This window comes from Arthrobacter sp. SLBN-53, from assembly GCF_006715585.1.
GTDB classification, from domain to species: domain Bacteria; phylum Actinomycetota; class Actinomycetes; order Mycobacteriales; family Mycobacteriaceae; genus Mycobacterium; species Mycobacterium neoaurum_A.
Window position 1 is genome coordinate 970,793 of sequence record NZ_VFNN01000001.1, and the last position, 230,686, is coordinate 1,201,478.

Here is a 230,686-nt window from a genome sequence, read left to right on the forward strand (position 1 = left end):
TCATCTACTTCGCCCTCCCCCAAGCGGGCGTCAACCTCGACCCGGTCGCGGCCGGAGTCTTGGCGCTCTCCCTGAACAATGCCGCCTACATGGCCGAGATATACCGGGCGGGATTCGAATCCGTACCCGCGGGGCTTGCCGAGGCCGGCGCCGCGCTGGGACTGAGCCGACGGGACATCTTCTGGAGGGTGCAACTGGCTCCGGCCATGCGAAACGTGTTGCCCGCCATCACCAACCAGACGATCCTGCTGTTCCTCGCCTCGTCGATCACCTCAGTGGTGGCTCTTCCCGACCTCATGCACACCATGCTGGGCATCACCTCGACGACGTTCCGCACCATCGAGACATTCACCGTCGGTGGGTTGATGTACTTCGCCGTCGCGCTGCTGATCGCGAGTTCCTCTCGGCTCATCGAGACCCGATTCATCAAGTGGAAGGTGGCGTGATGTTCGAAGGACTCGGCCTGCAACATCTGTCGTTGATCCTCAACGGCGCTGTCGTCACCATCCAGATCTGCGTACTGTCACTGCTTTTCGGATCGATTCTGGGCTTGCTCCTTGGCCTGATGGCGACCGGCAGCATCAAGGCCTTGCGCATTGCCAGCACCGTGTACGTAGCGCTGATCCGGGGCATTCCCGTGCTGCTGATCATCTTCTTCGTCTACTTCGGCGTGCCCCTGCTTGTTCCTGGCACCAGCCTGCCCGACTACTGGGCGGGCGTCATCGCCCTGTCGGTATTTGCCTCGGCCTACATCGCCGAACTGGTCCGCGGCAGCATCCAGGCGATCCCGCGCGGCCAGTTCGAGGCCGCGCATGCGCTCGGACTGTCCTACCCGGCCCGGATGCGGTGGGTCATCCTTCCCCAGGCGGCCCGCATCATGGTGCCACCGGGTGTCGGATTCCTGGTCATCCTGGTCAAGGACAGCTCCCTTGTCGCGGTGATCGGTCTGGTGGAGCTGACTCGCGCCGGCAACATCGTGAGCTCACTGACAGCAGAACCCATCGCGACCTACCTCATCGTCGGCGCCTGCTATTTCGTCATCTGCTACGCCCTCTCGGCCGCCGGCCGCCGCTACGAACGACGCCTCGGCGTACGGGTGCAACCGCCCGGAGTCACCGACGCCCTCACCCCGACAGGAGCACACTCATGACCGCCGACATGATCGAGATCAGCGACCTACGACTGAGTTTCGGCGATCACGAGGTACTGCACGGAGTGTCCTGCCGCGTCGCGCCTCGTGAGGTGGTCTGCATCATCGGCGCCTCCGGTTCCGGCAAGAGCACCCTGCTGCGCTGCATGAACGGGCTGGAACGCCCGACTCACGGCAGTGTGGTCGTCAACGGACACGCGCTGGGTCCGCGGGACAAACGGACCGACCTCGCGATCGTCCGCCGCGATGTCGGGATGGTGTTCCAGCATTTCAACCTCTTTCCGCACATGACCGCCGCGCAGAACATCTCGTTGGCGCCCCAACGAGTCCTGGGCTGTGACCGCAAAGAGGCAACCCAACGCGCACACACTCTGCTGGAGCGCGTCGGATTGGCGGGCAAGGCCGACTCATATCCCGACTCGCTGTCCGGCGGGCAGGCGCAGCGGGTTGCCATCGCGCGGGCCCTGGCGATGCAACCGAAGGTGATGCTGTTCGACGAGCCCACCTCGGCGCTCGACCCGGAGATCGTGGGCGAGGTACTCGCGGTCATGAAGGGCCTCGCCCAAGACGGCATGACCATGGTCGTCGTGACCCACGAGATGGGGTTCGCCCGCGAGGTGGCCGATCGCGTGATCTACATGGACGACGGCAGGGTCGTTGAAACCGGTTCTCCCAAAGATCTTTTCGGAATGCCACAAATGACACGCACCCGCGAGTTCCTGAGCAAGGTGCTCTGATACCGATGCTCGACACCCTCATCACGGGAGCGCGGGTCATCGACGGCACCGGAGCACCCGGCCGGCCTTGCGACGTCGGCATTCTCGACGACCGTATCGTCCATGTCGGAACGTCCCCGCACCACGAGGCCGTCGTCACCGTCGATGCCGGTGGCATGCTCCTGACACCGGGCTTCATCGACCCGCACAGCCACACCGACTGGTCGGTTCTCGGTAACCCGGAGGCGCACAGCACCATCCGGCAGGGCGTCACCACCGAGGTGGTCGGCAACTGTGGCGTCACCTATGCGCCATTGCATGATGCCGACGTGCCCGCGGCACAGAGCGCACTTGCCGCCCTCGGGTACACCGAACAGATCACCTGGCGGAGCTTCGGCGAACTGCTCGACACCGTGCACGGCGGGGGCACCACCCAGAACCTCATGTGGTTCGTCGGCCACACCGCATTACGCACCGCGGCGGCATCCCGTGCCGCCCACGACGGTGTCGACCGCCGCGCCGAACTGATCCGCCTGCTGGAAGAGGCCCTGGAAGCCGGCGCCATCGGCTTCTCCAGTGGTTTGGAGTACGGATCCGGGCGCTTCGCCGACACCGACGAGCTGGCCGAGCTGGCATCGGTCTGCGGAAGACGGGACGGCATGTACAGCAGCCACATTCGCAACCGCGATACTGGGCTGGCTGCGGCGGTGGACGAGTTCTTCGACATCGTCCACCGCGGCGGAGTGCGAGCGCAGATCTCACATCTGAACGTGCGGCACGGTACCGGTGCCTCCGAGGGAGCCTGGCACGACGCCGTACAGCGCGTGGTCACCGAGCGTGCACGCGGATGCGCGGTGCTTGCGGACATGACGCCCTACCCAGACGGTATCGGTATGGCGACAGGCCTGTTGCCACCGTGGCTGGCGGATCGACCGTCCACCGATATCGCCGAGTTGCTGCGCGATTCCGACATCCGCCGACGGGTGCGCGAGGATTCCGATCGCTACTGGCGTTTCATCCACCGCGGCCAGTGGGATCGGGTCCGGTTGGGGGTCAGTGCGACACACCCCCAATGGGAGGGCCTGAGCTTCCCACGCATCGCCGAACTGCACGGAAAGGATGAATGGGATTGCCTTTTCGACATCCTGTCGGCAGCCGGACCGGATATCGGATCAGTCCAGCTCCTCGGTGAGCTCTTCACCGAGGATCACCTTGCCCAGGCGATCGGGCATGACCACTTCCTCCTGGGCGTCGACGCGTTCAGCGCCCGATCCACCGGACCGCTGGGCGCCCGCACCCGGCATCCACTGTTCTACTACGGCCACACCCACTATCTGGCCCACCATGTCCCGGCCGGAACGCTGACGTTGGAGGATGCCGTTCACCGGATGACCGGCAAGGTCGCCGACCACTTCGGCATCACCGGACGCGGTCACATCATCGAAGGGCACTACGCCGACCTGGTGCTCATCGATCCCGACATTCTCGGCCGCACCGACACCTGGTCACTGCCCGACGGCTACGCCGACGCGGCCCGCCACGTCTGGGTCAACGGAGTCCCTGTGGTCAGCGACGCCATCCACACCGGCCGTCGGCCCGGACAACTGTTGCCACGCAGCTGATCCCCCGCACCATCACACGACGTCCGCCGAAACGGACGACAAAGAGGAGCACGTTCACCATGAAAATCACCCGAATCGACACCTGCGGCCTACGTGGCGCCACCCCGGAGGGCGGATGGTCCAACGAATTGCGGCCCGATGACGTGGTCCACACCCTGGTCGCTGTTCACACCGACACCGGACACGTCGGGATCGGCAGCGCATTCACCTCGGAGGGGTTGATCCGGGCCGCGTTGGACCTGCTGGCCCCACAGATCGTCGGACAGAGTGCGCTGGAGGTCGAACGGCTGACTGAAACGCTGCACCAGAGCGCATTCTGGATGGGCCGCGGCGGCACCCTGACCCACGCCACGAGCGCCATCGACATCGCGCTGTGGGATCTCGCCGGCCAGGCACTCGGCCAACCTGTCGGCCGCCTGCTCGGCGGGCGTTACCGTGAACGAGTACGCCCCTACGCATCGGTGTTGATGGACGAGGCACCGGTGATGTCGGAGAACCTCACCGACCTTGTGGAACAGGGCTTCTCGGCCTTCAAGATCGGCTGGTGGAAGTTCGGCCGGGTGGACTTCTCCACAGACGAACGCACGGTCGCCGCCGCCAGGGCCGCAGTGGGCGATCGCCTACTGGCAGTGGACGCCGGTGGTTCCGAGGCGTTCTTCCCCGGGACGCTGTCCTGGGCGAAACGCACCGCCGATATGCTCGCCGACTACGAGGTCGCCTGGTTCGAGGAGGCTCTCGATCCTGACGACATCGACGGATTCGTGGCGCTACGTGCACACTCCCGCGTACCCATCAGCGGCGGCGAGGTACTCACCCGTCGACAATCCTTCGCGCCCTATCTCGCCGCCGGCGCCTTCGATATCGTCCAACCCGATACGACCAAGGGCGGCGGGCTCAGCGAATCGCGCCGAATCGGCTGGGCGGCACAGGATCGCGGGATCCGCCTGGTGCCGCACGGCTGGAACACCGCCGTGGGACTGGCCGCCGACCTGCACCTGGCATCGGCGCTGTCGGGCACCGATCTGGTGGAGTACAAGACCGGAGCGGCCTATATCGACGAACTCGTCGTCGGTGGCTGGGAACTGGACACCGACGGCCTGCTCGCGGTGCCGGACCGACCGGGACTCGGTATCGCACTGTGCCCCGAAGCACTGAACCGCTACGGGACCAACCCGACATTCGCGGCGGCCGCGTGATGTCAGCGCTGGCCGGGCATCCACTGCTCGATCATCCCGTCATCCCCCTGGCCACGGTGCGCGCCGAGGAACATATCGACGCCATCGGTGACGGTCTCGTCGCCGCGGGCCTGCCGGTGGTCGAGGTGGCGTTGCGCGGACCGCATGGCCTCCTGGCGATTCGGCGCCTCGCGGCGCGCGGTGATCTGCTGGTCGGGGCCGGAACCGTGCTGACCACCCGGCAGGCGGCCGAGGCGGTGGACGCGGGCGCCGGGTTCATCGTCGCGCCGGGTCTGGATGCCGAGGTCGTCGAGCGCGTCATCGCCGCGGGCCACCCGGTGATACCCGGTGTGCTCACCCCCACCGAAGTGGTGGCCGCCGCGCGGCTCGGACTCACGCACCTCAAACTGTTTCCCGCATCGGCCGTGGACGCCCGCCCGATGCTCGGCGCCTATGCCGACGTCTTCCCGGACACCCGATTCATGCCGTCATCGGGCGTGAACCAACACAATGTCGGCGAGTTCTCCTGCTTGCCATCGGTATTCGCGGTAAGCGGCAGCTGGATCACGGCCTCGGCCCCCGCGGGTGCGGCGGCCGTGGCCGAGGCCGCCCGCGCAGCCGTCGCCGCGTGCCGGACCGTGGGCCTGCCGCGGTGACCGAGCCCCGCACACTCGACGTCGTCACCGTGGGCGAGAGTCTCGGACTGCTCAGCAGCGAGGACCCGGGCGCACTGCGGCACGGAAGCCGGATGCGACTGACGTTCGGGGGTGCAGAGAGCAACGTCGCCATCGGTGTCGCCAGACTCGGTGGCGCGGCGGGCTGGATCGGCCGCCTCGGTGCCGATGCCGTCGGCACGTTGATCCTGCGGGAGCTTCGCGCCGAATCCGTACAGACACACGCCACGATCGACCCGGTGGCCGCGACGGCGATCATGCTCAAGGAGCTGCCGGTGCCCGGGTCCAGTCGTGTGCGCTACTACCGGCAAGCCCAGGCCGGTAGTCGGCTGACGACGGATGACGTGCCCCAGGGTGCGGTCGCGTCGGCGAAGATCCTTCATGTCACCGGCATCTCGGCGGCGCTCGGCGCCGGCCCCCTGGCAGCGGTGCACCGCGCGATCGACGACGCCAAGGAATCGGGCACGCTCGTGTCCTTCGACGTCAACCATCGTGGGTCTCTCTGGGCGGAGGTGGAACTCGCGACGAAGGCATACCGGGCCCTTGCCCGCCGCGCCGATATCGTGTTCGCCGGCGACGATGAGGCGGCATTGGTCACCGAAAGCCGCGATCTGCGAGCGCAACTGGACACCCTGCTGGAGTGGGGCGCCCACCAGGCCGTCGTCAAACGCGGTCAGCGGGGCGCAGTCGCGGCAACCCGTGATGGTGGCTACGACTCGATGCCGGCCATCGAGGTACCGGTGGTCGACACCGTCGGTGCCGGTGACGCATTCGTCGCCGGGTGGTTGACCGAACAGGCCCGCGGCGCCGGTCTGCGCGTGCGACTGGCGACCGCGGTCGCCTGCGGCGCACTGGCGTGTACCGCCCGCGGTGACTGGGAGGCCAACCCCACCCGTGCGGATCTGGCGCAGCGGCAACGCAATGCCGTCGATCCGGTCAGTCGATGACGTCTCACGAGCTGAACACCGGGATCCCGTCATCGCCCAGCCGGTAGACCGCGGTTCCCTCGGCCACTCGCGTCCGCCCATCACGGCGGCGCGACCCGCGATCAACCGATCTGGCCTAGCCCGAGCGTGCGCAGACTTAGCCCACATGACGGTGTGTCGGGCCGCAAACACGCACGCTCGCCGGGAAGGTGGGCCAGCAACCTATTGCGCCTGACTGACCGAGGACATGTGGAAATCGGGGATCCGCAGCGACGGCATGGTCGCCCGGGTGGCCCAATCACCCCATTCCCTGGGCAGCGTCTGTTCGCTGACACCGGCCTCGGTGGCCCGGCGCAACAGATCCAGCGGGCTCTCGTTGAACCGGAAGTTGTTCACCGCGGCGGTCACTTCGCCGTCTTCGATCAGGTAGACCCCGTCGCGGGTCAGCCCCGTCAACAACAGCACCGTCGGATCGACGGTGCGGATGTACCACAGCGTGGTCAGCAGCAGCCCGCGCTCGGTCGAGGCGATCATATCGGCCAGCTCCGCGCTGCCACCGGTGACCAACAGGTTGTCGGCCGGAACCGCCACCGGCGCAGAGAATTCCGCGGCGGCCGCGCGCGGGTAGGCCAGCGCGTTGATGACACCGTCGCGTATCCAGTCCACCCGGCCGATGTCCATCCCGTTGTCGAACACCGAGGCCTGGTCCGAGGACGTCGGCACCGCGACGAATGGCCGGCATTCCTGCCCCGGCGCAGCCGGATCGGAGTACATGGTCAACCCGAGGTCGGTGAGCTTCTCCCCCACCCTGGTCCCACCCGGCGCCGACAATGCCGACCGGCCCTCCTGCGCACCGCGCCCGTCCATGCTCCAGGCCAGGTAGATCAGCATGTCGGCGACCGTCGAGGGTGGCATCAGGGTCTCGTAGCGGCCGGCGGGCAGCTCGACGGTGCGCTCGGCCCAACCCAGTCGCAATGACAGGTCGGCCAACAGCGCATCGGTGGACACATCGGCGAAATCGGGTGTGCCGACACCCGCCCACGCGCTGGCGCCGCCGCGTTTGGCATTGATCTCCACCGAACCGGTCGGCTGCGTGTAACGCCGCCGCAAGCCGGTCGAGGTGGCCACGAACGTGGTCTCCAGCACGTGGCGGGCATACCCGTAGAGCTGGTCGCCGGCGCCCCGGGCCGCACGGAAGCCGTGCACCAAACCCGTTGCCACATCGGTGAACACATCGGCATCGGTACTGGGCACCGCGACATCCCAGTCGGCGGGACCGGCGTCGGCGGGCAGGGCCGGGGCGGCATCACCGGCGGCGGGGGCCGCGGCGGCCGCCGCCTGGGAGGCCGCGACCAGCGCGGTGATCGCAGCGGGATCGACCTCGGTGCTGCTCACCGATCCGACATGGGCCTGCTCGCCGCGCCGGATCACCGAGATGACCGTGGTGCTGCGCCCGACGGTCTCGCCGTTGGTGGTCATCGAGTTACCGGCCCAGCGCAGCGACGCGTCCGCGCGGTCGGTCACGATGACGATGGTCTCCTCGGCACGGCCGAGCCGGGCGGCTTCGGCGAGGGCCTGGTCGACGACCTGCTGTGGCGCGATCATGAGCGACCCGATTCTGCTTGGGTGTTCAGGACGTTGATGCCGCGGAACAGCGCCGACGGGCAGCCGTGGCTGACCGGGGCGACCTGACCGGGCTGGGCCTTGCCGCAATTGAACGCGCCACCGAGGCGCCATGTCGACGGTCCGCCGACGGCCTCCATCGAACCCCAGAAGTCGGTGGTGGTGGCCTGGTAGGCGACATCACGCAGCTGACCGTCCAGCCGGCCGTCGCGGATCCGGAAGAACCGCTGCCCGGTGAACTGAAAGTTGTAGCGCTGCATGTCGATCGACCACGATTTGTCGCCGACGATGTAGATGCCGTCGGTCACCCGGGAGATCAGGTCGGCGGTGGTGAGGTCCTCGGTTCCGGGCTGCAGCGACACATTGGCCATCCGCTGGATCGGCACGTGCTGCGCCGAATCGGCGTAGGAGCATCCGTTGGACCGGCTCACCCCGAGCCGCGGGGCGAACACCCGGTCCAGCTGATAACCGACGAAAAGGCCGTCGCGCACCAGGTCCCAGCTCTGGGCGCGCACCCCTTCGTCGTCGAAACCGACAGTGGCCAGGCCGTGTTCGACGGTACGGTCGGCGGTGACGTTCATCACCGGCGATCCGTACCGCATGGTGTTCAGCTTGTCCGGTGTCGCGAAGGACGTGCCGGCATAGGCCGCCTCATAACCGATCGCCCGGTCGTATTCGGTGGCGTGGCCGATGGATTCGTGGATGGTCAGCCACAGATTGGTCGGGTCGATCACCAGGTCGCATGCCCCGGCGGTGACGCTGGGCGCCTTGACCTTCTCGGCGAGCAGCGCCGGCAACTCGGCCAGTTCGGCGCTCCAGTTCCACACGTCGTCGGAGACGACGGCTTCCCAGCCACGCCCCATCGGGGGTGCCAGCGTCCGCATGGTCTCGAATGAACCCGCCGACGCGTCGACGCTCACGGCGTCCAGCAGCGGTTGCACCCGCACCCGCTGCTGGGTGGTGGAGGTGCCGAAACTGTCGGCGTAATAGGTCTGTTCCTTGACCGCCTGCAGGCTGGCCGACACGTGATCCACACCGTCGGCGGCGAGCAGCCGCTCCGAATAATCGCCGAGCACCGCGATCTTGTCGGCCGTCGGGATCGTGAACGGGTCGATCCGGTAACTCGACACCCAGCGAAGGTCGTCATAGACCGGTTCCTCGGCCAATTCGATGCGCTCGGCGTTCAGCGGTGCCAGCGTGGTGGCCACCCGGACGGCGCGGCGGGCGGTCTCGGCGGCCACCTCGGGGGCCAACTCGGCATGCGCGGCGAAACCCCAGGTGCCGTCGACGATGACGCGCACCGCCAACCCGACCTCGTGGTTGATATCGGCGGTTTCCAGGCTGCCGTCACGCAGCGCGACGATCTCGGTGGTCAGTCGGTGGATCCGCAGGTCGGCATAGCTGGCGCCGGCCGCCAACGCCGCCGAGAGGGCGGCGTCGGCCAGTGCCCGGCGAGGTAACGCGAGAAAATCGGCATCGACCGAGTGGGCAGTCACGGCCCCCACCGTAGCGGGCCGTCGGTCAGCGTGTGTGCATCCCGTAGGGCACGGCCGAGACGAGCGTCACCGCCTGGAGCTGCCCGGTCGGCAGTCGATACTCCCGCCTCTCACCGGAGCGTGCACCGCAGATCGCCTCGCCCAGAGGAGAATTCACCGAGTAGACCTCGATATCACCGTAATCCGCGCCACGCACCCCGAGCAGGAACGTCTCGGTTTCCGGGTTGGCCGACCCGTCCTCGAAGCGCACGGTCAGCACCATGCCGAGTTCGGCGACACCGTCGTTGGGCGGGTCCTCGCCGACGATCGCGGCGGCCAGCATGTCGTGGATCTGCTGAATGCGGCCCTGCTGCGCCCGCCGCACCGCCACGGCGTTGCTGTCGGCCGCGTCGCTGTCGTCACCGTCGACGCCGGTGATCGACCAGGTACGCAGCACCTCCAGCTCCTCGAGCAATCGGGCATGGGCTTCCGGGGTGAGCCAGACAGGCGTCGCGGTGGTCATGGAAACTCCTCGTATCGATGGGTGGTCGTCAGGGGCGGGGGTATCCCTCCGCCCCTGACGACAGGGTGAAACTCGGGTCAGCGCAGCGGGTCGAACGCACGCAACGCCTCGGGTTGCTTGCCGGTGGTGATCTGCTCGGTCAGCAACCGGCCGGTCACCGGGCCGTGGGCCAGTCCCCACATTCCGTGCCCGCCCGCCACATAGACGCTGGGACTGACCTGACCGATGACCGGCAGCCCGTCGGCGCTGACGGGCCGCGGACCGACCCACACATCGCTCGCCTCGTCCCATCGCACCCCGTCGAGCAGACGTGCGGCCGACCTGACGATCGAGCGGACCCGGGCGGGCGCGATGGGTGCTTCTGGTTCCCGGAACTCCATGGTGCCCGCCACGCGCATCGCACCCTGGTAGGGCGTGCAGGCCACCCGTTCGGTGGGCAGGTAGATCGGCCCCGGCATCGCCCGGTCGATGGGCACCGTGAACGAGTACCCGCGCCCGGCCCGGACCGGGACCCGCACCCATGGCCGGGTCAGTTCGTTCAGCCATGCCCCGGTGGCGACGACGACGGCGTCGGCGGTGTAGTCGGTGCCCCCGGCACCGCGCACGATGACGCGACTGCCCTGCGGGCTCACCCCGATGACCTGGTCGACCGGCATTGCCGCGCCGCGTTCGGCCACCGCCTGACCGAGGGCGGTCACGAACCGTCCCGGGTCGATATAGCGCTGCCGATCGACGGCGACGGCCACGGTGGCCACGCCCGAGGTCAGCGGCACGGCCTCGCGCAGACCGGCACCGCGAAGCTCGTTCACCTCGACGGCCAGGCCAGCCCGCTCCAGCATCGCTATCTCGTGCCGTAGTTCGCGGGCGTGGGCGTCGGTCTCGAACAACGCGGTGATCGCCGATTCGGTGACCGGTACGTCCACCCCGTTGCCCGAAAGTACGTCGAAGGCCTCCAGACATTCGGCGTTGAAGGGCTGGTTGGCGCGCACCGCGCGTTCGGCCGAGGCCGTGGTGCAGTGCCGGGCGAAGGTGGCGAGGAAACGCGCGAGGCCGAGATCGGCGCGCAGCGGAATATGCAGTGGCGCAGACGGATTGAACAGCGATTTCAGCCCGTATCGCAGCACAGCGGGCTGGTTGAGCGGAATGGTCAGCGCGGGCGAGAGCCAGCCGGCGTTACCCCACGACGCGCCGGCCGCCACCCCGGTCCGGTCGATGACGGTGACCTGCACACCACGTTCCTGCAGGAACCATGCGGTGGACAGCCCGACGATGCCGGCACCCACCACCACGACCTGCCGCGGTCCGCCATCGATGCGATCGACCCCGGCCTTCCCCTCGCCCATGGCACGTCCTCCTGACTCCGATGCTTCGGAACGGCGTCGTCGTCCGACGCCGTACAGGGCCATCATGCGGCCGACCGGAGGGCGTGGTGTTGCGGTATCCGACAGTTGAGCACCAGCCGATTGTGGCGATCCGACAATCAGCCGCGGTCGAGGGTTGCCAGTTCGATCATCATGGCCAGCCGCTTGCGCGGATCGTCGACCTGCACCGCGGCCACCTCGGCCATCTTGCGCAACCGGTAGCGCACGGTGTTCTCATGCACGCCGAGAACCGCGCCGGTGCGCACCGGATCACCCTGGCATTCCAGCCACACCCGCAGGGTCCGCACATAGGGAGTGCCGTGTTCGCGGTCGTGCCGGTGCAGATCGATGACCGGTCCCCGACTCGGGCCGCGGCCGTTGTCCACCGCGGTGCGCAGCCGCTGCAGCACCAGGTCGTCCCAGGATTCGTCATAGGCCGGCGGGGGCAGATCCGGCGCCCCGGCCTCGTGCAGGGCCAGACATTCGTCGGCCTCCCAGCGGGCGGCGGCCAGCTCGCCCGCCTCGGCGGCGCCGCTGATACCGGCCATCAGCGTCGCCTGCCCCGGCAGTACCGCGCGCAGTTCGTCCAGCCACGACCGGGCGGTGTCGGCGCTCTCCCCCGGCAGCACCGTGTACACGGTGTTCTCCGCCAGCGCGCTGCGCCCGGGACGCGACCACCCGAAGCCGGCCGTGGCCTTCTCGAAGGTCACCAGCAACGCGGTGTGCCGGTCGGGTTCAAGCCGGGCGCGCAGCGCGATGACCCGCAGCGGTCCCAACGGCAGCCCCACCCGGCTGGCCACCGCGACCGCATCGGCGACACCCTCGAGCAGACGCTGCACCGACTCCGACTCCACCTGGCGCTCAAGGTCGGCACTGGCGCGCGAGCGCAGCAGATGCAACGCGACGGTGCGCACCCCGGTGCGCAGGGCGGTCAGCCCCGCCCCCTGCAACGGCTCGGAACAGGCCACCCACACCGAGCCCAACAGCTCGCGGCCGACCCGGGCGGCGACCACCATCCGGCCGGTCAGCCCGAGCTGCGGGTCCGGATCGACAAAGATCGGCTCGTCGGAGGAGCCCAGATGCGCGAAGACACCGCGGCGGGCCAGCACATCACGAACCTGGGCGGGTTGTTCGCGCCGCAGGATGGTCTCCACGCGTGCCGCATCTGCCGTCTGCTGCAATCGCGAATAGGCCAGCATCTGCGCGTGCCGATCCTCGATGATGACCGCGCCGCCGATGGCCGCCGCCAGGCTGTCCGCCAGCGCGAACAGATCGGTGGGACCGCGGCCCGATTCGGTCTCCCGGCCCTCCAGCACCAGCCCGTAGGCCACGGCCGCCAGCTCGCTCCACGGCAGCGCGGCGTCCACCAACAGCACCGCGACACCGTCGGGAAGCTGCGCGGGAACCTCGTCATCGGCGCCGCGGACAAGGACCACCGCCGCATGCGCCGAGATCGCCCAGGCCAACGCCTGATGCACCGAGTCGGCACCGATGGCCAGCAGCACGTCACCGAGCACCGGCTCACCGCCTGCGGTCTCGGGCAGCACCACGCTGCGCAGTTCGGTGCTGCGCGGCACCGCGCACAGCCGCGTCACCACGCCATACCCGCCCAGCACATTGACCAGGCGATCCAAGGTGATCACGATTCGCAGCCTAGGTGGTGGCCAGGAAGGTGAACCCCTCGATATAACCCGCGACCCCGCACACCAGCGCCAACACGATCAGGGCGACCACATCGGCGGTGTGCAGCCGCGACGGGTGCGCCGAGAGCTGACCGGCGCCCCCACGCGCGGTGATCGCGTCACCCATCTCATCGGCACGCCGCAGTGACACCGTCACCGTGGCGGCCAGCAGGTCGATCAGATCGGACACCTGCGCCTTCATGCGTTCGCGGCGGCCTTCGGGCAGTTCGCGCGGACGCAGCCGCCGCGCCGCGTACAGGATGCGGAATTCGTCGATGAGCATCGGGAAGGCACGCAGCGACAGCGCCACGGTGGCCGCCCAGTCGTCGACCGGTAGCCGCAGCCAGCGCAACGGTCGGCCGAGCGTCGACACCGCCGGGGCGATCTCGGCGACGTTGGTGGTCCACGAGACCAGCAGACCCATGCCCAGCAGGACGATCGACACCGCCGTCACGCGCAGGAACTTCAGCAGCCCGCCCAGCTCGAGCTCCAACCCGCCCAGCGTGACGATCGGGGTGCCGCCGGCGAACGCGGCGGTCACCCCACCGAGCAGGATGAGCAGCCAGATCCAGCCGGGAATGCTCGGCAGCGCACCGCGCGGCACCCGCGCCAGCCCGATCGCGACGGCCAGCAGGGCCGTGATCATCGCGATGGGAATCCAGCCCGGGTACAGCACCATCAACACGGCCAGCGCGACGACACCGATGAGTTTCGTCCCGGCCCACAGCCGGTGGATGACGGTGTCGCCGGGCACCGGGCGCAGCAGGACCAGCGGCCGTTTCTGTTCGCTCATGCGGTTCCCTCGCAGGCTCGGGTCCCGCATCCGGTACCGATGATTCGCTCGCAAGCTTCGCTCATGACGGCGCCCCCGATGTGCTCGCCGGCACCGGAACCAACACCCCGTCGCGCAGGTGCAGGGTGCGCGGGCACAGCTCTTCCAGACCCGCGAAATCGTGGGAGATCACGATGATCGTCAGCCCGCCCCGGCGCAGTTCCTCCAGCAGCCGCAACAATCCGCGGGCACTGGTGGCGTCCAGTCCGGCCAACGGTTCGTCGAGCACGATTGCCCGCGGCGCCCGGGCCAGCAGACCGGCCAGCACCACCCGGCGCATCTGCCCGCCAGAGAGTTGATCGATGCGCCGGTCGGCCAGTTCGGGTTCCAGGCCGACGGTGGCCAGCGCGGCATTGACCTTGGCCCGGTCGCGCGCGGAGAACCCCGCGGCCGAGGCGATCTCGCGGAACACGTGGCTGCGCATCAGCTGCAGCCGGGCGGCCTGGAACGACAGCGCCACCGCGCCCACCTGGTCGGCCACCGGCCGTCCATCGAGCAGGCAGGTGCCGGTGGTGGGTTCGGTCAGCCCGGCCAGGATCCAGGCCAGCGTCGACTTGCCCGAGCCGTTGAGCCCGTGGATCAGCACGCCGTCGCCCTCGTAGACGGTCAGGTCGATATCGTGCAGCGCCGTGGTGGCCCACGGGGTTCCGTCGCCGTAGCTGTGCCCCACCCCGGACAGTTCGAGGACCGGGACATCGCTGCGCCGCTCACCGGTCGGCTCCGGTGGTTCGGCGGACTCCACCATGGCCGACCCGCCGGTGAGGTTGACCACCCGTTCGGCGGCTTCGGCCTCGCCGTTGTAGTGGGTGATGTGCACCAGGGCCATGTTCCGGCGCCGGGTCAGCTCGGCCAGCATCGACATCAACCCGTCGCGGCCTTGCTGGTCGACCATGCTGGTCACCTCGTCGGCGATCAACAGCGCCGGTTTGCGCGCCAGCGCGGCGGCGATGGCCAGGCGCTGCAACTCACCGCCGGACAGACTGCCGGTATCGCGCTCGTCGAGCCCGTCGAGGCCGACCTCGGCCAGCAGGGCGGGCACGTCGACGGTCGTCCCGGCAGGCAGGCCCCAGACGACATCGTCGGCCACCCGGGTGCCCAGGATCTGGCTCTCCGGATGCTGCATGATCACCGCGGTCCCGCCGGGTGCCCCGAGGCCGACCGCGCCGGGGCGTTCCACGACCCCCTCGGTCGGCGGACGGCCGCAGAGCACCAGCATCAGGGTGGTCTTCCCGGATCCGTTGGCACCGGTGACGGCGATGTGTTCGCCGGACTGCACACTCATCGAGACCGGGCCCAGCGCATCGCGGTCGGTGCCCGGGTAACGGAAGACGACATCGCGCAGCTGCAGCGGTGTCGGGGCGACCGGATCGGACTCGTCGAGGGATTCCAGCTTGTGCACATCGGGGACGCCTGCCAGCCGGCTGAGCACCCGCGACAACGCCCACCAGCCGACCAGCCCGACGAAGACGATGGCGATCAGACCGTAGGAGAAGATGAGGATGGGCCAGTGATCGAGCAGGAAGCCGAAGATCTCGCGCACCTTTTCGGCAAGCGGTTGCAGGTCGGGGACATAACTCAGGATCGCGACGGTGCCGTCCACATTGGCGGTCATGGCCGAGAACACCAATTCGCGCATGCGGGTGGCCACCAACAGCACCAGCACGACGGCCGCGCCGAACACCGCGCCGGCGGCCGCGGACACCACGACCACGGTGGGCAGACCGCGACCGCGACGTTTGACGAAGCCGACAAGTCCGCCGACATACGCGCAGTTGAGCACCGTCATCAGGCCGCCGATGCCGGCGATGATGAAGGCGACCAGCGCCCCGGCGACGGTCGCGGCCAGCAGTACCCGCAGCCGGTAGCGGTAGGCGAGCAGCCCCATGGGCACGGTGGCCAGCAGGGACAACCCCGCGGCGAACGGGACGACGACGGCGATGATCGCGATGGCCGCGGACAGCGCGGCCATGACGGAGGCTTGGGCCAACTCCCCCGGAAGCAACGAACCGGCCCGGCGAGGGTGCGGCGGACCTGATGGCATCACCCGATTCTGCCAGGTGGCGACGGCACTCCGGATTCGCGGACTGTGACGATGACCATGCCCGCAGATTTGCAGATGCATAGTAAATCTATGTAACCTCGGTCGAGTGGATCGCCAAGACCCCGCCGCACTCGGCGCCGACCTGTTGGCCGTCGTCGCGCGGATCAACCGACTGGCAAACCAACGGATCGAGTTGCCGTTGCCGTTCGCTCAGGCGAGGTTGCTCGCCACGATCGAGGACCAGGGCCGAGCCAGGATCTCCGATCTGGCTGCCATCGATCACTGCTCGCAACCGACCATGACCACCCAGGTGCGCAGGCTCGAAGACGCCGGGTTGGTCTCGCGCACCGAGGACGCCGCCGACGCACGGGTCGTGCTGATCGAGATCACCGACGCGGGCCGGGCCATGTTGAACCGGGTACGCGCCGATCGCAGTGCCGCGATCAATCCCTATCTGGACCACCTCGACGACGCGCAGCGCGGCGCGCTCGTCGACGCGATACAGGTGCTGCGGGGGCTGCTCGACGACGCCCAGCAGGACCGCCGATCGAAGTAAGGAGTTTCACGCCATGTGGCGTCAACCGAAAGCCGTCTGGGCCGTTGCCTTCGCCTCCGTCGTCGCCTTCATGGGCATCGGCCTCGTCGATCCCATCCTCAAGCCCATCGCCGACAATCTGAATGCCACCCCCTCGCAGGTCTCCCTGCTGTTCACCAGCTACATGGCGGTGATGGGTGTCGCCATGCTGATCACCGGCGTGGTGTCCAGCCGGATCGGCCCCAAGAACACCCTGCTGATCGGCCTGGTGATCATCATCGCCGGCGCGGGGCTGGCGGGGATGAGCGAAACGGTGATGGAGATCGTCGGCTGGCGGGCGCTGTGGGGGCTGGGCAACGCGCTGTTCATCGCGACCGCACTGGCCACCATCGTCAACGCTGCCCGCGGATCGGTGGCGCAGGCGATCATCCTCTACGAGGCCGCCCTCGGCCTCGGCATCGCGATCGGACCGCTGGTCGGCGGCGTGCTCGGCTCCATCTCCTGGCGCGGACCGTTCTTCGGGGTGTCGGCGCTGATGGCCGTGGCACTGGTGGTGACGGTGTTCCTGCTGCCGTCCACCCCGCGCCCGGCGCGCGCCACCAGCATCGTCGACCCGTTCCGGGCGTTGCGGCACCGCGGCCTGCTGGCCGTCTCGGTGACCGCCCTGTTCTACAACTTCGGCTTCTTCACGCTGCTGGCGTTCACCCCGTTCCCGCTGGACATGAACGCCCAGCAGATCGGGCTGATCTTCTTCGGCTGGGGGGTGGCACTGGCCTTCACCTCGGTGGTGGTGGCACCGCGGCTGCAGCATCGGTTCGGCACCATCCCGACGCTGGTGGTCAATCTGCTGGCGTTGACCGTCACGCTGGCCGTGATGGCCATCGGGACCGCCGACAAGGCGGTGTTGGCAACATGTGTGGTGGTGGCCGGCTTGTTCATCGGTGTCAACAACACGCTGATCACTGAGACCGTGATGAAGGCCGCACCGGCGGGCAGGAGCGCAGCGACCCGGGGAGTTGAACCCGTCGAGCGCGGCGTCGCATCGGCGGCCTACAGCTTCCTGCGTTTCGGTGGCGCGGCGGTGGCCCCGTGGCTGGCCGGCACGCTCGGCGAGCACGTCAGCATCCACCTGCCCTACTGGGTGGGTGCGGGTGCGGTGGCCGTCGGTGCCGCGCTGCTGTTCGCCGCGCGCGGACACCTCAGCGGGGTCGACGCGCCAGAGGATGAGATCGACGAACTGACCGACGAGGCCACCGCCGTCACCGTCGGCAACTGAGCCGGCCGTTCTAACTGACGGTGCTCTAACCGACAGCGACCCCCACCACGGAACCCACCAGATAGGTGGCCGCGATCGCGGCGCCGCCCAACAGCAGCAGGCGCAGCGACGAGAACAGCGGCGGGGTGCGGGTGAACTTCGACGCCAGCGCGCCGGTGATGGCCAAACCCAATCCGCCGCAAGCCAACCCGGCCCACAGCGAGGCAAGTCCGAGCAGGTATGGGATCAGCGGCACGATGGCGCCGATGGTGAACATCACGAACGACGAGATCGCCGCCACCCACGGGGAGGGCTTCTCGCGCGGGTCCACGCCCAGCTCCTGGACGAGGTGGAAGTTCAGCGCGCGGTTCTCGTCCCGGTGGATCTCCTCGGTGGCGGTGGCCGCGGTCTGCGGCGTCATGCCCATCTCGACGAGCATCGCGGCGAGCTCATCGCGCTCGGCATCGGGCTGGTTGCGGAACGAGCGACGTTCCACCTTCACCTCGGAGTCGATCTGCTCGTTGGCCGTCGTCACCGAGGTGAACTCCCCCAGTGCCATGGAGAACGCGCCGGCCAGCAGGCCGGCGATACCCGCGAGCACCACGGTCTGCGGGCTGGCGCTGGCCGCCACACCGGCTATCAAGGCGGTGTTGCTGACCAGACCGTCCATCGCTCCGAAGGTGGCGGCGCGCAACCATCCACCCGTGACGTCGGCATGCTTGTGGTCGGGCACATGAGGCAGACCCGTTGGCGACTGAGGATCGGACATGACGCCATTGAACGCTTGGCATTTCCTGAGGTCTTACTCAGGTTTGCCTTGCCGGCAGAACGGGCACGTTACCGTCTGCTATGACCACTACCGCTGATCACCTCCGCAACGCCCTCGACGGCCGCTGGCGAGACGTGAAGAACCAGGTCCGCACGGAGCTTTCGGGCGAAGTGTTCCGTCCGCACTACACCCCGAACACCGTGATCGCCCGGACCAAGGTCGCCGAGCAGCTGAAGATCATGGCCGCGCGCGGTGCCGCCGAGGACGGTTTCAAGAAGGAACACGGTGGCAACGGTGACGTCGGCGCCGCCGTCACCCAGATCGAGATGCTCGCGATGAGCGATCTGTCGCTGATGGTGAAAGCCGGTGTCCAGTGGGGCCTGTTCGGCGGGGCCATCGAGAATCTCGGCACCGAACGCCACCACAACGCCTACGTGCGAAAGCTCATCGATCTCGAGCTGCTCGGCTGCTTCGCGATGACCGAGACCGGCCACGGCAGCGATGTGCAGTCGCTGGAGACGACGGCCACCTACGACCCGCAGACCCGGGAATTCGTCATCGACTCCCCCACCCCGTCCTCGCGCAAGGACTACATCGGTGGTGCGGCGGAGACGGCGCGGGTGGCAGCGGTATTCGCGCAACTGATCACCAAGGGCGAGGGCCACGGTGTGCACTGTTTCGTGGTGCCCATCCGCGATGACGCCGGCAACGACCTGCCGGGTGTGACCACCTCGGACTGCCACTACAAGGGCGGTCTGCCCGGCGTCGACAACGGGCGCATCCAATTCGACCAGGTGCGCATTCCGCGGGAGAACCTGCTCAACAAATACGCCGACGTCGCCGAGGACGGCACCTACACCTCGCCCATCGAGAACAAGGGCCGCCGCTTCTTCACCATGCTGGGCACCCTGATCCGCGGCCGAGTGACCGTCGGCGGCAGCGCCGGTGCCGCGGCGCGGGTGGCCCTGGACATCGCCACCCGATATGCGCTGGAGCGCAGGCAGTTCGAGGCACCTGGCTCGGAGAACGAGGTGCTGATCATGGACTACCTGGTCCACCAGCGCCGGTTGTTCCCGCTGATCGCGAAGTCCTATGCGCTGCAGTTCGCGCAGAACGAGTTGGTCGCCAAATGCCACGAGTTGCAGACCGCGGAGAATCCCGACGCCGAGGAGCAGCGCGAGCTGGAGTCCCGCGCGGCCGGGCTGAAGGCGGCCAACACCTGGCATGCCACCCGGGCCATCCAGGAGGCGCGTGAAGCATGCGGTGGCGCAGGCTATCTCGCCGAGAACCGGTTGATCGCCCTGAAGGCCGACACCGATGTGTTCACCACCTTCGAGGGTGACAACCATGTGCTGACCCAGCTGGTGGCCAAGGAACTGTTGACCTCCTACGCCGACGACATCAAGGGTATGAGCCCGGTGGAGTGGGTGCGGTTCGCCGCCAACTTCGCCGGTGAGCGGGTGCTGAAACGCACCGCGGCCCAGACCATCATGCAGACCATCATCGACACCCGCGAGGACAACGAGGAAGAGGGCTCGCTGTTCAACCGCGGCACGCAGGTCAAGATGTTCGAGGACCGCGAGGAGTACATGCTCGCCTCGGTGGCCCGCCGGCTGCAGAGCAAGGCCAAGGAGATGTCACCCTTCGAGGCGTTCAACTCGGTGCAGGATCACGTGCTGCACACCGCGCAGGCGCATATCGACCGCATCATCCTGGAGGCCTTCGTCGCCGGTATCGACGCCTGCGAGGACGAGAAGGCCCGCGAGATCCTCGGCCTGGTCTGTGACCTGTACGCGCTGTCGGTGATCGAAGAGGACAAGGCGTGGTTCGTCGAACACCGTTTCCTGTCCACCGAGCGGGCCAAGGCCGTCACCCGCGGTATCAACGACCGGTGCCGCCGGTTGCGCCCGCACGCGGAGCTCCTGGTGGACGGGTTCGGCATCCCCGAGCAGTTGCGCTACGCCGAAATGCTGCATCCCGAGCACATCCCGGACGCCGACGAGCACCAGGAGAAAGACGCCGTCAGCTCCGGCACGATCGAACCCAAATAGCGCAGGTATCCGATCCCCGGCACGGCGAGCGTCTCACGGGCCGGGGATCGGATCCAGCGCCTGCAGCGAGCCGTCGTCGCCGATCTGGAAACGCACCTGACCGATTCCGGTCGGACAACAGGGCTTGTCCTCGCCCTGTAGCCACTGATACTGCACCGCGGCCGTACTGTCGCCCATCGCCACCACCGTGGTGTACGGCCGGGGCCGCGGCGTCGGCGGGCCCAGTGGCGTGTCGCGGTCGAAGAAGAGCACCTGCACGGCCGCATCGGGGGCCTTGTCGCCCGTGCCGATGACGACCCAGTGCAGTCGGCAATCGCCGGTGTGGCCGCGTGCGGTTTCGGTCCAGCGCTGCCCAACGCCCTCGATCGCCGTGCGCACGGTCGCGGCGGTCGGGGTGTCCTGCGCCGAGCACTCCGCGGTTGCCTGCGGCGCGGAGTTCTTCGGGCTCCAGCCGCACGAGGCCAACGATGGCACGGCCAGCACGGCCAACGATGCCGCCGCGAAAGCGACGCTACGGCGGTGGATTCGGCGCGATCGCGACCATTGCGTCGATGTCGGCGGATGCGTGCTCGTCAGTGACATGAGACGAGCTTACGACCGAGATGAAAAGCTCCCCCGATTGGACTCGAACCAATAACCGCCCGATTAACAGTCGGGAGCTCTGCCAATTGAGCTACAGGGGAATGAACCGAGGACAGACTTTAGCGCATGTACCCCGCGGGCGAAGAATCGACTGGTCAGAAGCCCCGTCGCCACCTTCTACGGCGCGTGAGGCAGGATGGTGAGAGTCCTGCTGTCACCGTGGAGGGAGCCTCGTGTTCCGGATCGTCTTCGTACTGGGTGTCGGCTACGTGCTCGGCGCGAAAGCCGGCCGCCGCCGCTACGAACAGATCACCGCGACGTACAAGGCGGTCACCGAGAACCCGGCCACCAAGGCCGTCCTGGACGCCGGGCGTCGCAAGGTCGCCGATCGGGTGTCCCCGGATCCCCAGTTGGTCCGGCTGACCGCCATCGACGCCGAGACCTCGGTGCTGGCGCCCGAGGAGAGCGGCTTCCGGCCGCGCAACGGCGCCAAGGACTGATTCCGGCTAGGGAGTGCCGCCCTCGGATCGCAGGGCGGCGATATCGGCCGGTGCCCCGTACACAGGGGCCGCCGGGCCACCGATCGGTGTCTGGCTGGGTGTGAGCTCCAGCGCCGCCCGCGGCGCCCGCCACTCGTCGTTTTCCAGGGTGCCGCCATAGAGCGCGATGCCGAGCGTGGTGACCACCGCGGTTGCCAGGACGCCGACCCCCTTGGTCGCCGGGATTGCACGGTAGCCGTCCTCAGCGCTCACATCGACGCCTTCCTGTCGCGCACCCTGGTGCAGATCGAGTCTTGAGTCTCGCGTTGCCAGATAACGAAAGGGACGCGACACGATGACCATTCGCATACGGTGCGCGGGCGCCGAGAAATAGCCTGGCCGGGTTCCGGAAGTGACTTCCGAAACCCGGCCAGGCGAAGAGCAGGGGCTGATTCAGCCGATCGGGATGCTGGTGTTCCAGCTGGTACCCGGCAGCATCGGACCGGAGTAGAAGCCGCCGGGGCCGATCCCGATGCCGGGCGTGCCGACTCCGACGCCGTTACCGTTCGAGTACGACAGGCAGTTGCCGTCGTCCTTGTTGCCGAACCAGGCCAGGCAGGCCGGCGCCGCCTCGGCCGTCGGGGCGGGCGCCGTCGAGAAAGCCACCACGGGCGCTGCGGCGACGGCGGCCGCGAAGGCGCCGGCGACGAGGATCGTGCGTGTCCGATTGCTCAGGAATGACACGGTGGGACCTTTCTGGACAGTTAGCTGCGCTCCCACCATAACGGTTGGATCGCGATCATGCAGTCAAGTCGTCGCCACTGGCCTGTTCGAGCAGGCTGCGCCGGTAGGTCTCCATGGCAACCAGATCGCCGAACAGGGCGTGGTACTCATCGCTGTTGTCCACCGGCGACATGCGCTGCAACTTGGACTTGACCTCGGCGATCTGCCGCCCGATCGACACCTCCTGCAGCCTGGCCAGCACACCACCGATGTAGCGGGCGAGCCGTTCGTCATCATCGATCTTGATGGCGTCCACGCTGAGCTCGTTGACCAGCGGCGCGGCCTCGCCCGCCAGATCGCGCACCGTCTCGATCCACTGCGCACCGGAGAGCCCGGCCGAAACACCGCCGGCCGCCGCGATCGCCGTCCGCACCGTCACATAGGCCGGGTGGGTGAAGCTCTCCGCGCCCAGGCTGTCGAACACCGGTCCTGCCAGACCCGGGTACTGCAGCGCCGACTTCAACGCCTCGCGCTGCGGACGCAGCGTCGGGTCCATCGGGTTGGGCCGGGCGATCGACGCCTGGCCGCTGTCCCCCGGCGGGTTGGCGGCGCGCCGGTTGGCCTGCTGACCCGCACGGCCCGTCCGGGGGCCCTTGCGGCCCGCCTCCTCACGGACCCGGCTCAGCACCTGCCCGACGTCCTCCCAACCGACCCAGCCGGCCAACTGTCGGGCGTACTCGTCGCGCAGCGTCGGGTCCTTGATCCGCGACACCATCGGCACGCACCGACGCAGCGCGGCGACCCTGCCCTCGGCGCTGTCGAGGTTGTGATCGGTCAGCGCGGTGCGGATGGCGAACTCGAACAGCGGAGCGCGGCGGGCCACCAGGTCGCGCAGCGCACCGTCGCCGGAGCGCAGCCGCAGATCGCAGGGGTCCATACCGTCGGCCGCCACTGCCACGAAGGACTGTCCGGCCAGGTTCTGTTCGCCCTCGAAGGCCTTCACCGCGGCGGCGCGGCCCGCAGCATCACCGTCGAAGACGTAGATCAGCTCACCGCGAAAGAAGTTGTCGTCCATCATGAGTCGACGCAGCATCGAAAGATGCTCGTCACCGAAGGCGGTGCCGCAGGCGGCCACCGCGGTGGTCACGCCGGCCAGATGCATCGCCATCACGTCGGTGTACCCCTCGACGACGACGGCCTGGTGGCCCTTGGCGATATCACGCTTGGCCAGGTCCAGCCCGAAAAGCACGTGAGACTTCTTGTACAGCACGGTTTCCGGGGTGTTGACGTACTTGGCTTCCATATGGTCGTCGTCGAAGAGCCGACGCGCACCGAACCCGATGGTCTCACCGGAGGACACCCGGATGGGCCACAGCAGGCGCCGATGGAAGCGGTCCATCGGCCCACGCTTGCCCTCCTTGCTGAGCCCGGCCGCTTCGAGCTCCTTGAACTCGAACCCCTTGCGCAACAAGTGCTTTGTCAGCTTGTCCCAACCCGACGGGGCGAATCCGCACCCGAACCGGGCGGCGGCGTCGGCGTCGAAGTTCCGGTCGATCAGATACTGCCGGGCCGGTGCGGCCTCCTCGGAGCGCAACTGTTCGGCATAGAACTCACCCGCGGCGGCATTCGCCGCGATCAGCCTGCTGCGACTACCGCGGTCGCGCTGCACATTGGTCGCCGCGCCGCCGGTGTAGGTGACGGTGTAGCCGACCTTGTCGGCGAGCAACTCGACGGCCTCGACGAAGCTGACATGCTCGATCTTCTGCAGGAACGCGTAGACGTCACCGCCCTCACCGCAACCGAAGCAGTGGAAGTGCCCATGGTTGGGCCGGACGTGGAAGGACGGGGACTTCTCGTCGTGGAAGGGACACAGCCCCTTGAGCGAGTCGACCCCGGCGCGCCGCAACTGCACGTAGTCACCGACGATGTCCTCGATGCGGACCCGTTCCCGGATGGCCGCGATGTCACGATCGGGGATGCGGCCCCGGCCGCCCCGCATCGCATCATTGGCCATCGGCGCAGTCTATCGGCCCGTCACAGGGGCCGGGGCGAGCGCACCTCGTGCACTCTTTCCAGCCGCGACTCGGTGTAGGAGGCGATCTGGTCGACGACGACCCGCAGCCGGGCGCCGTCGTCGACGGCGAGGGTGAACTCCGCGGCGAACTGGGGGTCCAGGCTGCTGGGGGCCTGCGCCCACAGCGCCAGTGCCACCTCCTGGATGAGGGTCCGCTGATCGGTCTGGATCTGGAGGTGCTGGTGGTCGGACATGATGAACTGCAGCGCCAGCATCTTGAGCACCGCGACCTCGGCACGCACCTCGGCGGGCACGTGCAGCTCGGTGTCGAAGCGCTTGAGCACCGGTGCGCCGCCCACCACCGCGCGGGTCTGGGATATCGCGGCGTTGGCGAACCGGCCGACGAGCTCGCTGGTCAGGTTTTTCAGCGCTACCGAGGCCGCCAGGGTGCCGTCGTACTTGCCGACGGCGGCGACCACCGGCATCTGCGACAGACGCTGTGCCGCGGCGAGCAGATCGTCATGTGAGACGGCCGGATACGCCCCGGCGCCGAGGCGGGCAAGCGCATCGGCGGCGTCGCGGTCGGCCAGCACCCGCAGGTCGATGCGCCCGGAGATGACGCCGTCCTCGACATCGTGCACCGAGTAGGCGACATCGTCGGCCCAGTCCATCACCTGTGCCTCCAGGCACGGGCGGTTGGCCGGTGCGCCGTCGCGCAACCAGTTCGCGGCGGCCATGTCGTCGTCGTAGAAGCCGAACTTCTTCGGGTTCTGCGAGCGCGCCCACGGATACTTGGTGACGGCATCCAGGGCCGCACGGGTGAGGTTGAGTCCGGCCGAACTACCGTCTTCGGCAAGGACTTTGGGTTCCAACCGGGTCAGGATTCGCAGGTTCTGCGCGTTGCCCTCGAAACCGCCGAACGGGGCCGCGATCTCGTTGAGCGCGCGCTCACCGTTGTGCCCGTACGGCGGGTGACCGATATCGTGGGCCAGGCCGGCCAGATCGACCAGATCAGGATCACAGCCGAGGCCGACGGCCATCCCCCGGCCGATCTGCGCGACCTCCAGCGAGTGGGTGAGCCGGGTGCGCGGGGTGTCACCATGGCGGGGGCCGACCACCTGGGTCTTGTCGGCCAGCCTGCGCAGCGCCGCCGAGTGCAGCACCCTGGCCCGGTCGCGTGCGAAGTCGGTGCGGTGCTCGGTGGCCCCGATGGAACTGTCGGCGAACTTCGCCGATCCCAGGCCGACACCCTTCGGCGACTCCGGTACCAGCCGCTGCCGGTCGAAGTCGTCGTAATCGGATGTATTGCGTTGCGTGGCCACCGCCTGACAGTCTGCCAGCACCACAACCGGGGTTCGGACATGACTGCCGCCACTTCGGCCGGCGAGTCACTAGATTGACGGGCATGCGCCTAGCCCGATTGCTCAGCATGCTGCTCGTGGCCCTCACCGCGGCCCTGTCGATCGCACCCGCGGCGCTACTCACGGCGCCCGAGGCGGCGGCGCGACCGCCACTGCGGCTGCCCAGCCAGATCGTCGACGAGTCCAAGGTTCTCGGCGCTGCCGGTGAGGAGCAGGTCGGTCAGGCCATCGATCGGCTCTACCAGAATCGCCAGGTGCGGCTGTGGGTCGTTTACGTGGACAGCTTCTCCGGGCAGAACGCCGAGCCGTGGGCGCAGGCCACCCTGCGGGCCAGCGATCTCGGCGAGTACGACGCGCTGCTCGCCGTCGCGACCGCCGACCGCGCCTATGCATTCCTCACCGGTTCCGCGGCGGCCAGCAACGCCGAGGCCAATACGCTGCGGCGCACCGAGATCGAGCCCGCGCTGGGCGACGGGAACTGGGCCGCCGCGGCCGTCGCCGCCGCCGACGGACTCGATGCCAAGACCACCGGCTCGTCGCCGGGCCTCAACTGGTTCGGCGTACTGGTCGTGCTGGCCATCCTCGGGCTCGGCGTGCTCGGCTTGCTGCTGTGGTCGCGGCGGCGCGCACGCAAACGCCGCGAGGCCGATCTGGCCGCCGCGCAGCGCGTCGATCCGACCGATCCGAGTGCGCTGGCCGCGGTGCCGCTGGAAACACTCGATGAGTTGTCCCGGTCGATCGTCGTCGAGGTCGACAACGCGGTGCGCACCAGCGACAACGAATTGACACTGGCCGTCGAGGAATTCGGCGAACAGCGCACCGCGCCGTTCAGTGCCGCCGTCAGCGCGGCCCGGACCGCGCTGACGCAGGCGTTCAACGCGCGGCAGATCCTCGACGACACGGTGCCCGAGACCCCGGCCCAGCGTCGCGACCTGCTCACCCGGGTGATCGTCGCGGCGGCCAGGGCCGATCGTGAACTCGATACCCAGCGCGAGGCATTCGGCCAACTGCGCGATCTGGTGATCAACGCGCCGGCCCGCCTCGATGTGCTCACCCAGCAGATGGTCGACCTGACCACCCGCATCGCACCGGCCGAGCAGGCGCTGGCCGAGTTGAGCCGGCAGTTCGCCCCGACCGCGTTGCATTCGGTGGCCGATAACGTCGACACCGCCAAACAGCGGCTGGCCTTCGCCGACCAGAACATCACCAACGCCCGGGCGCTGGTGGCCAAGCCGGCCGGGCAGCAGGCCGGGCTGGTGGATTCCGTGCGGGCCGCCGAATCCGCACTGGGGCAGGCCCGCACGATGCTCGACGCCATCGACAGCGCGGCCGGTGACATCAGTCGGGCGATCGCGACGCTGCCCGAGGAGATCGCCGATGTGCAGGCCGGTATCGCGGCCGCCGACGGGCAGCTGAGCCGCGGCGGTGTCGACGAGGCCGCCGAGCTGAAGGCGGCCCGCGATGCCGCCGCGCAGGCGGTCGCGACGGCGCAGGAGTCCGGAAACACCGACCCGCTGGGCGCCTTCAGCGCGCTGACGCAGGCCGACGCCGATCTGGACCGGCTGCTGGCGCTCATCGCCGAGGAACGGCAGGCCCAGGAGCGGCTGCGCCGGTCCTACGAGCAGGCCCTGGCCGCGGCGCAGTCCCGGGTGCGCGGGGTCAGCGATTTCATCGACACCCGGCGTGGCAGCGTCGGTCCCGAGGCGCGTACCAGGCTGGCCGAGGCGGTGCGGCAGCTGCAGGCCGCGCAGGACAAGGCCGCCGACAACTCGACCGAGAGCCTTCCGACGGCCATCGCGCACGCCAACAGTGCGACCTCGCTGGCCATGCAGGCCCAGCAGCTGGCCAACACCGATGTCAGCTACGCCAATCAGTCCTACAACTCCCAGCACTACGGTGGCGGGTCGAATTCCGGTGCGGTGCTTGGCGGCATCATCATCGGCAACATCCTGTCCGGGGCGCTGCGCGGCGGTATCGGTGGCAGCGTCGGCGGCGGTAGCTGGCGGTCGACGTCCTTCGGTGGATCCGGCGGCGGCGGCTTCGGCGGCGGCGGGGGCGGCTTCGGCGGGGGTGGTGGCCGCTTCTAGGCTCTAGGTCACCCGCTTTCCCGGCGAGCGTGCGTGTCTGCAGCCCGACACGCCGTCCCGCCGCGAAGTTCACGCACGCTCAGGCCGCGCGAACGGGTTAGTCGCGCAGCGCCGGGAGCTGCTCGGCGAGCTTGTCCAGCTGGGCCTTGTAACCCATCTTCATGCCGAAGGCCGCCATCCGGGCCTTATCGCCGATCCTGGTAATGGTGACATCGAGGGTGAGCGTGGTCTGCTCGTCGCGTTCGGTCAGCGTGATGTCGTTGGTGTGCTCGATGGTCGAGGTTGCCTCCTGCCCCTCGGTCCAGGATCTTGCGTCATAGGTCATCCTGGTGACGGGGTCGACGCGGGTGAACGTGCCCGCCATCGGCCAACGGGTACCCGCATACTTGCCCATGCCCTCGCCGGCTTCCATCACGACGTACACATCACCGCCGACTCGGGCGTCGATGCGACATTCGGGCACAAACGTGCCCTTCGGCCCCCACCACTGTTGCAGCATCTCGGCTTTGGTCCAGGCGTCCCACACCGTCGCGATCGGCGCCGGATAGGTGCGTTCCAGGGAGAACTCTTTCTTCTTCTTGAAGAGTTGCAGGATCATCATTTCTCCTCATGTGCAATTGATGTCAAAAACTCGCCGAGAGAGTCCAGTCGCTCGTCCCACAACCGCTCAAAGGACGCGACCCACTGGCCGATACTCTCGAACGGCGCAGCTTCCAGCTGGTAGATGCGCCGCCGCGCCACCGCCTGGCTGCTCACAATTCCCGAATCACCAAGCACCCGAAGGTGTTTGGACACCTGCGGCTGACGAATGCCGAGCGCCTCGGCGATATCACCGACCGAAAGCGGTCCGGCCCTGAGCAAATCGACGATACGCAGGCGGCTCGGCTCCCCCAGCGCCACGAACACTGCCGCCTGCATGTCAGCCACCATAGGGCGTTCGACATATTCCCGTCAAGGAATATGTTCAGCTGTGCTCCCCCGCGAGCGTGCGTGTCTACACCCCGACACACCGCCCTAGCTGCAAAGTTTGCGCACGCTCAGGCCGCCCGGGACCGCGCCAGACTGCGCTCGATCCGTCGCACAAGGTCATCCGGCGTGCGGCGCACATCATCGGCCACGATCGTCATGACGGTCCAGCCCATCTCCTGCAACGCGGCGCGCTTTTGGCGATCCTTGGCGAAGCTGACCGGATCGCTGTGCCAGTCGAATCCGTCGTACTCGACCGCCAGTCCGCTCGCCGGCCAGGCGAAATCCAGGCGCCACAGCCTGCCGTTGAAGTCGACCACCTCATACTGCAGAGCCGGCATCGGCAGCCCCGCGTCGATCATGACCAGGCGGGCCTCGCTTTCCATCGGCGATTCCGCCTGCGGTGCCGCGTGCGGAACCAGCTCCCGGACGTTCACGATCCCCCGCCGCCCGTACTGTTGCACGACCGCGTCGACAAGCTGATCGCGAAGGCACGTGTCGCTGCGCAACGCGGCATCCAGCGTGGCGAGAGCCCTCGGACGACGCAGCGACCGCGCGACTTCCACCGCCGTCCATGCCGCGCTCGTCGCGAGCCTGCCACCGACAGCCGACAACGGTGCGCCCTCCCGCCGGTGAATGATCAGGCCGTCGGACGCCCGGAGTTGATGGCCCATCGGGTTGAGCACGTGCAGCTCACGGGTGTCCTCGGTATCGAAACCGTATGCCGCGGCCGCGGTGCCGAGGCAGACGGCCACCGGTTCCCCTGCCCGCAGGTCGAGCCCGCTGAGCCGGATGCGATCATCGGGCTCCTCGAGCGAGTACACCCCGGGCCAGGCCTTGATGAGCGCACCCGTGCGGATCATCGTGTCGAGACGGCTGCGGCTGACCTCGGCAAGCAGCTGCGCAGTGCTCAGAACTCCGCCTTGACGCTCGGCCAGCACGGCCAGTGCGGCCATTTGATCGGACATGTTGCCGATCGTCGATCAGCGGCACAGGGCACGACAATGCCGCGCGGTCGATCTGTGGACGAATCGCAGAATGTGGACCAACACCCCGCGGCGAACGTGCGGAAACTTCCATACGGTGCGGCGTGTCGGCCCGCAGACACGCACGCTCGCCGGGAAGGAAACCCGAAAGGCTCAGCAGCCCTTGAGGCGCACCGCGAGGTAGTTCGACACCTCGGAGATCGCCACCCGCTCCTGGGTCATGGCGTCGCGCTCGCGCACGGTCACCGCGTGGTCCTCCAGCGAGTCGAAGTCCAGCGTGACGCAGAACGGGGTGCCGATCTCGTCCTGCCTGCGGTACCGGCGGCCGATGGCGCCGGCATCGTCGAACTCGACATTCCAGCTCTGGCGCAGCTCGGCGGCGAGATCCTTTGCCTTGGGCGACAAGTCGGCATGCCGCGACAACGGCAACACCGCCGCCTTGACCGGGGCCAGTCGCGGGTCGAGCTTGAGCACGGTGCGCTTGTCCACCCCACCCTTGGCGTTGGGGGCCTCGTCCTCGCGGTAGGAGTCCACCAGGAACGCCATCAACGACCTGGTTAGGCCGGCCGCCGGCTCGATCACATACGGCGTGTAGCGGGTATCCGAGGCCTGGTCGTAGTAGGTCAGGTCCACCCCGGATGACTTTGCGTGACTGGACAAGTCGTGATCGGTCCGGTTGGCGATACCTTCCAGCTCACCCCACGGGTTGCCGGTGAAACCGAACTTGTACTCGATATCGGTGGTGCCCGCGCTGTAGTGCGACAGCTTCTCCAGCGGGTGCTCGTAGAGCCGCAGGTTCTCCGGCCGGATCCCGAGATCGATGTACCACTGCAGGCGCGTCTCGATCCAGTACTTGTGCCACTCCGGCGCGGTCGACGGCTCGACGAAGAACTCCATCTCCATCTGCTCGAACTCGCGGGTGCGGAAGATGAAGTTGCCCGGGGTGATCTCGTTGCGGAAGCTCTTGCCGATCTGGCCGATGCCGAACGGCGGCTTCTTGCGCGAGGTGGTGACCACGTTGGCGAAGTTGACGAAGATGCCCTGCGCGGTCTCCGGGCGCAGATAGTGCAGGCCCTCCTCGGACTCGATAGGCCCGAGATAGGTCTTGAGCATCATGTTGAAGTCGCGCGGCTCGGTCCACTGCCCCTTGGTCCCGCAGTCCGGGCAGACGATATCGGCCATCGGCACGGCGTCCGGGTCGGCCAGACCGTCCTTGGCGCCCCGCTTCTCGAAGTAGGCCTCCTGCAGGTGATCCTGTCGGTGCCGCTTGTGGCAGTTGAGGCACTCCACCAGCGGGTCGTTGAACACCGCGACGTGACCGGAGGCCACCCACACCTGCCGCGGCAGGATGATCGCCGAGTCCAGGCCCACGACATCATCGCGACCGGTGACCACCGAGCGCCACCACTGCTTCTTGATGTTCTCCTTGAGTTCCACGCCGAGTGGCCCATAGTCCCAGGCGGACTTGGTACCGCCGTAGATCTCGCCCGATTGATAGACGAGGCCCCGGCGTTTCGCCAGGTTTGCAACGGTGTCGATGATCGAAGGAGACGAAGCCACGGGTCAACAGCGTAGCGAGGACCTGCCGCGCGTTGCGCCGGGGCCGGTGACTGGCGAGCGTTGACATGCATGGATCTGCATGTATTCTGACTCGTAATGAAAATCATTTCCAATTCTGCCACGGCCGAGGACCATTCCGCGCACTCCCATGAGAGCGCCCCGTTCCCCGAGTTGCCCCCGCGCGCGGTCCTGGACAACGCAGGCGACCTGCTGCGCGCGCTCGCCGCACCGCTTCGCATCGCGATCGTGCTGCAGTTGCGCGAGTCGATGCGCTGCGTGCACGAGCTGGTGGACGCGCTCGACGTGCCCCAACCGCTGGTCAGCCAGCACCTGCGGATCCTGAAATCCGCCGGCGTGGTGGCCGGGGAGCGCAGCGGCCGTGAGGTGATGTACCGCCTGGTCGACCATCACCTGGCCGAGATCGTCATCGCCGCCGTCACACACGCCTCGGAGGACGACCGATGAGCACACCGGTGCGATCGACCAAACAACGCGCGGCCATCTCCACCCTGCTGGAGAACATCGACGACTTCCGGTCCGCGCAGGAGTTACACGACGAGCTGCGCAAGCAGGGTGAGGGCATCGGGCTGACGACCGTGTATCGCACCCTGCAGTCGATGGCCGCCGCAGGCCAGGTCGACACCCTGCGCACCGACACCGGCGAGTCGGTCTACCGCCGCTGCTCGGCCCATCACCACCATCACCTGGTGTGCCGGGTCTGCGGCAGCACCGTGGAGGTCGACGGCGGTGCCGCCGAGGTGTGGGCCGACGAGGTGGCCGCCGAACACGGATTCACGGAAGTGAGCCACACCATCGAGATCTTCGGACTGTGCGGACCCTGCGCGGTCAGCTGACCCGCACGAACTCCAGCACCGTGTCCCTGGTCAGCGGGGCGAGTTCGATATCGCCGGGCGCGTGCGGATCGATCCACGCCATCTCGGCGATCTCGGCTGCCGCGCTCGGCGGACCGTCGAGTTCGACGAGGAAGAGGTCGGCGGCGACCCGGTGACCCGGTTCGTTGGCCGCGGCCGCGTCGTGGTGGCCCAGGTCGCGCACCGAGTCGGCGACGATACCCGCCCCGAGCTCCTCGGCGATCTCCCGATGCAGGGCCTGCAGTGGCGTCTCCCCCGGTTCGATCTTGCCGCCGGGCTGCATGAACGCCGTCGTCCCACGCTTGCGCACCACCAGCACGTGCGCACGCGCGTCGAGCACGACGGCGGCGACCACCCGGATGACGGCGCTCACGCCACCAACGTGCGACGCACATCCGCGCCGGTCGCCAGCACCATCATGATCAACGTGCTGAGCGCCTCATCGGTCAGCCCCGACGCGGGAAAGTTGTAGCGCAGCAACACATCTGCCGAACCATCCTTCTCGACCAGCGAGACGGTGCCCAACAGGGTGTTCCGGGTGTGCCCGGCGACGGTCCCGCGCAGCGCGTCGTCGAGCGGCTGGTCCCAGGCCAGGATCTGGTTCAACGACACCATGTCCAGCCCCTCGCCCACACTGACCACCCGCAGCGAGGCGAACGTGCCGTCATGGTGCACCGTCAGCGCGCCGTCCTCCTCGCGGGTGGCAGGCAGCAAGGCCTCGACGACGGCCGCCAGCCGCTCCTGCAGATTCATCAGGCCCTTCCGAAGCGACGATTACGGTGCACGTACTCCTCGCACGCCGCCCACAGATCCCGGCGGTCATAGTCCGGCCAGAGCTTGTCCTGGAAGACGTACTCGGCATACGCGGCCTGCCAGAGCAGGAAGTTGCTGGCACGTTGCTCACCGGAGGTCCGGATGAACAGGTCGACATCGGGGATGTCGGGCCGGTGCAGATGCCTGGCGAACGACGCCTCGCTGATCCGGCCGGGGTTGATCTTGCCTGCCGCCGCCTCCTCCGCGAGTTGCCGTGCGGCCTCGACGATCTCGGTACGCCCGCCATAGTTGACGCAGTAGTTGACGGTGATGACGTCGTTGCCGACCGTCATCTGCTCGGCGATGTCGAACTCTTTGATGACGCTGCTCCACATCCGCGGGCGCGATCCGACCCAGCGCATGTTGACGCCCATCGCGTCCAGGTTCTCCCGGCGCCGGCGCACCACCTCGCGGTTGAAGCCCATCAGGAAGCGCACCTCCTCGGTACTGCGCTTCCAGTTCTCGGTGGAGAACGCGTACACCGACAGGTGCTTGATACCCAGTTCGATGGCTCCGCAGGTGATGTCGATCAGCACCGCCTCACCCATCTTGTGCCCCTCGGTGCGGCCCAGCCCGCGCTGGGTGGCCCAGCGCCCGTTACCGTCCATCACCACAGCTACGTGGTTGGGGACCTGGTCGGCGGGGATCTGCGGAGGAACGGCCTTGGAAGGGTGCTGCGGCGGCCGGGAGAACCGGCCGTTGGTCTTGGGCGGCAGGTCGGGGAACACCACCGGCCACGTCGAGGTGTCCGGGAATTCCGGATAGTCCTCAGGCGCCGGGGGCAGCTGCGGGTAGGTGACCTTGCCCCGTTTGATTGCCATGCGCCATATCCTGCCCGAACACCGCCGTCCGGCGTTCAACGGCCGCACTATCGACCCGGTAGACCCGCTCCACCAGCGGCAATGTCCGCAGCTGACGTTCCAGGTGCCATTGCAGGTGCGCGGCCACCAGACCGCTGGCCTGGCTGCGGTGCGAGGTGGTGGAGGCTTGCGCAAACTCCCAATCCCCGTCGTGCAGCGCGGACATGAGCTCCAGCACAGCCTGGGCGGGGGTTGCCGATCCGGACGGTCGGCAGTGCACGCACACGCTGCCGCCTGCGGCCACGTTGAAGGCCCGGTGCGGGCCCGGCGCGGCACAGCGGGCACATTCGGTCAGCGCAGGCGCCCAGCCGGCGATCCCCATCGCCCGCAGCAGATACGCGTCGAGCACCAGCTCACGGGGACGGCGTCCCTCGGCGACCGCTCGCAGCGCCGCCACGGTGAGACCGTGCAGCTGCGGGACGGGGGCGCGTTCCTCGCCTGCGAGCCGCTCGGCGGTCTCCAGCACCGCGCAGGCGCAGGTGTAGCGGCCGTAATCACTGACGATGTCGACGGCGAAGGCGTCGATGGACTGCACCTGGGTGACGATGTCGAGGTTGCGGCCGGGATGCAGCTGAACGTCGATGTGCGCAAACGGCTCCAGCCGCGCCCCGAACTTGCTGCGGGTGCGGCGCACCCCCTTGGCCACCGCGCGCACCACACCGTGCTCACGAGTGAGCAGCGTCACGATACGGTCGGCCTCGCCGAGCTTGTGCTGGCGCAGCACGACCGCTCGATCCCGGTACAACCGCATCTGCCCAGTGTCCCACCGCAGTGTGACATCGGCGCCATCGCAACGCCGGATATCCTCGGACGTCGTATGTCAGTCACCCAGAAGAATCCCGTTCGTATGCGCGTCTTTCCCACCCTCACCCAACAGCTGTACCGGCTCGCCAGCGGCGCCACGACCTCGGAGGAACTGGTACGCCAGTCCCTGAACGCCATCGAGGCCAGCCAGCCCCGCCTCAACGCGTTCCGCGTCGTGCTCACCGAGCAGGCCCTCGCCGACGCCGCCGAAGCCGACCGCAAACGCGCTGCCGGACAACACCTTCCGCTACTCGGCATCCCCATTGCGGTCAAGGATGACGTGGACGTCGCCGGTGTGCCCACCCGCTTCGGGACCGTCGGCAACCCGCCGCCCGCCACCGCCGACGCCGAGGTGGTGCGCCGGCTGCGTGCGGCCGGGGCGGTCATCGTCGGCAAGACCAACACCTGTGAGCTGGGCCAGTGGCCGTTCACCAGCGGACCCGGCTTCGGACACACCCACAACCCGTGGTCACCGCGGCACAGCCCGGGCGGGTCCTCCGGCGGCAGCGCCGCCGCCGTGGCCGCGGGACTGGTCACCGCGGCCATCGGTTCCGACGGGGCGGGCAGTGTGCGTATCCCGGCGGCCTGGACCCATCTGGTGGGCATCAAACCCCAGCGTGGCCGGATATCCACCTGGCCGCTGCCCGAGGCGTTCAACGGGATCACCGTCAACGGCGTGCTGGCCCGCACCGTCACCGATGCCGCCATCGTGCTGGACGCCGCGTCCGGCAACGCCGACGGCGATCTGCACAAGCCGGCTCCGGTGCGGGTGTCCGACCATGTCGGCCGGGCGCCGGGGGCGCTGCGGGTGGCGGTGTCCACCGCCCTGCCGTTCACCTTCTTCCGGTCCACATTGCATCCGGAGATCACCGCGGCCCTGCAGCGCGTCGCAGGCCAACTCGAACAGCTCGGCCACCACACGGTCCGGGCGGACCCGGACTACCACCTCAAGATGTCGTGGAACTTCCTGTCCCGCTCCACTGCAGGCTTGATGGAGTGGTCGCAGCGGTTGGGCTCCGGTGTCGACCTGGACAAGCGCACCGTCGGCAACATCCGCACCGGCTGGGCGCTCTCCCAGAACACCCTGCGCAAGGCGCGCGCGGCCGAGGCCGACGCCCAGCGCCGGATCGGCTGGATCTTCAACATCGCCGATGTCGTGCTCGCCCCGACCACCGCCCAGCCCCCGCCACTGGTCGACGAGTATGACGATCGCGGCCCGCTGGCCACCGATCGGGCGATGATCCGCGCCTGCCCGGTGACCTGGCCGTGGAATCTGCTCGGCTGGCCCTCGATCAACATCCCCGCCGGATTCACCGCCGATGGCCTGCCCATCGGGGTCCAGCTGATGGGGCCCGCCGAGAGCGAACCGTTGCTGATCTCGCTGGCCGGTCAGCTGGAGGCGGTCAACGGGTGGATGGCCCAGCAGCCCGAACCCTGGTGGCAGGAGCCGGCGCTCACGTAATGTGCTCGTTCATGTCGTCGTTGCTGCCGTCACCCTTGATGTCGTCCCGCCGCTGGGTGACCGCCCTGCCGGTGGTGGCGCTGGCCGCCGGGACGGTGCTGACCGCACCGGCCGCCCATGCCGACAACCGTCGCCTCAACGACGGCGTGGTCGCCAACGTCTACACCGTCCAGCACCAGGCCGGTTGCGATAACGATGTGAAGATCAACCCGAAGCTACGGCTGGCCGCCCAGTGGCACACCAACGACGTGCTGAACAACCGGGCGCTGAACGCCGATATCGGTTCCGACGGCACGACGGTCGCCGACCGCGCCCGCAATGCCGGATACGCCGGTGCGGTGGCCGAGACGGTGGCGATCAACCCGGCGCTGGCGATCAGCGGTATCGAGCTGATCAACCAGTGGTATCACCGGCCCGACTACTACGCGATCATGGCCGATTGCACCAACGTCGACATCGGCGTGTGGTCGGAGAGCGTGCTGGACCGCACCGTGGTGGTCGCGGTGTACGGCAAGGGTGACGGCGCACCGCCGGTGCCCTCGAACATCCGTGACTTCGGGCAGGTTCCCGGCTGGACGCCGTAGGGCTCAGAACCCGAGGCGGCCGAGCTGTTTGGGATCACGCTGCCAGTTCTTGGCGACCTTGACCCGAAGCTCCAGGAACACCTTGGTGCCCAACAGCTTCTCGATCTGGTGACGGGCCGCGGTACCGACCTCGCGCAAGCGCGCCCCGCCCTTGCCGATCACGATGCCCTTCTGGCTGTCCCGTTCGACGTAGAGAATGGCACGCACGTCCAACAGCGGGTCGTCCTCGGGTCGTCCCTCGCGTTCTTCGACCTCGTCGATGACAACGGCCAGTGAGTGCGGTAGCTCGTCGCGCACGCCCTCGAGTGCGGCCTCGCGGATCAGCTCGGCCATCAGGACTTCCTCGGGCTCGTCGGTCAGTTCGCCGTCGGGGTAGAACGCGGGCCCCGGTTCGAGGTGGGAGACCAGCACATCGGTGAGGACGTCGATCTGCTGCCCGGCGGTCGCCGAGACCGGGACGATATCGGCGGCCTTGGCGCCGAACTCCTCCTGGACGGCGACCAGTTGCTCGGCCACCTTCTCCCGGGACACCTTGTCGGTCTTGGTGACCACGACGATCAACGTGGTGCGCGGTGCGACGGCGCAGATCTGTTCGAAGATCCAGCGGTCGCCGGGACCGATGCCCTCGTCGGCGGGGATGCAGAAGCCGATCACGTCGACCTCCGAGTAGGTGTCCTTCACCAGCTCGTTGAGCCGCTTCCCGAGCAGCGTGCGCGGCCGGTGCAGCCCGGGGGTGTCGACGAGGACGATCTGGAAGTTCTCCCGGTGCACGATGCCGCGGATGGTGTGCCGGGTGGTCTGCGGCCGGTTCGAGGTGATGGCTACCTTCTGCCCCACCAGCGCATTGGTCAGGGTGGACTTGCCGGTGTTGGGGCGGCCGACGAAACAGACGAAACCGGACCGGAACTCGATACTCACCGGGACTCCAGCGGGGTTCCCGCGCGGTCGGTGACGATGACCGCGGCACCCGGCGACAGCTCGGTCACCGCGGCGATCCCGGCATCGTCTGCCGATCCGCCGACCAGCACCGCGGCCTCGAGGCCGACGGCACCGCTGGACACCGCGGCCGCCACCGCGGCCTGCAGTGCGGTCAGCCGCAGCGCCGCCAACCGGACCGGCGCACCGGCGTAGGTGCGGCCGTCGAGATCGCGCACCGCCGCGCCCTCGGGCGCCTCGGCGCGGCCCATCGCCCCGCGCGCCAGCGTCACCAGCTTGGCGTCCTCGTCCTGCACAGTCATGTACCGCTCTCCTCGCTGGGGCTGGGTTCTTCGGGGCTGATCAACACGGTGCCGACGCGCACCCGGCCACGATGGTCGGGTCCGCCCTCGGCACGCAGCCGCAGCCCGTTCCAGCTGACCTGCGCGCCGGGCAACGGAACCCGGCCCAACTCGTGGGCCAGCAGTCCGCCGACGGTGTCGACCTCCAGGTCCTCGTCGATCCGCAGATCGTCGTAGAGCTCGGTGAGGTCCTCGATGGGCACCCGCGCCGACACCCGGAAGGTGCTGTCCCCCAGCTCCTCCCACGGCGCCACCTCACCGGCATCATATTCGTCGTTGATCTCCCCGACGATCTCCTCCAGCACGTCCTCGATGGTGACCAGCCCGGCGATGGCGCCGTACTCGTCGACCAGCAGGGCCATGTGGTTGCGATCGCGCTGCATTTCCCGCAGCAGGGTGTCCAACGGTTTGGAGTCGGGCACGAACACCGCGGGGCGCATCAGGTCGCCGACCCGGATGTCCATCCTGGCGCGTTCCAGCCGGGTCTGTTGCACCAGGTCCTTGAGGTAGATGACGCCGACGACGTCGTCGACGTTCTCCCCGATGACCGGAAGACGGGAATGCCCGCTGCGCACCGCCAGCGACGTCGCCTGGGCAACGGTCTTGTCGCTCTCGATCCACACCATCTCGGTGCGTGGCACCATCACCTCGCGTGCCGGGGTGTCACCGAGTTCGAACACCGACTGGATCATCCGGCGCTCGTCATCGGCCACCACGCCGCGCTGCTGGGCCAGATCGACCACCTCACGCAGCTCGATCTCGGAGGCGAACGGGCCGTTGCGGAATCCGCGCCCCGGGGTGAGTGCGTTACCGATCAGCACCAGGAGCCGGCTGACCGGGGTGAGCAGCACCGAGATCGCGTGCAACGGCAACGCCGAGGCGAGCGAGATGGTGTAGGCATTCTGTCTGCCGACGGTGCGCGGGCCGACACCGATGACCACGAAGCTGACCACCACCATGGTGGCCGCGGCGGTGAACAGGCCCCATTCGACACCGAGCGGGCCGTCCAGATAGGACACCAACAGCACGGTGGCGCTCACCTCGCAGGTGATACGCAGCAGCACAACGAGATTGATGTAGCGGGGCCGGTCGGCCAACACCCGGGCCAGCCGCATCGCACCGGGGCGCTCATCGCGCACCATCTCCTCGACCCTGGCCAGCGAGGCGGTGCTGATCGCCGCATCGACGGCGGCGAAGAGTCCGCCGAGCCCGATCAGCAGCACGGCACCGATCAACGGTGCTATTCCGGTCACGGCTGATCGAAGTATCGCGACCCGTCCAGCAGCCGGCGATCCTTCGCGTTCTGCAGATCCTGGCGATATGCCTCTACCTGGGCGGCCACCCATTCCTCGAGGAGGCGACGTTGCAAGGCGAACATCTCCTTCTCCTCGTCGGGTTCGGCATGGTCGTAACCGAGCAGGTGCAGCACGCCGTGCACGGTCAGCAGCGCCAGCTCCTGACCCAGTGAGTGTCCGGCCTTCTCGGCCTGCTTGGCGGCGAACTCCGGGCACAGCACGATATCGCCGAGCATCGACGGCCCCGGCTCGGCCGCGTCGGGACGACCGCCGGGTTCCAGCTCGTCCATCGGGAAACTCATCACATCGGTGGGCCCGGGCAGGTCCATCCAACGCATGTGCAGGTCGGCCATAGCGGTCTCGTCGAGCAGCACCATGGACAACTCGGCGGCCGGATTGACATCCATTTGGGCGATCACGAATTTCGCGACGCTGATGAGTTCCTGTTCGGAGACGTCGATGCCCGACTCGTTGGAGACTTCGATGCTCATGTCAGTAGTTTTCCGTCATTCATCGTCGCGGCCGACCGGCCGAGGAGCGCCGCTGCGCACGGTTGACCAGATCGGGTTGCCCCTCGTGGCGCGAGTAGGCGTCCACGATCTCCGACACCAGCCGGTGTCGCACCACATCGGCGCTGGTGAGGCGAGAGAAGTAGATATCGTCGATACCGGCGAGGATGTCCGAGGCGGCCCGCAATCCGGACTGCGCGCCACCGGGCAGGTCGACCTGGGTGACGTCACCGGTGACCACCATCTTGGAGCCGAACCCCAGCCTGGTCAGGAACATCTTCATCTGCTCGGGCGTGGTGTTCTGCGCCTCGTCGAGGATGATGAACGCATCGTTGAGGCTGCGGCCACGCATGAAGGCCAGCGGCGCGACCTCGATGACCCCGGCCGCCAACAGGTTCGGGATCGCCGCCGGATCCATCATGTCGTGCAGCGCGTCATACAGCGGACGCAGGTACGGGTCGATCTTCTCGGTCAACGTGCCGGGCAGGAAGCCCAGCCGTTCGCCGGCCTCGACCGCGGGCCGGGTGAGGATGATCCGGTTGACATCCTTGGCCTGCAGCGCAGCGACCGCCTTGGCCATCGCCAGGTAGGTCTTGCCGGTGCCGGCGGGCCCGATGCCGAACACGATGGTGTGCGAATCGATCGCATCGACATAGTGCTTCTGGTTGAGCGTCTTGGGCCGGATCGTCTTACCGCGCCGGGACAGGATGTCCAGCGTCAACACCTCGGCCGGGGAGGCATCGGATCCGCCGGTGAGCATCGACACGCTCTGTCTGATCGCATCCGGGGTCAGCGGCTGGCCGCGCGTCACCACCGCGACCAACTCGCCGACGACCCGCTCGGCCAACGCCACGTCGGCGGGCTCACCGCTGAAGGTGATGGCATTACCGCGGACATGGATATCGGCGGTGAGCAGTTCTTCCAGGGCACGCAGATTCTCATCGGCCGAGCCGAGCAGGCCCACGACGGTGTCGGGCGGAACTGTGATGCTGCTTCGTACCGGTCCGGTGATCGGGCCAGCGGTCGTCTCGCGGGGCGTCACGTGGAGTTTCGTGCCTGCTTTCTGGTTTCTCGAATGGTGTTCACTGAGTTTACCGCCGGGCACCGACGTGACCCAATGGTCAGTTCTGCAGGTCCCAGCGGCCGCTGAGCACACCGATCGCACCGAGCGCGACGGCCGCGGCCGTGGAGGTGCGCAGCACCGACGGCCCCAGTCGTACCGGCTGCGCACCTGCCTCGCCCAACGCGGCCAACTCTTCCGGGGCTATCCCACCCTCTGGCCCGATCACCAGCATCAACTCCTCGACACCGGCCGACAGTGCCTCGGCGATGCCCATGGTCGCCGACTCGTGCAGGACCAGGGTCGGGGTGCCGGCGACCCTGGCGAGCAGGTCCTTGGTGGACACTATCGCCTCGACGGCCGGGATGTGTGGGCGCCGGGACTGCCGGGCGGCCGCGCGGGCGACCGCCGCCCAGCGGGCCAGCCCCTTGTCGATCTTGGCCGGTGATTCCCAGCGGGCCACGCAGCGGCCCGCCTGCCAGGCCAGGAAGGCGTCCGCGCCGGCCTCGGTGGCGAGTTCGACGGCCAGCTCGGAACGCTCGGACTTGGGCAGCGCCTGCACGACGGTCACCGCCGGCCGTGCGGGTGCGACCTCGGTGACGGCCAGCACCCGAGCCGCGAGCCGGCCCTTGGCCGCCTCTTCCACGACGACGTGCGCGACGGTGCCGGCGCCGTCGCTCAGATCGAGTTCCTCGCCGACACGGGTGCGGCGCACGGTGGCGGCGTGATGACCCTCGTCACCGTCGACCACCACGACGGTCCCGACTTCGGGCAGCGCGTCGACGTAGAACAGGCTCCGCATCGCAGCTCAGGCCGCCGGATTCGGTTCGGTCACCGACCGGAGAAGGTCTCGCGCAGCCGATTGAACAGCCCGCCGGCCGCTCCGGCCGCCGAACCGTTGGCCGACTTCACCTCCGCCACATCACGCGAGCGGTGTTCCTTGAGCTTGGTCAGCAGTTCGGTATCGGTGTGGTCGAGCCTGGTCGGGATCAGCACCTCGACATGGGCGTGCAGGTTGCCGCGCACCCCGGAGCGCAGATGCGGCATCCCGTGCCCGCGCAGGGTCGTCACCGCGCCGGGCTGGGTGCCCGCCGGGATCTCCAGTTCGATCGGGCCGTCGAGGATGGCGTCCACCGTGACAGTGGTGCCCAGTGCCGCGTCGAACATCGGCACCGTGACGGTGCAGTGCAGATCGTCGCCGTCACGGACGAACACCTCGTGCTGCTGTTCGTGCACCTCGACATAGAGGTCGCCGGCGGGGCCACCGCCGGGGCCGACCTCGCCCTGGGCGGCCAGCCGCACCCGCATCCCGTCACCGACGCCCGCCGGGATCTTCACGCTGATCTCGCGGCGGGCCTGCACGCGGCCGTCACCACCGCAGCGATGGCACGGGTCCGGGATGGTCTCGCCGACGCCGCCGCAGACCGGGCAGGGACGCGAGGTCATGACCTGACCCAGAAGTGAGCGCTGCACGGTCTGCACCTCGCCCTGACCATGGCAGGTGCCACAGGTCTGGGGCTTGGAGTTGCCGTGGGTGCCCTTGCCCTGGCACAGATCGCACAACACCGCGGTGTCGACGGTGACCTGCTTGGTCACCCCGGTCGCGCATTCGGCCAGCGTCAGGCGCATCCGCAGCAACGAGTCCGAGCCGGGGCGGACCCGGCCGATCGGGCCGCGTGAGCCGGCGCCGCCGCCGAAGAAGGCCTCGAAGACATCGCCCAGGCCGCCGAATCCACCGGCGAATCCGCCACCGCCGGCGGCCGCGTTCTCCATCGGATCGCCGCCGAGGTCGACGATGCGCCGCTTCTCCGGATCGGAGAGCACCTCGTAGGCGACCTGGATCTCGGTGAACCGCGCCTGTGCCGCCTCATCGGGATTGACATCGGGATGCAGTTCACGGGCCAGCTTGCGGTAGGCGCGCTTGAGCTCCGAATCACTGGCGCCCTTGCTCACACCGAGCAGGCCGTAATAATCGCGTGCCACGCTTGAAACCTCTCTCGTACCGCCATCGGCGGCATGCCACTGCTGTTGACGCCCCGACTATCGGGTGCCCAGAACTTCACCTATGTAGAGAGCAACTGCGGCGACGTTGGCGATCGTTCCCGGATAGTCCATCCGTGTGGGACCGACCACACCCATGCCGCCGAACACCTTGCCCGAGCTGCCGTAGGTGGTGCTGACCACCGACGTCCCCAGCATCTGCTCGGCCTCGGTCTCGTGCCCGATACGCACGGTGACCTTACCGGCCTCCTGCTGTGCCGCGAGCAGCCGCAGCACCACCACCTGCTCTTCCAATGCCTCGAGAACCGACCGCAGGGAGCCACCGAAGTCCGCGGTGTTGCGGGTGAGGTTGGCGGTGCCGCCCAGCACCAGGCGCTCCTCGGTGTGTTCGACGAGGGTTTCCACCAGCACGGTCGCGGCTCGGCCCACCGCATCACCCAGACCACCGTGACCGTCGAGGGTGCTCGCCAGATCGGCGACCGCCACCGAGGCCGCCGACAGCGGCTTGCCCTCCAGTGCCGCGCCGAGGCGCTCACGCAACTGGGACAGTTGATGATCGTCGATGGCATCGCCCAGTTCCACCACCCGCTGGTCGACGCGGCCGCTGTCGGTGATGACCACCAGCAGCAGCTTGGCCGGTGTCAGCGCCACGACCTCGAGGTGGCGGACGGTCGACGCCGACAGCGTCGGGTACTGGATGATGGCGACCTGCCGGGTCAGCTGGGCCAGCAGGCGCACGGCGCGGCGCAGCACATCGTCGAGGTCCACCCCGGATTCCAGGAAACCCAGGATCGCCCGGCGCTCGGCGGACGACATGGGTTTCACATTGTCGAGACGGTCGACGAACTCGCGGTAACCCTTCTCGGTGGGCACCCGGCCCGAACTGGTGTGCGGCTGGGCGATGTACCCCTCGGCTTCCAGTACGGCCATGTCGTTGCGCACCGTGGCGCTCGATACGCCGAGGTTGTGCCGTTCCACGAGCGTCTTGGATCCGATCGGTTCCTTGGTGGCGACGAAGTCGGCGACGATGGCTCGCAACACCTCGAAGCGACGGTCATCGGCACTACCCATGCATTCACCTCCGGAAGTTCACCTGTACGTACCCTCGATGTGGGCAGGTTATGCCGTTATTTTACGGGCATCAGCAGCGCGGATTCGCAGCGACGGCGCGTAACGCCGGATCGAGTCGCCGGTGCGTGGTTGACAAGGCAAAGACATTGCCGACATCGCCGGTCGTTTGCGATTAACCTCACCTTCATGGGAGACGGCCGGTGATCTTCAAAGGTGTCCGCGACGGGAAGCCGTATCCCGAACACGGCCTGTCCTACCGGCAGTGGGCGCAGATCCCGCCCCGCCAGATCCGGCTCGACGAGTTGGTGACCACGACCACCGTGCTGGCCCTGGATCGGTTGCTGTCGGAGGACTCCACGTTCTACGGCGACCTGTTCCCGCACGCCGTGCGCTGGCACGGGATCATCTATCTGGAGGACGGACTGCACCGTGCCGTGCGCGCCGCCCTGCGCAACCGGACCGTGTTGCACGCACGCGTCTACGACATGGACGATCCGCTGCCGGCCTGATTCCGCCCGCTCAGCAGGTGGCCGGCGGTCATCAGCTGCCAGGCGAAGATCGGATACACCGCGGCGCGTTCCCACGCCCCGATCGCAGCCGGTCCGACGACGGTGACCGCCAGGCATGCCAGCCCGGTGAGGCCGAGCAGCGCCGAGGCGCCGCGGTACCACCGCGGGGCGGGCCACCCGGCGGCGGTGAGGGCCGCGGCATTACCGCCGATGATCGCCAAACCCGCCCCGATGACATGCCAGCCGTTGCCCTGCCCGCTGTGCACCACCGCGATCAGGATGTTGCCGAGACCGTTGGCCACCGCGAACGCCGAGAACCAGCGGCGTCGCCGCGATCCGCGGGTGGCCAGCAGGGCGGCCGCGGCGAAACAGAGACCCTGCAGGGCGAACGCCACGTTCATCCACGTTGCGTGTGGCGAGACGGCCGGGTTTCCGAGGGCGCTGATGTAGTCGTCGCCGTAGCGGTATGCCGGCAGCGCCGCGGCGGCCAGCGCCTCGGCGGCGAAGTATCCGACGGCCCCGAGGATCCACAGTGCCGCGGCCATGTGGGTCCTGCGCATTCCCCCATCCTCGCAGCCCCAACCTTTCCGGCCCCGTCCTTCCGGCGAGCAGACGCAAAACTGCCGAAAACCGGTCGTTTTGCGCAGTTTTGCGTCTGCTCGCGGGAGAAAGGCGACCGTCAGGACATGGCGTCGCGCAGGCTCTTGGGCCGCAGGTCGTTCCAGTTCTCCTCGACATAGGCCAGGCAGTCGGCGCGGGTGCTCTCCCCGAACACCACGCGCCAGCCGGCAGGCACATCGGCGAACGTCGGCCAGAGGCTGTACTGCTCCTCGTCATTGATCAGCACGAAGAAGACGCCGTCCTCATCATCGAATGGATTGTTGCTCATGAGCTTTCCTCCTGTTGTCGGTCCGCACTGCGGGGTTGGCGAAAAGGTCGGATCCCAGCACCCGGTCGGACAACCGGCCCAGGCAGCTGAGGTTGGGGAAACCGGGTCCCTGGGTCAACCCGGCGAGTCCGGGCAGGAACAACTTCGGGTCGACATCGTCGACCGACAGGTCATAGCCGATGGATTCGGTGATGTTGTCGGCGGTCAGCGGTCCACCCAGTCCGAGCTCCAGCACATCGAGCGCCTCCTGCCGCAGCAACGGGACGAACCACATGGCGTTGGCGCCGGACCCGTCGATCACCAGGTCGAAACCGTGCACCGTCTCCAGCCGTTCGCCGCCACGCTCGGTCTGCAAGGTGAGGCGGATCCGCTCGTCGCGGGCGACCGCGTGCGCCACCCGGCCGCGCAGGTGCCGGATCCGGTCATCGGCAAGCAGCGCGTCCTGCACCCGCACCGAGAACACGCCGCGGTCGGTGCGGTTCATCGCGTCGCGTTTCTCCGCGGGTGTCAGCCCTGCCCAGTGGATGGGATCGGAGTACAGCGAGTTCTCGAAGAATCCCTCGCCGCGGGTGAACAGCGTGACCTGCGGTGAGATCACCGTGATGGTCGAAACCCGGTGGCGGAAAAGCTCGTCGAGCATGGTGCCGGCCGTCTCACCCCCACCGATGACGGCGACGCGGTCCGCCGAGATCAGCTCGTTCTGGGCGGCCCGATGCCAGAATTGCGCGATCGAGAGCACCCGCGGGTTGCCGGGCAGCAGGGACCGCTCGGCCTGTCCCGGCCCGGTGATCATCAACGCGTCGGCATGCACGACGCCCTCACGGGTGGCCAGCTCCCAACGGGTCGCATCGTCGGTGTCCTGCAGCCCTATCTCGGTGACATCACCGGTGCGCACCCGCATTCCGATATTGCTCGCCACCCAGTTCAGGTACTGGCTCCACCGTTTGTGCGTCGGCGCGGGCCTGCCGCGGTCGATCCACTCCGCGAACTGCCCGGACGCGACGAGATAGGACTGCCAGCTGTGCCGCATCATCCGCTCGTCGAGCTCGGCGTTACGCCGCGCGACGAGTGCGGACTGGTACGGGAAACCGATGTCCTTCTCCGGTCCGGTACCCAGGCGGTGTTGGCCGTCGGTCCAGCCGCCGACGGCCTGCCAGTTGGCCGCCACCGCGGTGCGCTCGATCGCCACCACCTCGGGGGCGGGAACCCCCATCGCCCGCAGCTCGGCTGCCTTGGCAGCCACCGCGATGGCCTTCACCCCGGCACCGATGACGGCAAGGGTCTTGGTCATGAGATCACCTCGTTCAGCGCTTCCTGCCACAGCGTCTGCCAGGTCGCGACATCCTCGGCGGTGAAGATGTCGGGCAGTGTGCGCCACTGGGTTCCGAGCACGGGCGCTCCGTCCTTCTCGACGATCAGCACGTTGAGTGTGATCTCGTGGCGAATGGCCAGATTCGGCTCGGGGATCCGCGACACATCGTTGAGCAGCGCCCGGTCGACCGTGAGTGCCGACCGCCCGGGGACCTGGCGGAGCCGGCCGAGATAGTTCAGCAGCACCTGCGGGTCGCGATGGCCGCCGAGGCGTTCGGCGGTGTCACCACGCAGGTATCGCAGCAGGGCGTAGTCGATGCCGTCACCGGGTATGGCGGCCAGCTCGGCGGCCACCCCGATGGCATCCTCGGAGGCCAACCGCACCGGGTAGATGGCACTGAGCAGTCCGACGGTATCGCCGGTGTCGATCTGCCGGTTGTCGCCGGCCAGCCCGTCCGAGACCGCGATATCGGCCCGGCCGTGGGTCTCGATGGCCAACAGCGGTGTGCCCCCGGCATGTCCGTGCCGGCGTCGCCACGCGGTGATCGTGCGCGCGGTCGCCGCCGCAAGCACCTCGGTCACCCCGACCGGAGCCGCCAGCACCCGGGCGGTGAGTGCTCTGCCGACGAACGCCATGCTGATCTCGGCGTCGGCGGCCCGGTCGGCGTCCGGGCGGACCCGCCGGGCACCCAGATCGGGATCGGGGCCCTCGAGTTGACGTTCCCAGAAATCGCAGGTGTCCAGTTTCAACGCGCGCTCGGCCAACAGCCTCGACCAACGCCGCAGCGAGGTGTGCTCGCGGACCGGCATCGGATTGTGATCGGCAGCCAGTGCGTGCCAGCCGGTTTCGAGTTCACCGAGCACGATCTGCCAGGACGCGGGATCCATCGCCAACACATGCGCGGTCAACACCAGGACCTCGGCACCGCTGTCATGGTGCAGCCAGACCGCGTCGAGCAACACACCGCGGTCGGGATCGAGCCGCTGGATCGAGGAGTCGGTGTGCTCGGCGACGGCCGCCGCCAGATCACCGGTCGCCCGTGTCTCAGTGAGCAGATCCCTCGCGCGCGGCTCCTCGAGCAGGCTCATCGTGGCCCGGTCGAGTCGGCATCGGAGCACCTCGTGACCGTCGATCACATTGCCCAGCAACAGCTCCAGGCGCTCCCGGGTGACATCGGCGGGCAGTCGGATCGCCTCGGTCTGGGCCAGTCGGCGGGCGTCTCCGTGGGCCAGTAGCCAGTGTGCCGCGGGCAGCAGCGGGATCACTCCGGTGTCATCGGTGTCCACCGGATCGCCGACGATATCGCCGTCGATGGCGCTCGCCAGCTCGCGCACGGTCGCACATTCCAGCATCAGCCTGGCCCGCAGTGGAATTCCGCGCCGGCGCACCGCCTGCACCACCGACAACGCCACGATGCTGTCCAGTCCCAGATCCAGGAAATCGGCGTTGACGTCGACCACTCGGGCATCGAGCAGATCCCCGAGCACCTCGGCGATCGCGATCTCGGTCTCGGTGCTCGGCGCGGCGATCTCCGCGGCCACCCCGACACCGCGATCGGCGTCCAGTGCGGCCAGTGCCCGGTCGTCGACCTTACCGTGGGCGGTCAGCGGGATCTCATTCACATCGATGATGTGGTGCGGGACAAGGTACTTGGGCAGCGTCGCGGTGAGCATCCTGCGAAGTTCCGAGGTGGCCACCTCGGACACCACATACGCCGTCAGCCGCGGACCGCTGCGGTGCCTGCGCACCGCGACATGGGCGTGTCGCACCTCGGGGTGACGGTACAGCGCCGCGGTCACCTCACCGGGCTCCACCCGGAAGCCCCGGATCTTGACCTGGTCATCGCTGCGCCCGAGGTAGTGCAGCGCACCCGACCCCGGTAGCCGCCGCACGATGTCTCCGGTGCGGTACATCCGGCGGCCCGGATGGGTCGGGTCGGCGACGAACCGGGCCGCGGTCTCCCCCGGCCTGCCGAGATAGCCGCGAGTGAGCTGCCCACCGCTGAGGTACAACTCGCCGGCCACCCCGTCGGGAACCGGACGCAACCACGAATCCAGCACATGGGCGACGCTCGTGGCCGTCGGGTCGCCGATGCACGGTTGCGGGTGGTCGGCGATCGCGGCGACCACCGCCTCGACGGTGGTCTCGGTGGGCCCGTAGCAGTTGTACGCGCGCATCCCGCTGCGTTCGCATTCGGTGCGGATGCCCTGCCACGCCGCGGTGTCGATGTTCTCCCCGCCGAGGGCCAGCACGGCCAACGGCACGGTCGACAGCAGGCCGGCGGCGCGCAACTGGCTGAACATCGACGGGGTGGTGTCGATCATGTCGATGCCGAACCGGCCGATCTCGGCGACCAGCGCCTCGGCGTCCCGTTGCACGGCATCGCTGACGATGTGGACACAGTGGCCCTCGAAAAGGGCCACCAATGGCTGCCACGCCGCGTCGAAGGTGAACGACCACGCGTGCGCGATCCGCAGGTCGCGACCGAGCCGGTCCCGCGCCGGTCGCAACATCCGGGCCGCGTGGTCGGCGCCGTAGGCGAGCACGGCCTGGTGGGTTCCGATGACACCCTTGGGTTTTCCGGTGGTGCCCGAGGTGAAGACGATGTAGGCACCCTGGCCGGGGCGGACCGGCGCGGCGGTGGAGTCGGCGGTGTCGGCGGCGGTATTGCCGACGCCGGCCAGCAGCGCATCGTCGACGACGAGTTCGGCACCGGCCTGGGAGATGATCTCCTGCACCCGCTGCGAGGGCATCGCCGGGTCCAGTGGCACGATCAACCCGCCGGCCTTGAGCACGGCGAGCATCGCCACCACGTAATCGGGTCCGCGGGCCAACAGGATCGGTACGGGCGTCTCGGTACCCACTCCCCTGCGCTGCAGTTCCTCGGCCAATCTGTCTGCGGCGGCGTCGAGTTCCCGGTAGGTCAGGCCGCCGGAATCCCAGCTGAGGGCGGGCGCATCGGGACGCGCCAGGGCGACCGCGGTGACTGCGGCGTGGATACCGCCGTCGGCGGGCACGCATCGGGATTGGGATTCGGTCACGTCGAGCTCACCGTCGAGGGTGACGGCGATATCGCGCAGCGGGCGGTCCCAGCCGGTGAGCAACCGCTGCACCACCGCCAGTACCCGCTCGGCGAGCGTGGCCGGGTCGAGCAGACCGAGTGCACCTTGGAGGGTTTCGACAAGCACGGTGAGCCGGCCATCGGTGGGGTGTGCGGCGATCGTCACCGGGAAATGCGACAGGCTCTCCAACGCCGCGGGCCGGATCACCGCATCGCCCATCGCGAAATCACCGCCACCGACCAGGCCGCCGGGCGGGAAATTCTCGTAGACCAGCAGGGTGTCGTACAGCTCACCGACGCCGCCCGCGGCGCGTAGCTCGGCGTGGCTGAGGAAGCTGTGCTCGCGCAGTTCGGCGGCTTCACGCTGCACCACAAGGCACTGCCGGCCTACTCGCTCACCCGGTTTCAACCGGATCCGCAGCGGGACGGTGTTGATGAACAGCCCCACCATCGACTCGACACCGGAGAGTTCGTCGGGTCGCCCCGACACCGTCACCCCGAACACCACATCGTCGCGGTCGGTGAACGCGGAAAGGATCGTGGCCCAGGCCATCTGGAACAACGTGCTGACGGTGACACCACGGGCCCGGGCAGCCTCGACCAGGCGCTCGGTGGTCTGCTCGTCGAGATCGGCCTCGGTGCGCGCGGGCAACCCGCCCGAGGTGTCCCCGGACAGCGCCGGTGTCAGCATCGTCGGCGCGTCCAGGCCGTTCAGGTGGGTGTGCCAGCGTTGCCTGCTGACCCCCGGATCCCTGGCGGCCAGCCAGCCGATGTAGTCGCGGTAGGGCCGGGCCGGCGGCAGCACGCCGGTGTCGCCGCCGCCGCCGTAGAGCGCCATGAGCTCGCTGACGAACACCGGCAGCGACCAGCCGTCGATCACGATGTGATGGGCGACGACCACGAATCGCCACTGCGCGTCCGGCAGTTCGGCCAGCACGAATCGGATCGCCGGTTCGTGCGCCAGATCGAAAGGCCGCGCGCGGGCCTGCACTTCCACCGCGGCGGCCTCGTCGGCATCGGCGACCACCACGTGCTGCCAGGGCAGGTCGAAGGTAGCGGGGACCACCGCGACCGGTCTGCTGAGGTTGCCCTGGAAGAAGCTGACCCGGATGTTGGGATGGCGCTCCAACATCGCTTCGGCACACGACCGCAGCAGATCGGCGTCCAGGGCACCGGACACGTCGGCGGCCATCGCGATGATGTACGGGTCGGCTCCGGCCTCGCTGTCGGTCAGTCCGGCAAGCGAGTACAACCCCTGTTGCAGCGGGCTCAGTGCCATCACGTCGATGATGGCCGATGCATCACTCATGTCTTGTCACTCATGGCTTTTCGCTTCCCCACCCTGCGGTCAGGGCGGCCAGCTCCTCGGGAGAAAGCCCGGAGGCGGCCATCGGCGCGTGGTGGGTGTCGTTGTTCATCCCGGGGGCGGTGGCCTCCCGTGACTTCTCGTCGACGGCGGCGGCCAGCTCGGCAAGGACCGGATGCTCGAACACCATCCGGGCGGTCAACGGCACGCCGGCGTCGCGGGCCCGCGCGGCCAGTTGCACGGCCAGGATGCTGTCGCCACCGAGCGTGAAGAAGTCATCGTGTCGGCCGACCTCGGCCGCCGCCAGCAGGTCGGTCAGCATGCCCGCCAGCATGCGCTCGGTGTCGGTGCGGGCAGGCTCGCTCGGTGCGGCGATGGTGACGACGGGGCGCGGCAACGGGTCGGTCAGCGCCGCCAGCACGGTGACCGGCAGCGAGGCAAGGTGTTCGGGCAGTGCGCTGCGGTCGAACTCGGCGGCGGGATCCGACAACACCACGTACCCGCCGAGCACCGCGCCACTGCGGGTCTCCCAGGTCCTGGTCAGCGCGGCGGCGACCCCCGGCACCGCCTCCAGGGCGGCCTGCACCTCGGGATCGCCGCTCTCCAGGTACTGCAGCTCGCCGTCGGCGGTCCAGCGTGCCCGATCGCCGGTGCGATAGAGGAACCCGCTGCCGAACGGGTTTGCCGGGTAGCGGGATGCCGCGGCGGGCGACGCGGCCGCGGCCGCGGTGTCGATGGCTCCACCGGCGTAGTACAGATCACCGGTGACACCGACCACCACCGGGCTCAGCCATTCGTCGAGCACGAAAACCCGGTCGGCACCTGAGGTCTGGGGCAGCCCGGTCCGCGGCGCGGTCATGCCGGCGAACCGTGTCACCACCTGATCTCCACCGGCGATGGTGATATCGCGCAGGGTGGCATCGGGGTTGTCGGCGATCGCCTCGATGACCCGCCCCAGCCAACTGATAAGGCGTGCCGCGGTATCCGGCCGGTAGAGCTCGGTGCGGTAGATGACGGTGCCCTGGTATCCGGCGGGGCCGCCGTCTGCGGCGGTCTCGGCGAAGAAGTTGAGCGACAGGTCCGCGTGCGCGACATCGAAGGTCGGTTCCAATGCGGTGAAACGGGTTTCACCGGCACCATCGGATCCGGTGGCGATGACCCGATCGGCGGGCAGCTCCTCGCGGACGTGCACGACGACACCGAACAGTGGGTTGCGCGACAGCGAGCGCACCGGCGCCACCGCCTCCACCACCCGGTCGAATGGCAGGTCCTGATGTGCGTAGGCGCCGAGGGCCATCTCCCTGGTCCGGCGCAGCACCTCCCGCACGGTCGGGTTGCCGTCCAGGTTGTTGCGCAACACCAGGATGTTGATGAAAAAGCCGATCAGGCCATCGAGCTCGGGTTCGGTCCGGCCGGCCACCGGGGTGCCCAGCGCGATGTCCGTGCCCTCACCGGCCTTGTGCAACGCGACCGCGACGGCGGCCTGTAACAGCATGAACTCGGTGATTCCCAGTTCCCTGGCGAGTTCGGTGAGCTTGGCACGGGTGTCGGTGTCGATGGTGAACGGCAGCGCAGCGCCCTCACCATCGGGTACCGGTGGCCGTGGGAAGTCCGGGCGCAGCCCGTTCTCCTCGGGCAGCCCGGCAAGCTGCTCCACCCAGTAGTCGCGCTGCGCCTCGATGCTGGGGGTCTGACCACCCAGCAGCTGCGCCTGCCAGGCCGCGTAGTCGGCGTACTGGATCGGTAGCGGCGCGAAATCCGGTGCCTGTCCGGCGCTGCGAGCCCGGTAGGCGGTCAACACGTCGGTGAACAACACGCCCGCCGACCAGTGGTCGGCGGCGATGTGATGTACCACCAGCGACAGCACATGAGCATCGCCGGTGCTGAGCACGGCGGCGCGCAGGGGCCGGTCGTTCTCCAGGTCGAAGCAGTACCGGCGCTCGGCGGTCAGCTCGGCCTGCAGCCACGCCTCACCGTCACCACGCGCCCGGCGTACCGGCACGTCAGCGACCGGGTTCACGATCTGGTAGGGGGCACCGTCGATCTCGCGATAGGTGGTGCGCAGGATTTCGTGCCTGGCGACCACATCGTTGATGGCCGCGACGAAAGCGGCCGGGTCGGCGGGGCCGGTGAGCCTGGCGGCGAACGGGATGTTGTTGACCGGGTTGGGTCCATCGATACGGAACTGGAACCATTGGCGCAGCTGGGCGGCCGACATCTGCAGCGGTCCACCGCGCGGCACCGCCACCATCGGTGGGCGGTCCGAGCCGCCGCCCGCGGCGATCACGGAGTCGATGTGGCCGGCGATGGCGCCGACGGTGGCCAGCTCGAAGATCTCCTGCACACCGATGTCGACCCGGCAGCGGGACCGCACGGCGGCGACCAACTTGGTGGCCAACAGCGAATGCCCGCCCAATTCGAAGAACGAGTCGTCGGCGCCGACCTGCTCGCGGCCGAGCAGCTCACCGAACAGGCCGGCGACCTGCCGCTCGGTATCGGTCGCGGGCTCGCGGAAGGCGGTGGCCACCGCGATCTCCGGCGCGGGAAGGGCTCTGCGGTCGATCTTGCCGTGCGCGGTGATCGGGATCTCGGCGATCTCGACATAGGCGGCCGGGATCATGTACTCCGGCAGGGCCGCCGCGACGCGGCTGCGGATACGGTCGATCTCGACGGTGGCGCCGTCGGCTGCCGGGGTGACATAGGCGACCAGACTCTTGCCGAGGCCGGGAACGTCGGTGGCGATGACGACGGCCTGCCCGACCGACGGGTCGACCGAGATCGCCGCGGACACCTCACCGAGCTCGATGCGGAATCCGCGAATCTTGACCTGCTCATCGGCGCGACCGACGAACTCGATGTCCCCGTCGGCGTTTCGGCGGGCCAGGTCACCCGAGCGGTACATCCGTCGGCCGGGACTGAACGGGTCGGCCACGAACCGTTCCGCCGTCAGGCCGAAGCGCTGATGGTATCCGTGCGCGACATGCGTTCCACCGATGTAGATCTCACCGATCACCCCGACCGGAACCGGTTGCAGGTAATCGTCGAGCAGGTGGATGGTGGTGTTGATCTTCGGGGTGCCGATCGGCACGATCCGTGATCCCTGTTTGCCGTCGACCTTGTACCGGGAGCAGTTGATCACGGTCTCGGTGGGACCGTAGAAGTTGTGCAGCAGTGCGTCGAACATGGCGTGGAACTTGTCGGCGACCTCACCGGGCAACGCCTCGCCGCCGATCGGGACCCGTTGCAGGGTGCGCCATTCGTTCACGCCGGGCAAGGACAGGAACAGTCCCAGCAGCGAGGGTACGAAGTGCATGGAGGTGACGCCCTCATCGCGCAGCAGGTCGGTCAGGTAACCGATATCGGTGAGGCCGTCCGGTTTCGGGATGACCAGTCGGGCGCCGCCGGCGAGCATGCCGAAGATCTCTCCGATGGACACGTCGAAACCCTGTGAGGCCACCTGCAGCAGCCGGTCGGCCTCGGTCACCTGGTATTCCGCACCGAACCAGGCGAAGTATTCGGCGACGGGGCGGTGTGGCACGGGTACGCCCTTGGGCAGGCCGGTCGACCCCGAGGTGTAGATCAGGTAGGCGGTGTTCGCCGGGCGCAGCGGGCGCACCCGGTCGGTGTCGGTGGGGTTGTCGTCGCGGCAACCGGTCAGCTCCGCGGGGAGTTCGCGCAGGACGACCTTGGGATCGGAGTCGGCAAGGATGTAGGTCAGCCGATCCTCGGGATAGCCGGGGTCGACGGGCAGATAGACCGCACCCGATTTGATGATGCCGAGCGCGCTGATGACCAGTTCCGGGGACTTGTCCATGAGCACCGCCACCCGGTCCTCGGCGCCGATACCCTGGGCGATCAGCCAGTGCGCCAACCGGTTCGAGGTCTCGTTGATCTCCCGGTAGGTGTAGTGCCGTCCCTCGTAGACGACGGCGATGTTGTCCGGGGTCGCGGCCGCCTGGTTCTCCACCGCTTGGGTGAGGGTCAGCGGCGGCGTGCGGAAGTCCTCGCCGGTCGACACCGCGCGCAACCATTCGGCGTCGGCGGGTGAGAGCAGCTCGAGTCGTGCCAGCGCACGGTCGGGATCGGTCAGCGCGTCGTCGAGCAGCACGGCGAAGGAATCGAGCATCCTCGCGGCGAGGTCGGCGCCGATGACCTCGGTGAGGTGCTCGGCTTCGACGGTGGCGGTGCCGTTTTCACGACCGTCCCATTCGACCATGAAGCCCAGCGGCAGCTGGGTCACGTGGCCGCGCAGTTCACCGCGTACGCAGTGCACACCGTGGGGGCGGAAGCCGCCGCCGTCGGGTTCGCGGAACCCGAAGCTGATCCTGGTCATCCGCTCGGCGCCGTGACGCCGGTCGGGATTGATCTCGGCGACGACGCGATCGAGGTTGATGCGCTGGTGGGCGAAGGCGCCGAGGGCGGTGTCCCGGGTTGCCGCCAGTAACTCCCGGAACCCGATGCGGCCCTGCGGCCGCAGGCGCATGACGACGGTATTGCCGTAGTAGCCGAGCACATCCTGGGAGCCGCGATTGAGCACCGGCGTGGCGACCAGGAAGTCGTCGGTATGGGTATAGCGATGGATCAGCGCACCGAACGCTGCCAGCAGCACCATGTACGGGGTCGACCCGGTTTCGCGGGCCAGCTCGGCGACCTTCGCGACGGTCGCCGGGGCGAGGGTGATGGTGGCGCGCTGGGACCGGAACGCCGTCGGCACCGCGGAGCCCGTCGGTCCCGGAAGCTCCAGTGGCTCGGGCGGTTCCGCCATCAGCTGACGCCAGTAGTCCAGGTCCTCGGCATCGCTGCCTGCGGGGACCGCCGCCACCGCCGGCGCGGGGTCGAGCGCGGCGCCTTCGTAGGCGCGGGTGAGGTCGGCGAAGAAGATCCGCCAGCAGCCGTCGTCCCAGGCGATGTGGTGGGCGACCAGCAGCATCACGTGCTCGTCGGCGCGCAAGCGCACCAGCGTGATGCGCAGCGGTGAGTCCGTGGACAGGTCGAAGGCGGTGCCGAACTCGCGCTGGGCCAACACCTCCAGCCGCAGGCCGCGGGCACGCTCGGACATCTCGGACAGGTCGTGGAATGCCCACCCCGGCCGCAGATCCTGGTGCAGGGTCTCCTGCGGTTCACCGTTGGCATCGGCACTGTAGGTGGTGCGCAGCAGCGGATGCCGCCGCGCGACGGCCTGCAGGGCGGTGTGCAACCGGTCGGCGTCCAGGGCGCCGGTCAGCCGATAGGACAGGCTGATGTTGAGCAGGACTCCGGTCGGGTCGAAAGCCTGCACGAACCACATGCGACGCTGCCCGTCGGACAGTCCGGTCTGCACCGGTTGGTCCGGCGCGCTGGTAAGTCCGCGCTCGGCGAGCCTGCGCCGCATGAGTTCCAGGCGTGCATCGGTGATTTCCCGGGGCGAGCGCAGCGATGTGGTCGTCGCCGGTGTGGTCGTCGCCGGTGTGGTCGTGGTGTCAGTCACTGAGGCGTGCCTTCTGTCGTTCGTTGCATGTGCTCGATGACCTCGGCGACGGTTGCGCCGCCGAGGATCGCGGCCAGCGGAACGTTCGCGCCGGCGGCGTTCTTGAGCTTCTTCCGTAGGTCGAGCGCCAACAGGGAGTCGACGCCCAGGTCGAGCAGGGAGGCCGCGGGGTCCGGGGTGATCTCGTCGGGCAGTTTGAGCACCGCGGTGAGTGCCACCCGCAGCACACCGGCCGCATCCAGGCCGGCCACCGACGGCTCGACGTCGACATCGACATCGACATCGACATAGTCCACCGCGCTCGCCGTCGCCGGTGCCTGGTCAGGGGCACCGAGGAACCGGTGCAGTCGCTCGGTGTCTGCGGTGAACACCATTGGGTCGTCGGCGATATCGCGCAACACCGTTTCGATGGCCCGGTCGGCGTCCATCGGAAGCAGGCCGGATCGCTGTACGCGGGCGATCTCCGATGTGCCGATGATCCCGCGGCCCGGCCACAGGCCCCATCGCACCGCGGTGGCCTGCCTGCCCTCGGCCCGCAGCTGCGCGGTCAGCACATCGGCGAGCCGGTTGGCGGCCGCGTAGGCGGCGTGTCCGGCGCCGCCCCACAGCCCCGATACCGACGAGCACACGATGATGCGGGCGTCGGTGCGCAGCGGCCAGATCCTGGCGATGTTGGCCAGTCCGGTGACCTTCGCCGCCATCGTCGCCTCGATATCGGCGCCGGTGAGGTCGCGGTGGTCGGCGATGCGGGCCGCTCCTGCGGCATGGATCAGCAACGTGGCTCCGCCGCCGCCGTACTCGGCCGCGACCGAGGTGAGCGCGGCGGGATCGGTGATATCGCAGCGTGGGGTCAGCACCTCGACGCCGTCGATGCGCGGCACGTCGATCGGGGTGCGACCGAGCAGCACGATGCGACGTGCCCCGCGGGCAGCGACGTGACGCAGGAACTGCGTGCCGACCGAGCCGGAGCCCCCGGTGATGACGACCTCATCGAGCCCGGTGGAACCGCTCGGTGCCGAGCGGGTATATCGGCGGGAGGTCGGCCGGTCGGCCGTTGCGGGCGCGATCATGCTGCGCCGCAGCAGTATCGGCCCGTCGGCCGTGTCACGTACCGCGAGTTCGGCCGGGGCACCCGACAACGCGTCGACGGCAAGTGCGGCGGTCGCCGCATCGGGTTGCCAGGATGGCAGGTCCAGATGCCCGAACTCGTGATCGGGATGTTCCCATCCGATGCTGCGGTGCATGGCGGCCAGCGCGGCCTGGGCGGGCAGCGGGCCCGGTTCGCCGTCACGCACCTGCTCACCGCCGACGGTGACGAGCCAGATATCGCGTATCCGCGGCCCGGCCTCGTCGGCATAGCGCAGCAGCCCGCCGTCGACGCGGTCGGCCAGTTCGTTTCCGGCGGCGGCGGCGTCGAGCTGATCGCTGGACGGGGCCAGCACGATCAGCAGATCGGCGTCCTCGGCGTCGGCCGGCGGCAAACGCCTTCGCAGCGCGGCCGCGAGTTCGGAGGCATCCCCGAGGTCGAGCACCGTCGCGGACCGGACCTCCCCCGACCGGGCCGGCTGCTGTTCCCAGGTCTCGGAGAGCACCTTGAGCCCGGGTATCGGTGGCAGCGGATCCGGGGTGGCCCAGTGATGTCGGGCCTGCATGGGCGCGAACGGGAAATCCGGCAGCAGGGCGGGGTTTCCGGGGAGCAGATCCGGCCAGCGATATTCGGGATCGGCAATCGCCACCGCACCGAGGTTGGCGGCCAGCCGGTCGACGAGCGGTTCGTCGCGGCGTCCGGTACCCAATACCAGCGCATCCCCGGCCCCGAGTCCGTCCAGCGTGTCGCCGATGGCGAAGAGCAGCGCCGGATGGGCCGACATCTCGATGAACGTTCCGACGCCGGCCTGCGCGGCGGACCGGATCGCCTCGTCGAACCGGACCGTGCTGCGCAGGTTGGTGTACCAGTACTCGGCGAAGTCGGTGCCGGCCTCGACGCTGCGTGCCGTGGCCGATCCGATGAAGGGAATTACCCCTTCATCGAATCTTCCTGTCGGGAGCAGGCTTTCGAGATCGCTGCGCAGCGGGTCGAGCTTGGTGGTGTGAGCGGGGAACCACATCTCGATCTCGCGGGCGAACACACCGTCGGCGGTGAGGCGACCGACCACCGCGGCCACCGCGTCGGTGTCGCCGGACACGGCGACCGAGGAGGCCGAGTTGACGACCGACAGTTCCAGCCATCCCGGTGTCACGTCGATCTCGGCCTGCGCCCGGTCCGGGCCGACCCCGAGCACCGCCACCCGATAGGGGCCGGTCAACCGGTCCAGCAGGGTCGCACGGGCATGCACGATGGCCACCGCGTCGGCGAGCGTGACGGTTCCGGAGATATAGGCGGCGCCGATCTCACCGAGGCTGTGGCCGACGGTGAGATCGGGGTTGACACCCACCGATTGCCACACCCTCGCCAACGCGACACCGTGTACGAACTGGGCGCCCTGGATCTGCACCTGGCTGAAATCGTTGGTGCAGGCTCCGGCGTCGGCCATCAGGTAGTCCAGCGGCGAGGCGTGGCCGGCGGCAGCGAACGCGGCCGCGCAGCGGTCGACTTCGGCGGCGTAGCAAGGTAGTTCGGCGTAGGCCTGCACACCCATCGACGGCCACTGGCTGCCCTGGCCGGGGAACACGAAGGCTACGCGGCCGGTGTCATTGCGGTCGGCGTGGGTCGCGAGCGGATGCTCGCACCCTGCCGCGACGGCCTGCAGCGCATCGGTGAGTTCGTCGATATCGGCGGCGCGGATCAGCGTGCGGTGCCTGCGGACCCGGCGGGTGCGCAGCAGCGTCGCGGCCACCCGGGAGACATCGGTCATCGCCGTGCGGCGGCGCAGGTAACCGGCGATGGCGGCCGCGTCGGCGCCGATCAGGTCCTCGGCATGGGCACTCAGCAGGACCGGGACCCGACCGTCGGGCAATGCGGTCCCGGCAGGAGTGGGTGGCATGGCCATCAGGCGGCCTCGCCATCATCGGGCACGGCCACGATGGTGTGGGTATTGGTGCCACTCATGCCGAACGCCGACACCGCGGCGACCCGCCGCCCTTGGCGTGCAGGCCATTCGGTGAGCCCGGTGGCCAGTCGCAGGCCCTGGACATCCCAGTCGATCTCGCGGCTGGCCTGCTCGGTGTGCAGGCTGGGCGGAACCGCACCGCGCTGGGCGGCGATGATCACCTTGGCCAGCCCGAGCGCGCCCGCCGCGGCCTGGGTGTGCCCGATATTGGATTTCACCGAACCGAGCAGGGCTCCGGCACCGGGGCCGGCGGTGTCGCCGTAGGTGTCGGCAAGCGCACGCAACTCAGTGCGGTCACCGAGCCGGGTAGCGGTGCCGTGCCCTTCGACCATACCGACCTCGTCGGGGCGCACACCGGCGCGTTGCAGCGTGCGAACGAACAACCGCTGCTGCGCGATACCGCTCGGTGCGGTCAGCCCGACGGTACGGCCATCGGAGTTGACACCGGTGGCGAGCACTTCGGCCAGTATGCGGCGGCCGTCGCGCAGTGCGGCGGACCTGCGCGTCAGCACGAAGATTCCCGCCCCCTCTGCCCACACCGTTCCGCTGGCCGCACTGCTGTATGGCCGGCAGTGCCCGTCATCGGACAGCGCATGTTGTTTGGAGAATTCGACGAAGTATCCCGGGCTCCCCATCACGCAGACCCCGCCGGTGAGCGCCATCTCGCAATCGCCGTTGCGGATGGCTGCCGCGGCGGTGTGCAGGGCCGCCAAGGCCGACGAGCAGGAGGTGTCCACGGTCAACGCGGGTCCGGCCAGATCCAAGGTGTAGGCGATCCGACCGGAGATGACACCGAGTGACGTGCCGGTGATGAGATGTCCACTGTGCTGGGAGTACTCGCCCAAGTGGGGTCCGTATTCCAGTGCGGAGGCGCCGATGTAGCAGCCCACCTCCCGACCGGAAAGATCGTCGGGGTTGATCCCACTGTGTTCGAGCGCACGCCAGGCCAGTCGCAATGCCACCCGCTGCTGCGGATCCATGGCGGTGGCCTCGCGCGGCGAGATACCGAAGAAGCCGGGATCGAAATCTGCCGCGCTGGTGAGGAATCCACCCAGGTCGTGGATCTTCTTGAAACCGTCGCGGCGCGATCCGTCCAACACTTCGGCGATGGACCAGCCCCGGTCGTCGGGGAACGGCGTCAGGGCCTCCCGGCCTTCGGCCAGCAGATCCCAGTAGCTGTCACACGAGTCGACCCCACCGGGGGCCTCCACGGCCATGCCGATGATCACCACCGGATCGAGGTCCTCAGCGCTCATCGCATCGACCCATCTCACAGCGCATTCACGAGCTCGGCCACCTCGCCGGTGTGCTCGTCGAGATAGAAATGGCCGCCGTCGAACATCGAGACCGTGAACGCCCCGCCGGTGTGGGCCTGCCAACGCCGCAACATGCCTTCGTCGATGCGGTGGTCACGCGCACCGCCGAGGGTGTGGATATCGGCGGCGATGCGGATATCGCCTGCGCACTCATACCGGTTGAACGCGGCATAGTCGGCGCGCACCGCCATCAACAACAGTTCGACGAAATCGTCGTCGGCGAGCAGTTGCGGGTCGGTGCCGCCGAGATCGACCATCTCGGCCAGGATCTCGCTCTGGGCCATCGGCAGGTCGGGTGCGCCTGCCACCGTCGAGGGCGCCTCACTGGCCGACGCCCACAGCGCATCGACGGTGAGGCCGCGCTGTTCGGCCACCCGGGCGAACTCGAAGGCCACCACCGCGCCCATGCAGTGCCCGAACAACCGCAGCGGACCGATGCCCGCCCAGTCGCCCGCACCGAAGAGGTCTGCGGCCAACTCCCCCACCGTCGCGTGCGCGGGGTGGGTCAGCCGGTCACCGCGTTGGGGGTACTGCAGCACATAGGCATCCGATCCGGCCGCAGCCAGCGCGGTACCGAAGGAGCGGTAGGCCAGTGCGGCACCGCCGGCATGCGGGAACACCAGCGTGGCACCAACACCGGGCGCGGCCGCCGGATACCGCTTGATCCAGGGCGCGAACGTCAGGTCGGGGGTGGTCACGAGATTCCCGCGGTGTGCAACTCGGACTGCACGGCGGCGTCGTCCATTTCGGCGACCTCCAGGTACAGCTGGGCCACCTGTTCGAGGCGGTCACCGTCGGGCTCGCGTTCGGTCAGCCGGCGCGCCAGCGCGGCGACGGTCCGGGTGGCGAAGATGTCCGGCACCATGATCGTGGGCGTGTCCAGCCAGTCGCGCACCTGCCCCACCACCTGGGTCGCCATCACCGAATCTCCACCGAGACCGAAGAAGTCGTCGTCGACGCCGATGGTGTCGCGGCCCAGCAGCTCGCCCATGATCCGGGCCACCGCGGTCTCCAACGCACCGGTGGGTGCCCGGTATCCGCGCTCGGCAGGTAATTCGGCCTCGGCCAGCCGCAGCGCGACGGCCTTGCGGTCGATCTTGCCCCCGACCGTGTACGGGATCCGGTCGCAGGTGACGATCAACTGCGGAATCATATGCGCGGGAACCAGATCGGCCAGCGCCGAGGCGATGGCCTCGGGATCGAGCGCCGGATCGTCAAGGCGCACCAGAGCGCCGAGCACATCGCCTGCGCGTCGGTCTGTGCCGCCCGGTGGAGCAACCACCGCAGCGACCGCCGCGGCGACACCGGGAACGCGGGTCAGGGCGGCCTCGACCTCACCGAGTTCGATGCGGTAGCCGCTGAGCTTGACCCGGTGATCGGTGCGGCCGATGAACTCCAGCGTGCCGTCGGGCCGGTAGCGGGCCAGATCACCGGTGCGATACCAGGTCCGGCCGTCGTGTTCGACGAACTTCTCGGCGGTCAGGTCGGGTCGGCCGCGGTAGCCTCGCGCGATGCCGCGACCGGTGAACCACAGTTCGCCGGGTACCCAGTCGGGGCAGTCGGCACCGGACGGGCTGACCACCCGGCATGCGTTGTTGTCGAACGGCACACCGTAGGGCACCGCGGCAGCGTTCGCCGGAATCCCGAGGTCGTCTCCCGCATCGGGCCCGATCTCGAAGATGGTGCCGTGCACGGCGGTCTCGGTGGCACCGCCCAGGCCCGCGAAGCGCATCCGCGGTGCCCGCGCGCGCAGTGCGCGCACCATGTCCGGGCGCACCCAGTCACCGCCTGCCAGTACCACCCGCAGGGAGGACAGGTCACCGGGAACCTCGGTGAGCATCTGCAGCCACCCGGGCAAGAAGTTCACCACCGACACCTTGTGTTCGGCGATCAACCGTGCCCAGGTGTCCGGATCGCGGCGGTGCTCCTCGTCGACCATCACGATGGCGCCGCCGACGCGCAGGGTGCCGAAGACATCGGGGACCGACATGTCCGATTCCAGGTGTGACAGCGCGAGCGCGCGGGCATCGGCACCGATGTCGAAGTGCCGGTACAGAAACTCCAGCGTGTTCATCACCGCATCGTGGGTCAGCTCGACACCCTTGGGTTCGCCGGTCGACCCGGACGTGAACAACACGTAGGCCAGATCATCGAGCGAGCCCTCGACGGTCTCGTATGTCGCCGTGGCGGTGCAGGCCTGCGCGACCGAAAGATGCGGCAGACCGGTCTTCGCCAGCACCGTGGGCACGTCGGTGCCGCAGACCAGCGCGCAGGCGACTCCGGCGGTATCCAGGATGCGGGTGGCGCGGTCGGCCGGCTGGTCGACCCCGATCGGCAGGTAGGCCGCACCGGCGGCCAGGATGCCCAGCAGGGCCGGGATCTGTTCGGCCCCCTTGGGTCCCAGCACCGCGACGATATCGCCACGACCGACACCGCGGCCCTGCAGCGATCCGGCCACCGCAACAACCTGATCCCGGAGTTGGCCGTAGGTCAGCGTTGCGCCCGAGGCGATCAGCGCCGTGGCCTCCGGTGTCGCCGCGGCGTTGCGGAAGAATCCGTCGACCAGGTTGTCGCCGCCGGGGGCCGCGGTGCGGGAGTTGACCGCCGCGCGCACCGCCCGCGACCGTTCGCTCAGCGCGGGTGGGTCGGGCTCGTCCCAGGCCGCGTCAGCGGCGGCCAGTCGCGCCAACTCGGCCACCTCGTAGGCGAACATCGCCTCCGGCACACCGGGCGGGAATGCCTCGACGCGGACATCCCAGTTGATCATCAGTCCATCGGCCAGCGGGGTGGCCTGCGCGTCGATGAGCACCTGCGGACCCTGCGAGATGGTCCAGACGGGCTCGCCGAACTGCTCGGTGACGTCACCGGCGAACAGGTCGCCGAGTCCGAGCGCGCTGGTGTAGACGATGGTCGCCAGTGTCTGGGTGCCGCGATGGCGGCTCATATCGCGCAGTACGTCGAGCCCCGACACCGACGAGTGCGCGGCGGTGGTGTGCAGCACCTCCTGCACGGCGCGGGCGCGGGCCGCCGGGGTCGACGCCGCCCCGAGGTCGATGTCGAGCATCAGCGACGAGGTGAAACAGCCGACCAGCTTGTCGACATCCGGGTGGTAGGGCTCACGGCCGAACATCGGCAGGTTCAGCAGGAAGCGTGAGTCCGTGGACCAGCGGGCCAGGGCGTTCGAATAGGCCGCGGCGACGGCCATCGCCGGGGTGATGCCGCGTTTGTGTGCGTTGGCGTACAGCGCGTCCCTGGTCGGCACGTCGAAGATGTGCCACAACCTGATGCTGCGCAACGGGTTTTCCTGCTGATCGCGCGGAACCAACGGCAGCGCAGGCGGTTCCGGAAGATCCGGGATACGTTCTGCCCACCACTGCCGGTCGGCCTCCGAGGGCCGCGGGGTGGATGCCACCAACCGGTTGCGGTACTCGCGGTAGGTGTACCCGAGTTCGGGCAGGTCGGCACCGCGGTAGAACGCGGCCAGGTCGGCCATGAAGTTGCGGTAGCTCACCGCATCGGCGGCCTGCATGTCCATGTCCACGTGCAGCCGGGTCTTTCCCCCGGGCAGTAGCGACAACGCGATCTGCAGCACCTCGTCGTCGAGCAGCTGATGGGACTTGTCGTCGCGGATGCGCTCCAGGCGTTCGTCCGCATCGGCCACCTCACGCAGGTCGTAGACGGTGACCGGAAGACCACGATCACCGATCCGCTGGGTGCCGTCGGGCAGGATTTCTTGACGCAACATGGGATGGCGGGCAACGAGTTTCGTCGCCGCGCGCTGCAGCCGCTCGGGGTCCACACCGGTACCGTCGAATTCGACGTACAGGTGTGCTGCCACCCCGCCGAGTTCCTGTTCACCGTGGCGACCCACCCACATCGCGTGGGCGATCGGTGCCAGCGAAAAGGGCGCGTCGGGTTCGTCGCCACCATCTCCCTCGGCGGGCAGGGCCACAGGTGCCGCAGGCGCATGCTCGGCGACCAGGTCCTGCCAGGCGGCCACCGTGGGATTGGCCGCCAGCGCGGCGAACCCCACATCGATACCCTGTTTACGCCAGCGCCCGGAGAGCGACATCATCCGGATGGAGTCGAGCCCGGCGGCGATGAGATCGGCGTCCGGGTCCAGCGATTCGGCAGCGAGTCCGAGCAGTTCGGCGACCTCGACCCGAACCGTTTCTGCTGTGGTCCCAGCGACCGCCACGCCGTGCCTCCGAAGATTTAGTACAGGCTTCCCTAACTGCAGTGAGGCTACCCTATATTCGTATCGGCATCGCACCTACCCAGAGGCAGGGTTTATCCAGCATGAGCACGGTTTTTCCCCAGGAACGCGACGATCTGACCGATGGTTTCGTGGCGTTTCCGGCCGATCGCGCCGCCGTTTATCGGGACGCCGGCTACTGGACCGGGTCGCGCCTGGATTCCATCCTGGCCAACGCCGCCACCCGATGGCCGGCCGCCCGAGCGGTCGTCGATGCGCAGCGCAGTCACACCTTCGCCGAGCTGGACACCCTCGCCGATGTGGTGGCCGCCCGGCTGCTCGAGCTGGGACTGCAACCCGGGGACCGGGTGCTGCTGCAGCTGCTCAACACCACCCGGTTCGCGGTCGCGCTGTTCGGCCTGCTGCGCGCCGGTGTCGTACCCGTGATGTGCCTGTCCGGCCACCGCGCCGCCGAACTGGGGCATTTCGCCGAGGTCAGCGGTGCGGTCGGACTGATAATCCCCGATACCGCAGGCGGTTTCGACTTCCGCGAGATGGCCGCTGCACTACAGGCCGACCATCCCGCGCTCGCGCACGTGATCGTCGACGGGGACCCCGGCCCGTACCTGGCCTTCGACACCCTGACCGAACCCCGCCCGGCGCCGGCCACCGCGCCCCGGGTGGAGGTCGACCCGGCCGGGCCCGCCCTGCTGCTGGTCTCCGGCGGCACCACCGGGCTACCGAAGCTCATCGCGCGGACCCACGACGATTACGTCTACACCGCCATCGCCTCGGCGCAGGCCTACGGCATGACCAGCGCGGACACCTATCTGGTCGCGCTGCCCGCCGGGCACAACTTCCCGCTGGCCTGCCCCGGCCTTCTCGGCGCGATGACGGTGGGCGCGCCCACCGTCTTCACCACCGATCCCAGCCCGGAGAACGCCTTCGCCCTGATCGACGAGCACCGGGTCACCGTCACCGGTCTGGTCAACGCGCTGGCAAAGGTGTGGGCGCAGGCCTGCGACTGGGAACCGGTGCTGCCCACATCGCTACGGGTCGTCCAGGTCGGGGGTTCGCGGATGACGGCCGAGGAGGCGAAGTTCATCCTGGACAACCTGACACCCGGACTGAGCCAGATCTTCGGTATGGCCGAGGGCATGCTGAACTTCACCCGGCCCGGTGATCCGGTCGAGGTGCTGCTGCACACCCAGGGCCGGCCCATGTCACCGCATGACGAGATGCGCGTCGTGGACGAGTTCGGTGTCGATGTCGCGCCCGGTGCGGAGGGTGAGTTGCTGGTGCGCGGTCCGTACACCATCAATGGCTACTACCGTGCCGAGGAGGCCAACGCCCGCTCGTTCAGCCCCGACGGGTTCTACCGCTCCGGGGACAGGGTCCGCATCTTCACCGATGGACCGAAGGCCGGTTACGTCGAGGTGACCGGCCGCATCAAGGATGTCATCCACCGTGGCGGTGAGACGGTCTCCGCATCCGATCTGGAGGAGCATCTGTTCGCCCATCCCGGGATTTACGCCGCGGCCGCGGTGGCGATGCCCGACGAGTACCTCGGTGAAAAGATCTGCGCCGCTGTGGTTTTCTCCGGCGCGCCCATCACTCTGGCCGAACTGAACAGCTTTCTGGATTCCCGCGGGGTGTCTGCCCACACCAAACCGGACATGCTTGCCGCGTTGCCGACGCTGCCCAAGACTGCGGTCGGCAAGGTCGACAAGAAGCAGATCATCGCGCAATTGAGCGCTTCGTGACCGGCAATATGCTGGCGCACTTGGGGTTCCGAAGGGTGATGTGCCGAGCGGCACACGGGGTAGCCCGCCGCGGGGCCGCGATGCGTGCCACGATCGGTCCAAACGCACACCAGGTGAAGGATCTACAGCCGTGACGCTTGACCAGCAACCCGCACCGGAGCCGGTCGCCATCATCGGGATCGGGTGCCGACTGGCCGGGGATGTCAACACACCGGGCCAGTTCTGGCGGTTCCTGCTCGACGGGGCCGGCGCGGTCGGCGAGGTCCCGGCCGAACGCTGGGAACCGTACCTGCGCCGCGATCCGCGTAATGCCGCCATCCTGAAGTCCACCACGCACAAGGGCAGCTTCCTGTCCGACCTCGCCGGTTTCGACGCCGAGTTCTTCGGTGTGTCGCCGCGCGAGGCCGAGTTGATGGACCCGCAGCAGCGGTTGGCCCTCGAGGTCAGCTGGGAGGCCCTGGAGGATGCCGGTGTCCCGCCGCGTGCGCTCGCCGGAAGCGATACCGCGGTGCTGATGGGCGTCAACTCCGATGACTACGGCAAGCTCGTCATGGAGGATCTGCCGGGCATCGAGGCCTGGACCGGCATCGGCACCGCCCTGTGCGGGATCGCCAACCGGGTGTCGCATCTGCTCGATCTGCGGGGCCCCAGCGTCGCGCTCGACGCGGCCTGCGCGGCGTCCCTGGTGGCGGTGCACCAGGGCTGTCAGCTCCTGCGTACGGGTGAGACCTCGTTGGCGCTCGCGGGCGGTGTCAGCGCACTTATCGGCCCCGGCCTGACCAGGGTGCTCGACGTGGCCGGGGCGACCGCCCCCGACGGCCGGTGCAAATCGTTCGACGACTCCGCCGACGGGTACGGCCGCGGTGAGGGCGCTGCGGTCGTGGTGCTCAAGCGGCTCGCCGACGCGCGCCGGGACAACGACCGCGTCATCGCGGTGATACGCGGCGGCGCCGTCGCCCAGGACGGCAAGACCGTCGGCATCATGTCTCCCAATGGCGTTGCCCAGGAGGACATGTTCCGCCGCACCTGCCGCACCGCGGGCATCGACCCGGCAACCATCGACTATGTGGAGGCCCACGGCACCGGCACGCCGACCGGCGACCCGGTGGAGCTGACCGCGTTATCGCGGGTGTACGGCCACGGCCGCCCCGCCGACGCACCGTGTCTGGTGGGATCGGTCAAACCCAACACCGGACACCTCGAGGGTGGCGCGGGTGTGGTGGGTCTGGTCAAGGCGGCACTGGCATTGCAGCACAGGGTGATTCCCCCTACCGCCGGTGTGCGCACCCCGACCACCGCGGTCGACTGGAACACCAACGGCCTGCGGGTCAACACCGACACCGAGCCGTGGCCACACACCGAGACCCCGCGCCGGGCCGCGGTCTGCAGTTACGGCTACGGCGGCACCATCGCCCACGTACTCCTGGAGGAGGCACCGCCGAGCGACCCTGGACCGGAATGGGAAGCTCCTGCACTGCACGTCATCCCGGTCTCGGGGCGGTCGGCGAAACGCCTGTCGGTCAATGCCGGAGCACTGGCCGACCATCTGCGTTCCGGTCACGACGCGGTGACCGATATCGCGGGCACGCTGTGGAATCGCCGCTCCCCCGAGCCGGTGCGCGCGGCGATCATCGCCGAGGACCACAGGGAGGCGGTGCTGGGACTGGACGCCTTGGCCGCCGGCGGCAGGCACAGCTCGGTGGCAACGGGATCGGTGGTACCGGGTGCCGAGCGCGGAGCGGTGTGGGTGTGCTCCGGCCACGGCTCGCACTGGGCCGGCATGGGTGCTGAGTTGCTGCGCGAGGAGCCGGCTTTCGCCGCGATCATCGATCAGATCGAACCGGTGTTCGCCGCCGAACTCGGATTCTCCGCGCGCGAGGCCCTGGCCTCCGGCGAGCACGGCGGCACCGACCAGGTCCAGGCGCTGACCTTCGCCATGCAGGTCGGTCTTGCCGCGGTGCTGCGGTCACGCGGCGCGGCGCCGGCCGCCGTCATCGGGCATTCCGTCGGCGAGGTGGCGGCCTGCGTCATCTCCGGGGTGTTCGATCTGGTCAGCGGCGCCAAGGTCGCCTGCTACCGGGCCCGCGGGTTCCGCACCGTGCAGGGTCACGGTGCGATGGCATTGGCCGCGGTGTCCTTCGCCGACGCCGAGTTCCGGTTGCACGACCATCCCGGCGTGGTCGCCGCCATCAGTGCGGCCCCCGAATCCACCGTCATCTCCGGCACCGCCGATGCGGTGCACAGGGTGGTCGAACAGTGGTCCGCGCTGGGCATCGTGATGCGGACGGTGAACACCGATGTGGCGTTCCACAGCCCGGCCATGGACGGGCTCACCACCGAATTGGGCAGGCTCACAGCACAGTTGGATCCGCGGGACCCGGTGGTGCCGTTGTACACGACGGCGTTGGCCGACCCCAGGTCGACGGCCCGGCGCGGATCGGACTACTGGGTGGCCAATCTGCGCGGACGGGTCCGCTTCGCCGAGGCCGTCACCGCCGCCGCCGAGGACGGGCACCGACTGTTCCTGGAGGTCGCCGCGCATCCGGTGGTCTCGCACTCGATCGTGGACACGCTGACCCACAACGGCATCGACGAGTACGGGGTTCTTCCGCTGCACCGGCGCAACATGCCCGAGGTGCGGTCGGTGACCACGGCGATCGCCGCACTGCACTGTCATGGCGCACCCGTGGCGCTGGCGCCCGGCCATTCGCGCTGGGCACCCGGCCTACCCGGAAACCAATGGCAGCACCGGCGTTTCTGGCGCACCCCGGCGAACCCGCCCAATGGCGGCGGGGTGCACGATCGTGACACCAACACCCTGCTGGGCGGACGCCTCGAGGTGTCCGCGGGTGTGCCCGCCACCGTGTGGCAGACCCAGCTGGACATGTCCACCCGGCCCTACCCCGGTGATCATCCCGTGCGGGGCACCGAGATCGTCCCGGCCGCGGTGCTGCTGAACACGCTGCTGGCCACCGCCGCGAGCGGCGAATCAGGCACCGCCGCGAGCGGCGAATCAGGCACCGCCGCGAGCGGCGATATCGTCGACGTCCGGTTACGCACACCGGTGGCGCCCGGGCGGGCCCGAAACATCCAGGTGGTCCGCCAGGACGGGACGCTGACGCTGGCATCGAGCATCCGGACCGACGGTGAGGAGACCGCCGAGGGATGGTTGACCCACTGCACCGCGGGCATCGCCGATGCGGCACCGCTACCCGGTGATCTCGATCTGGCCGCGGTGCGCGCCCGGTGTACCGAGCCGCTGCCCGCCGGTCATGTGGTGGACACGCTTGCCGGTCTCGGTGTCGCCGCGATGGGTTTCGGTTGGGAGGTCACCGAATTGCGCCGCGGCGGTGACGAACGGAACGGCGAGTTCCTGGCCGTCGTGCGCGCCGAGCCCGATGGCCGCACGCCGGCCACCTGGGCCGGCATCCTGGATGCCGCCACCTCGGCGGCCTCGGTCATCTTCGACGCCCCACTGCGCCTGCGGATGCCCGCCCGTATCGATCGGGTTGCGTTGCGCGCCGGCCCCATCGGTACCGCCGTGCTGCACATCCGGCGTGTCGGCGGCACCACGGCCGATGTCAGCATCGCCGATGAGACCGGCACGGTGCTCGGCGCCATCACCGGCATGTACTTCGACGAACTGGAGAACCCGGGCGGCAACGATGTCACCCGGATGATGCAGCAGCTGGCCTGGCATCCCACGCCATGGCAGACCGGCGACCGCCCGCCGCAGGTGATCCTGGTCGGCGGCGATGCGCCGACGCTGGCCTGGTGTATGCGCGATCTGGCAGCCGCCGACGTGGTGCACCGGCTCTGCGCGACACCCGAGGAGATTCCGGCGACGCTGACCCCCGGTGCGGTGGTGCTGGTGTTGCCACGGGCCGGCGACGCACCCCTGGACGCCGTCACCGCCGTACACCGCACGCTGACCACGCTGTTGGAGCGCGGCGCCGCGGCGCGGCTGTGGGCACTGACCCGAGGCGTATACGAGGGCAGCGATATCGGCGGTGCGCCGCTGTGGGGGTTCTCCCGGATCGCCGCGGCCGAACACCCCGGCCTGTGGGGTGGGGTCATCGACGTGGCCGACGACAGCCTGCCGCTCGGTGCCCTGGCCGAACTGGCAGGCAATGGCGTGGTGGTCGTCCGCGACGATATCGCGCTGACGGCGCGGCTGACCCGCGCCGAGCCCAATCGTGGCCTGCCGCTGAGCTGTTCACCGGCGGGCAGCTATCTGGTGACCGGTGGTACCGGCGCGCTGGGCGCCCGGGTGGCGACCCGGTTGGCCGACCTGGGCGCCCGGCGCATCGTGCTGCTGTCGCGGCGCGGGATCGCCGATCGCGCGGCATGGGATACCGACACCGAACCGGCCCGCACCATCGTGGCGTTGGAGGAGCGCGGGGTGTCGGTGCGGGTGGCCGCGGTCGACATCGCCGCGCCCGGCGCCGCCGACGAGTTACGCGCTGTGCTGCGTGATCTGCCACCGGTGCGCGGGGTCGTCCATGCTGCCGGTGTCGAGGCCGGTGCCCTGCTGGCAACCACCACGACCGAGGATTTCGCCGCCGCCATGCGGCCCAAGGTCGACGGCACGTTGACCCTGCACGAGGTGTTCGCACCGGGTGAGCTGGATTGGTTGGTGCTGTTCTCGTCCTGCGGGTACCTGGCCGGTTTCCCTGGCCAAGGGGCGTACGCCTGCGCCAACGCCTTTCTGGATGCCTTCGCCCAGCACCGTCGCAGCCTGGGTGACCGCACCACCGCGGTGGCCTGGACCGCGTGGCGTGGACTGGGCATGGGCTCGGCGTCGGACTTCGTTTCCGCGCAACTGCGGGCGCTCGGCATGGGTGTCGTCGGCCCTGACGATGCCATGCGCGCACTGGATCTCGCGATGCGCGCCGACCAGCCGCATGTGGTGGTCCTCCCGGTCGACGCCGATGCCGCCTCGGTGCCGATGCTGGCCGATATCGCCCCGGTCGACGCCGAGGACACCGGTGCGGTGGCGGTCCGGCCCGGCCGTGACGGTGTCCCCACCCCGGTGTGGGTTGCCGAACTGGTCACCGCCACAGTGGCCGCCGAACTCGGCCTCTCCGACGATGCCGTGGATCCACGCTTGCCGCTGGCCGAGATCGGGGTCGACTCGATCATGACCGTGGCGTTGCGCAAACAGTTGGAGCGTGCGACCGGCCTCACGCTGCCGCCCACCCTGTTGTGGGAGCATCCCACCGCCGCGGCCGTCACCGCACGGATCGTGGAACTGCTTTCCGGGCAGGAGGATTCGACCGATCAGGAGATCCGCGACGAAATCGACGAACAGATCGGCGCCTGCCCCTGATCAGTCGGCGAGCACATCGCGGATCACCGCGTCGGCCAGCAATCTGCCGCGGTCGGTGAGGACCAACCGGTCACCGGTGTCCTCCAGCAGCCCGTCGGCCACGGCGACCCCGGCCCGCAGCGATTCCGCCTCGGCGAGCACCGATCGCGGCACCCCGCTGCGCAAGCGCAGCCTCAGCATCACGTCCTCGATGTGTCGTGCGGTGTCATCGAGTTCCTCGGAATCGGCGACCGGCAACCGGCCGTCGGCCAGCGCCTGCGCATATGTCTTGGGGTGCTTGACGTTCCACCATCGGGTTGATCCGAGGAATCCGTGCGCGCCGGGGCCTGCCCCCCACCAGTGCCCGCCGTCCCAATAGCCGAGATTGTGTCGGCACTCCCCGCCGGGGGTGCTCCAGTTGGACACCTCGTACCAGTGCAGCCCCGCCGCCGACAACGCGGCGTCGAGCAGTTCGTAGCGGTCGGCCAGCACATCGTCGTCCGGGGCGGGCAACTCGCCGCGGCGCACCCGCCGCGCCAGCGCGGTGCCGTCCTCGACGATCAGCGCGTACGCCGACAGGTGGTCGATCCCGGCGTCCAACGCCGTCTCCACCGACAGCTTCAGATCATCGTCGCTCTCCCCCGGCGTGCCGTAGATCAGGTCGAGGTTGACGTGCTCGAAACCCTCGGCGCGCGCCTCGCGGGCGGCCGCCGGCGCACGCCCGGCCGAGTGCACCCGGTCGAGCACCTTGAGCACGTGCGTCGCCGCGGATTGCATGCCCAGCGACACCCTGGTGTAACCGGCCTCGCGCAGTCTGGCGAACAGCGCCGGTGAGCTGGACTCCGGATTCGCCTCGGTGGTCACCTCGGCCCCCGGCGCGAGGGTGAAGTTCGTCATGACGGCGGCAAGCACGGCCGCGAGCCCGTCCCCGCCGAGCAGCGTCGGCGTGCCCCCACCGACGAAGACGGTGTCGACCGGCCGCGTTCCGACGTGTCTGGCGGCGAGTTCCAGTTCGACCTGCACGGCGGCCAGCCAGCCGTCCGGCGTGGCATCCCCGAGTTCGGCCGGGGTGTAGGTGTTGAAATCGCAGTACCCGCAGCGCGTGGCGCAGAACGGCACGTGGACATAGATGCCGAAGGGTCCGGCGGTGTCCGGCTCGGGGCTGCTCATACCAGGAATTGTCCCAGAACCCGTTTTGCTCACCCCGAGTCCAAATCTGGCCCGGTTAGGGCGTCTGCGGCCGTCGTGGCACAATGTCGCACGTGACCGCCGCCGTTGACAGCACCACCCGCATTGCGCTGGTGGTCCGGCGGCATGTCGACCTGAAGCGCATCTGTAGCTGTTGTTGTCTGCCCTGACCCGCGTCGATATCGGAATCAGCCTGCCCCACCCATGAGCCGGCCGCCGGATCTGCGCCGCCGGCCAGCCCCCGGCGATTTCGCGCGATCGGTGAGCCGCTCCCCGACAAGGAGCCTCGACAACATGACCGAAACGGTCTCCAACACACCCAAGCCCGTGAAGCGGCCCCGCGGCGAGGGCCAGTGGGCGCTCGGCTACCGCGAGCCGCTGAACGCCAACGAGCAGGCAAAGAAGGACGACAACCCGCTCAACGTGCGTCAGCGCATCGAGAGCATCTATGCCCCGAACGGGTTCGAGTCGATCGACAAGGGCGACCTGCGCGGTCGTTTCCGCTGGTGGGGCCTCTACACCCAGCGCAAGCCCGGTTTCGACGGCACCTGGACCGGCGACGAGAACACCGACATGCTCGAAGACGAGTACTTCATGTTGCGCGTCCGCAGCGATGCCGGTGACCTGAGCCTGGCCGCGCTGCGCACCCTCGGCGGCATCAGCACCGAGTTCGCGCGCGACACCGCCGACCTCTCCGACCGGCAGAACGTCCAGTACCACTGGATCGACGTGCGCGATATGCCCGAGATCTGGCGCCGCCTCGACGAGGTGGGGCTGCAGACCACCGAGGCGTGCGGTGACTGCCCGCGCGTCGTGCTGGGTTCGCCGCTGGCCGGCCAGCACCCCGACGAGGTCATCGACGGCACGCCCGCGGTCAACGAGATCGTCAAGCGCTATATCGGCAAGCCCGAGTACTCCAACCTCCCGCGCAAGTTCAAGACCGCGATCTCGGGTCTGCAGGATGTCGTGCACGAGATCAACGACGTCGCGTTCATCGGGGTCGTGCATCCCGAGCACGGTCCCGGCTTCGACCTGTGGGTCGGCGGCGGCCTGTCCACCAACCCGATGCTCGCCAAGCGTGTCGGTGTGTGGGTCCCCCTGGACGAGGTGCCCGATGTCTGGGAAGCCGTCGTCTCGACCTTCCGGGATTACGGATACCGCAGGCTGCGCGCCAAGGCCCGGCTGAAGTTCCTGATCAAGGACTGGGGCGTCGAAAGATTCAGGGAAGTGCTGGAGACCGAGTACCTCAAGCGCCCGCTGATCGACGGACCGGCGCCAACGCCGGTGACCCGGCCCATCGACCATGTCGGTGTGACCAAGCTCAAGAACGGCCTGAACGCCGTCGGGGTGTCGCCCATCGCCGGGCGCGTCACCGGCACCATCCTGACCAAGGTCGCCGACCTGGCCGAGGCCGCGGGTTCGGACCGGGTCCGCTTCACGCCGTATCAGAAGCTGATCATCCTCAACGTCGCCGACAAGAAGCTGGCCGCGCTCAGGGATGGCCTGGACGCCCTGGGCCTGCCGTCGAGCCCGTCGCATTGGCGACGCAACCTGATGGCCTGCACCGGCATCGAATTCTGCAAGCTCAGCTTCGCCGAGACCCGCAGCCGGTCCCAGACCCTGGTGCCCGAGCTGGAGAAGCGTCTTGAAGACCTCAATGCCCAGCTCGACGTGCCGGTGACCATCAACATCAACGGGTGCCCGAACTCGTGCGCCCGCATCCAGATCGCCGATATCGGCTTCAAGGGCCAGATGATCGACGAGGGCAACGGCCCCGAGGAGGGATTCCAGGTGCACCTGGGCGGCAGCCTGGGCCTGGACAGCACTTTCGGCCGCAAGCTGCGCCAGCACAAGGTGCTGGCCACCGAGCTCGGGGACTACATCGAGCGGGTCGTTCGCAACTTCGTGAAACAACGCGAGCCCGATGAGCGTTTCGCTCAGTGGGCGGTGCGCGCCGACGAAGCAGACTTGAGGTGATGTGACATGACAGCGGTGACACGTTCGGAAACCGAACTGAAGGAGCTGGCGGAGCGCGGCGCGGCCGAGCTGGCCGGCGCCGGTGCCGAGGAGTTGCTGCGCTGGACCGATGAGAACTTCGGCAACGGTTACATCGTCGCGTCGAACATGCAGGACGCGGTGCTGGTGGAGATGGCCGCGAAGGTCAGGCCCGGCGTGGACGTGCTGTTCCTGGACACCGGCTATCACTTCGTGGAGACCATCGGCACCCGCGATGCCGTGGAGGCAGTGTACGACGTGCGCGTGGTGAATGTGGCTCCGGAGAACTCGGTGGCCCGTCAGGACGAGTTGTTCGGCAAGGATCTTTTCGCCCGTGACGCGGGTGCGTGCTGCCGGATGCGCAAGGTCGAACCGCTGGGCAAGGCGTTGAGCAATTACTCGGCATGGGTGACCGGAATCCGGCGGGTCGAGGCGCCCACCCGGGCCAATGCCCCGCTGATCAGCTGGGATGCCGCGTTCGGGCTGGTGAAGATCAATCCCATCGCCGCCTGGACCGACGAGGACATGCAGTCCCATATCGACGCCAACGGCATCCTGGTCAATCCCCTGGTGTACGAGGGCTACCCCTCGATCGGCTGCGCGCCGTGCACGAGCAAGCCCGTTGAGGGTGCCGATCCACGCAGCGGACGGTGGGCGGGCCAGTCCAAGACCGAGTGCGGTCTGCACGCGTCATGACCGCGTCGGTGCCCGCACCGGTTCTCGTGCTGACCGCGCACGGCAGCGCCGATCCACGCTCGGCGACCAACACCCGCGCCGTGGCCGAGACGATCCGCCTGCTTCGGCCCGGGCTGGAGGTCGTGCCCGCCTTCTGCGAGCAGAATGCCCCAGGCTTGGCCGATGTGCTGCGCGAGGTCGGCGATCGGGCCGTGGTGACTCCCCTGCTGTTGGCCAGCGCCTATCACGCTCGGGTGGACATCCCCGCCATGATCGCCGAGAGCGGTGCCGCAGCGCGGCAGGCCGACACCCTCGGTGAGGACGACCAGCTGTTGGCCGTGTTGGGCAGGCGGATCGCCGAGGCCGGCGTGTCCGTGCACGACAGCGATGTCGGCGTGATCGTGACCGCGGTCGGATCATCGCGACAGGATGCGAACGCGCGCACCGCCACCGTGGCCGCCTCGGTCGCACTCAATAGCCAGTGGGCCGGGGTGACCACCGCCTTCGCCACCGGATCGCAGCGTTCGCTACCCGATGCCGTGCGCGTGTTGCGCCTGCGCGGCGCCCGGCGCATCCTCATCGCCCCGTGGTTCCTGGCGCCCGGGAAGATCACCGATCGGGTGGCGGAATTCGCTGCTTCACAGGGTATTTCGATGTCCGCTCCGCTGGGTGCGCATCGCCTGGTCGCCGAGACCGTGCTGGACCGGTTCGACGCGGCCATCGCACTGCCCGTCGCCGCCTAGCTGTACCGAGACAGGACGTTGGTAGCGGGCGTGTTGGGTTGATGTGAAGAGAACCTCCGGGTGAGGTGTGGCTTGTCTAGGTCCAAACCCGTCCGGAGGTTCTCGTGTCCCACCGTAATGCCCGCACGACGTTTCATGGCCGCCTGTTGATGGTGCACAGGCATCAGGCTGGCTGGCCCAAAGCCCATATCGCCGCAGCGATGGGGGTGTCGCGCAAGTGCGTCCATACTTGGATCAGCCGTTTCGAGGTCGAGGGTGAAACCGGCTTGCTGGACCGATCCTCGCGACCGCACACCATGCCGACGCGAACCACGCGCCGCGTGGAGAACCAGATCGTGGCCTGGCGCCGGCGCCACCGCTGCGGCCCGGAGGAGATCGCCACCAAGCTGGGCGTCTGCCCGCGCACGGTGTCGCGGGTGCTCAACCGGCGCCAGGTTCCCTACCTGCGTGACTGCGACCCGATGACCGGTCAGGTCATCCGCGCCTCGAAGTCCACCGCGGTCCGCTATGAACGGAACCGGCCCGGCGAGCTGGTGCACATGGACGTCAAGAAGCTAGGCCGTATCCCCGACGGCGGGGGTTGGCGAGCTCACGGTCGAAGGGAGGCACCCGATCGAAACCGACGTTCAGGCAATGGCTTTGATTACATCCATTCGATGATCGATGACCACTCTCGGCTGGCGTACTCCGAAATTCTGCCTGACGAGAAGGGCCCCACCTGCGCGGGATTCCTGCAACGTGCCGCCGAGCACTTCCGGTCGAACGGCATCACCGTCATCGAGGAGATCATGACCGATAACGCCTGGGCCTACCGCTACTCAATCCGTGAAGTATGCGCACAACTAGGGGCCCGCCAGGTGTTCATCAAGCCGCATTGCCCATGGCAGAACGGCAAGGTAGAACGCCTCAACCGAACCCTGCAGACCGAATGGGCCTACAAGCGGGTCTTCACCTCAAACGCTCACCGCGCCGCAGCCCTTGCACCCTGGCTGAACTACTACAACACTGAACGCCGTCACAGCGCACTCGGCGGCCTCCCACCGACCAGCCGACTGACACCAACGTCATGACCCGGTACACCTAGCCGCACAGCCGCACCTAATCGATCAGCCGGGTCACCGCGTCGACGAGCCTGTCGCGTTCGACATCGGCGAGGAACGCCGGGTCGGTGGCGAGCCTGCTCAGGAAGCCGTCCAACAGCACCATGACCCAGGTGGTCAGTTCCGGCGCCGGAAGATCGCGACGCATGCAGCCCCGTTGCTGCGCCCGGCGCACCCAGCCGTGCAGGCCCGCGTGCTGGGCCTGGTCGTCGGCCGCCAGCGCCTCGGCAACGGCTGGTTCGGCCATCACCGCGCCGACCGCGCGGATGAAGCCGGGAACTCGCGCGTCCGCGGCGGTGTCCGCGGTGTGCCGAACCCAGTCCAGCACCACCGCGCGGGCATCATCGCGAGCATCGCGGTCCGCGAACCATGCCCGGGTCTGCTCGGTACCCGTCGCCAGAATCGCCAGCAGCACATCGGTTTTCGTCGGGAAATAGTGAAAGAACGTCCCGGACCCGACGCCCGCCTGCGCACAGATCGCGGCGGTGGTCGTGGCGGCCACACCGGCGGCGGCGAAACAGGTCATCGCGGCATCCATGATGTGTGCGCGGCGGGCCGCGTGTTTGACGGGGTCGACCGTGCGGGCCATCGGACACCTCCTCAAGACTATTAATAGAGTAACCACTCCGATAATCTGAGGCCATGCCGACAGCGGAACGCTGGTATCTGGATGCCGACGGACACCGACACGTCGTCGAGGTCGAACCCGCAGGCCTCGGGCGACGGGCGACCTGGTCCGTCGACGGCACGACCATCGCGCAGCGCCGCAGCGCCGCAGGCCGGATCACCCTCACCCCCGCGACCGATACCGGTATCGCGGGATCGGTCCGCCTGCGGTTCGGCTCGTTCGGTCCAGCCCGCCGGGTGTCCTGGCACCCGAGGAACGACCCCTCGGCCGCGGTAGGCCTGGGCGGCCGGGATTTCCGCGCCGAGGCCGGCTCACGCGCCGACCGTCGCGACGCGTTCATCGCGGCCCACCCCCGCGCCTACACGGGCTACCGCACGGCACTGGCGATCGCGACGCTCGCCGTGGCGTTGGCGGTCGGTCCCGTCGTCTCCTGGTTCGTCAACAACGTTCCCTGGCAGCACCTCCCGGCCATCCCCTGGCCCGATGTGCAGCTCCCGGACTGGTCTTTCCCGGACTGGATCGGCGGCCTCATCGACGTGATGAAGTTCGTCGTCCCGGTCCTCATCGCCTTCGGGCTCGCCCGCCTCGAATTACGCAGACGCAGACAACAGCGCGAACGACACCGGAGCTGAATTCGGCGGACATAGGGTGAACACATGAGATTCGACGAGTACCGCCGCCTCGACGCCACCGGGCTGGCCGAGCTGGTGGCAGCCAAGCAGGTCACCGCGGCCGAACTACTGGAGCTGGCCACCGAGCGGGCGGCGGCGGTGAACCCGCGAATCAATGCGATCGTGCGGGACGTGCCCGCTCGGCCCACCGACGAGCTGAGCGGTCCGTTCGCCGGCGTGCCCTTCCTGATCAAGGACCTCGCCCAGGATTACGCTGGGTTGCCCAGCTCCAACGGTTCCCGCTCGCTGCAGCATGTACCGGTCGCCGAGCACTCCACCATCGTGTCGCGCTGGCTCGACGCCGGGCTGGTCATCTTCGGCAAGACCAACCTGCCCGAGTTCGGCGCCAAGGGCATCTCCGAACCGCAACTGTGGGGTCCGGCCCGCAACCCGTGGGACCTCGACCGGACCCCGGGCGGCTCGTCGGGTGGTTCGGCGGCCGCCGTCGCGGCAGGCATCGTGCCGTGTGCCGGTGCCAATGATGGTGGCGGATCGATCCGCATCCCGGCCGCCTGTTGCGGCCTCGTCGGCCTCAAACCCGGCCGCGGCCTCACCCCGATGGGCCCGACGAGCGGCGAATCGATGCACGGGTCGGCCGTGCAGGGTGTGGTGTCCCGCAGCGTGCGCGATACCGCGGCCATGCTCGACGTCATCGCCGGCGGCGAACCGTTCGGTCCCTACTCGCCGGCCCCGTCCGCAGCTCCGTACGCATCGGCCGTCGGACGCGACCCCGGCAGCCTGCGTATCGGCGTGCGCGTCCCCGCCGCCATCACCCCTCATCCGCACCGGGAGGCGTACGCCGCGGTGGAGAAAACCGTGGCGACGCTCACCGAACTCGGTCACCATGTCGAGGAGCTGCCGCAGGCGCCGTTCGACGATGCCGCCCTGGCCCGCGATTTCCTGCTGACCTGGTTCGTCTACCTGGCCTGGGAGGTCGACGAGGCCAAACGCGTCTCCGGTGCCGGCGATGACGCCTTCGAGCGCGACACGCTCATCATGGCCGCACTCGGCAGGGCCACCAGCAGCGTCGCCTACGTCGACGCCGTGCAGCGCCGCCACGAGCACACCCGCAGGCTGAGTACCTTCTTCGAGAGCTACGACCTGCTGCTGACGCCGACGCTGGCGACCCCGCCGCCGCGCATCGGCGAATTCGATCTGCCCGTCGCGCTCCAGCGCGGCGCCGACCTGCTGCTCAAGACCCGTACCGCAAAACTGCTGCGCTACACCAAGATCGTGGACGACATGGTCGACAACAACCTCGGTTGGGTGCCGTACACGCAGCTGGCCAACATCACCGGCCGGCCCGCGATCACGCTGCCGCTGCACTGGACCGCCGACGGGCTGCCACTCGGTGTGCAGTTCGTCGCGCCGCTGGCCGGCGAGTCGTTGCTGCTGACGCTGGCCGCCCAATTGGAGCGGGCGATGCCCTGGGCCGACCGGGTGGCCCCGGTCTAGGCCAACGCGTCGGCGCGGACCTCAGCGCGTTGTAGCTCGCCGGCGATCTCCGGCACCCGGGTGGCGCGCACGTAGACGGTGTCACCGGCGCGCAGCCCCAGCGCCTCGGCGTCACCGCGGGTGATCTGCGCCGTGAAGGGTGTGCCGTTGACGGCGCTGGTCAGCTCGACCCGCACCTCGAAGCCCAGCGTCACGATCCGGTCGATGGTCGCCTTGGTCACCCCGGTCGACTCGGCGGTACCGTCACCGGCCGCGATCGCCATATCCGGGTTGCGGCCCACGCGAATATCGTGCGGGCGCACCAGGATTCCGTTGAGCAGCGAGACGGTGCCCAGGAAGGACATCACGAAGGGGTTGGCCGGCGCGTCGTACACCTCGGTGGGCGAACCCACCTGTTCGATGCGTCCCTTGTTCAGCACGGCGATGCGGTCGGCGACATCCAGCGCCTCGGCCTGATCGTGGGTGACCAACACCGTGGTCACGTGCACGTCGTCGTGCAGGCGGCGCAGCCAGGACCGCAGGTCCTCGCGGACCTTGGCATCCAGCGCACCGAAGGGCTCGTCGAGCAGCAACACCTCGGGATCGACGGCCAGTGCCCGAGCCAGCGCCATGCGCTGACGCTGCCCACCCGACAGCTGCGCCGGGTACCGGTTCTGGAAACCGGCCAGACCGACGACCTCCAGCAGGTTGTCGACCTTCTCCTTGATCTCGTTCTTGGGCTTCTTTCGGATGGACAACCCGAACGCCACGTTATCGCGCACGGTGAGGTGCTTGAAGGCGGCATAGTGCTGGAACACGAAGCCGATACCGCGCTTCTGCGGCGGCACCCCGGTGACATCGCGACCGTTGATGGTGATCGACCCGGTGTCGGGCTGATCGAGACCGGCGATGGCCCGCAACAACGTCGACTTGCCGGAGCCACTGGGCCCCAGCAACGCGGTCAACGAGCCCTTGGGCACCACGAAGTCGATATTGTCCAGGGCCGCGAAGTCGCCGTAATGCTTGTTCGCGCCCGTCACCGTGATAGCGGTTTCGCTCATCGATCGGTCTCCTTCAGTCCTCAGTCTTGACGCGCGAACGTTGGGCGTCAAACAAAATCTGTGCCACCAGCACGATCAGCGCCACGGCCATCAGCACCACGGAAATCGTGTAGGCGCCGTACGGGTTGCCCAAGGTGTAGCGGTCATGCACCAGCAGCGTCAGCGTCTGCGACTGACCGGGCAGATTGGACGACACCATCAGCACCGCCCCGAACTCTCCGAGGGTGCGGGCCACGGTGAGCACCACCCCGTAGGTCAGACCCCACCGGATGGACGGCAGGGTGATGCGCCAGAACGTCTGCCACCAGTTGGCACCCAGGGTGGCCGCGGCCTCCTCCTGATCGGTGCCCACCTCGTGCAACACCGGCTCGACCTCCCGGATCACGAACGGGATGGTGACGAACAGGCTGGCCAACACGATGCCGGGGAACCCGAAGATGATCTTCAGTCCCCAGCTGTTCTCCACGAACCCGAACAGTCCGGCGCTGCCCCACAACACGATCAGCGCGACGCCGATCACCACAGGCGATACCGCGAACGGTAGATCGATCGCCGCCTGCAGCGCGTTCTTGCCCCGGAACTTGCGCCGGGCCAACACGATGGCCGTCGGCACGCCGAAGAGCACGTTCAACGGCACCACGATGGCGACCACCAGCAGCGACAACGACAACGCCGACTGCGCGGCGGGCGTCGATATCGATGCGACGAACTCGCCGATCCCGGGCGCCAGCGCGCGCCACAGAATGGCGCCCAGCGGCACCACCAGCAGCGCGACGATGTACAGCCCGGCGATGATCCGCAGGATCAGCTGGGTGGTCCGCGACAGCTTCATCGCGCCGACTCCTCCCGTTTCGCCGCGCGTGCACCGAAGTAACGCAGGACGAACAGCACCACGAACGAGATCAGCAGCAACACGATCGAAATCGCCGCCGCACCCACCCGGTCGTCGTTCTCGATGAGCGTGCGGATCCACTGTGAGGACACCTCTGTCTCACCGGGGATCGCCCCACCGATCAACACGATGGACCCGAACTCGCCGATGGCGCGGGAGAAGGCCAGTCCCGCACCCGAGAGCAGCGCCGGGGCCAACGCGGGCAGGATCACCCTGACGAAGATCGTGACGTTGTTGGCCCCCAGCGAGGCCGCGGCCTCCTCGACCTCCTGGTCGAGTTCCAGCAGCACCGGCTGCACGGCGCGGACCACGAACGGCAACGTCACGAACGCCAGGGCCAGCGCCACACCCCAGGAGGTGTGTTGGATGTGGATGCCCACCGGGCTGCCCGGTCCGTAGAGGGACAGCAGCACCAGGCTTGCCACGATCGTCGGCAGCGCGAAGGGCAGGTCGATGATCGCATCGACGACGCGTTTCAATGGGAAGTCGTCGCGCACCAGGACGAACGCGATCAGCAGGCCGAAGACCACATTGAGCAGGGTGACCCCGATCGAGATGGTCAGCGTCACCCGGAACGAGGCCAGCGCCGACGGTGAGGACACCGCCGACCAGAACGCCGTCCAGCCGCCCTCTGCCGATGTCACCACGATCGCCGCCAGCGGCAACAGCACGATCAGCGACAACCACAACACCGCCACCCCGACCTGCAGGGTCGCTCCGCTGGGCCGCGGCGACAGTTTCCGCGCGGCAGAGGGGCCGCCCGGAGAAAGCTCCGGGCGACTCGCCTCAGGATTCGACTGAACCGACATATGCGATCCGCTTCGTCTCTCGCCGGCGTCGCCTAACCGGTGGCCTGCTTGTAGATCTTGGTGATCTCACCGTTGTCCTTGTCGAACAGCTGCGGGTCGATCTTCGACCAACCACCGAGATCGGCCACGGTCCACAGTTTCTCCGGTGCCGGGAACTTGTCGGCGAAGTCCGCGGCGACGGCCGGGTCGACCGGCCGGAAGCCTGCCTCGGCCCAGACCTTCTGCGCCTCCGGGGTGTACTGGAAGTTGACGAAATCGGTGGCCTTGTCCAGGTGCTTGCTGGTGTTGACGACCGCGACCGGGTTCTCGATCTTGAAGGTCTGCAGCGGGTTCACATGTTCGAGGTCATAGTGCAGCGCCTCGTTCTCATAGGCCAGCAGGACGTCACCGGTGCCCTGGCGGAACACATCCGTGGCCTCGCGTCCGGAGCCGGGGCGCAGCTTGACGTGCTGGGTCACCAGTTCCTGGACGTAGGCGATACCGGCGGCATGATCCTTGCCGCCGTCGCTCTTGGCCGCGTACGGGGCCAGCAGGTTCCATTTGGCCGATCCCGAGCTCAACGGGCTCGGCGTGATGACCTCGACACCGGGCTTGAGCAGATCGTCCCAGTCGCGGATGTTCTTCGGGTTGCCCGGACGGACGGCGAAGGTGACCAGCGATCCGAAGGGCACACCCTTCTGGGCGCCCGCGTTCCAGTCCTCGTCGACCAGGCCGGCCTTCACCAGCCGGGTGATATCGGGCTCGACGGAGAAGTTCACGACATCGGCGGGCTTGCCGGACTCGACACCACGGGACTGGTCACCGGATGCGCCGTAGGACGCCGTGACCCCGACACCTTTACCTTCCTCGGTCCCGGCGAAGACCGGGGCGACCTTGGACCAGCCCGGCTCGGGCACCGCGTAGGCCACCAGGGTCAGGGTGGTGTCGGCATCGGGGCTGTTGCCGCCGCCGGCGACATCGCTGGCACCACCGCCGCAGGCGGTGAGCAGGGTGGTGGACAGGGCGAGCGCGGTGAGGGCACTCAGACGTTTGGCGGTTCTTCCGGGGTTGCGCATCGAGGACCTTTCCAGGGCGGGATTGGGGCAGGGCTGCCGTCTACACGGAAAGGTGATGGAAGGGTGCGCGACGGGGACCTCATGCCGCTACCAACGCCGAACCGCAGACGGGTGTGGTTTCAGCGACAACAACACACATCGGCGACAGCGGAAAACCCCACGGCAATGAGGGCCAAGACATGGCCGCTCTTGTTGCCGGTCGCTGCACGCATGGCCGGAAGAGTATCAGAATCGCGCGGTGTCGCCCCCCGAGCAGCCACCGAGCAGCTAACGACCAGCTATCGAGCTATGAACCACATGACGATGACCAGGATCACCAGGGCGACCAGCGCCAGGGTCACTCGCGAGCGGGGCATCTGATTCACGACGGCTCCTGCTCCTCGTGGCGTGCCTTGCGCAGCACCTTGATGCCGTTGCCGAGGGCGCCGTCGAGCACGACGGCGGTCCCCAGTGCCAGGAGCAAGACCACCGGCATCACGATGGCGGTCTGCGCGACGAACCCGAGGCCCGACAGCCACAGTTCGACACCGTCCCACCAACTCAGGAAATCGCCCATCTGTCCCACAGTAGTGCCAGGATGAAACGGTGCCGAAGGCCCCGCAGGATGCCCCCACCACCGGATGCGCGATCGTCGGCGGCGGGCCCGCGGGGATGATGCTCGGCCTGCTGCTGGCCAGGGCCGGCGTGCGGGTCACGGTGCTGGAGAAACACCAGGACTTCCTGCGTGACTTCCGCGGCGACACGGTGCACGCCAGCACTCTGCGCATGCTCGACGAACTCGGTCTCGGTGCGCGGTTCGCGGCGGTGCCGCACCGGCTGATCGAGTCCCTCGAGCTCAAGGTGCAGGGCGTCCCGGTCCAGGTCGATCTGCGCCACCTACCGGGAACACACCGGCATATCGCCCTGGTGCCGCAATGGGATTTCCTGGAATTGCTGGCCGCTGCCGCCGCGCAGGAGCCGACCTTCACCCTGCTACGCAGTTGTGAGGTGCTCGGCCCGCTGTGGGCCGGTACCGCAGTGGCCGGCGTGCGCTACCGGGACGCTGCCGGAGCGATCCGCGAACTGCGCGCACCCCTGACGGTGGCCTGTGACGGCCGCGGCTCGACGCTGCGCGACGCAATCGGATTGACACCCAAGCGCTTTGGCGCACCGATGGATGTGTGGTGGTTCCGTGTCCCGCGGCATGATGACGATCAGGCCGGGCTGGCCGGGGCGATGGGCAGCGGCCATATGGTGGCGATGATCGACCGCGGTGACTACTACCAGTGCGCCTTCGTCATCCCCAAGGGATCCGATGCGTCGTTGCGGGCGCAGGGTATCGAGTCGCTGCACCGCCGGATGACCGCGGTGGTGCCGTGGGTCGCCGACCGCATCGCAACGGTCACCTCGTTCGACGATGTGAAATTGCTCGACGTGCAGCTGGATCGGCTGGGGCGCTGGTACACCGCCGGCGCACTGATCATCGGTGACGCCGCCCACGCGATGTCCCCGGTGGGCGGGGTCGGAATCAACCTGGCGGTCGCTGACGCGGTGGCGGCCGCCCGCCTGCTCGCCGACCCGCTGCGCACCGGCTCGGTGCCCACCAAGGCGCTCCGTCGCGTGCAGATCCGCCGGTGGCTGCCGACGGTCATCGTCCAGGGCGTGCAGCGGATGGTGCACAACCGGGTGATCGCCGTCGCCGTCTCCGGAACCGGCCCCGCGCGCCCGCCCGCCGCCGTCCGGGTGCTCAGCCGGGTTCCGATGCTGCGCAGGGTCATCGCTTACGGGGTGGCCATCGGGCCGCTCCCCGAGCACATACCCGCCTTCGCACGGCGCTGACGCGCGGACTCGCGCGACTAGACGTGTGCGCGATCTGGACCGATGATGGGCGGCATGGTTCTGGAACACACCGAGCACGATTCGATGCCGACGCCGTTCACGGCGACGGCTCCCATCGCCTACGCAGCCACCGGAGCCCTGCGAAACCCGTTCCCGCCCATCGCGGATTACGGCTTCCTCTCCGACTGTGAGAACACCTGCCTGGTGTCCTCCGCCGGTTCGGTGGAATGGTTGTGCGTCCCTCGCCCCGACTCCCCCAGTGTGTTCGGCGCCATCCTGGACCGTGGCGCAGGCCACTTCCGGCTGAGCCCCTACGGCGTCTCGGTGCCCTCGGCACGGCGCTATCTGCCGGGCAGCCTCATCATGGAGACCACCTGGCAGACCCACACCGGCTGGATGATCGTGCGCGACGCCCTGGTGATGGGACCGTGGCATGACACCGAGACCCGGTCGCGTACCCACCGCCGCACCCCCACCGACTGGGATGCCGAGCACATCCTGCTGCGCACGGTGCGGTGCGTCAGCGGTGTCGTCGAACTGGTGATGAACTGCGAGCCCAACTTCGACTACGGGCGCAGCCCGGCCACCTGGGAGTACTCCTCATCGGCCTACGGTGAGGCGATCGCGCGGGCGAGCAAGGATCCCGAGGCCAATCCGACCCTGCGGCTGACGACGAACCTGCGCATCGGCCTGGAGGGACACGAGGCGCGTGCCCGCACCCGGCTGACCGAGGGTGACAAGGTGTTCGTCGCGCTGAGCTGGTCCAAGCATCCCGCCCCGCAGAACTTCGAGGAAGCCGCGGACAAGATGTGGAAGACCAGTGAGTCCTGGCGGCAGTGGATCAACATCGGCGACTTCCCCGACCACCCGTGGCGGGCCTATCTGCAGCGCAGCGCGTTGACCCTGAAAGGCCTTGTCTACTCACCGACCGGCGCCCTGTTGGCCGCCAGCACCACCTCGTTGCCGGAAACCCCTCAGGGCGAACGGAACTGGGACTATCGCTACTCGTGGATCCGGGACTCGACATTCGCGCTGTGGGGGCTCTACACCCTCGGCCTCGACCGGGAGGCCGACGATTTCTTCTCCTTCATCGCCGACGTCTCCGGGGCGACCAACGGCGAACGGCACCCACTGCAGGTGATGTACGGCGTCGGCGGGGAGCGCAGCCTGGTCGAGGAGGAACTCAATCACCTTTCCGGCTACGACTATTCCCGGCCGGTACGGATCGGCAACGGCGCCTACAACCAGATGCAGCACGACATCTGGGGCACCATGCTCGACTCGGTGTATCTGCACGCCAAATCGCGTGAGCAGATTCCCGAGGCGCTGTGGCCGGTGCTGAAGAACCAGGTCGAAGAGACCATCAAACACTGGAAGGAACCCGACCGCGGGATCTGGGAGGTGCGCGGGGAACCCAAGCACTTCACCTCCAGCAAGATCATGTGCTGGGTTGCCATGGACCGCGGATCCAAGCTGGCCGAGCTGCAGGGCGAGAAGTCCTATGCCCAGCAATGGCGCGAGATCGCCGAGGAGATCAAGGCCGACATCCTGGCCCACGGTGTGGATTCCCGCGGGGTGCTCACCCAGCGCTACGGTGACGACGCGCTGGACGCCTCACTGTTGCTGGCGGTGCTGACCCGTTTCCTGCCTCCCGACGATCCGCGGATCCGGGCCACCGTGATGGCGATCGCCGAGGAGCTCACCGAGGACGGACTGGTACTGCGGTACCGCACCGAGGAGACCGATGACGGGCTGTCCGGCGAGGAGGGCACCTTCACCATCTGTTCGTTCTGGCTGGTGTCCGCGCTGGTCGAGATCGGCGAGGTGCGCCGGGCGAAGAGATTGTGCGAGCGGCTGTTGTCCTTCGCCAGCTCACTGCATCTCTACGCCGAGGAGATCGAACCCCGCACGGGCAGGCACCTCGGCAACTTCCCGCAGGCGTTCACCCATCTGGCGCTGATCAACGCGGTGGTGCATGTGATTCGCGCCGAGGAGGAAGCCGACAGCACCGGAACCTTCCAGCCCGCCAACGCCCCCATGTAGCACGCTCGTTCACGCCGAGACGGTGATCTCGAACTCGATGACCGTCGGGGTGGGGATGGCCAGCGCCACCGGGGTCAGCCGTTCGTCCTCGTAGGCTATACCGGTCAGCACCCGACCGCCGAAACCGTCCCCGGTGGCGGGCACACGTGCGGTGATCGTGACGGTCGCGTCCGCGGTGCGACGAAGGTAGATATCGGTTCCCGGTGCCACCGGGCCCGCGAGCGGCGCTCCGGCGGCGTCGACGATCTCCCCGGCCGACGAGCTCAGCGCCGCGGCGTCGGTCGCATGGAATCCGAACGGCCCCAAAAGATCTGACCGCACCTTCACCCGGTCCGCGGTCAGCCGCGGCGCCACCGTGGCCCGGCGCGCGGATTCCGCCCCGGCGATCAGGTAATCGTAGAGCGCGACGACACGGTCGGCGTTGCGGTAGTGCCCCGAACCGTGCAGCGTGAAGGTCACGTCATCGATCGTCACCGATTCGCCCGACGATCCGGCCTCGGTCACCACCTGCAACCGATAGAACCGGTAGCCCTGGTGCGCATGTCCTGCCACGGCGTCCGAGGTGGTCGCACCCACCCCGAGCCGGCGCCGGTGCGTGCCGCGACCGGCGGGCACGTTCAGGCCGGAGGCCGCCACATCGCGCCAGGTGATGCCATCGGCGGACTTCTGCAGTTGCATCGACACCGCCCGATCTGCCGTCAGGCCCACGGTGTACCCGGACAGCTGCGGCGCACCGTCGAACTCGAAGATCAGGGCGCCCGGCGTCTCGGTCGTCGCGACGGGCACATTGAGCGGCCGATTGTCCAGCCGCAACCCGTTGGTGAAATGCCAGATCGCGGCCTGGGTGGCCGCGATGGCCTCATGCTCGGCCAGATGCGCTGTCGCGCAAAGTTTTCCGGCGGCGAACACCCGACGACTGAGCTCGACAGTGCCCAGCGTGGGGAACGAGTTCCTGATGATCCAGTCCACCTCGGCCTCGTAGGCGCGCGCCGAGAAATTACGCACGGCCGACCAGTTCGCCGGGTGGTACCGCGACGGGCGCGTCGGCGCGACACCCATGAAATCCACTGAGTAGGCGTCGATCCCGGGATTGAGCCGGATCAGGTCGGTGCGCGCGACACTGCCGTCGGTGAAGACAACGGTGTCCACGGTCGGCGAGTAGGTGCCGCCGCGGTATCGAGTCATCCGGGGGATATCGGCGGTGCGGCGCACGGTACGACGCACCGACACCGGTGTGGTGCCGACGGGATGCAGAGTGAGAGCGGGCATTGCTGTGAGCTTTCTGAAGGCTGTGAACTGCGCGAATCCACACACCGCCGAGAGAGGGCGGGCACGAACGCGGGGGCCGACGTCAGAAAAATCAACAACAACAACACGGCACGACGACACAGCGCGCCATGGCGGTGCGCAGCGAGTCGTCGTGGGACATGCCTGAAACCATACGCCACACCGGCGGAAAAGCCAGTGGTGGGTTAACTTCACCGTGCGCGCCAAGGCTGTCGGATTCGTTTTCGGGCCGTATCGTGGCCGCCGCATGATCACAACAGAACCCGTCGGAGGTAGCACCCCATGACGTCTGCCCAGAACGAATCGCAGGCACTCGGCGATCTCGCCGCGCGGCAACTTGCCAACGCCACGAAGACCGTTCCCCAGCTGTCCACCATCACGCCGCGTTTCCTGCTGCACCTGCTGTCCTGGGTGCCAGTGGAAGCGGGCATCTATCGCGTGAACCGCGTCGTCAACCCCGACCGGGTCGCCATCCACGCCGACGAGGGCGTCGGCACCGACGATCCTTTGCCCGAGACCTACGTCGACTACGAGACCAGCCCGCGTGAGTACACGCTGCGGTCCATCTCGACCCTGCTCGACGTGCACACCCGGGTGTCCGACCTGTACTCCAGCCCGCACGATCAGGTCGCCCAGCAGTTGCGGCTGACCATCGAGACCATCAAGGAACGCCAGGAGTACGAACTGGTCAACAACCCGGAGTACGGCCTGCTGTCGCAGGTCACCCCGGAACAGACCATTCAGACCCTGCGCGGCACCCCCACCCCGGATGACCTTGATTCACTGATCACGAAGGTGTGGAAGACGCCCGCCTTCTTCCTGACCAACCCGCTGGGCGTCGCCGCGTTCGGCCGCGAGGCCACCCGGCGCGGAGTTCCGCCGCCAGTGGTCAGCCTGTTCGGCGCCCAGTTCATCACGTGGCGCGGCATCCCGATCGTGCCGAGCGACAAGGTGCCGGTGACCGACGGGAAGACGAAGTTCATCCTGGTCCGCACCGGTGAGGAGCGCCAGGGCGTGGTTGGCTTGTTCCAGCCGGGCCTGGTCGGCGAGCAGGCCCCGGGGTTGTCGGTGCGCTTCACCGGTATCAACCGATCGGCGATCGCGTCGTACCTGGTCACGCTGTACTCGTCGCTGGCGGTGCTCACCGACGATGCGCTGGCGGTCCTGGAGGACGTCGGAGTGGACCACTTCCATGAGTACAAGTGACCTCCCGATAAGCGAGGCCGACCTGTCGGCGCTGGCAAGCCGGTTGTTCGCCGTGAGCCTGCGGCCCGGTCCGGACAGCCCGCCCGCTACCACCGCGGTGGCCCCGCGTGGAGTCGCACCGGATGTCACCACCGCGACCTCGGCGGGCGCCACCGCCGCCGGCGCCGCGCATCCGGGCACGCCCGCGGAGTTCGTGTCGGTGCCGGAGGTCAGCGTTCCGGCGACGACATCGCCGGGGCCGGAGGTGAGCCCGCCCGGTGTGGCGCCGGTGGCGCCGCGCGGCAATGCGGCGAACCCCGTCGTGCCGGTCGGTGGGTTCGACGCGTTCGCGGTGCCGTCCGGTCTGGTCCCGACCACACCGGGTGTGCTCGCGGCTCCCCCATCCGCACCGGTCGCTCCGACCCCTTCCCCGTCGCTTCGCGCGCCCCAGCGCGGTTCAGCGCCCTCCTGGCCGGGCACCGTGCCGGACGTCCCGCAGCTGGGGTGGACGGGTGCGGCGCCGGCGTCACAGGACGCCGACAGCTACTACTTCCTGCAGCGTTCCGGCTCCAACATCGCTGCCGGCGAGCCTGTTCCGGCGATCCGCGACGACCACGAGATCTTCGATGTCACCGCGATCCGGGCCGACTTCCCGATTCTGCGGGAGACCGTCAACGGCAAACCGCTGATCTGGTTCGACAACGCGGCGACCACGCAGAAGCCGCAGGCGGTCATCGACCGGCTGGCGTACTTCTACGCGCACGAGAACTCGAACATCCATCGGGCGGCACACGAGTTGGCGGCGCGCGCCACCGATGCCTACGAGGACGCCCGCGACACGGTGCGACGTTTCCTCAACGCCGGCAAGAGCGAACAGATCATATTCGTGCGCGGCACCACCGAGGCCATCAACCTGGTGGCCCACTCGTGGGGCGGCAAGCACCTGGGCGCCGGTGACGAGATCGTCATCACACATCTGGAGCATCACGCCAATATCGTTCCGTGGCAGCTGCTTTCACAGCGTACCGGCGCGGTGCTCAAGGTCGCGCCGGTCGATGATGCGGGCAATCTGCTGCTGGATGAGTTCGAGCGGCTGCTCGGACCGAAAACCAAACTGGTTGCGGCCACGCAGGTCTCAAACGCGTTGGGCACCGTGACACCGGTACAGACGATCGTCGAACTCGGGCACCGGTACGGCGCCAGGGTGCTCATCGACGCCGCCCAGTCGGTCCCGCACATCCCCATCGACGTGCAGGCGCTCGGGGCGGACTTCGTGGTGTTCTCCGGGCACAAGATCTTCGGGCCCACCGGGATCGGCGTGCTGTACGGCACCGAGGAGGCGCTCGCGGAGACCCCGCCCTGGCAGGGCGGGGGCAACATGATCGCCGACGTGACCTTGGAACGTGCCATCTTCCAAGACATTCCGAACAAGTTCGAGGCGGGCACCGGGAACATCGCTGACGCCGTCGGACTGGGCGAGGCGTTGCGCTACGTGGAACGGGTCGGTATCGAGCGGATCGCGGCCTACGAGCACGCGCTGCTCGACTACGCGACACCGCGGCTGGCCGATATCACCGGGGTGCGGTTGGTCGGTACCGCCGAAGAGAAGGCCAGCGTGCTGTCGTTCGTGCTGGCCGGTCACGAGCCCCTGGACGTCGGCAAGGCGCTCAATGCCGAGGGCATCGCGGTACGGGCCGGGCACCACTGTGCGCAGCCCATCCTGCGTCGGCTGGGCCTGGAGGCCACGGTGCGTCCGTCGTTCGCGTTCTACAACACCTTCGACGAGATCGATGTGTTCATCGATGCGGTCCGCCGCATCGCGGAGGGCTCCGCCTAGGCAGTCGGCGAGCAGAACGGACCTGGGATGATCGACGGGTGAGCCATGACATCCGGGTGTTGACCGCCGAGGACGAGTTGATCGAGGCGGGCAACATCTTCCGCACCGCGATGATCGGCTTCCCGCCGCTCAACGAACAGCAGCGCGGTCTGATCGGAAAGCTGTTGGAGCCGGGCCGCACGCTCGGTGTCTTCGTCGAGGGCAGGCTGGCCGCCACCGCCGACTCCACCACCGGCACCCTGACCCTGCCCGGTGGTGCGCGGGTGGGTCACGCCGCGGTCACCCATGTCGGCGTCCTACCGTCGTACACCCGCCGCGGTATCGCCAGCGCACTGTTGCGGCATCAATTGCGCGACATCGCCGCTCGCGGTGAGGTGGTGGCCTCGTTGCGGGCATCCGAGGCCACGATCTACGAACGCTTCGGCTACTCGGTTGCGACCACGACCGCCACCGTCGAGGTGCGTACCGCTCGGGCCGCGCTGCGTCCCGGGGTCGCGGCGAGCGGACCGGTGCGGCTGGTCGAGCCGGGCCAGGAGTGGGACATGCTGCCCCGGATCTATGCCGCCCACCGCGGCGAGCGCCCGGGGTCGATCGACCGTGACCCGCACTGGTGGCTCAATCAACAGCTGCGCGCCGAGGGCACTTCCGGTGCGAGATTCGTCGCCGTACACGGCCCGGCCGGCGAGGAGACCGGGTTCGTCCGCTACCACCCGGTGGGCACCGACACCTGGTTCACCAGCGATCAGCGGACCGTCGTCGTCGATGATCTGTTCGCCCCCACCGAGCAGGCCTACGTGGGCCTACTGCGCTTCCTGCTGGATCTGGATCTGGTCGACCGGCTGGTGCTCACCCAGGCCCCCGTGGACAGCCCGTTGCCGTGGCTGCTGCGCGACCGACGTGCCGCCCGGGTTACCGGCGTGCATGACGAAACCTGGTTGCGGGTGGTCGATGTGGCGCAGGCGCTGAGTCGGCGCACCTATGCCGGAACCGGGAGCGTGACCGTGCAGATCGAGGATCCGCTGCTGAGCCACAATTGCGCGACGTATGCGATCTCGGCGGACGGAGTTCAGACCACATCCACCCCCGCGCAGCTCGTCGTCGACGTTGCCGGCCTCGGGGCGGCACTGCTCGGTGGCACGTCGTGGCGTGATCTCGCATCGGCGGGCCTGGTGGGTGTGCACGATCCGATGGCGCCGGCCGCAGCCGACGAGTTGTTCGCGGTGCCGCAGGCGCCGTATGCGGGGTTCATCTTCTGAACCGCGCCGTCCCACCTAAAAGGGTGGTGGGTGGGTGTCGATGTGGGTGCGGTTGTGTGCGCGTTCGTGGGCTATTCGGTAGGCCCGGTTCTGTGCGCGGGTGCGGGATCGTCTGGGGGCGGCCCGTTCTCGGCCCGGCATTGGTGGTGGGATATCGATGGCGCCGAGGTCGGCGGTGGCCACGGTGAACTGCGGGAAGAACAGCGCGCCGTCGGGTTTGGTGGTGTACACCCGGCCGTTGGGGGCGGTGAGGGTGAGGGTGCCGTCGGGGTGTTGTTGGTCGGTCCAGCCGCCGGGCCCACAGTGAAATGTCTTGATCAGGTGATGGATGCGGCAGTACAGCTTGGTGTTCGACGGATGCGTCGGCCCGGCCGGCCAGGGTGTGGTGTGGTCGATATCGCAGCGCGCCACCACAGTGCAGCCCGGCCAGCGACACGTCAGGTCCCGGCAGCCGACGAAATCAGCCAACGCCCGCGACGGGTGATAGCCGGGTTCGGTACCCAGATCCTCTGCCTTGGGCACAGGTCGGATCCGGGCCGCCGGTAGCAGGTCGGCGAGCTGGTCGACGGTGATCGGCCCGTACCCGGGGATCAATGCCTGCGCCGGGCCGCGACGTTCGGTCTGTGCGGCGGTGATGCTGCCCTGCTCGGTGAGCACGTGAACAATGAACTGACCGGTGGCCACTTCGTTGCCTGCTGCCGGGCAGTCTTGGCGTCCGCACACACAAGCGATACTGGTGGCCCGCAGCGCCAGGGCGTCGAGGGCGTCGGCGCGGCGTTGGGTGTGGGTGCGCGGATCGTGCGGGCACACGGTGCGGGCCAGGGCGTCGACGCTCTGGTCGAAGACCGCCCCTTTGGCGGCGTCGACGAGGCCGTGGATTTCGACCATCCCGTCCCCGACCGGTGCCACGGTCAGGTGGCGGCGCCGCCGGGTCTCGCGGGCGCGGCGGACCGCGACGGGGTCGATCTCGATGATCATCCAGTCGATCAGCTCGGCGATCCGTTCATCCGACAGTGCGTTCCACGACGGGGCGGCCGCGGCGAGCTGGGCGTCGATGATGGCGGTGATGTCGGGGTCGGTGATCAACGCACAGCGGTGCAGGATGACCCGCAGCACCCGCAGGTCCACCCCGCCGCCGGCGAACACCTGGGCGAAGGCCGGGAGTCGGGTGAGCAGGTCACGGCCCTGGGTGATCAGGGTGCAGGCCCGGCCCCGGCTGATCCCGAGCTCGGCACCCAGTTCGGCGGCGACCAGTTCCCAGTCATCGACGATCAGATCCTGCAATCCGTGCCCGAGCTCGGCCATCCGGGCCAGGGCGAACCGGCCCGCCGCGAGCACCTTGGCCGCCACCGCGGCGCGTTCGGCCAGTAGCTGATCGCGCGCGGCATCGAGGTGGACCCCCACACCCGATCGTTCGCTCATACGTTCGATCATGCCACCGGGGTATGACACGCGGACGTCAGCGACGCCCGACCAGCCAGGCCTGTCCCCCGCCCTCACCATCGGCGATCACATCGAGAGCACCGAAAGCAGCACGTAATTCACCGGCAACAGCCCTGAACCGACCAGGGGTGGCGCCGACCTCACTGAGCACGCAGATTGCCAACAGCCCGCCCGGCTTCAGCCGCGCAGTCATCGATCCGTACAAGGCGGTATTACGAAACTTGTTGCACAGCAGCACATCGACCGGTTCTCCCGACGGCAGACCTGCATCGAGATCGGCCACGTCGAAGGTGACCGGGACAGCGGACTGTTCGGCGAACCGACGCGCCCGGACAATGGCGACCGCGGAGACGTCGACGGCCTGCACCCGCAGCCCACGCTGCGCCAACCACACCGCTACACCGCCTGTGCCGCAGGCAATGTCGAGAGCTGCACCGGTACGCGGGAACAGATCCGCGACACCGCCGAACACAGCGGGTAACGCGGCCACGGGCATGTCGGCACCCTCGACGTACATCGCGTCCCAGCGGGCACGGTCCTCAGCGCTCACACCACACACCCTAGGACGAGGTGCAGGCGCCTACTTTGCCGCGTTCTCCAACATCTTCGCGGTGATCTCCGCCGCTTCGTCGCCCGCGCCGTAACTACAAGCCCAGGCCTCGACGGTGAGGTTTGACGCGAAGGACAACGCGTGCTGGCATTCCCAACCGTCGGCGTTCTCCTGGGCCGTCACCTGGGTGAGCACGGTGCCCCCATCGGTCAGATCCTGGATCTGCCAGGTGTAGCTGTCGGTACCGTCATCGATGTCGATCGAGGAGCCCGCGCACTTCTTCCACATCGACTGGGAGTCGTCGAAGAACTGCTTTGCGTCGTCGGCCGAGGGATAGAGCACCGCGGTCTGCTCGACCCAGTGCGCATTGTCCTCATCGGGTTCGCGCGAGACCTGATCGCGCACCGCCGTGTAACCGCTGTCGCCGTAGACCGGCTGCTCGGCACCGAAGATCGCACCGAGGCATTCGGGATTGGACACATCGCGCGAATGGTCGACCATCTGGTCGAGCTCACCGGTCACCTCCATGGTGTCCGAGCCCATGATGGAGTTGATCTCGCCGATGGGCAGCAACACATCATCAAGCTGGCGCTCGCGAAGCAGTGGCATATCGGCGGGCACGGCGTTCGGGTCGCGGACCGCCTGACCGCTCACGGTGCTGGTGCAGCCGGTCACCAGCGCGCAGCCGACGGCAGCGGCCAGAACGGCATGGCGGGCGTATCGCACGCGTGACGAGGCTGCTGTGTTCACCGCGTCATTGTGACCGATGACGCGCCTGCGAGTCACTTCTTGGCTTTGTCCGAGACGGCCTCGGTGGACAACGCCGCGACAAAGGCCTCCTGCGGGACATCGACGCGGCCGATGGTCTTCATCCGCTTCTTGCCCTCCTTCTGCTTCTCCAGCAGTTTGCGCTTGCGGGTGATGTCACCGCCATAGCACTTGGACAACACGTCCTTGCGGATGGCCCGGATGTTCTCGCGGGCAATGATCCGCGAGCCGATCGCGGCCTGGATCGGCACCTCGAACTGCTGGCGCGGGATGAGTTCCTTGAGCTTGGTCGTCATCTTGTTGCCGTAGGCCGCGGCGCCGTCCTTGTGCACGATGGCGCTGAACGCGTCGACGGCCTCGCCCTGCAGCAGGATGTCGACCTTCACCAGGTCGGCCTCCTGCTCGCCGGCCTCCTCGTAGTCCAGGCTGGCGTAACCGCGGGTGCGGGACTTCAACGAATCGAAGAAGTCGAAGATGATCTCGCCCAGCGGCATCGTGTAGCGCAGCTCGACGCGCTCCGGGGACAGGTAATCCATCCCGCCGAGCTCACCGCGGCGGGTCTGGCACAGCTCCATGATGGTGCCGATGAACTCGCTGGGCGCGATGACCGTCGTCTTGACCACCGGTTCGAAGACGGCGCGAACCTTGCCCTCGGGCCAGTCCGACGGGTTGGTCACGATCATTTCGGTGTTGTCTTCCTTGACCACCCGGTAGACCACGTTGGGGGCGGTCGAGATCAGGTCGAGATTGAACTCGCGCTCCAGGCGCTCGCGAGTGATCTCCATGTGCAGCAGGCCGAGGAATCCGCACCGGAAGCCGAAGCCCAGCGCCACCGATGTCTCGGGCTCATAGGTCAGCGCGGCATCGTTGAGCTGCAGTTTGTCCAGCGCCTCACGCAGCACCGGATAGTCCGAGCCGTCCACCGGGTACAGGCCCGAGTACACCATCGGCCGCGGTTCGCGGTAGCCGGTGAGCGCCTCGGTGGCGCCCTGGCGGGCGGTGGTGACGGTGTCGCCGACCTTTGACTGACGGACATCCTTCACACCGGTGATGAGATAGCCGACCTCGCCGACCCCGAGGCCGTCGGAGGCCTTCGGTTCGGGTGAGACGATGCCGACCTCGAGCAACTCGTGCGTCGCGCCGGTGGACATCATCTTGATCTTTTCGCGGGGATTGAGCTTGCCGTCCACGACGCGCACGTAGGTGACCACACCGCGGTAGATGTCGTAGACCGAGTCGAAGATCATGGCCCGCGCGGGGGCGTCGGCATCCCCGACCGGAGCCGGGATCAGCCGGACGACCTCGTCGAGCAGCTCGCGCACGCCGACACCGGTCTTGCCGGACACCCGCAGCACGTCCTCGGGCTCACAGCCGATGATGTGCGCGATCTCCCCGGCGTATCGGTCCGGATCGGCAGCGGGCAGGTCGATCTTGTTGAGTACCGGGATGATGGTGAGGTCCCGGTCCAGCGCCAGGTAGAGGTTGGCCAGCGTCTGCGCCTCGATGCCCTGCGCGGCGTCGACCAGCAGGACCGCCCCCTCGCAGGCCTCCAGGGCGCGCGAGACCTCGTAGGTGAAGTCGACGTGGCCGGGGGTGTCGATCAGATGCAGGACGTAATTCTCTTCGGTGCCGTCCTCGCCGGTGACCGTCCACGGCAGCCGCACGTTCTGGGCCTTGATGGTGATCCCGCGCTCGCGTTCGATGTCCATCCGGTCGAGGTACTGGGCCCGCATGTCGCGGTCCGCGACGACGCCGGTGATGCCGAGCATCCGGTCGGCCAGGGTCGATTTACCGTGGTCGATATGGGCGATGATGCAGAAGTTCCTGATCTGCGCCGGCGCAGTGAACGTCTTGTCGGCGAAACTACTGATGGGAATCTCCTGGTCGAGGCGCGATAGTCGAGTCCAGCGTATCGACAGCAGGCCGTCGCCTCACAATCGCGACCTATGCTCGTCACATGGCGTCGCAGTGGAAGACCTTCCAACGCTTCGCGGAGCACCTTGTCTTCAACGAAGCACCCAAGCTCATCCGGCAGCTGCCCAAGCCCGAACGGGTCCTGCAACAGGGGCTGAAAATCGGGCTGGACGCGCTGGCCGGCGCGCAGGCCGTCCAGCGCCCACCGACGGCGATCACCGCCGGACGCCCGGTGACCAGCGCTAGCGTCCCGACCGCGCACCGGGCCAGGCGCATCGAGTACTCCCCCGACCTGGACGGCCGGGCCGACCCGGGCGAGATCGTGTGGACCTGGGTGGTCTACGAAGACGACCCCACCCGCGGTAAGGATCGCCCGGTCCTCGTCGTCGGACGCGACCAGCGCGTGCTGCTGGGACTCATGCTGTCCAGCCAGGACCGGCACGCCACCGACGGTGACTGGGTCGGCATCGGCACCGGCAGCTGGGACTACGAAGGCCGGCCCAGCTGGGTGCGGCTGGACCGGGTGCTCGACGTGCCCGAAGACGGGATTCGGCGCGAGGGCGCAATCCTGGAACGCGAGAAGTTCGAACTGGTCGCGACCCGGTTGCGCGCCGAGTTCTCGTGGACCTGATTTTCGCCGCCGCGAAGGCGTCCTGACTCAGACCGGCAGGCCCGCGCGCACCAGCGGCAGCACGCCGTGGCCGACATGGCCGATCTCGTCGGCCTGCGGGTAGCCCGAGAGCACGAATTCGCTGATGCCCAGCCCCGCGTACTCGGCGAACACCGCGGCGACCTGCTCGTAGCTGCCGATCGCCGCGGTACCGGCCCCGTCGCGTAACAGGCTCGGTCCGGCCCACAGCCCGGGATGGACCTCCAGGCTGCGCGCATCGGTCAGTTGGCCGGTGGTCAACGCCGCCATCCGGCGCTGCCCCTCCGAGCCGCTGGACAGGTAGCGATCGTGGGCACGGCGCACGGCGTCGGGATCCAGGCCCGCGATGAGCTCGTCGGCACGTTGCCAGGCCTGCTCCTCGGTGGGCCGCGCGACGGTGTGCAGGCGTAGGCCGAACCTCACCTCCCGTCCGTGTCGCGCCGCGGCGACGCGCACCCGGTCGATTTTTTCCGCGACCTGATCCGGCGGCTCACCCCATGTCAGGTAGACGTCGGCGTGTTCGGCGGCCACCTCGATCGCCTCGGGTGAGGAACCGCCGAAGTAGACGGTGGGCACAGTCTCGACCGGGTACGCCGTCCTGGCGTTCTCCACGTTGTAGAACTCGCCATGGAAGGTGAACTCCGGATTGCTCCAAGCGCCGCGGACCACGGTCAAGAACTCGGCGGTGCGCCGGTACCGCGCGGACTTGTCGATCGCATCGCCATAGCGGCGCATCTCCGCATCGTCTCCACCGGTAACGATGTTGAGGGCCAACCGGTTTCCGGTGAAGCGCTGGTAGGTGCCGACCTGCTGGACGGCCAGCGTCGGTGAGAGCACGCCGGGCCGGAACGCCACCAGGAATGTGAGCCGCTCGGTGTGTTGGGCCAATGCCGCGGTGGCCAACCACGAATCCTCGCAATGGGATCCCGTCGGGGTGAGGGCGGCCTCGAACCCCAGATCTTCGGCAGTGCGCACCAGCGCGGTCAGATTCTCCAGCGTCGGCTGCAGATGCGAGCGCGCACGGCTCGCCGCATCACCCCGGTTGTCGGCGATGGTGGTGGTATCGCCGTGCGTGGGCAGATACCAGTGGAATTTCACCGTCACGGCGTCGGCCCCTCGCCGACGATCCGCTTCGCCGAAAACAGGAAGTCCTCAACTCGCATCCGACAAATCTACTCAGCGACAGAGACTTTCGACAATCATGACGCAGTTCGAATCAACCAGATCGCTACCGTTCCGCGGCGGCGGCCCAGTACGTATCTTGAGCGGATTCGCGCAGAGGTATGCCAGCGCTCCGTGCCGTCCGACCCCGGGGCGGATCAACCAAGAGAGTCAACGTGATCGAGATCGAGAATCTGACCAAGAGGTTCGGCGACCGCACCGTCCTCGACGATATCTCCCTGTCGGTCGGTAGCGGTGAGATCCTGGCCGTCGTCGGACCAAGCGGCGCCGGAAAGAGCACGTTGTCGCGCTGCGTGAGCTTCCTGGAGCGGCCCACCAGTGGCACCGTGCGCGTCGACGGTAAGGACTTCACCCGCCTCGACCGTGCCCAGCTACTGGCCGCCCGCCGCAGCGTCGGCGTGATCTTCCAGACCGCTCCTCTGCTGCGCCGCCGCACTGTGGCCCAGAACGTCGCGCTGCCATTGCAATACCTGCACGCCACCGACGGCTCGGTGAACAAACGTGTCGACGAGCTACTGGACCGGGTCGGGTTGAGCGACCGCCGTGAGTTCTACCCGGCCCAGCTCTCGGGGGGCCAGAAGCAGCGGGTCGGTATTGCCCGCGCACTCGCGCTCGGGCCGTCCAACCTGCTCTCCGACGAGGCAACGTCCGGGCTGGACCCGGCCACGACCCAGTCGATCCTTGGATTGCTCGCCGAACTGCGCGATGAGTTCGGCCTGTCGATCATCCTGATCACCCACGAGATGGAGGTGGTTCGCGAGATCGCCGATTCGGTGGCCCGTATCGACAACGGTCGCATCATCGAGAGTGGCTCGGTCGAAGACATCATCCTCGATCCGAATTCTGCTCTGGCACATGAGCTGTTGCCCGACCGTCCCAGTGCACCCCTGCGCGCACCCGGTGACGTGTGGGAGATCTCGTACGCCTCCCGCGATGTCCCGCTGGATTGGCTGACCTCCATCCGATCCACCCCGGGACTGACCAGCACACAGGTCCACGTGCTCAGCGCCAGCGTGGAGGCGATCCGCGGCGTCGCAGTGGGCCGCGCCGTGCTGGCCATCTCCCCCGGCGCACCAGCCGGTTTCGCCGATCACCTGCGTGACCGCGGCCTGCACGTGCGTGCCGTCGACACCGTCGGCGGCGAGGAAGCCGCATGATCCTGCTCGCCGCCGAAGACTTCAGCACCCCATGGGCACGGGTCCCCGATCTGTTGCTGCCCGCCTACGGCGAAACCTGGGTGATGGTCGGGGTGACGATGACGCTCGTGGTGTTGATCGGCACACCGGTGGGCATCGTGCTACACAACACGTCATCGTTCGGGCTGTTCCCGGACCCGCGAGTATTCAACGCGTTGAACATGATCGTGAACATCGGTCGATCGCTGCCGTTCCTGATCCTGATGGCCGCGATCATCCCGATCACCCGATTCATCGTCGGCACCACCATCGGCATCGCCGCCGCGATCGTGCCGATGACGGTGGCCGGCATACCCTTCTTCGCCCGCCTCGTCCAGAACGCGTTGCGCGAGGTCCGCACCGATGTCGCCGATATGGGACTGGTCTCGGGCGGCTCGCACGTCCAGGTGATCCGGTCCGTGCAGCTTTCCGAGGCGCTCCCCGCGCTGGCCGGTGCCCTGACCGTCAACACCATCGCGATGATCGAGTACTCGGCGATCGCCGGATCCATCGGCGCCGGCGGCGTCGGACATCTCGCAATCACCTACGGCTACAACAGGTTCGACGACAACATCATGATCGCCACCGTGATCGCACTGATCATCACCATCCAGTTGGTCCAGTTCACCGGCGACCGTGTTGTCAAAGCACTCACCCGCTGAGCACTCACCCGCTGACCCGACGAGAACAGAGGAACACATGACAGACCAGCACAACCCGACGGCAGATATCGAGATCAGACAGCGCAAGCGCTGGCCGTGGATCGCCTCGGCCGCCGGTCTGGTTGCCGTCGTCGTCGGCGGTATCGTCTACAGTCAGAACGCCAATCGAGACCAGCCCTTCGGCACCGAACTCGAGGTGGCCACCTGGAGTACCGATATCGCGGCCGAGAATCTACTGGCCTACATCAGCGAGAACATCGCGCCCGAGCACGGCATCACCATAAAGCCCGTACAGATCGACAACCTGATCGAGATCAACCGCGCGGTCGACGCCGGTACCGTGGCCGGCAACTTCTTCGAGCACCAGCCGTTCCTGAACGATGCCATCGCCGCCAACGGTTTCGAGCTGACGCTGGCGGCGCCGACATTCACCTGGGATCAGGCCACCTACTCCGACAAGTACGACAGCTGGGACCAACTGCCCGCCGGTGCCAAGATCGCCCTGCGTGACGATCCCGCCGGTCAGGCCATTGCCCTGCTGGATCTCGCCGAGGCCGGCCAGATCACCCTGAAGCCCGGCAAGGACACCGTCGAGGGGCTGCCCCAGCTCAGCGATGTGGCCACCAACCCGAAGGACTACGAGTTCATCCAGGTACCGATCGGCCAGCTGGCCCGCAGCCTGGCCGATGTCGACGCCGTGGTGGTGCACATCTCCGATGTGTACGCCGCGGGCTTGCGCGAATATCAGATCCTGGACCGCCATCCAGCACCCGCAGGCAGCGAGGGTGGCCTGGTGGTCAGCAACAAACATCTCGACGACCCGAACGTCGAGAAGCTGATCGCCACCTTCTCCGACCCGAAGATCGCCGAGTTCCTACAGACCACCGACAACGCCCTGATCCGCGACACCCTCGGTCCGATCGGCGAGTCGGACTCCGCGGGACAAGGCACCAGCTCGTGACCGACCGACGCCGTAAACCGCTGTATTACTCGGCATTCGTGATGAATACCGCATCCCACGTGCTGCACGGGTTGTGGCGGGCACCGGAGGCGCAGAACCACAAGTTCAATTCCTTGCGGCATTGGACTTCGCTGGCCGCCGAGGTCGACAAGGCGGGCTACGATCTGCTGTTCTTCGCCGATGTCTTCGGGTTGCGCGCGCCGTGGAACGGCAACTGGCGCAAATCGGTCGAGGCGGGCATCCAGATCCCGGTGAACGATCCCTCGGTGCTGGCGTCGGCGCTCGCGGCGGTGACGGAGAACCTCGGCATCGTGTTCACCAGCTCGATCATCCAGGATCACCCGTTCAATTTCGCCAGGCGGATGTCCTCACTCGATCATTACACCGAGGGCCGGCTGGGCTGGAACATCGTGACCAGCTTCAACGCCAACATGTTTCGCAGTTTCGGCCACGAGGGCACCCTCGCCCACGACGAGCGCTACGAGTGGGCCCACGAATACGTCGACGTCGCCTACAAACTCTGGGAGGGTTCCTGGGACGAGGACGCGCTGGTACAGGACAAGCAGCGCAGCGTGCATTCCGACCCGGCGAAGATCCACCGGATCAACCACGTCGGACCGCGCTACCGCGTCGAGGGACCGCATTTCACCTCACCGTCTCCGCAACGCACACCGGTGCTGTTCCAGGCCGGTTCCTCCCCCGCGGGCCAACTGTTCTCGGCACGTAATGCCGAGGGCGTCTACATCGGCAGCCCCTCACCGGCGGATGCCTACAAGCTGACCACCGAAACCCGATCACTGGCCGCCGAGTACGGCAGGGATCCCGACGACATCACCTTTGCCCAAGGCCTGTCCTTCGTCATCGGCGACACCCATGCCGACGCGATCCGACGCAACGACGAACTCAAGCGCTACCTCGATCTGGAGGGCATCGCCTTGCACGCACTCGGCGATGCCGGTATCGACGCGGGCGGGCTGCCGCTGGATACCCCGATCAGTGAGCTCGGTGAGTTCACCGGCATCCAGAGCTTCAAGCGCTGGGCCGCCGAGGTTTCCGGCAACGAGGAGCCCACCATCCGCGACATGGCATGGGTGATGGAGGGCGCCAACCGGGTCGTGGGCACCCCCACCGAGATCGCGGATCGCTTGGAAGAATGGCGGGAGGCCGGTGTGGACGGGATCAACGTCTATCACGCGACGGTTCCACAATCGTTCCGCGAGGTGGCCGACCGGCTGTTCCCCACCTTGCGTGAGCGCGGCCTGCTCGGCACCGACAAGTCGGGTACGTTGCGCCACAAGCTGCTCGGCAAGGGTGACCGGCTGCCCGACAGCCATCCGGCCGCGCGTTACCGCGGCGCTTTCGCCGGCAACTCGCTGGCCGATCGGGAGATCCAACCGGTCGCCTGATCAGTCGAGCGCGAACCGAACATGCGGCAGCCCGTCCTCGACGCTGACCCGGCATCGGACCCCGTACACCATCTCGATCAGCTCTTCGGTAAGCACCTCGGCGGGAATTCCCGTCGCCACGACGATCCCGCCGGACAGCACCACGATGTGATCGCAGAACATCGCCGCCAGATTGAGGTCGTGCAGCGCGACGACCGTCGTGATGTCCAGCCGGCGGACCAGCACCAGGATCTCCAACTGGTGGGCGATGTCGAGGTGGTTGGTCGGCTCGTCGAGCAGCAGGTGGTCCGGGTCCTGGGCCAGCGCCCTGGCGATCTGGACCCGCTGGCGCTCACCGCCGGACAGGGTCTGCCAGAACCGTTCGGTCATATCGGTCAGCCCGGTCGCTGCCAACGCGCGGTCCACCACCGCCGTGCCCTCGGTGTCCGTCCCGATCATGCCGGTGTACGGGATCCGCCCCAGCCGCACCACATCACGCACCGTGATGTGTAACTCGGTCTCGGCGTGCTGGGCCACCATCGCCACTCGCCGGGCCAGGGTGCGCCGCGACATCCGGGCTATCGGACGGCCATCGAGTTCGACCACCCCGTCGTCGGGGTGATCGACCCCGGCGAGCAGCTTGAGCAGCGAGGACTTACCGGATCCGTTCGGCCCGAGCAGTCCCACGGTGCTGCCCGCCGCGGGCTTCAGGGTGACACCGTCGAGCACCATTCGGCCCGAGCGTGTCCAGCCGACCCGGTCCGCGCGCAGGCTCATGTGTCGACGATTCTCTTGCAAGCTGCGCTCATGCCGGTATCCCCCGGCGGCGCAACAGGATCAACGCGAACGCAGGCACACCCAACAGCGCGGTCACCACCCCGGTGGGTAGCTCCTGCGGCGCGAACACGGTGCGGGCCAACGTGTCGACCCACACCATGAACACCGCGCCGAAGATGGCCACCGTCGGCAACAGACGTAGATGCGCGGGCCCCACCACGAATCGGGCGGCGTGCGGTAACACCAACCCGACGAATCCGATCGCCCCGGCAGCGCTGACCAGCGCGGCGGTGATCAGCGCGGTCATCACCAGCAACACGATGCGGGCCTGCCGGACCGACACCCCGAGGGTGGCCGCGGCGTCGTCACCGAAGGCGAAGGCGTCCAGCGCCCGCGCGTAGGCCAAACAGCACACCAGTCCGGTGCCCACCACCACACCGCAGACCGCGACATCGGTCCAGGACACCCCGGCAAGGGAACCGAGCAACCAGAACAGCACGCCCCGGGTCTGCTCGGCGTCGGCCGATGACAAGACGATGAACGATGTCAACGCCGAGAACAGTTGCGTGGCAGCAACACCGGCCAGCACCACCCGGTCGGTGCCGCCGCCCGCGGCATGCGCCAACAGCAGCACCACCCCGAAGGACAGCACCGCTCCGACGAATGCGCCACCGGAGAGCGTGAGCGCGCCCGCGCCGACCCCGAGCACCGCGATCAACACCGCGCCGGTCGAGGCGCCCGAGGACACTCCGAGCACGAACGGATCGGCCAGCGGATTGCGCAGCAGCGACTGCAGAATCGCACCACACAGGGCCAGCCCCGCACCGCATACCGCGGCGAGCAGCACCCGCGGCAACCGCAGCTGCCACACGATGCCGTCCTGGATCCTGGTCGCGCCCGAGGGACCGGCACCAAGATGTTCGGCGACGATCCCATAGACGTCACGGACGGACAGGGCCGCCGGGCCGATGGTGATGGCCGCCGCCGCCGAGGCGACCAGCAGCGCCAGTCCCAGTATCCAGAGGACGGCCAACGAGGGCGTGCGCAGCGTCACCGTGCGCCGGCGTATCCGAAGCGGCGCAGTCCGTCGGCGACCTTCTCGGTGCCGTCGACGGTGCGGATGGACGGGTTGAGGTCGGCGCCGTTGACCACGATGTAGCGCTTCTGCTGCACGGCGGTCAGCCGCGAGGTCACCGGATTGGACTCCAAGAAGGCGATCTTCGCATCCAGCGCGTCACCGTCGATGGTGCGCCGGCTCAGGTCCGCGAGCACCAGGACGTCGGGATCGCGTTCGGCGATCACCTCCCAGCTGACCTGCGGCCACTCCTCGGTGGTGTCGACGAAGATGTTGCGCGCACCGACCGCGTCGGTGATGACGCCCGGCGAGCCGCAGCACCCGGCGAAATACGGCGCTCGGATATCGGAGAACCAGTACCCGAGATCGGCATCGACCTGCAACCGGTTGGCCTGCATCCGCTGCTCCAACTGGGCGACCAGCTCCTCACCACGCTCGATGACGTCGAAAATGCGTGCCAGCTCTCGGATCTCCTGGTAGATGGCGGCCATGGTGAACGGTTCGTCACGCGGTCCGTCGGTGTCCACAGACATCCTGCCCACGCAATCACTGGGTGCCACATAGGTGGGCACCCCGAGGGACCCGAACTGATCGCGGTCGGCAACGCCGCCGGGCCCGAGCGTTCCGGCGAAGGATGCCGATACGAAATCGGGTTCGGTGTCGAGCACCGTCTCCAGCGATGGCTTGTTCTCCGCCAGTTTCGGAACCGTGGCGTTGGCCGCGGCGAGATTCTCCCGGACCGGATCTGTCCAGGTGGCGGTGCCGACCATGCGGTCGGCGAGCCCGAGCGACAGCAGGATCTCGGTAGACCCCTGGTTCAGCGAGACCGCGCGCTGCGGCGGCGCGGGAATGACGACATCGCGACCGCAGTTGCTCACCGTCATGGGATAACCGGCGCTTGCGGCGTCATTGCGGGCGCTGACCGCCGACTGTCCGCAGGCGGTCAGCGCCGACACGGCGGCGATGCCGAGCACGGCGCGGACGATCATTTCGGTTCCCCGATCGTCGCGAAACCGTCGGCGAGTTTCTCCACGGCGTCGATCTGACGGATACCCGGGTCGAGTTCGGAGCCCGTCAGCACGACGTAGCGCTTCTGCTGAACGGCCGTCATGTTCCGGGTGACGGGGTTGGACTCCAGGAACGCAATCTTGGTGTCGAGGGCGTCCCCGTCGATGCGTTTGCGGCTCAGATCGGCCAGCACCAGCACGTCGGGGTTGCGGTCGGCCAGCGCCTCCCAGCTGATCTCGGGCCAGTCCTCGGCGGCGTCGGCGAATACATTGGTGGCGCCGAACTCGCGGGCGTAGAGCCCGGGCGCCGAACAACAGCCGGCCAGGTACGGGGTGCGCAACCCGGAGAACCAGAACGCCACCGTGGCCTCGCGCGCCGCGATCCGAGGTGCGTCGTCGAGCCGCTGCCTGAGCCGGCTCACCAGCTCCGCGCCACGGTCCTGGACGTCGAAAATCTGTGCCAGCTCGGTGATTTCACGAAACAGCGTGTCCATCTCCAGCGGTGCGGTACGCGTCACCGTCTCACCGTCGACGATGGCGTCGGTGCACACCGATGGCGACTGGTAGGTGGGGATGCCGAGTTCGGCCAGGCGGGCGCGCTCACCGACGACAGCAGGGGTGAACGTATGGGCGCTCGCCGAGGTGATGAGATCGGGTTCCAGATCGAGCACCGCCTCCAGGCTCGGGTCGTTGTCGGCGATCCGGGGCACCCGGTCGTTGTCGGCGGCCAACGCGGGCAGCACCGGGTCGAACCAGGTGGAGGTGCCCGCCATCCGGTCGGCCAGGCCGAGGGAGAGCAGGATCTCGGTGGAGGCCTGATACAGCGACACCGCGCGTCGCGGCGCATGCTCGAAGGTGACCTGCACGCCGCAGTTCTGCAGCGTCAGCGGATAGCTGGTACCGCCGGCTTCTACGGCCGCGGCAGCGGGTGCGGGAGCCGGCGCCTCCGCTCTGCCACAGGCGGTGACGGTGAGGACAAGACAGAGCAGCGTGACGATCACCCGCACGGCGGTGACTTCCTTCGGTACAGGGCCCAAACGCGGAGCCGTCGACGGTGGCACGACCGCAGGCATTCGGGCTCGAGGCCATGCCTCACACCGCTGCGCGTCAGCTCCGGATTGTCACCGGATTCCCCTGCAGGTCAGCACCGAACTCTACCGGCTTGCACCGCAGACGGGTTTACCGCGGGTTGCGCCACATCGGGTACATGACGGGTCCCCCGTCGCGCAGGGTGATCTCTCCGGTGACCTCGAAGCCGAAGCGCTGGTAGTAACCGATGTTGTCGGGGTTGCTGGACTCCAGGTAGACGGGCGCGTACTCGGCATCGCAACGGTCCAACCGCGACCGCATCAGCGCGTGACCGAAGCCGCCACCACGTACCTGCGGATCGCTGCCGATCACGGCGAGATACCAGTGCGGCTCGTCGGGGTGCGACCGCTTCATCAACTCCGATACCTGCATCCCGCGGCGCACCGCACCGCCGAAGGTCAGCAGCATCGATGGCGCCGCACGCAATTCCTCGGCCGCGGTGTGCCGCCACTGACCCGGCGGGTCCCACAGCGCCGCCGCCGCGATGCCGGACTCCGCACAGGCGACCTCCACCCCGCCGCGAGCCAGATGGTGATGGCGGGTCAGTCCGGCGAACAGCTTGTGCAGTTTGCGCCGACGCGCCTGCGGGTCGGGCAGCATCCACGCCATCACCGGATCGTCGAAGAACGCCCGGCCCAGCACCCGGCCCAGGGTGTCGACATCGGAACGGGCGGCGGGTCGTACCTGTGGGTCACGCACCCGTCCATTCAGCCCTGCGTGATGTACGCCTGCAAGTACTCCGTGCTGGACTCCAGTTCCTGCATGCGGCTCTTGAGCAGGTCCCCGATGCTCACGATCCCGGCCAACCGGCCGTCCTGGAGCACCGGGATGTGCCGCACCCGGTGATGGGTCATCGCCGCACTCAGACTGTCGACCGAGTCCTCGGGTGCACAGAACACCAGATGCGTGGTCATGATCTCGCCGACCGGTCTGGTCAGCAGATCCAGACCCAGATCATGCAGACGGCGCACCACATCGCGCTCGGAGACGATGCCGACCGGCCCGTCCGGACCGACGACCACCATCGCGCCGATATTCCGCCCGACCAGGCCCGCGAGCAGATCGGCCACCGATGTCTCCGGTGCGATCGTGGCCACCGCCGACCCCTTGTTCCGCAGTACGTCGGCTATCCGCATGACGCCCTCCCGCGATATGTGACCTCCGCCACATTCAGGCTACGTCGGATCTGCCACCTGCGGACGATTGCGGCGGTATATGTGGGCCATGATCGAGGTGACTCTGTTGGGAACCGGCAGCCCCATCCCCGACCCGGACCGGGCGGGCCCGTCCACCCTGATCCGCGCAGCGGACCAGACGTTCCTCGTCGACTGCGGCCGCGGGGTACTGCAGAGACTCGCCGCTGCGGGCTCCGGCGCGCCCCAGCTCAGCGCGCTGTTGCTGACCCACCTACACAGCGACCATATCGCCGATCTGGGCGATGTCCTGATCACCCGGTGGATCGGCACCTTCGACCCCGACCCCACACCGCTGCCCATCATCGGGCCGCCCGGCACCGCCGACGTGGTCAAGGCGATGCTGGCCGCGTTCGGCCATGACATCTCCTACCGACTGGAGCACCACGCCGATCTGACCGGACCACCGCGGGTGCAGGTGCACGAGTACACCGACGGGATGGTGTGGGATGAGGGCGGCGTGCAGGTGCGCGTCGCGCCCACCGACCACCGACCGGTCGCGCCGACCATCGCCTTCCGCATCGATCACGGTGGCGCCTCGGTGGTGCTCGCCGGCGATACGGTGCCGTGCGCCACGCTTGATGCGCTGACCTCCGGGGCAGGCGCTTTGGTGCACACCGCGATTCGTCGCGATCTGATCGAGGCGGTGCCCCTGCAGCGGGTGCGCGACATCTGCGACTACCACTCCAGTGTGGAACAGGCCGCCGATACCGCCGCGCGCGCCGGCGTCGGCATCCTGATCCTGACCCATTACGTGCCCGCCATGGCGCCGGGCACCGAAGATCAGTGGCGGGCGCTGGCAGCCACCACCTTCGACCGACAGATCGAACTCGGCAACGATCTGCACCGGGTGCAGGTTCACCCCGGCGTCTGCGTCAAGCCAGCCGGGTGATCTCCACGACCACGTCGAGGTCGGTGGATCCCTCACCCGAGTAGATGCCCTTCAGCGGGGTCACGTCGGCGTAGTCCCGGCCCACACCCACGCTGATGTACTGCTCGTTGATGTCCTTGTCGTTGGTCGGGTCGTAGTGCCACCAGTCGCCGGTCCAGGCCTGGATCCAGGCATGGCTCTGTCCTTCGACGGTGTCACCCACCTTGGCGGTGCGCTTGGGGTGCAGGTACCCCGACACATAGCGGGCCGGTATTCCCATGCTGCGCAACAGGATCAGCGTCAGGTGCGCGAAATCCTGGCAGACACCCTTGCCCTCGCGCAGCGCGTCCAGGCCCGAGGAGTGCACGCCGGTGGTGCCGGACACGTACTTGAGTTCACCGGTCACCCATCGCGATGCCTCGATGACCGCCTGCTGGGGGTCGTGATTCTTCATGATCTGGCGGCCCACCCGCTCCATGCGCTTGCTGGCCGGTGTGTAGACCGTCGGGGTCAGCAACTCGTCGAAGCGGTCGATCACGGCCTCCGATTCCAGGTCTTCCCACGTCACCGAAGACTCCGGGATGACCGGTTGCTCGGTCTCCACCACCGAGGACGCCGTCACCTCCAGTTCGGTGTGCGGCGCGTGCAGATCGAACGTGGTGACCGCCGTGCCCCAGTAGTCGACATAGCGGTACTGACGGGTCGCCGGGACGGTTTCCACCCGGTTCAGGATGACGTTCTGCCGGGAATCCGAGCGTGGCGTCAGGCGCGCCTCGTTGAAGGACGCCGTGACGGGCGACTTGTAGGCGTAGCCCGTTGCATGGACCACCCGCATACGCCACATCAGATCTCTCCCTCTTCGATGACGGTGCCGCCGGCTCGACCGGCATCGGTCCAGGCAACCCACGGTGCGGAATGAAAGTACTGCAGCGCCAACGCTTCCCCCACCTTGACACAGGTCTGCTGCAGTGCCGCCAGCTGATCTTCCAGCGATTCCAGGAGCACACCGGGTGGCAGGAACTCCAGTTCACTGCGGGCGCGTCCGAGCAGGCGCTGCGCCTCGGCGGTCGCCCCGACCCGATTGTGCCTACGGTGCAACAACTCGTCGAGACTGTGCTCGGCGAGGCGCAGGGAGTAGAAGATCGACCGCGGGAACAGCCGGTCCAACAACAGGAATTCGACCACCCTGCTGGCATCGAGGACACCGCGGTAGGTGCGCAGGTAGGTGTCGTGGGCGCCGGCGGAACGCAGCACCGTCACCCAGGCCGGCGACGAACCACTGTCGCCGACCCGCGAGAGCAGCATGCGCACCGTCATGTCGACGCGTTCGATGGCCCGGCCGAGCACCATGAAGCGGTAGCCGTCATCGCGCGACAGCGTCGAATCGGCGAGACCGGCGAACATCGCAGCGCGCCCCTCGACATAGGCGAGGAACTCGTGCGGCCCGAGCCGCCGAGCCGCCCGCTCCCGCTCTGCCAGCGCGTTGTAGGTGGTGTTGAGGCACTCCCACATCTCGGTGGAGGTGACTTCGCGTGCCCCGCGGGCATTTTCACGGGCGGCGGTGATCGATTCGACGATCGAGCAGCCGCCCTGGGTATCCCGGCCGAACGCGACGAGGTCGGTCAGTGACCACACGTCGAGCTGCTGTTCGGGGGGTTCGATATCGAGCACTCGCAGCAGGACCCGCGATGTGTGGTCGGGGTCCACGCTGGAGTCTTCGAGCAGTTGGTGAACCACCACGTCGAGGATGCGCGCAGTGTCATCGGCGCGCTCCACATAGCGGCCGATCCAGTACAGCGATTCCGCATTACGGGCCAGCATCAGTCGACCACCGCCTGTTGTTGTTGCTGCTGTTGCTGTTCTGGGGCGGTACGGATTTCGCGGGCCTGCTGCTGCTGGGTCTGAGTCGATCCGTCGCCCTTGGTGTCCCGGCCCGCCTTGGTGCTGCGCGAGGCCTTTTCGGCGACCGAGGCCTGGCCGTTCTTGACCGTCTCGGGCAGCGCGCGCACCACCTCGGCGGCGGCCAATTCCCGATCGGCGGCCGAGGTCCGCGACGCCAGCACCCAGGTGTCCTTGGAACCACCACCCTGGCTCGAGTTCACCACCAGCGACCCCTCGGGCAGCGCCACGCGGGTCAGTCCGCCGGGCAGCACCCACACCTCGTCACCGTCATTGACCGCGAAGGGTCGCAGGTCGACGTGCCGGGGGGCGAGCTTGTCACCGATCTTGGTCGGCACCGTCGACAACTGCACGACGGGTTGGGCAATCCAGCCGCGCGGGTCGGCGCGGATCTTCTTCGAGATCGTGGCGAGTTCCTTGGTTGAGGCATCCGGTCCGAACACGATGCCGTACCCACCGGAGCCCTCCACCGGCTTGATCACCAGTTCGTCGACCCGGTCGAGCACCTCCTCGCGCTCCTCGTCCAGCCAGCAGCGGAAGGTGTCCACATTGGCCAGCAGCGGCTTTTCGCCGAGGTAGTACTCGATGATGGTCGGCACGTAGGTGTAGACGAGCTTGTCATCACCCACGCCGTTGCCGACGGCGCTGGAGATGACCACGTTGCCGGCGCGCGCGGCGTTGAGCACACCGGCGACACCGAGCACCGAATCCGGCTTGAACTGCATGGGGTCCAGGAAGTCGTCGTCGATCCGGCGGTAGATGACATCGACCTGGCGCTCACCCTCGGTGGTGCGCATGTAGACGGTGTTGTCGCGGCAGAACAGGTCGCGCCCTTCGACCAGTTCCACGCCCATCTGCCTGGCGAGCAGCGAGTGCTCGAAGTAGGCGGAGTTGTAGACCCCCGGGGTCAGCACGACGACGGTCGGATCGGCCTCGTTGGTCGCCGCCGCCTTGCGTAGCGCGCGCAGCAGATGTGACGAGTAGTCGCCGACGGCCCGCACCCGGTGCGAGGCGAACAGGTTGGGGAACACCCGCGCCATGGTCCGGCGGTTCTCCATCACGTAGGACACCCCCGACGGCGAACGCAGGTTGTCCTCCAACACCCGGAAGGTGCCCTGGGCATCGCGGACCAGATCGATCCCGGCGACATGGATCCGCACACCGTTCGGCGGGACGATCCCGACCGCCTCGCGGTGGAAGTGCTCACACGAGGTGATCAGCCGCCGCGGGATGACCCCGTCGCGCAGGATCTCCTGCTCGCCGTAGATGTCGTCCAGATAGAGCTCCAGCGCCTTGACCCGCTGGGCGATGCCCTTCTCCAACCGCGTCCATTCGGCCGCCGAGATGACCCGAGGAACGAGGTCCAGCGGGAAAGGCCGCTCCTGACCGGACAGCGAGAAGGTGATGCCCTGGTCGATGAACGCGCGACCCAGCGCTTCGGTGCGGGCCTCCAACTCGTCGGCATCCGACGGCGAGAGTTCAGCGAAGATTCCCTTGTAGGGCGGCCGGACGTTGCCGGAGCCGTCGAACATCTCATCGAAGGCCGCGCCGTAACCGGCGAACTCGGTGTAACCGTCGAAGATCCCCACCTGCTGTTTTTTGGTTCGAGAGGTCGAACGTGGCGGGCGTACGGTCTCGTTGGGCAGGGTTCGTAGGCTCACCGTGCACATGCTGCCGTAAGTCGGGCGTTTCGGCAGGCTGGTCCGGCCGCTTTTGGGGGATTGGTACACCCGCTGGTAACCTGAACCACTGCTGCCCAGCCTGCATCGCTGCGCCGGGCGCCAAATACTTAGCAATCACACCGACGGTGAGAAGGAACAACACGCGTGGCCAACATCAAGTCGCAGGAAAAGCGCATCAAGACCAACGAGCGCCGTCGTCTGCGCAACCAGTCGGTCAAGTCCTCCCTGCGTACGGCTGTCCGCGGTCTCCGCGAGGCCATCGACGCCGGTGAGAAGGACAAGGCGGGCGAGCTGCTGGTGGCGACCAACCGGCAGCTGGACAAGGCAGCCAGCAAGGGTGTCATCCACAAGAACCAGGCCGCCAACAAGAAGTCCGCGCTGGCGCTGGCCGTCAACAAGCTCTGAGTCGACTCTGCCGACCCGCGCGTCGACGCTCACGCGTCACGCGCGGGTTTTTGCGTGCCCGGGTAACCGTTACCGGCCCCACCGGAACACTCAGCCGTCGGCGGCCAACTCGGCGACCCTGCGCACGGCCCGCTCCAGGGCGAAATCCGCATCGGCGGCCGCCCCCTTGACATCGGCGTTGAGCGCGGCGACAACCCGGATGGCCTCGGCCACCCGGTCTCGCGACCAGCGTCGGGACTGTTTCTGCGCCTTCTGGATGCGCCACGGCGGCATGCCCAGTTCGCCGGCAAGGCGGTAAGGGTCGCCGGTGATCGGGCCGACGCGGGCGATGGTGTGCACCGCCTCGGCCAGCGCATCGGCGAGCACGACATGAGGTTCCCCGCTGTGCATGGCCCACCGCAGCGCCTCGGTGGCGCCGGGCACGTCGCCGGCGACCGCCTTGTCGGCGATCTCGAAGCCCTTCACATCGGCCTTGCCGCTGTGATACTGGCGGACCGCGGCGACATCGACCTGCCCGTCGGTATCGGCGACCAGCTGTGAGCAGACCGCGGCCAGTTCGCGGATGTCCGAGCCGACCGCGTCGAGGATCGCGGTGACGGTGGCGTCGTCGACCTTCATCTTCAGCACCCGGAATTCGCGCCGGACGAAATCAGCACGCTCGGCAGGCTTGCTGATCTTGGCGCACGGATGCACCTCGGCGCCAAGCTTTTTGAGCTGATCTGCCATCGCCTTGGCTCGGCCACCGCCGGAGTGCAGGACCACAAGCACGGTGCCCGGCGGCAGGTCGGCGGCCACGCTGACGATCAGTGCCACCGCATCCTTGCCCGCCTCGGCGGCGGCCTCCAGCACCACCACGCGTTCTTCGGCGAACAACGAGGGACTGAGCAGTTCGGCCAACTCGCTGGTACTCACCTCCCCGGCCCGGAGCCGGTCCACCGGGACGTCGACGGTGCCCGCCCGCTTGCGTGCCGCGCGCAGCAAATCGGCCACCGCGCGCTCGACCAGCAGTTCCTCGTCCCCGAGCACCAGATGTAGTCCCTCGCTCACCCGGTGATCGTTTCACGCCGACCCGACAACGCCGGAGACGGTCCACGCCAGCAGACAGCACAGACCCGCGACCGAGAGGGTCCGGCCCCACCGCCACCGCCAGGTGACGATCACCGCGATGGTGGCCGCGGCCACCAAGACCATGCCGGGAGCCCCGGCCGGGACGGGCACCGTGGCATCGGGCAGCCCGGCTATCCGGTCGGCGACGACAAGCAGCCACCAGAGCTCGGGACCGGTGAACCGGACCATCAACTCGGCCACCGGCGCGCAGACCGCCGATAGTGCGGCGGCCGCGGTACCGATCAGGGTGATCGGTGGGATGACGGCGCCGACAAGGACATTGGCCAGAACAGCGAAGACGCTGACATTGCCCGAGATCCCGGCGACGAGCGGAGCGGTGACCGCCTGCGCGGCCGCGGCGATGCAGAGCGCATCCGCCAACGGCTTGGGCCAGCCCCTGCCGACCAGCCGGCGCGACCAGCCGGGGGCGATCACCACCAGCGCGGTCGTCGCCACCACCGAGAGCGCGAAGCCGGCATCCACGGCCAGCTGCGGGGCCACCATCATCAGCGCGATCACGGCCGAGGACAGCACCGGGATCGCCTGCCGTCGGCGGTGTGACACCACCGCGAACAGGCCGATGCCGCCCATCACCGCGGCCCGCAACACGCTGGCCGACGGTTCCACGACGATGACGAACGCGATCAGCACCACCAGCGCCAACCCGGCCGCCGGCCGGGGCCCCACCAGCGCCGCGGACAGCAGCGCCGCACCGCACACGATCGTCACGTTCGCGCCGGACACCGCGGTCAGATGGGTGAGACCCGAAACCTTGAACGCCGCGGACGTGGTGGCCGTGACCGCCGAGGTGTCCCCGAGCACCAGGGCGGGCAGCATTGCGGCCTGGTCGGCGGGCAGGACCCGGCGGGCAGCGGCGGAGAACCGCTCCCGGACATGTCCGGCCAGGCGACGGACCATGGGCGTCTCCCCCAGTGTGGGCCGACCCGCCGCGGTCAGCACCGCTGCCGTCAGATCGGCACGTAGCGGCCGTCCGATCCGAGCGCTGAAGGTGGCCGGGCGGCCCACGGCCAGACCGGCGAAATCCGACACCGGCGCGAAGACCATCACCATCCCCGAGGACGGGATGCCATCCACCTCCCGCAGGCCCGCCCGAAACATCATCCGGCCGCGGCCCAATGATCGCGGCGACTCGGTGGCGGCGATCGTCACGACGGCGCGGTCCCCATACCGCTCGGTGATCGGATGGTGGCGCACCTCGGCACTGCGTAACGCGACCACGACGCCGAAGGCGGCACCCATCACCGCGACGGCGGCGACACCCGCTGCTCCTAACCGGACTGCGCCCCTGCGCGTCAGCACGCCGGTGATGGCGCAGGCCACCAACACCACTGCGCACGGCACCAACCCGGGCCACACGATTCCTGCCGCGGTCACGGCCCAGGCCGTCAACGCCGCGGGGACCAGCCGGATATCGATCGGACGCTCCTGATTGATCGCGACGGCCATTCACGCGACCACCAGATCACGCAGCTTGTCCAGGCGGGCCGGACCGATCCCGTCCACCTCACCGAGTTGGTCGATATTGCTGAACGGACCGTTGGCATCTCGCCACGCGATGATCGCCGCGGCGGTGACGGGTCCGACGCCGGGCAGGGCGTCGAGCTCTTCGGCGGTCGCGGTGTTGAGGTTCACCGCGCCACGTGCCGAGGATCCATCGGTGCCGGCGGTTGCGGGGGCCGTCGCGGCGGTTGGCGCCGAACCGGCCTGCCCGGACGGTTCGCCCGCCGATCGCACCGAACTGCCCATCGGCGAGGGCGATCCCGGTGGTGCCGCAAGACCGACGATGATCTGCTCTCCGTCGGCCACCCGCCGGGCCATGTTCAGTCCGACCAGATCGGCACCGTCGAGCGCTCCACCGGCGAGTTCCACCGCATCGGCGACCCTGCCACCGACCTCCAGGGTGACCAGACCCGGCTTGTTCACCAGGCCGACGACACTGACCACCACCGGTCCCGGGGGTGCGGCCGGAGGCGAACTCGCCGTCGACACCATCTGGACCGGTGGCAGATTGGCCGCACTCACCGGATGGTCCGGACTGCGCACGACGGTGAACACCGTCACCAGCACCGCCATGACACCGACACCGATGAGCGCCATGACCCCGGCCCGTCCTGGATCCGCACGCAGCGCGGCCACCCGATCACCGAGAGTGCGCGGCGCCGGTCCCTCCGGAAGCCAACGGGCCAACGCAACATCGGACGGTTGATCGGCGTCCTCCGCCTCGGGTGGATCTACGGCGCGATCATGGCCTGTACCGATACGTCGGGAGAGGCGCTGCGCCGGCGATTCGGTGTCCATGCGCCTGACGGTAGGCACAGACCCCGACCTCATCGGGCGGACAGCAGCTCAGTCGCGGGTCCCTGTGGACGAACCCGAAACTGTGGATAACTCGATCAGGGTGGTGTCAGTTCCTGGGCGAGCATCACGATGATCCCGCTGGGCCCACGGATATAGGTCAGCTTGTATACGTCCCCATAGGTCGCGACACCGCGCAGCGGATTGCAACCGTGCCGCGCGGCGATCGCCAGTGCCTCATCGATATCGTCGACCGAGAACGCGACACGATGCATGCCTATCTCGTTCGGACGGGTCGGATGCGTCGGGATCGCGGCCGGATGGATGTACTCGAACAACTCCAGCCGGCCGTGCCCGTCCGGCGTCTGCAGCATGGCGATCTTGCAGTGGTTACCGTCCAGATCGACCGCGGTGTCGGCCCACTCGCCGCGGACGATGTCGCGGCCGATCACGGTGAGACCGAGATCGGTGAAGAACGCGATGCTTGCGTCCAGGTCCTCGACGGCGATGGCGACGTTCTCCAATTTGATCGGCATGAGCTCCTCACCCGCCGTGCGAGGCGAGCACCGCGATCTGTGGGTGCTCGGGGCCGTCGACCAGCAGGTAGGTCACCGCCAGACGCCCCAACTCGGCGCCCTCGGTATCGCACCGTACGAACGCGCCGCGGTAGAGGGCCGAGGACGCGTTCAGTTCGGTGACGGCCGCGCTGAGTGGCGTGGTGGACTGATATCGCTGGGACCGCAGCGCGTCGACCTGGCTTTCCATGACCGCGACGACCTGGTCGGCGGTGGTGAGGCTGATCGCACCGGCGTCGGTGGTCAGCATCAGCGGCACGGCATAGCAGTCCACCAGCTCGGCCATCGGTTTCTCGCCGCGGACGACCGCCGCGAACACATCCACATAGCGGTCGAACCATCCCTGCACGGTCGTGGAATCCATTGCCATACCTAGAGTTTAGGTCTTCATCGACTGCGTGCTGCGAGCTTGCGCACGAACTGCTCGATGTCGGCGGGCGTCTCCTCGGCCATGAAATGTCCGGCGCCGGTCGTTTGATAGTGCAGATCCGAGGCCCACGCACCCCAGATGTCGACGGGGTCGAAGCCCAGTTGCCCGCCCCAGTCCTGGGAGATGACGCCGACCGGCATCGTCAGCAGGCGACCGGCCGCGCGATCGGCACGGTCCATGTCGAGGTCGACGCCCGCGCTGGCCCGGTAATCGGCGACGATGGAATCCACCGCGGCGATCGAACTGTCGATGTAGTGCCGACGTGCCTCGGCGGAAAAGGTCGACCCGCCGTGATCCCAGGTGTCCAGGAAGGACGCGAAGAACTCCTCGGCCACGGCCGCGATCATCTTCTCTGGCAGTCCGGCCGGTTGTGCCATCAGGTAGAGATGCCAGGCCACCTTGGCGTCCACTCCGCGCAATACCGACCAGGTGTCCAGGGTCGGAAGGACATCCAGCACTCCGAGATACCGCACCACCTGCGGATGGTCGAGCCCGGCGCGGACCGCGACAAGGGCGCCGCGGTCATGACCGATGACCCCGAACTGGTTGTGGCCCAGCGACTTCGTCACCTCGACGATATCGCGGGCCATCGTCCGCTTGGAGTATGTCTCGGGTCCCGCCGCTGCCGGTCTGCCGCTGCGCCCGTAGCCACGAAGGTCGGGCACGATCACGGTGAACTCGTCGACGAGGCCGCCGGCGACGTGACGCCACATGTAGTGCGTCTGCGGAAAACCGTGCAGCAGCACCACCGCCGGCCCGCTTCCACCGACGGCCACGTTGATGCCCACACCGTCGGCTCCCGGCAGTGTCGCGTAATCGAAATCGTCAATTTTCACTGGAATCTCCTCGTTGCGTCACTCGATCAGGGTGTCCGGAGAAGATTCCGGCCGGCAATCCCCCGGACGCGGCCGGCGAGGCGCACAACGCAGGCACGAGGACATGGTCGACGAGGTTCTCCACGTAGCTGTCGTCACAGTCGAGTCCGTTCATTCGTCGCAACAGCAAAACCGCGCCGACAACCTCCTCGTAGGCAAACGGATCGACTTCACAGGGCAGTTCACCGCGCCGTACGGCGGCATCGATGACGCTCGCGGGAAGCCGCGCGCCGGTCGGTCCGACGGTCCGTTCTATCTGATCGCACAGGTCAGGATCCTCGAGTCCGGCTTGCAGCAGCAACAGAGCGGTCTGACCGTCGGTGGATTGCATGGTGGCGAGCAACCGCCGGCACAGCGCCAGCAGATCACCGCGCAGACTGCCGGTGTCGATCTCATCGGCGTCGTCGCGGCGCGCCGGCACCGCCCTGAGCGCGGCACTGACCATGTCACGCTTGCTTTTCCAGCGCCGGTAGAGAGTGGCCTTGGAGGCGCCGGCGCGCCGGGCCACCTCTTCGAACGTCAGTCCGTCATAACCGACCTCGGTCAACAGTGTGTAGACCACCGACAGGATGCGCGCTTCCCGCGCAGCATCGCGCGGGCGGCCACCTTGACGCGCCAATTCCTCATCCGAGTTACGAAACGACACGTTCCGTATCATAACCAGAATGGAACAAGCCGGCCAAACCGGCCCGACCCTGAACACATCGGCAATATTGTTCACCCCATGTCAGACTCCCCGCCCGTCGCCGCCGGCCCCCTGCGCGTCATCCAATGGACCACCGGCAACATCGGCCGGCGCTCACTGCACGCCATCATCGGCCGCGATGACATGGAACTGGTGGGCGTCTACGCCCACGGTGCCGACAAGGTGGGAGTCGATGCCGCCGAACTCGCGGGCTGGCCGACCCCCACCGACATCAAGGCCACCAATGACATCGGCGAACTGATCGCCCTTCGGCCCGACGCCTGCTGTTACAACCCGCTGTGGCCCGATATCGACGAATTGGTGGCCCTGCTCGAGTCGGGCGTCAACGTATGCTCCAGCGCCGCGTGGATCACCGGCGGCAAACAGAGCCCGCACGACCTCGAACGAATCAAAAAAGCCTGCGTCACCGGCAATTCCACGATCTTCGGCAGTGGCGCCCACCCCGGGATGACCAATATGGTCGGGATGGTGCTCTCCGGCTCCTGCGAACGCGTCGACGAGATCCGGATCACCGAATCGGTGGATTGCTCGACCTACGAGTCCGCCGAGACCCAGACCGCGATGGGCTTCTCGCAGGACCCCGACACCCCCGGCCTGGCCGAGAGCGTGCGCCGTGAAAGCGAGGTTTTTGCCGAGTCCGCCGCCATGATGGCCGACGCCATCGGCGCACAGCTGGACCGGATGACCTTCGACGTCACCTTCACCGCCGCGACCGGCGACTCGGACCTGGGTTTCATGACGATCCCCAAGGGCACCGTCGGCAGCGTCTACGGCTACCACCGCGGTTGGGTCGGTGACCACAACGTCGTCAGCGTCGGCTTCAACTGGACCATGGGTGACCAGGTCACTCCGCCCAAACCGCTGGAGCACGGCCATGTCATCCAGGTCTTCGGCATGCCCAACATGCGCACCGTGCTGCACTGCCTGCCGCCCAAGGACTGGACCGAACCCGGCTTCATGGGACTCGGGATGATCTACACCGCGCTGCCGGTGACCAACGCGGTGCCCGCGGTCGTGGCGGCGGCTCCCGGTATCGCCACGCTCAAGGACCTGCCCCCGGTGACGGGCCGGTTCAGTCCGCGAGGCTGACGCAGGCCCCGACCGCGCCGCCGCCGACGTGCACGGCGAGCACCGCACCCATATCGGTGACGGTCAGCCCCTGCAATTGCGGTAACCGGTCGGTCAGCGCCGCACCCAGAGCGGCGGCGGCGTCGTGATTGTCGACGTGGTGCACGGCCACGGTCGCCGGCCGCTCCCCCACCGCCGCGGCGATCGCGTCGACCATCGCTGCATGCGCCTTGGACGTGGTGCGCACCCGCTGCGCCAACACCAGCCGGCCGTCGACGTCCAGATGCAGGAGCGGCTTCAGCGACAGGGCGGTACCCAACCACGATGCGCCCTTGCCGATCCGGCCACTGCGCCGCAGATTGTCCAGACGGTCCACCACGATGAAAACATGTCCGCGCGAGATGGCCGCCCGCGCGGCGGCCTCCACCGCGTCGAGGTGGGCGCCACCGCCCGCCGCTCGGGCCGCGGCCTGTGCGACGTAGCCGACACCCATCGCCGCCGACCGCGAATTCACCACGCGCACAGCAGAACCGAACTCACGCGCCGCCGCGACCGCCGTGGAGAAGGTGCTCGACAATGCCGCGGACAGATGGACGGCGACGACACCGTCACCATCGCTGTCGGCCAGCGCCTGCCGGTAGGCCTGCGCCAGTTCCGCAGGGGAGGCACCGGATGTGGTCACGTGGTGACGTTCGTGGATATCGTTGGGGATCTGGTCGACGCCGTCGCAGAGGTCGCTGCCGTCGACAAGCACATGCAGCGGCACCTGGCGGATCGACCACCTCGTCAGCGCATCGGGTTCCAGTCGCGACGAGGAGTCGGTGACCACCTGAACGGTCATGGAAGGGCGCGGGTTTCGGGCTCGTACGCGCCGGCCTCGGCGAGTGCGATGAGCATCGACTCGGCCACCGCGGCATGCGCCTCGAAGTTCCAGTGGATACCGTCCGGGTTGCCCTGCCCGCTCATCACGTACTCACCGACGGCGGCCTTGAGATCGACCACCGGAACCCGGTGCTGCGCAGCCCATCCGTTGATCGCCGCGACGGTGGCATCCCGCCAGCGGTGCGACTTGCCGTAGGTCTCTGCGATGTGCACCGAGGGCACCGTCGCCACCACCGGTATTCCCGGCCGGTTGAAGTCGATCGCCGAACGTGTCTGCTCCAGGTATTCGACGCTCAGATGCGGGGGAAGCGCGGGGCGGGCCACCGGTGAGAGCCGCGGCTGCAACCAGCCGTAGCCGTCGCGCGCCCAGCGCCGCAGCACCGGTGGGCGCACATAGCGGATCAGCTCCCGTAACGCCGTCGGCAACGGTGACGGCAGCGAGTCCATCCCGCACGTCGCGAAGATCACCGCTCCCGCACGCGGCAGCGCCGCCCACGAACGCGGGTCCTGGGTGGCGGCCCACCACACGTCGCGGCAGGTCCAGCCGATCCTACCGATCAGTTCGACATCCCAATCCAGCCGCTCGGCAACAATATTGGGCCATATCCGCGGGTCGTCGGCGGGCAGCCCGCCGGTCGGTCCGTAGTAGGACAGCGAATCGCAGAAGACCAGCAGGGTCCGGCGGGCGGGAGCGGAGCGACCCGGGGAATCGAGATTGCGGCCGGATTTCTCAGAGGACATCGTTGGCCACCTGCGCGGAGGCGTTCCAGACATCCAGGCGCCAGGTGAGTCTGCCGTCCACGGGATGGCCCGACAGCTGTGCCCAACTGGCGTTGCCCATCCCACCGAGCACCGGCCAGTTGTCCACCGGCAGGTCCAACAGCGCCCCGGTCAGCGCGGCGATCAGGCCACCGTGCGCCACCAGCACCACCGGCCGATCGGAACCATCGGCGCCCCAATCGGATTCGGCGACCAGCAGCTCGTCGACCAGCGGCACGCTGCGGGCGGCGACATCAACCCTGCTCTCGCCACCGTGCGGCGCCCACCGCGCATCGTCACGCCAGGCCAATCGGGCACCGGGAGCACGCTCGTCGACCTCGATGTGGGTCAGACCCTGCCAATCCCCCAGATGGGTCTCCCGCAACCGCTGATCGACCCGCACCGGTAGCCCGGCGCGATCCCCCAGCGCGGTGGCGGTGTCCCACGCACGACGCAGATCCGAGGACACGATGGCCACCGGTTGCCGCTTGGCGAGCACCTCGGCAGCCGCCGCGGCCTGATTGCGTCCGAGTTCGGTCAGGTCGATATCGATCTGACCCTGCATCCGGCTGCCGGCATTCCACTCGGTCTGCCCGTGGCGCAAAAGAACAAGGCGACGCACCGTCACTGCGCGCCGTCCCGCGGATCCCCGAGATCGACCGGGACCGTCGGGCAGTCACGCCACAGGCGCTCGAGGGCGTAGAACTCGCGCTCCTCGGTGTGCTGGACGTGCACCACGATGTCGACATAGTCCAACAGGGTCCAGCGACCCTCACGGGTGCCTTCGCGGCGGGCAGGCTTGTGACCGGCCTCGCGCATCTTGTCCTCGATCTCGTCGACGATCGCGTTGACCTGACGCTCATTGGACGCCGAGGCGATCACGAAGCAATCGGTGATGACCAGTTGCTCGGAGACGTCGATCACGACGACATCGTCGGCGAGCTTGTCCGACGCGGCACGTGCCGCGATGCTGGACATCTGTACTGCTTCTGCCGTTGCGGTCACGACCTGGCCTCCTCGGCGGTGGGTGTGTAGAGATTGCGTTTGGATACGTACTGGACCACCCCGTCGGGCACCAGGTACCAGATGGGCCGGGACTGCTGGGCGCGCAGCCGGCAGTCACTCGACGAGATCGCCAGGGCGGGGATCTCCACCAGTGACAGCGCGTCGTCGGGCAGCTCTTTCATCGCCGCGGCGATGTGCTCCCCGTCGAGTTCGTAGCCGGGCCTGCTCACCCCGATGAACCGGGCAAGGGAGAACAGTTCCTCCCAGTTCTGCCAGGACAGGATCGAGCCCAGCGCATCGGCACCGGTGATGAAGTACAGGTCGGTGTCCGGGTTCAGCGCCGCCAGGTCACGCAACGTGTCCTTGGTATAGGTGGGGCCGCCGCGGTCGATGTCGACGCGGCTCACCGAGAAACGCGGATTGGCCGCGGTCGCGATCACCGTCATCAGATAGCGGTCCTCGGGCGCGGTGACCGCGCGGCCACGCTTCTGCCAGGGCTGGCCGGTGGGAACGAACACCACCTCGTCGAGGTCGAACTGATCGGCCACCTCGCTGGCGGCCACCAGGTGGCCGTGATGCACGGGATCGAACGTCCCGCCCATCACTCCCAACCTGCGTCGCGTGGCCACGAACAGGCAGCTTACGGGAGTGATCGTGGCGGCCCGAACATGGCGAGCGTGCGCGGACTCCGCCACCGGACCGGCGTGTCGGTGAGCAGACACGCACGCTCGCCGAAAACGGGGGGCAGATCAGACGGGGAGCAGGCCGTCGATCACCGAGGCCAATTGCTTGGCCGACCGACACTCGTGCATCGGGATCAGGTCCTGGTAGCGGGGCACGGCCGAGTCGCCACTACCCCACAGGTGCTTGGGCTCCGGATTGAGCCAGTGCGCATGCCTGCTGGCGTTCACCATCCGGGTCAGCAGGTCGGTCTCCGGGTTGCGGTAGTTGTTGCGGGCGTCACCGAGGATCAGCAACGACGAGCGCGGCGAGAGGACATTCGGGAAGTTCTGGGTGAACGAGACGAAGGCGTGCCCGTAATCGGAGTGCCCGTCGCGGGTGTAGACGCCGGCCTCCCTGGTGATGCGCTGCACCGCCACGGCAAGGTCGGCCTCCGGGCCGAACATGTGGGTGACCTCGTCGGTGGTGTCGATGAAGGCGAACACCCGCACCCGGGAGAACTGCTGGCGCAACGCCGACACCAGCATCAGGGTGAAGTGACTGAAACCGGCCACCGAACCCGACACATCGCAGAGCACCACCAGCTCGGGCCGGGCCGGGTGCGGCTTCTTGAGCACGACGTCGATCGGCACCCCGCCGGTGGACATCGATTTGCGCAGCGTCTTGCGCAGGTCGATCTCACCGCTGCGCGAGCGACGGCGTTTGGCCGCCAACCGGGTGGCCAGGGTGCGGGCCAGCGGCTGCACGGTCTTGCGCATCTGGCGCAGTTGATCGCCGGAGGCCCGCAGGAACTCGACGTTCTCGGACAGTTGCGGCACACCGTACATCTGCACGTGGTCGCGGCCGAGCTGTTCGGCGGTACGGCGCTTGGTTTCGGCTTCCACCATGCGGCGCAGCTGGGAGATGCGTTGTGCCGCCATCGCCTTGGCGATCTCCTCCTGGGTGGGAGTCGGTTCCTCACCGTAGGGGGCCAACAGCCCGGCGAGCAGTCTCCCTTCCAGATCGTCGAGGGCCATCGACTTGAGCGCCTGATAGGACGAGTAGGACGGTCCACGGCTGGAGTTGTACCGGCCGTAGGCCTCCACGATGCGGGCGATCATCGCCGTCAGCCGGTCGTCCAGGTTCTCCGATTCGGCATCGGAGCCCAGCATGTCCACCAGCGCCTGCCGCATGCTCTCGATATCCGCCTCGGGCGGGCCGTTCGGGTCCTTGGCGTCGCCCGCGTCGGGGTCGGGATCGTCGATCACGGTGCGATCGCCCAGCGCCGCGGGCCACCACAGATCGAACAACGCGTCATAGGTGTCCCGATGGTCCGGGCGGCGCAGCACCGCACACGCCAGACCCTCGCGCAGCGCGCCGCGGTCACCGAGACCCAGCACGTTCATCACCCGGCCGGCATCGACGGTCTCCGACGGCCCCACCGCAATACCGGTTCCGCGCAGCGCCTCGACGAAATCCACCAGGTGCCCTGGGATTCCGTGTGGCGCCAACGGCTGTGGCGGGCGGGTGCGTCGGGACATCAGTTCAGCCTCAGCTCTCCCGCCGCCTTGATCTGGTCGGACTGGTTCTTCAGGATGACACCGAGCGTGGCGGCGATCATCTCGTCGTCGATGGTGTCCATACCGAGCGCCAGCACGGTGCGGCCCCAGTCGATGGTCTCGGCCACCGAGGGCAGCTTCTTGAGCTGCATGCCGCGCAGCACACCGATGATGCGAACCAGTTCGGCCGCAATGGTTTCGGGCAGCTCCGGGACGCGCGAGAGCAGGATGCGCCGCTCCAACTCCGCGTCGGGGAAGTCGATGTGCAGGAACAGGCAGCGTCGCTTGAGTGCCTCGGAGAGTTCGCGGGTGGCGTTGGAGGTCAGCACCACCAGCGGGGCCCGCTCGGCCTTGATGGTGCCCAACTCGGGCACCGTGACCGCGAAATCGGAGAGCACCTCCAGCAGCAGACCCTCGATCTCGATATCGGCCTTGTCGGTCTCGTCGATCAGCAGCACGGTCGGATCGGTCCGCCGGATCGCGGTCAGCAGCGGTCTGCTCAGCAGGAATTCCTCACCGAAGACATCGGTCTTGGTCTGATCCCAGTCCCCGGCGGCGGTGCCACCCGCGGTGCCCGCCTGGATCCGAAGGATCTGCTTGGCGTGGTTCCACTCGTAGAGCGCGCGGGATTCGTCGACACCCTCGTAGCACTGCAGCCGGACCAGTTCGCTGCCGGTGGTCTGCGCGATCGCGCGGGCCAGTTCGGTCTTGCCGACGCCGGCCGGCCCCTCCACCAGCAGCGGCTTGGCGAGCCGATCGGCAAGGAACACCGCCGTGGCAGTGGCCTTGTCGGGCAGATACCCGGTCTCGGCGAGTCGCTTGGCGACATCGTCGATATCGGCGAACAGGGGCGCTGGGCGGGCGGGAACGCTCAACATGGTCTCTTTTCTGTCTGGGCCGTGCGGGTCAGGCCGGACGGGTCTGGCCGTCACCCCAGACGATCCATTTGGTCGAGGTCAGTTCGGACAGCCCCATCGGGCCGCGGGCGTGCAGTTTCTGGGTGGAGATACCGATCTCGGCGCCGAACCCGAACTGCTCACCGTCGGTGAACGCGGTCGAGGCGTTCACCATGACCGCGGCGGCATCGACCTGTCCGGTGAAACGTTGGGCGGCAGCCAGTTCGGTGGTGACGATGGCCTCGGTGTGTCCGGTGCCATAGGTGTTGACGTGGTCGATGGCGCCATCCACGCCGTCGACGATCTGCACGGCGATGTCCATCGACAGGAACTCCGCGCGCAGTTCCTCCTCGCTGGGGTCCAGGTGCACCGTCACGCCGGCGTCCTGCAGGGCGGTCACCAACCGGGGCAGCGCGGTATCGGCGACGGCGCGGTCCACCAGCAGGGTCTCGGCGGCATTGCAGACACTGGGCCGACGGGTCTTGGCGTTGAGCAGGATTCGCTCGGCGACGTCGAGATCGGCCGCCGCGTGCACGAACACGTGGCAGTTTCCGACGCCGGTCTCGATGGTCGGCACGGTGGCGTCGCGGACCACGGCGTCGATCAGCCCGGCACCGCCGCGCGGGATCACCACGTCGACCAGACCGCGCGCCTGGATCAGGTGGGTGACGCTCGCGCGATCCTCGCTCGGCAGTAGCGCGACGGCGTCGGCGGGCAGGCCTTCGGCGAGCAGGGCCTCGCGCAGCGCACCCACCAGTGCGGCGTTGGAGCGCGCCGCCGAGGAGCTACCGCGCAACAACACCGCGTTACCGGACTTGAGGGTCAGACCGAAGGCGTCGACGGTGACGTTGGGCCGCCCCTCGTAGACGATGCCGACGACCCCCAGCGGTACCCGCTGCTGACGCAGCTGCAGCCCGTTGGGCAGGGTTCTGCCGCGCAACACCTCCCCGATGGGGTCGGGCAATCCGGCCACCTGTCGCAGGCCGGCGGCGATACCGTCGACCCGCTGCGGGTTGAGGGCGAGGCGGTCCAGCATGGCCTCGGCGGTCCCGGCGGCGCGGGCAGCCTCCAGGTCCTCGGCATTGGCCGCCAGGATCACCTCGACCTGGGCCAGCACATTGTCGGCCGCCGCGTGCAGGGCGCGATTCTTCTCGGCGGTGCTCAGGGTGGCCAGGCGGCGCGACGCGGCGCGAGCCGCGGCGGCGGCATCGTGGACCTGCTGCTTGAGATCCGAAGCCGTTTCCCGGGTCGCTGCGCTCCTGCCCTCCGAAGCCTTGACGCTCATTGAGCCAGCGTATCGAGCATCGGCCGAGATGGAGCGGTGGGGGTTACGGTGAGCTCATGACCCGGGTGTGTGTGGTGGGCAGCGTGAACATGGATCTGGTCTTCTCCGTCGCCACCCTCCCCACACCCGGTGCCACCGTCCTCGCCTCGGCGCTGGCGCACTCGCCGGGCGGCAAGGGCGGAAATCAGGCGGTCGCGGCGGCCCGCGCCGGCGCGACGGTGAGCTTCGTCGGCGCGGTCGGCGAGGATGCCGCGGCCACCGATCTGCTGGCACATCTGCAGCGCAACGGGGTCGACACCACCGGCGTGGTCCACCTTCCGATGCCCAGCGGGACGGCAGGCATCATTGTCGACGCCGATGCGGAGAACATGATCATCGTCGCTCCCGGCGCCAACGCGCATCTGACGATGGATTCGGCGCGGGTTCGCGAGCTGGTCGCAGGCTGCGAGGTCCTGCTGGTGCAGTTGGAGATTCCGCCGGAGACGGCGCTGGCGGCCGCCAGGGTGGCCAAGGACGGCGGTGCGACGGTGCTGCTGAACGCCTCGCCCGCGGGCGCCGACCCGGACCTGCTTGCCGGCCTCGCCGAGGTGACCGATGTCGTGATCGTCAATGAAACCGAAGCGCGGCAATGGAACTGGCCGGTCCCGAATCTGGTGACCACGCTGGGCTCGCGGGGTGCGGCGCTGCGCACCGGGGCAAGCGAGATCCACGTGCCCGCTCCGGCGGTGGAACCGGTGGACACCACCGGCGCGGGCGATGTGTTCGCCGGTGTGCTGGCCACCGCATGGCCGGACGGCCCGGAACGTGCGTTGCGATGGGCGTGCGCGGCGGGCGCACTGGCCACGACGGTGGCCGGCGCGGGTGATTGCGCCCCCACCGCCGAGGCTATCGGGGACGCGCTCGACTGACCGCTGCCCGATACCGCGGTGAGTCAGGCCTGCGGGATATCGCGTTCGATGGCGGTCAGCCAGATCCGCGCCGACATGTCCGACGGCGCCCGCCAATCCCCACGCGGGGAGAGCGCGCCGCCCGCGGAGACCTTGGGCCCGTTCGGCAGTGCCGAACGCTTGAACTGGGAGAACGAATAGAACCGTTGGGCGAACACGGTCAACCAGCGCCGGATCTCACCGAGGGAGTACTCGGGGCGTTTGTCCAGCGGATAGCCCAGCGGCCAATGTCCCTGTTCGGCGTCATGCCAGGCATGCCAGGCCAGGAACGCCACCTTGGCGGGGCCGAATCCGTAGCGCAGCACCTGGAACAGCGAGAAGTCCTGCAGCGCATAGGGACCGACCTTGGCCTCGCTGCTCTGGACCTCCTCGTCGGCACCGGCCGGGACCAGCTCGGGAGTGATCTCGGTGTCCAGCACCGACTGCAGCACCTCCCCGACGGAATCCTCGAACTCCCCGGAGGAGATGACCCAGCGGATCAGGTGCTGGATCAGGGTCTTCGGCACTCCGCCGTTGACGTTGTAATGCGACATCTGGTCACCGACACCGTAGGTCGACCATCCCAGGGCGAGCTCGGACAGGTCGCCGGTGCCGAGCACGATGCCGCCGCGCTGGTTGGCCAGCCGGAACAGATAGTCGGTGCGCAGACCGGCCTGCACGTTCTCGAACGTGACGTCATAGACCTTCTCCCCGCGGCCGAAGGGGTGGTCCATCTCGGTGAGCATCAGCTGGGCGGTGTCGCGGATGTCGATCTCGGCGAAGGTCACCCCGAGCGCTTCGCTGAGCGCGATGGCATTGCCCTTGGTCCGGTCGCCGGTGGCGAAGCCCGGCATGGTGAAGGCGAGGATATCGCTGCGCGGCCGGCCTTCCCTGTCCATCGCGCGGGCGGCGACGATCAGTGCATGGGTGGAGTCCAGCCCGCCCGACACCCCGATGACGACCTTCGGGTAGTTCAACGCGCGCAGCCGCTGCTCCAGCCCGGACACCTGGATGTTGTAGGCCTCGTAGCAATCCTGTTGCAGCCGTGCGGCATCCGAGGGAACGAACGGGAAGCGCTCCACCCGCCGCAGCAGGCCGATGTCACCGGTCGGCGGGTCGAGGGTGAATTCGATGCGGCGGAAGTCCGCACCGCCGCGGCGGGCTTCGTGTTGGGCGTTGTCGTCGAAGCTGCCCATCCGCAACCGTTCGGCCCGCAACAGCGACACGTCGACGTCGGCGGTACTGCGGCGCTCTCCCTTGGGGAAGCGCTCCGACTCGGCGAGCAGCACGCCGTTCTCGTAGATCATCGTCTGCCCGTCCCAGGCCAGATCGGTGGTTGACTCCCCCTCGCCTGCGGCGGCGTAGACGTAGGCCGCCAGGCACCGCGAGGATGCCGATTTGGCGAGCAGTTTGCGGTCATCGGCGCGGCCGATGGTGATGGGGCTGCCCGACAGGTTGGTCAGCACGGTCGCCCCGGCCAGCGCGGCGTGCGCGCTCGGCGGCACCGGCACCCACATGTCCTCACAGATCTCGACGTGCAGGACGAAATCGGGCAGATCCGCCGCCTGGAACAACAGGTCCGGCCCGAACGGCACGATGGCACCGTTCACCCGGATGAGACCGCCGAGTCCGTCGCCGGGAGCCAGCTGACGTTTTTCGTAGAACTCCCGGTAGTTGGGCAGATAGGACTTGGGCACCACACCCAGCACGGCACCACGATGGATCACGACAGCGCAGTTGTACACCCGGTTGCGGTGGCGCAGCGGCGCACCGATCACCAACACCGGCAGCAGGTCCACGGAGGCGGCGACGACCGTCGACAGCGCCTCTTCGACGGCATCGAGCAGGGTGTCCTGCAGCAGGATGTCCTCGATCGAGTAGCCGGACAGCGTCAGCTCCGGGAACACCGCCAACCCGACGCCGTCGTCGTGGCACTCACCGGCAAGCCGCAGCACCGATTCGGCATTGGCGGCGGGATCGGCGAGCGTGGTGTGGTGCGTGCAGGCGGCCACCCGGACGAACCCGTGCCGGTAGGCGGAGTAGAAGTCCACCGGGTCATTCTGGCATTGCCGGTGAATCCGGAGTTCACATCGTGCGCTGAGTGCGCCAGTCGGCTATGACGCCGGCCAGACCGTCGGCCAAAACCGGTAGTTGCGGCACCAGCACCACACAGCTGATGAACTGCAGCGTGCGCGCGGTGTCCATCAGGCGTTGGACCGTTGGGTTGGTCCTGCGCAGACCGAGTGCCTCGGCGGCCTCGTCATATTCGGCGACGGCCTCGGGCCCTAGCATGGCCAGGTCCCACTCGACCGGACCATGGCAGACATCCTCGAAGTCCGCGAACTTCACTCCGGTGGTGGTGCGGATGACGTTGTGCGAAGGTCCATCTCCTTGGAGCGTCTGGACTCCGACATCGGGGTGGCTGGCGGCGAAGGCCTCGGCGCTGCCCAACACCGCCGACAACTCGGCGAACTGGCCGCGGGCCCGTTCGATGTCCGTGCTGTTCAAGAAGTCCGAGGGCTCCAACCGGTCGAACATGCCGGGCGCGGCCTCGGTGAAGGGCACCAGAAAGGGCAGCGGCGCAGGATAACCCGCGAGCCCGGCATGCAATTCGGCGCTCTTGGCGATCGGCACACCGGCATAGGGCTGATGATCGGGTGCGACGTCGGCGAGTGCCCAGAATGTCATCCCGAAACCACCGCAACGCACCGGGACGCGGGCCACCAACGGGCTGGGCGCCACCACCGGCACACCATGGGCATCGAGCCAGGCCACGACGTCGAGTTCGCGTTGCTGGCGCGCCGTCTGCAGCGCCGGGGTGTACCCGGGCGGCAGCACCACCGGGATGCGGGCCACCACCGGGGCCGGCTCCAGGTGCACCACGACCGAGAAGACGTCGTGCAGGATGGTGGCGCGCTCGACCTCCAGCCCCGCCGCGCGGCCGGCCTGAAGCGCGGCGTCGGCGGCTCGTCGGGTGCGGTCGGCGAGCTGGTCGGCGGTGAGAACCCGACCCGGTCGCGGGGCTGATCCTGCCGTCATGGGTCCACCCTGCCATGGCGGCCTATCCTCGAATTCATGGAAGCCCCGGAACTGGTCGCCGCACTGGCGGGTCGTCGGATTGCGGTGCTCACCGGGGCAGGCATGTCGACCGATTCGGGAATTCCCGACTACCGCGGGCCGGACTCCCCGCCGAGCAACCCGATGACCATCGCCCAGTTCCGCTCGGACGCGGTCTTCCGGCAGCGCTACTGGGCGCGCAACCACATCGGGTGGCGGCATATGGACCGGACCCAACCCAATGCCGGCCACCGCGCGCTGGCCGCGCTGGAGGCGGCGGGAGTGTTGACGGGGCTGATCACCCAGAATGTGGACCTGCTGCACACCAAGGCGGGCAGCCGCACCGTGGTCGACCTGCACGGCACCTATCAGCAGGTGATCTGCTTACAGTGCGGGTCGACCATGAGCCGCGCGGCGTTGGCCGACGAATTGGAGGCGCTGAATCCCGGTTTCGCCGACCGCGCCGAACAGGTCGGGAGCATCGCGGTGGCGCCCGACGCCGACGCGGTCGTCACCGACACATCGAGCTTCCGGTACCTGGATTGTCCGCGCTGTGGCGGCATGCTCAAACCGGATATCGTCTACTTCGGCGAGAGTGTGCCCAAAGAGCGCGTGGCACACGCTTTCTCGTTGGTGGATGCCGCCGATGCGCTGCTGGTGGCGGGCTCGTCGTTGACGGTGTTCTCGGGTTACCGCTTCGTGCGGCACGCGGCGTCCGCCCAGATGCCGATCGCGATCATCAACCGGGGACCGACCCGCGGTGACGAGCTGGCCACCGTGAAGGTCGACGGCGGCTGTTCGGAGCTGCTGGCACTGCTGGCCGGTGAGCTGCCGCTGACGATGGCGGCGCGCTGACGATCACCCCCCAGCGCGCCGCCGCCGGCTAGAAGCGACAGGGCAGCGAGCGGACCGCGTGCACGAAGTTGCCTGCGACATAGGACGGTTCGCCGACCTCGAGACCGGGGATCTGGCGCAGGAGTTCACCGAAGATCGCCCGCAGCTGCGCCCTGGCAACATGGGCGCCGAGGCAGAAGTGCCGCCCCCCGCCGCCGAATCCGACGTGCGGGTTGGGGTGCCGACCGAGATCGAGCCGGTGCGGATCGGCGAACACCTCACTGTCCCAATTCGCCGAGGAGTAGAACATTACGACCTTGTCTCCGGCGGTGATGGTGCGCCCGCCGAGCTCGTAATCGCTGGCAGCGGTGCGTCGGAAGGTCATCACCGGACTCGCCCATCGCACGAACTCCTCGACCGCGGTGCCGATGCGGTCATCGAAATCGGCCATCAGCCAGGCCCGCTGTTCGGGGTTGTCGGTCAGCGCCTTCATCGCATGGCTGGTGGTCTGACGGGTGGTGTCGTTGCCGGCGACAGCCAGCAACACGAAGAACGCCGCGACCTCCTGATCGGTCAGGCGCGAGCCCTCCACTTCGGCGTGGACCAAGGCGCTGAACAGGTCATCACCCGGGTTCTCCCGCCGCTCGGCGGCCAACGCGAGCGCCACCTGGTGCAGGTACATCTGGTTGGCCACCAGGACCTCCAACGGGTTGCGACCGGCCAGGTACTCCGGATCGCCCCACGAGACCAACGCGTCGGCCGCCGCGGCAACCTGGTGGCGCTCGGACTCGGGGATGCCGACCATGTCCGAAAGGGTGCGGATCGGCAGCTCCTTGGCGCACAGGTCCACGAAGTCCGCACCGCTGCCCGCGGCGCGCAACTCGGAGACGATATCGGCGGCGTTGGCCTTGATGGAGTCCTCGATGCGGCGCACCTGACGCGGTGTGAACGCCGAATGGACCACCTTGCGGATCTGGGTGTGCCGGGGCGGATCCATCGCCAGGAAGGACTGCGAGGCCTCCAACAGCTCCTGGGGCACGTTCTCGAACAACACTCCCTGCCCGGACAGGAACACCTCGCTGTTGCGGCTGACCTCGACGACGTCGGCGTGCCGGGTCACCGCCCAGTACCCGCGATCGGCCGGATCGGGCATCAGTGAATCTTCGACCGGGGGATGCCAGCTCACCGGGCGTTGCGCACGCAGCTCGGCGAACGCGATCTCGCGATCGGCGGCCGTGGTGGCCCAGAACGCGCGGGAGGACAGGTCGATGGGGTCGAAGGCCCGCTCAGTTGTTGTGATCGGTGACACAGTCATGACCGCGACAATAGGTCTAGACAAAGTGTCTAGTCAAGGAGGCGGCGCAGCCGATACGCTGGACCCATGGCATCGGTGACACGGGCGAGTCGCAAGCCCCAGGTCAAGCGCCAGGAACGCCGCGAACAGATCGAGCGCCAACTCCTGGAGGCGACGGATCGGCTGATGGCCGAGGGCGCGAGCTTCACCGAGCTCAGCGTGGACAAGCTGGCCACCGAGGCCGGCATCTCCCGGGCCAGCTTCTACATCTACTTCGAGGACAAGGGCGACCTGCTGCGGCGATTGGCCACCCAGGTGTTCGGGGACCTGACCGCCGATGCTGCGCAGTGGTGGACGGTGGCCAATCGTCGTGACCCGGCCGATATCCACGCATCGATGACCCGCCTGATCGGCAGCTATCGCACTCACCAGCCGGTTCTGGTTGCGCTCGGCGAGATGGCCGCCTACGACGCGCAGGTCGGCGAGACCTACCGCGAACTGTTGACCGGTATCGCCGCACAGTTCACCTCCGTCATCGAAGAAGGCCAGGCCGACGGCGCCATCCGCGCCAACCTGCTCCCCGGCCCGACCGCGAGCAGCCTGGTGTGGATGGTCGAACGCGCGTGCCAACAGAACCTGCCGAACCAACCGCCGGAATACGATTCTCAGTTGGCGACCGCATTGACCGAAATCATCAGGGGCGCCTTGTATCTGGACGGCTGAGCGGTCAGAAGCGCTCGGGATGCCAGTAGACATCCTCGGCGGCGCCGGACACGGCGTGGTCGACGGCCTGGCGACCCTGCATATATCCGTAGTCCTGGTTCGACGACTCGTAGCGCCACCCGCCGAACCGTCCGCGGCTGTAGATGCCGTGCGCCAGCAGCAACTTGTCGGCCTCCCGCAGCACAGCGTCGCGGCCCAGTGTCGGCACCGGATAACCGAAACTCAGGGTCTTGACGAATCGTCCGGCGATCAGCGCCGGATCGGCGCCGAGGTTGCGCAAGGATGCCACCACACCGTCGACGGCCGTCTCTGGCGGGATCGGCGAGTGCGCGAAAATCGGTACCTCGCACAGGATGTTCCATCGCCCCGGACCGGCATTGGACCTGTCGTAATTGCTCAGCATCGTGGCGCGGTACCACGGCACCGTCTCGTCAGGGCAATACAGCCACGTCTTGTCGGCCAGCGCGGCAGGCGGCTGGCCGGTGAAGCCGATCCCGACCGCATGTAACCGGCTGGCCCGCAGCGAATCCGCGCGATCGATCCCACCGATCCACCCGAGCGCGCTGGTGATCGGCGCGGTGCTGACGCAGTACCGGAAATCCACGGTCGACCCGTCGTCCAGCCGGGCCACCCGCGCCGCCGGGTCCACATCGAGCACCGCCGTGTTGAGCCGCACCGAGTCCGGTGCCATCAGGCGGTCGTGAACGGCCTGCCACAGCGCACCCGTCCCGCCGATGGGATACGGGAACGTCGACGCGGCGGGGGTGGTGGCGCCGGCCAGCGCCAGCGTGGGCACATTGCGGGCGGTGCTACCGCTGCGCAGCGAGGTCCATTGGTCGTCGATCTGGTCCAGCGGCAGCGTCCACATCTTGCGGTTGTACGGTTCGAAGAACTGTTCGTACAGCTGTCGACCGAAGTTGTTGCGGTAGTAGTCGGCCAGATTGTCCACCGGCCCGTGGGGATCCAGATCCGTTGGCAGCTCGGCGAGTTGCTGTTGAATGGGGGTCGGCACCAGGCTGTGCGGACCGTCGCCGCGCCGCCACACCCAGCCGTTGCGCGTCACATGGTTCAGCGTGATCCCGCTGGCCGCCACGGCTCGGTCGAAATCGGGAAAATGACTGTGCAGCACGTGTCCACCCAGATCCCAGGTGAATCCGGCGCCATCGGTGATCGAGGCCGACATCCCACCGACCTGAGGTCCGGCATCGACGACGAGATGATCGATCCCGAGTTCGGTCAACCTGACCGCGGCGCCGATACCGGTGCTACCGGCACCGATGATGAGAAATGTTGGCACAGACTAGAAATCGACGACCTGGCGGATCGGCTCGAATCCCTCGGCGAACGGGCGCCTGCACAGGAATCCGTAATGCTCGGCCGAGCTGCGCACCCATGAGGCGCTGACCTTCTCGCTCGCCTCCGCCTGCGACACATGGCACATCAACGCCTCGATCTTCTTGTCGAGGCAATCGGAGATGTCGATGAACGAGGTCGGGTTGAACCCCACCGCCGACGGACCGCCGTAAGCCATGATCGTCGAGACCCAGCGCGCGGCGCCCATCGTGCACCGCGACACGACGCGATGATCCTGGTGACTGTCGTTGGCCATATGGGTGTAGACCACCGTGGCCGAAACCTTGTCGATGGCGTCCTCGATCAGGTGCACCAACTCGAATTCCTGCAACGAAACCCGGCAGTCCAGAAAGCCCTCGCCCCAGATCAGCCTGTCGATGCCGAGCGCCTCGGCGGCCGCCTGCTGTTCGGCGACCCGCTGCGACGATTTACCGGGACCCTCTTCGCCACGGGTGATGACGAGCATCGTGACGTGATCCCCCGCAGCAACATGTTTGGCCAGTGCGCCCCCGCACCCCAGCTCGATATCGTCGGGGTGCGCCCCGACCGCGAGAACCGAACGACGTGTCATGCCCCCAGCTTCCACTTTGCTGACACCGAATTGGTGCGAGCATACCCCGGCGTCCGACGGAATGTCCGACTTAGCTCGGAGGAAAGCGTTTGCGGCGTTTATTCGTTCGATTGCGCCAAACGGCAATTTTGACCAAAAGGGCCAGCAAATGGATTTATTGACGAGAGAACTATTTGCTGGACGATATTAGCTGCCGACCGGGAACACGAATTCGGCGTCGGTGAGTCGACGACTCCGGCCACGAGCGCTGAGGCCGCGACGACTCACACCGCAACCAGGTCGTCGGCGTGCACCGCGGGCCTGCGCAACTCGGGAGGCAGATCCGGGGTCGAGCGCCCGATGATCGCGGCCAGCTCGACCGCGTCATAGGCGACCACTCCGCGGGCGGCGACAGCGCCATCGGGTCCGCGGAGTTCCACCACGTCACCGCCGTGAAAGCGACCGGACACCGCGGTGATCCCGGCGGGCAACAGGGAACGCCGCCGCGTGATGACCGCGCGCACCGCACCCTCGTCGAGGGTCAGGGTGCCGGTGGCCTCTGCCGCGTAACGCACCCAGAACCGGCGCGCCGACATCCGTTCCGGGCGGGGCGCGAACACCGTACCCACCGATGCGTCGGACAGGGCTGCCGCCGCATCGGCGGCCGCCGCCAACAACACCGGGACACCGGCGTCGGCCGCCAGCAGTGCCGAGGACAGTTTCGACGCCATCCCACCGGTCCCGAGGCTGCTGCCCCGGCCCGCCACCACGCCGTCGAGGTCACCGTCGGCGGCCACCTCGGGGATGAACCGCGCGGGATTGTCGGCGGGCGCCTTGCGCGGATCCCCGTCGTACAGCCCGTCGATATCGGAGAGCAACACCAGTGCGTCGGCACCGACCAGCTGGGCGACCAGCGCCGAGAGCCGGTCGTTGTCACCGAACCGGATCTCATTGGTGGCGACGGTGTCGTTCTCGTTGACGATCGCCACCGCGTGCAGGGCGCGCAACCGGTCCAGGGTGCGCTGGGCATTGTTGTGCTGTACCCGCATGGCGATATCGTGCGCGGTCAACAGCACCTGACCGACCGTGCGGTCGAACCGGGCGAATGCCGTGCTCCAGGCATTCACCAGCGCCACCTGACCGACGCTGGCGGCGGCCTGTTTGGTCGCCAGGTCGGTGGGTCGCCGGGACAGCCCCAGCGGCTCGATTCCCGCGGCGATGGCACCGGAGGAGACGATCACGACATCCGAGCCCGCCCGCATCCGGCCCTCGATCGCCTCCACGAGGACGGCCAGCCTGCCCGCGTCGAACACACCGGTGGGTGTGGTCAACGCCGTGGTGCCGATCTTGACGACGACGCTGCGGGCGGTCCGGATGGCTTCCCGATGCACCGAGGGCACACTCATTCCCGGTGCTCCCGACGTGCCTTCCGTGCCGCCTTGCGCTCATCGGCCGATATGCGCTCGGTCTGTTCGAGGCGCACATCGGTGCCGCGGCCGGACATCATGGTGTCGATACCTGCCGGGGTTTGCGGCTCCCAGTCGAAGGTGACATCCCCGATGGTGACCGCGCACCCCGGGGTGGCGCCCTGTTTGACCAGTTCGTCCTCGACACCCAACCGGGCGAGCCGATCGCCGAGGTACCCGACGGCCTCGTCGTTGTCGAAAGCGGTTTGTGCGATCCAGCGTTCCGGGCGGGTGCCGCGCACCACGAAACCACCCTGGCCGTCCGGGGTGACGGTGAAGCCCGTCTCGTCGATCGCGACGGGGCGGATCACCGGTCGGCGCGGTGCCACCTCGGGCTGCGCAGCCCGATACGCCGCGACCATCTCCCACAGCCCGAAGATCAAGGGACGCAAGCCGTCTCGACTGACCGTGGAGATCTCGAACACCGGCCAGCCGTACTTCTCCACGACATCGTCGCGGACGAACTCCGCGAGCTCACGGGCATCGGGCACGTCGATCTTGTTCAGCACCACCGCCCGCGGCCGGTCGGCGAGATCACCGAGGGTGGTATCGCCTTGCAGCGTGGGCTGATAGGCGGCGAGTTCGGCCTCGAGCGCGTCGATATCGGAGATCGGGTCCCGGCCGGGCTCCAGGGTGGCGCAGTCCACGACATGGACGAGCACGGCGCACCGCTCGATATGGCGCAGGAAGTCCAGCCCGAGACCGCGGCCGTCCGAGGCGCCGGGGATGAGCCCGGGCACGTCGGCGACGGTGAACGTGTGGTCCCCCGCCGATACCACGCCAAGGTTGGGGACGAGGGTGGTGAAGGGGTAGTCGGCGATCTTGGGCTTGGCCGCCGAGATGGTGGACACCAGCGATGACTTGCCGGCCGAAGGGAACCCGACGAGGCCGACATCGGCGACGGTCTTGAGTTCGAGGGTCAGATCGCGGATCTGCCCCTTCTCCCCCAACAACGCGAAACCGGGGGCCTTGCGCGCACGCGATGCCAACGCCGCGTTACCGAGCCCACCGCGCCCGCCCATCGCGGCCTCGAACCGGGTGCCTGCCCCGACGAGATCGGCGATCAGCTTGCCGTCGGCATCGAGCACCACGGTGCCGTCGGGCACGTGGACCTCAAGATCGGTACCCGCGGCGCCGTCACGGTTACTGCCTGCACCGGGCTTACCGGACGGGGCGACCACGTGCGGATGGAAGTGGAAATCGAGCAGGGTGTGCACCTGGGGATCGACGACCAGCACGATGCTGCCGCCGCGGCCGCCGTTACCACCGTCGGGCCCACCGAGCGGTTTGAACTTCTCGCGATGTACCGAAGCACAGCCGTTACCGCCGTTACCGGCCTGGGCGTGGATGACCACACGGTCCACAAACCGGGGCATTGGAGAATCCTTCCGAGAAAACAGTGAAGCTGCTGCGAGTGTTCTCTAGAGAACTCGCAGCAGCTTCACTGTTCGCAAAAAGTCCTCGGAAGAACTAGGCCTCCGAGCGGACGAGACGGACGATGTTGACCGTCCGGCGACCACGCTTGGCGCCGAATTCGACCACACCGGGTGCGGTGGCGAACAGGGTGTCGTCGCCGCCACGACCGACGTTCACGCCGGGGTGGAAATGGGTGCCGCGCTGACGGACGAGGATCTCGCCGGCCTTGACGACCTGGCCGCCGAAGCGCTTGACGCCGAGCCGCTGGGCGGCTGAGTCGCGACCGTTGCGTGAGCTGGATGCGCCCTTCTTATGTGCCATGTCTGACGACCCCTTACTTGATTCCGGTGACCTTGAGCACGGTCAGCTGCTGACGGTGCCCCTGGCGCTTGTGGTAGCCGGTCTTGTTCTTGAACTTGTGGATGCGGATCTTCGGGCCCTTGGTGTGCTCCAGGACCTCGGCGGCGACGGCGACCTTGGCCAGGTCGTCGGCCGAGGTGGTCACCTTGGAACCGGCGACGACCAGGGCGACCGGCAGCGACACGGAGGCGCCGGGCTCGGTCTCCAGCTTCTCGACCTTGACAATGTCACCGACGGCGACCTTGTACTGCTTGCCGCCAGTCTTGACGATTGCGTACGTGGCGTTATCGGCTGCCATCGTGGATCTACCTCTGCTTCGTTCATCTGGGCGCGCGCATTATGGGGCATGCACGTGCGGGTCTTGGGTGCGGGCCGAGCCAGCAGTTGCGGCTGCAAGCCCCGCGACAACTGGTCAAGGGTACGTGACCAGCGTGGAGAGGGTCAAACCGGCTGCTCGCCGTCAGTCCTCCCCTACCGGCGGGCCTGCCGGACGTGCTGCGGCGCGGCGACGCGGCCTGCGGACAGGGGTGGCAACGACGGGCTCAACCTCGTCTTCCGAGTCGTCGTCTTCCGAGTCTTCCGAGTCGTCATCATCGTCGTCCGAGTCGTCGTCCTCCGAGTCGTCGTCGTCCGAGTCGTCGTCTTCATCGTCATCGTCATCGAACTCGTCGTCGTCCGAGTCGTCGTCCGAGTCATCGTCGTCGTCCGAATCGTCGTCATCGTCGTCGAGGACGTCGACGATATCGTCGTCAATCCCGACCACGGCATCGTCATCATCGGTGTCGTCGTCGGTGTCTTCGTCGGTGTCGTCATCGGAATCGTCCGAGTCCAGGTCGTCCTCGACGGGTCCGCTCTCGAACGCGCCACCGCGGCCGCGGTGCCCATCCGTCTGTTCGGTGCCGTCGATCTCGACCGACTCGTCGGTCTGGTCCTCGTCACCCTCTTCGCGACCGGCCGCGGCCATCGCCTTGAACATCGGATGCTCACCCGAGGCATGTGACGGCACTTTCACCATCTGGATGGATTCCGGCGTCTCTTCGGGCTTGCCGGCCTTCTTACCGCGCTTACCGCGACGGCCACCGCCACCACCACCGTTGCCACCGTTACCGGCATTGCCGCCGCCGGAATCCGACTTGCGGCCGTTACCGCCCGAGGAACCCGAATCGACCGGATCGGCATGCAGCACGATCCCGCGACCGGCACAGTGACTGCAGGTCGTGGAGAACGCCTCGATCAGCCCGGTGCCCAGCTTCTTGCGGGTCAGCTGCACCAGCCCCAGCGAGGTCACCTCGGACACCTGATGGCGGGTCCGGTCCCGGGCCAGGGCCTCGGTGAGCCGGCGCAGCACCAGGTCGCGGTTGGACTCCAACACCATGTCGATGAAGTCGATGACGATGATCCCGCCGATATCCCGCAACCGCAGCTGGCGGACGACCTCCTCGGCCGCCTCCAGGTTGTTGCGGGTCACGGTCTGCTCCAGGTTGCCCCCGGAACCGGTGAACTTGCCGGTGTTGACGTCGACGACGGTCATCGCCTCGGTGCGGTCGATCACCAGCGTGCCGCCCGAGGGCAGCCACACCTTGCGGTCCATGGCCTTGGCCAGTTGTTCGTCGATGCGGTGCACCGCGAACACGTCCGGCCCGTCCGGCGAGCTCGGCTCGTACTTCGTCATTCGCGGAACCAGTTCCGGCGCCACCGAATTCACGTAGTCGTTGATGGTGTTCCAGGCCTCGTCACCCGAGACGATCAACCCGGAGAAATCCTCGTTGAACAGGTCACGAATGACCTTGACGAGCACGTCGGGCTCCTCGTAGAGGGCCACGGCGGCGCCGGCTTTCTTCGCGGTCACCTCGGCGGCGCTCGCCTCGATCTGAGCCCACCGCTCCTGCAGCCGGTTCACATCGGTGCGGATATCGGATTCCTTCACGCCCTCGGACGCGGTGCGGATGATGACCCCGGCTCCGGCCGGCACCACCTCCTTGAGGATCTCCTTGAGGCGCTGCCGCTCGGTGTCGGGCAGTTTGCGGCTGATCCCGGTCGAGGATGCTCCCGGTACGTAGACCAGATAGCGCCCGGCCAGCGAGACCTGGGTCGTCAGCCGCGCACCCTTGTGCCCGACGGGGTCCTTGCTGACCTGGACCACGACGTAGTCGCCGGGTTTGAGGGCCTGCTCGATCTTGCGCTGGGCACCACCGAGTCCGGCGGCCTCCCAGTTGACCTCGCCGGCGTAGAGCACACCGTTGCGGCCGCGGCCGATGTCGACGAACGCCGCCTCCATCGAGGGCAGCACGTTCTGGACGATGCCCAGGTAGATGTTGCCGACCAGGGACGCCGAAGCGGCCGACGTCACGAAGTGCTCGACGACGACACCGTCCTCCAACACCGCGATCTGGGTGTACCGCGCGCCCTCGTGCGGCGGTTCGGTGCGGACCTTGTCGCGCACGATCATGGTGCGCTCGACCGCCTCACGGCGGGCCAGGAACTCGGCCTCGCTCAGGATCGGCGGGCGACGACGGCCGGCATCGCGGCCGTCACGGCGGCGCTGCCGTTTGGCCTCCAGCCGGGTCGAGCCCGAGATGCCCTGGATCTCGTCGGGATCTTTACCGTCGCGTGCCGATGCCGCCTTGGACCGCGGTGCACGCTCGTGCACGACGGTGTTGGGCGGATCATCCGGAGAGCCGTTGTCATCGGAATCGGCCGAGCCGGACTTGCGGCGACGGCGACGCCTGCGGCGACGGGTACCCGCCTCGCCGGTCCCGTCCTCACCGTTGTCCTCGTCGGAATCCTCGCCGTCCTCGGCATCACCGGAATCTTCGGCGTCATCGGTGGCCGACTCCGCGGACTCGCCTTCGGCGTCGGTCTCGGTGTCCGCATCGCCGTCCTCGCCGTCCTCGGCGCTCTGCTCACCACGGCCCCGGCCACGGCCCCGGCGACCACGGCGACGGCGCCGCGCGGCGGGACGTTCGGAATCGTCACCGTCACCGTCTGCATCATCGACATCGCCGTCGGTATCGGTATCGGTGTCCTCGAAGTCACCGGCCGGTTCGGATGCCGCCGGACGGGGTGCACGTTTGACCGGCTGCGGGGCCACGAACAGCGGCATGTACGCGGCGGGCTCTTCGGCCGGCGGAGAACTGGGCGGCGCCTCAAGGAGCAGCCGGGACTCGGGTTCCTCGATCACCGGTGCGGCGAACACGGTGTCGGTCGCCGGCACCTCGGTGATGGTCTCTTCGACGACGACCACCTCGGTCGGGGTCGTGACCTCGGCCGGGGTCGCCGGAGCGGGGCTCTCAGCTGCTGGGCTCTCAACCGGGGAGGCGGTCGCCTCGGCGTTGAGCACCTCGCGGACACGCTCGGCCTCTTCACGTGCCACGGTCGAGTGTGGGCTGCGCGCACGGCCGTCGAGTTGAGCCAGTGCGTCCACGATCCGCTTGCTGGTGGTGCCGAGCACCCTGGCCAGCGAGTGGACTCTCAGCTTCGCCGGCAGTTCCTCGCTGTGTGCGGCGTTTTCAGATAGGTCTTTGTTAGGGGCATCTTCGGCCACGAATTCTCCTCAAGCCCCCGGGCGCGTCCGATGACGCGGCCACGCGAGGGCTTCCGCTATGGGTCCGGGGAACTTCTCCCGAACTTGTTATGGTCTCGCCCCGAGGGATCCATGACGAACCCGTTCGGCGCCTGGCTGAATGATGGCTGGACGCTCTGGCGCCGCACCGCTCGCGCGATGGTCGCACTCGTCGAAGTCTTCATCCGGGTTCCCGGCCCCAGTGTGGCGCCGGTCTCCCGTGGTCAGTATCCCATATCGCGCGCCCGAATCTGACCAGGGCGGCGAAAGCGGGCGCTACGCGCCGGTCAGACCGGGGAACCAGAGCGCGATCTCACGGGCAGCCGACTCGGGCGAGTCGGACCCGTGCACCAGGTTCTCCTGGGTCACCGTGGCGAAGTCGCCGCGGATGGTGCCCGGGGTGGCCTTCTCGACCGGATCGGTGCCACCGGCGATCTGACGGAACGCGGCGATGGCCCGCGGACCCTCGACGACTGCGGCCACAACCGGCCCGGAGGTGATGAATTCCAGCAGTGATCCGAAGAACGGCTTGCCGTCGTGCTCGGCGTAGTGCTGCCGTGCCAGCTCATCGCTGACGGTCTTCAGTTCCAGCGCCGCAAAGGTCAAGCCCTTGCGCTCGATCCGGCCGAGGACCTCACCGATCAGGTTCCGCTGCACGCCGTCGGGCTTGATCAACACAAGAGTCCGCTCAGTCACGGCGCACAGCCTACCGGGCAGTAACGACTACTCGGCGTCGGGTCGGCGAGCGGCCTGCTGCGACGGCAGCTGACCGCGATCCTGGCGCCGTTTCACCTCGGCGCGCAGATAGATGATCAGCGCCCACACCGCGGCGAACACCACGCCGATGAAGCCGATGGCGGCGTGTATCAGAGCACCTGCGATCAGCACGAACTGCACCCCGAGGTTGACCCAGATGATGCCGGGCCGGCCCTGTACGCCCGACATCAGCACCAGCACCACGGCGGCACCGATCAGGAACCCGCCACTGGCCGGTGTCAACCCGGCCGCGCCGTTGGCCACCACCGGCAGCGCCAGCAGCGCCACGATGGCCTCCAGGATCAAGGTGCCTGCCATGATGCCGCGGAAGCTCTTCCACGGGTCCGGAGGCGTGCCGGGTGCGACCGGGCGTTCGCAGGCATCGCTCATATCAGGCGGGATCCTTCCCGAACAGGGTGCGGGCCGCACCGGCGGTGACGACGGAGCCGGTGATGACCATGCCGCTACCGGAGAAACCCTCACCATCGTTGCCGGACTCCTCGACCAGCGCGGTGGCTGCCTCGATCGCGTCGGGCAGCGTGGCGGCGGTGAGCACCCGGTCGGGCCCGAAGCGTTCTTCGGCCCGCGCGGCCAGGGTCTCGACATCCAGTGCCCTCGGGGACCCGTTGTGGGTGACCACGACCATGTCGAAGGCAGGCTCAAGGGCCGCCAGGATCCCGTCGACATCCTTGTCGGCCATCACCGAGATCACGCCGACCAGATAACGGAAGTCGAACTCGGCGTCCAGCGCCTGGGTCAGGGCGGTGGCACCGGTCGGGTTGTGCGCGGCATCGGCGAACACCGTCGGCGCGCTGCGCACGCGTTCCAGCCGGCCCGGACTGGCCACCGACGCGAATCCGGCGCGCACCGCGTCGATATCGAGCTGACGTTGCGCACCGGCGCCGAAGAACGCCTCCACCGCGGCCAGCGCGAGCACCGCGTTCTGGGCCTGATGCTCACCGTGCAGCGGCAGGAAGATCTCGTCGTACACGCCGCCGAGACCTTGCAGGGTGAGCAGCTGACCGCCGATCGCGATCTGGCGATCCAACACCGCGAATTCCGAATCTTCTCGTGCCACAGCGGCATCGGCACGCACGGCCTCAGCCAGCAGCACCTCCATGGCTTCGGGAGGCTGGCGCGCGATCAGGGCGACCGTGTCGGTCGGGATGAGTGCGTCCTGCTGCTTGTGGATGATCCCGGCCTTCTCCCCCGCGATCTCGGCGATGGTCTCACCGAGAAAGTCGGTGTGGTCCAGCCCGATCGGGGTGATCACCGCGACGGGGGCCTGCACGACATTGGTCGCGTCCCAGCGCCCACCCAGCCCGGTTTCGATGACGGCGACGTCGACGGGAGCATCGGCGAAGGCCGCGAAGGCCATCGCGGTGAGCACCTCGAACTTGCTCATCTTCGGGCCACCGGCCGCTTCGGACTGCTGGTCGACGAGCTCGACGAACGGTTCGATCTCGCGATAGGTCGCCACGTATTCGGCTGGGCTGAGCGGCTTTCCGTCGATGGAGATGCGCTCGACCGCGGACTGCAGGTGCGGACTGGTGGTGCGACCGGTGCGCCGGTGAAGTGCGATCAACAGCGCGTCGATGATGCGGGCCACCGAGGTCTTGCCGTTGGTGCCGGCGATATGGATCGAGGGGTACGCGCGCTGGGGTCCGCCCAGCAGTTCCAGCAGCGCGACGATCCGCGTGGTGCTCGGCTCGATCTTGGTTTCCGGCCAGCGCTGGTCGAGCAGATGCTCGACCTGCAGCAGGGCCGCGACCTCATCAGGGGTGGGTTGGCTCATCGGCGATCGGCTCCGCTGCTCGCTGGTCTCATTTCAGGTCGGCGAGTCGCGCGGTGATCCGTTCGACCTCCTCGGCCGCCAACTGTTGCCGACCCTTGATCTTCTCGACGACGTTCTCGGGTGCCTTGGCCAGGAAGTCGGCGTTGCCGAGCTTGCCCGTTGTCTGCGCGAGTTCCTTCTGCGCGGCGGCCAGATCCTTTTCCAGGCGGCGCTTCTCGGCGGCCACGTCCACGGTCCCCGAGGTATCCACCTCGACGGTCACCGTGCCATTGGTCAACCGCACCTCGACCGCCGCCGAGGCGGCAAAGTCCTCGGCGGGGTCGGTGAGCCACGCCAGCGCGGTGACCGCGGGCAGCTGTGACTCGATATCGCTGCTATCCAGACCGGTCAACCGGGCGGGCACCTTCTGCCGGTCGGCAAGGCCCTGATCGCTACGGAACCGGCGCACCTCGGTGACCAGCTTCTGCATATCGGTGATGCGTCGGGTCGCGGTGGCGTCCAGGCCGTGCGTGGTGGCGGTCGGCCAGTCGGCGATGACCACCGACTCCCCGCCGGTGAGGGTCTTCCACAGCGTCTCGGTGACGAACGGCATGACCGGGTGCAGCAGCTTCAGCAGGGTGTCGAGCACCGCCGCCAGAACCGCGCCGGTGTGCGAATGCCCCTGTGCGACCTGGACCTTGGCCAGTTCCAGGTACCAATCGCAGAACTCGTCCCAGGCGAAGTGATACAGCGCCTCGCAGGCCCGGCTGAACTCGTAGGCCTCCAGTGCGGCATCGGCCTCGGCACGCACCTCCTCAAGGCGCCCGAGGATCCAGCGGTCGGCATCGGTGAGCTGATCGACGCCGGGAAGATCGGTCAGCTCGGCGCCGTTCATCAGGGCGAACTTGGTGGCGTTGAACAGTTTGGTGGCGAAATTGCGCGAGGCGCGGGCGTGGTCCTCACCGATGGACAGGTCGCCGCCGGGGCTCGCGCCGCGGGCCAGGGTGAACCGCAGCGCATCGGCACCGAACTTCTCCACCCAGTCCAGTGGATCGATGCCGTTGCCCTTGGACTTGCTCATCTTGCGGCCGAATTCATCGCGGATCAGGCCGTGCAGGAACACATTCTCGAACGGGACCTGCGGCCGACCGGTGGCCGGGGCCGGCACGGCGTCGTCTCCGGAGACGAAGGTGCCGAACATCATCATCCGCGCCACCCAGAAGAACAGGATGTCGTAGCCGGTCACCAGAACCGTTGTGGGATAGAACTTCTGCAGCTCGGGAGTGGCATCGGGCCAGCCCATCGTGGAGAACGGCCACAACGCCGAGGAGAACCAGGTGTCCAGGACATCGGGATCCTGTTCCCACCCCGGCGGTGGGGTCTCGTCGGGGCCGAGGCAGACCTGCTGACCGTCTGGCCCGTGCCAGATCGGGATGCGGTGCCCCCACCACAGCTGCCGCGAGATGCACCAGTCGTGCATGTTGTCGACCCAGGCGAACCAGCGAGGCTCCAGGCTCGTGGGGTGGATCACGGTGTCGCCCTTGCGGACCGCGTCACCAGCAGCCTTGGCCAGGGCATCGACCTTGACCCACCACTGCAGGCTCAGCCGGGGTTCGATGGGTTCGCCGCTGCGCTCAGAGTGGCCGACGCTGTGCAGATACGGTCGCTTCTCGGCGACGATGCGCCCCTCGGCGGCCAACGCCTCGCGCACCGCCACGCGCGCTGCGAAACGGTCCATACCGTCGAAGCGCGTCCCGGTGCCGGTGATGGCGCCGGTGGTGTCCAGGATGGACGGCATCGGCAGGTTGTGTCGCAACCCGATCTCGAAGTCGTTCGGGTCGTGGGCCGGGGTGACTTTCACTGCGCCGGTGCCGAACTCGGGGTCGACGTGGGCATCGGCCACGATGACGATCTCGCGGTCCAGATATGGGTGGGGCAGCGTGGTGCCCACCAGCGCGCGATAGCGCTCGTCGTCGGGATGCACCGCCACCGCGGTGTCGCCGAGCATGGTCTCCAACCGGGTGGTGGCGACGACGATGTGCGGCTCGTCATCGTTCATCGAGCCGTACCGGAACGAGACCAGCTCGCCCTCGACGTCCTCGTACTTGACCTCGAGATCGGAGATGGCGGTCTGCAACACCGGCGACCAGTTGACCAGGCGTTCGGCCTGATAGATCAGCCCTGCGTCGTAGAGCCGTTTGAAGATCGTGCGCACGGCCCGGGAGAGACCCTCGTCCATGGTGAACCGGTCGCGGCTCCAGTCGACACCATCGCCGAGGCGGCGCATCTGGCCGCCGATGGTGCCGCCGGACTCACGCTTCCAGTCCCAGACCCTCTCGATGAAGAGCTCGCGTCCGAGGTCCTCTTTGGTCTTGCCGTCGGCGGCGAGCTGCTTCTCCACCACCGACTGGGTGGCGATGCCGGCATGGTCCATACCCGGCAGCCAGAGCACCTCGTAGCCCTGCATGCGGCGCCGGCGGGTCAGCGCATCCATCAGGGTGTGGTCCAGGGCGTGCCCCATGTGCAGGCTGCCGGTCACATTCGGCGGCGGCAACACGATCGAATACGGCGGTTTGTCGCTGCCGGGATCGGCGGTGAAATACCCGGCGTCGACCCAACCCTGATACAGGTCGCTTTCTACCGCACCCGGCTCCCAGGATTTGGGCAGGGCATCGGCACGCGAAGAGGGGCTGGCAGTCACCTGCCCATTCTAGGAAGGCCGGTCGAGCAGACGCCGAGGGCCCACCTTTGGCCCGGCCGGGAGCGGCCCGGCTCAGTCGAGCCGCGCCGTCTCCAGGGTGACCCCGGCCGCCGGCAGGCGAGTGAGCAGTGCCGAACCCGCCGCGGCGGCCGGGGTCAGCACCCCGCGCAGATCCGAGAGCTGGTCACGGTCCAGCGCCAAGGCGAGCCCGCATTCGGCGAGCAGCACGGCGGTGGCCTTGTACCCCGGGTCGCCCTGCTGGGCGATGGTCGCGCGGTACCGGGCGCCGGTGCTGGTCGTGGTGTAGGTCTCGATGCGGTAGTGACCGTTGTCACGGGTGCGCGCGCTGGGTCCGCTGCCCGGTTTCGGCAGGATCCGTTCCAGCAGTCCCGTGGGCACCTTGTTGATATAGCGGCTGCCGAGGCTGAAGGTCGCCACACTGGCGGCGGTCTCCAGCGCCGCGGCCGCCGGTGCCAATACCGAGGAGCCAAGGCTCATCTGCTCGGCGTAGCGGAAGTGCCGCCCGTATGCCCAGTCCAGCAGCGCGTTGCTGCGTCGCACGATGCGCGAGTTCGGTGCGGCCATCGCGAAGGCACCGGTCCAGATGCCGTCCAGCTCGGGCGCGATATCGCGGCCGCGCCGCCACGGGTTGTCGGATTGATGGCCCAGTTCCGGTTCCGCGCCGCGGTCGGTGGTCAGCGTGTACGGATCTTCGAGGTCACGGCGGGCCTGCGGGTCTTCGGCCGCGGTCCGCATGAACTCGATCATCGAGGCGGCGGTCCCGCCGGAGACCCCGCCGGCGAAGGTGCGCAACACCAGGTTGGTCTCGGTCAGCTCGCCCGCACCGTCGGCGGTCACCCGGTCGTGCAACGCGTACACGCTGATATCCGATGGCACCGAGTCGAATCCGCAGGAGTGCACGATCCGCGCGCCGGTGTCGACGGCCTGCTTGTGGAACTGTTCGGCGCTGTCCCGGATGAACAGCGTCTCACCGGTGAGGTCGGCGTAATCGGTGCCCGCAGCGGCGCACGCCTGCACCAGCGGGAGCCCGTACTTGGTGTAGGGGCCGACGGTGGTGATGACCACCTGCGTACGGGCGGCCATATCGGCCAGTGTCGACGGCGAGTCGGCGTCGGCCTCGACGAGCTGCCAGTCCTGGGCCTTGGGGCCGAGGCTGTCGCGCACATCGCGCACCTTGGCCAGCGAGCGTCCGGCCAACGCGATCCGGGCGCCCGAGTCGGCCAGCGCCAGGTACTGCGCGGTGAGCTTGCCCGCGAAGCCGGTGGCGCCGTACAGGACGATGTCGAATTCGCGCTGCGGAGAGGTCGGAGAAGTCGGCGAGGTCATGGAACCCGAAGCTACCCGAGGAGCTCGGGTACAAACATGTCCCGCCCGAACAGGTGGTTGCCCAGGAAGGCCGAGATCACCTGGTACCAGATCTTGGTGTGCTGCGGAGCGGCCACCCAGTGCCCCTCGGACGGGAAGTACAGGAATTGGTGCGGGCTGGCGCCGTCCTCATCGGCAGGAAGACCGGACCGGCTGAGCAGCTCGTACCACAGTCGCAGACCTTCCCCGATCGGCACGCGGTAATCCTTGTCACCGTGGATGACCAACATCGGGGTGCGGATCTCACCGACGTGGTGGTGTGGCGAATTCTGTTGTGTCATCTGCTCGGTCATCTCGCGCTCCCACCAGTACGCGCCGTCGGTGGTGGGTCCGAACTGATCCAGTGCCCACAGGCTGGCGTGACTGACGATCGCGGTGAACCGGTCGGTGTGCCCGGCGATCCAGTTGGCCATGTACCCGCCGAACGAGCCGCCCATCGCGGCGGTGCGCTGCCGGTCGATGCGCGGATGCTCGCAGGCGGCATCGGTGGCGGCCATCAGATCGGTGTAGGGCGGCCCACCCCAGGCGCCCCACCCGCGTTGGATGAAATCCTGGCCATAGCCGGTGGACAGCGCCGGGTCCGGCAGCAGCACGGCATACCCCTCGGCCGCCAACAGCCATGGGTTCCAGCGCCAGTGCCAGGTGTTCCAGCTGCCGAGTGGACCACCGTGCACCCACAGCAGCAACGGGGCGGGCTCGGTTCCGCCGGGTAACACCAGCCAGGAGTGCACGGGGGTGCCGTCCGGCGCCTGAGCGGTGAGTTCCTCCACGGTGCCCGGCAGTTTCGGCAGCTCGACGCACGGCAGGATCGTGACGGTTCCGTCGGGATCGATGCGCACCGGGTGCGGTGGCGCGAGGTAGGAGCTGCGCAGCGCGAAGATCACCCCACCCGGCGCGGTGCACACATCGCTGTAGGCGTGATCGTCCTCGGTCAACCGGGTCACCGTGCGGGTCGCCGGGTCCACCGCGAAGATGGGATGCCTGCCGTTGTCGTCCGCTGTCACGATGAGCCTGCTCCCGTCGGCACTCCATGTCACCGAGGCCGGCCACCGGTCCCATTCGGTCAACTCGGTCCATGCCTGGCCGATTTCGCCCCAGCACAACGTGATCCGTGGCGCCTGCTCGGGTGTCGAGGTGGTCTCTCGCAGAAAGGCGATGCGTCGACCGTCCGGGGCCAGCGCGGGCGCGTCGAGGTCCGCGCCGGGATCATCGGCGACCACGGTGCGCTGCCGGGTCGCGGTGTCGATGCGCACGATCTGCGAGCGCAGCGCCACCCCGGCCACCGGCCGGTACCAGCTGCTGACCAGGAAGGTGCCGTCGGCGCTGATGTCGAGCGCGGTGTCCCGCAGGGCCGCGCCGGGATCGGGTGTGAGATCGCGCCTTCCTTCGGTGTCGAACAGGTGCGGCAGTTCGGGGCCCAGATCGTGGTCCCAATGCCGGACCGGGTAGCCACGGTGCAGAATGGCCGACACCTTGTTGTCCTTGCGCAACGTCCGCAACCGCTCGTCCTCGTCGACCCCGGCGGCCGAACGCAACAACGAGGTGGTGACCACCGTTCGCGGCGCGTCAGCGGCGACGCGCACGGCCGACACCCCACCGGGCAGCGAGAGTTCCTCGACCGCCTCGCCGCCCTCTTTGGGCAGTCGCCAGAGCGCGGTCGGCGCCGACTCCTGGCCCGATGTGGGCCGGCTTGCGAGAAACAACAGGTCTCCGTCGGAGGTGAAGACCGGTGCCGACTCGCCCTTTCCGCCGCGGGTGAGCCGGCGGGCGGAGCCGATCCCGGCGGGGTCCAATTCCCAGATCGCCGTGCGGTATTCGGTGCCCTCGGAGCTGAGCTCGCTGACGGTGGTGACCAGCCGGTCACCGGTCGGACTGACGGCCAACTCCGCAATCCTGGGCAGGGCGAGATAGCTGTCGAGATCCTCGAACGGTGTCATGGTGCCACCGTAGTGGGCGGGCCGTCGCGGCCATCGGCGCAGAACATGCACGGCACACCGGTCGGCCGCCATCCACGAACACCACCGATTCGTTGCCGACCGCCAGTTGGTCGCTACCATCGTGTGCGCTGTCACCGCTTCGAGGGGAGCTGTTGAGCGAGTTCCGCAACGCCGTTGCCAAAGCCATCGAGGGCACGCCGGTCGTCGACAGCGAGAACGGATTCACCGTCCAACTGGATGTCCTCGACGCTCGCTGGTGGGCCCTGTTCGCCCGCCAAGGACTGTCCGAAGGCTTCCGTACCAGGGCGGCCGCATACTGGGGTTCACCAGGCAAAAGATCTGGGCACTGTCCGACCGAGGCGTGATCGAGCCGGTGGTCGACTACAGGTTCGATGCCAGAGAGGGCCGCGACCTGATCCGTCTCGTGGCCACCGAACTCGTTCTGCGCGAACGACTTCCGATGACGCTGAAAATTCGCGGCGGTGTGCGTGCTCGTCACCCCCGCCATCTTCGCCGGTTCGGGCATCTTCACCCTGGTGCAGCGGCTGCTCGGCATCCACACCTAGCCATCCAGTCCGGTCGGGATTTTCGGCGCGATGCACTCCGGGTGACGCAGGGGGCCGATCGATCGCGCCCAAGGCCATGTCCCGACATCGGACCGTGGCCTTCGAGCCATCCGATGACGTCGGCGCGGGGTCTTCACAGGGATTTAACAGCCGATGACCACCGGGACACATCGGCGCGGTTACGTTCATCTCGGTACACCGTCAGTACCTCACGGCCACTGTGGATAAACCCCGGTCGCCTCATCCCCCACACCCGAACGGCGGAGGTTGTTTTGACACCCGAAGTGGAGGACGCCCTCGCAACGATGGCGTCAGTGAACAACGAGTTCTTCTACTGGATGTCCATCGCGCTGATGATGCTCATCCACGCCGGCTTCCTGGCCTACGAGGTCGGCGCGTCCCGGTCGAAGAACGTCCTGGCCACGGCAATGAAAAACCTGCTCGCGTTCGCGACCATCGTCGCATCGTTCTACTTCGTCGGCTGGTTCCTCTACAACGCCATGCCGAGTGGCTTCATCGAGTTCAACGACGCGGCCAAGGCCGCCCTGCCATGGGGCGACAACATGGGCCCCAACACCGCCGACTCCGCCAGCGGCATCTTCTGGGGCGCCTTCGCCCTTTTCGCGGCGACCACCGGCTCGATCATGTCCGGCGCTGTGCTCGAACGCATCCGCACCAGCGGCTTCCTGGTGCTGACGGTATTGGTCGGCTCGGTCACCTGGATCATCGGCGCCGCCTGGGGGTGGCACGGCGCCGGTTGGATGCTCACCAAACTCGGCTTCCACGACGTGGGGGCCGCGGGCTGCGTGCACATGATCGCCGGCTTCGCGACACTGGGCATCCTGATCAACCTGGGCCCGCGGATCGGACGGTTCGGCCCCGACGGCAAACCCGTCACGATCCGTCCGCACAATCTGCCGCTCACCATGGTCGGCCTGATGCTGATCTTCACCGGCTTCTTCGGCTTCCTGATGGGTTGCGTCATCTACGCCGGTGACGGATTCACCACCATCTACGCCAGCCCGACCACGTTGAGCGCCTTCGCCTTCAACACCCTGATGGGCCTGGCCGGTGGGATCATCGGCGCCTATCTGACCTCCCGCGGTGAGCCCTTCTGGACCATCTCCGGCGGCCTGTGCGGCGTGATCGGCGTGGCATCGGGCATGGATCTGTACCACCCCGCACTCGGGTTCGTCATCGCCTTCGGCGCAGGCGCGCTCGCACCGTTCATCGGGAAACTGTTGGAACGCTTCAAGATCGACGATGTGGTGGGTGCGGTCTCGGTGCATGGCGGCATCGGGTTGTACTCGGTCCTGATGGCCGGCGTGTTCCTGGCCGGATACCCGAACACCGACGGCAACCCATCGGTGTCGCTGTGGGGTCAGATGATCGGCGCGCTGGTGTTCGCCACCCTCGGCTTCGTCCCGACCTATGTCGTATCGCTACTGCTGAAGAAGGTCGGATTGCTTCGCATCCCGGCCGCGGTCGAGGAACAGGGCCTCGATCTCAGTGAGGTGCCCGCGACGCCGTACCCCGAAGGAATCCCGATCACCACCATGCCGCTGAACGGCGGCAAGGCATTGCTCATCGCGGAGGTGAAGTAGATGTTCAGTCCCATCGAGAACTACGACGAAGCCGGTGTGGTCTTCACCTTCGGCGGATACTCGGTCGGGGTGTGGCTGTTCTTCATCCTGGCGGTGCTGTTGTTCGTCGGATTCTTCGTCCGGATGATCCAGCACGAGAACAAGGCCTACAGGGCGATCATCGAACACACTCCGGTGGAACCCGGACCGGCCGCCGAGGGGGAACCCACGGCGTACTGAGCCCGCTGCACGACCCAGAGAATGCCCGGATCGCCACGCGATCCGGGCATTCTGGTTCGTCGGTCAGCCTGCGTCGCGCAGCCACCGCACCGCGCGGTCACGGTAGCCGATGATGCCCTTGTAGTCGGCCATGTCATCGGGCAGGTCGGCAAGCACCGCAGCGGTGCGCACCCGCCACGGCTCGACCGCGGCGATATCGGCGAGCGGAAGCATGTAGGTACGGATCAGGAAACAGATCGCACCGGACTCCGGTAACCGGATCAGATGCTGGACCTCCACCCTCAGATGGACGAGCCTGCCGAACTCCTCGTCCCCGACCCGGTTGATCATCACCCGGTCAGGTCCCCACTCGGGGTAACGCTCGGTGGAGACGTCGAGGCGTCGTCCGATGGTCAACGTCCAGTTGGTGCGCCGGTAGGTTTCGCCGGGCTGCAGCCGCATCAGGAACTCCCTGGCCCGGGTGATGACCCCGGTGGCCCGCAGCCGTGGGACCGGACCGTGGATCTCCAGGAAGGTCATGCCGACGTCGAAGCCGAACGACCAGTCGGCGGCGAAGGTCACCACTCCCGCGTCGCCGAACAGATCGCCCTCACGCTGGTCCAGCACCACGATGTCCTCCTGGACCTGACCGGCGATATAGGCCAGCGGCTCGGCCGGAAGCGAACTGTCATCGCCGAGCACGAAGGTCTGGTCGATACCGAGTCGCCGGTTGTGCCACCGCCAACGATCTCCTTCGCGGCCCAGTGACATGCTGTCGGGATAGGAGGTTGCCAACTCGCGCATCAGCGTCATCATCACATCCCAGCATGCCGGCCGCATGTGCGGCAGCACCGCGTACCGGGACGGGTCGGCCGCGAGAACCGCTGCCCGCTCGGCCAATTCGCGCTCGTACTCGCTGTCGATATCGACCGACCGCTCGCCCCAGCGTCCCACCGGGGTGGCGACCGGCGCGCCCGCCGGTTCGACGTTCGTGGTGTAGCGGTAGCTGTCCGCCGAGAACGGATAGGGGAATGTCTCGATCAGGTCGGTCGAGGAGATCATCCCGGTTGTCACAACGCCACCTCCAGTGTTTCGCCGTCACCGCGAGACACGCACGCCATCAGCGTGTCGCCCGCTCGTCTGTCGTCGTCGCCGAGAAAGAGGTCACGATGGATGATCGCGCCACCGACCACCGGTATCCGGCATTCACCGCATACTCCCTTGCGGCACAGGTTAGGCACGTCGAACCCGCGGCGTTCCAACGCTTCCAGCAATGACACCCCCGACTCGACGACGAACTGATCCCCCGTCGAGGCGACTCTCGCGGTGAAGGGTTCGCCCGGATCCAGCGCGGCGGAACCGAAGTGCTCGAGGTGTATCCGGCTGTTCGGCCAGCCGAGTTCGACTGCCGTTGCCGTGACATCGGCGATGAATGCGGCGGGGCCACACACGTAGAGGTGCGCACCGAACGGCTGGCCGGCGAGGGCGGTGCGCAGCGCCGTGTCGAATCCGGCCCGGCCGGTATGGATCGAGACATCGTCGGCGAGCCGGGTGACGGTGTCGACGTGCACCGCCCGCCCGGGTCGGTGGACATACAACAACTCGGTGCGACGGCCCCACACGCGCGCCGACCGCAGGTGCGACACCATCGGCGTGATGCCGATGCCCGCGGCCACCAGCAGGTGCTTGCGGGCGCGCAGTACCGGCGCGAAGGCACTGCGCGGCGGACTGGCGATCACGGTGTCGCCGAGGGCGACCCGGTCATGTATCCACAGCGAGCCGCCCGATCCGCTGTCGCAGCGGAGCACGGAAATCTCGTAGGAATCCGGCGCAGTGCCGTTCCCGGTGAGGGAGTAGGCGTTGGCGACCGCGCCGCATTCCAACACGATGTGGCTGCCCGGGGTGAAGGACGGCAGCGGCGCGCCGTCGGGATCACTCAGTGTCAGAGTCCGGATCTCGGAGACGGTGTCATCGATGGCGGTGACGACGAGCTTGAGCGTTCTCATGCCGGCACGTCCTCGGCATCGGCCATGAATCCGAGATAGGTGCCGCGCCGCCGCGAAACATGATAGTAGACAAGCAGATTGCGCCCGCAACCGGCGCACGACGTGACGTCCTCCAGGTCCACCACGACGTGATTGACGGTGTGACAATGCACGCACTGCACCGATCGCGCGGCCACCTCGGTGCTGGCGAACGTCATCTCGTCATCGGCGACGCCGAGAGCCACCGCCTCGGCCCGCAGACTCAGGCAGGCGCGCGCGGGACCGGCCACCATCAGCCGCCATCCGACCGTCGCATCGGCCAGGTCGGCCCGCAGTGCGGTGACGGCGTCGGCGATATCGGTGGCACGGTGCATCCGCACCGCCGATTCCGCTGCCGCCGAGGAGATCTGACGCTGCCACTCGTGAGCCACTGCGATGGCCGCAGAACCCAAGGTGATGACGGTCCAGGATCGTCCCCCGATATCGGCCGGCGGTGTGGTGGGCGCGATGGCCCAGCCGGGCACACTGGTCACGTCCAGATCGGGCTTCATGAGCTCCTTCGGTACACCATGAGTTGACTTAGTTGCCCTTGAGGAAACCAGGTGTGCGTTTCGTCGGTGTGACCCGAATGTCTCGGCTTGTTGACACCTACGCTCGGGCCCATGCCACAACGCTTCCTCGTCGTCGGCGCCGGGATCGCCGGCTTGGCCACCGCCGTCGCGTTACGCCGGGTCGGTCACGACGTGCAGGTCATCGAGGGACGCGCCGAAAGCGAGGTCGGGACGGGAGCGGGCATCAGCATCTGGCCCAACGCGCTCGCCGCGCTCGACGTCCTCGGACTGGGCGATGAGGTCCGCGCGGCCGGTGGGCGGGTCGGCGCCGGCGCAGTCCGCTGGTGTGACGGTCGGTGGTTGCGACGCCCGGCCACCGACCGGATGGTGCGAGCACTCGGCGAACCGCTGGTGGTGATCCACCGCCGGGCACTGACAGACATCCTGGCCGCGGCGCTGCCCGCAGGCACCGTGACACATGACTGCGTGGCGGCACGGTTGCAGCCGATGCCGGGTGCCGCGGGCGTCGTGCTTTCCGATGGTGCGGTGCTCGATGCAGACGCGGTCATCGGAGCCGACGGTGTCGATTCGATGGTCGCCCGCCACCTCAACGGGACCCTGGCGAAGCGCTACGCCGGGTACACCGCCTGGCGCGGTATCGCCGAGCACGCGCTGGAACCGGACGTTGCCGGCGAGACGATGGGGCCCGGGCTCGAGGTCGGCCACGTGCCGCTGGGCACCCGCCACACCTATTGGTTCGCCACCCAGCGCGCGCCCCGCGGCTCCACCGCGCCGGACGGCGAACTGGCACACCTGCAGAAGGTGTTCGGCGGGTGGCCGGAGCCCATCCCCGCGCTGTTGGCCGCGACCGACCCCGCGGCGGTGTTGCGCAACGACCTCTACGACCGCGCCCGCGCCCGCCGCTGGTCGAGCGGACGGGTGGTCATCGTCGGAGATGCCGCCCACCCGATGCGCCCCCACCTGGGACAGGGTGGATGCCAGGGCCTGGAGGACGCGGCCATCCTCGCGGCGATGACCGCCGGGGACGCCGATCTGCCGGCGGCCTTTGCCCGGTTCGCCGCATACCGCAGCCCGCGGGTACGGGCTCTGGTCGGCGAGGCGCGCATGATCGGGCAGATCGTGAACCTGCGGCCCCCACTGCTGAGCGCGGCGGCCAGTAGGGCGTCGACGTTGGTGCCGGAGGCGCTGCTGGCCCGGCACCTGGCGGGCATCGCGGGGCGCTCGGCGTTCGTCATGCCGGCCTAGCCGTCCCGACGAGACGTCAGCGCGGCTGGAACGTGCGTCCCACGTTCTCCAGCGCCATGCACATCTGCCGGAAATCGAGGATGCCCAGCACGGCCCCGCCGCGGATCGCCTGGCATCCGGTGGCCGTCACCGGTGCGGGAGCCTGCGGCAGGGTCGGGGTACCCCAGACCGCGGGTGTGGCGCCACGGGAGCCGCACTTGGGCCACGCCTTGAGCCCCTGGGAACGCAGCACGTTCTCGGCAACCCGGATCTGCTCGGCACGCGAGGCGCCGGCGGGCGAGCCGACACCGCCGTTGGCGTTCCAGGTGGCCTGCTTGAACTGCAGACCGCCGTAGTGACCATTGCCGGAGTTGACCGTCCAGTTCCCGCCCGACTCGCAATCGGCGATGGCATCCCAATTCACGGTGTCGGCGCTCGCGGTGGCCGTGAGAACCATCGGCGCCAGCGACAGGCCGGCGGCTGCGGCGAGCACCCACAGTGCCCTGCGGGCGATGCTCTTGACGGTGCTGCTGAAGCTGATCATTGTGCGGTCCTTCCCCGACCGGTGACACGGACCGCGATTCACATACGAGCGTTTGCGCGCCGCGGTTGTCTCGTTTGTCGAGTGACCGATATCACCCGTTACACAGGGGGCGGAAGTTTTAACAGTTCCTTATGTGACACCAGGTATTTGTGAGAAAACAATGGCGCCGGGCGGAAAGCCCGGCGCCATTGTGAAAAATCGGCTAGGTAATTCAGCCACGACGACCGCAGGACGGCCATGCACCGATGCCCTGGCTGCGCAGGACGTTCTCCGCGACGCGGATCTGCTCCTCGCGGCTCGCGGAGTGCGGCGCACCCGCTCCGCCGTTGGACTGCCAAGTGCTCATGGTGAACTGCAGGCCACCGTAGTAGCCGTTACCCGTGTTGATAGCCCAGTTGCCGCCCGACTCGCAGGCCGCGACGGCATCCCAGTTCACGGAGTCCGCATGTGCGGTTCCGGTCGCCAACATCAAGGGGGCTGCGCTGAGCGCCCCGGCAATGGCGGCCATCCCGAACGTCTTGCGGATATTCTTCAACGTCGATCCTCTCACGAAGCGCGCGCCAAAGAACACGCTCGCAACGAATGCGAACGCGGCATGCCTGAAAAGTCAGGCGGCGAATTTGGGGCGTGCCGTCTCGGTCGGGCACGACAGTGGGAGACAAATCGGTGTCTTGCCGGAGGACTCCTCCGGCGACCAACGAGCGCTCAGCGACTCGCATCGACCCACTCACACGCAGATGCTTGGATATGAAATTGTTTGCTCCCAGCGGAGTTGAAAATGAACGTACAAAAGACCGAAGGCGAAGTCACTTCGGTGTCGAACGTGTCGCGTTCAGATCACGGGATGATCACGACGGCGAAAAACCGATATGTACGCAGGTCAGCCGGGAATTAACACCGGAAGGCTAAACCGCAGGTCGAGGGCACACCGGTGGGACAGATCACACGGTTTTTGTGGCCTCGACCACACGTATCGGCGTGGCGCGAACTCGTCGTTGCCCCGTTCGCCGGATTGATTACCCGAAATCGGGCGTTCAGACACCTGTCACGGGGTCCGATCCACGGGCAGTTCGCTACACATCACCCCACATACGGATACCGGGAATGCCGCGTAAACCTTTGCCATACAATGGTTTACCCACAACTCGTAAGATCCGCCAACCACGGCCAGGCACAGCCTCATTGGTACTGAATAAATCGAATACCGTTTTGCCACAACGTGTTTCACAGAACATCGATCAGATTGAGAAGGGGCCGCATCCACGTGGCGACGCGGGGGCGGCATTCGACCACATTCCCGCACGCAGGCAACCGGGCCGATAGCGAGCAACCGCGAAATTCCGTCTACCGAAAGCCAGTTCGCACACGCGCGATGATCTGCGTAAACATTTGCGCTGCAACAGATCTCGCATTCCCACGGTGGTGATGCACGGGCATGCGGATAAAAGCCACGCTCGAATTATCACACTTCCCGTTGAATGCTATTGGCGCTGATGACTCCCGCAATGAGCCTTGTAAACAAATTCGGCCGCAAAGTCGCTTTAATTGCGAATTTGCTGGATCCGGTGACGCGGCTCAGACCGGCAGGTCGTCCGGGGTATTGACGTTGGTGAGTGCGCGTTGGGGTTCGGTGACGATGCGCTGGGTGTCGACGGCCTCGACAAGAGCCCTCATGCTGCGCTCTCCCCTGGCCACCAGATCCTCGGCGACGCCTGCCAACGAGGTGCGATAAAGCCCGGCGAGGTAGTGGTCACGACCGTCCCAGACCAACACCACCGCGGCCTGGGTCGTCGCTGCGGGCTCCAGCAACTCGTCGACAAACGAGGCGGTCAGGTGCGGCATGTCCACCGCGCAGAGGAAGGCCCATTCGGCGCCGGCATCGGCGGCCGCACGTAAACCCCTGGCCGTCGCGAGCAGCGGCCCCAGGCCGCGCACCTCGTCACGCAGGATCTGGGCGGGCACTGTCGGCAACGCCTGACCCGGTGCCGCCACGACGAAGACCGGATCGCAGCGGGCGGCGACCGTGTCGACCACGCGCTCGACGAGCGTGCGCCCCTCGAACACCAGGGTTGCCTTGTCGCGGCCCATCCGCCGCGACGCGCCACCGGCCAGCACAACGGCGGCCGGTGCTGTGCGCGGGGTCACACCAGCAGGTTAGTCCACCGACCAGGTGTCTTTACCGCGAAGCAGCGATTGCAGCGCGGCCGTGTCGTGCACCTTGGCTTCCCGCGCGGCCGCCACCTGCTGACGAGCAGCGTCGTCATAGGTGGGCTTGTTCACCTGCCGGAAGATGCCCATGACCATGTGATCCAGGTTCTGCTCGCTCAGGCGCGACAGCGCGAAGGCGTAGGCCGGATCGTCGATGGTGGCGTCGTGCACCACGATCTGATCGGCAGGCACATCGGCGGTCTTGGCGATTTCCAGGCCGAAACCGGACTTCACCACGGCGTACTCACCGTCGGCACCGAACGTGATCGGCTCACCGTGGGTGATGTTGATCAGCCGGTCCTCGGCACCCTCCTTGCGAAGGGCGTCGAAGGAGCCGTCGTTGAAGATCGGGCAGTCCTGCATGATCTCGACCAGGGCGGCACCCCGGTGCTGTGCGGCGCCGCGCAACACCTCGGTCAGACCCTTGCGGTCGGAGTCCAGCGCCCGGCCGACGAAGGTGGCCTCCGCACCCAGCGCCAGCGACACCGGGTTGAACGGGTAGTCCAGCGAGCCCATCGGGGTCGACTTGGTGACCTTGCCGACCTCGGAGGTCGGCGAGTACTGGCCCTTGGTCAGACCGTAGATCCGGTTGTTGAACAACAGGATCGTGATGTTGATGTTGCGGCGCAGCGCATGGATCAGGTGGTTGCCACCGATGGACAGCGAGTCGCCGTCACCGGTGACGACCCACACCGAGAGGTCCTCGCGAGCCAGCGCCAGGCCGGTGGCGATGGTCGGGGCGCGGCCGTGGATCGAGTGGAACCCGTAGGTCTCCAGGTAGTACGGGAACCGGCTGGAGCAGCCGATACCGCTGACGAACGCGATGTTCTCGCGCCGCAGGCCCAACTCCGGCAGGAAGTTACGGATGGTGTTGAGGATGACGTAGTCACCGCAGCCGGGGCACCAGCGGACCTCCTGGTCACTGGTGAAGTCCTTGCCCTTCTGCGGCTGGTCCGTGGTCGGCACCAGCGCCGTCTTGCTGAGGGCTTCGGTCAGGCCCAGGTCAGAGCCGATAAGGTCGGTCATACGTTCGCTCCCACAGATTCCACGGTGGCCGCGGCCAGCCGTGCGAACTTCGCCTTGTCAGTTTCCTTCTCGCGCAACGTACCGTCCAGCGCCGAATCGATGATGCCCTCGACCTCGTCGGCCAGGAAGGCCATGCCCTCGACCTTGGTCACCGACTGGATATCAACCAGGAACTTGCCGCGCAACAGCAGGGCGAGCTGGCCGAGGTTCATCTCCGGCACGACCACCTTGGGGTACTTGCGCAGCACCTCTTCGAGGTTGGCCGGGAACGGGTTGAGGTGACGCAACTGGGCATGTGCAACCTTGATGCCCTTGCGTCGCGCCCGGCGGCACGCCTCGCCGATGGGGCCATACGAGCTCCCCCACCCCAGCATCAGCAGCTCGGCATCATCGGTCGGATCGTCGACCACCAGATCGGGCACCGTGATGCCGTCGATCTTGAGCTGGCGCAACCGCACCATCAGATCGTGGTTCTTAGGCTCATAGGAGATGTTGCCCGAACCGTTGGCCGCCTCGAGACCGCCGATGCGGTGCTCCAGGCCCGGGGTGCCCGGCACGGCGAACTGGCGGGCCAGCGTCTCGGGATCGCGGGCGTAGGGCTCGAACGGCTCGCCGGACTTGGCGAACTTGTGCTCGATGGCCGGATAGGTGCTGATGTCCGGGATACGCCACGGTTCGGACCCGTTGGCGATCGCGCCGTCGGACAGGATGATCACCGGGGTGTGGTAACCGATCGCGATCCGCACCGCTTCCACCGCGATATCGAAGCAATCCGACGGCGAGCATGGCGCCAGCACCGCGACCGGCGATTCGCCGTTGCGGCCGTAGAGCGCCTGCAACAAATCGGCCTGCTCGGTCTTGGTGGGCAGGCCGGTGGACGGACCACCGCGCTGGACATCGATGACGAGCAACGGCAACTCGGTCATCACGGCCAGGCCGATGGCCTCGGACTTCAGCGATACACCCGGACCCGAGGTGCTGGTGACGCCGAGCGCACCGCCATAGGAGGCGCCGATGGCGGCACCGATACCGGCGATCTCATCCTCGGCCTGGAAGGTCAGCACGTTGAAATGCTTGTACTTCGACAGCTCGTGCAGGATGTCGCTGGCCGGGGTGATCGGATACGTGCCGAGCACGACCTGGATGCCCGACAGATGCCCCGCGGCGACCACCCCGTAGGCCAGAGCGGTGTTACCCGAGATCTGGCGGTACTCGCCGGACTTCAGCTTGGCCGGAGCGACCTCGTAGGTGGTGGCGAACGCCTCGGTGGTCTCGCCGTAGTTCCAGCCCGCCTTGAGCGCCAGCACATTGGCCTCGGCGATCTCGGGCTTGCGGGCGAACTTCTCCCGGATGAACGCCTCACTGGCCTCCAACTCGCGGCCGTACATCCACGAGAGCAGCCCGAGCGCGAACATGTTCTTGGCGCGCTGGCCGTCCTTCTTGGTGGCGCCGATCGCCTCGACGGCGCCGAGGGTCAGGGTGGTCATGGCCACCGACTGCACGACGTAGTCGGACAGTTCCTCGTTCTCCAAGGGGTTGGCGTCATAGCCGACCTTGGCCAGGTTGCGCTTGGTGAACTCGTCGGAGTTGGCGATGATCAGGCCGCCGCGCGGCAGGTCGCCGACGTTGGCCTTCAGCGCCGCCGGGTTCATCGCGACGAGGACGTCGGGACGGTCGCCTGCGGTCAGGATGTCGTAGTCGGCAATCTGGATCTGGAATGACGACACACCCGGCAGGGTGCCCTGTGGTGCCCGGATCTCGGCGGGATAGTTCGGCTGGGTCGCGAGGTCGTTGCCGAAAAGGGCGGCCTCCGAAGTGAAGCGATCGCCGGTAAGCTGCATTCCGTCACCGGAGTCGCCGGCGAAGCGGATGACCACTTTTTCCAGCTTCTGCCGCGGAGCGCCGGTGCTGCCGTTCTGACCCACGACTTCCTGCCTTTCACACCCCGGCCGGTGGCGCGTGGCCAGGCGGGCGTTACGTCAAAACCTTTTGGTGTCACTGCGAGTAACCAGTATGGCACTTCTCTTAGGGTGTCCATTGCCACGCCGCATGACGACACGCAGGTGGCGACGCGGAAAACTCCCTGGTCAGCGACGCGCAGCGTGTGGCGGTCCACACATCATGTGGTTTTGGTCACTCAATGAGCGCGTCGTTTCCTAAGGATCTGGTTACCGATCAGTAGCCCAGGGCGGCGCGCGGGCCCGACAGAGTTGACACCTGTCAAGTCTGCGCAGGTCAGGCCTTGGTCGAGGGCATCTGTGCGCGTTTCTGCAGTTCGCGCGCGACCAGTTCGCTGGCGATCTCCACCGCCCGAACCGGGTTGGCCCCCGCCGCGCGATGCGCCACGTAGCTCGCGGTGAACATGTCGCCGGCACCGGTGGTCTGCACGTCCATCACGCGCCATGCGGCAGGAACCCGAACCACCGAGCCGTCCCGGTAGATGTCACAGCCCTCGGACCCATAGGTGACCAGGATCTCCGGCACCCCGAGCCGGGCCGCCGCCGCCAGGTCGAACGCACCATCGGCGACGATCACGGCCTCGTCCTCGGCCAACTTGAGCACGCTGAGGTGGCGCAGCAGCTCCGGGGAGAAATCACGGTCAAGCACCAGCGGCCCGACCCGATCGGCGCGCACCAGACCCTGGCCGTCGTAGGCGATGCGGTGGCCGCGCGCCGCCAGATGGGCGAGGGTGTCGGCCGGGAAATCGGTGCGCAGCAGCGGTGCCAGGTGGATCCAGGTGGTGCGCGGGTCGTCGGCATCGATATCGCCGGGACGCCACACCGGCCCGATCGCCGAGACGCTCATGTGCCGATGGTCGGTGTCGTCATAGTCGAGACTGAATGCGCTGGTGCGATCGGCGGGAAGCAGCCGAACCAACGTGCCGAACCGGTCGAGCACCGGTCCGAACAGTTCGTGATGACGTCGTTCGCCCATGGCCGCGATGTGCGTGCTGCCCGGTGCCGATTGCAGTGCCACCCCGGCAAATGATGCGCAGCCACCGGGACTCGGGGCAGCACCGTTGATGACGTCGATGGCGAGGTTGCCCAGCACCGTCACGCCCGGGACCAGCTGTGGCGCCATCAATCCGAATCCCCCGCCTGCGGTATGTCGTGTGGTCGACACACGGGTGACGTGGCCGAGCGGTGAAATGGTAGTCCGCATCGGGCGCTTTCAGCGATTCCGCAGCGCGGCCCCGTTCCGGCAGATCCGGCCCCGGAACGTCCTATCCAGGCACGTTGTGGGGCGTGACGACCTGGATCGGCGCCGGACGCACGGACTCCTCGGGCAGCGCGCGTTGCCGAGCCAGGATCACCCGCATGGCAAGGCGGGCGTCGGCACGTAGATCGTTGTGCAGCACCACGGACAACTTGCCCTGGCGCAGCAGTCTGCGGTTGTCGGCATCGAGATCGTGTGCGACGAAGACCCGGCACGCGCGTCCGAGTTTCTCGAACGCAGCCACCGTCGCGGCGTTACCGCCCCCCGGCGAGTAGACGGCCTCGATACCGGGATGGCGACGCAGCGCGTCGAGCACCAACGCCTCGGTGCTGGCGTCGATCCCGTCTCCCTCGCTGATCTCGACGATCTCGCGACGGGATCCGCGCAAACCTGCCCGGAACCCCACCTCTCGTTCACCTTCACCACGGAATACCGTGCGGCTCAGGGTGATCAGCACATCGGCCGGTGCGTCACCCAGCCATTGGTCGACGAGGTAGGCCGCCGTCAGCCCGGCACCGTGATTGTCGATACCGACGTAGGCGGTGCGATCGCTGTTGGCCACATCGGAGGTGTAGGTGACCACCGGCACCCCGGCGCCCACCAGCCGATCGACCTGTTCGGCGACCTCCGGCTCGTCCTGCGCCTTGAGGATGACGCCGTGACTTCCCTTGATACGGCCGAGCACCTCGACCGTGCGGGCCGCCGAACCGGATTCCCACAGGTGGAAGCGGGCCCGCACGGCGGCGGGTGCGAACGCCGGGAGTTCGGCCTCCACGGCCGCCCGGAACGCATCGGAGAACCGCTGCGGCGTCTGCATCACGACGTCGATCAGGTAACGCCGCCCGTTGAGCCGCAATTGGGCACGCTGCTTGTCCAGGTCGGCGATGGCCTGCAGCACCTCGGCCCGGGTGTTCTCCCGGACCCCAGGGCGGTCGTTGAGGACGCGGTCGACCGTCGCTTCGCTGAGACCGCACTGCTGGGCGATCTCGCGAACCTTGTATCGGTGCATCCCCTACCTCTTCCGCGAGCTCTTCCGCGAGCAGACGTAGAACTGCGCTTTCTGCGCCGATTCCGGCAGTTCTGCGTCTGTTCGCCGATACCGGTGATGGTTTTTTGATGGTTTTCTGCTGTTGATTGCGGTCGGTGTCACAGCAAGACTAGCCGTGGTGTGCACCCTCGGCGCACCGGACGAACGGAGAATCCCATGACCACCATCGGTGTGATCGGACTGGGCCGCATCGGCGCATTCCACACCGAAACCCTTGCCGGACTGGACGGGATCGACGGGCTGGTGATCACCGACGAACGCGCCGACGTGACGGCGGCGGTGGCCGCCAAGCATGGCGCCACGGCCGCCGGATCCGTCGAAGAACTGCTGGCATCCGGTGTCGACGGTGTGGTGGTCGCCGCGGCCACCCCGGCGCACGCGGAGCTCACGCTCGCCGCGGTCGAACGCGGGATCCCGACGTTCTGTGAGAAGCCGATCGCCTCGACCGCCGCCGAGAGCGCGCGGGTCGCCGAGACCATCATGCGCACCGGGGTACCGGTGCAGGTCGGCTATCAGCGCCGCTTCGACGCCGCGTTCGCCGCCGCCAAGGCCGCCGTGGACAGCGGCAGCCTCGGCATCCTGCACACCGTGCGCAGCACCACGATGGATCCCGCTCCCCCGCCACTGGACTACATCAAGGGCTCGGGGGGCATCTTCCGGGACTGCGCCGTCCACGATTTCGACGTCGTCCGCTGGATCACCGGCCAGCAGGCCGTCGAGGTCTACGCCACCGGGTCGGTGCAGGGTGACCCGCTCTTCGCCGAGTACGGCGATGTCGATACCGCCGCGGTGGTGGTCCGATTCGACGGTGGCGCACTGGGAGTGATCTCCAACGCCCGGTACAACGCGCGCGGTTACGACTGCCGCCTCGAGATCCACGGCTTCGACGATTCGGTGGCTGCCGGCTGGGACCAGGGCGCACCACTGCGCAATGTCGACCCGGCCAACGAGTTCCCCACCGGCCCCGCGCACAACTTCTTCATGGACCGCTTCACTGAGGCGTTCCGCACCGAGCTGGCCGCTTTCGTCGAGGTCGCCAAGGGCGGCCCGGTGCGCGGCGCGACCGTTGCCGACGCCGTCGAGGTGGCCTGGCTGGCCGAGGCCGCCACGGAGTCCCTGCGCCGTGGCCTCCCGGTGGCACTTGAGTCGGTCAAAGGGAAGGTGAGCAACGCATGAGCCTCAAACTTGCCGGAGCACCCATTTCCTGGGGCGTTTGCGAGGTGCCGGGATGGGGCCACCAGTTGGCCCCCGCACAGGTGCTGGCCGAGATGCGCGGGGTCGGTCTGACGGCCACCGAACTGGGCCCGGAGGGGTTCCTGCCCGCCGACGCCGGAGAACTGACGTCCGTCCTGGCCGAGCACCAGCTCAGCTGCGTGGGCGGATTCGTCCCGGTGATCCTGCACCACGCCGACCACGATCCGGCCGAAGACCTTGCCGGGCCGCTGGACTCGCTGATCGCCGCCGGCGCCGGCGTGGTGGTGCTGGCCGCCGCCACCGGTGCCGATGGCTACGACTCGCGGCCCGTACTCGACGAAGCGCAGTGGAACACGTTGCTGGCCAACCTGGATCGACTGGCCGGCATCGTCACCGACCGGGGACTGTTGGCCGTGCTGCACCCGCATGTCGGCACCATCGTGGAAACCCGCGCCGAAGTCGACCGGGTGCTGAGTGGTTCGTCCATCCCGCTGTGCCTGGACACCGGGCACCTGCTCATCGGCGGCACCGACCCGCTGGAACTGGCCAAGGCCGTCCCGCAGCGCATCGCACACGCTCATCTCAAAGACGTCGACGCGGCGCTGGCCGCCAAGGTGCAATCCGGTGAACTCAGCTACACCGCGGCCGTCAAGGCGGGTATGTACACCCCGCTGGGCACCGGCGATGTGGATATCGAAGCCATCGTCGGTGTGTTGCGCGACAACGGGTTCGACGGCTGGTTCGTGATGGAGCAGGACACCATTCTCGACGGCGCGCCCGTCGGTGACGGCCCGGTCGCCGATGTGCGTGCCAGTGTCGCCTACCTGAACGGCATCATCGCCTGATACCGAACACCGCAGACGACATCGCGACCCGACCAGTGTCGGGTCGCGATGGCGTTCGAGCGGTCAGTGCGTCAGATACCTGTCGGCAAGCCCGGTCAACGTCTTTTCGATGCCCTGGGCATTCTGCTTCTGCATGCCCAGCAGCTCGATGACGAACGGCACCTTGGCCGAGGAATAGTCGAATGTCTCGGTGACCTTGGTGATGCCGGGACTCACCTCGGCGAACTCCCAACGCCACTTGTGCCCGAGCGGGTGCTGCCACTCGATGATCTCGTTCTCCCGGGCCTTGGTGACCGTGGACGTGATCTTGTAGGGCAGCCCGTATTGGGTCATGCCGACCGTGAACTTGTCGCCCTCGGACACCCGGTGCGGACCCTTGACCTCGACATCGCGCACCGTTCCCGATCCGTCGATCTCGTGGTGCCGATGCGGGTCGGCGATCTGCTCGAACAACGCGGCCACCGGTGCGGTGACCTGCACGCTACGGCTGACGGACTGCTTGCCTGCGTCTTCTGTCTTCAGTGTCGTCGTGGTCATGGCCGTCGTTATACCCGCGCACCCACCGGCCTACACGAGACGGCCGGCAGGCGCGGGGTGCGTCAGCGGCCGAGCTCGTGGCTGAGCGCCTCGAGCTCGTCACCGCCGGCCATCTGTTGGGTCAGATGCTCCAGCGTGATGTCGTCATAGGTGCAGTCCAGCTTCTGCCGGCCGCGGTTGAGCAGTACGAAATGGTCGCCCACCATGTGGGCATGGTGCGGGTTGTGCGTGATGAACACCACACCGAACCCGGCCTCCTTGGCCGCGGTGATGTATTTGAGCACCACACCGGACTGTTTCACACCCAGTGCCGCGGTCGGTTCGTCGAGAATCAGCACCCGCGCACCGAAGAAGACCGCCCGCGCGATGGCGACGCACTGGCGCTGCCCACCGGACAGCGACCCGATCGGCGCGTCGACGTCGGGCAGTTCGATGCCCATCTTCGACAGCTCCGCCAGCGTGGTCGCCCGCATGGCGTTGGCGTCCAGTGACCACGGGAACGACTTCTTGCGGACCTCCTGGCCAAGGAAGAAGTTGCGCCACACCGGCATCAGTGGGACGACAGCGAGGTTCTGGTAGACGGTCGCGATGCCCTTGCCCAGGGCGTCGGCCGGCGAGGAGAACGTGGTGGCCTCACCGTCGACCAGCAGTTCGCCCTCGGTCTGCTGGTGCAGACCCGCGATGATCTTGATCAGCGTGGACTTGCCTGCACCGTTGTCGCCGAGGATGCCGGTGACCTCACCGGCATGCACCCGCAGGCTGATGTCCGCCAGCGCGGTGATGTTGCCATAGGACTTGCCGACATTGCGCAGCTCGACCAGCGGCACCTTCTTACCGCCGGAGGCTGCGCTGCTGGGGGTTTCGACTGTTGCGGTCATCAGATCACTTCTTCGCTGCGTAGTTACGGAAGGCATTGTTGGCGATCACCGCGAACAGCAGCATTCCGCCGAGGAAGAACTTGAACCAGTCCGGATCCCAGCCCGCATAGACGATCCCCTGATTGGTCATGCCGAAGATGAACGCACCGATGGCGGCGCCGACCGCGGTGCCGTACCCACCGGTGAGCAGACAGCCACCGATGACCGCGGCGATGATGTAGAAGAACTCGTTACCGATGCCCTGCCCGGACTGCACGGTGTTGAACGCGAACAGCAGATGCATGCCGACGAACCAGGCGCAGAATCCGACGAACATGAACAGGCCGATCTTGACCTTGGTCACCGGGATGCCGATGGCACGGGCGCTTTCGGCGTCGCCGCCGACGGCGAAGATCCAGTTGCCGATCCTGGTCTTGAACAACACCCAGGTCGCGACCGCGGTGAACACCAGCCACCACAGCACGGTCACCCGGATGCCGACACCGAACACGGTGAAGCTGGAGGAGAAGACCTTCTGCGCGGAGTCCCAGCCGGCCATATCGCTGACGCTCTGGGTGGCCACCTGCCCGGCAACCAGTTTCGTGACGGCCAAGTTGATGCCGGCCAGCATGAAGAACGTGCTCAGCGTGATCAGGAAGCTGGGGATCTTGGTCTTCATCACCAGGAAGCCGTTGAAGAAGCCCACCGCCAACGACAGCACCAGCGCCAACGCGGCCCCGACCCACAGGTTCAGGTGCAGGTTGTAGGCGAGCATCGATGCCGCCAGTGAACTGAACGTCACCGCGACTCCGGCCGAGAGGTCGAACTCGCCACCGATCATCAGCAGCGCGACACCGCAGGCCATGATGCCGATGGTGCTGCTGGCGTAGAGCACCGTGGCCAGCGAGGAAGCCTCCCGGAACGGCGCCGCCACCACCAGGAACGCGATGAAGATGCCGATGGCTCCGATACCGGCGCCCATTTCCGGACGGATCAGTATGCGCTGTAGACGATTTCGTTCCTTGACGCGTTCGTCGCGGACGACCGTGTGGTTTTCGAGGGTCACCTCGGTCTGGGTGGACATCTCTGCTCTTTCCGACACTGCTAGCGAGTTCCGGCCTTGGCCAGTTCGGCCACGGCGTCGATGTTGGTGTTATCGATGAAGGCGGGGCCGGTCAGCGTCGGCTTCCCGCCGCCGATGACGTTCTTGTTGTTCAGGTAGAGCCACAGCGAGTCGACGGCCAGATAGCCCTGCAGATAGGGCTGTTGGTCGACCGCCCACTGGATATCGCCGCCCTTGATGGCGTCGACCAGCGCCGCGTTGGTGTCGAAGGTGCCGATCTTTGCCGCGCTGTTGGCGTTCTTGGCCGAGGTGACGGCGGTCAGCGCGAACGGCGCGCCGAGCGCGACGATCATGTCGATGGCGGGGTCCTGCTGGAGCTTGGCAGTGATGGTCGATTCGACCGAGGGCATGTCCTTGCCGTTGACATTGAGGATCTCGGTGGCCCCGAAGGTGTTCTTCATCCCCGCACAGCGGGCCTCAAGGTCGACGTTGCCCTGCTCGTGGATGATGCAGATGGCCTTCTTCGCACCATCTTTGGCGACGCGCTCGCCCGCGCCCTGGCCGGCGATGTAACCGTCCTGACCGAAGAACTCCTGCACACCCATGTCCTGCCAGGTGTCCATGCCGGCGTTGAACGCCACGACGGGGATTCCCTTGGCTTCGGCGGCCTGCACGGCGGCCCGCATGGCATCGGGTTTGGCCAGCGTGACCGCGATACCGTCGACATTGGCATCGACGGCGCTCTGGACCAGGTTGGCCTGGTTGGGCGCTTCCGGATCGCTGGAGTAGCGCAGCTCGACGTTGTCCTTCTTGGCCGCCGTCTCGGCGCCCTTGCGGATGAGATCCCAGAAGGAGTCACCGGGGGCCTCGTGGGTGATCATCGCGATCGTGACCCGCGGGGTGTCGACCGTGCCGCCGCTTGAGCCATTCCCGCCCGCGGTGTCCGGGTTGCCGCCGGTCGACGAGCAGGCCGCCATTCCCAGCGCCAGCACACCCGCCCCGGTCAGTGCCGCCCATCGGCGCAACGACCGGATTCCTCGACTGTTCGCGCGAGCGGTCATCCCTGGCTTCTCCTTCGTCCCGCATCCGGGGCTCGTGAACTTCGGCGTCCCGGCGGTCGCGGTATCCCGGCGACGCGCCACCGTTGATGTAATACGGCTCACACCGGAAAGTCAACACTTTGTCCTGACATTAGGACTGCACGTCATATGCGATCCGGCGGCGCCGGGCGTTCAGCTCACCGGTCGACGAGGGTTGTCTCGAAGTAGTACCGCGACGCCCGGTAGCAGTGACTTCCGAACTCGACCGCGCGCCCCGAATCGTCGAAGGCCGTCCGGCTCATGGTCAGCAGCGGGGCCCCGACCTTCTCCTCGAGCAACCGAGCCTCGGCGCGCTGGGCCGGCCTGGCGCCGATCCGCTGGCGCGCCAGCCGAATGTGCACCCCCCTGCCACGCAACGCCTGATACAACCCGCTCGCCTCGAGTTCCCCGGCGTCCGGCGCGATCTCGGCGGGTAGGTGGTTGGTCATGATGGCCAGCGGCTCCCCGTTGGCATAACGCAGGCGCTGCACGGTGACGATCTCGTGATCGGTCAACAAGTTGAGCTCGGCGGCGATCTCGTCATCGGCGACGCCCCGGCGGTACTCCAACAGCTGCGTTGTCGGATCCTGCCCAGATTTCGCGAGATCGTCGAAGAGGCTGGTCAATTCGACGCGCCGGTGCACCGGGTTCTGCACCACCTGCGTGCCGACGCCGCGCTTGCGGACCAGCAGCCCCTTGTCCACGAGCTCCTGGATGGCGCGACGGGTCGTCGGCCGCGACAGCGCCAATCGGCCCGCCAAGGACAGCTCGTTCTCGAATCTGTCACCCGGGGCGAGTTCGCCACTGCGGATCGCCGCCTCGATCGCCTGCGCGAGCTGGTAGTAGAGGGGCACAGGGCTGGACCTGTCGAGTTCGACCACTAGGGGCACGTCCACTCCGATTTCGTCGGCGATGATCAGCAAGACTAACCGAACCTGCGCACTATGACCGAAAGTTCGAATGTCAGGACAAACTGTTGACAGCGATAGGTGATCGGGGGCACAGTGCTTGCGACAGAGCCCTGCACCCACTTCGGGAGATCACGTGTCGTCACCTCCGCAGCCATCAACCGAGCCGTTCGATGCCATCGCCATCGGCCGCAGCGGTGTCGACATCTACCCGCTGCAGACCGGCGTGGGACTCGACGAGGTCGACACCTTCGGGAAGTTCCTCGGCGGCAGCGCGGCCAATGTCGCGGTGGCCGCCGCGCGACTGGGCAACCGCACCGCCCTGATCTCGGGAACCGGCGACGATCCGTTCGGACGGTTCGTCCGCAATGAACTGGCCCGCCTCGGGGTCGACAACCGCTATGTGGGCATCCACGGCCGCTACCCCACCCCGGTCACCTTCTGCGAGATCTTCCCGCCCGACGATTTCCCGCTCTACTTCTACCGCAAGCCCTCGGCGCCCGATCTGCAGATCGAGCCCGGTGAGATCGACACCGACGCCGTGCGCACCACCCGGTTATTCTGGGCCACGCTGACCGGCCTGTCCGAAGAGCCCAGCCGCAGCGCGCATTTCGCGGCCTGGACCGCGCGCGAGCGCAGGCCGTTGACGGTGCTCGACCTCGACTACCGGCCGATGTTCTGGTCCGATCCCGCCGCAGCCGGTGAGCAGGCGGTGCGTGCGCTGGGCCACGTCACCGTCGCCGTCGGCAACCGCGAGGAGTGTGAGATCGCGGTCGGTGAGACCGTCCCCCATCGCGCCGCCGACGCGTTGCTCGACCTCGGAGTGGAGTTGGCCATCGTCAAACAGGGACCGCGCGGCGTACTCGGCAAGACCAGGCACAGCTCGGTGACCGTCGCACCCAACGATGTCGACGTCGTCAACGGCCTGGGGGCCGGAGACGCTTTCGGGGGCAGCCTCATTCACGGTCTGCTGCGGAACTGGCCGCTGGAGAAGACCCTGCGCTACGCCAACGCCGCGGGTGCCATCGTGGCGTCCCGGCTGGAATGCTCGACGGCCATGCCCACCGCCGCCGAGGTGGCCGAACTCGCCGAGCAGAGCGCCGTGGAGGCCGTCAATGTCTGATGCCCTGTGCCGTGACTACGCCGATGTCACCGAGTTGCGCGCCGTCGACCCCGCGTCGGTGACGAAGGCCTGGCACGCCCGCACCGCCCGGCCCACGGTGCGTGGTGACGGCAGGCTGATGATCGTCGCGGCCGACCATCCGGCACGCGGCGCACTGTCGGTCGGCACTCGGGCGACCGCCATGAACAGCCGCATCGATCTCCTCGACCGGTTACGGACGGCACTGGCAGACCCCGGCGTCGACGGTGTGTTGGCGACCGCGGACATCCTCGACGACCTGGTGATGCTCGGCGCCCTGGAGGACAAGGTCGTGTTCTCGTCGCTGAACCGCGGCGGACTGGCCGGATCGGTCTTCGAACTGGACGACAGGATGACGGGCGCGACCGCAGCCTCGACCGCCGATGCCCGCATGAACGGCGGGAAGATGTTGTGCCGCATCGACCTCGACGATCCCGGCACCGTCTCGACGCTGGCCGGCTGCGCGCAGGCCGTCGACCAGCTGGCCGCCCACGGGTTGATCGCCATGCTCGAACCGTTCCTGTCCACCCGGGTTGACGGCAAGGTTCGCAACGACCTCTCCCCCGACGCGGTGATCAAGAGCGTGCACATCGCCCAGGGCCTGGGTTCGACATCGGCCTACACCTGGCTCAAGCTGCCCGTTGTGCCCGAGATGGACCGGGTGATGGAATCGACGACGATGCCCACCCTGCTGCTCGGCGGTGACCCGACCGATCCGGACGAGGCCTTCGCGACCTGGGCCGCGGCGTTGGCCCTGCCCGCGGTACGCGGTTTGATCGTCGGGCGCACCTTGCTCTACCCACCCGATGACGATGTGGCCGCCGCGGTCTCGGGTGCCGTCGGGTTGGTGCGGTGATGAACAGCTCCTGGTACATCCCGGCGGGGTCGGCCGACGCCCCGTATTCGGTGGCCGTCACTCCGGAGTCGGCAGGCTGGTCCGAATGTGGGCTGCACGTTCTGGATCTGGGCGCCGACGGTACCGTCGCGCTGCAGACCGGCGACACCGAGGTGATGATCCTGCCGCTGGCCGGTGGCGGCTCCGTCGAATGCGGAGACGACGTGTTCGTACTCGACACGCGCACATCCGTTTTCGACGGTCCGGCCGATATGGTCTATCTGGGTGTCGGGCAGTCCTATGTGGTGACCGGACACGGGCGCATCGCCGTCTGCGCCGCCCGAGCCACCCGGGCCCTGCCCAACCGGCGGCGGGCCGCCGCCGATGTGCCGGTCGAGTTACGCGGGGCGGGCAACTGCAGCCGGCAGGTACACAATTTCGGCACCGCGGACACCTTCGAGGCGGATTCACTGATCGCGTGCGAGGTCATCACCCCCGGTGGTAACTGGTCGAGCTACCCGGCCCACAAACACGATGAGGACAGCGACGTCGAGTCCCAGCTCGAAGAGATCTACTACTTCGAGATCGACGACAGCCCGGCCGGTACACCGGGATTCGGCTATCACCGCGTGTTCGGCACACCTGCGCGGCCCATCGAGGTACTCGAGGAGGTCCGCTCCGGCGATGTGGTCCTGGTGCCGCACGGTTATCACGGCCCGTCGATCGCCGCACCCGGGCACCACATGTACTACCTGAACGTCATGGCCGGATCCGGACCCGAGCGGGCCTGGCGGATCTGTGACAACCCGGACCACACCTGGCTGCGCGCCAGCTGGGATCACCAAGAGATCGACCCGCGCCTGCCGATGCGCACGAACCGAGGAGTCTGACCGTGGTGTCCACCGCCCCGAAAACAGCCGACAAACTCGCCGATACCGAAGCCACCGTCCGTCTCACCGTCGCACAGGCCACCATCGCTTTTCTGGCCGCGCAGTACGTCGAGCGCGACGGTGAACGCACGCCGTTCTTCGCCGGCTGCTTCGGCATCTTCGGCCACGGCAACGTCGCCGGTCTCGGACAGGCATTGCTGCAGGACGAGATCGAGGCGCACGCGGCCGGCCACGCACCACGCATGCCCTACGTGCTGGGCCGCAACGAACAGGCGATGGTGCACAGCGCCGTCGCCTATGCGCGGCAGAAGGACCGGCTGCAGACCTGGGCGGTGACCGCCAGCGTCGGACCCGGATCCACCAATATGCTCACCGGCGCCGCGTTGGCCACCATCAACCGGCTGCCGGTCCTGCTGTTGCCCGCCGACACGTTCGCCACCCGGGTCAGCTCGCCGGTCCTCCAGGAGCTCGAGCTGCCGTCCTCCGGTGATGTCACGGTCAACGACGCGTTCAAGCCGCTGTCCCGCTACTTCGACCGGGTCTGGCGGCCCGAACAGCTGCCGGCCGCCCTGCTGGGGGCCATGCGCGTGCTCACCGACCCCGTCGAGACGGGCGCGGCCACGGTATCCATCCCGCAGGACGTCCAGGCCGAGGCCCATGACTGGCCGGAATCGCTTTTCGCCGAACGCACCTGGCACATCGCACGTCCGCTGCCCGAACGCGCGGTGGTCACCCGGGCGGCCGCCCTCATCGCCGCGGCGCGCCGGCCGTTGATCATCGCCGGTGGCGGAGTGCACTATTCCGGTGCGGAGGCGGCGCTGGCCGCGCTGGCCGAGCAGACCGGCATCCCCGTCGCCGAGAGCCAAGCCGGTAAGGGGTCGTTGCACCACGATCATCCACAGAGCGTCGGTGCGGTCGGCTCCACTGGCAGCACCGCGGCCAACGCCCTGGCCACCGATGCCGACGTGGTGATCGGAATAGGCACTCGGTACAGCGATTTCACCTCCGCCTCGCGCACCGCCTTCAACAATCCACAGGTGCGTTTCGTCAATATCAACGTCGCATCCCTCGACGCGGTGAAGCAGGGCGGGGTGAGTGTCGTCGCCGATGCGCGCGAGGCCATCGAGGCGCTCGGCCCCGCGCTGGCCGATTACCGCGTGCCCGACGAATACCGTTCTCACATAGTCGAGCTGACCGGAGAGTGGGATGCCGCGGTCTCGGCTGCCTTCGCCACCGAGGACGGCGCGCAGTTGAACCAGAACCAGGTGATCGGACTGGTCAACTCCCTGTCGGACCCGCGCGACGTGGTGGTGTGCGCCGCCGGTTCGATGCCAGGTGATCTACACAAGTTGTGGCGATCACGTGACCGCAAGAGCTACCACGTCGAATACGGGTTCTCCTGTATGGGATATGAGATCGCCGGTGGTATCGGGGTACGCATGGCAGCGCCGGATCGCGACGTGTTCGTGATGGTCGGCGACGGTTCGTATCTGATGATGGCCACCGAGATCGCGACTGCGGTGCAGGAAGGCGTCAAGGTGATCCCGGTGCTCGTGCAGAATCACGGGTTCGCCTCCATCGGCGGGCTTTCGGAGTCATTGGGCTCACAGCGCTTCGGAACCGCCTATCGGTACCGCGGCACCGACGGCCGCCTCGACGGTGATCGACTGCCAGTGGACCTGGCCGCCAACGCCGCCAGCCTCGGCGCCGATGTCATCAAGGTCGCCACGGCCGCCGAGTTCACCGATGCGGTCAAGGTCGCCAAGGCCGCCGACCGGATCACCGTCATCCACGTCGAGACCGACCCGCGGGTCTACGCCCCCGACAGCCACTCGTGGTGGGACGTACCGGTGTCGCAGGTGTCGGCGTTGGAGTCGACACAGCAGGCCTACCAGCGCTACACGGAGTGGAAAAAGGTGCAGCGCCCGCTGATCGCGCCGTCGGACGGCTGATCGCCGGGTGCGGGGGCTGCGGTCACCAGAGGCCCGGACAGGCCTGACCCCCACACCCGGCGATGCTTCACAGGATGTAGAGCATCTCCTGGTAGGTGGGCAGCGGCCACAGGTCATCGGCCACCACACCTTCGAGCGCATCGGCGGCCGCCCGCACGGCATCCATCGCCGGCAGCAACACCTTCTGCGCATGGGCGGCCTCGTCGAGCGCGGACTCCGCGGAGTGGTCCGACAATCCGGCCTTGAGCACGCCTACGGCCGCGGTCAGCTCGGCAATCGGTGTCGAAACCGCTTCCAGCAGCGTGGTGTCGGCATCGAAGCCGGCCGCCTTGAGGGTGGCGATGTTCTGCGCCAGTTCGGTCTGGTAGCGGACGGCGGCGGGCAGGATCACCGTGGTGCCGAGTTCGAGCGCGAGCTTGGCCTCCACCGCGATGGTCAGCGCGTACTGCTCCAAGCGCACCTCGTAGCGGCTGTGCAGCTCGCGCTCGTTGAACACCCCGTACTTCTCGAACACCTCGACGGCCTCGGGGGTGATCAGCTCCGGGATGGCATCCAGCGTGGTCTTGAGATTCGGCAGACCCCGCTCGGCCGCCTCGGTCTGCCAGTTCTCCGAGTAGCCGTCACCGTTGAATACCACCGCGCCGTGCTCGGTGATGATGTCGGTGAGCAACTGCTGCACCGCAGTGTCGAATTCGGTACCGTCTGCGACGGCCTTCTCCAACACCGTCGCCATGTAGTCCAACGAGTCGGCCATGATGGTGTTCAGCACGATCATCGGCACCGCCACCGTCTGCCCGGAACCAGGCGCACGGAACTCGAACCGGTTGCCGGTGAAGGCAAACGGGCTGGTGCGGTTGCGGTCGCCCGGATCGGTCGGCAGCTGGGGCAGGGTGTCGACACCGATGTGCATGACGCCCTTGCCCTTCGACGAGGTCGCCGCGCCCTTGGCGATCTGCTCGAACACGTCGGCCAGCTGTGCGCCGAGGAAGATCGAGATGATGGCAGGCGGCGCCTCGTTGGCGCCGAGGCGGTGGTCGTTGGTGGCCGAGGCCACCGAAACCCGCAGCAGCCCCGGGAATTGGTGGACGGCACGGATGACGGCGGCGCAGAACACCAGGAACTGCGCGTTCTCGTGCGGAGTGTCACCGGGAACCAGCAGGGAACCGAGTTCGGAATTGCCGACCGAGAAGTTCACGTGCTTACCGGAGCCGTTGACACCGGCGAACGGCTTCTCGTGGAACAGACATTCCATGCCGTGCTTGCGCGCGATGGTCTTGAACACGGTCATCAGCAGTTGCTGATGATCGGCGGCGATATTGGCCCGTTCGAACATCGGGGCGACCTCGAACTGCGCAGGCGCCACCTCGTTGTGCCGGGTCTTGGCCGGGATACCGAGCTTGAACAGCTCGCGCTCGGTGTCCATCATGAAGCCGAGCACCCGCTCGGGCACCGCACCGAAGTAGTGGTCGTCGAACTCCTGACCCTTCGGCGGTTTGGCGCCGAAGAGCGTGCGGCCGGCGTTGATCAGATCCGGCCTGGCCAGGAAGAAGTGCCGATCGACAAGGAAGTACTCCTGCTCGGGACCGCAGAACGAGACGACCTTCTCGAGGTTCTTGTGCCCGAACAGCGTCAGGATGCGCTCGGCGTGCACACCCATCGCCTGCTGGCTGCGCAGCAGCGGAGTCTTGTAGTCCAGGGCCTCACCGGTCATCGAGACGAAAACCGTTGGGATGCACAGTGTGTTCCCGTTCGGGTTCTCCAGGATGTAGGCGGGGCTGGTGACATCCCAGCCGGTGTAACCGCGGGCCTCGAACGTGCTGCGCAGGCCGCCGGAGGGGAAGCTCGACGCGTCGGGCTCGCCCTGGATCAGGGTCTTGCCTGCGAACTCGGCCAGCGTCTGGCCGTCGGAGACCGGCTCAAGGAAGCTGTCGTGCTTCTCGGCGGTGAGCCCGGTCATCGGGTAGAAAACGTGCGCGTAGTGGGTCGCCCCCTTGGACAGTGCCCAGTCTTTCATCGCGGAGGCGACGGCGTCGGCGACGGCCGGGTCGAGGGTGGCGCCCTTCTCGATGGTCGCCACGACCGATTTGAACACCGACTTGGGCAGCCGCAGCTGCATCTCGGCCTTGGTGAAGACGTTGGCGCCGAAGATCTCTCCGGGGGCCTCGGCGGGATCGAAGCTGATGGCCGGCGGCACATAGGCCTCGACGTTGTTGATGGCCTTAAGCCGGACTGCGTTACCGCTCAATGTAGTTCCTATCGCTGCACGTGCTTGACCGGCCAACAGTAGGAATATTCGATGCCGATTCTGTTACGCGCGCGTCAACGTCTGAATGCACGGTCGGCGCCGCGGAATCGTCAGGCTCAGAAGAATCTTTTGTCTCATTGATCCCTGGTGTCACATTCCATCCGGATTTGTCGGGTGTAGCACGTATGTTCGAATCATGACCACGGCGACGGTGCGAGTGACGGAGGCGGTAGCGAATTTGCGTGCCGCCTTCGACGCGTTCGCCGCCACCGACCTCGAGTCGCTGAGCCGTGCCGAGTTGATCGCCGTCATGGACGAATACGAGATGTTGACCTGCCGGCTTCCCGCTCAGCGGCATCGTCTGCTGACGCAGTTGCAAGCCGAGACCACGGCCCGTGAGATGGGTGCGAAGTCCTGGAACGAGGTGCTGCGGATCCGGTGGCGGCTGTCCACCACCGAGGCCGGTCGCCGTCTGCATGAGGCCGCGCAGTTGGGACCGCGCCGGACACTGACCGGGGATCCACTGCCGCCGCAGCTGCCGGTGGTGGCCGTCGCCCAGTCCGCCGGGCTCATCACGGCCGAGCATGTGACCGTCCTGCGTGACGCCGTCCGCGATCTGCCCGGGTTCGTCGGCACCGCCGAGCGCGAAGAATTCGAGCTTGCCCTGGTGCGCGAGGCAACCGGAATCGGCCCGAGAGAGCTGGCCACTTCGGCGGCCAACCGACTGTTCCTGCTCGATCAGGACGGCCCGGTGCCCGACGAGCGTGAGCGGCAACGCAAACGTGGGGTGGTCATCGGCAACCAACGCCGCGACGGGACCACACCGATCACCGGGAACCTCGATCCGGAAGCGATGGCGGTATGGGAACCCCTCTTCGCGAAGTTCGCCGCCCCCGGGATGTGCAACCCCGCCGATGACCAACCATGCACTCTCGGTACGCCCAGCCAGGATCAGATCGACCACGACCACCGCACCCAGGCCCAACGCCGGCACGATGCGATGATCGCCATCGGACGCATCGCCCTGATGTCCAACCCCGGTCAGCTCAACGGCCTCCCGGTGGCGGTGATCATCCGCACCACCGTGCAGGAACTGCACTCGCTGGCCGGGATCGGCACCTCCGGTGGCGGCACGAAGATCCCGATCCGCGATGTCATCCGGATGGCCGGGCACGCCTCTCACCACCTGGCCATCTTCGACGGTGCCACCGGTGCGGCCCTGAACTACTTCCGCACTCGGCGCACCGCCAGCGCGGCGCAGCGGATCATGCTGATCGCCCGCGACGGGGGTTGCACCAAACCGTGCTGCACCAACGGCCCGTACTTCTGCCAGGCCCACCACGGAGAGGCCGATTACGCGCGCGGCGGCAACACCAATGTCGACAAGCTGGCCCTGGCCTGCGGCTGTGACAACCGGATGGTCGACGAGAACGGTGGCTACACCACAACGTTCAACGCCCGCAACGAATGCGAATGGCACCCACCGCCGGCACTGGATCACGGCCAGGCCCGGGTCAACTACCACCACCGCCCCGAACTCCTCCGGCACCGGACGCGGGACGGGTCGCGATGGGCCGAGCGCATCGGGCAACTGGATGGACTGTTGTCTCCAGTCGAGTACCCGCCCGAGTACAGGTGCGATGACGTCCGCCGGCCAGATGACGACGGCTGGCCCAAAGAAGATGGCCGGCCCGAAGACGACCTCACCGAGGAGAGGTTGCTCGAACAGTTCCGCGCTGTCACCGCAGATATCGACTTCTGGGAGCTGGTCACCGGCGACCACCACCACGGCGGCACCGGTCTGCGCGGACCGTGACTCACCAGCCGTCGAGGTGGCCCTCGATGTTCACTCCGGCGGCCACCTCGACCAGCGCGGCCGCCACGATGGAGGCCGGCACCCGGTCGAGCACCACGAGACCGATTGCCGGCTGCGCGCCGTGCTGCACCATCGGCCGTGCGGAGAATCCCTGCGGCAGGCCGAGAGTCGGCAACCAGGCCGTCGAGGCGATGGTCGCCCGGCCCGAACCGGTGAGATGCGCGTACAGCGCGTCGACCGAATCCGCCTCCACCGCCGGGCGATACTGCACACCCTCGGCGGCCATGTTGGCGTCCAGAATCCGGCGATTGCGCATGGTCGTGGTCAGTACGCACAACTCCAACCTCGCCGCATCCACCCAGGCCACCTCCGGGGCCGCCACCAACGGATGGTCCGCAGGAGCAAGCAGTACATACCGTTCGCGATACAGCTCCACCGAGCGGGTACCCGGCGGTGCCTCGTCGTCGAGATACGTCAGGCCCGCGTCGATCTCGAAATCGGCCAACCGTCGCGCGATCTCCCGCGACGACAGCGCCTCGATGCGCACCGAGGCCGCCGGGTTACGCGCCAGGAACTCCGCGGAGATGAACGGGCTGACCGGGACGGCCGTCGGAATCGCCCCGATGCGCGCGGTGACGGTCAACCGACCGCGCATCCGGTCGATATCGGTGAGCATGTCATCGCGCTCGGCCACGATGCGCTGGGCCCAGGCCACCACCCGGCGCCCCTCTTCGGTGAATCCCTCGAAGCGGTGCCCGCGCTGGACGATGACGATGCCGAGGTCCTTCTCCAGCCGGCGGATGGCCACCGACAACGTCGGCTGACTCACATGGCACCGTGCCGCCGCACGGCCGAAATGCCTCTCGGCAGCCAGTGCCAGCAGGTAGTCCAAATGCTGCAGCTGGATATCGTTACCCATCGATAGCAAGCGTCTATCACTGCATGTGAAATGGCAAATATGATCTGGCCTGCACCGGACGCGGCCAGGTCTAGGTTGGAGTCATGACCGATGTCGACGCCATGTACCACGAGGACGATCTGGTCGTCAGCTCCCCCAAGGACGAGGCCGCCGGTGTCAAGGCGGTGATGGTCAGCATGCACCGGGCCCTTGAGCAGATGGGCCCGCTGCGCACGGCGGCCACCCTGACCAGACTCAACCAGCGGCACGGCTTCGACTGCCCGGGATGCGCCTGGCCCGAGGAGCACGGCGGCCGCAAGGTCGCCGAGTTCTGCGAGAACGGCGCCAAGGCGGTCGCCGAGGAAGCCACCAAGCGGACCGTCACCGCCGATTTCTTCGCCAGGCACACCATCGCCGACCTGTCCGAGAAACCCGAGTACTGGCTGTCCCAGCAGGGCCGGCTGACCGAACCGATGGTATTGCGGCCGGGCGAGGAGCATTACCGTCCGATCGGCTGGGACGAGGCCTACCGGCTGATCGCCGACGAGATGCAGGCCCTGGACAGCCCGCACGAAGCGGCGTTCTACACCTCGGGACGCACCAGCAACGAGGCCGCCTTCCTCTACCAGCTCCTGGTCCGCAGCTTCGGCACCAACAACCTGCCCGACTGTTCGAACATGTGCCACGAGTCGTCGGGCACCGCGTTGATCGATTCCATCGGTATCGGCAAGGGCTCGGTCACGGTCGAGGACCTCACCGTCGCCGACCTGATCGTCATCGCGGGCCAGAACCCCGGCACCAACCACCCGCGCATGCTCTCCATTCTGGAGAAGGCAAAGGCCAACGGCGCCAAGATCATCGCCGTCAATCCCCTCCCCGAGGCCGGGCTGATCCGGTTCAAGGATCCGCAGAAGGTGCGCGGCGTGGTGGGCGATGGTGTGCCCATCGCCGACGAGTTCGTGCAGATCCGCCTCGGCGGGGACATGGCATTGTTCGCGGGACTCGGCCGGTTGTTGTTCGAGGCCCAGGATGCGGCCGGTGACAGCGCACAGATCATCGACCGGGACTTCATCGCCGAGCACACCTCCGGATTCGAGAGCTACGAGCGCCAGACCCGGGCGGTCGATCTGGACACCGTGCTGGCCGCCACGGGTATCGACCGCGCCCAACTCGAGAAGGTGGCCCATATGATGGCCACCTCCCAGCGCATCATCGTGTGCTGGGCGATGGGCCTGACCCAGCACAAGCACGCCGTACCCTCGATCGCCGAGATCACCAACCTGCTGCTGATGCGCGGCATGATCGGTAAGCCCGGTGCCGGCCTGTGTCCGGTCCGCGGGCATTCCAACGTCCAGGGCGATCGCACCATGGGCATCTGGGAGAAGATGCCCGATTCGTTCCTGGACGCCCTCGACGCCCGTTTCGGCATTGTCAGCCCGCGTGAACACGGCTATGACACCGTGGATGCCATTCGCGCCATGCGTGACGGCCGGGCAAAGGTGTTCATCGCGATGGGCGGCAACTTCGCCTCGGCCACCCCCGATACCGAGGTCACCGAGCACGCGCTGCGCAATTGCGCGCTCACCGTGCAGGTTTCGACCAAACTCAACCGCAGCCACCTCGTGCACGGCCGGACCGCACTGATCCTGCCGTCGCTTGGCCGCACCGACCGCGATATCCAGGCCGGCGGCAAACAGCTTGTGTCGGTCGAGGATTCGATGTCTATGGTGCATCTCTCCCGCGGCAGCCTGCACCCACCCAGTGATCAGGTGCGCAGCGAGGTATCCATCATCTGCCAGCTCGCCCAGACACTGTTCGGGCCGGAGCATCCGGTGCCGTGGCGCACGTTCAACGCCGACTACGACACCATCCGCGATGCCATCGCCGCCGTCGTGCCCGGCTGCGAGGACTACAACCGCCGGGTCCGCCAACCGGACGGCTTCCAACTCCCGCATCCGCCAAGGGATTCCCGCGAGTTCCCGACGATCACCGGCAAGGCCAACTTCGCCACCTATCCGCTGGAGTGGGTACCGGTGCCGCCCGGCCGCCTGGTGCTGCAGACCATGCGCAGCCACGATCAGTACAACACCACCATCTACGGTCTCGACGATCGTTACCGTGGCGTGAAGGGTGGCCGCCGAGTGGTGTTCGTCAACCCGGCCGATATCGCCGCCTTCGGCCTGACCGAGGGTGACATGGTCGACCTGGTGTCCGAGTTCGAGGGTCAGGAGCGCAGGGCCGAGGCGTTCCGCGTGGTCGCCTACGCCACTCCGGTCGGCAATGCAGCGGCCTACTACCCGGAGACCAATCCGCTGGTGCCGCTGGACCACGTTGCGGCCCGGTCGAATACGCCGGTGTCCAAGGCGATCGTGGTGCGCCTGGAGAAGGCGGCCGTCGCGGCGACGGGGGGCAGTCATGGGTAGGGTCACCACCCGGGTGCGGGCCCAGCACGTGACCGCCGGCGGCGCCGGCAATCCAGCCACTGCCGGCGGCGCCGGCAATCCAGCCTCCGTCGAACGCGCGGTCGCCCGGCCGGAGACGCTGGCCGTCGAGGAGCCGCTGGAGATCAGGGTGAACGGGACCCCGCTGACGGTCACCATGCGCACACCGGGCTCCGATGTCGAACTGGCGCAGGGATTTCTGCTCACCGAGGGATTGATCGGCCGCCGTGCCGACATCGCCACCGTTCAATACTGCAGCGGGGCGGGACCGGACGGGCTGAACACCTACAACGTGCTGGACGTGACGCTGGCACCCGGTGTCACGCTGCCTGATGTCGATGTCACCCGCAACTTCTACACGACCTCGTCCTGCGGGGTCTGCGGCAAGGCATCGCTGGAGGCGGTGCGGTTGAGCAGCAAGCACGGCCCCGGCGACGATCCGGTGACCGTCAGCACCGAAATGCTGGCGGCGCTGCCCGACCGGTTGCGCGCACGCCAGAAGGTGTTCGCCGCCACCGGCGGCCTGCACGGGGCGGCACTGTTCGATACCGACGGTGAGCCACTGGTGGTCCGCGAGGACATCGGCCGGCACAACGCCGTGGACAAGGTCATCGGCTGGGCGCTGGAGTCGCACCGGGTGCCGTTGACGGGCACCGTCCTGCTGGTCAGCGGTCGCGCCTCCTTCGAGCTGACCCAGAAGGCGGTGATGGCCGGTATCCCGGTGCTGGCCGCCGTGTCGGCCCCCTCCTCGCTGGCGGTGGATCTGGCCAGCCAGTCGGGTCTGACGCTGGTGGCGTTCCTGCGAGGGGATTCGATGAACATCTACACCCGGCCCGACCGGATCGTCTGAATCCGAGCCGCAAGCCCGACACACAAGGAGCCATACACAAAAGCCCCCGCCGATCCGGCGGGGGCTTTTGTGTTTGGCGGACTAGGCGCTCTTGTCGCGACGTTCGCTGCGCGACGGCTTGCGCGGCACGATGGTCGGCAGCACGTTGTCCTGCACGGTCTCCTTGGTGACGACGACCTTGGCGACGTCATCGCGGCTGGGGATGTCGTACATCGCCGGCTGCAGGACCTCTTCCATGATGGCGCGCAGGCCACGGGCACCGGTGCCGCGGTGGATGGCCTGATCGGCGATGGCGTCCAGCGCCTCCGGCGTCATCTCCAGTTCCACACCGTCCATCTCGAACAACCGGGTGTACTGCTTGACCAGGGCGTTCTTCGGGGTGGACAGGATCTGGACCAGCGACTCCTTGTCCAGGTTGGTCACCGAGGCGACAACCGGGAGACGGCCGATGAACTCGGGGATCAGACCGAACTTGATCAGGTCCTCGGGCATGACCTCGGCGAAGTGGTCCTGGGTGTCGATCTCGGCCTTGGAATGCACCTCGGCGCCGAAGCCCAGGCCACGCTTGCCGACCCGGTCGGAGACGATCTTCTCCAGGCCCGCGAACGCACCGGCCACGATGAACAGCACGTTGGTCGTGTCGATCTGGATGAACTCCTGGTGCGGGTGCTTGCGACCGCCCTGCGGGGGCACCGAGGCCTGGGTGCCCTCCAGGATCTTCAGCAGCGCCTGCTGCACACCTTCGCCGGAGACGTCGCGGGTGATCGACGGGTTCTCGCTCTTACGGGCGATCTTGTCGACCTCGTCGATGTAGATGATCCCGGTCTCGGCACGCTTGACGTCATAGTCGGCGGCCTGGATCAGCTTGAGCAGAATGTTCTCGACATCCTCGCCGACATAACCGGCTTCCGTCAGTGCCGTCGCATCCGCGATGGCAAACGGGACGTTGAGCATCTTGGCCAACGTCTGCGCCAGGTAGGTCTTACCGCAGCCGGTGGGGCCGAGCATGAGGATGTTGGACTTGGCCAACTCCACCGGCTCGGCACGCGAGTCACGTGACTTCTCCTGCGCCTGGATGCGCTTGTAGTGGTTGTAGACCGCTACCGCGAGCGTCTTCTTGGCGGTGTCCTGACCGATGACGTAGCCCTCGAGGAACTCGCGGATCTCGGCAGGCTTGGGCAACTCATCGAGCTTGACGTCGTCGGCATCGGCCAACTCCTCCTCGATGATCTCGTTGCACAAGTCGATGCACTCGTCGCAGATGTAGACACCGGGCCCTGCGATGAGCTTCTTGACCTGCTTCTGGCTCTTTCCACAGAATGAGCACTTCAGCAGGTCTCCGCCATCTCCAATGCGCGCCATGTGGGAGGGTCCTACTTCCTGTTTGCAATCACTCAAAGGTGGGTTTCACCGGGTGTGAACCCGACGCTACCCGTTCGTTCCGTCACGGTGCGACCGAAGGGTCGAATCGCGTCGGTGGTATTTGTTCGCGTGCAGGAGAACATATCTCTCTTGTTGCCCTGCCACCCGGCGGCACGCGGACCGTGTCCCTGGCGTGTCGTCGTCGTGACTCCGATCGCGGTGGAAACAACCAGGTCGCGCCGTCCAGTGCGCCGCTGTCCACAATACCGTCGGCGGCAACTGGCAAACATCGGCAGTTCGCGGTCAGCGCGGCCCCAGCCCACCCGGACCCACCGGTCCCGGCCCGACAGGTCCCGGTCCCACCGGCCCCGGTCCCACCGGTCCCACACCCACGGGGCCCACGACACCGCCGACACCCACCGGCCCGGCCGGCCCGACGACGGGGTTCACCCCGTAGGGCAGACACTCAACCACCGCCGGGTTCCAATATGTGCCCACCGGGCACACCGGCTCCTCAGCCTGGCCCACCGCCGGGTTGGCCAGCGTCATCCCCATCGCCGCGGCGACTCCCGCCATGCTCCATGCCAGCTTGCGCGCACTCTTCACAGCCCACTCCCCTCGGTCTTCCCCGACCTGACGACAGCTTCGCATCACCGAGGCGCTAGCGCATCCTTTTTGACGCACACGTCAACCAAGATCACACGAAAAGCACACGCCCCGGTCCGCGAGGCGAACCGGGGCGTGCGTCGAAGCTCTGATCAGGCGTTCTGGGCGGAGAGCTTGCGGTACTCCAGCACCGTGTCGATGATCCCGTAATCCTTGGCCTCGGCCGCCGTCAGGATCTTGTCCCGGTCGGTGTCCTTGCGGATGACCGCAGGATCCTTGCCGGTGTGCCGGGCCAGGGTGGAGTCCATCAGGCTGCGCATGCGCTCGATCTCGGCGGCCTGGATCTCCAGATCCGACACCTGACCCTGGATGGCCCCACCGACAGCGGGCTGGTGGATCAGCACGCGGGCATTCGGCAACGCCAGCCGCTTACCGGGGGTACCGGCGGCCAGCAGCACCGCGGCCGCCGAGGCGGCCTGCCCGAGGCAGACCGTCTGGATGTCGGCGCGGACGTACTGCATGGTGTCGTAGATCGCCATCAACGAGGTGAACGAGCCACCCGGTGAGTTGATGTACATGGTGATATCGCGATCGGGATCGAGCGACTCGAGCACCAGCAACTGGGCCATGATGTCGTTGGCCGAGGCGTCGTCCACCTGCACGCCGAGGAAGATGATGCGCTCCTCGAACAGCTTGTTGTACGGGTTGGACTCCTTGACACCGAAGCTGGAGTGCTCGATGAACGACGGCAGGATGTAGCGCGATTGCATCGGGTTCATTTGATACCTGCTCCTGGTCCCTCGCCGTTGACGCTGACACTGGTGATGATGTGGTCGACGAAACCGTATTCCAAGGCCTCCGAAGAGGTGAACCAGCGGTCGCGATCGGCGTCGGCTTCCACCCGCTCCAGGGACTGACCGGTGAACTGGGCGTTGAGCCGGTTCATTTCCTTCTTGGTCAGTGCGAACTGCTCGGCCTGGATGGCGATATCAGCGGCGCTGCCACCGATACCGGCCGACGGCTGGTGCATCATGATCCGGGCGTGCGGCAGGGCGTACCGCTTGCCCTTGGTGCCGGCGGCCAGCAGGAACTGACCCATCGACGCGGCGAGGCCCATGGCGTAGGTCGCCACATCGCACGGCGCCAGCACCATGGTGTCGTAGATGGCCATACCCGCGGTGACCGAGCCACCGGGTGAGTTGATGTAGAGGTGGATGTCCTTGGTGGGGTCCTCCGCGGCCAGCAGCAGAATCTGCGCGCACAACCGGTTGGCGATGTCGTCATCGACCTGGGTGCCCAGGAAGATGATCCGCTCGGCGAGCAGTCGCTCGTATACCGAATCGATGAGGTTGAGCCCCGACGTGCCACCACGCATGTCAGTCACGGCTGGATACCTGCTTTCTTCGAGTTGTCGTACTCGTGCACCGACATTAACGAACGCGCGGCGAAGAGCACGCCCCAACGGGCGCGCTTTCGCTCACAGCGTCACTCCGAGGAGTCGTCGCTCTTCTTGTCGGACTTCTTCTTGGCCTTCTTCTTGTCCTTCTTCTCCGCCTTCTCGGCGGCAGCATCCTCGTTGGCAGCGGCCTCGGACTCGGACTCGGACTCTGCGTCAGCGGCCGGAGCCTCCACAGCCAGGTCCTCGGCTGCCTCCGCCTCGGCGGTCTCCTCGCCACCGGCCGGTCCGAAGAACTCGGCGGTGTCGACCGCATTGCCGTCGGAATCGGTGACGGTGGCGCCGGAGACGACGGCGGCGATGGTCAGGCCGCGGCGGACATCGGCGAACATCGCAGGCAGCTGGTTGTTCTGCTGCAGCACCTGCAGCAGCTGCTGCGGCTCGATGCCGTACTGCCGCGACATCAGCACCAGCCGCTCGGTCAGGTCGGCCTGGCCGACCTGGATGTCGAGCTTGTCGGCGACGGCGTCCATCAGCAGCTGGGTCTTGACGGCCTTCTCGGCCTCGTTGCGGGTGTTCGTGTCGAACTCCTCGCGGCTGCTGCCCTGCTCGGTGAGGCTCTCGTTGAACTTGTCCTCGTCGTGGTCGAGTCCGTGGATGGCGTTGTGCAGGGTGTCGTCGATCTGCGCCTGCACGATCGCCTCGGGCAGCGGCACCTCGACATCGGCGAGCAGCGCCTCGAGGGCCTTGTCGCGGATCTGCTCGGCCTGCTGGATGCGCTTGACCCGCTTGACCTGCTCGACGAGGCTCTCCTTGAGCTCGTCGATGGTGTCGAATTCGCTTGCCAGCTGGGCGAACTCGTCGTCGGCCTCGGGCAGCTCGCGCTCCTTGACCGACTTGACGGTGACGGTGACCTCGGCCTCCTGGCCGGCGTGCGGGCCGGCGGCGAGCGTGGTCGTGAAGACCTTGGACTCACCGGTCTTGAGCCCGATGATCGCCTCGTCGAGGCCGTCGATGAGCTGGCCGGAACCGATCTCGTGGGACAGGCCCTCGGTGGCGGCCTCGGGCACCTCGGTGCCGTCGACGGTGGCCGACAGGTCGATGGAGACGAAGTCGCCGTCGGCGGCGGCGCGCTCGACACCGGTCAGGGTGCCGAAGCGGGCACGCAGGTTCTGCAGTTCGGTGTCGACCTCGTCATCGGCGATCTCGATCGGGTCGACGGTGATCTTCAGCGCGGTCAGGTCGGGCAGCTCGATCTCGGGGCGGATGTCGACCTCGGCGGTGAACACCAGCTCCTCGTTGTCCTCGAGCTTGGTGACCTCGATATCGGGCTGGCCGAGCGGCTGGATCTCCGCGGAGGTGACGGCCTCGCTGTAGCGGCTGGGCAGCGCGTCGTTGACGACCTGCTCCAGGACCGCGCCGCGGCCGATGCGGGCCTCGAGCAGCTTGCGGGGGGCCTTGCCGGGACGGAATCCGGGCAGCCGCACCTGGCCGGCCAGCTGCTTGAACGCGCGTTCGAAGTCCGGCTCCAGCTCGGTGAAGGGCACCTCCACGTTGATCCGGACCCGGGTCGGGCTCAACTTTTCGACGGTGCTCTTCACTGCGTTACTCCTCGTAGATGGTTCGTTGTTGCTCGTACGGTCGGGGTGACAGGATTTGAACCTGCGGCCTTCCGCTCCCAAAGCGGATGCGCTACCAAGCTGCGCTACACCCCGTGCCTCTTCGTGCCTGTCTTCGGTCGACACGCACGCACGCCGACCACGCGAGATACTACGGGCATGTGTCGCGACGCCATCAATTGGATTTGATCGCGCCTTCGCTAGTACAGTCTCCGATGCACCGCATGCGGGCGTAGCTCAATGGTAGAGCCCTAGTCTTCCAAACTAGCTACGCGGGTTCGATTCCCGTCGCCCGCTCAGATGCAGAACGGTCCTACCGGCGGAAACGCTGGTAGGACCGTTTTTCGTAGGCATAGCTGCGGGCGGGCCGTCAGCCGCCGAGCTTGGCGGCGAGCTCGGGGCACTCGTACTTGACGGCCACCGTGACGATCGTGGTCAGCGCATCGGGCGGCAACCGGCTGCCCATCTGGACCAGGACATCGACCACGTCCTGGACGGAATCATTGAAACGGCTCTCGCCCATGATGCACGCCAGCGACAGCTGGTCGGCGATCGCGTCATCGGGTCCGTCGATACCGGCGGCGCGCACCTCGTCCAGGGCCTGCTGCGAGACACCGGGCGACGGACTGGCGGTGGTGGGTGTTCTGGTGGACGGCGACTTCGTGGTGGACCGCTTCGGCGCGCTGGAGGTGTACGGCGAGACGTCATCCGGCGCCGTCGCCATCCCGGCGGTGCTGCCACCGCACCCGGCGATCAGGACCGCCCCGGTCATCCCCCACGCCGCAACCGCTGTCTTGCCCATGTTGCCTCCCCCGCCCCGCCCCCGCAGTGCGGCCACAACCGTATCGCCGCCGCGAGCGGTCGGCCGCCGTCATGCGCAAGATGCTTGTCGCGGAACGGTTGTCGGAACGTCGACCGGAGCCGATCGTCATCCAACCGGGATGCAACGGCCACGCGGTCGTCACCTGGGCCACCGGCGCAGGACGTACGGTGGCCGGAGTCATCGGATGCGACTGGAGGTCGAGCTGTGCACCGCTCCCCCGTCGTGTCACCCACCGCGTCCGTGGACGGCATCTGCGTCGAAGATTTCGCCGGCGTGCGTGCGGCGTTCGAACGTAATTTCTCCGAGCGCGGCGACATCGGTGCCGCGGTCGCGGTCTGGGTCGACGGCGATCTGGTGGTCAACCTCTGGGGTGGCAGCGCGGACGCCGCGGGGGCGCGGCCCTGGCGGGCCGACACGTTGGCCAGCATCTACTCCGGGTCAAAGGGTCTGACGAGTACCTGCATCCACCTGCTGGCCGACCGTGGCGAGCTCGATCTGGACGCGCCGGTCGCCCGGTACTGGCCGGAGTTCGGCCAAGCCGGCAAGGAGAACATCACGGTCGCGATGGTGCTGGCCCACCGCTCCGGGGTGATCGGGCCGCGGGATCGGCTGCGCCCGGAACAGACGCTCGACTGGGACGGCGTGTGCGCGCGGATCGCCGGGTCGCCACCGTGGTGGGAACCGGGTACCGCGCAGGGCTATCACATGGTGACGTTCGGGTTCATCCTCGGCGAGCTGGTGCGCCGGGTCACCGGGCGCACCCTGGGCAGGTATCTGCGCACCGAGATCGCCGAGCCGCTCGGTATCGACGTCCACGTCGGACTGCCCGCCGCCGAGCACCACCGATGCGCGGAGATGATCAACAAGCCCCACATCCGCGACGTGCTGGCCGGCGGTGGCGCGCCGGGACAGCCGGCCCGCCTTGACGAACACCCGATGGCCGGGCTCGCGGTGGCCATGGGATTCGTGCCCGACGACGAGCTGGGTTCGACCGATATCGACAGCTGGCGCGCCGCGGAATTCCCGGGCACCAACAGCCACGTCAGCGCGCACGGTCTCGCGACGTTCTACAACGCACTGGCCCAGGAGAAGCTGCTCAGCCGCGAACTGATGGAGCGGGTTCGGGTGTCCCAGGGCGGATTCGACACCGATGTCGTCCTCGGCGCACGGGTCGCCGATCACGGGTGGGGTCTCGGCTACATGCTCAACCAACGCGGGGTGGCCGGGCCGAACACCGCGATCTTCGGCCACGGCGGATCCGGTGGGTCGTTCGCCTTCGTCGACCTGGAACACCGCATCGGCTACTCGTATGTGATGAACCATTTCGACGCCACGAAATGCAATGCCGACCCGCGCACGCTGGCGCTGTCCGACGAGGTCTACACCGTGCTCGGCGTGAAAAAGGGTTGACCACGCCGGACTTCGCGCGGGCTTCGCCATGGTCGAGCTTCGCTGTGATCGAGCACAGGAACCCCGATGCGCTGTCGGTACGCTGGGAACATGAACGGCGTACTCGTCATCCTCATCGTGCTCGTCATCGCGGCGATCGCCTTCGTCGTGTTCAACTCGTCGCAGGCCAACGACCGCAAGGCCGCCGAATCACTGGCCGATGCGAAGGCCGACGCGCGCCGGGTGATCGAACGACTCGGCGGGCAGGTGCTCAACATCACCGGTAACGACGATGCCTCCAAGCAGGCGATGGCAGATGCGTCCGAGCGGTACACCGCGGCATCCTCGCAGATCGAGCAGGCCACCACCGCCAAGCAGGCCGAGCTGGCGAAGGAGAGCGCCATCGAGGGCCTGTACTACGTCCGCGCGGCGCGCAGCGCGATGGGCATGGATCCGGGTCCGGAGCTGGAATCGCTTGCCGGACAACGCACCGCCGGTGCCGTCACCGAGGATCGCCGTGTCGAATTCGAGGGCAGGCAGATCGAGGCTTCCCCGACACCGTCGGAGCGCACCCCGAATTACTATCCGGGCGGGCGCGTCGCGGGACGTCCGGTGCCCGCGGGCTGGTACTCCGAGCCGTGGTGGAAGCCGGCGCTGGTGGCCGGCGCCTGGGGTCTCGGCTCGGCCATGTTGTTCAGTGCCATGTTCAGCGGGATGTCCGGTGTCGGTTACGACGCGCAGGCGTTCGAATCCGGTTACGGCGACGGGTTCCAGGACGGCCTGGCCCAGGGTGAACTCGGCGATGGTGGCGGCGTCGAGCAGAGCGGCTGGGATGGCGGGGACCAGGGCGGCTGGGATTCCGGCGGCTGGGACGGTGGTGGCGATTTCGGTGGCGGAGACTTCGGCGGCGGCGACTTCGGCGGGTTCGACTTCTAGCCGCGACGCGAGATCGTTAGGGTGCTCGTATGAGCCCGAAGACGCATGAGGTGGGGCTGCCGGTCCCACCGCCAGCCCCCTAGATCCAGCATTTATCGGCACGCGTGTTCGCTGCACGCGTGCGGGTGCCGGCCGTGGTGACGAGATGAATCCCCATACCTCTCACCGTGGAAGCGTCGATGTCTCGTACCCTCTATCTGCTTGCCCTGGCCGTATTCGCCATGGGCACTTCGGAATTCATGCTCGCGGGCCTGGTGCCCGATATCGCCGCCGATCTCGGCGTCCCGGTCGGCGCAGCCGGTCTGCTGACCTCGCTGTTCGCCGCCGGGATGGTGATCGGCGCACCGGTGATGGCGGCCTGCGCCCGCCGATTCCCGGTCCGCACGAGCCTGACCACCTTTCTGCTGGTCTTCGCGGCCGCCCATGTGGCCGGCGCGGCGACCACCAGCTTCCCCCTCCTGCTGGGTACCCGGGTGCTCGCAGCCCTGGCCAATGCCGGGTTCCTGGCGGTGGCGCTGCGGGCGGCCACCGCCTCGGTCACGGCCGACCGCCGCGGGCATGCGCTGGCGGTCCTGCTTGCCGGTACGACGTTGGCGATGGTGCTCGGCGTGCCCGCAGGGGCGCTACTCGGAATGCTCCTCGGTTGGCGGGCCACGTTCTGGGCCGTGGCGCTGTTGTGCGCGCCCGCCCTCATCGGCATCGTCACGGGGATCCGCAGCGGCCCGCCACCCGAGCCCGAACGGGTCTCGCTGCGCACGGAGTTGGCCCAACTCCGCTCCCCCGCGTTGGCTGTGGTGATGGTGCTGGCCGCCGTCGTCAACGGCGCGACCTTCGCGGCGTTCACGTTCCTGGCGCCCGTGGTGACCGCCACGGCCGGACTGGACCGCTCGTGGATCACCGTGGCGCTCATGCTTTTCGGGACCGGTTCATACCTGGGGGTGCGGCTGGCCGGCCGGTTGTCCGATGACCGGCCCGGCACCGTGCTGTTCACCGGCGGACCGCTCTTGGTTCTGGGCTGGGTCTTGCTCGGGATCTGGGCCGGACATCCGTGGGTTCTGCTGGTCCTGGTGTTCGGCCAGGGTGTGCTGTCCTTCGCCGTGGGCACCACGCTGATCACCCGCGTGCTCTACGCCGCGTCCGGCGCACCGACCATGGCGGGTTCGTACGCGACGGCCGCGCTCAACCTCGGCGCGGTGTGCGGGCCCGCCGTTGCCGGGCTGACGTTGACCGGCCCGGCCGGGCCGCTCGGGCCGGTGTGGACGGCGGCCGCACTGTCCGCGCTCGGAGTCGGGTGTGTACTGCTCGCGTCGCACCTGGTGGCCGGATTCAGAGGCGGCTCTCCAACCTCGCGGTGACACTGGCCTCCTGCAGATCGAGGCGTTCGAGCATGGCGCGCACCGCCTCGTCCTCGATACGACCGTCTTCGAGCTCGGCGATCAGTGCGGCCCGCTGGGCACCGAGCACCGCTCGGTAGACCGTCGAGAACACCTCGGCCCGTTTGGTGGGCGCACCGGGATCGGGCATCTCGTCGGCGTCCTGCGCGTGCCGGGCGATGACGGCGCGGATCTCGGCGACCAGTTCCTGGTTGATCCCCGCCGGCGGGTGGGCGTGAAAATCGGCAAGCACATCGTCGGCGGCCCGCTGGACCACCTGCTCGGCCTTGATCTCCTCGGCCCGGTCGTCGGCGTGGTCGTCGTTGAATCGCGACAGGTGCAGCCGCCGGATCAGCCATGGCAGCGTCGACCCTTGGATCAGCAGCGTCCCGACGCTGACCACGAACGCGATGGCCTGGATGGTGGCGCGCTCGGGGAAGGGCTCACCGTCGATCGTGGTGGCCGGGATGGCGGCGGCGGCCGCCAGGGTGACCACCCCGCGCATCCCGGTCCAGGAGACCACCACGTTCTCCTGCCAGCTCAGCGAGCGGCGGTCGATCCGGGAGCGCCACTTCGCCAGCGGCCGGTCCCGCGTCGTGCCGCGGCCGGTATCGGGGGCCGGGACACTCCATTTCGCCTCGACGTGGCGGGCGAGCTTGCTGCGCCCGAACATCAGGAACACCGACACCGGGCGGATCACCAGGACCAGCACCAGCACGATCGCCGAGGCGATCGCGACCTGTGTCAGTGATTCGTGTGCCTCCTGCAGATCCTGCAGCACGAACCGCAGATGCAGGCCGATGTAGGCGAAGACGAACGCTTCCAGCAGGACGTCGACGGAGTTCCACACGTAGCGTTCCTGCAGTCGGGTCTGGTAGCCGGCCGACAGGGTCCCACTGCCGACGACGAACCCGGCCACGACCACCGCCAGCACACCCGAGGCGTGCAGCTCCTCGGCCACGATGAACGCGGCGAACGGGACCACCAGACCCTGCACCGTCTCCAGGCCGGGATTGGCCAGCCGCCGGCGGATCCACAGGGTGATCCACCCGAGCAGTGCACCGACGACCGGTCCCACCACGGCGCTGTAGGCGAACAGCAGCACGGGATTGTCGATGAACGTGCGGGTACCGGCCACCTGAGCCACCGCGATGCTGAACAACGTCAGCGCGGCGGCATCGTTGATCAGGCTCTCGCCGGTGAGGATCGCCATCACCTTCTTCGGCAGCCCCAGCTTGCGGCCCACGGCGACGGCGGTCACCGCGTCGGGCGGGGCGACGATCGCCCCCAGCACCAGTGCGGTGGCGAAGGTCAGCGGCACCAGCACCAGCCACGCCGACACCGCCGCCACGGTGAACGCGCTGATCACCACCAAGCCCACGCCGAGGCCGAGGATCGGCCGGATGTTGCGCAGGAACGTCGGGAAGGAGAAGTTCAGTGCCGCCGAGTACAGCAAGGGTGGCAGCACGACCGTGAGCAGGATGTGCGAGTCGAGCTCGGGCGGTTCGAAGTCCGGCGCGAACGACACGGCAATGCCGACCACGACGATGATCAGGGCGGGTTCCAACCCGCGCCGGTGCGCGATGGCGGTCACGACGATGGCCCCGACGACCACGAGAATCAACTCCACCGCAACGATTCTCCCTGCCCGCCGGTGTGTCTGCCGCGCAGGCTCAGCTCTGGCAGGTGGGGCACCAGAACACGTTGCGCGCCTCCAGTTCGGCGGTGCGCACCGGTGTGCCGCATACCCGGCACGGCTCGCCGCTGCGGCGGTAGACATAGGTGCGCGGCCTGCCCTCGCGATAGGAGGGCGCGCCGCGATCGTGTTCGGGGCGGACGACGACGATCTTGCCCCGGCGCACCCCGACCTTCATCAGCGCGACGAGGTCGGTCCACATGTCCTCGAACTCGTCACCACCGATATGGGTGCCGGGCCGGTACGGGTCGATCCGGTGGCGGAACAGCAGCTCGCTGCGGTAGACATTGCCGACCCCGGCCATCACCTTCTGATCCATCAGCAGCCCGCCGATGGTGCGGCGCGACTTGGTGATTCGCTGCCACGCCGACTCAGGATCGGCATCGGCACGCAGCGGGTCGGGGCCGAGCCGGGCGAGCACATCATCGACTCCCCCGTCGTCGATCACTTCACATGCCGTCGGTCCACGCAGATCGGTGTAGTGGTCGGCGCCGACCATCCGCATCCGCACCGCGCCCACCGGCGCGGGCAATCCGCCGTCCGCACCGAGCGGCGCCTCGGTGAAGCTGCCGTACAGGCCCAGGTGCACATGCACCACCGCACCGCCGTCGTAATGGTGGAACAGGTGCTTACCCCAGGCATCGGCGGTGCGCAGCACCCGGCCGGAGACGGCGGCCGCACCGTCGGTGAAACGACCCTGCGGGCTGGACACCACGACCGGGGCCCGGCCGAACCGCTTCTGGTGCAGCCGGGCCAGCCGGTGCAGCGTGTGGCCCTCCGGCATGGGTCAGACCGCGATCAGGCCGGAGCTCCGGGCACCGGCGGTGCGATGTGGTCGACCTCATAGGCGGCCAGGATGTCGATGCGGCGCTGGTGGCGTTCGGCCTCCGACCACGGAGTGGCCAGGAAGGCGTCGACGATCGCGAGCGCCTCCTCCTCGCTGTGCATGCGGCCACCGAGGCCGATCAGCTGGGCGTTGTTGTGCTCGCGGGCCAGCTTCGCGGTCTCCACGCTCCACGCCAGTGCACAGCGGGCACCGGGCACCTTGTTCGCGGCGATCTGCTCGCCGTTGCCCGATCCGCCGAGCACGATGCCCAGGCTGTCCGGGTCGGCGACGGTCTTGACCGCGGCGTCGATGCAGAACGCCGGATAGTCGTCATCGGCGTCATAGCTGTAGGCGCCGCAGTCGATCGGCTCGTGGCCGGTCTTCCTGAGGTGCTCGATGATGGTCTTCTTGAACTCGAACCCGGCGTGGTCGGCACCGATGTAGACGCGCATGGCGGTAACCCTACTAATCGGGACCCGCGTCACCGCCGCCCACCTGGTGCACGGACAACCCGTCGAGCAGCACGCCCAGCAGGCGCGGTGTGCGTTCGGCCCACTCGTCGGCGTCGACGTGGGCCAGGAACCAGGACAGCAGGATGACGTCGCGGGCGTCGACATCGGCGCGCAGTACCCCGGAGTCACGCCCGGCCTCGAGCAGCGCGCCGAGAGCGTCGCCGAGCTTGCCCGGTGTGTGCGAGGCGATGTCCCGCCACACCGACGCCTCGACCGCGGCCATCACGCCGAACTTCACCCTCGCGTACGCCGCGAGATGGCCGAACCATTGCCGCAGCGCCGCCACCGGCGGCTGCTGTTCGAGCAATGCGTATGCGAGCACGACCAATTCGTCGATCTCGTCGTCGTAGAGCGCGCGCATCAGATCGTCCCGGGTGGCGAAGTGGCGGTACAGCGTGGCCTGGCCGACACCGGCCGCCCGCGCGACGGCGCTCAGCTTCAGCTCCCCGGGTTCGACGACGAGTCGTCGGGCGGCATCGATGATGGCCGATCGGCTGCGCGCGGCGTCGGTGCGCTCGGCCACATACACCCCCACCTTGAAAACGGACAAGTTGTCCGTTTATATGGAAGCGGACAACTTGTCCGCATTGCCTCGGAAGGCTAAGCCATGAATTCACTCGCAGACAAGGTCGTCGCGATCACCGGCGCCAGCAGCGGGATCGGCGCGTCCACCGCACGGCGGCTCGCCGGCCGCGGTTGCGCCGTCGTCCTCGGCGCGCGCCGCACCGAACGGCTCGACGAACTGGCCGCGGAGCTGCGTGCCGCGGGAGGCCGGGCCGCCGCCGTTTCCGTCGATGTCACCCGAGCCGATGATCTGCAAGGCCTGGTGGCCTCGGCGGTGTCGGAGTTCGGCCGCCTCGACGTCCTGGTCAGCAACGCCGGAATCGGCCCGATCTCACCGCTGACCGCTCGGCGTCGCGGCGACTGGGACGCCATGATCGACGTCAACCTGCGCGGTGTGCTGCACGGTATCGACGCCGCCCTACCCGTGTTCGAGGCGCAGGGCCGCGGCCACTTCGTCACCATCGTCTCGACCGCGGGCCTCAAGATCGTGCCGACCATGTCGGTGTATGCCGCCACCAAGAACGCCGTCCGCACCGTACTGGAGGGCCTGCGCCAGGAGTCCACCGACGGGACGCTGAAGACCACGGCCATCTCACCGGGGTATGTGCGCACCGAGTTCGGCGATTCCATCACCGACCCGGCCATCCGCGCCGAGATCGACGACGGCATGCAGGCTTTCGCGCTCGATCCCGACGCGATCGCCAGAACCGTCGAGTTCGCGATCGACCAGCCCTGGGAGGTCGAGATCGGCGAACTGGTGATCCGCCCGACCGTCCAGGGTTAACCGACTGTGATGGCGTCCAGTCGCTCCTTGATGAAATCGGCCGAGGTCACCGGATCCAGGCCGGAAACCCGCCCGACAGGCGGTTCCAGCGGAGTGACCAGCGCATCGTGGTTGGCCTCGTAGAAGTAGATCAGCGAGACCAGGTCCTCTTCCGGGGCGTGCGGTTGCGGCGGCAGCACCCGATGCCGGCCCGAGGGCCAGCGCCGGCCGCTCCAGTACTCCAGCAGGTCACCGATGTTGACGGTGAGCGCGCCGGGCTCCCACGGCGCGTCCTCCCAGCCGGCCCCCTCCGAATACACCTGCAGGCCACCGGCACCGGGTTCACGGTCGAGCACGGTGACCGTGCCGAAATCGGTGTGCGGGCCGATCCGGAACTGGCCCGGTTCCGGCTCACCGACCACGCTGACGGGCGGATAGTGGTTGATGTTCATCGTCCACGTCGGCGTGCTGGCCAACGTCGCGAACGGATTGTCGGACAGGCCGAGGGCTGCCGCGAACAATGCGAGCAGGTCATCGGAGAGCGTGCGCATCGCGGTGGTGTACTCGTCGACAAGACCCTGCAGCTGCGCCACCTCGGCGGGCCAGACGTTGGGCGCGAACCAGATTCGGTCGATCTCCGGATCCCCGGTCGCGGTCTCGGCGCCCAGGCTGAAGCTCTCCTTCAGATCCGGCGGCGTCTCGGTGCCCTCGGCGTAGGCGTTGGCCTCCGCCCCCGGCCCGATCCACCCGTGGCCGCCGACCGGCACCGAATAGCGCTGCTTCACCTCGGTGGGCAGGGCGAAGAACTCGCGGCTGGCGGCGCGCACCCGCGCGGCCAGCTCCGGATCCACACCGTGGCCGGTGACGATGATGAAGCCCGCCCGCTGCAGACCCTCGTCCACCTCGGCGGCGAGCGCCCGCGCGTCCGCACCACCGGCGTACCAGCGGGAAAGATCAACGGTGGCAATGGCGCTCATTCAGCCACTCCGATATCTTCGTTCCACAGTTCCGGCCGGGCGGTGATGAACTCCGCCATCATCGACACGCACCGCTCGTCTTCCAGCAGCGTCACCTGCACGCCGTTCTCGGCAAGCCAGTCGTGCCCGCCGGAGAAGGTCTTGGCCTCCCCGATGACCACCGCGCCGATGTTGAACTGACGCACCAGACCGCTGCAGTACCAGCAGGGCGAGAGCGTCGTCACCATCACCGTGGACCGGTAGTCGCGTTGCCGCCCGGCATTGCGGAAGGCATCGGTCTCGCCGTGCACCGACGGGTCGTCGTTCTGCACCCGCCGGTTGTGTCCGCTACCGAGCAACACACCGTCCCGGGTGAACAGGGCCGCGCCGATCGGGATTCCGCCCTCGGCCAACCCTTTTCGGGCCTCCTCGACGGCTACGTCGAGCATCATCTCCGGGGTCACGCGGGCACCCGCTCGGCGGCAATCTTGGCACGGCACAGCACGAGATAGCTGCCCGCGGCCAGCAGGAAGCCCACGAAGAAACCGATATCACCCAGATCGGGCACCGCCCGAACGACAAACCCCACGAACAACTCCTGATTGCAGAACAGCAGGAACGAAACCACCAGACCGATCAGGAACGACAGTAGTCCCGGCCAGTTCGAATAGGAGTGGTCATAGAGGAACCCGTCCACCCGTTGCCCGCGGCGCAGGTACTGGTCGGCGAACACCACCCCGAGCCAGGGACCCACCCAGTAGGCGATGAGCAACAGGAACGCCTCATAACTTGCCGCGGCATCGGCCAATGCCCACCAGGCCACCAGGAAACCCGCGATGCCGAAGAAGACCGTCGCCGTCGCCCGCGCGATATGCGCCGGCAGTTTCACACCGGTGGTGACGAAGGCCATCCCGGCCGAATAGACGTTGATGGCGTTGGCCGCCACGGCACCGATGGCGATGGCCAGCAGGGTGGCGGCGGCCAGCGCGCCGGGCAGCGAACTGGTGAAGACATCGGCCGGATTGTCCGAACTCGCGTTGGTGACGATGGTGACCGACGCCGCCCCGACGATCGCCAGCACCGAACTGGCCAGGAACAGCCCGCTCGCGGCGAACAGCCCGGTGCGCGCCGGTGACACGGTGCTGGGCAGATAGCGGCTGAAATCGGCGGCATAGGGCGTCCAGCCGGCCACGTAGCCGAAGGTGGCACCCACGGTCAGCAGAAAACCGCCGACCCCACCGACGCCTCCCTCGACAGCGGGTGCGCCCAGATCGGCCTTGCTCACGATGACCACCGCGGTGATCGCGAAGATGACCGCCAGCACCGGGAACGCCCACCGCTCGAAGGCCTGCACCAGGTTGTGCCCGAAGAACGCCAACACGGTCTGCACGATGACCACCAGAACCAGCGCCCACACCGGGGCGATGCCGAACAGCGTCGCCAACGCGAAGGCCGCGCTGATGCTGTTGGTCGCAAACCAGCCGACGCCTGCGGTGATCGCCATCAGTGTCGAGGGCACCGCGTTGCCCCGGTATCCGAAGGACAACCGGCCGATGACCATCTGCGGCACCCCGAGCTGCGGGCCGCGTGCGGACAGGAAGAAATGGGCCACCGCGCCGAGCCCGGCGCCGACCACGATGCCCGCGACCGCCTGCCAGAACGTCATGCCGAAGTAGGAGACCGCCAGCACGCCCAGGAAGATGGTGGCGAATTCCAGATTCGGCGACGCCCAGGTCCACAGCAGCTGACTGGGCCTGCCATGGCGATCGGCCTCTGCGATGAACTCGTTGCCACCGGGTTCGACCGCGACGATCCGGTCCCGGTAGCTACCGTCGGTGGTGGGTTCGGCCGCTGTCATTCTGTGCACTTTGACGGTCCGACCACCGGCGTGCAACCGGAACAACGGAATCTCACACCTACGAATTTCGTTGTCCGACACCTGCCGGACACCCGCGCGCCAACCCGCGTACACCGGCTAATGCGCTGTTGGACAGCCTCTCTGGCGAAAACACAAGCGCGCTAGATTGGCCTTCGCAATCGGCAGAGATGGAGACTGGCATGGGCAGCACCACCGCGACCGCACTACGCTCGGCGATCGCGAAACGGGATGTGGCCGCCTGGCTCAGATCGGTCAAGGATCCGGCCGAACGCACCCACCAGCTCGCCAAGTGCAGTGCCGACGACCTACAGGCGCTGGGCCCGCTGCTCGACTCCGACGGCGCCACCGAGCTGTTCGAGTCGATCGACGACGAGTTGTCGGCCTATGTGCTGGCCGCGATGACAGCCCCCGATGCGGCCCCGCTGGTGGACGCGCTCGACCTCGACCATGCCGCCGATGTGCTGCGCGATATGAAGGACGCACCGCGCGAGAAGGTCCTGTCGGTGCTGCCCAAGATCCGCGCCGACGTGCTGCGCGGTCTGCTGAGCTGGCCGCCCGATTCGGTGGCCGCGCACATGGTGCCCGAGGCGCTGACCGTCCGCCCCGACATGACGGTCGGCGAGGCCGTTGCGTCGATTCGCGGCGATGCCGCGACGCTGCGCAGCGACTCGCGCACCGGTGCCTATGTGTACGTCACCGACGACGGCAACCGGCTGCTCGGCGTAGTCGCGTTCCGTGATCTCGTGCTCTGCGATGCGCAGGACACCGTCGCGGCGCTGACCAACAGCGATGTGCTGTCGGTATCGCCGCTGACCGATGCCGAGGAGGCCGCCCAGTCGTTGGTGGACTACAACCTGGTCGCGGTGCCGGTGGTCGATGCCGACAACCGGCTGCTGGGCATCCTCACCGAGAACACCGCCAATGACATCACCGCCGAGGAAGCCACCGAGGACGCCGAACGCCAGGGCGGCTCGGAACCGCTGGAGGTGCCCTACCTGCGGGCCTCACCATGGCTGCTGTGGCGCAAGCGGATCGGCTGGCTGCTGCTGTTGTTCATCGCCGAGGCCTATACCGGCACGGTGCTGCGCCATTTCGAGGAGGAGATGGAGGCCGTCGTCGCACTGGCCTTCTTCATCCCGCTGCTGATCGGCACCGGCGGTAACACCGGAACGCAGATCACCACGACCCTGGTGCGGGCGATGGCCACCGGTCAGGTGCGGCTGAAGGACGTGCCGGCGATCCTGGCCAAGGAAATGTCGACCGGCATGATGATCGCGCTGACCATGGCGCTGGCGGCACTCATCCGGGCCTGGATGCTCGGGGTCGGGCCGGAGATCACGCTGACGGTGTGCCTGACAGTGGCCGCGATCGTGCTGTGGTCGTCGTTCGTGGCCTCGATACTGCCGCCGGTGCTCAAGAAGTGCCGGGTCGATCCGGCGGTGGTGTCGGCACCGATGATCGCGACCATCGTCGACGGCACCGGGCTGATCATCTACTTCATGATCGCCCACGCCACGCTGTCACAGCTGCAGGGGCTCTAGGTTCATCCCCCGAGTCGCTTCGCTCCTGCCCGCCGGCGCGGTCAGTCGAACTCCGGCGCCTCGTGCCGGGTGCGCTTGAGTTCGAAGAAGTGCGGATAGGACGCGAAGATCACCGAGGCGTCCCAGAGCTTGCCTGCCTCTTCCCCGCGCGGGATCCGGGAGAGCACCGGACCGAAGAACGCGACGCCGTTGACGTGGATGGTCGGCGTGCCGACATCGTCACCGACCGCGTCCATGCCCTCGTGGTGGCTCTTGCGCAGCGCCTCGTCGTAGGAGTCGGTGGTGGCTGCCTCGGCGAGTTCGGCGGGCAACCCGGCCTGCTCCAGGGACTTCTTGATGACCTCATCGAAGTCCTTGTTGCCCTCGTTGTGGATCAGCGTGCCCATCGCGGTGTACAGCGGGGACAGCACCTCCGGACCGTGGGCCTGTTCGGCGGCGATCGCCACCCGCACCGGACCCCAGGCCTTCTTCATCATCTCCTGGTAGTTCTCCGGCAGGTCGCGGCCCTCGTTGAGCACCGCAAGGCTCATCACGTGGAAGTTGACCTCGATATCGCGGACCTTCTGCACCTCGAGAATCCAGCGGGAGGTGATCCAGCACCACGGGCACAGCGGGTCGAACCAGAATCCGGCGACATCTTTCTGGGCCATACAGATAGATCCTCTCGATTGCGACGCAGTCCTCTTCTCGACCGCACAACTATTGCCGCCCGGCATATGTTCCCGCCAGGGGACCAGGTCGGTCGACGTACTAAGTTAGGTTCTGTGGCTCTCCCCAATCTGACTCGCGACCAGGCCGCCGAGCGCGCCGCCCTGGTGACCGTGGACAACTACCGCATCGATCTGGATCTCACCTCCACCGGTGAGAAGACCTTCGGGTCGAAGACCACCGTGACGTTCTCCGCGCTTGCCGGTGCGGACACCTATATCGACCTGGCCGCGGCCACCGTGCGCAGCGCGACCCTCAACGGCCACGCCATCGACGTCTCCGGGTACGACGAAGCACGCGGTATCGCGCTCACCGGGCTGGCCGAGCACAACGAACTCGTGATCGACGCCGACTGCCTGTACTCCAACACCGGAGAGGGTCTGCACCGGTTCGTCGACCCCGTCGACGACGAGGTGTACCTGTATTCGCAGTTCGAAACCGCGGACGCCAAGCGGATGTTCGCCTGCTTCGATCAGCCCGACCTGAAGGCCACCTTCGACGTGACGGTCAAGGCCCCGGAACACTGGCAGGTGATCAGCAACGGGGCCACCCACTCGGTGGAGGGCGGTGTGCACACCTTTGTCACGACCCCGCGGATGAGCACCTATCTGGTGGCGCTCATCGCCGGGCCGTACGCCCGCTGGGACGATGTCTACACCGATGACCACGGCGATATCCCGCTGGGCATCTTCTGCCGCGCCTCGCTGGCCGAATTCATGGACGCCGAGCGGTTGTTCACCGAGACCAAGCAGGGATTCGGTTTCTACCACCGCAATTTCGGCGAACCCTACGCGTTCGGCAAGTACGACCAGCTGTTCGTCCCGGAGTTCAACGCGGGCGCCATGGAGAACGCCGGCGCCGTGACCTTCCTGGAGGATTATGTCTTCCGTTCCAAGGTCACCCGGTACAGCTACGAGCGCCGCGCCGAGACCGTGCTGCACGAGATGGCGCACATGTGGTTCGGCGATCTGGTCACCATGGCGTGGTGGGATGACCTGTGGCTCAACGAATCCTTCGCCACCTTCGCCTCGGTGCTGTGCCAGGCCGAGGCCACCGAGTACACCCAGGCCTGGACGACGTTCGCCAACGTCGAGAAGTCCTGGGCCTACCGACAGGACCAGCTGCCGTCCACCCACCCGGTGGCCGCCGACATCCCGGACCTGCACGCGGTCGAGGTCAACTTCGACGGCATCACCTACGCCAAGGGCGCCAGCGTGCTCAAGCAACTGGTGGCATATGTAGGCCTGGAGGCATTTCTCGCCGGGCTGCGCGACTACTTCCGTGACCACAAGTTCGGCAATGCCACCTTCGGCGATCTGCTTGGCGCCCTTGAGAAGTCGTCGGGCCGCGACTTGAGCGGCTGGGGCCGCCAGTGGCTCAAGACCACCGGCCTGAACACCCTGCGCGCCAGCTTCGACGTCGACGACGACGGAGCGTTCACCCGGTTCGCGGTGCACCAGTCCGGCGCGGCGCCGGGTGCCGGTGAAACCCGGGTGCACCGGCTGGCCGTCGGCATCTACGACGAGGATGACGCGGGCAAGCTCGTGCGCGTGCACCGCGAGGAGCTCGACGTCGAGGGCCCGTCCACCGACGTCCCCGGTTTGATCGGCGTCGGGCGCGGCAAGTTCATCCTCGTCAACGACGATGACCTGACCTACTGCTCGCTGCGGCTGGACCCGGCATCGCTGCAGACGCTGCTGACCCGCATCGCCGATATCGCCGAGCCGCTGCCGCGCACGCTGGCCTGGTCGGCGGCCTGGGAGATGACCCGTGAGGCCGAGCTGAAGGCCCGCGACTTCGTGACGCTGGTGATCGCCGGTGTGCACGCCGAGACCGAGGTCGGCGTGGCGCAGCGTCTGCTGATGCAGGCGCAGACCGCGTTGGGCTCCTACGCCGATCCGGCGTGGGCCAAGGAGAACGGCTGGCCCGCGTTCGGTGACGCGCTGCTGGACCTGGCCCGTGAGTCGGCACCCGGTTCGGATCATCAGCTGGCGTTCGTCAACGCACTGACCACCTCGGTGCTCGCCCCCAATCACGTGGCCGTGCTGTCCACCCTGCTCGACAACGAGCCGGCGGCGGTGAACCTGGCCGGTCTGGTGATCGACACCGATCTGCGCTGGCGCATCGTGACCGCGCTGGCGCGGGCCGGGGTGATCGACGCCGAGGGCGCGGAGACACCGTTCATCGATGCCGAGGCCGAGAACGACCCGACCGCGGCGGGCAAGCGCAATGCGGCGGCCGCCGCCGCGGCCCGACCGCAGGTGTCGGTGAAGAACGCCGCCTGGCAGCGGGTGATCGAGGACGACACGCTGGCCAACATCACCACCCGCGCCATCGTCGGCGGCTTCGTGCAACCCGGTCAGGCCGATCTGTTGACGCGGTTCCGCGACCTGTACTTCGCCTCGATCCCCGGGGTGTGGGAGCGGCGGTCCAGCGAGGTCGCCCAGACCGTGGTGATCGGGCTGTACCCGTCCTGGGACATCAGCACCGGAGGGCTGGGTGCCGCGGACGCGTTCCTCTCCGGCCACGACGTGCCGCCCGCGCTGCGCAGGCTGGTGGTCGAGGGTCGCGCCGGCGTGGAGCGCGCGCTCAAGGCACGCGCCTTCGACGCGTCCTGACTCCCCCGGCGAGCGTGCGTGTCTGCTGCCCGACACGCCGCTCGCCCACCCGAGTTATCGCACGCTCGCCGCGCATGATTTCCCGGTGGCCGTCAGCAACTCACGCAGAGCCCGCGCCGCGCGTCGGCGCACCCGCCGCGTCAAGGCGGTCGTCAACGACCTCACCGCGGCGCAGTGGACGGCCATCCAGGACGCGTGGGGCGGCTGCGCCTACTGCGGGGTGACGGGCAGACCGCTGCAGCGTGATTGCGTCATGGCGATCTCGCGCGGCGGGCGCTACACGATCGAGAACGTGGTGCCCGCCTGCGGCGCATGCAATGCCAGCAAGTGCAACGACGAGGTCACCGGCTGGATGCGGCGCAAGCGGCTCGACGAGCGGCTGTTCCTGGAGCGCTACGTCGCGATCCGGGCCCAGCTGGCCTGAGACAGCAATCGGCCCCGGTACCAGTGGGCACCGGGGCCGATCGAACAGCGTGGTCAGGCCGGCGAGATCGCCGCAGACATGACGTTGACGGCGCTGACGAGCGCGTCGATGAGGTTGCCGTCGCGCAGCGATCCGAGCGCTGCGGAGATCCCCAGCGGTGCGGCGGTCTCGGCGCCACGGCCCTTGACCTCCGAGCCATAAACGACCTCGATCGCCTTCTGGTTCGGCGAAACGGCCAGCAGCACCGCGTTGTCGGCGGTCGGCACCTTGGCCAGGATCTCGCGGGCGGTGGCCGCGGTATCGGCACCGAGGTCACCGATGAACACCGCGAACCGGGCCTTGGCGTAACGCGATCCGTACTTCAGCGCGTTGTCCAGGGCGACCAGGTCCTTCACCGAGAACGGGTAGTGCACCGAGAGTTCGCCGGGTTCGGTGACACCGGAGATGCGCCCGCTACTGGTCAGCGCGTAACCGTAGGGCAGGTCGACATCGGTCGTCGTCCTGGCGATCTCGTTGGTATGGCTACCACTTGCCACTTGCGCCACCTCCCACCGTCACGTGACCGCCATGGCCGCCATGGCCGTGGTCGGCAGGCTCGTCTGCGGCCCACAAGATCGGATCGTGGGTCCACTCGTCGCCGAGTTTGTATGACTTCGGGTGCGGTCCCTTGTGGCGGTAGGCCAACGCGGCCAACACCAGAAACAAGACCAGCGGGACCCCACCCAACAGGGAATGGGTAAGTGCTGTGCTCACATGCCAAACCTAGCGCAAGCCTCGGTCACGCCGCGCCTTCACCCAGATATCTCATCCAGGCCGGATCGAGTTCCTTCACCGAGGACAACAGCCGCCAGTGCTGTCCCTTCGGCGGCATCGGTACCGCACGCAGCGACCAGCCCAGCTCGGAGAGCAACCGGTCGGCCTTGCGGTGGTTGCAGGCCGAGCACGCCGCGACGCAATTCTCCCAGGAATGCTCGCCGCCGCGGCTGCGCGGAATGACGTGGTCGACGGTGTCGGCCTTACCGCCGCAATAGGCACATCGGAACCTGTCCCGATGCATCAACGCCGCCCTGGTCATGGGGATACGCGCCCGGTAGGGCACCCGGACGAAGGTCCGTAACCGGATCACCGAGGGCACCACGATGGTGCGGGTGGCGGAGTGGATGACAGGCCCGCCGGGGTCGTCGTGCACGACATCGGCCTTACCGCACATGAGCATGATGACCGCACGCCGCATCGGCAGCGCGGTCAGCGGCTCATAGGTGGAGTTGAGCAGCAGGACCCGACGCCGACCCCACACCGAAGCGGGATGGACGGTCGTTGCGGCATCGGCAACCTGCAGGGAGCGCGCGCCGGTAGAACCGACCGCGGTCGTGGAGCTCTGGTAGCCCGCTCGTCGAGCAGGGCTTTTCGTGCGCTGCGACATTCGTCCTCCGCAGGACAGTCCACCACGATTTGTCATCGCTCGCACGGCAATTTCGCCGGTGTTCGCTGGTCAGTCGGGTGAACTTCCGGTGACCAGCCAGTTGGGCGCACCGAGCGGCGGGCTGCGCAGCCTGCGCGAACCGGATCGGGAACAATGGGTGCGGTGACCCAGCCGCAGCATTCGTTCTACGACGACGTCGGTGGCCACGAGACGTTCACCGCGATCGTGGCCAAGTTCTACGAACTGGTGCGCGAGGACGAGATCCTGCTCCCGCTCTATCCCGAGGACGATATCGACGGTGCCGAGGAACGGCTACGGCTGTTCCTCGAGCAGTACTGGGGCGGGCCACGGACCTACTCGGATCAACGCGGACATCCTCGGCTGCGGATGCGCCACGCACCGTTCCGGATCGGCTTCCTGGAGCGCGACGCCTGGCTGCGCTGTATGCACACCGCAGTCGCCTCGATCGACTCACAGACCCTGGACGAACGGCACCGCAAGGTGCTGCTGGACTATTTCCAGATGGCCGCCGACTCGATGGTGAACTCGGCATTCTGATGGGCCACCCGACATGGTGGTCGCGGGCGGTGTTCTATCAGATCTACCCACGGTCGTTCGCCGACAGCAACGGCGACGGGGTCGGCGACCTCGACGGCATCACCGCCCGGATGGACTACCTGGCCGCGCTCGGCGTGCAGGCGCTGTGGCTCAACCCGGTGATGGTCTCACCGATGGCCGACCACGGATACGACGTGTCCGACCCGCGCGATATCGACCCGCTCTTCGGTGACCTGGCTGCACTGGACGGGTTGGTGGCGGCGGCCCACGACCGCGGTATCCGGGTGACCATGGATCTGGTGCCCAACCATGTCAGCTCGGCACATCCGTGGTTCATCGAGGCGCTGGCCGATCCGTCCCGGCGCGACCGCTTCATCTTCCGCGACGGCACCGGAGCCGACGGTGCGTCACCGCCCAACAACTGGGTGTCGATCTTCGGCGGTCCGGCCTGGACCCGGGTGCCCGACGGGCAGTGGTATCTGCATCTGTTCGACTCGGCCCAGCCGGATCTGAACTGGGAGCACCCCGAGGTGTTCGCCGATATCGAGGCGACACTTCGGTTCTGGCTGGACCGCGGCGTCGACGGGTTCCGCATCGATGTGGCGCACGGGATGGCCAAACCGGCCGACCTGCCCGACATGGACCTGACCGAGAATCGCTTGCTGCGCAACAAGGCCGACGATCCGCGGTTCGACGATGACGCGGTGCACGATATCCACCGGTTCATCCGCCGGGTGCTCGACGACTATCCGGATGCGGTCACCGTCGGCGAGATCTGGGTGCACGGCAACGAGCAGTTCGCCAAGTACCTGCGGCCCGACGAGCTGCACCTGGGCTTCAACTTCCAACTGGTGCAGGCCGAGTTCGATGCGGCGGCGGTGCGTTCGGCCGTCGACAACTCACTCGCCGCGGCCGCACTGGCCGGCGCACCGCCGACCTGGACGTTGTCGAATCACGATGTGGTGCGCGAGGTCTCGCGCTACGGCGACGGTGCCGTCGGCCTGGCGCGGGCACGGGCGATGGCGCTGGTGACGCTGGCATTACCGGGTTCGGTGTTCGTCTACAACGGCGCCGAGCTGGGCCTGCCGAATGTCGACCTGCCCGACGAGGTGCTCCAGGATCCGGTCTGGGAGCGCTCGGGCCGCAGCGAGCGCGGGCGCGACGGCTGCCGTGTGCCCATACCGTGGAGCGGCTCGCGCCCGCCCTACGGGTTCTCCGCGACCGCGGACACCTGGTTGCCGATGCCCGCCGGCTGGGAATCGCTGACCGTGCAGGCGCAGTCCGGTGACCCGTCGTCGACGTTGGAGCTCTACCGGCGCGCGATCGAGTCGCGCTCCACCCGAACCGAGTTCTCCGGTGCCACGGTGGAATGGATCGGCGAGTCGACCTTTCGCCGGCCGGGCGGACTGGTGTGCGTGGTCAACACCGGCGACGCGCCGTTGCCGCTGCCGGCCGGCGAGGTGCTGCTGGCCAGCGGACCCCTCGCCGATGGCGCCCTGCCACCGGACACTGCCGCCTGGGTGGTGTGATTTCGGCGCGCTCGCGATCGGTGAGCGAGCGTCAGCGCGCCGAAATCAGCGCAGCACCAGCGCCGGGTCGCCGAGCCGCCGGTAGACGCTGCCGAACCGGGCATCGATGCGCAGCCAGGCCGGGTGGGCGCGCACCCGCACGATCTCATCGGAGGCCAGCACATCGGCATTGGGCGGAAGGAACCCCATGGCCGTCAGCGCGAACACACAGCGCATCGGGATGCCGACACTGAACTCCCCCTCGCTGACGGCAAGCACCTCCTGGTCCAGCAACGACGCCGGCGGGCCGTGCGCGCTGCTGTGTTCCTTGGCCAGCGCGGTCCCCCGTTCGGCGAGGTCGAGAATGGCCCAGGCAGGCACATCGTCGTAGTGGGCGAATCCGGTGTCCGGCGGCAGCACGCCGCGCCACGCCGAATCCATCGCGAAGCCCGGTTCGACGAAACCCGTTGCGTCCATGGCCGGCAGCGTCCGGGACAGCGTGTCGGCGCCGGCGGACAGATCGGTCGGGCGCAAACGGCCGTCGACCACCCGGCAGGCCAGCACGTCGAAGCCGGTCGACACCCAGGCCACCACCTTGCCGGTGCCGGTGCGTTCCCGGAATCGGATCACCGCCGCGTCGTCGAGGCGCAGCGCACGGTCGACGAATGTCGCGAGATCGTCGCGGTGAGAACCGTTGTCGAGCCAGAGGCCGCGCTCGGGTGAGCTCACCGCTGCCATTTCCTCTTCGCGCAAGCGGTCATCGCTGCCATTTCCTCTTCGCGCAAGCGCTCATCGGCGGAACCGCTCCAGGTACTCGCGGTGGTGCGGTAGCAGCCGCACCAGCTTCTGTTCGGCGATGTTGAACGCCACCAACTGGGTCTCACCGATGACGGCCGGTTTGGAGTCCGGATCGGCGCCCGCGGCACGCACCTCATAGCCGAGGTTGAAGTCCACCGTACGCAGCCGGCTCACCCAGATGGTCACCTGCAGCGGCGAATCCATCAGCCGGACCTGCCCCTTGTACTTGACGTTGACCTCGGCGATCAGCAGGCCGATCGTGTCGATGTCGTTGACGAAGGGCTCGTGCAGGAAGGGCACCCGCGCCTCTTCCAGCAGGGTGACCATGGTGGCGTGATTGACGTGCTGGTACATGTCGATGTCCGACCATCGCACAGCCACCGGCGTGACGAAACGTTCAGCCACTTGTCCCCGTTCCCGAAGTCCTTGTCATGCTGCGAATTTGGCGGGCTGCCACCGACAGCGTGGCGAGATCGCGCTGCCCATCGGACTGGATCTCGTCGAGCGTGCGCTGTGCGCGGTCGACCCGGGAGCTGTTGGTGAACTCCCACTCCTCGATCTTCTGCTCACCGGTCTCGTCCGGCTCGCCGACCGCCAGCACATCGAAGCACAGCGCCCGCAGCGAGCCGTAGATATCGTCGCGGATGGCCAGCCGCGCCAACGAATGCCAGCGATCATCACGTTCCAGGCCCGAGATCGCGGTCAGCAGACCGTCGATACCCAGGTGATCCATCAACGCGAAGTACGTGTCGGCCACCTCCACGGCGTCCCGGTCGGCGATGTCGGCGATATCGATGACGTCGAGCAGGCTGTACCGGTACAGGCCGTTGGCCACCGTATAGGCGAGTTCCTTGGACGCCCCTTGGGCCTCGAACTCACCGGATTCCTTTGCCACGATGGCCTTGTCGTCACCGCGCAGCCATTGCGGCATCAGCGGGGTCAGCGTGGCCACCTGCTCGGCGAAGCGGTTGATCTCCGCACCGACGGCCAGCGGCTGCGGACGGTAGTTGACCAGCCAGCGTCCCGCCCGGTCGATGAGCCTTCTCAGGTCCAGGGTCATCCGGTCGGTGACGGCGGTGGGCAGTCCACCGATCCCGGCCTCCTTGATATCCCGCCACACCTCGCCGACCTTGAAGATCGCATCCGTGGCGGCATAGGCGCGCACGGCGTCGACCGGTCCGACACCGGTGTCCTCGGTCATCCGGTAGGCGTAGGTGATGCCGCTGGTGTCCACCAGATCGTTGACCAGCATGGTGGTCACGATCTCCCGGCGCAGCTGATGCGAGCGGATCTCACCGACGAAGCGGTCCCGCAGCTCGACCGGGAAGTACTGCGGTATCCGCGCCGCGAACACCTCCTGATCGGGCAGATCGGTGCGCAGCACCTCGTCCTTGAGCGTCAGTTTGACGTGCGCCATCAGGGTGGCCAACTCCGGTGAGGTCAGCCCGATGCCGATCTCGCGGCGGCGCAGGATCTCCTTCTCCGATGGCAGCGCCTCCAGCTCGCGGTTGAGCCCGCGCTCGGTGACGAACTCGCGGATCTGGCGGGCGTGCACTGCCAGCAGACTGGCCGCGTTCGCCCGGCTGGTGCCCATCAGATCGTTCTGGTCGATGTTGTCAGCCAGAACGAGCCGGCCGACCTCGTCGGTCATCGACATCAGCAGCTCGGTGCGCTCGTCGGCACTGACCTTGCCGGTGGTGACCAGCGAGTCGACCAGGATCTTGATGTTGACCTCGTGATCGGAGCAGTCCACCCCGGCCGAGTTGTCCAGCGCGTCGGTGTTGATCCGGCCGCCGGCCAGGTCGAATTCGATACGGCCGCGTTGGGTCACCCCGAGGTTGCCACCCTCCCCGACGACCTTGACGCGCAACTGGTTTCCGTTGACCCGCACCGCGTCGTTGGCGCGGTCGCCCACATCGGCGTCGGATTCGGATTCGGCCTTGATGTAGGTGCCGATGCCGCCGTTCCAGAACAGGTCCACCGGCGCGAGCAGGATGGCCTTCATCAGGGCGGGCGGGGTCATCTCCTGCACGCCGTCGGGCAGGCCGAGCACCTCTCGCACCTGCGCGCTGATCGGGATCGACTTCTGCGCGCGGCTGAACACCCCGCCGCCCTCGCTGATCAGGCTGGTGTCGTAGTCGGCCCAACTGGACCGCGGCAGCGCGAACATCCGTTCGCGTTCGGCCCACGAGGCCGCCGGATCGGGATCGGGGTCCAGGAAGATGTCCCGGTGGTCGAAGGCCGCGACGAGCCGGATGTGCTTGGACAACAACATGCCGTTGCCGAACACGTCGCCGCTCATATCGCCGACGCCGACGACGGTGAAGTCCTGGGACTGCGTGTCCACCCCGATCTCACGGAAGTGCCGCTTCACCGATTCCCAGGCGCCCCTGGCGGTGATCCCCATCGCCTTGTGGTCGTAACCGACCGAACCGCCGGAGGCGAAGGCGTCACCGAGCCAGAAACCGTAGGATTTCGCGACGTCGTTGGCGATATCGGAGAAGGTCGCGGTGCCCTTGTCCGCGGCGACCACGAGATAGGCATCATCGCCGTCGCGGCGCACCACCCCGGCGGGGGTCACCACCTCACCGGTGGACTTGTCGACGTTGTCGGTCAGGTCGAGCAGTCCCGAGATGAACAACCGGTAGCAGGCCACGCCCTCGGCGCGGGTGGCGTCCCGGTCGACGGCCGGGTCACCGGTGAGCACCGGTGGCGACTTGACCACGAACCCGCCCTTGGCGCCGACCGGAACGATGACGGCGTTCTTGACCGCCTGCGCCTTGACCAGACCGAGGATCTCGGTGCGGAAATCCTCACGGCGGTCCGACCAGCGCAGCCCGCCACGGGCGACGAAGCCGAACCGCAGGTGCACGCCCTCGACGCGCGGCGAGTAGACGAAGATCTCGAATTTGGGCCGCGGCAGCGGCAATTCGTCGATCAGACCGGGGTTCAGCTTGAACGAGAGCACATCCTGGGCGCGCGCCGAGTCCGGCGATCCGACGAAATAGTTGGTGCGCAGGGTGGCCTGCACCAGACTGGCGAAGGCCCGCAGCACCCGATCGGTGTCCAGGCTGACCAGCGCGTCGATATCGGCCGCGACGGCGGCCGCGGCGGCCTGAGCGTCCAGCGTCCGGCCGGATTCGGCGAGATCGGCCTCCGGGGTGAACAGCGCCTCGAACAATTCGACCAGCGACCGCGCCGTGCTGGGATTGCCGTTGAGAACCCCCTCGACAAAGGACTGGCTGTACGGAAAACCGGCCTGGCGAAGGTATTTCGCGTAGCCACGCAGGATGGTCACCTGTTGCCAGGTCAGACCGGCGCGCAGCACCAGTTCGTTGAAGTGGTCGATCTCGGCGCGGCCGTGCCAGATCGCGGTGACGGTGTCGGCGAACCGGCGCGCCACATCCTCGATCTGGGAGTCGGGAGTCGACGGGATGGACTGGTGTGGGGAGACCCGGAACTGGTAGATCCACACCGGCAACCCGTCGGGACGGGTGACCATGAAGGGGCGCTCCTCGAGCACCACCACACCCATGCACTGCAGCATCGGCAGCAGCTCCGACAGTGACGCCGAGCGCCCACCCAGATACCAGGTCAGCCAGTCGACGCGGTCCTGACCGCCGTCGCGGAACACCAGCTTGACCGAATTGTCCTGCAATTCCTCGATGATCGCGATGTCATCGATGGCTTCCTTGGGCGTGAAGGCCTGCTTGTACACCTCAGGGAATGCGTTGGCATAGTGCTCGGCCGATCCCTGGCTCAGCGAACCGGATTTGACCGAACCGATCAGCCGGTCCGCCCAGGTGCGCGCCGCTTCGGTCAGCAGCTGCTGGATCCGATCCTCGTTCTGAGCGGAGGTGTCGATATCGGAGCGTTGCGCCCCGTCAGGCATCTTGACCGTGAAGTGCACCAGCGCCCAAGGCGATTCGCTGACCCGTGCGGCGTAATCGATGCTGGCACCGCCGAGTTCACGCACCAGGATGTCCTGCATCGACAGCCGCACCGCGGTGGTGTAACGATCGCGTGGCAGATACACCAGTGCCGAGACGAAATGGCCGAGCTGATCGGCGCGCAGGAACAACAGGGTGCGTCGCAGCGACCCGAGATCGACCACGGCACGCGCCATCTCCATCAGATCCGGAGTGTGCAGCGCGAAGAGCTCGGAGCGCGGGATGGTCTGGATGACGTCGAGCATCAGTTGGCCGGGATGGCTGGGATCCGAATGTGACTGCGCCAGCACCTCATCGACCCGCCGGGAGATCAGCGGGATCTCCAGCACATTGGCATTCATGGCGGCGATGGTGAACAAGCCGACGAAGCGATGCTCGATGGCCTGGCTGGACGACGCGCCCGCCGGGTGCTCGCGGACCACCACGATGTAGGGATAGGCGCCGTACCGGACGAAGCTGGGCATGGTCGCCTGGGCGAGCACCAGCAGGTCCTCGGCGTCGGTCAGTTGGGGCAGCACATCGGTGCGCAACTTGAGCACACCGAGCCGGCTGGCCGGATCGACGGTGGCGGCACCGTGCTGCACCGCGCAACGCTGGTAACCGAGCAGGACGAAGTGGCCGTCGCCGAGCCAATGCAGCAGCGCGGCCACATCACGGCGATCCGGGCCCAGGAAATGCCCGGCATGGTCGGAGTCCAGCGCGTTGGCCAAACCGATCAACGTCGCGTTCAGCGCTGCGGAATCGGCGGCCACCTCGCGCGCGTCGGCCAGCACCGAGGGCAGCAGCTCGGTCACCCGCGCGACGGCGTCGGCATCGGCGGAGGCGGCCAACCGGATGTGCACCCACATCTCGTGCGTACCGTCGACCGCCGTATCGGGATCGCCCGCGGTGGCCAGTGCCACCAGGTCTCCGTCACTGTTGCGGCTGACCCGCAGCACCGGGTTCATCACGCCGACGTAGGCCACGCCGAGCCGGTGCAGCAGAACCGTGACCGAGTCCATCAGCATCGCGCTGTGGTCGGTCACGATCTGGATGGCCGGGCCGAAACCGGCCGGGTCGTCGGCGGGGTACACCGCCACCAGGGTCTCCCCCGGTGCGCGGCGGCGACCGAGCGTGGCATGGGCGGTGATCAGCTCCGGGGACACCGCCGTGGTGGCGGGTCGGGCGATCAGCGCGGTGATCGCGGTATCCGCGGCCGGCGCGTCACCGAAGGGGCCGTGATGGGTCTCGGCATAGGCATCGGACAGCCGCGCCAGAGCATCGCGGTCCAGATGCAACTGTGCGGTCGTTCCGGGATTCACCGTCATGGGCGAAGGCTCCTCACTGAGACTTCTTGGGGACTTCTCGGGGACTACTCGGTCGTACTCGTCGCCTGGCGCGGCAACCACTCAAGCGACCCTATCGCCCTCGTGCGGCGTTTGGTCGCAGTCCCGCCGGTTCACCCCCGTCTGAACGACGAAATGGTCGCCGGATGTCATCATCCGGCAACCATTTCGTTGTTTTCAGTCTTCGTGACCGAGGTTTTCAGTCGCGAGTCAGCTTGCGGTGCGTGACCCGGTGCGGGCGGGCCGCGTCAGCGCCCAGACGGGCGATCTTGTTCTCCTCGTAGGCGCCGAAGTTGCCCTCGAACCAGTACCACTTCGCTTCGTTGTCGTCATCGCCCTCCCACGCGAGGATGTGGGTGCAGGTGCGGTCCAGGAACCAGCGATCGTGGCTGATGACCACGGCGCAGCCGGGGAAATTCTCCAACGCGTTCTCCAGCGAGGACAGCGTCTCGACGTCGAGGTCGTTGGTGGGCTCGTCGAGCAGGATCAGGTTGCCGCCCTCTTTCAGGGTGAGCGCGAGGTTCAACCGGTTGCGCTCACCACCGGAGAGCACGCCCGCGGGCTTCTGCTGGTCCGGTCCCTTGAAGCCGAACGCCGACACATATGCCCGTGACGGGATCTCGTTCTGGCCGACCTCGATGTAGTCCAGACCGTCGGAGACGACCTGCCAGACGTTCTTCTTAGGGTCGATGCCGGCGCGGCTCTGGTCGACGTAGCTGAGCTTGACCGTCTCGCCGACCTTCACGGTGCCGCTGTCGGGCTCTTCGAGGCCGACGATCGTCTTGAACAGCGTGGTCTTACCGACACCGTTCGGACCGATGACGCCGACGATGCCGTTGCGGGGCAGGGTGAAGGACAGGTCCTTGATCAGGATGCGACCATCGAAACCCTTGTCCAGGTGACTGACCTCGACCACGGTGTTGCCCAGTCGCGGCGGGGCCGGGATCTGGATCTCCTCGAAGTCGAGTTTGCGGGTCTTCTCGGCCTCGGCAGCCATCTCCTCGTAACGGTCGAGGCGGGCCTTGTTCTTGGCCTGACGGGCCTTGGCACCGGAGCGCACCCAGGCAAGTTCTTCCTTCAACCGCTTCTGCAGCTTCTGGTCCTTCTTGCCCTGCACCTCCAGGCGCTCGGCCTTCTTCTCCAGGTAAGTGGAGTAGTTGCCCTCATACGGGTAGGCGCGACCGCGATCGAGTTCCAGGATCCACTCGGCGACATTGTCGAGGAAGTAACGATCGTGGGTGACCGCCAGGATGGCGCCCTTGTAGGCGGCGAGGTGCTGTTCCAGCCACAGCACGCTCTCGGCGTCGAGGTGGTTGGTCGGCTCGTCGAGCAGCAGCAGGTCGGGCTTGCTCAGCAGCAGCTTGCACAGTGCGACGCGGCGCTTCTCACCACCGGAGAGGTGGGTGACCGGCTCATCGGGCGGCGGGCAGCGCAGCGCATCCATGGCCTGCTCCAGCTGCGAGTCGATATCCCACGCGTCGGCGGCGTCCAGCTCTTCCTGCAGCTGGCCCATCTCCTCCATGAGCTCATCGGTGTAGTCGGTCGCCATCAGCTCGGCGACCTCGTTGTACCGGTTGAGCTTGGCCTTGATGGCGACGCCCGCCTCGACGTTCTCCCGGACCGTCTTGGTCTCGTCGAGCTCGGGCTCCTGCATCAGGATTCCGACCGTCGCTCCGGGCTGGAGGAAGGCGTCGCCATTGTTGGGCTGATCGATGCCGGCCATGATCTTGAGGACGCTGGACTTACCGGCGCCATTGGGTCCGACAACGCCGATCTTGGCGCCTGGGAGGAAGTTCAGGAAGACGTCGTCAAGGATGACCTTGTCGCCGTGCGCCTTGCGCACCTTGCGCATCGTGTAGATGAATTCGGCCATGCCGTCGTCATGCCTTTCGTCTGGCTGCAGATCGCGTAAAACTCGCATCCCATCCTAGGCACCGGCCGAACTCCGGGTTACGCCGACAGGGACAGCCCCTGCTCGGCCGCCGCACCGGGGACGACATCCGGGGCCGTGTCCTCGTTGTCGGCTTCGTCGCGCGGTGCCGGGATCCCGGCCGCGCGGGTGCGTTCCAGCTTGACCCGGCATCTGCTCAGATCGGGCCCCACCGAATTGGCGCGGACCTCGACCGAGGACCGGCGGTTTCCGTCCTTGTCCTCGTATTCGTCGGTGTAGATGTGCCCGAGCACCACCACCGGATCCCCCTTGTAGAGCACGCTGGTGATGCCCTCGGCGACCTTGCCCCAGCAGTTGACGGTGACGAACAGCGAGGTGCCGCTCTCCCAACTGCCATCGGGCATCTTGCGCCGCGAATTGCTGACCACGCGGAAGCGGACGAAGTCCTGATCACCGACGCGCCTGGCGACAGGGTTGGTGGCGACGGTGCCGACAATGGAAAACGGGGTCTCGAACATGACATGCCTTTCGGTCGTGCACGGTGCCGGGTTCGCACCGGCCTGTGCACCCATTGACCCGTCGCCAGCCGACACGGCAGCGCGGTACGCGCCCGCCGCGGGTGGTGCTGTGGATGAATCCGCAACTGTGGATAACTCCCCGGGTACCGCCCACCAGCCACCGGCCGCGGGGCTTTGCGCGATGATCGACGGTGTGGCAGATGAGGGCACCGCAGTGATCGGACGCGCGCAATGACCATGCCGCAACGTCTGACGGACCGCTATGAGCTGGGCGAACTGCTCGGCTTCGGTGGCATGTCGGAGGTGCACCGGGCACGCGATATCCGGCTGCATCGCGACGTGGCGATCAAGATCCTGCGTGCCGATCTGGCCCGCGACCCGAACTTCTCCCAACGGTTCCGGCGTGAGGCTCGGCACACCGCGGCACTGAACCATCCGTTGATCGTCGCGGTATACGACACCGGCGAGGCACAGTCCGCGACCGGCATGTTGCCGTTCCTGGTCATGGAGTACGTCGAAGGCATGACCGTCAGCCAGCTCATCCAGCAGCACGGGACGCTCCCCCCGGCCCAGGCGATGGCCATCATCGACGGGGTCTGCACCGCGTTGGAGTTCAGCCACAGCCGCGGCATCGTGCACCGCGATATCAAGCCGGCCAACATCATGGTCACCCCGAACGGTGCGGTGAAAGTGATGGACTTCGGGATCGCCCGCTCCATGAACGCCACCACCGGTGATCGGCTGACGGCCACCTCGGCGGTCGTCGGCACGGCGGCCTACTTCTCCCCCGAACAGGCGCGCGGTCAGCAGGTCGACGCCCGCACGGATGTGTACTCGCTCGGCTGCGTGCTCTACGAGATGCTCACCGGGCAGGCGCCGTTCACCGGCGACACCCCGTTGTCGGTGGCCTACCAGCACGTCCGGGAACGCCCGGTCGCGCCGTCGAAGCGTCACCCCGGCATCTCCCCCGAGCTCGATGCGGTGGTTTTGACGGCGCTGGCCAAGAAGCCGGGCAAGCGCTACCAGAGCGCCGCCGACCTGCAGGCAGACATCCGCCGGGTCAGTGCCGGCGGCAGTCCGGTGGCCACCACGCCGCAGGCCGACGAGCTCGATCCGCCCGATACGGGTGAGCCCGCCGGGCCACTCACCCTGCAGATGCCCGCGCAGCAGGCCCGCGGCAGGTCCCGGCGCTGGGCCATCGGCGGCGCGCTCGCGGCGGTGCTGGCGCTGGTGGTCGGTGGCGTCTATGTCGTCGGCGCGATGAACCGGGTCCAGGTGCCCGATGTCACGGGTCTGGACCGTGCGGCCGCGGTGAGCCAACTGCAGGACCGCGGCCTGAATCCCACGGTCGACTCCATGCCAGACGGCACGGTGCAGGCCGGTCAGGTGATCGCCACCGACCCGGCCGCGGGTTCGTCGGTCTCCGAGGGCGGAGACATCACCGTCAACGTGTCGACCGGGCCGGAGCAGCGGCGGGTGCCCGATGTCGCGTCGATGTCCTACGAGGATGCCGTGCGGGCGCTGCGGGAGGCCGGGTTCGATCGCGTCCGCCGCCAACCGCAGGCCTCCACGGCCGAACAGCTCGACCGGGCCATCGGCACCGAACCCGCCGCCGGCCAGGATTCGGCGACCAGCAACGAGATCGTCATCATGGTCGGGTCGGGGCCGTCATCGCGGCAGCTACCCGATGTGACCGGCCAGACCGTCGAGCAGGCCACCAAGAACCTGAACACCGCCGGTTTCACCACGATCCTGCAGGCCGACACCGACGGGGTGCTGCCCGCAGGTGAGGTGGCGGGCACCGATCCGGCGCCCGGGGCGTCGGTGGCCACCGACGCCCCGATCACGCTGAAGGTGTCCCGCGGGAACCAGTTCCCCATGCCGGACCTGACCGGGCTGTTCTACGGCGACGCCCTGCAGCAGCTGCAGGCGCTCGGGTTCACCGGCCGACTGCTCAAGGGCCCCGATGTGGACGCCGGCGGCGACCGGCGTGCCCGGGTGGTGCGCCAGGACCCGGCACCGCGCGCGGGGGTGAACCGCGACGGGACCATCACGGTGAGCTACGGCAGCTGAGGCCGCTCGCAGGTCTTCGCTACCAGGTCTTCGCTACCAGGTCTTCGCTACGAGGTCTTGTTGCCGCTGTCGATATCGGCGAGCTTGGCCAGCATGTTGTTGTAGGCCGCCAGCTCGGCGTCCTCGTCGCGGTCGGCGGCCCGGTCGAGCCGCTTGGCCGCACGGTTGTCGCTGCGTCGCCACTGGATCAGCAGCGCCAACATCACCAGCACCAACGGCACCTCACCGGCTGCCCAGGCGATACCTCCGCCGAGCTTCTGATCGGCAAGCAGATCGGGGTTCCACGGCAACCGCAGTGAACGGTAGAAGTCGCCGGCGAGCACGGTGTTCATCCCCATCAGGACCACCCCGAAGAAGGCGTGCAGCGGTAGTGAGCCGAACACCATGGCGAGCTTGCCCAGCGGCGGGATCGGCCGCGGGGTGGGATCCACGCCGATGACCACCCAGTAGAACAGGTAACCGCTGAGCAGGAAGTGCAGGTTCATCGCCAGGTGGGCACCGTGGCTGTCGGCCGCGACGTCGAAGATGCCGCCGAAGTACAGACCGTAGAACCCCGCCACGAAGATCGCGGTCGACACGATCGGGTTCGTGAGGAACTGGGACACCTTGCTGTGCAACGCGGCCAGCAGCCACTCCCGCGGACCGGGCGGTCGATCCTTGCCGGCGGTGGGCAGCGCGCGCAGCGCCAGCGTCACCGGTGCGCCGAGCACCAGGAGCACCGGCACCAGCATCGACAACAGCATGTGGGCCGTCATGTGCACGCTGAACATCGCGGGCATGTAGCGGCCCAGGCCCGAGGATGTCGCGAACAACAGCGCCGCACAACCCAGCAGCCAGGCGATGATGCGCCCGACGGGCCAGGCGTCACCACGCCGGCGCAGCCGCACCACCGCGAGCACGTAGACGACGGCCGCGATGATCGCCGCGGTGCCGAAGATGAGGTCGAAGCGCCATTCGAACAGGATTCGGGCCAGCGTCGGCGGGCCGGACAGGTCGTACCCGATGGCGACCTCGGTGATCGATGGCAACCGCACCGGCGGCGGTGGCGGGGTGCGGCCGAGCGCGACCGCGAGCCCGAAGGTGACACCGAAGATCAGGGATTCGACCAATGCCAGCCGGATCAGCGGGCCGCGCGCGGTGGGGTCCGCCGCCAGCGCGGTGACGCTGCGCCTGCGCTGCAGCCAGCCCAGGACGCCGAGGGCCAGCAGTGCGGTCATCTTGCCGACGAGCAGCCACCCGTAGGTCTGGGTGAACAGATCGGACGGTTGGATCCGGACCAGGGCGTTACCGACACCGGATACCGCCATGGCGAAGAAACACCACACGGCGATCCGGGAGAACCGCCGGGCCGCCAGGTCGGTGTGCTCGCCCCCGCGGAACGCCAGCGCCCACAGCGCCAGCAATCCGCCGGCCCACAGCACTCCGGCGATCAGGTGGATGAGCAGGCTGTTGGTGGCGATGTCGTGGCTGCCGCCCGAGGACGAGTGTCCGGTCAGCGCCAGCGGCAGCAGGGTGATCAGTGATCCGGCCAGCAGCACCGGCGTCCACGACCAGCGCAGGACCGGGATGCTGGCGAGCGTGACGATGCCCGCGATCAGGGCCGTCCAACGCCAGGTGCCCGCGGTTTCGACCATGCTGGCCACGGTCCAGATGTCGACCGGATTGAGCCGCTCGACCAACGGGGCGCCGGTGATATCGGAGACGGTCAGCGGCACCAACAGCACCGCGCACACCGTCCACACGCCGGCGGCGACGGTCCCGGTCCGCAACGCCCGGTACCCGGCCACGTCCAACACCCCGCTGCGTTGCGGCGGGACCAGGAATGCGGCCATCAGGAAGGAGCCGACGGCGATGGCGGCCGCGATCTCGCCGGCGGCCCGGACGAACGGGAGCCCGTAGGTGGTGGCGGGGCCGGGGTTGGGCAGCCCGGTGGCGGCCAGCGCGTCGACGAGCGACAGGCCGCCGACACCGGCGGCGACCGCCCCGGCCAGCAATGCGACACCCCACAGCGTCGGCCAGACGGTGCGCACGCGCACCGGGGTCGCAACGGTAGTCATGCCGTCAAGGGTAGGCGGGGGTCTCAGCCGGTCGTGGGGCGGCGTGACTCCCGCTCGCGCCGGCGGTACTGGCGGAACGCCGTCTTCTCGACGGTGTTCAGGTCGGCGAGAATTCCGCGGATCTCGGTGAGGAAGGCCTGGCGCCGTTCGGACAGATCGGGGGCACGACGCAGCAGGTTCTGATCGGCGACCACCTGCCGGGCAGTGGCGAACAGCAGAGCCGATACCGATTCGGCGCTGCGCACCCTGCCCTGGGCGACATGCTGGCGCCCGACGCCGAGCGCCAGTTTGGTCAGATCGGGTTCGGAGATCTCGGATGACGCATCGCGCAGCACGTCGGCGACGATCTCGTAGGCCTCGAAGAACGGACGCAACATGGCCGCGCCCAACAGCGGCTGCTTGACCCGCAGCAGCTCGAGGATCGACTCGGGGCCCTCGGCGATGCGGTCCTCCCAGCCGTCCACCCAGCTCATCTCCCGGGTGACGTTCTCGCGGAAGGCCACCGAGTCGGCGAAGTAGAACTCGAACTTGAGCAGGTCGCGCAGGCGCAGCACCTGTGACCAGAACGCGTCGAGCCAATCGGACTCGGCGGTCGCGGCATGCGCCAGCGCCAGCTCGATGATCGAGGTCTCCAGGAACGCGTAGATGATCGAGTTGCGGTAGAACGCCGCCTCGTGTTCGTTCTCCGGCGCGATCCGCCACACCGGTTCGCGACCGCCGTCGACCCTGGTGACCGGATGCCCGCCCGAGAGCGCATCCACCGCTGCGCGCACGCCCTCCTTGGTACGCAATCGCAACACGCTGTTGGTCATTGGGATCTCGCGGCGCTCAAGGTAATCCAGGGCGTCGGCGAAGGTGTGGTGCAGCTGGTCGACGGTCAGCGCGACCCCGCGCGCGGCAAGCAGCAGCGCCGAGACCAGCCCGGTGGCGTTGACAGGGGTGACCTGCACGATGCGCCAGGCCACCTCGAAGGCCATCTTCTGCATGGCCAGCCGTTTGGCCTCGGGGCTGGTGGCGATGGGGCCGTTGGGCTCGCCGAGATACTGCCGCATCGAGACCGCTTCGGGGAACCGGACGTAGATCTTGCCGTAGTTGCGTTCGCCCTGGGCCTTGATGAAGTTGTAGAGCCAGCTGACGCTTTCGGGCGTCTTCTCCCCGCCACGGGCGTACTCGGCGTATTCGGCGGTCTCGTGCAGCTGGTCGAAACTGATCGACACGGGTTGCAGCAGGATGTCCTCACTGCGGCCGTCGAGATAGGCGTCGGCGACGTAGGACAACAGACCGAGCTTGGGCGGCAACATCTTTCCGGTCCGCGACCGGGTGCCCTCGATGGACCAGTTGAGGTTGAACCGCTTCTCCACGATGTAGCCGACGAATTGACGCAGCACGTACTTGTACAGCGGGTCGTCGAGTTTGCGGCGCAGGAAGATGACACCGGAGTGCCGGAAGATCGGGCCCATGAAGCCGAAGGACAGGTTGATCCCGGCGAAGGTGTGCACCGGCGGTAACCTGTTCTCCTGCATGGCGACCGGGACGATGACACCGTCCAGATAGGAGCGGTGGGAGAACAGCAGAACCGCCGGGTGGACCTCCAGTGCCCCACGCATGGCCTCGATCTCGGCGCTGTCGTAGTCGATGTGCGGATCGAAACCACGGCTGAAGATCGCCCGGCCCATCGTGGGGATCAGGTCGACCGAGAACCGGCTCCAGCCGGTGGAGAGCTCGTCGAGCATCTCCCCGGCCTTCTCGATGGTGGCCCCGGGGATCTGGTCCAATCCCTCCCGGAACCGCGATGAGGCCAGCATCTCCGGCTTCACCAGCCGCGGCGACTTGTATTCGGGGCCGAGCAGTCGCAGCTCGACGCGCTCGATGGCCAGAATCGCCCTGCGGATGACGAAGCGGGCGAATTCTCGCGGGTTTTCGGCGGTCGTGGTGTCCTGCCACTGCTGGCGGAGCTCGGAGACCTTGGCCGGTTCACCGGCGACCACCCGCGCGCGGGCCGGGTCTTTGCGCAGGATCCGGCGCTGAAGCAGCTCCGGCGGCCGATAGGTGTCGCGGCCGGATATCAGGGCCACCACCTTGGACCGGGTGGGCAATCCTCCGGGCACCCAGAAGATGCGCACCGGCACGACGGATCGGTCCGGGTCCGCCGAGAGCAGTTGGACCAACCGGGCCATCACGGTGGCGGGTGGATCATCGGAATGATCGGGTAGCAGTAGCACCTCGACCCGGGCCTCGGGGCGCTCACGCTGCTGCTGGGCCAGCCAGTGGTCGAGCAACTCCTGCTCGGCGGGCGAACCGACCGCGGCCAACACCAGGGTGTCTCCGGTCGGACTGAAGGTGGCGAAATCCTCAGCGACCGTTTTCACCGGCGTCCTTTCCCATTGCGGTAGACGGCATGGTCGGGCAGCTCACCGACGGGCCACGCTGCCAGCGTGTCCAGATACAGCTGGCGCACCTCGGCAATCCGCTCGGTCAGGTCGTCGTGGGTCCAGTCGTCGACGGGTATCGGCGGGAAGACGGCGACATCGACCTTGCCCGCGTTGAACGTGCTGGAGTCGCGGGCCGCGATGACCTCGGCGTTGCGGATGACGATAGGCACGATCGGGATGCCCGCGGCCATCGCGATGCGGAACGGTCCCTTCTTGAACGGGCCCACCTCGGTGGTGTCCAACCGGGTGCCCTCCGGTGCGATCAGGATCGAAAGCCCCTTCTTGGCAAGCTCTTCCACCTTGTGCAGGCCCTCGACCGCGGACTGGGTGTCCTCGCGGTCGATGAACGCCGCGTCCATCACCTTGCCGAGCGGACCCATCAGCGGGTTGCGCTCGAGCTCCTTTTTGCCCACACCGGTGAAGTCGGTGTTGACCAGACGGCCGGCGATCATCGGGTCGGCCTGGTTGCGATGATTGAAGATGAACACCGCGGGCCGTTGTTTGGTCAGGTTCTCCTCGCCGAGCACATTGAGCCCGATGCCGGTGGTCAGCATCAGCAGCTTGCTCCAGTTGGAGGTGAAGAAGTTGACGCCAACCCGTTTGTTGCGTGTCAGCAACCCCAGCCCGATGGCACCGGCGGCCACCGTGGGAATGGTGGCCAGGCTGGCCAGGGTGCGGATCTGCGAGATGGGGCTGCTGCCGCTGCGGCTGGTGAACTTGAGGATCGGCCATCCGCGCTTGGCTGCCACCGCGGCCAGTTTCCCGGCCGGGTTGGTCGGGCGCGGGTTACCGACCAGATACATCAGCGCGACGTCCTCATCGCCGTCGGCGTAGAAGTAGCTCTTCGCGAGATCGACGCCGTTCTCGGCCGAGAACTTCTGTACCGCATGGGCTTTGCCGGGCCCCCAGATGATCGGTTCGGCAACCTCGCCGGTGATCAGTCCGTCGTCGTCGGCGATGAACTTGTTGCTCAGGATGTTGTCGATGCCCAGGAACTTGGCGACGGGCTCCACCTGCACGGTCAGCGCACTGGAGCTGAGCACGACGGTGTGTCCGCGGGCCTGGTGGGCGCGCACCATTGCGCGCATCTCGGGGTAGATGCGGTCGCGGACGTGCTGGACGAACAGCCGCTCCCCCAGTTCGTCCAGATCACCGATCGAGTTGCCGCGCAGCATCCGGGCACCCTTGCCGATCAGGTCCTCGAACTCCGAACGGCCGAGTTGGTGGTTGATGCCGGCCTGCACCATCCCGATGAATTCACCCGCGCTCATCTGCCCGCGGCGCAGCCGATCCTGGGTCATCAGCACACCGGTGAACCCGGCCACCAGCGTGCCGTCCAGGTCGAAGAAGGCACCTACCTGCGAGCCCTCGGGGCTGGCCTCGATCTCGGCGACCGTTCCTGGCAGCCGCATCACCTGCGATTCGCCATCGGCGGGACTCATTGCGCGGCACTCCCATTCGACGGCTCGGTTTCGGACACGGTGAACGACGCGGCCTCGGTACGGCCGTCCCCACCGAGGGCCAGGACCTCATCGAAGCCCCGAACCAGGCTGCGCTGCCACAGCTGTCCGTCGATGATGGCGGCCCGGTCGTAGCGGGTCGTGATGGTGACGTACCCGCCTCGCGAGACCAGCACGGCCATCATCGCCACACCTGGCAACGGGCCAAGTCCGTAGTGCCGCAGCACCTTCGCCCCGGCGATGTAGGTGTCGCCGGGATAGACGGGAACATTGGATGCCTGGACATCGGAGTTCACCACCGAACCGGCGACCGATTCGAGCACGGCGTCGGGCAGGAAGCTGGCTATCGGAGCGATCGAGCCGACCATGTCGATCGCCCGTTCCTCGCGCTTGCTGGTCATCTGCGATCGAATGGCCTTGATCCGGCGTTCCGGGTCGGCGATACCGATCGGTGCGGCGAGATTGACACCGGCGAAACGGTTTCCGCCGGCCGGGTCGTCGCCGGAGCGCAGATTGACCGGTACGGCCATGGGCAACGTGTCGATCGGCATGCCCTTGGCCACGTGATAGTGCCGCAAAGCTCCGCACAGGCCTGCCAGGTAGGCGTCGTTGATCGAACCGCCGACGGCCTTGGCAGCCGTGTGCAGATCGGCGAACACGATGTCGATCGCCTCGCTGTGCGAGCTCAGGCTGCGCCGGCGCAACAATGGCGAATGGTCGGCCACCGGTCGCGATACCCGAGTGGTCGACAGTGCGTAGTCGACGACGCCGCTGACCGCCGCGGCCGGGTCCCTGACGACGTTGGTGACCGCATGCACCGCGCCGCCGACCAGACCCAGCACACTGTTGGTGATCTTCATGGGCATCCGATTGAGCCCCAGCTTCATCAGGTCATTGGACGACAGGTCCTGCGGAATCGGCAGCGGCGCAAGCTCACCGACCTCGACATCGCGCTCCAGGTTGTAGATGTGAGCGAACATCTCGACGGTGCCCACGCCGTCGGCGACGGCATGACTGAGGTGCAGGATGGTGGCTGCCCGGCCGTCGGACAGACCCTCGACGAGGGTGGCGCTCCACAGCGGGCGAGTGATGTCCATCGGCGACTGCAGCGCGATCTCGGCGATGTCGAGGACTTCGCGCAGGGTGCCCGGCTCGGGTGCCCTGACCCTTCGGACGTGGAAGTCGAGGTTGAAGTCCGGGTCGACCACCCAGCGCGGGGCCGCGGTCGGCAGCGTCGGCATCACCACCTTCTGGCGTAGCCGAAGCACCTTGCGGGAGGCCTGCTCGAACACCGCCCGGAACCGCTCCCAATCGGGAGTCGTGTCAAGCAGTTCGACACCCATGATCCCGGACCGCGTCCGCGGATTGGCCTCACCGCGGTGCAGCAGCGTGTCGACGCCGTTCAGTTTCTGGGGCAGCCCCGCCGCATCCAACGGCACTCTGCTCATCGCGCGAACTCTCCTCCTGATAACGCCCTTTGTGCAGCGTCCACGCTAGTCGGCGTCGCGGCGACGCGACGCCCCTTTCGCTGGGAGCGCGCAACCTCGCCAGCCCTCACGCCGAGACGCACGTGTTCCCGGGTGGGTCCTGCAGATCGCGGAACGCCGCGGTGTACCCCTTGGCCACCAGATCCGAGAACGCCTTCGCGACGCCCAGATCGCCTTTGTCCTTCGTGTGGTGCGAAGCCATCGACCGCCTCCTCCCGGGCACCAACCCACAGGGCTGATGTACCTGCCGTCGGTTGCTGAAAGGGAGGCGATGAGGTGTAAATTACGACTGTCCGATCTGCCCCCGTGGCGCAACGGATAGCGCAGCGGGTTTCTACCCCGTAGGTTGCAGGTTCGAATCCTGTCGGGGGTGCTTTTTCACCATGTGCGGGTCCATGTGCGGGTCCGCGGGTGCCAACCCGATGTCGTCTGACCCGACCATAACGCGCCCCACCGACACGTCACGCCGAGTCGGTGTCAGTCCGTGGTCGTCTGTAGCTCGTCGAACGCCGCACCCAGGTTCGGCCGGATGGTCAGGACATCGGCCAGGCCGACCAGCTCAAGGGGTCGACGGGTGATCGGCCCATCGGCCACCACCACCAGCGGCACCTCCGGTATCAGCTGCTGATGGGTCTCCACCAGCACCGACATGCCATAGGAGGCCAGCAACTCGGTATCGGTCAGGTCCACGATCACGGCCGTCGGTTGTTTCTTCAGCGCGGCAGCGATGACCTGCTGCAACGTCGGCGCGGTCACCATGTCGATGGCTCCGGCGCAGCTGACGACGACCGTCGTGTCATGCCACGATTCGGAGCAGACACACGGGGACGGGATGGGCTCAACTCGGTCGGGCATGGATACCTCGCGCAAACGTCGACTCCGGGCGCAATGTCTCGCGGGGCTGCTTCTTAACCAAACAAGCTAGAACGCCGAGTACTA

At 67.7% G+C, this 230,686-nt stretch carries 202 protein-coding genes, 4 tRNA genes, 1 pseudogene and 1 riboswitch (1 of these 208 only partly in view); of the genes and pseudogenes, 68 read left to right on the top strand and 139 right to left on the bottom strand.

Annotation, left to right across the window (positions count from 1 at the left end; all coding sequences use genetic code 11):
- The 7 genes in view from FBY28_RS04680 to FBY28_RS04710 are tightly spaced (at most 59 nt apart) and all read left to right on the top strand, a layout consistent with a single transcriptional unit that may run on beyond the window.
- Positions 1-446 carry the 3' portion of an amino acid ABC transporter permease gene (locus FBY28_RS04680; RefSeq protein WP_141864678.1) on the top strand. 217 nt of this gene lie to the left of the window's left edge, so only the last 446 of its 663 coding nucleotides appear in the window; the start codon falls outside the window, past its left edge; it ends in the stop codon at positions 444-446.
- The gene (locus tag FBY28_RS04685) at positions 446-1,150 is read left to right on the top strand and encodes an amino acid ABC transporter permease (RefSeq protein WP_141864680.1); all 705 of its coding nucleotides are present in this window, start codon (positions 446-448) and stop codon (positions 1,148-1,150) included. Before FBY28_RS04680 ends, FBY28_RS04685 begins: the two co-directional genes overlap by 1 nt.
- Positions 1,147-1,887 carry an amino acid ABC transporter ATP-binding protein gene (locus FBY28_RS04690; RefSeq protein WP_286177747.1) on the top strand — a complete coding sequence of 247 codons (741 nt, stop codon included), beginning with the start codon at positions 1,147-1,149 and terminating at the stop codon, positions 1,885-1,887. Before FBY28_RS04685 ends, FBY28_RS04690 begins: the two co-directional genes overlap by 4 nt.
- A gap of 5 nt (positions 1,888-1,892) precedes the next feature.
- Positions 1,893-3,488: an N-acyl-D-amino-acid deacylase family protein gene (locus tag FBY28_RS04695; RefSeq protein WP_141864682.1), complete on the top strand. Its 1,596-nt coding sequence runs from the start codon at positions 1,893-1,895 to the stop codon at positions 3,486-3,488.
- Positions 3,489-3,547: 59 nt separating this feature from the next.
- The gene (locus FBY28_RS04700; RefSeq protein WP_141864685.1) at positions 3,548-4,684 is read left to right on the top strand and encodes a mandelate racemase/muconate lactonizing enzyme family protein; all 1,137 of its coding nucleotides are present in this window, start codon (positions 3,548-3,550) and stop codon (positions 4,682-4,684) included.
- Positions 4,684-5,319 (top strand): bifunctional 4-hydroxy-2-oxoglutarate aldolase/2-dehydro-3-deoxy-phosphogluconate aldolase, encoded by a 636-nt coding sequence (locus FBY28_RS04705; RefSeq protein ID WP_141870051.1) that lies wholly within the window; start codon positions 4,684-4,686, stop codon positions 5,317-5,319. The genes FBY28_RS04700 and FBY28_RS04705 overlap by 1 nt, the downstream gene beginning before the upstream one ends.
- Positions 5,316-6,284 carry a sugar kinase gene (locus tag FBY28_RS04710; RefSeq protein ID WP_141864687.1) on the top strand — a complete coding sequence of 323 codons (969 nt, stop codon included), beginning with the start codon at positions 5,316-5,318 and terminating at the stop codon, positions 6,282-6,284. The genes FBY28_RS04705 and FBY28_RS04710 overlap by 4 nt, the downstream gene beginning before the upstream one ends.
- A 201-nt stretch (positions 6,285-6,485) precedes the next feature.
- Here the strand turns inward: FBY28_RS04710 and FBY28_RS04715 are convergent, their stop codons facing one another.
- The 7 genes from FBY28_RS04715 to FBY28_RS04745 form a co-directional block, all read right to left on the bottom strand.
- Positions 6,486-7,868, bottom strand: a complete 1,383-nt coding sequence (locus FBY28_RS04715) for a metallopeptidase TldD-related protein (protein ID WP_141864689.1) — start codon at positions 7,866-7,868, stop codon at positions 6,486-6,488.
- Complete coding sequence (locus FBY28_RS04720; RefSeq protein WP_141864692.1) at positions 7,865-9,382, bottom strand: TldD/PmbA family protein; 1,518 nt, start codon at positions 9,380-9,382, stop codon at positions 7,865-7,867. The genes FBY28_RS04715 and FBY28_RS04720 overlap by 4 nt, the downstream gene beginning before the upstream one ends.
- 25 nt (positions 9,383-9,407) lie before the next feature.
- The gene (locus FBY28_RS04725) at positions 9,408-9,884 is read right to left on the bottom strand and encodes a GreA/GreB family elongation factor (RefSeq protein WP_141864694.1); all 477 of its coding nucleotides are present in this window, start codon (positions 9,882-9,884) and stop codon (positions 9,408-9,410) included.
- Positions 9,885-9,961: 77 nt separating this feature from the next.
- On the bottom strand, positions 9,962-11,227 hold the full coding sequence (locus FBY28_RS04730; RefSeq protein WP_141864696.1) for an NAD(P)/FAD-dependent oxidoreductase: 1,266 nt from the start codon (positions 11,225-11,227) through the stop codon (positions 9,962-9,964).
- Positions 11,228-11,364: 137 nt separating this feature from the next.
- A complete protein-coding gene (locus FBY28_RS04735; RefSeq protein ID WP_141864698.1) occupies positions 11,365-12,888 on the bottom strand; it encodes a PucR family transcriptional regulator in 1,524 nt (507 codons plus the stop codon).
- A 10-nt stretch (positions 12,889-12,898) separates the two neighbouring features.
- Complete coding sequence (locus FBY28_RS04740) at positions 12,899-13,720, bottom strand: CbiQ family ECF transporter T component (protein ID WP_019514632.1); 822 nt, start codon at positions 13,718-13,720, stop codon at positions 12,899-12,901.
- Between the two features lie 61 nt (positions 13,721-13,781).
- Complete coding sequence (locus FBY28_RS04745; RefSeq protein ID WP_174241539.1) at positions 13,782-15,800, bottom strand: ATP-binding cassette domain-containing protein; 2,019 nt, start codon at positions 15,798-15,800, stop codon at positions 13,782-13,784.
- Between the two features lie 106 nt (positions 15,801-15,906).
- Between FBY28_RS04745 and FBY28_RS04750 the strand changes: the two genes are divergently transcribed.
- Positions 15,907-16,356 carry a MarR family winged helix-turn-helix transcriptional regulator gene (locus FBY28_RS04750; RefSeq protein ID WP_141864700.1) on the top strand — a complete coding sequence of 150 codons (450 nt, stop codon included), beginning with the start codon at positions 15,907-15,909 and terminating at the stop codon, positions 16,354-16,356.
- Between the two features lie 13 nt (positions 16,357-16,369).
- Positions 16,370-17,611: an MFS transporter gene (locus FBY28_RS04755; protein WP_141864702.1), complete on the top strand. Its 1,242-nt coding sequence runs from the start codon at positions 16,370-16,372 to the stop codon at positions 17,609-17,611.
- 25 nt (positions 17,612-17,636) lie between these two features.
- Here the strand turns inward: FBY28_RS04755 and FBY28_RS04760 are convergent, their stop codons facing one another.
- Positions 17,637-18,359 (bottom strand): VIT1/CCC1 transporter family protein, encoded by a 723-nt coding sequence (locus FBY28_RS04760; protein WP_141864704.1) that lies wholly within the window; start codon positions 18,357-18,359, stop codon positions 17,637-17,639.
- 80 nt (positions 18,360-18,439) lie between these two features.
- On the opposite strand from FBY28_RS04760, the gene FBY28_RS04765 reads away from it, so the two are divergent.
- Entirely contained in the window at positions 18,440-20,410 is a 1,971-nt protein-coding gene (locus FBY28_RS04765; RefSeq protein WP_141864706.1) for an acyl-CoA dehydrogenase family protein, read from the top strand.
- 33 nt (positions 20,411-20,443) lie between these two features.
- On the opposite strand, the gene FBY28_RS04770 is transcribed toward FBY28_RS04765, so the two are convergent.
- Entirely contained in the window at positions 20,444-20,992 is a 549-nt protein-coding gene (locus FBY28_RS04770) for an LppP/LprE family lipoprotein (protein WP_141864708.1), read from the bottom strand.
- Between the two features lie 28 nt (positions 20,993-21,020).
- Positions 21,021-21,093 (bottom strand) — tRNA-Asn (locus FBY28_RS04775).
- A gap of 132 nt (positions 21,094-21,225) precedes the next feature.
- Between FBY28_RS04775 and FBY28_RS04780 the strand changes: the two genes are divergently transcribed.
- Positions 21,226-21,492 (top strand): hypothetical protein, encoded by a 267-nt coding sequence (locus FBY28_RS04780; RefSeq protein WP_141864710.1) that lies wholly within the window; start codon positions 21,226-21,228, stop codon positions 21,490-21,492.
- Positions 21,493-21,498: 6 nt separating this feature from the next.
- On the opposite strand, the gene FBY28_RS04785 is transcribed toward FBY28_RS04780, so the two are convergent.
- The 4 genes from FBY28_RS04785 to FBY28_RS04800 form a co-directional block, all read right to left on the bottom strand.
- Positions 21,499-21,744 carry a hypothetical protein gene (locus FBY28_RS04785; protein ID WP_141864712.1) on the bottom strand — a complete coding sequence of 82 codons (246 nt, stop codon included), beginning with the start codon at positions 21,742-21,744 and terminating at the stop codon, positions 21,499-21,501.
- 180 nt (positions 21,745-21,924) lie between these two features.
- Complete coding sequence (locus FBY28_RS04790) at positions 21,925-22,215, bottom strand: DUF7155 family protein (RefSeq protein WP_141864714.1); 291 nt, start codon at positions 22,213-22,215, stop codon at positions 21,925-21,927.
- Between the two features lie 55 nt (positions 22,216-22,270).
- Complete coding sequence (gene dnaG, locus FBY28_RS04795; RefSeq protein ID WP_286177748.1) at positions 22,271-24,208, bottom strand: DNA primase; 1,938 nt, start codon at positions 24,206-24,208, stop codon at positions 22,271-22,273.
- 20 nt (positions 24,209-24,228) lie between these two features.
- Positions 24,229-25,530 (bottom strand): deoxyguanosinetriphosphate triphosphohydrolase, encoded by a 1,302-nt coding sequence (locus tag FBY28_RS04800; RefSeq protein WP_141864716.1) that lies wholly within the window; start codon positions 25,528-25,530, stop codon positions 24,229-24,231.
- An 83-nt stretch (positions 25,531-25,613) separates the two neighbouring features.
- On the opposite strand from FBY28_RS04800, the gene FBY28_RS04805 reads away from it, so the two are divergent.
- Positions 25,614-27,656, top strand: a complete 2,043-nt coding sequence (locus FBY28_RS04805; protein WP_141864718.1) for a TPM domain-containing protein — start codon at positions 25,614-25,616, stop codon at positions 27,654-27,656.
- A gap of 97 nt (positions 27,657-27,753) precedes the next feature.
- Here FBY28_RS04805 and FBY28_RS04810 read toward each other — a convergent pair whose 3' ends face one another.
- From FBY28_RS04810 to FBY28_RS04825, 4 genes are all read right to left on the bottom strand, one after another.
- Positions 27,754-28,254 carry an SRPBCC family protein gene (locus FBY28_RS04810; protein ID WP_141864720.1) on the bottom strand — a complete coding sequence of 167 codons (501 nt, stop codon included), beginning with the start codon at positions 28,252-28,254 and terminating at the stop codon, positions 27,754-27,756.
- A complete protein-coding gene (locus FBY28_RS04815; protein WP_141864722.1) occupies positions 28,254-28,574 on the bottom strand; it encodes an ArsR/SmtB family transcription factor in 321 nt (106 codons plus the stop codon). Before FBY28_RS04815 ends, FBY28_RS04810 begins: the two co-directional genes overlap by 1 nt.
- A 119-nt stretch (positions 28,575-28,693) precedes the next feature.
- On the bottom strand, positions 28,694-29,590 hold the full coding sequence (locus tag FBY28_RS04820) for a type IV toxin-antitoxin system AbiEi family antitoxin domain-containing protein (RefSeq protein ID WP_216847504.1): 897 nt from the start codon (positions 29,588-29,590) through the stop codon (positions 28,694-28,696).
- A gap of 171 nt (positions 29,591-29,761) precedes the next feature.
- Entirely contained in the window at positions 29,762-31,168 is a 1,407-nt protein-coding gene (locus FBY28_RS04825) for a glycine--tRNA ligase (protein ID WP_019514617.1), read from the bottom strand.
- A 96-nt stretch (positions 31,169-31,264) separates the two neighbouring features.
- Between FBY28_RS04825 and FBY28_RS04830 the strand changes: the two genes are divergently transcribed.
- Together FBY28_RS04830 and FBY28_RS04835 are read left to right on the top strand one after the other, a co-directional pair.
- A complete protein-coding gene (locus FBY28_RS04830) occupies positions 31,265-31,633 on the top strand; it encodes an ArsR/SmtB family transcription factor (RefSeq protein ID WP_141864724.1) in 369 nt (122 codons plus the stop codon).
- On the top strand, positions 31,630-32,022 hold the full coding sequence (locus FBY28_RS04835) for a Fur family transcriptional regulator (RefSeq protein WP_019514615.1): 393 nt from the start codon (positions 31,630-31,632) through the stop codon (positions 32,020-32,022). Before FBY28_RS04830 ends, FBY28_RS04835 begins: the two co-directional genes overlap by 4 nt.
- Here FBY28_RS04835 and FBY28_RS04840 read toward each other — a convergent pair.
- The 4 genes from FBY28_RS04840 to recO are packed head-to-tail and all read right to left on the bottom strand — an operon-like array spanning position 32,015 to position 34,464.
- Positions 32,015-32,413 carry an NUDIX hydrolase gene (locus tag FBY28_RS04840; protein WP_019514614.1) on the bottom strand — a complete coding sequence of 133 codons (399 nt, stop codon included), beginning with the start codon at positions 32,411-32,413 and terminating at the stop codon, positions 32,015-32,017. The two genes, FBY28_RS04835 and FBY28_RS04840, sit on opposite strands and share 8 nt — an antisense overlap.
- Complete coding sequence (locus FBY28_RS04845) at positions 32,410-32,793, bottom strand: hypothetical protein (protein WP_141864726.1); 384 nt, start codon at positions 32,791-32,793, stop codon at positions 32,410-32,412. Before FBY28_RS04845 ends, FBY28_RS04840 begins: the two co-directional genes overlap by 4 nt.
- Complete coding sequence (locus tag FBY28_RS04850) at positions 32,793-33,674, bottom strand: decaprenyl diphosphate synthase (RefSeq protein WP_141864728.1); 882 nt, start codon at positions 33,672-33,674, stop codon at positions 32,793-32,795. Before FBY28_RS04850 ends, FBY28_RS04845 begins: the two co-directional genes overlap by 1 nt.
- Complete coding sequence (gene recO, locus FBY28_RS04855) at positions 33,622-34,464, bottom strand: DNA repair protein RecO (protein ID WP_141864730.1); 843 nt, start codon at positions 34,462-34,464, stop codon at positions 33,622-33,624. The genes FBY28_RS04850 and recO overlap by 53 nt, the downstream gene beginning before the upstream one ends.
- Before the next feature lie 66 nt (positions 34,465-34,530).
- Here recO and FBY28_RS04860 point away from each other — a divergent pair, with 66 nt between their 5' ends.
- Both FBY28_RS04860 and FBY28_RS04865 read left to right on the top strand, forming a co-directional pair.
- Entirely contained in the window at positions 34,531-35,979 is a 1,449-nt protein-coding gene (locus FBY28_RS04860; protein ID WP_141864733.1) for an amidase, read from the top strand.
- Between the two features lie 11 nt (positions 35,980-35,990).
- The gene (locus FBY28_RS04865; RefSeq protein ID WP_216847505.1) at positions 35,991-36,563 is read left to right on the top strand and encodes a CAP domain-containing protein; all 573 of its coding nucleotides are present in this window, start codon (positions 35,991-35,993) and stop codon (positions 36,561-36,563) included.
- Positions 36,564-36,566: 3 nt separating this feature from the next.
- Here the strand turns inward: FBY28_RS04865 and era are convergent, their stop codons facing one another.
- The 8 genes from era to hrcA all read right to left on the bottom strand — a co-directional run bounded on the left by era (position 36,567) and on the right by hrcA (position 43,776).
- Complete coding sequence (era, locus tag FBY28_RS04870; RefSeq protein WP_174241776.1) at positions 36,567-37,475, bottom strand: GTPase Era; 909 nt, start codon at positions 37,473-37,475, stop codon at positions 36,567-36,569.
- Between the two features lie 2 nt (positions 37,476-37,477).
- Positions 37,478-37,801 carry a cytidine deaminase-like protein gene (locus FBY28_RS04875; RefSeq protein WP_141864737.1) on the bottom strand — a complete coding sequence of 108 codons (324 nt, stop codon included), beginning with the start codon at positions 37,799-37,801 and terminating at the stop codon, positions 37,478-37,480.
- Positions 37,798-39,093 carry a hemolysin family protein gene (locus FBY28_RS04880; protein WP_141864739.1) on the bottom strand — a complete coding sequence of 432 codons (1,296 nt, stop codon included), beginning with the start codon at positions 39,091-39,093 and terminating at the stop codon, positions 37,798-37,800. Before FBY28_RS04880 ends, FBY28_RS04875 begins: the two co-directional genes overlap by 4 nt.
- Entirely contained in the window at positions 39,090-39,626 is a 537-nt protein-coding gene (ybeY, locus tag FBY28_RS04885) for an rRNA maturation RNase YbeY (RefSeq protein WP_019514605.1), read from the bottom strand. Before ybeY ends, FBY28_RS04880 begins: the two co-directional genes overlap by 4 nt.
- Positions 39,627-39,645: 19 nt before the next feature.
- Positions 39,646-40,686: a PhoH family protein gene (locus tag FBY28_RS04890; RefSeq protein WP_141864741.1), complete on the bottom strand. Its 1,041-nt coding sequence runs from the start codon at positions 40,684-40,686 to the stop codon at positions 39,646-39,648.
- 79 nt (positions 40,687-40,765) lie between these two features.
- Complete coding sequence (locus FBY28_RS04895; RefSeq protein ID WP_141864743.1) at positions 40,766-41,506, bottom strand: 16S rRNA (uracil(1498)-N(3))-methyltransferase; 741 nt, start codon at positions 41,504-41,506, stop codon at positions 40,766-40,768.
- A 29-nt stretch (positions 41,507-41,535) separates the two neighbouring features.
- The gene (gene dnaJ / locus FBY28_RS04900) at positions 41,536-42,687 is read right to left on the bottom strand and encodes a molecular chaperone DnaJ (RefSeq protein ID WP_141864745.1); all 1,152 of its coding nucleotides are present in this window, start codon (positions 42,685-42,687) and stop codon (positions 41,536-41,538) included.
- Between the two features lie 57 nt (positions 42,688-42,744).
- On the bottom strand, positions 42,745-43,776 hold the full coding sequence (gene hrcA / locus FBY28_RS04905) for a heat-inducible transcriptional repressor HrcA (RefSeq protein ID WP_141864747.1): 1,032 nt from the start codon (positions 43,774-43,776) through the stop codon (positions 42,745-42,747).
- Between the two features lie 200 nt (positions 43,777-43,976).
- Here hrcA and FBY28_RS04910 point away from each other — a divergent pair, with 200 nt between their 5' ends.
- Positions 43,977-44,285 (top strand): type II toxin-antitoxin system VapB family antitoxin, encoded by a 309-nt coding sequence (locus FBY28_RS04910; protein WP_141864749.1) that lies wholly within the window; start codon positions 43,977-43,979, stop codon positions 44,283-44,285.
- Here FBY28_RS04910 and FBY28_RS04915 read toward each other — a convergent pair.
- The 9 genes from FBY28_RS04915 to FBY28_RS04955 all read right to left on the bottom strand — a co-directional run bounded on the left by FBY28_RS04915 (position 44,255) and on the right by FBY28_RS04955 (position 64,884).
- Positions 44,255-44,845, bottom strand: a complete 591-nt coding sequence (locus FBY28_RS04915) for a DUF998 domain-containing protein (RefSeq protein WP_141864751.1) — start codon at positions 44,843-44,845, stop codon at positions 44,255-44,257. The genes FBY28_RS04910 and FBY28_RS04915 overlap by 31 nt on opposite strands.
- A gap of 119 nt (positions 44,846-44,964) precedes the next feature.
- Entirely contained in the window at positions 44,965-45,174 is a 210-nt protein-coding gene (locus FBY28_RS04920; RefSeq protein WP_030133618.1) for an MbtH family protein, read from the bottom strand.
- Positions 45,152-46,465 carry an NADPH-dependent L-lysine N(6)-monooxygenase MbtG gene (mbtG, locus tag FBY28_RS04925; RefSeq protein WP_141864754.1) on the bottom strand — a complete coding sequence of 438 codons (1,314 nt, stop codon included), beginning with the start codon at positions 46,463-46,465 and terminating at the stop codon, positions 45,152-45,154. Before mbtG ends, FBY28_RS04920 begins: the two co-directional genes overlap by 23 nt.
- Positions 46,462-50,856 (bottom strand): non-ribosomal peptide synthetase, encoded by a 4,395-nt coding sequence (locus FBY28_RS04930; RefSeq protein WP_141864756.1) that lies wholly within the window; start codon positions 50,854-50,856, stop codon positions 46,462-46,464. The genes mbtG and FBY28_RS04930 overlap by 4 nt, the downstream gene beginning before the upstream one ends.
- A 10-nt stretch (positions 50,857-50,866) precedes the next feature.
- Positions 50,867-56,320, bottom strand: a complete 5,454-nt coding sequence (locus FBY28_RS04935) for a non-ribosomal peptide synthetase (RefSeq protein ID WP_216847506.1) — start codon at positions 56,318-56,320, stop codon at positions 50,867-50,869.
- A complete protein-coding gene (mbtD, locus tag FBY28_RS04940) occupies positions 56,317-59,310 on the bottom strand; it encodes a mycobactin polyketide synthase MbtD (RefSeq protein WP_141864758.1) in 2,994 nt (997 codons plus the stop codon). The genes FBY28_RS04935 and mbtD overlap by 4 nt, the downstream gene beginning before the upstream one ends.
- Positions 59,310-60,626: a beta-ketoacyl [acyl carrier protein] synthase domain-containing protein gene (locus FBY28_RS04945; RefSeq protein ID WP_141864760.1), complete on the bottom strand. Its 1,317-nt coding sequence runs from the start codon at positions 60,624-60,626 to the stop codon at positions 59,310-59,312. The genes mbtD and FBY28_RS04945 overlap by 1 nt, the downstream gene beginning before the upstream one ends.
- 14 nt (positions 60,627-60,640) lie before the next feature.
- Positions 60,641-61,384: a thioesterase II family protein gene (locus FBY28_RS04950; RefSeq protein ID WP_141864763.1), complete on the bottom strand. Its 744-nt coding sequence runs from the start codon at positions 61,382-61,384 to the stop codon at positions 60,641-60,643.
- Positions 61,381-64,884 (bottom strand): non-ribosomal peptide synthetase, encoded by a 3,504-nt coding sequence (locus FBY28_RS04955; RefSeq protein ID WP_141864765.1) that lies wholly within the window; start codon positions 64,882-64,884, stop codon positions 61,381-61,383. Before FBY28_RS04955 ends, FBY28_RS04950 begins: the two co-directional genes overlap by 4 nt.
- A gap of 101 nt (positions 64,885-64,985) precedes the next feature.
- On the opposite strand from FBY28_RS04955, the gene FBY28_RS04960 reads away from it, so the two are divergent.
- Both FBY28_RS04960 and FBY28_RS04965 read left to right on the top strand, forming a co-directional pair.
- Positions 64,986-66,644 carry a (2,3-dihydroxybenzoyl)adenylate synthase gene (locus FBY28_RS04960; protein ID WP_141864767.1) on the top strand — a complete coding sequence of 553 codons (1,659 nt, stop codon included), beginning with the start codon at positions 64,986-64,988 and terminating at the stop codon, positions 66,642-66,644.
- A 130-nt stretch (positions 66,645-66,774) separates the two neighbouring features.
- Positions 66,775-71,973 (top strand): type I polyketide synthase, encoded by a 5,199-nt coding sequence (locus FBY28_RS04965; RefSeq protein WP_141864769.1) that lies wholly within the window; start codon positions 66,775-66,777, stop codon positions 71,971-71,973.
- Here the strand turns inward: FBY28_RS04965 and hemW are convergent, their stop codons facing one another.
- The gene (gene hemW, locus FBY28_RS04970) at positions 71,974-73,122 is read right to left on the bottom strand and encodes a radical SAM family heme chaperone HemW (protein WP_141864771.1); all 1,149 of its coding nucleotides are present in this window, start codon (positions 73,120-73,122) and stop codon (positions 71,974-71,976) included.
- Positions 73,123-73,205: 83 nt separating this feature from the next.
- On the opposite strand from hemW, the gene FBY28_RS26370 reads away from it, so the two are divergent.
- The 5 genes from FBY28_RS26370 to FBY28_RS04990 all read left to right on the top strand — a co-directional run bounded on the left by FBY28_RS26370 (position 73,206) and on the right by FBY28_RS04990 (position 77,623).
- On the top strand, positions 73,206-73,310 hold the full coding sequence (locus FBY28_RS26370; RefSeq protein ID WP_353618507.1) for an Ms4527A family Cys-rich leader peptide: 105 nt from the start codon (positions 73,206-73,208) through the stop codon (positions 73,308-73,310).
- 124 nt (positions 73,311-73,434) lie between these two features.
- Positions 73,435-75,117 (top strand): nitrite/sulfite reductase, encoded by a 1,683-nt coding sequence (locus FBY28_RS04975; protein WP_141864774.1) that lies wholly within the window; start codon positions 73,435-73,437, stop codon positions 75,115-75,117.
- Between the two features lie 6 nt (positions 75,118-75,123).
- Entirely contained in the window at positions 75,124-75,831 is a 708-nt protein-coding gene (locus FBY28_RS04980; protein ID WP_141864776.1) for a phosphoadenylyl-sulfate reductase, read from the top strand.
- Positions 75,828-76,553, top strand: a complete 726-nt coding sequence (locus tag FBY28_RS04985; protein WP_141864779.1) for a sirohydrochlorin chelatase — start codon at positions 75,828-75,830, stop codon at positions 76,551-76,553. The genes FBY28_RS04980 and FBY28_RS04985 overlap by 4 nt, the downstream gene beginning before the upstream one ends.
- Before the next feature lie 104 nt (positions 76,554-76,657).
- Positions 76,658-77,623, top strand: coding sequence for an IS481 family transposase (locus FBY28_RS04990; RefSeq protein WP_141864781.1), 966 nt, complete (start codon positions 76,658-76,660; stop codon positions 77,621-77,623).
- 28 nt (positions 77,624-77,651) lie between these two features.
- On the opposite strand, the gene FBY28_RS04995 is transcribed toward FBY28_RS04990, so the two are convergent.
- Positions 77,652-78,242 (bottom strand): TetR/AcrR family transcriptional regulator, encoded by a 591-nt coding sequence (locus FBY28_RS04995; protein ID WP_216847507.1) that lies wholly within the window; start codon positions 78,240-78,242, stop codon positions 77,652-77,654.
- A gap of 53 nt (positions 78,243-78,295) precedes the next feature.
- Here FBY28_RS04995 and FBY28_RS05000 point away from each other — a divergent pair, with 53 nt between their 5' ends.
- The gene (locus tag FBY28_RS05000; RefSeq protein ID WP_141864784.1) at positions 78,296-78,913 is read left to right on the top strand and encodes a hypothetical protein; all 618 of its coding nucleotides are present in this window, start codon (positions 78,296-78,298) and stop codon (positions 78,911-78,913) included.
- A 24-nt stretch (positions 78,914-78,937) separates the two neighbouring features.
- Complete coding sequence (locus tag FBY28_RS05005) at positions 78,938-80,407, top strand: amidase (RefSeq protein ID WP_141864787.1); 1,470 nt, start codon at positions 78,938-78,940, stop codon at positions 80,405-80,407.
- On the opposite strand, the gene FBY28_RS05010 is transcribed toward FBY28_RS05005, so the two are convergent.
- The 6 genes from FBY28_RS05010 to FBY28_RS05030 form a co-directional block, all read right to left on the bottom strand.
- Positions 80,404-81,447 carry a sulfate/molybdate ABC transporter ATP-binding protein gene (locus FBY28_RS05010; RefSeq protein ID WP_141864789.1) on the bottom strand — a complete coding sequence of 348 codons (1,044 nt, stop codon included), beginning with the start codon at positions 81,445-81,447 and terminating at the stop codon, positions 80,404-80,406. The two genes, FBY28_RS05005 and FBY28_RS05010, sit on opposite strands and share 4 nt — an antisense overlap.
- 13 nt (positions 81,448-81,460) lie before the next feature.
- Positions 81,461-82,279 carry a sulfate ABC transporter permease subunit CysW gene (gene cysW, locus FBY28_RS05015; RefSeq protein ID WP_141864792.1) on the bottom strand — a complete coding sequence of 273 codons (819 nt, stop codon included), beginning with the start codon at positions 82,277-82,279 and terminating at the stop codon, positions 81,461-81,463.
- Positions 82,276-83,148, bottom strand: a complete 873-nt coding sequence (gene cysT, locus FBY28_RS05020) for a sulfate ABC transporter permease subunit CysT (RefSeq protein ID WP_174241540.1) — start codon at positions 83,146-83,148, stop codon at positions 82,276-82,278. The genes cysW and cysT overlap by 4 nt, the downstream gene beginning before the upstream one ends.
- Before the next feature lie 32 nt (positions 83,149-83,180).
- Positions 83,181-84,203 (bottom strand): sulfate ABC transporter substrate-binding protein, encoded by a 1,023-nt coding sequence (locus FBY28_RS05025; RefSeq protein WP_141864794.1) that lies wholly within the window; start codon positions 84,201-84,203, stop codon positions 83,181-83,183.
- 119 nt (positions 84,204-84,322) lie between these two features.
- A complete protein-coding gene (locus FBY28_RS26375) occupies positions 84,323-84,415 on the bottom strand; it encodes an Ms4533A family Cys-rich leader peptide (RefSeq protein ID WP_353618508.1) in 93 nt (30 codons plus the stop codon).
- A gap of 149 nt (positions 84,416-84,564) precedes the next feature.
- Entirely contained in the window at positions 84,565-84,759 is a 195-nt protein-coding gene (locus FBY28_RS05030) for a hypothetical protein (protein WP_019510681.1), read from the bottom strand.
- A 29-nt stretch (positions 84,760-84,788) separates the two neighbouring features.
- Here FBY28_RS05030 and FBY28_RS05035 point away from each other — a divergent pair, with 29 nt between their 5' ends.
- Together FBY28_RS05035 and FBY28_RS05040 are read left to right on the top strand one after the other, a co-directional pair.
- Positions 84,789-86,021: an FAD-dependent oxidoreductase gene (locus FBY28_RS05035; RefSeq protein WP_141864797.1), complete on the top strand. Its 1,233-nt coding sequence runs from the start codon at positions 84,789-84,791 to the stop codon at positions 86,019-86,021.
- A gap of 54 nt (positions 86,022-86,075) precedes the next feature.
- Positions 86,076-88,064, top strand: a complete 1,989-nt coding sequence (locus FBY28_RS05040; RefSeq protein ID WP_286177757.1) for a glycoside hydrolase family 15 protein — start codon at positions 86,076-86,078, stop codon at positions 88,062-88,064.
- A gap of 9 nt (positions 88,065-88,073) precedes the next feature.
- On the opposite strand, the gene FBY28_RS05045 is transcribed toward FBY28_RS05040, so the two are convergent.
- Positions 88,074-89,333 (bottom strand): thioester domain-containing protein, encoded by a 1,260-nt coding sequence (locus tag FBY28_RS05045; RefSeq protein WP_141864802.1) that lies wholly within the window; start codon positions 89,331-89,333, stop codon positions 88,074-88,076.
- 300 nt (positions 89,334-89,633) lie between these two features.
- Here FBY28_RS05045 and FBY28_RS05050 point away from each other — a divergent pair, with 300 nt between their 5' ends.
- Genes FBY28_RS05050 through FBY28_RS05060 form a run of 3 tightly spaced genes read left to right on the top strand, consistent with a single transcriptional unit; the run spans position 89,634 to position 93,629 of the window.
- A complete protein-coding gene (locus tag FBY28_RS05050) occupies positions 89,634-90,557 on the top strand; it encodes a family 2A encapsulin nanocompartment shell protein (RefSeq protein ID WP_141864805.1) in 924 nt (307 codons plus the stop codon).
- On the top strand, positions 90,544-92,373 hold the full coding sequence (locus FBY28_RS05055; protein ID WP_141864807.1) for a family 2A encapsulin nanocompartment cargo protein cysteine desulfurase: 1,830 nt from the start codon (positions 90,544-90,546) through the stop codon (positions 92,371-92,373). Before FBY28_RS05050 ends, FBY28_RS05055 begins: the two co-directional genes overlap by 14 nt.
- 38 nt (positions 92,374-92,411) lie before the next feature.
- Positions 92,412-93,629: a GNAT family N-acetyltransferase gene (locus FBY28_RS05060; protein ID WP_141864810.1), complete on the top strand. Its 1,218-nt coding sequence runs from the start codon at positions 92,412-92,414 to the stop codon at positions 93,627-93,629.
- A gap of 15 nt (positions 93,630-93,644) precedes the next feature.
- Here FBY28_RS05060 and FBY28_RS05065 read toward each other — a convergent pair whose 3' ends face one another.
- Genes FBY28_RS05065 through lepA form a run of 4 tightly spaced genes read right to left on the bottom strand, consistent with a single transcriptional unit; the run spans position 93,645 to position 98,261 of the window.
- On the bottom strand, positions 93,645-95,051 hold the full coding sequence (locus FBY28_RS05065; RefSeq protein ID WP_141864812.1) for a DUF222 domain-containing protein: 1,407 nt from the start codon (positions 95,049-95,051) through the stop codon (positions 93,645-93,647).
- Between the two features lie 37 nt (positions 95,052-95,088).
- Entirely contained in the window at positions 95,089-95,622 is a 534-nt protein-coding gene (locus FBY28_RS05070) for a class I SAM-dependent methyltransferase (RefSeq protein ID WP_141864814.1), read from the bottom strand.
- 30 nt (positions 95,623-95,652) lie between these two features.
- Positions 95,653-96,372 (bottom strand): sensor domain-containing protein, encoded by a 720-nt coding sequence (locus FBY28_RS05075; protein WP_141864817.1) that lies wholly within the window; start codon positions 96,370-96,372, stop codon positions 95,653-95,655.
- Positions 96,373-96,404: 32 nt separating this feature from the next.
- Positions 96,405-98,261: a translation elongation factor 4 gene (lepA, locus tag FBY28_RS05080; protein WP_216847999.1), complete on the bottom strand. Its 1,857-nt coding sequence runs from the start codon at positions 98,259-98,261 to the stop codon at positions 96,405-96,407.
- Positions 98,262-98,347: 86 nt separating this feature from the next.
- Here lepA and FBY28_RS05085 point away from each other — a divergent pair, with 86 nt between their 5' ends.
- The gene (locus FBY28_RS05085; RefSeq protein ID WP_141864821.1) at positions 98,348-98,935 is read left to right on the top strand and encodes a type II toxin-antitoxin system PemK/MazF family toxin; all 588 of its coding nucleotides are present in this window, start codon (positions 98,348-98,350) and stop codon (positions 98,933-98,935) included.
- A 27-nt stretch (positions 98,936-98,962) separates the two neighbouring features.
- Here the strand turns inward: FBY28_RS05085 and FBY28_RS05090 are convergent, their stop codons facing one another.
- Positions 98,963-100,057: an LLM class flavin-dependent oxidoreductase gene (locus tag FBY28_RS05090; RefSeq protein ID WP_141864824.1), complete on the bottom strand. Its 1,095-nt coding sequence runs from the start codon at positions 100,055-100,057 to the stop codon at positions 98,963-98,965.
- A gap of 233 nt (positions 100,058-100,290) precedes the next feature.
- Between FBY28_RS05090 and FBY28_RS05095 the strand changes: the two genes are divergently transcribed.
- The 4 genes from FBY28_RS05095 to FBY28_RS05110 are packed head-to-tail and all read left to right on the top strand — an operon-like array spanning position 100,291 to position 104,339.
- On the top strand, positions 100,291-101,292 hold the full coding sequence (locus tag FBY28_RS05095) for a methionine ABC transporter ATP-binding protein (protein ID WP_141864826.1): 1,002 nt from the start codon (positions 100,291-100,293) through the stop codon (positions 101,290-101,292).
- On the top strand, positions 101,289-101,972 hold the full coding sequence (locus FBY28_RS05100) for a methionine ABC transporter permease (protein WP_141864828.1): 684 nt from the start codon (positions 101,289-101,291) through the stop codon (positions 101,970-101,972). The genes FBY28_RS05095 and FBY28_RS05100 overlap by 4 nt, the downstream gene beginning before the upstream one ends.
- Before the next feature lie 37 nt (positions 101,973-102,009).
- On the top strand, positions 102,010-102,933 hold the full coding sequence (locus FBY28_RS05105) for a MetQ/NlpA family ABC transporter substrate-binding protein (protein WP_141864830.1): 924 nt from the start codon (positions 102,010-102,012) through the stop codon (positions 102,931-102,933).
- Positions 102,930-104,339 (top strand): LLM class flavin-dependent oxidoreductase, encoded by a 1,410-nt coding sequence (locus FBY28_RS05110; protein ID WP_286177759.1) that lies wholly within the window; start codon positions 102,930-102,932, stop codon positions 104,337-104,339. Before FBY28_RS05105 ends, FBY28_RS05110 begins: the two co-directional genes overlap by 4 nt.
- On the opposite strand, the gene FBY28_RS05115 is transcribed toward FBY28_RS05110, so the two are convergent.
- The 6 genes from FBY28_RS05115 to FBY28_RS05140 all read right to left on the bottom strand — a co-directional run bounded on the left by FBY28_RS05115 (position 104,340) and on the right by FBY28_RS05140 (position 109,402).
- Positions 104,340-105,095, bottom strand: coding sequence for an ABC transporter ATP-binding protein (locus tag FBY28_RS05115; RefSeq protein ID WP_141864832.1), 756 nt, complete (start codon positions 105,093-105,095; stop codon positions 104,340-104,342).
- Positions 105,096-105,123: 28 nt separating this feature from the next.
- Positions 105,124-106,149 carry a FecCD family ABC transporter permease gene (locus FBY28_RS05120; RefSeq protein ID WP_174241541.1) on the bottom strand — a complete coding sequence of 342 codons (1,026 nt, stop codon included), beginning with the start codon at positions 106,147-106,149 and terminating at the stop codon, positions 105,124-105,126.
- The gene (locus tag FBY28_RS05125; RefSeq protein ID WP_141864834.1) at positions 106,146-107,159 is read right to left on the bottom strand and encodes an ABC transporter substrate-binding protein; all 1,014 of its coding nucleotides are present in this window, start codon (positions 107,157-107,159) and stop codon (positions 106,146-106,148) included. Before FBY28_RS05125 ends, FBY28_RS05120 begins: the two co-directional genes overlap by 4 nt.
- Positions 107,156-108,184, bottom strand: coding sequence for an ABC transporter substrate-binding protein (locus FBY28_RS05130; protein ID WP_141864836.1), 1,029 nt, complete (start codon positions 108,182-108,184; stop codon positions 107,156-107,158). The genes FBY28_RS05125 and FBY28_RS05130 overlap by 4 nt, the downstream gene beginning before the upstream one ends.
- A 40-nt stretch (positions 108,185-108,224) precedes the next feature.
- Positions 108,225-108,354: riboswitch (cobalamin riboswitch) on the bottom strand.
- 2 nt (positions 108,355-108,356) lie between these two features.
- A complete protein-coding gene (locus FBY28_RS05135; protein ID WP_141864838.1) occupies positions 108,357-108,965 on the bottom strand; it encodes a GNAT family N-acetyltransferase in 609 nt (202 codons plus the stop codon).
- An 8-nt stretch (positions 108,966-108,973) separates the two neighbouring features.
- Positions 108,974-109,402 (bottom strand): CBS domain-containing protein, encoded by a 429-nt coding sequence (locus tag FBY28_RS05140; RefSeq protein WP_141864840.1) that lies wholly within the window; start codon positions 109,400-109,402, stop codon positions 108,974-108,976.
- A gap of 88 nt (positions 109,403-109,490) precedes the next feature.
- Between FBY28_RS05140 and FBY28_RS05145 the strand changes: the two genes are divergently transcribed.
- The gene (locus tag FBY28_RS05145; protein WP_141864842.1) at positions 109,491-110,351 is read left to right on the top strand and encodes a ribonuclease Z; all 861 of its coding nucleotides are present in this window, start codon (positions 109,491-109,493) and stop codon (positions 110,349-110,351) included.
- Here the strand turns inward: FBY28_RS05145 and FBY28_RS05150 are convergent.
- The 3 genes from FBY28_RS05150 to FBY28_RS05160 are packed head-to-tail and all read right to left on the bottom strand — an operon-like array spanning position 110,335 to position 113,761.
- Entirely contained in the window at positions 110,335-111,165 is an 831-nt protein-coding gene (locus tag FBY28_RS05150) for a transglutaminase family protein (RefSeq protein WP_216847508.1), read from the bottom strand. The two genes, FBY28_RS05145 and FBY28_RS05150, sit on opposite strands and share 17 nt — an antisense overlap.
- A gap of 8 nt (positions 111,166-111,173) precedes the next feature.
- Positions 111,174-112,151 carry an alpha-E domain-containing protein gene (locus FBY28_RS05155; RefSeq protein WP_019510656.1) on the bottom strand — a complete coding sequence of 326 codons (978 nt, stop codon included), beginning with the start codon at positions 112,149-112,151 and terminating at the stop codon, positions 111,174-111,176.
- The gene (locus FBY28_RS05160; RefSeq protein ID WP_216848001.1) at positions 112,151-113,761 is read right to left on the bottom strand and encodes a circularly permuted type 2 ATP-grasp protein; all 1,611 of its coding nucleotides are present in this window, start codon (positions 113,759-113,761) and stop codon (positions 112,151-112,153) included. The genes FBY28_RS05155 and FBY28_RS05160 overlap by 1 nt, the downstream gene beginning before the upstream one ends.
- A gap of 294 nt (positions 113,762-114,055) precedes the next feature.
- Here FBY28_RS05160 and rpsT point away from each other — a divergent pair, with 294 nt between their 5' ends.
- Positions 114,056-114,316 carry a 30S ribosomal protein S20 gene (rpsT, locus tag FBY28_RS05165; protein ID WP_019510654.1) on the top strand — a complete coding sequence of 87 codons (261 nt, stop codon included), beginning with the start codon at positions 114,056-114,058 and terminating at the stop codon, positions 114,314-114,316.
- Positions 114,317-114,406: 90 nt separating this feature from the next.
- On the opposite strand, the gene holA is transcribed toward rpsT, so the two are convergent.
- The 7 genes from holA to FBY28_RS05200 form a co-directional block, all read right to left on the bottom strand.
- Positions 114,407-115,363 carry a DNA polymerase III subunit delta gene (gene holA / locus FBY28_RS05170; RefSeq protein WP_141864848.1) on the bottom strand — a complete coding sequence of 319 codons (957 nt, stop codon included), beginning with the start codon at positions 115,361-115,363 and terminating at the stop codon, positions 114,407-114,409.
- A gap of 12 nt (positions 115,364-115,375) precedes the next feature.
- On the bottom strand, positions 115,376-116,890 hold the full coding sequence (locus tag FBY28_RS05175; protein WP_141864850.1) for a ComEC/Rec2 family competence protein: 1,515 nt from the start codon (positions 116,888-116,890) through the stop codon (positions 115,376-115,378).
- Positions 116,891-117,742 carry a ComEA family DNA-binding protein gene (locus FBY28_RS26140; protein ID WP_141864852.1) on the bottom strand — a complete coding sequence of 284 codons (852 nt, stop codon included), beginning with the start codon at positions 117,740-117,742 and terminating at the stop codon, positions 116,891-116,893.
- Between the two features lie 95 nt (positions 117,743-117,837).
- Complete coding sequence (locus tag FBY28_RS05185; protein ID WP_141864854.1) at positions 117,838-118,275, bottom strand: VOC family protein; 438 nt, start codon at positions 118,273-118,275, stop codon at positions 117,838-117,840.
- 7 nt (positions 118,276-118,282) lie between these two features.
- Positions 118,283-118,684, bottom strand: coding sequence for a DUF6841 family protein (locus FBY28_RS05190; protein ID WP_141864856.1), 402 nt, complete (start codon positions 118,682-118,684; stop codon positions 118,283-118,285).
- Positions 118,685-118,701: 17 nt separating this feature from the next.
- On the bottom strand, positions 118,702-119,586 hold the full coding sequence (locus tag FBY28_RS05195) for an alpha/beta fold hydrolase (RefSeq protein WP_524912040.1): 885 nt from the start codon (positions 119,584-119,586) through the stop codon (positions 118,702-118,704).
- A complete protein-coding gene (locus FBY28_RS05200) occupies positions 119,570-120,340 on the bottom strand; it encodes a TetR/AcrR family transcriptional regulator (RefSeq protein WP_286177762.1) in 771 nt (256 codons plus the stop codon). The genes FBY28_RS05195 and FBY28_RS05200 overlap by 17 nt, the downstream gene beginning before the upstream one ends.
- Before the next feature lie 3 nt (positions 120,341-120,343).
- On the opposite strand from FBY28_RS05200, the gene FBY28_RS05205 reads away from it, so the two are divergent.
- Positions 120,344-121,414, top strand: a complete 1,071-nt coding sequence (locus FBY28_RS05205) for an NAD(P)H-dependent amine dehydrogenase family protein (RefSeq protein WP_141864860.1) — start codon at positions 120,344-120,346, stop codon at positions 121,412-121,414.
- Here FBY28_RS05205 and FBY28_RS05210 read toward each other — a convergent pair.
- The 8 genes from FBY28_RS05210 to FBY28_RS05245 form a co-directional block, all read right to left on the bottom strand.
- Positions 121,398-122,234, bottom strand: a complete 837-nt coding sequence (locus FBY28_RS05210) for a DegV family protein (RefSeq protein WP_141864862.1) — start codon at positions 122,232-122,234, stop codon at positions 121,398-121,400. The two genes, FBY28_RS05205 and FBY28_RS05210, sit on opposite strands and share 17 nt — an antisense overlap.
- Complete coding sequence (gene octT / locus FBY28_RS05215) at positions 122,231-123,016, bottom strand: diglucosylglycerate octanoyltransferase (protein WP_141864864.1); 786 nt, start codon at positions 123,014-123,016, stop codon at positions 122,231-122,233. Before octT ends, FBY28_RS05210 begins: the two co-directional genes overlap by 4 nt.
- A complete protein-coding gene (gene gpgP, locus FBY28_RS05220; protein ID WP_141864866.1) occupies positions 123,006-123,662 on the bottom strand; it encodes a glucosyl-3-phosphoglycerate phosphatase in 657 nt (218 codons plus the stop codon). Before gpgP ends, octT begins: the two co-directional genes overlap by 11 nt.
- Positions 123,659-124,039 (bottom strand): ribosome silencing factor, encoded by a 381-nt coding sequence (gene rsfS, locus FBY28_RS05225; protein WP_141864868.1) that lies wholly within the window; start codon positions 124,037-124,039, stop codon positions 123,659-123,661. The genes gpgP and rsfS overlap by 4 nt, the downstream gene beginning before the upstream one ends.
- Positions 124,036-124,668 (bottom strand): nicotinate-nucleotide adenylyltransferase, encoded by a 633-nt coding sequence (nadD, locus tag FBY28_RS05230; protein WP_141864870.1) that lies wholly within the window; start codon positions 124,666-124,668, stop codon positions 124,036-124,038. The genes rsfS and nadD overlap by 4 nt, the downstream gene beginning before the upstream one ends.
- Positions 124,669-124,788: 120 nt before the next feature.
- A complete protein-coding gene (locus tag FBY28_RS05235; protein ID WP_216847509.1) occupies positions 124,789-126,240 on the bottom strand; it encodes a vWA domain-containing protein in 1,452 nt (483 codons plus the stop codon).
- On the bottom strand, positions 126,240-127,136 hold the full coding sequence (locus FBY28_RS05240; protein WP_019510639.1) for an AAA family ATPase: 897 nt from the start codon (positions 127,134-127,136) through the stop codon (positions 126,240-126,242). The genes FBY28_RS05235 and FBY28_RS05240 overlap by 1 nt, the downstream gene beginning before the upstream one ends.
- Before the next feature lie 28 nt (positions 127,137-127,164).
- Positions 127,165-128,439, bottom strand: a complete 1,275-nt coding sequence (locus FBY28_RS05245) for a glutamate-5-semialdehyde dehydrogenase (protein WP_141864874.1) — start codon at positions 128,437-128,439, stop codon at positions 127,165-127,167.
- 56 nt (positions 128,440-128,495) lie between these two features.
- Between FBY28_RS05245 and FBY28_RS05250 the strand changes: the two genes are divergently transcribed.
- Positions 128,496-129,347 carry a ribokinase gene (locus FBY28_RS05250; RefSeq protein WP_141864876.1) on the top strand — a complete coding sequence of 284 codons (852 nt, stop codon included), beginning with the start codon at positions 128,496-128,498 and terminating at the stop codon, positions 129,345-129,347.
- A gap of 23 nt (positions 129,348-129,370) precedes the next feature.
- Here the strand turns inward: FBY28_RS05250 and FBY28_RS05255 are convergent, their stop codons facing one another.
- Together FBY28_RS05255 and FBY28_RS05260 are read right to left on the bottom strand one after the other, a co-directional pair.
- Positions 129,371-131,416: an NAD(+) synthase gene (locus FBY28_RS05255; RefSeq protein ID WP_141864878.1), complete on the bottom strand. Its 2,046-nt coding sequence runs from the start codon at positions 131,414-131,416 to the stop codon at positions 129,371-129,373.
- Positions 131,417-131,450: 34 nt separating this feature from the next.
- Positions 131,451-132,404, bottom strand: a complete 954-nt coding sequence (locus FBY28_RS05260) for a phosphotransferase (RefSeq protein WP_141864880.1) — start codon at positions 132,402-132,404, stop codon at positions 131,451-131,453.
- Between the two features lie 36 nt (positions 132,405-132,440).
- Here FBY28_RS05260 and FBY28_RS05265 point away from each other — a divergent pair, with 36 nt between their 5' ends.
- On the top strand, positions 132,441-133,277 hold the full coding sequence (locus FBY28_RS05265) for an NAD-dependent protein deacetylase (protein WP_141864881.1): 837 nt from the start codon (positions 132,441-132,443) through the stop codon (positions 133,275-133,277).
- Between the two features lie 28 nt (positions 133,278-133,305).
- On the opposite strand, the gene FBY28_RS05270 is transcribed toward FBY28_RS05265, so the two are convergent.
- Positions 133,306-134,571 (bottom strand): cytochrome P450, encoded by a 1,266-nt coding sequence (locus tag FBY28_RS05270; RefSeq protein ID WP_141864883.1) that lies wholly within the window; start codon positions 134,569-134,571, stop codon positions 133,306-133,308.
- Positions 134,572-134,637: 66 nt separating this feature from the next.
- On the opposite strand from FBY28_RS05270, the gene FBY28_RS05275 reads away from it, so the two are divergent.
- Positions 134,638-135,273, top strand: coding sequence for a TetR/AcrR family transcriptional regulator (locus tag FBY28_RS05275; protein ID WP_141864885.1), 636 nt, complete (start codon positions 134,638-134,640; stop codon positions 135,271-135,273).
- Positions 135,274-135,277: 4 nt separating this feature from the next.
- Here the strand turns inward: FBY28_RS05275 and FBY28_RS05280 are convergent, their stop codons facing one another.
- The 7 genes from FBY28_RS05280 to rne all read right to left on the bottom strand — a co-directional run bounded on the left by FBY28_RS05280 (position 135,278) and on the right by rne (position 143,962).
- Positions 135,278-136,570 carry a protoporphyrinogen/coproporphyrinogen oxidase gene (locus FBY28_RS05280; RefSeq protein WP_141864887.1) on the bottom strand — a complete coding sequence of 431 codons (1,293 nt, stop codon included), beginning with the start codon at positions 136,568-136,570 and terminating at the stop codon, positions 135,278-135,280.
- A 3-nt stretch (positions 136,571-136,573) separates the two neighbouring features.
- Positions 136,574-137,197 (bottom strand): PIG-L deacetylase family protein, encoded by a 624-nt coding sequence (locus FBY28_RS05285; protein WP_019513239.1) that lies wholly within the window; start codon positions 137,195-137,197, stop codon positions 136,574-136,576.
- A 263-nt stretch (positions 137,198-137,460) separates the two neighbouring features.
- Positions 137,461-138,582 (bottom strand): glutamate 5-kinase, encoded by a 1,122-nt coding sequence (gene proB / locus FBY28_RS05290; protein WP_141864889.1) that lies wholly within the window; start codon positions 138,580-138,582, stop codon positions 137,461-137,463.
- Positions 138,579-140,018, bottom strand: a complete 1,440-nt coding sequence (obgE, locus tag FBY28_RS05295) for a GTPase ObgE (RefSeq protein WP_141864893.1) — start codon at positions 140,016-140,018, stop codon at positions 138,579-138,581. The genes proB and obgE overlap by 4 nt, the downstream gene beginning before the upstream one ends.
- A gap of 94 nt (positions 140,019-140,112) precedes the next feature.
- On the bottom strand, positions 140,113-140,379 hold the full coding sequence (gene rpmA, locus FBY28_RS05300; protein ID WP_019513236.1) for a 50S ribosomal protein L27: 267 nt from the start codon (positions 140,377-140,379) through the stop codon (positions 140,113-140,115).
- A 13-nt stretch (positions 140,380-140,392) separates the two neighbouring features.
- Positions 140,393-140,716 carry a 50S ribosomal protein L21 gene (rplU, locus tag FBY28_RS05305; RefSeq protein WP_019513235.1) on the bottom strand — a complete coding sequence of 108 codons (324 nt, stop codon included), beginning with the start codon at positions 140,714-140,716 and terminating at the stop codon, positions 140,393-140,395.
- Positions 140,717-140,878: 162 nt separating this feature from the next.
- On the bottom strand, positions 140,879-143,962 hold the full coding sequence (gene rne / locus FBY28_RS05310) for a ribonuclease E (protein ID WP_141864895.1): 3,084 nt from the start codon (positions 143,960-143,962) through the stop codon (positions 140,879-140,881).
- 111 nt (positions 143,963-144,073) lie between these two features.
- On the opposite strand from rne, the gene FBY28_RS25730 reads away from it, so the two are divergent.
- Positions 144,074-144,235, top strand: a complete 162-nt coding sequence (locus FBY28_RS25730; protein ID WP_019513233.1) for a hypothetical protein — start codon at positions 144,074-144,076, stop codon at positions 144,233-144,235.
- A gap of 21 nt (positions 144,236-144,256) precedes the next feature.
- Here the strand turns inward: FBY28_RS25730 and ndk are convergent, their stop codons facing one another.
- The 6 genes and pseudogenes from ndk to FBY28_RS05340 all read right to left on the bottom strand — a co-directional run bounded on the left by ndk (position 144,257) and on the right by FBY28_RS05340 (position 152,534).
- Positions 144,257-144,676, bottom strand: a complete 420-nt coding sequence (gene ndk / locus FBY28_RS05315) for a nucleoside-diphosphate kinase (RefSeq protein ID WP_141864897.1) — start codon at positions 144,674-144,676, stop codon at positions 144,257-144,259.
- A gap of 27 nt (positions 144,677-144,703) precedes the next feature.
- A complete protein-coding gene (locus FBY28_RS05320; protein WP_141864899.1) occupies positions 144,704-145,126 on the bottom strand; it encodes a DUF4233 domain-containing protein in 423 nt (140 codons plus the stop codon).
- A gap of 1 nt (position 145,127) precedes the next feature.
- A pseudogene (gene folC, locus FBY28_RS05325) lies at positions 145,128-146,543 on the bottom strand (bifunctional tetrahydrofolate synthase/dihydrofolate synthase); the annotation flags it as partial.
- Positions 146,544-146,559: 16 nt separating this feature from the next.
- Positions 146,560-149,211, bottom strand: coding sequence for a valine--tRNA ligase (locus tag FBY28_RS05330; RefSeq protein ID WP_141864903.1), 2,652 nt, complete (start codon positions 149,209-149,211; stop codon positions 146,560-146,562).
- 72 nt (positions 149,212-149,283) lie between these two features.
- Positions 149,284-150,558: a saccharopine dehydrogenase family protein gene (locus FBY28_RS05335; protein WP_141864906.1), complete on the bottom strand. Its 1,275-nt coding sequence runs from the start codon at positions 150,556-150,558 to the stop codon at positions 149,284-149,286.
- Between the two features lie 11 nt (positions 150,559-150,569).
- Complete coding sequence (locus tag FBY28_RS05340; RefSeq protein WP_141864908.1) at positions 150,570-152,534, bottom strand: S9 family peptidase; 1,965 nt, start codon at positions 152,532-152,534, stop codon at positions 150,570-150,572.
- 152 nt (positions 152,535-152,686) lie between these two features.
- Here FBY28_RS05340 and FBY28_RS05345 point away from each other — a divergent pair, with 152 nt between their 5' ends.
- The 3 genes from FBY28_RS05345 (at position 152,687) to FBY28_RS05355 (ending at position 154,923) form a co-directional block, all read left to right on the top strand.
- Complete coding sequence (locus FBY28_RS05345; protein WP_141864910.1) at positions 152,687-152,899, top strand: hypothetical protein; 213 nt, start codon at positions 152,687-152,689, stop codon at positions 152,897-152,899.
- A gap of 506 nt (positions 152,900-153,405) precedes the next feature.
- Positions 153,406-154,704 carry an ammonium transporter gene (locus tag FBY28_RS05350; RefSeq protein WP_216847510.1) on the top strand — a complete coding sequence of 433 codons (1,299 nt, stop codon included), beginning with the start codon at positions 153,406-153,408 and terminating at the stop codon, positions 154,702-154,704.
- Positions 154,705-154,923: a hypothetical protein gene (locus FBY28_RS05355; RefSeq protein ID WP_141864914.1), complete on the top strand. Its 219-nt coding sequence runs from the start codon at positions 154,705-154,707 to the stop codon at positions 154,921-154,923.
- 63 nt (positions 154,924-154,986) lie between these two features.
- On the opposite strand, the gene FBY28_RS05360 is transcribed toward FBY28_RS05355, so the two are convergent.
- From FBY28_RS05360 to FBY28_RS05370, 3 genes are read right to left on the bottom strand one after another with little or no spacing between them, the layout of a single operon-like run.
- Complete coding sequence (locus tag FBY28_RS05360) at positions 154,987-155,976, bottom strand: heme-dependent oxidative N-demethylase family protein (protein ID WP_286177769.1); 990 nt, start codon at positions 155,974-155,976, stop codon at positions 154,987-154,989.
- Positions 155,973-156,908: a PDR/VanB family oxidoreductase gene (locus FBY28_RS05365; RefSeq protein ID WP_141864916.1), complete on the bottom strand. Its 936-nt coding sequence runs from the start codon at positions 156,906-156,908 to the stop codon at positions 155,973-155,975. Before FBY28_RS05365 ends, FBY28_RS05360 begins: the two co-directional genes overlap by 4 nt.
- A complete protein-coding gene (locus FBY28_RS05370) occupies positions 156,905-157,438 on the bottom strand; it encodes a dimethylamine monooxygenase subunit DmmA family protein (protein WP_141864918.1) in 534 nt (177 codons plus the stop codon). The genes FBY28_RS05365 and FBY28_RS05370 overlap by 4 nt, the downstream gene beginning before the upstream one ends.
- A 111-nt stretch (positions 157,439-157,549) precedes the next feature.
- Between FBY28_RS05370 and FBY28_RS05375 the strand changes: the two genes are divergently transcribed.
- Complete coding sequence (locus FBY28_RS05375) at positions 157,550-158,704, top strand: FAD-dependent monooxygenase (protein WP_141864920.1); 1,155 nt, start codon at positions 157,550-157,552, stop codon at positions 158,702-158,704.
- A 16-nt stretch (positions 158,705-158,720) separates the two neighbouring features.
- Here FBY28_RS05375 and FBY28_RS05380 read toward each other — a convergent pair whose 3' ends face one another.
- The 7 genes from FBY28_RS05380 to FBY28_RS05410 all read right to left on the bottom strand — a co-directional run bounded on the left by FBY28_RS05380 (position 158,721) and on the right by FBY28_RS05410 (position 166,686).
- Positions 158,721-159,227, bottom strand: coding sequence for a transglycosylase family protein (locus tag FBY28_RS05380; RefSeq protein WP_141864922.1), 507 nt, complete (start codon positions 159,225-159,227; stop codon positions 158,721-158,723).
- A 211-nt stretch (positions 159,228-159,438) separates the two neighbouring features.
- Complete coding sequence (locus FBY28_RS05385; RefSeq protein ID WP_141864924.1) at positions 159,439-159,762, bottom strand: transglycosylase family protein; 324 nt, start codon at positions 159,760-159,762, stop codon at positions 159,439-159,441.
- Between the two features lie 1,040 nt (positions 159,763-160,802).
- Positions 160,803-161,372, bottom strand: a complete 570-nt coding sequence (mobA, locus tag FBY28_RS05390) for a molybdenum cofactor guanylyltransferase (RefSeq protein WP_141864926.1) — start codon at positions 161,370-161,372, stop codon at positions 160,803-160,805.
- A gap of 9 nt (positions 161,373-161,381) precedes the next feature.
- Positions 161,382-162,461 (bottom strand): 2-oxoacid:ferredoxin oxidoreductase subunit beta, encoded by a 1,080-nt coding sequence (locus tag FBY28_RS05395; protein ID WP_019513217.1) that lies wholly within the window; start codon positions 162,459-162,461, stop codon positions 161,382-161,384.
- Positions 162,458-164,386: a 2-oxoacid:acceptor oxidoreductase subunit alpha gene (locus FBY28_RS05400; RefSeq protein ID WP_141864928.1), complete on the bottom strand. Its 1,929-nt coding sequence runs from the start codon at positions 164,384-164,386 to the stop codon at positions 162,458-162,460. The genes FBY28_RS05395 and FBY28_RS05400 overlap by 4 nt, the downstream gene beginning before the upstream one ends.
- A 310-nt stretch (positions 164,387-164,696) precedes the next feature.
- Positions 164,697-165,542: a carbohydrate kinase family protein gene (locus FBY28_RS05405; protein WP_141864930.1), complete on the bottom strand. Its 846-nt coding sequence runs from the start codon at positions 165,540-165,542 to the stop codon at positions 164,697-164,699.
- 142 nt (positions 165,543-165,684) lie between these two features.
- The gene (locus tag FBY28_RS05410) at positions 165,685-166,686 is read right to left on the bottom strand and encodes a LacI family DNA-binding transcriptional regulator (protein WP_141864932.1); all 1,002 of its coding nucleotides are present in this window, start codon (positions 166,684-166,686) and stop codon (positions 165,685-165,687) included.
- Positions 166,687-166,881: 195 nt separating this feature from the next.
- Here FBY28_RS05410 and FBY28_RS05415 point away from each other — a divergent pair, with 195 nt between their 5' ends.
- Both FBY28_RS05415 and FBY28_RS05420 read left to right on the top strand, forming a co-directional pair.
- Positions 166,882-167,901, top strand: a complete 1,020-nt coding sequence (locus FBY28_RS05415) for a Gfo/Idh/MocA family protein (protein WP_141864934.1) — start codon at positions 166,882-166,884, stop codon at positions 167,899-167,901.
- Positions 167,898-168,764, top strand: coding sequence for a sugar phosphate isomerase/epimerase family protein (locus FBY28_RS05420; protein ID WP_141864936.1), 867 nt, complete (start codon positions 167,898-167,900; stop codon positions 168,762-168,764). The genes FBY28_RS05415 and FBY28_RS05420 overlap by 4 nt, the downstream gene beginning before the upstream one ends.
- A gap of 63 nt (positions 168,765-168,827) precedes the next feature.
- On the opposite strand, the gene FBY28_RS05425 is transcribed toward FBY28_RS05420, so the two are convergent.
- The 5 genes from FBY28_RS05425 to FBY28_RS05445 all read right to left on the bottom strand — a co-directional run bounded on the left by FBY28_RS05425 (position 168,828) and on the right by FBY28_RS05445 (position 173,196).
- A complete protein-coding gene (locus tag FBY28_RS05425) occupies positions 168,828-169,301 on the bottom strand; it encodes an SRPBCC family protein (protein ID WP_141864938.1) in 474 nt (157 codons plus the stop codon).
- A 62-nt stretch (positions 169,302-169,363) separates the two neighbouring features.
- A complete protein-coding gene (locus FBY28_RS05430) occupies positions 169,364-170,179 on the bottom strand; it encodes an ATP-binding cassette domain-containing protein (protein WP_141864940.1) in 816 nt (271 codons plus the stop codon).
- Positions 170,180-170,183: 4 nt separating this feature from the next.
- Entirely contained in the window at positions 170,184-171,242 is a 1,059-nt protein-coding gene (locus tag FBY28_RS05435; protein ID WP_141864942.1) for an ABC transporter permease, read from the bottom strand.
- A gap of 20 nt (positions 171,243-171,262) precedes the next feature.
- Positions 171,263-172,282, bottom strand: a complete 1,020-nt coding sequence (locus FBY28_RS05440) for a substrate-binding domain-containing protein (RefSeq protein ID WP_141864944.1) — start codon at positions 172,280-172,282, stop codon at positions 171,263-171,265.
- A gap of 176 nt (positions 172,283-172,458) precedes the next feature.
- Positions 172,459-173,196 (bottom strand): GntR family transcriptional regulator, encoded by a 738-nt coding sequence (locus FBY28_RS05445; RefSeq protein WP_286177776.1) that lies wholly within the window; start codon positions 173,194-173,196, stop codon positions 172,459-172,461.
- 148 nt (positions 173,197-173,344) lie between these two features.
- Between FBY28_RS05445 and iolC the strand changes: the two genes are divergently transcribed.
- The 4 genes from iolC to iolD are packed head-to-tail and all read left to right on the top strand — an operon-like array spanning position 173,345 to position 178,026.
- The gene (gene iolC, locus FBY28_RS05450) at positions 173,345-174,331 is read left to right on the top strand and encodes a 5-dehydro-2-deoxygluconokinase (RefSeq protein WP_141864947.1); all 987 of its coding nucleotides are present in this window, start codon (positions 173,345-173,347) and stop codon (positions 174,329-174,331) included.
- Complete coding sequence (locus FBY28_RS05455) at positions 174,324-175,205, top strand: Cgl0159 family (beta/alpha)8-fold protein (protein ID WP_141864950.1); 882 nt, start codon at positions 174,324-174,326, stop codon at positions 175,203-175,205. The genes iolC and FBY28_RS05455 overlap by 8 nt, the downstream gene beginning before the upstream one ends.
- A complete protein-coding gene (gene iolB / locus FBY28_RS05460; RefSeq protein ID WP_141864952.1) occupies positions 175,205-176,074 on the top strand; it encodes a 5-deoxy-glucuronate isomerase in 870 nt (289 codons plus the stop codon). The genes FBY28_RS05455 and iolB overlap by 1 nt, the downstream gene beginning before the upstream one ends.
- A 2-nt stretch (positions 176,075-176,076) precedes the next feature.
- Complete coding sequence (gene iolD / locus FBY28_RS05465) at positions 176,077-178,026, top strand: 3D-(3,5/4)-trihydroxycyclohexane-1,2-dione acylhydrolase (decyclizing) (protein WP_141864954.1); 1,950 nt, start codon at positions 176,077-176,079, stop codon at positions 178,024-178,026.
- 67 nt (positions 178,027-178,093) lie between these two features.
- Here the strand turns inward: iolD and FBY28_RS05470 are convergent, their stop codons facing one another.
- Positions 178,094-180,271 carry a glutamine synthetase III family protein gene (locus tag FBY28_RS05470; protein ID WP_141864957.1) on the bottom strand — a complete coding sequence of 726 codons (2,178 nt, stop codon included), beginning with the start codon at positions 180,269-180,271 and terminating at the stop codon, positions 178,094-178,096.
- A 196-nt stretch (positions 180,272-180,467) separates the two neighbouring features.
- Between FBY28_RS05470 and FBY28_RS05475 the strand changes: the two genes are divergently transcribed.
- Positions 180,468-182,087, top strand: a complete 1,620-nt coding sequence (locus FBY28_RS05475; RefSeq protein WP_141864959.1) for a DUF222 domain-containing protein — start codon at positions 180,468-180,470, stop codon at positions 182,085-182,087.
- Position 182,088: 1 nt separating this feature from the next.
- Here FBY28_RS05475 and FBY28_RS05480 read toward each other — a convergent pair whose 3' ends face one another.
- Positions 182,089-183,006 (bottom strand): LysR family transcriptional regulator, encoded by a 918-nt coding sequence (locus FBY28_RS05480; protein ID WP_141864961.1) that lies wholly within the window; start codon positions 183,004-183,006, stop codon positions 182,089-182,091.
- Positions 183,007-183,089: 83 nt separating this feature from the next.
- Between FBY28_RS05480 and FBY28_RS05485 the strand changes: the two genes are divergently transcribed.
- The gene (locus tag FBY28_RS05485; RefSeq protein WP_141864964.1) at positions 183,090-185,408 is read left to right on the top strand and encodes an FdhF/YdeP family oxidoreductase; all 2,319 of its coding nucleotides are present in this window, start codon (positions 183,090-183,092) and stop codon (positions 185,406-185,408) included.
- Positions 185,401-186,276, top strand: coding sequence for a formate dehydrogenase accessory sulfurtransferase FdhD (fdhD, locus tag FBY28_RS05490; RefSeq protein ID WP_141864966.1), 876 nt, complete (start codon positions 185,401-185,403; stop codon positions 186,274-186,276). Before FBY28_RS05485 ends, fdhD begins: the two co-directional genes overlap by 8 nt.
- Before the next feature lie 81 nt (positions 186,277-186,357).
- Here the strand turns inward: fdhD and clpX are convergent, their stop codons facing one another.
- The 6 genes from clpX to FBY28_RS05520 all read right to left on the bottom strand — a co-directional run bounded on the left by clpX (position 186,358) and on the right by FBY28_RS05520 (position 191,355).
- Entirely contained in the window at positions 186,358-187,638 is a 1,281-nt protein-coding gene (gene clpX, locus FBY28_RS05495) for an ATP-dependent Clp protease ATP-binding subunit ClpX (protein ID WP_019511799.1), read from the bottom strand.
- 303 nt (positions 187,639-187,941) lie between these two features.
- Complete coding sequence (locus tag FBY28_RS05500) at positions 187,942-188,244, bottom strand: hypothetical protein (RefSeq protein ID WP_141864968.1); 303 nt, start codon at positions 188,242-188,244, stop codon at positions 187,942-187,944.
- A gap of 152 nt (positions 188,245-188,396) precedes the next feature.
- A complete protein-coding gene (locus FBY28_RS05505; RefSeq protein WP_019511797.1) occupies positions 188,397-189,023 on the bottom strand; it encodes an ATP-dependent Clp protease proteolytic subunit in 627 nt (208 codons plus the stop codon).
- Positions 189,020-189,619, bottom strand: coding sequence for an ATP-dependent Clp protease proteolytic subunit (locus tag FBY28_RS05510; RefSeq protein ID WP_030133729.1), 600 nt, complete (start codon positions 189,617-189,619; stop codon positions 189,020-189,022). Before FBY28_RS05510 ends, FBY28_RS05505 begins: the two co-directional genes overlap by 4 nt.
- A gap of 110 nt (positions 189,620-189,729) precedes the next feature.
- Entirely contained in the window at positions 189,730-191,241 is a 1,512-nt protein-coding gene (gene tig, locus FBY28_RS05515; RefSeq protein ID WP_160145464.1) for a trigger factor, read from the bottom strand.
- Between the two features lie 40 nt (positions 191,242-191,281).
- Positions 191,282-191,355: transfer RNA gene (locus FBY28_RS05520), tRNA-Pro, on the bottom strand.
- A gap of 130 nt (positions 191,356-191,485) precedes the next feature.
- Here FBY28_RS05520 and FBY28_RS05525 point away from each other — a divergent pair.
- Positions 191,486-191,556 (top strand) — tRNA-Gly (locus FBY28_RS05525).
- A gap of 73 nt (positions 191,557-191,629) precedes the next feature.
- On the opposite strand, the gene FBY28_RS05530 is transcribed toward FBY28_RS05525, so the two are convergent.
- Positions 191,630-192,061 carry a hypothetical protein gene (locus FBY28_RS05530; RefSeq protein WP_216847511.1) on the bottom strand — a complete coding sequence of 144 codons (432 nt, stop codon included), beginning with the start codon at positions 192,059-192,061 and terminating at the stop codon, positions 191,630-191,632.
- A 225-nt stretch (positions 192,062-192,286) separates the two neighbouring features.
- On the opposite strand from FBY28_RS05530, the gene FBY28_RS05535 reads away from it, so the two are divergent.
- The 3 genes from FBY28_RS05535 to FBY28_RS05545 all read left to right on the top strand — a co-directional run bounded on the left by FBY28_RS05535 (position 192,287) and on the right by FBY28_RS05545 (position 195,762).
- On the top strand, positions 192,287-193,492 hold the full coding sequence (locus tag FBY28_RS05535) for a serine hydrolase domain-containing protein (protein WP_216847512.1): 1,206 nt from the start codon (positions 192,287-192,289) through the stop codon (positions 193,490-193,492).
- Between the two features lie 90 nt (positions 193,493-193,582).
- The gene (locus FBY28_RS05540; protein ID WP_141864970.1) at positions 193,583-194,407 is read left to right on the top strand and encodes a DUF1542 domain-containing protein; all 825 of its coding nucleotides are present in this window, start codon (positions 193,583-193,585) and stop codon (positions 194,405-194,407) included.
- A gap of 179 nt (positions 194,408-194,586) precedes the next feature.
- On the top strand, positions 194,587-195,762 hold the full coding sequence (locus tag FBY28_RS05545) for a Cmx/CmrA family chloramphenicol efflux MFS transporter (RefSeq protein WP_141864972.1): 1,176 nt from the start codon (positions 194,587-194,589) through the stop codon (positions 195,760-195,762).
- Here the strand turns inward: FBY28_RS05545 and FBY28_RS05550 are convergent.
- From FBY28_RS05550 to FBY28_RS05565, 4 genes are read right to left on the bottom strand one after another with little or no spacing between them, the layout of a single operon-like run.
- Positions 195,734-197,410 (bottom strand): cation:proton antiporter, encoded by a 1,677-nt coding sequence (locus tag FBY28_RS05550; RefSeq protein WP_141864974.1) that lies wholly within the window; start codon positions 197,408-197,410, stop codon positions 195,734-195,736. The genes FBY28_RS05545 and FBY28_RS05550 overlap by 29 nt on opposite strands.
- A 43-nt stretch (positions 197,411-197,453) precedes the next feature.
- A complete protein-coding gene (locus tag FBY28_RS05555; RefSeq protein ID WP_141864977.1) occupies positions 197,454-198,260 on the bottom strand; it encodes an Fpg/Nei family DNA glycosylase in 807 nt (268 codons plus the stop codon).
- A gap of 14 nt (positions 198,261-198,274) precedes the next feature.
- Positions 198,275-198,754 carry a ribose-5-phosphate isomerase gene (locus tag FBY28_RS05560; RefSeq protein ID WP_141864979.1) on the bottom strand — a complete coding sequence of 160 codons (480 nt, stop codon included), beginning with the start codon at positions 198,752-198,754 and terminating at the stop codon, positions 198,275-198,277.
- A gap of 13 nt (positions 198,755-198,767) precedes the next feature.
- Positions 198,768-199,364 (bottom strand): TetR/AcrR family transcriptional regulator, encoded by a 597-nt coding sequence (locus FBY28_RS05565; RefSeq protein WP_216847513.1) that lies wholly within the window; start codon positions 199,362-199,364, stop codon positions 198,768-198,770.
- A gap of 57 nt (positions 199,365-199,421) precedes the next feature.
- Between FBY28_RS05565 and FBY28_RS05570 the strand changes: the two genes are divergently transcribed.
- Entirely contained in the window at positions 199,422-200,162 is a 741-nt protein-coding gene (locus FBY28_RS05570; RefSeq protein ID WP_141864981.1) for an SDR family oxidoreductase, read from the top strand.
- Here the strand turns inward: FBY28_RS05570 and FBY28_RS05575 are convergent.
- From FBY28_RS05575 to FBY28_RS05585, 3 genes are read right to left on the bottom strand one after another with little or no spacing between them, the layout of a single operon-like run.
- Complete coding sequence (locus FBY28_RS05575; RefSeq protein ID WP_141864983.1) at positions 200,159-201,118, bottom strand: isopenicillin N synthase family dioxygenase; 960 nt, start codon at positions 201,116-201,118, stop codon at positions 200,159-200,161. The two genes, FBY28_RS05570 and FBY28_RS05575, sit on opposite strands and share 4 nt — an antisense overlap.
- Positions 201,115-201,561, bottom strand: a complete 447-nt coding sequence (locus FBY28_RS05580) for a nucleoside deaminase (RefSeq protein ID WP_019512162.1) — start codon at positions 201,559-201,561, stop codon at positions 201,115-201,117. The genes FBY28_RS05575 and FBY28_RS05580 overlap by 4 nt, the downstream gene beginning before the upstream one ends.
- The gene (locus FBY28_RS05585; RefSeq protein WP_141864985.1) at positions 201,558-202,955 is read right to left on the bottom strand and encodes a purine-cytosine permease family protein; all 1,398 of its coding nucleotides are present in this window, start codon (positions 202,953-202,955) and stop codon (positions 201,558-201,560) included. The genes FBY28_RS05580 and FBY28_RS05585 overlap by 4 nt, the downstream gene beginning before the upstream one ends.
- 200 nt (positions 202,956-203,155) lie before the next feature.
- Here FBY28_RS05585 and mgtE point away from each other — a divergent pair, with 200 nt between their 5' ends.
- Entirely contained in the window at positions 203,156-204,517 is a 1,362-nt protein-coding gene (gene mgtE, locus FBY28_RS05590; RefSeq protein WP_141864987.1) for a magnesium transporter, read from the top strand.
- A 41-nt stretch (positions 204,518-204,558) separates the two neighbouring features.
- On the opposite strand, the gene FBY28_RS05595 is transcribed toward mgtE, so the two are convergent.
- Positions 204,559-205,167: a mycothiol-dependent nitroreductase Rv2466c family protein gene (locus FBY28_RS05595; RefSeq protein ID WP_141864989.1), complete on the bottom strand. Its 609-nt coding sequence runs from the start codon at positions 205,165-205,167 to the stop codon at positions 204,559-204,561.
- Between the two features lie 114 nt (positions 205,168-205,281).
- Here FBY28_RS05595 and pepN point away from each other — a divergent pair, with 114 nt between their 5' ends.
- Together pepN and FBY28_RS05605 are read left to right on the top strand one after the other, a co-directional pair.
- On the top strand, positions 205,282-207,843 hold the full coding sequence (gene pepN / locus FBY28_RS05600) for an aminopeptidase N (protein WP_141864991.1): 2,562 nt from the start codon (positions 205,282-205,284) through the stop codon (positions 207,841-207,843).
- 85 nt (positions 207,844-207,928) lie between these two features.
- Positions 207,929-208,267 carry an HNH endonuclease gene (locus FBY28_RS05605; protein ID WP_141864993.1) on the top strand — a complete coding sequence of 113 codons (339 nt, stop codon included), beginning with the start codon at positions 207,929-207,931 and terminating at the stop codon, positions 208,265-208,267.
- Between the two features lie 53 nt (positions 208,268-208,320).
- Here the strand turns inward: FBY28_RS05605 and FBY28_RS05610 are convergent, their stop codons facing one another.
- Genes FBY28_RS05610 through FBY28_RS05620 form a run of 3 tightly spaced genes read right to left on the bottom strand, consistent with a single transcriptional unit; the run spans position 208,321 to position 209,690 of the window.
- Positions 208,321-208,803 carry a DUF5130 domain-containing protein gene (locus tag FBY28_RS05610; protein ID WP_019512156.1) on the bottom strand — a complete coding sequence of 161 codons (483 nt, stop codon included), beginning with the start codon at positions 208,801-208,803 and terminating at the stop codon, positions 208,321-208,323.
- The gene (gene ctaJ / locus FBY28_RS05615) at positions 208,790-209,020 is read right to left on the bottom strand and encodes an aa3-type cytochrome oxidase subunit CtaJ (RefSeq protein WP_141864995.1); all 231 of its coding nucleotides are present in this window, start codon (positions 209,018-209,020) and stop codon (positions 208,790-208,792) included. Before ctaJ ends, FBY28_RS05610 begins: the two co-directional genes overlap by 14 nt.
- Before the next feature lie 25 nt (positions 209,021-209,045).
- On the bottom strand, positions 209,046-209,690 hold the full coding sequence (locus tag FBY28_RS05620) for an HNH endonuclease (RefSeq protein WP_141864996.1): 645 nt from the start codon (positions 209,688-209,690) through the stop codon (positions 209,046-209,048).
- 153 nt (positions 209,691-209,843) lie between these two features.
- On the opposite strand from FBY28_RS05620, the gene FBY28_RS05625 reads away from it, so the two are divergent.
- The gene (locus FBY28_RS05625) at positions 209,844-210,248 is read left to right on the top strand and encodes a globin (RefSeq protein WP_174241542.1); all 405 of its coding nucleotides are present in this window, start codon (positions 209,844-209,846) and stop codon (positions 210,246-210,248) included.
- Complete coding sequence (locus FBY28_RS05630; protein ID WP_141865000.1) at positions 210,248-211,777, top strand: glycoside hydrolase family 13 protein; 1,530 nt, start codon at positions 210,248-210,250, stop codon at positions 211,775-211,777. The genes FBY28_RS05625 and FBY28_RS05630 overlap by 1 nt, the downstream gene beginning before the upstream one ends.
- Before the next feature lie 45 nt (positions 211,778-211,822).
- On the opposite strand, the gene FBY28_RS05635 is transcribed toward FBY28_RS05630, so the two are convergent.
- The 5 genes from FBY28_RS05635 to FBY28_RS05655 form a co-directional block, all read right to left on the bottom strand.
- Positions 211,823-212,485 carry a DUF8185 domain-containing protein gene (locus FBY28_RS05635; protein WP_141865002.1) on the bottom strand — a complete coding sequence of 221 codons (663 nt, stop codon included), beginning with the start codon at positions 212,483-212,485 and terminating at the stop codon, positions 211,823-211,825.
- 60 nt (positions 212,486-212,545) lie between these two features.
- The gene (locus FBY28_RS05640; protein ID WP_141865004.1) at positions 212,546-212,959 is read right to left on the bottom strand and encodes an acyl-CoA thioesterase; all 414 of its coding nucleotides are present in this window, start codon (positions 212,957-212,959) and stop codon (positions 212,546-212,548) included.
- Complete coding sequence (locus tag FBY28_RS05645; RefSeq protein ID WP_141865006.1) at positions 212,952-217,811, bottom strand: NAD-glutamate dehydrogenase; 4,860 nt, start codon at positions 217,809-217,811, stop codon at positions 212,952-212,954. The genes FBY28_RS05640 and FBY28_RS05645 overlap by 8 nt, the downstream gene beginning before the upstream one ends.
- 217 nt (positions 217,812-218,028) lie before the next feature.
- A complete protein-coding gene (ettA, locus tag FBY28_RS05650; RefSeq protein WP_019512148.1) occupies positions 218,029-219,702 on the bottom strand; it encodes an energy-dependent translational throttle protein EttA in 1,674 nt (557 codons plus the stop codon).
- A gap of 77 nt (positions 219,703-219,779) precedes the next feature.
- On the bottom strand, positions 219,780-220,238 hold the full coding sequence (locus FBY28_RS05655) for a single-stranded DNA-binding protein (RefSeq protein ID WP_216847515.1): 459 nt from the start codon (positions 220,236-220,238) through the stop codon (positions 219,780-219,782).
- Positions 220,239-220,469: 231 nt separating this feature from the next.
- On the opposite strand from FBY28_RS05655, the gene pknB reads away from it, so the two are divergent.
- Entirely contained in the window at positions 220,470-222,311 is a 1,842-nt protein-coding gene (gene pknB / locus FBY28_RS05660) for a Stk1 family PASTA domain-containing Ser/Thr kinase (RefSeq protein WP_141865010.1), read from the top strand.
- Positions 222,312-222,358: 47 nt separating this feature from the next.
- On the opposite strand, the gene FBY28_RS05665 is transcribed toward pknB, so the two are convergent.
- The 5 genes from FBY28_RS05665 to FBY28_RS26145 all read right to left on the bottom strand — a co-directional run bounded on the left by FBY28_RS05665 (position 222,359) and on the right by FBY28_RS26145 (position 229,949).
- Positions 222,359-224,368: a bifunctional copper resistance protein CopD/cytochrome c oxidase assembly protein gene (locus tag FBY28_RS05665; protein WP_141865012.1), complete on the bottom strand. Its 2,010-nt coding sequence runs from the start codon at positions 224,366-224,368 to the stop codon at positions 222,359-222,361.
- Positions 224,369-224,391: 23 nt separating this feature from the next.
- Positions 224,392-226,737, bottom strand: a complete 2,346-nt coding sequence (locus FBY28_RS05670) for a glycerol-3-phosphate 1-O-acyltransferase (protein WP_141865014.1) — start codon at positions 226,735-226,737, stop codon at positions 224,392-224,394.
- Positions 226,734-228,242, bottom strand: a complete 1,509-nt coding sequence (locus tag FBY28_RS05675; protein WP_174241543.1) for an HAD-IB family hydrolase — start codon at positions 228,240-228,242, stop codon at positions 226,734-226,736. The genes FBY28_RS05670 and FBY28_RS05675 overlap by 4 nt, the downstream gene beginning before the upstream one ends.
- Positions 228,239-229,708, bottom strand: a complete 1,470-nt coding sequence (locus FBY28_RS05680; protein WP_141865016.1) for a wax ester/triacylglycerol synthase family O-acyltransferase — start codon at positions 229,706-229,708, stop codon at positions 228,239-228,241. Before FBY28_RS05680 ends, FBY28_RS05675 begins: the two co-directional genes overlap by 4 nt.
- A gap of 106 nt (positions 229,709-229,814) precedes the next feature.
- Positions 229,815-229,949 carry a hypothetical protein gene (locus FBY28_RS26145; protein ID WP_286177779.1) on the bottom strand — a complete coding sequence of 45 codons (135 nt, stop codon included), beginning with the start codon at positions 229,947-229,949 and terminating at the stop codon, positions 229,815-229,817.
- Positions 229,950-230,047: 98 nt separating this feature from the next.
- Between FBY28_RS26145 and FBY28_RS05685 the strand changes: the two genes are divergently transcribed.
- Positions 230,048-230,120 (top strand) — tRNA-Arg (locus tag FBY28_RS05685).
- A 104-nt stretch (positions 230,121-230,224) separates the two neighbouring features.
- Here the strand turns inward: FBY28_RS05685 and FBY28_RS05690 are convergent.
- Positions 230,225-230,602 (bottom strand): STAS domain-containing protein, encoded by a 378-nt coding sequence (locus tag FBY28_RS05690; protein WP_141865018.1) that lies wholly within the window; start codon positions 230,600-230,602, stop codon positions 230,225-230,227.
- Positions 230,603-230,686 lie beyond the last annotated feature (84 nt).

Bases quoted from the DNA above. Each gene is read 5' to 3' on its own strand.
- ybeY (WP_019514605.1), bottom strand. From the start codon at position 39,626: ATGAGCATCGAAGTCTCCAACGAGTCGGGCATCGACGTCTCCGAACAG.
- FBY28_RS04860 (WP_141864733.1), top strand. From the start codon at position 34,531: ATGTCAGTCACCCAGAAGAATCCCGTTCGTATGCGCGTCTTTCCCACC.
- FBY28_RS26375 (WP_353618508.1), bottom strand. From the start codon at position 84,415: ATGCGTGCAGCGACCGGCAACAAGAGCGGCCATGTCTTGGCCCTCATT.
- FBY28_RS04985 (WP_141864779.1), top strand. From the start codon at position 75,828: ATGACCGCGTCGGTGCCCGCACCGGTTCTCGTGCTGACCGCGCACGGC.
- FBY28_RS04715 (WP_141864689.1), bottom strand. From the start codon at position 7,868: ATGATCGCGCCACAGCAGGTCGTCGACCAGGCCCTCGCCGAAGCCGCC.
- FBY28_RS05250 (WP_141864876.1), top strand. From the start codon at position 128,496: ATGACCCGGGTGTGTGTGGTGGGCAGCGTGAACATGGATCTGGTCTTC.
- FBY28_RS04820 (WP_216847504.1), bottom strand. From the start codon at position 29,590: ATGTCCGATCAAATGGCCGCACTGGCCGTGCTGGCCGAGCGTCAAGGC.
- FBY28_RS05045 (WP_141864802.1), bottom strand. From the start codon at position 89,333: ATGCCCGCTCTCACTCTGCATCCCGTCGGCACCACACCGGTGTCGGTG.
- FBY28_RS05150 (WP_216847508.1), bottom strand. From the start codon at position 111,165: ATGCGGGTGGTCCATGCAACGGGCTACGCCTACAAGTCGCCCGTCACG.
- FBY28_RS04770 (WP_141864708.1), bottom strand. From the start codon at position 20,992: ATGTCACTGACGAGCACGCATCCGCCGACATCGACGCAATGGTCGCGA.
- FBY28_RS04895 (WP_141864743.1), bottom strand. From the start codon at position 41,506: ATGCGGAGCCTGTTCTACGTCGACGCGCTGCCCGAAGTCGGGACCGTC.
- FBY28_RS26370 (WP_353618507.1), top strand. From the start codon at position 73,206: ATGTCGCACGTGACCGCCGCCGTTGACAGCACCACCCGCATTGCGCTG.
- FBY28_RS05665 (WP_141865012.1), bottom strand. From the start codon at position 224,368: ATGACTACCGTTGCGACCCCGGTGCGCGTGCGCACCGTCTGGCCGACG.
- FBY28_RS25730 (WP_019513233.1), top strand. From the start codon at position 144,074: ATGACGAACCCGTTCGGCGCCTGGCTGAATGATGGCTGGACGCTCTGG.
- cysW (WP_141864792.1), bottom strand. From the start codon at position 82,279: ATGAAGCTGTCGCGGACCACCCAGCTGATCCTGCGGATCATCGCCGGG.
- FBY28_RS05480 (WP_141864961.1), bottom strand. From the start codon at position 183,006: ATGGGTAACGATATCCAGCTGCAGCATTTGGACTACCTGCTGGCACTG.
- FBY28_RS05365 (WP_141864916.1), bottom strand. From the start codon at position 156,908: ATGAGAACGCTCAAGCTCGTCGTCACCGCCATCGATGACACCGTCTCC.
- FBY28_RS05435 (WP_141864942.1), bottom strand. From the start codon at position 171,242: ATGTCCACCCAGACCGAGGTGACCCTCGAAAACCACACGGTCGTCCGC.
- FBY28_RS05245 (WP_141864874.1), bottom strand. From the start codon at position 128,439: ATGAGCGTCAAGGCTTCGGAGGGCAGGAGCGCAGCGACCCGGGAAACG.
- octT (WP_141864864.1), bottom strand. From the start codon at position 123,016: ATGTCCTCTGAGAAATCCGGCCGCAATCTCGATTCCCCGGGTCGCTCC.
- FBY28_RS04865 (WP_216847505.1), top strand. From the start codon at position 35,991: ATGTCGTCGTTGCTGCCGTCACCCTTGATGTCGTCCCGCCGCTGGGTG.
- FBY28_RS04830 (WP_141864724.1), top strand. From the start codon at position 31,265: ATGAAAATCATTTCCAATTCTGCCACGGCCGAGGACCATTCCGCGCAC.
- FBY28_RS05190 (WP_141864856.1), bottom strand. From the start codon at position 118,684: ATGGCAATGGATTCCACGACCGTGCAGGGATGGTTCGACCGCTATGTG.
- FBY28_RS05570 (WP_141864981.1), top strand. From the start codon at position 199,422: ATGAATTCACTCGCAGACAAGGTCGTCGCGATCACCGGCGCCAGCAGC.
- FBY28_RS05645 (WP_141865006.1), bottom strand. From the start codon at position 217,811: ATGACGGTGAATCCCGGAACGACCGCACAGTTGCATCTGGACCGCGAT.
- FBY28_RS05655 (WP_216847515.1), bottom strand. From the start codon at position 220,238: ATGTTCGAGACCCCGTTTTCCATTGTCGGCACCGTCGCCACCAACCCT.
- FBY28_RS05240 (WP_019510639.1), bottom strand. From the start codon at position 127,136: ATGTTGAGCGTTCCCGCCCGCCCAGCGCCCCTGTTCGCCGATATCGAC.
- FBY28_RS05555 (WP_141864977.1), bottom strand. From the start codon at position 198,260: ATGCCGGAGGGCCACACGCTGCACCGGCTGGCCCGGCTGCACCAGAAG.
- FBY28_RS05040 (WP_286177757.1), top strand. From the start codon at position 86,076: ATGGTTCTGGAACACACCGAGCACGATTCGATGCCGACGCCGTTCACG.
- FBY28_RS05275 (WP_141864885.1), top strand. From the start codon at position 134,638: ATGGCATCGGTGACACGGGCGAGTCGCAAGCCCCAGGTCAAGCGCCAG.
- FBY28_RS04695 (WP_141864682.1), top strand. From the start codon at position 1,893: ATGCTCGACACCCTCATCACGGGAGCGCGGGTCATCGACGGCACCGGA.
- FBY28_RS05415 (WP_141864934.1), top strand. From the start codon at position 166,882: ATGACCACCATCGGTGTGATCGGACTGGGCCGCATCGGCGCATTCCAC.
- rpmA (WP_019513236.1), bottom strand. From the start codon at position 140,379: ATGGCACATAAGAAGGGCGCATCCAGCTCACGCAACGGTCGCGACTCA.
- FBY28_RS05540 (WP_141864970.1), top strand. From the start codon at position 193,583: ATGAACGGCGTACTCGTCATCCTCATCGTGCTCGTCATCGCGGCGATC.
- FBY28_RS04915 (WP_141864751.1), bottom strand. From the start codon at position 44,845: ATGCGCAGGACCCACATGGCCGCGGCACTGTGGATCCTCGGGGCCGTC.
- FBY28_RS04810 (WP_141864720.1), bottom strand. From the start codon at position 28,254: ATGATCCTGCAACTCTTCAAGAAGAAGAAAGAGTTCTCCCTGGAACGC.
- FBY28_RS05145 (WP_141864842.1), top strand. From the start codon at position 109,491: ATGATCGAGGTGACTCTGTTGGGAACCGGCAGCCCCATCCCCGACCCG.
- FBY28_RS04995 (WP_216847507.1), bottom strand. From the start codon at position 78,242: ATGGCCCGCACGGTCGACCCCGTCAAACACGCGGCCCGCCGCGCACAC.
- FBY28_RS05370 (WP_141864918.1), bottom strand. From the start codon at position 157,438: ATGAAGCCCGATCTGGACGTGACCAGTGTGCCCGGCTGGGCCATCGCG.
- FBY28_RS05185 (WP_141864854.1), bottom strand. From the start codon at position 118,275: ATGCCGATCAAATTGGAGAACGTCGCCATCGCCGTCGAGGACCTGGAC.
- pknB (WP_141865010.1), top strand. From the start codon at position 220,470: ATGACCATGCCGCAACGTCTGACGGACCGCTATGAGCTGGGCGAACTG.
- FBY28_RS05125 (WP_141864834.1), bottom strand. From the start codon at position 107,159: ATGATCGTCCGCGCCGTGCTCGGCATCGCCGCCGTGTCGGCGCTGACC.
- FBY28_RS05350 (WP_216847510.1), top strand. From the start codon at position 153,406: ATGGCGTCAGTGAACAACGAGTTCTTCTACTGGATGTCCATCGCGCTG.
- FBY28_RS05235 (WP_216847509.1), bottom strand. From the start codon at position 126,240: ATGTCCCGACGCACCCGCCCGCCACAGCCGTTGGCGCCACACGGAATC.
- FBY28_RS05335 (WP_141864906.1), bottom strand. From the start codon at position 150,558: ATGACCTCGCCGACTTCTCCGACCTCTCCGCAGCGCGAATTCGACATC.
- FBY28_RS05050 (WP_141864805.1), top strand. From the start codon at position 89,634: ATGACGTCTGCCCAGAACGAATCGCAGGCACTCGGCGATCTCGCCGCG.
- FBY28_RS05420 (WP_141864936.1), top strand. From the start codon at position 167,898: ATGAGCCTCAAACTTGCCGGAGCACCCATTTCCTGGGGCGTTTGCGAG.
- FBY28_RS05205 (WP_141864860.1), top strand. From the start codon at position 120,344: ATGTCAGACTCCCCGCCCGTCGCCGCCGGCCCCCTGCGCGTCATCCAA.
- FBY28_RS05430 (WP_141864940.1), bottom strand. From the start codon at position 170,179: ATGACCGCAACAGTCGAAACCCCCAGCAGCGCAGCCTCCGGCGGTAAG.
- FBY28_RS05340 (WP_141864908.1), bottom strand. From the start codon at position 152,534: ATGACACCGTTCGAGGATCTCGACAGCTATCTCGCCCTGCCCAGGATT.
- FBY28_RS05115 (WP_141864832.1), bottom strand. From the start codon at position 105,095: ATGAGCCTGCGCGCGGACCGGGTCGGCTGGACACGCTCGGGCCGAATG.
- hrcA (WP_141864747.1), bottom strand. From the start codon at position 43,776: ATGGGTAGTGCCGATGACCGTCGCTTCGAGGTGTTGCGAGCCATCGTC.
- FBY28_RS05690 (WP_141865018.1), bottom strand. From the start codon at position 230,602: ATGCCCGACCGAGTTGAGCCCATCCCGTCCCCGTGTGTCTGCTCCGAA.
- FBY28_RS04740 (WP_019514632.1), bottom strand. From the start codon at position 13,720: ATGAGCGAACAGAAACGGCCGCTGGTCCTGCTGCGCCCGGTGCCCGGC.
- FBY28_RS04975 (WP_141864774.1), top strand. From the start codon at position 73,435: ATGACCGAAACGGTCTCCAACACACCCAAGCCCGTGAAGCGGCCCCGC.
- FBY28_RS05455 (WP_141864950.1), top strand. From the start codon at position 174,324: ATGTCTGATGCCCTGTGCCGTGACTACGCCGATGTCACCGAGTTGCGC.
- FBY28_RS04920 (WP_030133618.1), bottom strand. From the start codon at position 45,174: ATGAGCAACAATCCATTCGATGATGAGGACGGCGTCTTCTTCGTGCTG.
- FBY28_RS05425 (WP_141864938.1), bottom strand. From the start codon at position 169,301: ATGACCACGACGACACTGAAGACAGAAGACGCAGGCAAGCAGTCCGTC.
- FBY28_RS04930 (WP_141864756.1), bottom strand. From the start codon at position 50,856: ATGAGTGATGCATCGGCCATCATCGACGTGATGGCACTGAGCCCGCTG.
- FBY28_RS05675 (WP_174241543.1), bottom strand. From the start codon at position 228,242: ATGAGTCCCGCCGATGGCGAATCGCAGGTGATGCGGCTGCCAGGAACG.
- FBY28_RS04835 (WP_019514615.1), top strand. From the start codon at position 31,630: ATGAGCACACCGGTGCGATCGACCAAACAACGCGCGGCCATCTCCACC.
- FBY28_RS05285 (WP_019513239.1), bottom strand. From the start codon at position 137,197: ATGACACGTCGTTCGGTTCTCGCGGTCGGGGCGCACCCCGACGATATC.
- FBY28_RS04755 (WP_141864702.1), top strand. From the start codon at position 16,370: ATGTGGCGTCAACCGAAAGCCGTCTGGGCCGTTGCCTTCGCCTCCGTC.
- FBY28_RS05545 (WP_141864972.1), top strand. From the start codon at position 194,587: ATGTCTCGTACCCTCTATCTGCTTGCCCTGGCCGTATTCGCCATGGGC.
- mgtE (WP_141864987.1), top strand. From the start codon at position 203,156: ATGGGCAGCACCACCGCGACCGCACTACGCTCGGCGATCGCGAAACGG.
- FBY28_RS04730 (WP_141864696.1), bottom strand. From the start codon at position 11,227: ATGGGCGAGGGGAAGGCCGGGGTCGATCGCATCGATGGCGGACCGCGG.
- FBY28_RS05175 (WP_141864850.1), bottom strand. From the start codon at position 116,890: ATGGCCGTCGCGATCAATCAGGAGCGTCCGATCGATATCCGGCTGGTC.
- FBY28_RS05160 (WP_216848001.1), bottom strand. From the start codon at position 113,761: ATGTTCGACGGCTCCGGCAACGTCCGGCCGCCCTACAAGGGAATCTTC.
- FBY28_RS05140 (WP_141864840.1), bottom strand. From the start codon at position 109,402: ATGCGGATAGCCGACGTACTGCGGAACAAGGGGTCGGCGGTGGCCACG.
- FBY28_RS04685 (WP_141864680.1), top strand. From the start codon at position 446: ATGTTCGAAGGACTCGGCCTGCAACATCTGTCGTTGATCCTCAACGGC.
- FBY28_RS05100 (WP_141864828.1), top strand. From the start codon at position 101,289: ATGATCCTGCTCGCCGCCGAAGACTTCAGCACCCCATGGGCACGGGTC.
- FBY28_RS04765 (WP_141864706.1), top strand. From the start codon at position 18,440: ATGACCACTACCGCTGATCACCTCCGCAACGCCCTCGACGGCCGCTGG.
- FBY28_RS05530 (WP_216847511.1), bottom strand. From the start codon at position 192,061: ATGGGCAAGACAGCGGTTGCGGCGTGGGGGATGACCGGGGCGGTCCTG.
- iolB (WP_141864952.1), top strand. From the start codon at position 175,205: ATGAACAGCTCCTGGTACATCCCGGCGGGGTCGGCCGACGCCCCGTAT.
- FBY28_RS05355 (WP_141864914.1), top strand. From the start codon at position 154,705: ATGTTCAGTCCCATCGAGAACTACGACGAAGCCGGTGTGGTCTTCACC.
- obgE (WP_141864893.1), bottom strand. From the start codon at position 140,018: ATGCCCCGGTTTGTGGACCGTGTGGTCATCCACGCCCAGGCCGGTAAC.
- FBY28_RS05620 (WP_141864996.1), bottom strand. From the start codon at position 209,690: ATGTCGCAGCGCACGAAAAGCCCTGCTCGACGAGCGGGCTACCAGAGC.
- fdhD (WP_141864966.1), top strand. From the start codon at position 185,401: ATGGGTAGGGTCACCACCCGGGTGCGGGCCCAGCACGTGACCGCCGGC.
- FBY28_RS05065 (WP_141864812.1), bottom strand. From the start codon at position 95,051: ATGAGCGAACGATCGGGTGTGGGGGTCCACCTCGATGCCGCGCGCGAT.
- FBY28_RS05405 (WP_141864930.1), bottom strand. From the start codon at position 165,542: ATGGCGCCACAGCTGGTCCCGGGCGTGACGGTGCTGGGCAACCTCGCC.
- FBY28_RS05210 (WP_141864862.1), bottom strand. From the start codon at position 122,234: ATGACCGTTCAGGTGGTCACCGACTCCTCGTCGCGACTGGAACCCGAT.
- FBY28_RS05630 (WP_141865000.1), top strand. From the start codon at position 210,248: ATGGGCCACCCGACATGGTGGTCGCGGGCGGTGTTCTATCAGATCTAC.
- cysT (WP_174241540.1), bottom strand. From the start codon at position 83,148: ATGTCGGTTCAGTCGAATCCTGAGGCGAGTCGCCCGGAGCTTTCTCCG.
- FBY28_RS26140 (WP_141864852.1), bottom strand. From the start codon at position 117,742: ATGGACACCGAATCGCCGGCGCAGCGCCTCTCCCGACGTATCGGTACA.
- mbtD (WP_141864758.1), bottom strand. From the start codon at position 59,310: ATGGCCATGCCACCCACTCCTGCCGGGACCGCATTGCCCGACGGTCGG.
- FBY28_RS04980 (WP_141864776.1), top strand. From the start codon at position 75,124: ATGACAGCGGTGACACGTTCGGAAACCGAACTGAAGGAGCTGGCGGAG.
- recO (WP_141864730.1), bottom strand. From the start codon at position 34,464: ATGCGGTTGTACCGGGATCGAGCGGTCGTGCTGCGCCAGCACAAGCTC.
- FBY28_RS05410 (WP_141864932.1), bottom strand. From the start codon at position 166,686: ATGCACCGATACAAGGTTCGCGAGATCGCCCAGCAGTGCGGTCTCAGC.
- FBY28_RS05005 (WP_141864787.1), top strand. From the start codon at position 78,938: ATGAGATTCGACGAGTACCGCCGCCTCGACGCCACCGGGCTGGCCGAG.
- FBY28_RS05265 (WP_141864881.1), top strand. From the start codon at position 132,441: ATGGAAGCCCCGGAACTGGTCGCCGCACTGGCGGGTCGTCGGATTGCG.
- FBY28_RS04690 (WP_286177747.1), top strand. From the start codon at position 1,147: ATGACCGCCGACATGATCGAGATCAGCGACCTACGACTGAGTTTCGGC.
- FBY28_RS05475 (WP_141864959.1), top strand. From the start codon at position 180,468: ATGACCACGGCGACGGTGCGAGTGACGGAGGCGGTAGCGAATTTGCGT.
- clpX (WP_019511799.1), bottom strand. From the start codon at position 187,638: ATGGCGCGCATTGGAGATGGCGGAGACCTGCTGAAGTGCTCATTCTGT.
- FBY28_RS26145 (WP_286177779.1), bottom strand. From the start codon at position 229,949: ATGGCTTCGCACCACACGAAGGACAAAGGCGATCTGGGCGTCGCGAAG.
- FBY28_RS04705 (WP_141870051.1), top strand. From the start codon at position 4,684: ATGTCAGCGCTGGCCGGGCATCCACTGCTCGATCATCCCGTCATCCCC.
- FBY28_RS05440 (WP_141864944.1), bottom strand. From the start codon at position 172,282: ATGACCGCTCGCGCGAACAGTCGAGGAATCCGGTCGTTGCGCCGATGG.
- FBY28_RS04805 (WP_141864718.1), top strand. From the start codon at position 25,614: ATGCGCCTAGCCCGATTGCTCAGCATGCTGCTCGTGGCCCTCACCGCG.
- FBY28_RS05030 (WP_019510681.1), bottom strand. From the start codon at position 84,759: ATGGGCGATTTCCTGAGTTGGTGGGACGGTGTCGAACTGTGGCTGTCG.
- FBY28_RS04760 (WP_141864704.1), bottom strand. From the start codon at position 18,359: ATGTCCGATCCTCAGTCGCCAACGGGTCTGCCTCATGTGCCCGACCAC.
- FBY28_RS05485 (WP_141864964.1), top strand. From the start codon at position 183,090: ATGACCGATGTCGACGCCATGTACCACGAGGACGATCTGGTCGTCAGC.
- FBY28_RS05155 (WP_019510656.1), bottom strand. From the start codon at position 112,151: ATGCTGGCCCGTAATGCGGAATCGCTGTACTGGATCGGCCGCTATGTG.
- FBY28_RS04815 (WP_141864722.1), bottom strand. From the start codon at position 28,574: ATGCAGGCGGCAGTGTTCGTGGCGCTGGGGGAGCCGAGCCGCCTGCGT.
- ettA (WP_019512148.1), bottom strand. From the start codon at position 219,702: ATGGCCGAATTCATCTACACGATGCGCAAGGTGCGCAAGGCGCACGGC.
- FBY28_RS05260 (WP_141864880.1), bottom strand. From the start codon at position 132,404: ATGACGGCAGGATCAGCCCCGCGACCGGGTCGGGTTCTCACCGCCGAC.
- FBY28_RS05595 (WP_141864989.1), bottom strand. From the start codon at position 205,167: ATGGCCCAGAAAGATGTCGCCGGATTCTGGTTCGACCCGCTGTGCCCG.
- FBY28_RS05505 (WP_019511797.1), bottom strand. From the start codon at position 189,023: ATGAACCCGATGCAATCGCGCTACATCCTGCCGTCGTTCATCGAGCAC.
- FBY28_RS05395 (WP_019513217.1), bottom strand. From the start codon at position 162,461: ATGACCGACCTTATCGGCTCTGACCTGGGCCTGACCGAAGCCCTCAGC.
- rplU (WP_019513235.1), bottom strand. From the start codon at position 140,716: ATGGCAGCCGATAACGCCACGTACGCAATCGTCAAGACTGGCGGCAAG.
- FBY28_RS05585 (WP_141864985.1), bottom strand. From the start codon at position 202,955: ATGACAGCGGCCGAACCCACCACCGACGGTAGCTACCGGGACCGGATC.
- FBY28_RS05625 (WP_174241542.1), top strand. From the start codon at position 209,844: ATGGGTGCGGTGACCCAGCCGCAGCATTCGTTCTACGACGACGTCGGT.
- FBY28_RS05680 (WP_141865016.1), bottom strand. From the start codon at position 229,708: ATGAGCAGAGTGCCGTTGGATGCGGCGGGGCTGCCCCAGAAACTGAAC.
- FBY28_RS05000 (WP_141864784.1), top strand. From the start codon at position 78,296: ATGCCGACAGCGGAACGCTGGTATCTGGATGCCGACGGACACCGACAC.
- FBY28_RS05575 (WP_141864983.1), bottom strand. From the start codon at position 201,118: ATGAGCGCCATTGCCACCGTTGATCTTTCCCGCTGGTACGCCGGTGGT.
- FBY28_RS04960 (WP_141864767.1), top strand. From the start codon at position 64,986: ATGAGCACGGTTTTTCCCCAGGAACGCGACGATCTGACCGATGGTTTC.
- FBY28_RS05085 (WP_141864821.1), top strand. From the start codon at position 98,348: ATGGCGTCGCAGTGGAAGACCTTCCAACGCTTCGCGGAGCACCTTGTC.
- FBY28_RS05380 (WP_141864922.1), bottom strand. From the start codon at position 159,227: ATGATCAGCTTCAGCAGCACCGTCAAGAGCATCGCCCGCAGGGCACTG.
- FBY28_RS05560 (WP_141864979.1), bottom strand. From the start codon at position 198,754: ATGCGCGTCTACATCGGTGCCGACCACGCCGGGTTCGAGTTCAAGAAG.
- hemW (WP_141864771.1), bottom strand. From the start codon at position 73,122: ATGAGCAGCCCCGAGCCGGACACCGCCGGACCCTTCGGCATCTATGTC.
- FBY28_RS05105 (WP_141864830.1), top strand. From the start codon at position 102,010: ATGACAGACCAGCACAACCCGACGGCAGATATCGAGATCAGACAGCGC.
- FBY28_RS04700 (WP_141864685.1), top strand. From the start codon at position 3,548: ATGAAAATCACCCGAATCGACACCTGCGGCCTACGTGGCGCCACCCCG.
- FBY28_RS05010 (WP_141864789.1), bottom strand. From the start codon at position 81,447: ATGAGCGAAACCGCTATCACGGTGACGGGCGCGAACAAGCATTACGGC.
- FBY28_RS04745 (WP_174241539.1), bottom strand. From the start codon at position 15,800: ATGCCATCAGGTCCGCCGCACCCTCGCCGGGCCGGTTCGTTGCTTCCG.
- FBY28_RS04875 (WP_141864737.1), bottom strand. From the start codon at position 37,801: ATGACTGTGCAGGACGAGGACGCCAAGCTGGTGACGCTGGCGCGCGGG.
- FBY28_RS04845 (WP_141864726.1), bottom strand. From the start codon at position 32,793: ATGAATCTGCAGGAGCGGCTGGCGGCCGTCGTCGAGGCCTTGCTGCCT.
- FBY28_RS04945 (WP_141864760.1), bottom strand. From the start codon at position 60,626: ATGAGCGCTGAGGACCTCGATCCGGTGGTGATCATCGGCATGGCCGTG.
- mbtG (WP_141864754.1), bottom strand. From the start codon at position 46,465: ATGACCAAGACCCTTGCCGTCATCGGTGCCGGGGTGAAGGCCATCGCG.
- FBY28_RS05270 (WP_141864883.1), bottom strand. From the start codon at position 134,571: ATGACTGTGTCACCGATCACAACAACTGAGCGGGCCTTCGACCCCATC.
- dnaG (WP_286177748.1), bottom strand. From the start codon at position 24,208: ATGGCCAATGATGCGATGCGGGGCGGCCGGGGCCGCATCCCCGATCGT.
- FBY28_RS05320 (WP_141864899.1), bottom strand. From the start codon at position 145,126: ATGAGCGATGCCTGCGAACGCCCGGTCGCACCCGGCACGCCTCCGGAC.
- proB (WP_141864889.1), bottom strand. From the start codon at position 138,582: ATGAGTGTGCCCTCGGTGCATCGGGAAGCCATCCGGACCGCCCGCAGC.
- FBY28_RS05375 (WP_141864920.1), top strand. From the start codon at position 157,550: ATGCCACAACGCTTCCTCGTCGTCGGCGCCGGGATCGCCGGCTTGGCC.
- FBY28_RS05055 (WP_141864807.1), top strand. From the start codon at position 90,544: ATGAGTACAAGTGACCTCCCGATAAGCGAGGCCGACCTGTCGGCGCTG.
- FBY28_RS05510 (WP_030133729.1), bottom strand. From the start codon at position 189,619: ATGCGTGGTGGCACGTCGGGGCTCAACCTCATCGATTCGGTATACGAG.
- FBY28_RS05025 (WP_141864794.1), bottom strand. From the start codon at position 84,203: ATGCGCAACCCCGGAAGAACCGCCAAACGTCTGAGTGCCCTCACCGCG.
- FBY28_RS04850 (WP_141864728.1), bottom strand. From the start codon at position 33,674: ATGGCAATCAAACGGGGCAAGGTCACCTACCCGCAGCTGCCCCCGGCG.
- FBY28_RS04725 (WP_141864694.1), bottom strand. From the start codon at position 9,884: ATGACCACCGCGACGCCTGTCTGGCTCACCCCGGAAGCCCATGCCCGA.